The following is a 211230-nucleotide window of genomic DNA, read 5'->3' on the forward strand; positions in this document are numbered from 1 at the left end:
AAAGTCGTAGCTCTTTATCAAGTTGCGCATCCGCGATGGATAAGGACTCTAACTCTTCAAGCGCAACGAGCGGCTCTGCCAGGATAGCCTCTTGCATATTTTTTAGCGCCAGTTTGAGCGCCTGATTTGAGTCACTTTGCGCGGCATTTAACTTTTCGACATATAACAATGTCGACAATAGCAAGGCTAAAGACACGATTATTTTTTTTAATATCAAACTAAAACCTACTTTCGAACTTCTGAGCAGTATGGTGGCCCATGTCCTATCTGCACGTGACTGACCACAGTTCAGCATTCAATTTACGACTATCTACATGATAATCTAGAAAAAACTTACAATTCAATAAGTTAGAAGTTATTTTAACACGCTCCACAGGTCAATTTATCGATGAGACTCGAAACAAGAGCTTAACTTTTAGTCAATAATTAAACTTCACCTCTAATTATAGTCACAAGAAAATTAATTGATGATATAAAGCTTCTATCCATTCGTTATGTCACTCGTCAGTCCCTTTAATTAGTCTTTACCAGTTACTATCTCTGAACCTATGGCTGAATCGGTAGCAGTATCTATGTCGCTACTGATGATGATATTTTTATTCGTAATCACTATAAGTAAGTGAATTCAATAGCGGCTTTATTCAGACAGCTTGTAACCAGTCGAGCGCTATAGTAGTTAATTAAGCGACGTCAGGCTCCTTGGCAGATTACTTTCATGAAAGTAGGTTTAACGCCAGGATAACGTTAATCGATAAGTGCAGTTGGTCCGCAAAACGTTAAAAAAAAGCCACTCATATGCACAAATATCCTAAACAGAGATACTTATATGACTTACGCTAATTTCAGCATTCTCATGATATTTTCTTTCCCATTATGGGTTACACTCATATCAATGCAGTTTGAAAAGGAATTTCATATGTTAAATCAAGAGAGCTTTATGCCATTCAGTCTAAACAATGGCTATAGCGTCAGCGAAGCCTCGCTCGATGAGTTTATTCAAGCAATCGTTTGTCAGTCTGATGATGAAGAGGATCGTCGCTATCTACTGACACTCGTTGAAAAGTTACTTGAGCAAAAAACTTCACCAAATAATTCAAACAGTCTGTAACCTAACTAGGCTTGAAGCATCTTTAAAAGGACTGAAGCGAAGGTCGAGAAGGTAACAATAAGGCCACTTTATAAATCTCTAAGAGAGATATAAAACAAGGCATATTTGCAAGCTGAGTTTAGAGTCCTTATAGTCAGTGAACCCTAATCAGTTGAACTGTCGGCCGTCGAAAGTCTATAAATCCGACCCAAAAGGACAATAAAGATGTTAGATTTTCAGCCAGAAGTCGCCCAGAGACAGCAGGCTGGGAGCACTTCGGGCACCCTGTTAAAGCAATACCAAGAAACCCGAAACTACTCCATTCAGATTTGTGAGGGATTGTCAGACGAGGATCTTCAAGCTCAGTCTATGGCAGACGCTTCGCCATTGAAATGGCACCTGGCGCATACAACCTGGGCGTTTGAAACCTTTTTACTCAAAACCTACCTTGTCGAGTATGAAGCATATGATCCCCTCTATGAATACTTATTTAACTCTTACTACAATGCGATTGGTGAACAGTATCCCCGCCCACAGCGAGGATTAATCACTCGCCCCAGCCGTGAAACGGTTTATGCCTATCGCCGCTATGTTGATAACGCGATGGAGCAACTGATTACAAACATTGATACTCAATCAATGGACGATCATGAAGCGTGCACTGATTTGTTGCGATTGATGATCAATCATGAACAGCAGCATCAAGAATTGATGTTAACTGATTTTAAACACTTACTCTCTTTCAATCCGGCTTACCCAAAATACCGCGACGTTGAAAATCTATCGGTCGTTGAAGACAACCAAATGCTCGCTTTCGAGGGCGGACTAGTTAATATTGGTCATCAAGATGAAACCTTCTACTTTGATAATGAAGGGCCGCGGCATGCCTATTTTTTAAATCCTTATAAGCTTGCCTCTCGGCTAGTCACCAATGGAGAGTACTTGAACTTTGTGGAAAGTGGCGGATATCAGGAACCCTCTTTTTGGCTGTCAGAGGCTTGGCAAAAAATTAAACAAACTGGCAATACCCAACCACTCTATTGGCAACAAATCGATGGTAAGTGGTTTGAGTATACTCTCAATGGACTCATTCCTTTGAACCACGATTGTCCAGTAAAGCATGTAAATTATTTCGAAGCGACAGCTTTTGCCAATTGGAAAGATAAACGTTTGCCCACTGAACAAGAGTGGGAAGCGTCAGTAAGCAGTAACGATTTGAGATTAAAACAAACCTTTAATCAGCTTTGGCAATGGACGAGCAGTAGTTATAACGCTTTCCCTGGTTTTAAACCTAAAACTGGCGCCGTCGGAGAATACAATGGGAAGTTTATGGTGAACCAATATGTGTTGCGAGGTGGCTCAATCGCTACACCGCCAGGTCATATCCGTGCGTCCTATAGAAACTTTTTTTATCCAGATGCTAGCTGGCAATTCACCGGAATAAGACTTGCGGAGACAATTTAATGGACGTTAAAGTGACCGAGCTTGCCGAAACACCGACCGGCTTTATTGATGATGTTTTGGAGGGACTATCAAAACCTCAAAAGACTTTACCTTGTAAGTATTTTTATGACGAAGTTGGCTCAAACTTGTTTGAATCAATCTGTGATGTAGACGAATACTATATTACCCGTACCGAACTCCAATTACTCGATGATATTAAATGCGAACTCGCACAGCTCATTGGTCCTGATTCAGTGATTATAGAACCGGGTGCCGGTGCCGGTATTAAAATCCAAAAGTTACTTGCCGAGTTAACCGCATTAAAAGCTTATGTCCCAATCGATATCTCTTCAGACTTTTTATTCTATAGTGCTGAAAAGATCCGTGAAAATTTTTCAGATATCGAAATTCGCCCCATTCAAGGCGATTTCACCGAGCCTTACCAATGGACAGGCAAAAAATCGTTAACCAATCGAGTAGTGTTTTTTCCAGGTTCTACCATTGGTAATTTCACCCCAGCCCAAGCCGAGCAATTTTTAAAAAACCAAAAAAGGTTTGCCGGTAAGGAGGGCGCCATGATTATCGGCGTTGACTTGGTGAAACCATTACAAAAACTAGAGTCGGCTTACAATGATTCTCAAGGCGTTACCGCTGAATTTAATAAAAACTTATTGGTAAGGATTAATAATGAGCTAGGGGGTAACTTTGAGCTCGACCAATTTGAGCATACAGCGGTTTTCAACCCAGCAGAAAGCCGTATTGAAATGCGACTGGTAAGTCAGCAGAATCAGTCAGTAAAAATCAATCGTCAAGAGTTTCATTTTGATGAATATGAATATATTCACACTGAAAATTCCTACAAATACACGATAGAAGCATTCACTGCACTAGCAGAACGCGCCGGATTAAAAAGTCATAAAGTTTGGACTGACGACGAAAACTTAATCAGCTTACATTATTTGAAATGTCGTTAAAAACTAGGTTGTTGGCTATTGAGTTTTACCAAGTATTTCACCGATCATTGATTGCTAAGAATAGCAGCCTCAACAAATAAAAAAGGCCGCATTTGCGGCCTTTTAATTTATCCGAATTAATCGAGATTACTCGGTTACACCTCAAAAGGGTCTCGGCGTGTAATTGTCTCAACTCGGTCAGGGCCAGTAGAAACAATATCAACAGGAACACCAACTAACTCTTCAATTTTCGCGATATAAGTTTTTGCATTCTGTGGCAACTCATCCCAATTTTTAACACCAAAAGTCGACTCGCTCCAACCAGGCATTTCAATGTATTGTGGCTTTACTTGAGCATAACCTTCAGCGCCGACCGGAGTGGTGTTTAACTCACCTTTTTCAGGACACTGGTAACTAACGCAAATTTTTACCGTTTCCAAACCGTCCAATACATCAAGCTTAGTCAGGCAAATGCCGGTGACACTATTCACCTGGATTGCACGTTTTAGTGCGACCGTATCTAACCAACCACACCGTCTACGGCGACCGGTTGTAGCACCAAACTCGTGGCCTTTTTCACCAAGACGTTCGCCAATTTCATCGAATAGCTCTGTCGGAAATGGACCACCGCCAACTCGCGTTGTGTAGGCCTTGGTAATACCTAAAACATAATCTAAATATAGCGGACCAAAACCAGACCCAGTCGCAGTACCACCGGCAGTCGTATTTGATGAAGTTACAAAAGGAAAGGTACCATGGTCAACGTCTAACAGCGTGCCTTGTGCACCTTCAAACAAAAGTGACTCATTATTTTGTCGCGCTTTGTGTAAGGTATCAGGAATATCCTCAACGAGGTCCTTGAGCATTTCTGCATATTCAAGACACGCTTGATAAACCGTGTCGGCATTAATTGGCTCTTGTTTGAAGTAATTAGTCAGTACAAAATTATGATAATCGAGCACTTCTTCAAGCTTCTCTTTAAGACGTTCCGGATAAAACAAATCGTCGACACGCAATCCGCGGCGAGCGACCTTATCCTCATATGCAGGACCAATGCCTCTGCCGGTTGTTCCTATTTTTTTATCGCCTGATTTTGCTGCTTCTCGAGCCTGATCAAGCGCAATGTGGTAAGGCAAAATTAATGTACAAGCAGCGCTCACTCGCAACCGTTCACGCACCGGTACACCATTTTCTTCAAGCATCTTCATTTCTTTGGCGAGCGCTTCTGGAGAGAGCACAACTCCATTACCAATCAAGCACTTAACATCATCTCGTAAAATACCTGAAGGGATTAAATGAAGAACAGTTTTTTTACCGTCAATGACTAAGGTATGGCCGGCGTTGTGACCGCCTTGATAGCGGACAACCGCTGACACTCTATCCGTTAGTAGATCGACAATTTTGCCTTTACCTTCGTCACCCCATTGGGTGCCCAGAACAACTACGTTTTTTGACATAACTTTGATTCTATCTCGATGCCTTGTCAGGAAACCGCGCATTTTACTCCCATCCAAAACAAATTTCCGCTTTTTTTGGGGATTTTTTGCGCTTTTCTCCGACAATCAGCTAGTTAAAAGGGATATATCAACTCAATCTAGGTTTTTAGGGACTTTTCTAGCGCACCAGAGATAAAAATAGGAGCCCAACGACCATTGCCGTTAGTCCAAATCCGCGAATACTTTTATCGGGAAGCGAGGCTATTTTCGCCACGGTTTCCTTCCATGCTTTGGGTGCAAGAAATGGCATGATGCCCTCCAAGATTATCGCTATCGCGATAGCTGCCCACAAATCACTCATTACTGATTCCTCAAAAATAAAAAAGGCAGTCAAACTGACTGCCTTTCTAACCACCGAAAAGGACGTTTATTTGGTTTTACCTTCAGCGTCTTTCAAGTATTTGAAAAACTCGCTATCAGGTTGAATCACCAGGACATCCCCTTTGTTAGTGAACGACGCTCTGTAAGCATCAAGACTACGCAAGAACGCATAAAACTCTGCATTTTTGTTGTAGGTTTTAGCGTAAATCTCTGCGGCTTCGGCGTCTCCTTCACCGCGAGTGGTTCTCGCATACTCATCCGCTTCCGCACGAATTTTCTTCGCTGTAGCATCAGTTGTCGCAATGATGATATTACCTTCTTTTTTACCAATACTACGTCGCTCCGCGGCAGTCGCCCGGCGCTCTGAAACTATTTGCTCGTAAACATTAGGTAATACTTCGTTGGTGTAATTGACTTTCTTCACCCGGATATCAACAACTTCGATACCATAATCAGGCACTCGAGCGTTTACATCGTCTCGAATATTAGTCATCAATTGCTCTCGCTGACCAGCAACCGCTTCCAGCAGTGTTCTTTGACCAAACTGGTCACGCAGACCATTATCGACTAAACGCTCTAGGACACTTTCTGCTTCACTAAAGCGCCCTTGAGTTCTCAGATAAAACTGTGAAAAGTCTTTCACTCGCCATTGAACATAAGTATCAACATCCAAGAACTGTTTATCGGACGTTGTAAATACATTCGGTGAGCCGTCCATCGTCTGCACTCTTGCATCTAATGAAATAACTTTTTCAAAAAATGGCAGCTTAAAATGTAAACCTGGTCCGTAAGTAATTGGCTTGTTATCTTCGCCTCTTAATACTTTACCGAATTGCAGTTTGAGCGCGCTCTGGGTTTCATTGATCACGTAGAAAGAGTCCGACAATAAAAAGACACTAAAAATAACCAGTACTGCAACGATTGGTGTTTTATTACCCATTATTTGTTCTCCTCTTGATCACGCTTCATAATTTTGTCTAGCGGGATATACATCATATTGTTCCCCCCTTCGACATCGACCATCACTTTGGTCGAACGCGACATGACTTCCTCTACCGTCTCCAAGTACAAACGTTGACGAGTAACTTCAGGTGCAGCAATATATTGCGGTAAAAGCTGTTCAAAACGAGCAACTTCACCACGAGCCCTGGCAATTGCCTCAATCTTGTAAGCATCCGCTTGCTGGCGCATCTTCTCTGCCTCAGCTTCGGCTAAAGGTATCGTTTTGTTGCGATAAGCTTGCGCGTCTTGGACGACTTTTTTCGCATCTTGTTCCGCACGGTTAACTTCTTCAAACGCATCATTTACTTGGCGCGGTGGTAACGCTCTTTCTAAGGTTACCGTTTCAATCTTGATACCCGCTTGATAGCTATCGAGTATGTTGACCAGTTCAGCTTGTAAGGCAGTCCGAATTCTGTCTTTCTCTGTTGTCAATATCGCGTCAACATCGTTGTCACCGAGTACTTGACGGAGTGCGCTCTCTGACGCTTGAGTTAACGCTTGTTTCGGATCGCTCAAATTGAACAGATAATCCTCAGGGTCAATAATCCGATACTGAAGACCAATTTCGACATCAACGATATTGATATCTCGAGTCAACATGCGACCCTCAACACGTTCTTGCAAAAGCTCATTGGTGTTAACTTTGTATATTTGTTCAACACCCCACATTCTCCAGCCTAAACCTGGACCGACTGTTTCGTGGTACTTACCAAAACGAAGAACTACACCGCTTTCTGCTTCGTTGACAGTGTAAAAACCGACAAAACCCCAAATAATCGCAATGACGATTAGACCGGTAGTCAAAAAACCACCTGCACTGCCCGAGGAAGAGCCTGAGCCTCCGCCTTTTTTGCCGCCAAATATTCCTCCGACTTTGCTTAACAATTCTGTGAGATCCGGTGGCCCGTCTTGTCGGTTACGGTTCCCCCAAGGATCTTTGTTACCGTTATTGTTACCTGGTTCATTCCAAGGCATTGTTATCTCCAATTGATAATTGAAGTCATTGATTCGACTTCGTTTTTTGAACTAATTCATTCTATTCAGCGACAACCGGTTATGCAACAGAAGTTACCCAACTTATTGTCTAGAAGACTCCCGGATTAGCACCCTGCTCCTATTCAGCAGAATCGATAACCATCGCTTCAATTCTTCCCTCAGTTTGGCGACAGAGACGACGCCAATCGGCTTGATTAATATTAATCTCAAGGCTAATGCTTGCGTCGTCTGAGACGGTTTCGCTCTCAATAACATTAAGATTGTAAAGCTCGCTCCTGATTCCTAAATCTTGTGGTAAAAGCTTCAATTTCAAGTGTTGCCACTGGATATCTAACTGATGACTAATCGTTTGTCTAAGTAGATCCATTCCCTCACCCGTTTGTGCTGAGCACCACACTCTATCAGCGGATCCGTCAACACCGGGCTCGACTTTAGCACCTAATTGTTCGATTCGGTCGATTTTGTTAAAAACCTCTATTGTTTTGATGTTTCGTGCACCTATTTGCTCCAAAACATCATACACTTGCTCTATATTGTCATCTCTGCGTTCGTCTGACGCATCGATAAGATGTAACAAAATGTCTGCTTGGCGGCTTTCTTGGAGCGTCGCCTTAAATGCCGCGACCAAATCGTGTGGTAAATGCCTGATAAATCCTACAGTGTCCGAAAGGATAATCTCTTGCCCGGGTACCAAAGAGATTTTCCTGTGCGTTGGATCTAAGGTTGCAAACAGCTGATCTGCCGCGTAAACATCCGATTCGGTAATTCGATTAAATAAGGTTGACTTGCCCGCGTTGGTGTAACCCACCAGTGCTACCGTCGGAATACTACCTCTTTTTCTTGAACGCCTGCTTTGTTCCCGCTGCTTTTCGACTTTATCCAAACGTTTTCTAATATTTTTTATACGATCTCTGAGTAACCGCCGATCAGTCTCTAATTGAGTTTCACCAGGCCCTCTCAGGCCAATTCCACCTTTTTGTCTTTCCAAGTGTGTCCACCCTCGAACTAATCGAGTTGATAAGTGATTTAATTGCGCCAACTCGACCTGCAGCTTACCTTCATGGGTATGCGCTCGCTGGGCAAAAATATCCAAGATTAGCCCCGTTCTGTCGATCACGCGACACTCTACCAATCGCTCTAAATTGCGTTCTTGTGCCGGTGAGAGTCGATGGTTAAAAAGGACCACGTCTGCAGATTTGTCTTTTACAATCTGAGCAATTTCATCGGCTTTACCGGTACCGATAAAATATCTAGGGTGGGGTGTGCTTCGCGAACCACCGACAATATCTTTGATTTGCAACCCAGCTGAGACAGCGAGATCAACAAACTCATCTTTGTCTTCTTTATTGTGAGTATCGGGAAATTCGATGTGGACTAGAATGGCGTTTTCACCGCCGGAATGTCTTTCAAACAAAAATATTACTCTTTTTGATATTTGCGAAGCGCAAGCTATTGATTCAATCTGGACTCATCCAGGCTAAAGATAAAGGCTTTTGGCACTTAACACCTTTATGATGTCATTTTACTACAACGGACACATCGCAACCAGATTCGCCTTATAAATCAAAAAGCCAGCATGGTTATTACCAAACTGGCTTTTCACTAGTTGAATGCACCTAACGACTCAACCTGGGCTGGCCGCTAGTTTAAATTTAAGCGAAATGAGAATCCTGTTTCGCTTAAAAGTTTCCTACATTGTCGCCACCATTATCACTTGAGTGATCGGAATCACCTGAATGAGGAAGCTTCACATTTCTCGCTGGAACAACGGTCGAAATTGCATGTTTGTAAACCATTTGGCTAACGGTGTTTTTCAACAATACAACAAACTGATCAAAGGACTCTATTTGACCCTGAAGTTTTATTCCGTTGACCAGAAAGATTGAAACAGGCACGCGTTCTCGACGTAGCGCATTTAGGTAAGGGTCTTGTAAAGATTGCCCTTTTGACATAACTGTCTCCTTATTTTTTTTATCATGAGACTTAAATTGTTAACGAGTCTCTTTAATTATTGTTCTTGTAAAGCCTGCAGACTGATAGCAATACTTTCACAAAAACGATCCGTGTGACTAATGAAGCGATAACTTACTGTTCCTGGCCCTTAAAGAATTGGGTGTTATCAATATGAGCGCCAGTACTTATTCGCTGGCAATACCTACCCTGAGCCTAGTAACATTCTCGCTAAGCCTAATTTTAGCACTGAATAACAACATCTGCTAAAAATTTGCCCACTTCATAGTTTAATCTTATAAAGATTAACTCATTAGTATGGGCGTAAGTGGATAAGTTCAACCAATTTTTGAGAAATTGTTAGCCTTATCACAAAAAAATCTCATTGACCGTAAGACTCTGCAGCAGCGACGCAACGGATTACACCATAATCAAAGGTCTCGCCCAGTGATTCAAAAACTTGTTTAAAAGAACCTTTACTCTCGAACAGTGACAATGACTGAACTATCAACTGATAGTCTTCTTCACTAATTTCAAGAATGTCCATCGGATCGACAATTCCTTCTTCGATGGCAACCGCAATGTGACCATAGATAGTCGACTCAGTTAACTCTCTTTGGCGAGCAATTTCCCTAACAGTCATCTCCTCTGAGACAAGTGCCATAGTTTCATTAACAGTGTCACTAAAATCGGCATTAACCAAGTCAGGCAACGGATTGTTTTGAATAATCATTAAAAACTCTTTGCCATATTGCTCGAGTTTTCGAGAACCAACTCCAGAAATGTATTGCATTTGTTGCAAACTATCAGGCCGCCTTTCGGCCATTTCAATTAGCGTTGAATCATGAAAAATCATATAAGCAGGAACACCTAGGCTATCAGCTATTTCACTGCGTTGCTTTTTTAGACTGTCAAATAGGGATTGATGAATACTAGCGATCGATGGGGTTGCTTTTTTGGTGCTTTTGGCTTTTTCGACCATTTCTCTGGCAAAAAACTCTGCTTCACCTTTGAGTAATGGACGACATTTTTCAGTGAGACTCAGCGCACCGAAACGATCATAGTTACTCGATAAAAAACCTCTCGCAATTAACTGACGTAGTAAACTGCGCCACTGGGCCACACTCAATTCGCTACCAACCCCAAATGTTGATAATTGGTGATGCTGATTGTCGATAATTCTTTGATCTTCTTTACCACGCAAAACATCGATGACATAACCAGAACCAAACCGTTGGCCAGTCCGATACACGCAGGACAAGGCTTTCTGAGCCTCAACAGAAGCATTCCAACCTTTTGGTGGGGACAAGCAATTGTCACAATTACCACACGGCTGCTGATAAGTTTCCCCAAAATAACTTAATATTGAAATCCTTCGACACGTCGTCAATTCACACAAGCCAAGCATCGACTCTAATTTTTGTTGGCTGATTTGTTTAAAACTATCGGCAGCTTCGCTTTGTTGCAGCATATGTTTTAGGCTGATGACATCATTCAGTCCGTAAGCCATCCAGGCATTTGCGGCTTGCCCGTCTCTACCGGCTCTTCCCGTCTCTTGATAATATGCCTCCAGGCTTTTAGGTAAACTCAGGTGTGCTACAAACCTCACATCAGGTTTATCTATACCCATACCAAAGGCAATGGTTGCGACGATAATAATTCCTTCTTCTCTTAAAAAACGCTGCTGATTAGCACTCCGCGCTTCGCTAGTTAAACCGGCATGATAAGGTAGCGCCACTCGACCTTTTTTACTCAACCAATCCGCTACTGACTCCACTTTACGTCGTGATAAACAATAAACTATTCCAGCATCATTAGGGTGACTGGTTTCGATAAAACGCCACAAGCTTTCGCGACTTTGATTAGCTTCGCTGATCGTATAGCGAATATTAGGCCGGTCAAAACTGTTAACAAATTGTCGTGCACTCGATAATCCAAGCTGTTGAATAATTTCTTCTCTGGTTCGCTGATCCGCAGTTGCGGTCAAAGCGATTCTCGGTACTTCAGGAAAATGATTGGCTAACATCGATAACTGCTGATACTCAGGCCTGAAATCGTGTCCCCATTGAGAGACACAGTGAGCTTCATCAATCGCAAAAAGGCTGACTTGAATGCTGCTCAAAAAGTCGATGGTTTTCGATTTAAGCAATCGTTCGGGCGCGATATACAAAAGATCAATTTTCCCATTTCGCAAATCGGCCTCGAGTAAATTAATTTGTTGATGCGAAAGCGTAGAGTTTAAATAAGCGGCTTTTACACCGAGTATTTTTAACGCCTCGACTTGATCTTGCATTAGCGCAATCAATGGCGATATGACTACACCAACCCCTTCTCTTAAGAGCGCAGGAAGTTGATAGCAAAGAGACTTGCCGCCACCAGTCGGCATTAATGCAAAAACATCTTTACCGCTTGCTAATGCGCTGATGATTTCTTCTTGATGGAGTCGAAATTCTTGATAGCCGAAGACTTCTCTGAGAATTTTTTTTGCTTGCTGCATAATCTGAACCGTTTTTTAAATCAGTATACCTTGCTCACTGTCCTTTTGTGACAGCCATTGGATGAAAAGTTTGTCAGTTTTTATCCTTTTAGTTCATCAGCTTATAGACTGCAAAAGATACACAATATTTGCGCTTTAAATTAACAAGACTGATAAACAGCTACGGAGTGACTACTCAGATTTTAATGAATCGTTTGTTGATGAGATTGAATAAAATCGGTTATTAGATTCAACCCAAGTTGGTATTGATTAGGTTCCAGTGGATCAAACCAATGCAAGTCTGGCCAGCTTCTTAACCAAGTAAATTGCCGTTTGGCTAATTGCCGAGTCGCAATGATCGCTCTTTCTACTGCTTCATCAATCGTCAATTCGCCATCAAAATACTGCCAAACTTGACGATAGCCGACACACTTCATTGAGGGATAATCAAGATTTAAATCGCCTCTTGAATAAAGTCCCTTAACTTCATCAACGAATCCCGCTTCGAGCATATTTTCAAAACGCTTAGCAATTCTTGCATGCAGTACACTTCGATCTGCGGGAGCAAGGGCAACCGAAAGCAGAGGGTTTGGTAATGCTGTCAATTGCTGTTCCTGATGAAATTCTGACAAGGGTTTTCCAGACAATTGATAGACTTCTAGTGCTCGGAGAATTCTTTGCGTGTCGGTTTTATGTAATCGGTTTGCTGTCACCTTATCAACTTTACTCAACGCCTCATGCAACGCTTCTACCCCTTCGGATTCTAGCTGTGTTTTTAGCTGTTCTCTTAATTCGCTGTTTGATGTTGGCAAATCCGCCAATCCATCCTTGAGCGCTTTAAAATAGAGCATGGTACCGCCAACCAGTAAAGGTACTTTGCCGCGCTCATGAATTGCATTGATCAAATCGATCGCATCGCTAGAAAATTGTGAGGCAGAATAAGACTCCTTGGGATCAAGAAAATCAATAAGGTGGTGAGGCGCCAACACTAACTCTTTATCCGTGGGTTTAGCGCTGCCAATATCCATCTGCTGATAAACCATTGCCGAGTCTACGCTAACGATTTCAACAAGGCCGGTTTGATAGAGCTCTATTGCCATAGCCGTCTTTCCGCTCGCGGTTGGTCCCATTAAAAAAATAACCGGTTTGTTGGGAAAACGAATCTTCACCTATTTATCCATATTGAAAATTGTCGACATATTTTGTGAGGTCACTGCTCGCATCGCGCCTCGACTCGTTAGCTTATCAAGATGCAACTTATTACCCGCTACGCCTGATAAAACACCTAACGTCGCTTCAGGTAATGGGCCGCATTCAGTTAATTGATTAATGATAGCTTCAACCAATGCGTCATTGTTTTGCGAGCCTGTTATTAGCCACTCAGCGAGGCAATCAAAAATAAGCTGATTACCAAACGGTGCAAGCCAACTGGGAATCTTGCGAATTTGAATTTGTTCGGCATCGGCTGGTTGAACTTCGAAACCTAACTTTACCAACAAATCATGAGTCTGTGCGTCTTCGAGCAAGCTTTGGGACAATTCAATCGACTGCGGAAACAAGAGCGCGCGATTTTTGGCGATAAGATCACCTTCAAGCAAGTTGCTAATGAAATACCTTAGAAGACGTATAGCATCTGCAAAAAAACATTCGTTTTCGAGTCTCAGTAAATAGTAGTCACCGGTCAACGGTACCAAATCTGAATCATTTACTGCAGTCGTTTTAGCAACGGGCGTCGCTCCCGCTTCGTCGCTGTGTCTCGCTCCTCCAGTAACCATTTTTTGTGTGGGCTCTGATACGGAAGGTTGAGAAACTTTCGATGAGCGGTCATTCAAATGACTCGTCGTATTGATAACACTTTTAATATAATCAAAAGTCTCCAGATTCCCTCCATCCTTCGGTGTTTGATACAAAGCGTGGCGCGATTGTCGCCTGGCAGTTAATGAACTTTCCGATGTTTCAACGGCCGAGAGTTCGTCAACACCTTCTTGCACTGATATCGCACTACTTTCGGGATAAATAGCTTCGACAAATTCGACTTGCTCGCTCAATGCATCTGAAACACTTTTGGCTAACAAATCGTGAACTAATCGCTGCTCGCTAAACCTTACTTCATGCTTGGTTGGGTGGACATTGACATCAACTTGCGAAGCGTCAACATTTAAATAAATGATATAAGTCGCCATCCGACCTGGCGGTAACAATCCCTCATAAGCCTGGCGCACAGCGTGATTTAAAGTTTTATCCTTGACCGGACGGCCATTGATAAATACATATTGAATATCAGACTCGCTGCGATGAAAGCTTGGCTTTCCCAGCCAACCAGAAATCTTAACAACCTCATGCTGGCATTTAAATTCGATTGCACTATCGACGAACTGTTGACCGCAAATTGTCGCAATCCGTTTTAGGTATTGAGCAGGCTCAGCACAAGCAGGCACTCTCTTTGCGATTTTATGGTTATGCTTCAACATAAAAGCGATTGAAAAATTGGCGAGCGCCTGGCGTTTAAAAACTTCTTCAATATGATTAAACTCAGTCTTCTCTGTTCGCAAAAATTTTTGTCTCGCAGGCGTGTTAAAAAATAAATCAGCCACTTCGATTCGCGTCCCGGGAGAAGCCGCAGCTGGTTGAATATCAACAGCCATATCTCTACCTTGCGCACTGGCTTGCCATGCAAGTTCACTGTCGCGTGTTCGCGAGGTCAAGGTGAGACGAGAGACTGCGCTAATACTCGCAAGCGCTTCGCCGCGGAAGCCAAGAGTTTGAATACAACCGAGGTCTTCAGTTTTGCTAATTTTACTGGTCGCGTGTCTAGTGAGCGCAAGCCCCATATCATCTTTGTGAATCCCCCGCCCATTATCGGTAATTCTAATCAAGCGTGCGCCGCCTCGCTCGACATCTACTTCGATACGCGAGGCGCCAGCATCAATACTATTCTCAAGAAGCTCTTTGACAACTGAGGCTGGGCGCTCGACAACTTCGCCGGCCGCGATTTGGTTCGCCAACCGATTATCGAGCAGCGAAATCCGTGTTTGATCTGACAAGTTATGCTCCGGGGATAGACAACGTTTGGCCAATACGTAGGCTGTTGGACTTTAACTTATTGTGGGACTTCAAACGCTTGGTCGAAACGCCAAAATTTTGCGCAATTTCCGAAAGCGTATCGCCACTTTTGACTTTATAAGAACGGGACTTTGACAGCGCGGCGATACGAGTTCCCTCTGGTGGGTTATTTCTGAAGTAACGTTTAACGCCAGTAAACACCGCCTTGGCTATTTTGTTTTGTTCAGCAGACGTACGCAGCCGCTTTTCTTCTGTCGGATTGGAAATAAATGCCATCTCCACCAACATTGCCGGTATATCAGGCATCCGCAAGACGATAAAAGCGGCTTTACGGATCCCTTTTCCATGCATTTTGTCCATTTTCTTCGACAATTCTCCACGCACTTTCTCGGCAGCTTTTAAACTCTCTCCGACAGAATAGTGCATTGAAAGATCAAGTAACACCTGAGCAACCAGCGGATCTTTATTTTGTAAACTCTCAACACCGCCGAGTAGATCAGAGCTTTTTTCTCTTTGCTCTAACCATTTACCCATCTCAGTATTCGCACCTCTTCTCGACAGAGTCCAGACGGACGCGCCCTTAACCCTTGGATCGGTGAACCCATCTGCATGCAGAGAGATAAAAAGATCGGCTTTGTTTTTTCTCGCAAGTTTGGTTCGCTTTTCTAGCCCAACATAGTAATCAGAGGTTCGTGTGAGAAAGGCTTTAAAACCCGGCTCCTTATCAATCAACCGGGCCAAACGCTTAGCAACCTCCAAATTAACATTCTTCTCTAAAGTACCCCGTTTTCCCACTGCGCCAGGATCTTCTCCTCCGTGCCCAGCATCAATGGCAATAATAATATCCCGGTTTTCATTTTTAATCGCCGACTTCGCGGTCTTAACCACTGTTTTCTTTGAATTCTTATCCCGCAAATCGATGACAAGTCGATGGCCATAGTTTTGATGAGGCTCTAGCGTAAAGTGCTTCCAAGTGACATCATTTTTTAAATCTAAAACCAAGCGAAGATCACCATCTTTTTGCTTTCCTGCACGCACCTTTTTGACAAGATCTCCCGGAAGATTGACTTTCGTCAAGTCGAGATTCAGGTCTGCCTTTTCGATATCCACAAACAAGCGATAGGGGTTTTGGAGGGTTTTGGTTTGGTATTTAGGGGCGTTAGTCAGATCAATAACCACCCGCGTTTTTTCTGGATCTTGCCATAAACGAACACCCTTCACTTCGCCTGCCAATACCGGCGATGTAAAGTGCACAACTAACACTATATACAAACAAAACTTGGCTAGTTTCGTTAACAAATCAACACCCATCAAGACAACCTGTTTGATTAACCATACCGCAATTTAATCAATAACTTCAACTTCATTAAGTAACGCATTGTTTTTATTGTAGTAACTTATAGTGCCCAGTCAATTTTTCAGCTAGTTTAAGCGCTAGCTCACTGGACTTGACGTCCAGTGTAATACTTCTTGATTCGCCTTCATAGTCTAATTCGATGGTTAAATCGGCTTGCGGGATGAAACCAAGCCCTTTTTCGGGCCACTCAACTAAGCAGACGGCTTGCTCGTCTAAATAATCACGAATACCAATGTACTCGAGCTCTTCAGGGTCGCCGAGGCGATAAAGGTCAAAGTGATAAAATAGACAATCTTCCAGTTGATAAGGTTCAACTAACGTGTAGGTGGGACTTTTGGTGCTACCTTGGTGTCCGGCAGCTCGCAAGATTCCACGAACTAAGGTCGTTTTACCAGCGCCTAGTGGTCCATTTAAAAAAATTAAGCATTTTTTGGGCAGCAAAGCCGCGATTTCGCGCCCCAGTTTTTCTGTTGCCCGCTCGTCTGATATCAAGAACTTCAAAGCATTCGATCCAAGCCAAAATTTCGCGCTATGTTAACACTTTTCGCTGATGGGCGGATTGACTAATTGCGGCAAATAGGCAAATAAATCACTCGCAATTAGTCCGCGATAATTAGCATTTTCTCCCGCGGCGCGATCGGCAGCTTCCCCGTGAATAACCACTGCCAATGTAGCAGCCTCAAATAGTGAAATGCCTTGGGCAAGCAAACCACCGACAATACCGGATAAAACATCTCCCATTCCACCGGTTCCCATTCCGGGGTTACCCACAGGGCAAACGATGGTTTTACCCGATTGATCGGCAATGACAGTGCCCGCACCTTTCAAAACGCAAACGCCACCGTACTTTTTGGCAATTTCTCGTGCCGCCGCGTAACGGTCCGCATTGATAGCGTTGACTTTTTTGTTGAGAAGCCGTGAAGCCTCTCCAGGATGTGGCGTTAGCACCCACTTTTCATTGGTTAGATGATTTTGCGCAAGCCAGTTAAGTCCGTCTGCATCTATGACCTTCATCATCGAATCAAAACCGTCATGTTTAGTGACGGCTGACATCCAACTTTGCCCCCAATTTTTTTTGCCAAGGCCGGGCCCAATAACTAAAACATGGTGCACCGATAGCTCATTCACTTGCGACATCACCTCATGCTCAGGGATATTTTTTGCCATAACTTCGGGAAAGGTTGACACCAACGCTAAGGCCCCACCTTCTAGCCAAGTAGAGGTTAACCCTGCGCCACACCGAGCCGCTGCTTTAGATACCAAAATAGCCGCTCCCGTGTAGCCGTTTGCTCCGCCAATAATGACACAATGACCATTGGCACCTTTGTGAGCGGAGGGTAAACGGGGCGCTAATCGATGATTCAAAGTGAACCAGTTTTCTGCTTGAACTTCACTTTCATAAGCAGTAAAACATTGCGTCGAAATATCCAAACCGTCAACTAATACTTTACCGCGGAAATCGGCGGCATCCCCTGTGTAGAGGCCTTGTTTCAGTCCAATATAAGTCATCGTAATTTGCGCTTTTATCGCACAATTAACCACTTCACCCGTATTCGCATTGAGTCCAGAAGGAATATCAATAGAGAGCACCGGAATCTCATGACGGTTGATCGACTCGATTGGTTCAATGAAAGGAGCTCTCACTGCTCCGCTTATTCCAGTACCGAGCATTGCATCGACTAAGACTTGGTAGTCGTTGAGATCAATTTCCGACCAATCAGCCCTTGCAATGTCAAATTTTTGTAATTGTTCGTAGGCGATTTTGGCGTCACCTTGAAGTTTTTCTGGCTCGCAAAAACAACACAAAGTGACTTCAAAACCTGCCGATTTAGCTAGCGCCGCAACAATATATCCATCGCCGCCATTATTGCCTTTACCGCTTAAGACGAGAATTTTTCGTGCATCAGGCCAATATTGTAACAAGCAATCAAATGCCGCTTGGCCGGCTTTTTCCATCAGTGGGAAGGTTCCTTGATCGCTCGTTTCAGCATAAGTTAATTCAATGCCTCGAACCTGTTGCGCAGTGAAAAGTGGACCAGTTGGCGGTTGTGGTAATTTCATCAGATCCCCCAAATGCTCGACGTTTGGATAAACGAAAAGCGGTATCAAACTCGGCGGTGACAAGCCACCTTAGATTGCAAAACTGAACAGGCGCCGATTGCCTATTACCAGCAAATACCTGTATTGATGATGTTAGTCTACCTGACTCAAGCTATTGACCAATTAACTTAAGTCAATAAAGTGCTCGCGATAATAGCTCAACTCTTCAATTGATTCTTTAATGTCATCGAGCGCCAAATGTTTATTTTGTTTTTTAAAACCGGCCATAATTTGCGGTTTCCAGCGCACTGCCAGTTCTTTAATCGAACTTACATCTAAATTTCGGTAATGAAAATAATCATGAAGCGACGGCATATAGCGAACGAGAAAGCGTCTATCTTGACCGATGCTGTTGCCGCACATAGGTGACTTACCTTTGGGGACCCACTGCGCTAAAAATTCAATCGTCGCTTTCTCTGCATCGGACTCAGAAACCGTCGAATCAATCACTCGTTGGGTTAAACCTGACTCTCCATGGTGTTTTGTACACCAAGCGTCCATCGCATCTAACAGCGATTGAGGTTGAGACACCGCCATCATCGGCCCCTCCGCCAGGATATTTAAGTCTTTATCGGTGACAATGGTGGCGATTTCGATAATTCTTTCTTTGTTCGGATCAAGCCCAGTCATCTCTAAGTCAATCCAAATCAAGTTACTTTCTTCAACCACACATTTTCTCCTTAGTTCGTCAAAGTTAATTTTCCAAAGAAGGTTTTACTAGACCAAGCTGAGATAAATCTTTCAACTAACAATCTAAGCGCACTGTCACTAAGCGCAAAGACAAGTTTATTCGATAGTCTTATGTATAAGATAGTATATAATGCCCTCAATATTAAATGAATCAATCATCGATAGCTAACGAGATCCTTTTTGGCCAAACGAGACAAGCTGACCCAACGACAAAAAAGACAGGTCGCTAAAACCCAAAGAAAACGCCTCAATAAACAATCCCAAGCCGAAGAGCTCGGCGATTTATCTGCGCCAATGGAAGGATTACTCGTCAGCCGATACGGCGAGCAGGCTGATGTTCTCGCTCTGAAAGATCACCAAAAGTTTCGTTGCTACCTCAGACAAAACTTAGGGGCTCCCGTTCCAGGAGACAAAGTTCGGTTTCGTCTGGATCCGAACCAGCAAGGTGTTGTCGAAACTATTCATGAGCGCCACAGTGTGCTTCAACGACCATCTCCACATCAGGGTTTGAAGCCAGTGGTTGCCAATATCGACAAAGTATTTGTTGTTATCGCTCCGCTTCCTGACTTTTCCGCCTTACTTCTGGACCGTTATCTAGTGGCAATAAGAGATGCGGAAATCCCTGTTCATATCATCGCTAACAAATGGGATTTAAGCGAAGAATTCAACAATCAACAGATCGAGGCTCAGCTCCAAACCTACCAACAGCTAGGCTATCCAGTGACGTTTGTTAGCACAAAAAATGGCAAGGGTATTGACGAATTAGCAACAATCGCTAAAGACATCAGTAGCGTATTAGTCGGTCAGTCTGGGGTTGGAAAATCGTCGATCATTAATCGGCTATTTCCTAGTCAACATAGCAAAGTCGATTTAGTGTCGAGTAACTCTCGCTTGGGGCAACATACGACTACAGCGTCTCAATTATTTTTATTCGACTCTGATGAATTGCAGCATGAAGGGTTCATTATCGACTCACCGGGAATTCGCGAATTCGGCCTTTGGCATATGGATAGTCATACCGTGGCAAATGGCTTTGTGGAATTTGATCCGCACATCGGCGGATGTAAATTCAGGGATTGTAAGCATGTCAATGAGCCAGGATGCGCCATCATCAATGCCGTAAAAACAGGCGAAATCAGCGAAAGCCGTTGGTTAAGTTACTGTAAAATAATCGCCAACGAAGAGACAAACAATTAATCGTCTATTTCAAATTGGCTGACAAAGGCTTTCACCTCTTGAATTTTCATCGGCTTTGCAAAATAAAATCCCTGGATAAGGTCATAATTCATTTGCTCAATAACTTCCAACTGCTCTTTAGTTTCTAAACCTTCAGCAACAATATTTATCCCCAACGAGTGTGCTAATTGGCCGATAGATTCAACAATCGCCCGGTTTTGTCCCGACTCGCCAAGCGCGTTTATAAAAGAACGATCCAGTTTAATCGCATCAAATGGAAACTTATGTAAATAACTCAGTGACGAGTAACCGGTACCAAAATCATCCAAATAAACTTGGACTCCCATGGACTTTAACTCTCTCACGAAACTCATTGCCGCTTTATAGTCTTCTATTAAAATACTCTCGGTAATTTCAATGTTGAGTGACGAAGAGTCTAATCCCATTTGTAGTAAATTTTGTCTGATGTGATCGTCAAGCGTCCTAGCCAGTACTTGGAGTGATGAAACATTGACATTCACATAAAGGTGTTTAAGTATCGATTCTTGCTTAAATTCTGCCAAGGCTTCGCATGCCATCCTAATTACTTCTTCACCAATCTCTACAATTAATCCTGTTTCTTCCGCCACCGGAATAAACTCAGCTGGACTGACTAAACCATTTTCCGGATGCTCCCACCGCACAAGCGCTTCTAATCCATCAATTTGATTGGTTCGAATATTGACAATAGGTTGGTAAACTAAAAACAATTGCTTTTCGGAAACCGCTTGTCGTAAATCACGTTCCATTTTCATGCGGCTGGTTACTAACTTTTTGATGTTTGCATCAAAATAACAGAACCTGTTTTTGCCTTGATGCTTCGCTTGATACATTGCTGCATCAGCGTCACTCATTATTGTTTCAGCAGAAGTTTCATGACTTTCTGCCAATCTGACACCTATACTCGCACTGGTAATCAGCGAATGATTGGCAACCTCCACGGGTTTTTTTAGCTCTGCGAGAATCCGAGTGCTTAATTTAAATGCGGCGTTTTTATCGTCCATTACTGGCATCAGTACACAAAACTCATCTCCCCCAAGTCGGGCCACCATATCATCGCTACGTAAACAACTTTTTAAGCGTTTAGCAACTTCAATTAAAAACAAATCACCAACATGATGTCCAAGACTGTCATTAATGATTTTAAACCGATCTAAATCCAAAAATAACAATGCTAATGGGTTCTTTCTTTCGCTTGGTTCTAGCTGTAACAATTCGTTCAATGTGTTAGAAAGGTGTAACCTGTTGGGTAGGCCTGTTAATGCATCGTGAAGTGATTCAAATTCAAGACGTTTTTCAACAATCTTTCTTTTCTCAATGGTTTTTTCTAACTCAAAAGTTCGTTCTTTGACTCGCCGCTCTAAGCTTTCATGGGCTTGAATCAACGAATCTGAATCTTTTTTGCGGAGAATTGCATTAGCGACTTGCTGTCCAATGGTTAGCAAAACAACCTGATCATCTCGCGTATAAACAACGTCGTCCACGTAGCTTTGCACTGCGAGAATACCAAAGACCCGATGCTTGTCTTTGAGCGGAACACCCAACCAACTGACGCAGCGCTCAGAACCAACCACACCATAATAGTCATCATTTCTGTGATACAAAAAAGTATTACCCGTCGCTAAAACTTTCTCGGTAAAGCCACCACTGTTAGGGTTCCCCGAAAAATCTCTGGGGCCTGGCTGCTCATCATGCTGATCAACAAAATAAGCAAAATCGATCTTGTTTCCATCTTCATTGAGGATCGCAATGTATTCGTTTTCCGCATACATTAATCGCTTAATCACTTGGTGGACGCTGTGATAAAACTCTCGTAAGCTCTCCGTTGTACTGACTAATTCAGAAATTTGAAACAGTGCCGCCTGAATCTCCTGACTTTTCTTCCGCTCTTTAACTTCTTTTGATAAGGCACTGTTAATTCTCTTTAAATCTTGAGTCCGCTCAATGACTCGTTGTTCAAGGACTAAATTAGCATCGAGCAGCGCCCGCTCGGATTGTTTACTTTTGAGTACTAAAGCTATCTGGCGAGCGACAAACTGAAGGATCGCTTCTTCATGTTTGCCATAAGAAATATCCTCACGGTAACTCTGAATCACCATACCGCCCATCACTTCGTCTTTGTATTTCAGCGGAACGCCTAACCAATCATAACTGTCAGTACCCACATGATCGATCACGTTTTTCTCACCCAACCGCTTCACATCTGCTTTGGAAAGATGCTGGATCTTACCGGTTCGCAACATGTAACCGGTAAGTGTTCGGCGTAATTCTTCAACAGAAAGGGTATTAATTTCCTTGCTAATACTGGTATCGTACTCATCAACAATATAAACAAAATTGACTAGACTTTGGTCTTGTTCATATAGCGCAACGAAAAAGTTCTTCGCATACATCAGTTGCTTGATGATGCTGTGAAGTTCTTTCGAATACTCTTCTATGGATGTTGTTGTAACCGCGCATTCAGTGATCTGAAAAAGCGCTTTTTCTAATGGCGTCTTTTTAAAGTCTGTATCAGTAATTTGATCGACTGGCGTCATTTAAACTTCCTAATTAATACCTAATACTTGTTTTTCAATATCTTCAGCGGCGCTATTTTTTAGCACGATAATGGCAATTCTTCGATTAATCGGGTTATAGGGACTTTCTGCATCAAATAAAATCGATGAAGCAAACCCCTCAACTCGAGCAACTTTCGCTTCGCTAATCCCACCGACCATCAGTTCTCTTCTCGCTGAATTAGCCCGATCAGCCGATAACTCCCAATTGCCGTAGTCTTCTCTCTCGATATATGGCGTGGCGTCGGTATGGCCAGTGATGCTCACTTTGTTCGGAACTGCTTTTAACACTTCGCCAAGCCCTCTTAAAATCAGTTTAGAATAGATTTTTGGCTCGGCACTACCACTATCAAACATTGGCCTTTTATCTTTATCAACAATTTGAATGCGCAACCCCGAAGGCGTGATATCAAAAATTACCTGCTCCTTAAATTGGCGAAACGCATCATTGTTCTCAACCATTTCTTCAAGCTGTTGCTGGAGCTGTTTTAATTGAGCAATTTCTTGGTCCTCCGCTTTTTTGCGGATTTCTTCTTCCGTCATCGAACGAGGCTGAGAATCGGCATTTTCCTCATTAACTTCTAACTCCGGTCGAACAACAGGCATTTCAATCACCCCGGTATTTGCCCCGCCTTCACCGATTACGGTAGGCGCCGCACCAGCCTTTTCAGCAAAACCGGATGGGTCATTAAAATAACCAGAGATCGCATCCTTTTCCTCTTCTGTGGTGTTTCCCATCAACCACAACAATAAGAAAAAGGCCATCATTGCCGTGGCAAAGTCAGCAAAAGCGACTTTCCAGCTTCCGCCATGATGACCCGCGGAAGATTTTTTGACGCGCTTAATGATGATCGGTCTGGAATTATCCAGTTCCTCAGCCATACAAATTTTACCTTATTCTCAACGAATTCCTTTGACGCAGACTTCTAATTCATAGAAATCGGGGCGAACATCGCTTGCCAAAGTCTTGCGGCCAAATTCAACGGCTACTTGCGGCGGCATGCCGTTTACCGTGGCCAATATACAAGTTTTCATACACTCGTAAAACTTACTCTCTTCTTGTGCTTGGTATTCCATTGCATTAGAAACTGGTGCCACAAATCCATAGGCGAGCAAAATCCCCAAAAAAGTCCCAACCAGCGCTGCCGCAACATGTAAACCGATGATCTCCGGTGGTCCTCCCAATGACTGCATGGTAATCACAATGCCGAGAACCGCGGCGACAATACCAAAACCAGGTAAAGCGTCAGCAACTTTATGGAGTGCGTGAGCAGGTGCGAGCGTTTCGTGATGGTGAGTTTCTAGCTCGATATCCATCAAGTTCTCTAGTTCGTAAGAGGTCATATCACCAATCACCATAAGCCGCAAATAATCACAAATAAAATGCAGCGCATGCTCATCTTTCATAATGATTGGAAAACGCGTGAATAAATCACTGTTTTGCGGCTCCTCTACATGCCGTTCTATTGCAATAAGCCCTTCGCGACGAATCACATTAAAAAGCTGATAAAACAGCGAAAGCAGCTCAAGATAAAACTGCTTATTGAAACGACTCGAGACAAAGAGTTTAGGCAAATGCTTGAAAGTCGACCAGGTCACTTTAGCAGGATTGGCGATAATAAAAGCCCCAAAGGCTGCTCCGCCGATTATGATGAGCTCAAAGGGTTGCCACAAAGCGATCAGTTCGCCATGCGCCAAGACATATCCCCCCAAAACGGCAACTATCACGATAACAGCGCCAATTAATACAGTCATCTATCCTGCTCTCAACAACAATTAACCTTTCTAAATATAGTTAAATATTTGAATTTGCGCTGGAAATCGGCCGATTTGTTGCCAATTGTAAAGGAAATTGGGGCATTGCTAGGCAAAAGCCCTATTTGCCGGTAAAATCCGCTCTTTGTTTTAAAGCAACCAGTTAGATAAATGTCATTTATTGATCAGTTAAAAGTCACCAGCCAGTACCTCTTCCCACAGCATGCGGTTTCGATTGCAGCCGGTAAACTCGCAGAGTCGCGAGTCACTTGGTTTAAAAACTGGTTTATTCAAAAGTTTGCTGAGGCTTATCAAATTGATATGTCGATTGCGGTTCAACCCGAATTAACCGAATACGACTGTTTTAACGACTTTTTTACACGAGCAATAAGACTGGAAACGCGCCCAATTGATCAGGACGAAAACAGTTTTTGTTCACCTGTGGATGGAGCCATGAGCCAATTTGGTAAAATCGAAAATGGGCGAATCATCCAGGCCAAAAAGCACCATTACAGCGCACTAGAAATTCTTGGTGGCGACCAAGAGAAAGCAGATGTCTTTAATAACGGCGAGTTTTGCACGATTTACCTTGCACCTAAAGATTATCATCGTATTCACATGCCCTGTGAGGGAAAACTCACTAGTATGAGCCATATTCCGGGCAAGCTCTTTTCAGTAAACCCTCTCACCGCGAATAATGTCCCCAATCTATTTGCAAGAAATGAAAGGGTCGTCGCTTATTTTGATACTGCATTTGGTAAAATGGCGCTGGTTTCAGTAGGCGCGACGATTGTTGGCAGCGTCGAAACCGTATGGGCAGGAACCGTCACACCGCCGACCCGCAAAGAAGTTAGGCATTGGCATTATCAAGGCGAAGAGCAAATAACCCTCGCTAAAGGTGAAGAAATGGGGCGCTTTAAACTTGGCTCGACCGTCGTGCTCTTAATGGAAAACCAAAACTGGGAATGGGCTGAGTCGATAAAACTTGGCGGCGACGTTATTCTCGGTCAGAAACTGGTGACAAAAGGCTAACCTAATCTACCCGTCGTCATCCAAACTTCTGCGGTAATAGCGCCGCAGCAATTAAGGTAAGTTTTCGAGGGGCAACACTCGGCTGATGTCATTGACCCCCCACTTAAGCATCAGTAATCGATCAAACCCAAGCGCGACGCCAGCACAAGCTGGAAGTCCTCGCTCCATGGCACGAATTAATTGTCTATCGATTTCAACCTGCGGATATCCCAATTGTCGGCGGGTATCATTTTCTTCTTGGAAGCGCTTTAATTGAGTGTCTGGTTCGGTGAGTTCATCAAAACCATTAGCGAGTTCAAGACCTCCCGCGTAAGCCTCAAAACGCTTACCAATGAGCCCATACTCAGTCTCAACAATTTTTGCCAATGCCGCTTGGCTCGCAGGAAAATCGTAAACAAAAGTGACTTTGTTTGCTTCAAATTGACTTTCAACCTTAGTTGAGAAAAGCAAGGTTAAATAATTATCAAACAACATATTGCCGGGTAATTCACCTAACAATTTCGTCGCAAATTCGGCAAGCTCGCGCTCATCAATGGTAAAAGGATCGATTGCAAGATATCGAATAAAGGCATCGCGATAGCTGATATCGATTCGCTCAATCGAGCCAACGCACAATTGAATGATTCGATGGACTTCATCCATTAATTGCTGATCATCCCACCCGATACGATACCATTCCAACATTGTAAATTCTGTCCGATGGTGCTCGCCGCTCTCATCAGCGCGAAATGCTTTGTCAAATTGATAAATATCCCCAGCGCCATGGCACAATAGTTTTTTCATTGAGTACTCAGGAGAAGTCTGCAAAAACCCGTGGCTTTTTCCTTGAAGGTTGTTTGCCTCAAGTTGCGACATGTACGGATCGGTCACTGAGTACTTGGCGAGTAATGGCGTGTCCACTTCGATTACTTGATGCTGTAAAAAGTAATCTCTAATTAACGCTTTAGTTTTTGCTCTCAGATTTAAAATTTGAGAAACCTGGTTGGTATTTTCGCCCTGCACTGTTATTTAAACTCTTGTTAAACCACTAGAAAGGTTACATCTCTAAAAACCAATTGAATCAACGCTTGGTAACCCCTAGATTAAAAATCTAACCGTAAAAAAGCCGCATATGAATGCGGCTTTTTATCTGAACGCTCCCACAGACCTCTATGCGCGAGAAACATACTCGCAACTGCGGGTATCAACTTTGATTTTTTCACCGATCTGAACAAACAATGGCACGCGAACTACCGCACCAGACTCTAAGGTTGCCGGCTTACCACCGCTGCCCGATGTATCTCCTTTGAGTCCAGGATCAGTCTCAACGACTTCTTGGACGACAAAGTTGGGTGGCGTTATTGAAATCGGTGTTCCGTTAAATAAAGTCACCATGCATGACTCTTGCTCTTTCAACCATTTTGCGTTTTCGCCAACGGCTTTTTCATCCGCTGCAACCTGCTCAAATGATGCAGGGTCCATAAAATGCCAAAACTCACCGTCGGTATAAAGATACTCCATATCGGTTTCCATAACGTCTGCAACATCATAGCTTTCGCCTGACTTGAAGGTCTTTTCTACCATCCTGCCAGTCAATAAATAATGGACTTTTGTTTTTGCAAATGCTTGTCCTTTACCTGGACGAACAAAGTTATTTTCGACAATAGCTACAGGCTCACCGTCGAGCATAAATTTTAAGCCCGGACGAAAGTCGTTAGTCGTATATGTTGCCATGAATACTCTCTCTTTCTATTCTTTTATTTTGACACTTTCAAATTTATCGACTCGTTGGTTCGTTTGCGCGACGATACCTTGTGTTCATACTATTCACGCTAGTTACAGTTCATATTACTTACTATTCATAATACTTACTGTTCACAATACTTGCTGTTAACAGTAGCAACTTTTAGACTGTCGCTGTTTTTCACCAATTGAGCCATTTTGCTGATTATACATCTGGTGTAACTGATGTAGAATACGCCGATGAATACGATGAGCCCAATAATACCCGTTTCTCAAGTAGATTGTCAGGTCCCTGCATGGAAAAAGCTGTTAAAAACCGCAATTAAAGACCCACTTACGTTACTCGAAACGGTCGCAGTCGATCCAAAGTCATTGGATTTTAGTCTGTCTGAAAATAATCCGTTTAGTACCCGCGTACCACAGCCTTTCATTGACAAGATGAAACCAGGAGATGCCAAGGATCCCTTACTTTTGCAGGTCCTCACCAGTCACCTAGAGGAGCTAGAAGTCCCCGATTACTCATTTGACCCTCTCGATGAGACCCAAAATCAACTACCCGGTTTACTCCACAAGTATCATGGTAGAGTTCTTTTAATTCTTGCCGCAGCCTGTGCAGTAAACTGCCGATATTGTTTTCGGCGCCATTTTCCTTATCAAGACAAAATGGCAACCGGCGACCAGCTCAATAAGGCGATTGAGTATGTACGAAACTCAGAATCAATCACTGAAGTGATTCTAAGTGGCGGCGATCCGCTCATGGTTAGTGATGACCAGTTACGCAACTTAATTTCACAACTCGATAACATTCCGCACCTTAAACGGTTACGAATCCACACGCGACTTCCCGTTGTTATTCCCCAACGAGTCACTAACCAACTCTGTCAAACCTTGGCGAGCTCAAATCTCGATTGCTCGATTGTTTTGCACATCAATCACGGTAATGAAATTGACCCATTGCTCAGCAGAGCAGTCAATGACTTGAAACATTCCGGTGTGACTCTGCTCAATCAAAGTGTTCTCCTTAAACACATCAACGATAACCTTGACGCACTTTGCGAGCTGAGCGAAAGGCTATTCCAAACCGGAATCCTTCCTTATTACCTTCATTGTCTCGACAAAGTTGCAGGCGCTGCACACTTTGACTTACCCATGAACACTGCGAAAACACTCATTAGTGGCATGCGAAATCGTTTACCGGGTTATCTCGTACCAAGGCTGGCGATGGAAGAGCCAGGTAGGCCGGCAAAAACGATTGTCGCTTGACCTTCTGTGGCGCCATTGAAGCACTACAAAACCGAGCTAGGGTGCTAAAAAGACGCATCTGTCAGCTTAGACTGCCAGTTAGTCGTCTAGAAAGCCCTGTTTACAGGCATTTGCGGTATTATTGTACTAAGCTTTTAAACAGGCATTTTCTGTAGAATATGAACAATGGGTGGCTATTTTGAAGTAGGAGTCTGCCTGAATGATGTAGTTCAAACTCTCCGTTACAGCACTAGACTGCGACTTTCCGAGTGTTTTTTCGACATAAGTGAGAATTTAAATGATTTTCACAATTATTTAAGGTAAATTTCTTAATATGGCTCGTTGTTCGAACAAAATTAGCCATAAATTTCAAGCTGTTAGGAATTTAAATGAAATTAGGGAAGTCTGGTTTAACAATTCGAGAAATACAGGTTTACTACAAACCTGAGTTCGAGTTGACGCCAAGGAAAGTGGCAAATTGGGTTAAAAATCTCCCGATGGCGAATGTTGGCGATAGTTCTCAACGCGTATACCGGTTACTAGTCGACATTAATCAAGCGATTCTTGACCCGGACAAACGCCTATCAATTCTTAACACAATAGGACCGGTTGCAAGCAAATTAATCACATCACTCGAAAAACAGTTTATCAACAATCGGATCGCGCTGACTGAAAAGCAAAAAAAAGTCGCGGCATTGTTACAGGCGATTCAGACTGAATTGTCAATTGGCTACCACTCAGTCATTGAGTCTTACTACGGCGAAGTCGATCTCAAACGGTCTCAGCGAAAGCAAATGGCAACCGCGCTGGTGCTAGCAATCAAGTTTCATGGTCATGTGATTCTGAGATGTTATCAATTGTACGCATCGATTCCCAAACGAGTTTGGAGAGAACTATATTGCCTGTATCAAATTGCCAGAAACCTGGAGCTTAACGAACAAAAAGTATCGATTAGTGCATTTGATATCGATTTATCAGTCAATGATATTTTTACTCAAATACTATTGATGAGCGTTGCCAGCCCATATCAATTGCGGCAACGTGAAATCGATATGCTCTGGCAGATTATTCCTGAGCTGGTCGCTTCAGTCACGCTAAAAAGTCACGCTTACAACAAACACCACTATGTCATCGCCCTCAATGGCTCTCAGCCTCCAGTTCACAAGTCGCTTTATAAATCCACTGAGAACGACATTACCCTTAAACTAACGGCGTTTGATGCTGTCGACAAACTCAACCTAATGTTGGCTGATATTCATGAGGTGAATCAAGCCAGCAGCCGAAAAATTATGTTGATCAAACACTTGATACAATGCTGGAATCAGGGGGCTCACAGAGCGTTTGCCAGAACCGGATGTCAAGGCAGCGCGAATATTAGTTTTGGACTGGGCGCGACCCATTACCATTTAAAAATGGTGACCGAAGAAGATAATAAACCCCAAAATAATACGAGAACAACATTGGATGCGATGGAAGGCAGCCTTAAAAATGCCACCCTCACCGAAGTTGCTGTGGCAAAAGATACAGCTAAAAAGCAAACTTTTGATTATTTAAGTTCGTCAGGTGCGCCCAGCAAAGATGTTTGGGAAAAGCTGTACCAAACAGAAAAAGAGAAAGAATACGAAGCTGCGCGCGAAAAAATGTATCAGAGTTCTCATCGAAGCCGAGATACCATTTTGCGCGACAGCTACAAATCACAAGAAGTCAAACTCTTAAACATGAGCCCCAATGGTTATTGCATTGAAATCAAATCCGAAGAGTTGCCGAGTCATGCACAAACGGGCGAGGTTTTGGGCTTTCTTGAAGAGACTCACGAAGCTGATGAACATTGGAACATTGGCGTGGTTCGCTGGGTCAAACGACAACCAAAAGGCAGTCATGTGCAGATGGGAGTGCAACTGCTCGCGCCGGGAGCAAAACCTGTCGACATCCAACTACGAAATTCTCGTGGTTCAGCCAATGAATTTCAACGCGCATTACTGCTACCAGCTTTGACTGGCGTCGGTCAGCCAGCGACTATGCTGACAAATTCATTATCGTTTACCCTCAATAGTAAGGTCCGCATTCACGATAAAGACGAAAAGTACGATGCGAGGTTATCGAAAGAGGTCGCAGCAACGAGCAGTTATCGCCAATTTCATTTCGAGCGGATAGGCGGTAGTGAGCGAGCAGCGCAACAAAAAAACAGTCCTCAATCTCCCCTTGGACCGGATGATTTAGATGGAGTTTGGGACCTGGTCTAGCACAGACAGGATCACAATCACTCATCCTTTTCGAACGGCTATGGCACACCTGCTGTTTATTTTTTAGACAAACCGGCATACTTAGACTATTGTCTCAATAAATATTAACCAGTGTTTAATAAATATTTGATCCGTGTCTCTTTTGTGTTTGCATGATCTCAGCTACAATTTAACCTTGAAAATTAAAGAGATACTGACATCGAATGACCGCAAAAATAAAAACAATCCATTTACTTTTGCTCGAGCCCTCTTCAAATCAGGCTGAGGTCATTATTAATTCGCTACGAAATCGCGGCTTTGCCGTTCGTGCGACCCAGGTTCTCACCACTGAAGAGTTGTCGACGGCGCTGGAGAAAGGCGTTTCTGACTTACTTATCGCAGATCTCGAACATCAAGAGCTCTCTGCAAAACAAGCGATAGAACAGATCGACTCATTTGGCAGAGACATTCCCTGTATTGTGATGATGAATGAGCATTCAGATGACATTTTGATTGAATGTATGCGCTATGGCGCTGTTGATGGGGTAACCAAAGCTAACCTCGACTTGCTTTGCCTAAAAGTAGAAAGAGAGCTCGCCAGTTTAGAAACTCGCCGCGGAAAGACTCAATCAGACTTACAATTAAAAGCAACTGAAAAACGTTGCACCTTGCTACTTGATAATTCACAAGATGCAATCGCCTATGTTCACGATGGCATGCATGTCTATGCCAATAATGCTTACCTAGAATTATTCGAGTACAGTGACCACGACGAACTCCTTTGTGTTCCAGCTTTGGACATGATTGCTAAAGAAAGCCAAGACGAGTTTCGTCAATATTTAAAATCGATATCGGCGACAAGTGACCAACAAAACTTCAGCTTCACCGGCACAAAATCAGACCTCAGTCATTTTGAAGCGATTATGACGCTTTCTACAGCGAACTATGATGACGAAGTTTGTACTCAATTATTAATCCGTCCGGCCGCAGACAATGCCGAACTAGAAGAGAAGTTAAAAGAGCTAAGCGCGCAAGATACGCTTACCGATTTATATAATAAAAATTACTTTACCGATCAATTACAACACGCTATTGAATCGGCTAACGACCAAGCAGAAACTTATAGCGTGCTCTACATTACCTACGACCAACATGAGCAAATATTAGGCGAATATGGTATTGCGGGTGCTGATCAAATTACTGTTGATTGTTCAAAATGGTTGTCAGAGCAAGTAAAAGAAGAATTCTTGCTTGCGCGAATTGGTGATCACTCTTTCAGTATGTTATTACCAAACTCAGCCGGGATTAAATCAAGAGACATGGCGCAAGAACTTTGTGAAAAAGTCAGCAGCCACTTGTTCGATATTGAGGGTCACACAATAAAAATTACTTTCAGTATCGGTATTTGTCCAGTCGGTGATAGCAGTAGCGACCCCGCACAAATACTATCTGATGCAATAAGTGCCTCAGCGAGAGTCGACAACGGTAACGGCTTTAAAGTATTTAACAAAGCAGTCCGAGCGGCTGGCAGTGAACAAGATGTGCAAATGCTCGATAAAGTCCAAGAGGCTATTGAGTCTGGCAGAATTCAGTTGATGTACCAGCCGATCGTCAAACTCCATGGCGAAGAAAAGCTACTTTATCAAGTGCTATTAAGACTCAGTGATGAGAAAGGCAATATGCTCGAATCATCCAAGGTTTTTCCGGTCGCTAAAGCAGCAGGATTGGGAGAAAAACTTGACCGCTGGATAATCAAACAGTCTCTGAAATCTATACTGACTCAAAAAGTTGATAAAAAAACGCAACTATTTGTCAATCTTAGCTCCGTTTCATTGATCGACAAAAATATCGTGAATTTTATCGAAAAAACTATCACTGCTAGTGGACTCCCCAAAGAAAGTATCGTCTTTCAAATTGAAGAAGGTGACGCAGTCAATCATCTTAAGAGAGTCATTGCGTTATGTGCAGAACTTCGCTCGAAAGGCTTTGCTTTGTGCTTATCTAATTTCGGCGCACAACCCGACCAAAAAACCTTAGTCGACCAACTCGATGTTAATTTTGTGAAAGTCGCCGATGAAAAAGTGAAGTCGTTGCATACCGACAGTGAATCAGCAGAATTTGTCCAAGAATTATTAAACGAAATCCATAATCGAGACAAACACAGCATTATTCCGAAAGTAGAAGAAGCAGCAATGTTAGCAGCCCTGTGGCCACTGAATGTGAAGTATATTCAAGGTTACTATTTGCAACGCCCAAGTCTTAAAATGGATTATGACTTCGCGTCTGGTGGATTCTGATATCGGTAACAGTCAACTAATCCGATAACACGATTAGTCAACCCATCACCAATCGAAGACCGCCGCCAACCAACCTAAGTGGGTATTATTTATGCGTCCATTTGCGGTGGCTTGGACTTTAGGTTTTGCTCTGTAAGCAAGATTAAAGCCCGCCTTTTCCATCATTTTTAAATCATTGGCACCATCACCAATAGCCATCGATTGGCCGAGCGTAATCTCTAAAGCCTGGCAAAGCTCCTCTAAAAAAACCGCCTTTGCTTGAGCATCAACGATATCTCCCGACACTCGACCGGTTAACTGGTCATTATTAACTTCTAGTTGATTGGCGTGAACTCGATATAATCCCATATCGTGTTTTAACTTCTCTACAAATGGCTTAAAACCACCACTGACAATGGCAATTTTTGAATGGTTAGTGTGGGCTTTTTCAACTAGCTCTGGTACCCCTTTTGAAACCGGCAAGCGACTGGCAATTTGCTCAATAGCTTCGACGCCGAGGCCGCTCAAGCAAGCAACTCTCGAAATCAGACTCTCAGCAAAATCTAACTCACCTCGCATAGCTGCCTCAGTTACCGCTGCCACTTTTTCGCCGACCTTATGCTGCCGAGCCAGCTCATCGATAACTTCAATTTCAATAAAAGTTGAATCCATATCAAACAACAGCAGTGAGGGGGGCATTTGAAGATTATTTTCGGGCCAAATTAAATAGTCAAAATCGCTACGAATCAGTTCTTGCTGAATCATTGGTTCCAGATGCTCGCGCGCCAAATAGAGATCCCACACAAGCGTTGGTTCGTCGCCACGCAACATAAAACAGAAATGCGGTACACCGCGAGTTAGTTCGCCTAGCTCGTCAACTTGCTCATCAAAAGACTTATTAACAAACAAAGATATCTTAACTATCTCCGCTGTTTGCAAAGCCGCTCGCGCCGTCGACACAGAAGAAACTCCTCCATCCGATGCTAAATATAACTGTTTTCTCTCGACCTTTACGGAAGACCAATTCATACCTTTACTCCAGGCGCGAATTTTCAATGATTTTAAAAGCTGTTATTGTACCCATGAAGCTAGCTAAATTAGAAATAAAAAACTGTGATTTAGACAACACACAAAAGCTGACAAGATTTTTCGTTCATTGCTACAATTCGACTATGACAAAAGAAAAACAAAAAAAGTTTAAAGAACCCCGTTTCCTCAGAGGCATGTTCTCTGCAATTGTCGCGATTACCCTCGCGATACTGATATTGGCATGGTCAATAATCAACTATCAGATTGAACAACTCGTAGCCACTCGCACGTCCGAATATGCTCATAGTATCGCCCAAATAGCCGCCAACTCCTCCGCAGACGCGTTACTATCTGGCGATAAGCTTCAACTCAAAATGTTAGTCGAAAATGTCGCCAAAGATCCCTATATTCGAAGCGCGACCGTTTTTGCTGAGGATGGTCAGGTCGCAGCCCAGTACCCGGAACCCGACATCGTTGATTCTGTGGTAACTTCGTTGCCAACTGACACAGCCAATTTGCCCGAGACAGCGACGACCAATCAAGCCTCCTTAGAAGACGCAGATGATGCTCAACCGCCAAATAACGACAACTCAGCTGATATTTCTCAAGACAAAGCGTCCAATCAACCATCGTTAGATGAAAGAACACAAGCCTATATTCAATCGGAAAACGATATCCCATTTATCGAAAAAATCGTTTATCAAAATGTCACTGCCGGTTGGTTTAAAATTTCCTTGAACCGCCAGCTATTGGAACAAAGTTTTCGTGAGTCATTAAAGCGTTCACAGAATCTAATATTAGCGATCGCAGGCTTGTTATTTGTTGTACTCGTTTTTGTTGTGCTCCGATATCAAAAACGAGTCGCTAAAATTGTTACAGCCTGCCATCGACTGATTCAGATAAACGCGCCACAAATTCCTTATGATAAAAAGCAATGGCTTGAATCCTTACAAGAGTTAGCTGAAACTCGTTTTCAATCGCTAGCCGAGCACCCTCATTTACCCAATGAAGAACCGCTTTGGGTTAAAAGCGAACGCATTACAAATACTTTGTTTTGTTACTGTGAATTTGCCATGCGAGAACAAGAGGACGAAAAAACTGCCGAGGTGATATCACTAGCCGAGCAGTATCTTCAGTCGGCTATTCAAGCCTATGGTGTTCAATCCCAAGGCGACATTTTATCCGGTTGTCTAATTCCTTTCGTCGACGCTCATGACGAGCAGGAGGCCATTTTAGAAGCTGTCTCGCTGCTCCACGTGATAAATGAATCAATAGCCAGTTTAGAACTAGAAATCACCATGAAGGGTTTTATGGGTAAAGGAACCCTGCTTACCTTGGAAAATGCGCGAGGTGTTGTCACCGGAATATCGCTGTCTAACCGGCTAAAAGACAAACTATCAAAAGCCAGTCGTCTTTTAGATTATGGCCAAGTCATGTCTGTTGCGATCGAAGAAAAACTTCTGGCTTCCGCTGGCGAATTTACCGAAGTTGAGCTGCCAGAAAACTTAATCAGTACGCCTATATTTAAACTAGCGAAACTGAATGAAGCCATAAAACAACAGACCAATCGTCAAATCCAATACATTATTCACACTAATGACGATTGATTACTGGTATTTTCCAGATATGTTGCTATGTTTTAAGTAGTTGAATTGAACTTTTCAAGCCACCACACCGAGGAACTTTCCACGGGGAATAATAACAATATCAATGACCACGACAGTATTAATTTGTGATGACTCAAGAATGGCCAGAAACCAACTGGCTAGATGCTTGCCGCCCGAATGGGACGTCGATATTCACTTTGCCGAAGATGGGCAGCATTGCCTTGAAGTCGCCGCTGAAGTCGATCCCGCGCTTATCTTTCTCGATTTAAATATGCCTGAGATGGATGGCTATGAAACACTCGAAGAATTTAGAGCGCAAGATTTTGAATATGATGTGATAGTTGTATCTGGAGATATCCAACCCGACGCCCAAGCACGCGTTATTGGGTTGGGGGCGCTTAACTTTATCAAAAAGCCGGTCAGCAAAGAAAAAATGCTGGAAACACTCGATCTCCACGGATTCTATCATGCGCCAGATAGTGCACCAGAGACGCCACAAGTTGAGCGAGTCGTCGAGCAAACCGATCTTAACGACCAAGCAACATTTATCGACGCCTGCCAAGAAATCACCAACGTTGCTATGGGTAGAGCTGGCGACTCTCTCGCACGATTCCTTGATGTATTCGTCGAACTACCCGTGCCTAAAGTCAACCTCATTGAAATCGGCGAGTTGATTATGGCACTTCAATTTAGCGAACAGGAGTCAACCGTTTCGTCGGTCTGCCAAGGCTTTATTGGCCCTGGAATTTCAGGTGAAGCTCTACTTATCTTCAACGATTCGAGTTTTAGTAATATTGCTCGTTTAATGAAATATAAAGGTAAGATTGACGACTCGGTAGAGCTCGAGCTACTGATGGATACAGCAAACATTTTAGTGGGCGCCTGTTTGCAAGGAATCTCAGACCAGCTGGATTTAAGTCTCAGTCAAGGTCACCCTGTTGTACTTGGCCAGCATGTTCAAATTGCCGATTTACTTGCGAATGACAAGCCTTGGAACAAAACACTCAGTATAGAAATCAACTACAGTATCGAGAATGAAAGCGTCGACTGTGATCTACTCTTACTGTTTACCGAAGATTGCATTGACACTCTTAAACAACGAATCAGTTATATTGTTTAGCCTATGGATAATGTAGAACAACTAAAAGAATTCCACTGGATGGCTGACATGTTGCAAAACATCGACGCTGGTCTTGTTGTATTGAATCGCAAATTTGAGGTTCAAGTATGGAATTCATTTATGGAAAACCACAGCGGCATTCTTGCGCCTAACGCCAAAGATAAAACACTGTTTAATTTATTTCCCGATATTCCAGAAGATTGGTTCAAACACAAAGTAGAGTCGGTTTTCGAGCTTCGCGCTCGCGCATTTACTATTTGGGAACAACGCCCTTATATTTTTAAGTTCAATAATTATCGACCAATCACAGGAACTGCCGATTACATGTATCAGAATATCTCGGTTTTTCCGCTCACCTCCACTACCGGTGAGGTAACCAATATATGTATTATCGTATACGATGTAACCGACATCGCGACTAATAGTTTAGCGTTGGCTGATGCTAATCAACAACTAGAGCATTTGAGTCGCACCGATAGATTGACAGGCCTCAACAATCGTGGCTACTGGCAGGAGCGTCAAGAACGAGAGTTTTCCCGGTTTCAACGTCACCAAGCGCCCTGCTCACTAATCATTTTTGACATCGACCACTTTAAAGCAGTCAATGACACTTATGGCCATGCAGCCGGCGATGAAGTGATCAAGTTAGTAGCCCGAACGTTACTCGCAACCGCTCGCGATATTGATATCTGCGGCCGCTATGGCGGCGAGGAATATGTTGTCATTCTTGAAAACACTGATGCCAATGGTGCACTGATCTTTGCAGAGCGTCTCCGAAAACTCATCGAGAAATTGACCGTAACTCACGAGGGTAAAGAAATTAAATTTACGATCAGTTTGGGAATTTGCGAACTCAGTTTGAAAATAGCTTCAGCGAAACAATGGCTTGAACTTGCCGATCAAGGTTTGTATCAGTCTAAAGAAGGTGGGCGAAATCAGACTAACATTATGGATGCACCGAAGGACTAAAACTCACTACCTAATTGATACTTAACCGCATCTTCCAAATCTTCAAAATCGTATTCAGAAAGACCGGAAAAGTCGAGGACCTTGGCACCGACTTTTTCCCACTCAAAATCACGATCGGATTGTGCTAATTTCTCTGGTAGATTAACCATATGCTCTGCCATCTTGAGGACACACAACATTGTCTTTAAAGTCGGGTTTTCAATGGATTGATCGTCCAGCACTCTGTCCACTGAATGATGATTTTTGACGGCCTTACAGATAACCTCCGGAAGATTCCAAACGCGAGCGATCCGATATCCTGCTGCAGCATGATGCACACCAAAATTAGAAAATTCTTCGCTCGATATTCTACCGTCCTCACGACTGTAGGAAAACTCCATCACTTGTTGATAATTATCGTATCGAGCGGCTAATACAGGAATCCCACAATTATGGAAAAGTCCGAGTGTATAAGCCTCATCAGGCATTGCTAAATTTAATTGGCGACAAATCGTCGAGGCAACGCTAGCAACAGATACCGAAGATTTCCAAAACATTTTCATGTCTAACTTCGATTCCAAACCGTTGAGCGATTCTTTCAAAAGTAGCGTTTTTAGGATACTGGTGATCCGGCCAATGCCGAGCATAACGACTGCATGCGGAATTGAACCGACTTTTTCGGTCCTGCCCAAAGCAGGAGAATTGACAACTTTTATAATTGCTGCACTAACCGCTGGGTCGACAGAAATGAGTTCAGCAATACGGTCAAGGTCACCACCGCAGTCATTAATTTGATCAATGATGCCAGGTTGCGGCGGAATATATATTTCACTTGACGATCTGTTTAGCTTGTTGTTGCTCAAGATTCTTCCTTTGAGATTCAAACGGGTCGTTTAAAGCGACTTTCTTGTTTACTCGCTCTGTAAATATAGACCAAAATCTCACAATCAGGAGGTTGAATTACTTATTATTGCTCATCGGTCTCAACAACCAGACTATCAACTTTTTGGAAACCTCGCGGTAACTTACTCCCTCTTCTGCCACGCTCTCCCCGATAATGCTCTAGATCGCTGGGCTTTAAACGCAGATAGCGTTTACCAGAGTAAACTAATAAAGATTCATCAGGTGACACGACAGCGATTGAAACCACATACTCCTCGCGCAGTTGAAGTTTGGCAGCAGGAATACCAATGATTTTATTGCCTTTACCCTTTGCCAACTGTGGTAAATCTGAGATCGGGAACACCAGCATTCGACCTTCGTTACTCACCGCGACACACAGTTGTTTGGCATAATCCTCGACAGCACACGCTTTTAATACTTTGGCTCCGCTCGGCAATGATAACAGCGCCTTACCATTCTTGGTACGAGTCACGGTATCGGCAAACTTGGCGACAAATCCGTAGCCAGCATCGCTCGCAAACAAAAACTCTTGCTCATCAGTGCCCATCAAAGCGTCGACAAATGTTGCTCCAGCAATCGGATTGAGACGACCAGTCAAAGGTTCTCCCTGACCTCTTGCTGAGGGTAAAGTGTGCGCAGGGATTGCGTAACTTCGTCCCGTGGAATCGAGAAAAACCGCTGATTGATTGCTCTTACCCTTGGCCGACGCACAATAACCATCGCCTGATTTGTAATTTAATGAAGCCGCGTCGATATCATGGCCTTTGGCACATCGAACCCACCCCATGGTTGAAAGAACCAAAGTGATTGCCTCACTCGGCATCAGGTCAGTTTCGCTAAGCGCTTTTGCTTCTTCGCGCACGACTATCGGCGAGCGTCGTTCATCACCAAATTCCTCAGCGGCTTCCTTGATTTCTTTTTTAACTAAAGTTTTTAGGCGCGCTTTTGAGCTTAAAGTTAACTCAAGATTTTTCTTTTCTTGGGCAAGCTTTTCTTGCTCTTCTTTAATTTTCATTTCTTCCAAGCGAGCTAATTGGCGCAGCTTGGTATCGAGAATGTAATCCGCTTGAACTTCAGATAATGAAAATCGTTCCATTAAAACCGGTTTAGGTTTGTCCTCAGTTCGAATGATTCGAATAACTTCATCAATATTCAGAAAAGCAATTAACAAACCTTCTAAAAGGTGGAGTCGTTCGTTTACTTTGTCAAGGCGATACTGCAAACGTTTGCGAGTAGTTTCGGTTCTAAAAGCTAACCACTCTTTTAAGAAGGTGACGAGTCCCTTAACCTGAGGCCGACCATCGATACCAATCACATTCATATTGATACGATAGTTTTTCTCTAAATCGGTTGTGGCGAACAAATGTTTCATTAAACCATCAATGTCGACTCTATTTGAGCGAGGTACAACCACAAGGCGAGTCGGGTTTTCGTGATCAGACTCATCTCTTAAGTCAGCAACCATCGGCAATTTTTTCGCCTGCATTTGCGATGCAATTTGTTCAAGAACCTTCGAACCAGACACTTGGTGAGGCAGCGCTTCGATAACGACTTCACCGTTTTCAATCAGATAAGCCGCGCGCATCTTTACACTGCCTCTTCCCGTCTCGTAAACTTTATAGAGGTCTTGCTTGGGCGTAATGATTTCAGCACTGGTTGGAAAATCAGGGCCAGGGACAATGGAATGAATTTCCTCAAGGCTCGCTTTCGGGTTTTCCAACAAATGTATACAGGCTTCAGCAATCTCACGAATATTATGTGGCGGGATATCGGTTGCCATCCCCACCGCAATACCCGTGGTGCCATTGAGGAGCAAATTCGGCAATCGCGCAGGCAACACCTTCGGTTCTTTTAAGGTTCCATCAAAATTAGGTAACCAGTCGACGGTTCCTTGGCCAAGTTCCGAAAGTAGCACCGCAGCATATTTAGACAAGCGAGATTCGGTATATCGCATGGCCGCGAAAGACTTGGGATCGTCTGGTGCGCCCCAGTTACCTTGACCATCAACTAACGGATAACGATAAGAAAAAGGCTGTGCCATTAATACCATGGCTTCATAACAGGCGCTGTCACCATGGGGATGAAATTTACCTAACACATCACCGACTGTACGGGCCGATTTTTTGTATTTCGCCGTAGATTTCAGTCCCAACTCGCTCATCGCATACACGATTCTCCGTTGAACCGGTTTTAGTCCATCACCAATGTGCGGCAAAGCCCGATCCATGATGACGTACATTGAATAGTTTAAGTAGGCTTTTTCGGTAAACTCAGAAAGCGTTTGCTGTTCTACACCGTCAAAATTTAATTCCATAACAATTCTTATTTCTTTAGTTTTTTACTCTTAATTTTAAGCGCTTGGTATTTTTCTTATTGAAATTAATCTATTTCAACCAGATTACCTTTTTCTTCCAACCAACCTTTGCGATCTCCAGAACGCTTTTTGGCAAGCAACATATCCATAATCTCATTGGTTTTTTCATGCGAATCTATGGTGAGTTGGACTAGGCGACGGGTATCTGTTGCCATAGTCGTTTCTCTCAGTTGTTTTGGGTTCATTTCCCCTAGCCCTTTAAATCGCTGAACATTGACATTGCCGCGTTTTTTTTCTGCTTTGATGCGGTCTAAAACACCGGTTTTTTCGTCTTCGTCAAGCGCATAAAAAACTTCTTTACCCACATCAATCCGATACAGCGGTGGCATCGCGACATAAACATGTCCGGCTTCAACAAGTGCGGTGAAGTGTTTTACAAACAAAGCGCACAGTAACGTCGCAATGTGTAAACCATCAGAGTCGGCATCGGCCAATATACAAATTTTGCCATACCGTAAATTCGACAAATCTTCCGATCCCGGATCAAGCCCAAGGGCAACCGAAATATCATGCACTTCTTGCGAACTCAGAATTTCTCCGGAGTCAACTTCCCAAGTATTGAGAATCTTACCGCGCAACGGCATGATTGCTTGAAACTCTTTGTCGCGTGCTTGCTTGGCACTGCCGCCTGCAGAATCACCCTCGACTAAAAACAACTCACTCGCCAAGGGATCCTGTCCAACACAATCGGCTAACTTGCCGGGCAAAGCAGGTCCGCTTGTGACCTTTTTACGAGTGACTTTTTTACGCGAGCGCATACGCTTATGCGCGTTCGCAATCGCAAGTTCAGAAAGCTTGTCGCCATAGTTTGGGTTTTGATTGAGCCAAAGCGAAAAAGCATCTTTGACAACGCCAGAAACAAAAGCGGCAGATTGTCGAGATGACAATCGCTCTTTGGTTTGACCCGAAAATTGCGGATCTTGCATTTTGATTGATAATACAAATGACAGCCCGGACCATAAATCGTCAGCCGTTAGTTTAACCCCTCTGGGAAGGCTGTTACGAAACTCACAAAATTCCTTCATTGCGTCGAGCAAACCTGTGCGCAATCCATTCACGTGAGTTCCACCGAGAGGCGTTGGGATTAAATTCACGTAACTTTCATTAAGCACCTCGCCCCCTTCTGGCAACCAAAAAAGCGCCCAATCAACGGCTTCGGTATCGCCCGCAAACGAGCCACAAAAAGGTTCTTCGGGAAGTTTTTCAATGTCCAGCGCAGTAACTTTTAGATAATCTCTAAGACCATCCTCATAATACCAATCGACTTTTTCGCCACTATTATTATCAATTAAAGTGACGCTGAGTCCTGGGCAAAGAACCGCTTTCGCTCTAAGTAAGTGTTTTAGCTTAGCGACAGAATATTTGGCAGTATCAAAATACTGTGGGTCAGGCCAAAATATAACACTGGTTCCGGTATTTCGTTTACCGACTTCACCCACCTCCTTGAGCGGGGTAGCAAGGTCACCGTTAGCAAAACTGATTTGATACTTCTTACCGCCTCGCTTTACATGAACTTCAACTCGACTTGAGAGAGCATTGACGACTGAAATACCGACACCATGTAAACCACCAGAAAATTGGTAATTCTTATTTGAGAACTTGCCGCCGGCATGCAACTTGGTGAGGATTAATTCAACACCGCTAATCCCTTCTTCTGGGTGGATATCGACAGGCATTCCACGACCGTCGTCTTGAACTTCAAGCGCACCATCTTTATGAAGGATAACCGTCAGTTTTTTACAATGACCGGCAAGTGCTTCATCGACACTGTTGTCGATTACTTCTTGGGCAAGATGATTAGGGCGCGCTGTATCAGTATACATTCCCGGGCGTTTTTTCACCGGGTCCAGTCCACTGAGGACTTCTATCGAATCGGAATTGTAGGAGCTAGACATTAAATTCCTTAGTACTTTTTATATTAATTGAAATGCTTAATGACGCCATATCATCGCGTCAAATTCAGCCAAACGCAAGCTTATTCCGGTAAAAATTAGCCTGATTTTGAGGTTGATAAGTTGGCTTGCAGGGGGATTGGGAATCCTTGCTCAAAAAGCGAGCAGAATCTTATTTTTTTCGTTGATAAAAAAGAAGTGAGTACTTACTAAATCAATAACTTTTTGGCTGTAAAACGATAACGGCAATCTTATTATGCCATGAGAGACTAATAACCTTTGATCGAGTAATCGACCGTAAACTCGATGTTATCGATACGATGAACAATAGACTCGATACGCCCATCCGAGTATAGGTTTAAATAGCGGTATCCCGGCGCTTCTACACCGGCACTAAAATCCTCAGAGCCTGGTTTAAACTGGACGCAACTGGATGGCGTGGCAATATATCGAATTCCATTGACCGATTTTTGATATTCTTGATGGATATGGCCCCACAAAACGCCTTTTACCTGTTTGTATTTTTCAATAATACGATTAAACGTTTTCGCGTTTTTTAAACCAATTTGATCGAGCCAATGACTGCCAATATCTACTGGTTGATGATGCAAACTAACCAACGCATGCCTATCAGGATAGCGTTTGAGGGCTTTCTCCAAGAACTCTAACTGCTCATCAGCCAACTCACCGTGCACTTTTCCTTTCACCGAAGAATCCAACAAAATCACCTGCCAGTGGCCAATCAAAATCTGATTAGCAGCAAAAACGCGGCTGTTGCTGAGATAAAGCTCCATTGTCTCTGGGTTATCATGATTGCCTGGACACCAAAATGTCGGAATGTTAGTGGCCTTAAACTCGTCGGCCAAATACTGATAAGACTCTGGAGATGCGTCTTGCGACAAATCTCCAGTCGCTAATATTCCATCTGGCCGCCATTCTTCTCGCAAGACTCTATCTCGAACCGCCTCAAAACTATCGCGCGTATTGAGTCCAAGCAAGCAGCCTTGCGGATCTTCAAAAATATGGCAATCTGTTATTTGCGCGAACCTCACAACATCCAGTCTCGATGGCTGGATTTCGTGCGGAATTTTTTCTACTTTGTCTACCATATTTAACTTCTCGAAATCTGTCCTTTTCGTACCAATTCCCTAGTCAGCTTTACTGCTCTTTTTGAGCGGATACTCTTTTAGCCGTTATTCTTTAGCTGCTACTCTTTCTTATGCGAGAAACACTCACCACTGCTACTCATCAACGGGCGTTTCCGAAGAAACGGGGTTTGCACGACTGCAATTTCTTAAACACTCACCGATGAATCGATTGACTTGACGTTTTTCATCAACCGTTTTTTGATTCCCTTTGACTTGCTCGTAAATCGCTTTGAGCGCACCCGGTCCGCTGCCTTCCATCACTTCCAACATTTGTGCATCATGATAGAGCCTGATGATGAGTTTTTCAGATTTTAGCAGCTTGATTTTAGGTGATCTAATAACCAAATCTAGCGTCGTTGTGTAACGAGCGATTTCAGTCGCTCGCAACTCTAAACTTAACGCGGACGACTTTAAGCACCAGCGAGAGTCGACAGCATCGTTGCTAGAATCTTCCTCGTAAAGGTTTTGTAACTCTGGCACTAGTTTTAATAGCAATAAATAATTGACTTCGCATTGCGACAAAAACTCGCTTAAATCAGGCGTATACGCCCGCTTAGTGGTATTTCTGTGTTGCGTTGTTTGAATATTACTCATTGCGTTGTCGTTCTCTGATGTTGGCTTTATTCTAGTCCAAATTAGGGGGGCCGCGATAATTTATTCTAACTAAGTCGTTGTTTTTGGTAATTTTCCAGTAATTTTGTAGTGGAATTCACACTTTATGGCCAAATTTCAGCCATTTTTGCCCAATTGAGCTTGAGCCATTGAATTGCAATTATGCTCACTCCGTTACTAAACGCGTCGTTTTCAAGCATTTCAAACAGTGTTTCGATAGGGATTTTATGGATTTTGATATCTTCATGTTCATGATCAAGCCCTGCGAACTCAGGAATATCCCGACTATCAACTTCTCCTACGTAAAGTTCTATCGTTTCAGTCGTTCCCCCGGGGCTCACTAGATATTCAAAGACTTTACGAATTCTTAAAATCTTACAGCCAGCTTCCTCTTCCGCCTCGCGCATTGCCACATCCACCGGTGATTCACCCGGCTCGATGATCCCAGCAACGGGTTCCATTAACCAAGGGTTTTCTTGCGTGGGCACCGCGCCCGGTCGAAACTGCTCAACCATCACAACTTGTTGACGTTCTAAATCAATTAATAAAACAGCAACTGCGTGACCTCTTTCAAACATTTCTCGTTGAAAAGGTTCGCTCCAACCGCCTTGGAATAATTCTGTTTGATAGGTATAACGCCTTAATTTAAAAAAGCCATCATACATGGTCTCTCGTTTGTTTTGTTTAAAGCTTAGATCCACCGAATCACGCATTAGATTTCTCTTTGATAGGCTAACTTAATGTTTTAAAAACAAAATTTTTGCTAAAGAACGATAGCAATATTAAACGGCCTAGGGCAAAATAACCAGCAACAATAAGGTTATCTGGACTGCGATTGATGAATATCGAAAAAGCACGTTTCAATATGATTGAACAGCAAGTCAAACCCTGGAAAGTCTTTGATGAGCGACTTTTAGGCGCCATGGCGACCATACCCAGAGAGAAGTTTGTACCAGAAAGCCACCGTTCTGTAGCCTATGCCGATACTCACATTCCACTGGGTCACAACCAATCAATGCTGGCGCCCAGAGAAATCGCGCGTATGATTCAGGCACTTGGTCTGACGGGCGAAGAAAAAGTCCTCGAAATTGGCTGCGGCAGTGGCTATTCGAGTGCGCTTCTCGCAAAACTGTCGAAAAAAGTATATAGCGTCGATATCATTGGCGACTTTGTTAGCGATACCAGAAAACGCCTAAAAAAATTGGCATTCAGCAATGTCGAAATTGAAGAAGTTGACGCTGCTGACGGCTGGATGGCTCAAGCGCCTTACGATGCGATCATAATGACGTCAATGCTTAACAAATGGCCGGACTCGATGATAAAGGGTTTAACCAGTGAAGGTCGGATCGTCGGTATTCTCGGTTCACCAGAAAATCAGCACGTCGTCCTAGGCTATTTTGATGAACATAGCAGCTGGCAACAAGAGGAATTATTTCCCGTCCAGGCAACACCGATGATCAACGCTGAATTACCCAATACTTTCGAGTTTTAAATAAAAATCAACGACTTAACAAAGAAGAAAAGCTTTCTTATTACTAAATATTTGTAAAATCCATTTACAAATTCTGTAAATTACTAATAACTTAACGCTAAACGATTGCTTTTTAGGTGAGTTACAATAGTAACACACCTGCTCGAGGAAGCTGTCTTTTTAACAGATTCGTAAAAATTCGTGTGTTTTGATATCTCGCTGTAAGAATTTTGCGTATATCAGGACAAATAGATAAGAGCAGACCTAAATTTGGATGAATTAAAGGTAATAAAATGAATAAACCGACAAAATTGGCCGTAGGAATACTTGCAGTACTTTCTTCTCAAACGATTTGGGCAGATAACCTGCTAGAAGTTTACAACGTCGCAAAAGACAATGATCCGACTTTTCTTGCCAGTGATGCAGGTCGATTGGCGACCAACGAGCGGGTTAATCAAAGTATGTCTTCGCTATTACCTTCGGTTAATGCTGCAGTAGGATATAGCTTTACAGATTCAGAATCGACTCAAACGACAACTGGTGAATTAACCCTACTTTCTGATCCAAATAACCCACAACCTTTTCTTAATGAGCGGTTTTCAGAATCGGAAACGACAGGTTCTTCTTGGTCGGTAACCTTAACCCAAGAAGTCTATAACCATGCGTCATGGCTCAATTTGCGACAGTCTGAAAAACGCGCCCTGCAATCAAATATTAACCACGAAGATGCGAAACATGACCTCATCATCCGAGTCGCAGAAGCTTACTTCAACGTGCTCGGAGCCATGGATAACTTAGACTTTTCAAAAGCCGAGCTAGAAGCTGTCTCTAAAGAGCTCGCGCAAACCAAACAGCGATTTGAGGTCGGCTTGATAGCGATGACAGACGTCCACGAAGCGCAATCCCGACACGACCGTGCGGTCGCTAACCAAATTAGTGCGCAGAATGGACTCGATAACGCTCATGAAGCGCTTCAACAAGTCACAGGTCAATACCACTACGACCTACTTCAACTGAAAGAACAAATTGATTTGCGCAATCCTCAACCGGAAAATATCAAAGAGTGGGTTAAACAGTCAGAAGAAAATAACGTATCGATTAAAGCCTCGCGCATAGGACTCGATATAGCAAAAAAATCAATCGATATCGCCTCCGCGGGCCATCTGCCACGCGTTGATTTTACTGCACGTTATTCCGACTCGGACAGAGATACAGACTCTCCTGCATTCCCCATTGAAGATGTTGGTGTCGTCATTGGAACGGTTACTGACGCGGTCACTAACAACACTAACCCGACCACTTCTTTGTCATTAGATGTTTCAATCCCAATTTATGCTGGCGGTAACGTAAGTTCTCGAGTTAAAGAAGCTCAAAACTTGTATCAACAATCAGCGCATACGTTAGAAGCCGATAGAAGACGCGCGGTCAGTGAAACTCGGAGCTCATACCTAGGCGTAGTCGCAGCAGTGAGCTCTGTCAACGCACTAAAACAAGCTGTTGTTTCGTCTCAAAGTGCATTAGAGGCGACTCAAGCGGGTTTTGAAGTAGGTACCAGAACCATCGTTGATGTGTTGTTACAAACCCAACAACTTTATTCAGCGAAGCGTGATCATGCGAGAGCTCGTTATGATTACATTTTGAATACGCTGAAACTAAAAAGAGCTGCTGGCTTGCTCTCAGAGAAAGACTTAGAGCAGGTTAACGGTATGCTTCGATAAACAATTCATGCAATTCCACTATTACGGCGCCTAACTGGCGCCGTTTTTTATCGCAAATCCTTTGCAGACAAAAACGCATCATTCCCCTATAATCCCTCCCATTAAGATTCATCAAATACCGCAGTAATGGCTGGAAAAAAGAAAAAAACGCCTGAAAACACAATTGCCCAGAACCGCAAAGCGCGCCACGATTATTTTATCGAAGATACTTTTGAGGCCGGTCTTGCGCTAGAAGGTTGGGAAGTTAAATCAATGCGCGAGAAAAAAGTTAATCTGAGTGATGCCTACGTTATTGTTCACAATGGCGAAGTCTATCTCCATGGCTGTCATATCACACCATTAAAGACCGTTTCTACCCATATCACCGCAAACCCAACCAGAAACCGCAAACTATTACTACACCTCAGCGAAATCAATAAGATTATCGACGCACAACAAAAAGAAGGTTATACAATTGTGCCTTTGTCCCTGTACTGGGTTAGAAATCTTGTTAAACTCAAAATTGGAACTGCAAAAGGTAAGAAGCTACACGACAAGCGTGCCACGGAAAAAGCCAAGGAATGGAATCGCGATAAGCAGAGATTGATGAAAAACAACTTTAATTAATCGAGCCATTTTGATGAGATTGAATAGCTTAAAATTTTTACTCTGTTCATTGTTTGTACTGGTTGTCAGTGGCTGTCAACTTACCCCAAAAACTGGCCAGCAAGCCCGTGTCGATGATTTAAGCCTGAAGTCGGTAACTCGCCAAAATGAACAAATCAATGCGGCAATTCATTTATTAGAGACTGGAGATACCGGAACTGCAACGATTATGATAGACCAAGTACTGTCCCATAATCCCGATCATCCAACGGCCAAAATGCTCAAACAACAACTCACACAACCGGCCGCAAAAATATTTAAAACCAACCGCACCACCCAATATAAAGTCAAACAAGGCGATACGCTCGGCAAAATTGCGCAAGATTGGCTCGGAAATTCACTCTATTTTGTCAGCATTGCAAAACTCAATAATATTCGTCGCCCTAATGCACTGCAGCCAGGTAAGACAATCACAATCCCAGTCACTGAGAAAAGCAACCTTGTAACCAAAGAGCGCCGTCGTTCAGCCGCGAACATTAACTTAATACGACAATACCGAGAAGACAAACGTTTCTATAAGGGACTGGATAAATCCAATACATTATTTGTCATTGATTCAGATATTGAAAAGCTCTTTCACGAACAACAGCTGATATTGGATGCCTTAGCTGAGCGCTCAGTTTCGTTGAGTGATAGAGGCGCAATGCTAAAGAGAGTGACAGAATTTTCTGAAAATAGTCGAAACGGCCAGCAACGAGCGCTTTATCAACGATTTATCAACGCCCAGAATCGCTTACTTTTCCTTGATGAGGCAGTGCTATTATTTGAAGATGAAAGTTACTCAGAAGCGGCTACACGATTGATCAACGCGAAAAAAATCGATGCTAAAGTCGACAAAGAAACTCAAGTTTTTCGCATCGAAAAACAATTGCTCAATAAACTTCATGAACAGGCGGTTGTCCTCTATCGGAATCATGCATTGAAAGATGCGCTCGACCGTTGGGGGCTAATTCTTCAACTTGATCCAGAAAACCAACTCGCTCAAAAATATTCAGAGCGAACCAATAAATTACTCAAAAAGCTCAATCAATATTAGGGCTAGAAAACTATCTATGGAAAAGATACACCGCAGCGCTTTAGTTATGCACACGGCTCAACAAATGTATCGTTTGGTCGATGACATTGAAAATTACGCACAGTTTGTTCCAAACTGCAAAAGTGCATCAATTATTAGTAGAGATGAAAACACTGTCAGTGCAAAACTGGAAGTTTCCAAAAGTGGAATTGCCAAATCCTTTTCCACTAAGAACAGTCTAACGCCTCACTCGTCGATAAAAATGAATTTACTTGATGGGCCATTCAGACACTTAACGGGCGAGTGGATTTTTACGCCGTTATCTGACGAAGCATGTAAAATCGAATTGTATATTGAATTTGAATTTTCAAACAAACTGGCCTCTGTGGCCTTCAGAAAAATTTTTAGTCAATTAATCCAATCAATGGTCACCGCATTTACTGACAGGGCAAAAGAAATTCATGGCTGAACTCATCAAAATAGAACTAATCTATGCCCTTCCTGATGAGCAAGATCTGATTGAACTTGATGTCAAAGACGGTACCACGATAGAACAAGCAATCATTCAATCAGGACTGTTAGAGCGTTACCCTCAAATCGATTTACAGTCTAACAAGGTGGGAATTTTTAGCAAAGTGGCGAAGCTCGACACTACCTTACGAGAGGGTGATAGAATAGAAATTTATCGCCCATTAATTGCAGACCCAAAAGAGGTCAGGAAACGAAAAGCAGCGATGCAAAAGGAAGCAAAAAAATAAGTCTAACGCCTATCGCACAGTTAAAGGTTAATTTACTACCTCAACGAACTAACCATTAAAGCGACTCGACAATTGGCCGAATTAACAAACCATCGGTCGTGATCGACAATTGATACTCAGCGACTTCATCAGCATTTACAAAACTGGCTGATCCATGTTCGACATCTAACAGTACAGAGAGCATCGAATATTCTTGTCGCCATTCAGCAACACCGGCTCCCGACTTAGCATTGATTGCAAATACCGTTGCTTGGTTGTTCTGTTCATCTTTTAAGCTTTTATATCGACCACGAATGCGATCAAGTCGGTAGGCAGTATGCAAGCCGAGTACATTGGCCCAAGGTTTCCATTTTAAAACATAAGCATCTATCATCAACTCATCGCCCTTCAGAGAAAAGACTTGAGAATGACCATCGCTGAATTCCATCCGGGCATGGAATGATTGATTTCCGGTGGGTGTGACTTTTATTTTAGCGGCAAGTTCCTCTTTAGTAAGCGCATTGTAGCCTTGGGTACCAATCAACAGAAAGGTAATCGACAGAGTAACAAAACCAAAAACCATAAAGCCAAACAAACGCTTGACCGCGCCAAGTACTTTTAGCTTTTTTAAACGAAATACTACTGATAACAAATAATATATTGAAAGCAAGCCTGTCAACGAAGCGACGACTATCATCGGGCTAACATTTTCAATCAAAGGCATAATTTTTTCTCTTTGGTTTTGCTATTCATATCACTACTTTTTTTGCTGGGTCACAATATCAAGCTCAACGGTTTCTTCTAGCTCTTCATCGTGTAATGTCTCATTGACCTTGGTTACTGTCACTTGCGACACTTGGCTAGCCGAATTTTTTTGTGGCGAATCAAAACGGTTTTCTAAAAATTTCGCTAACTGATTAAACGCCGCAAATAGCTGCCCTACTTCATCGTTTCGCTCGCTAATAAGTCGTGCATCAACCCGCCCCATCGACATCTTGTTAAGCGCTTGAGTAATTCGTTGAAAATCCTTAGAGGTTCTTCTCGCCAGCTCTAAAGTCACTGCAAAAACGATGATCAAAGTTATCATCATAACCATTAACATGGTTACCAAGGTTGTTTTAGAAGCCGCATACATTGAGTCGGCACTAAAAGAGACATAGAGTCTACCTAAATTTTTGTCACCAAATAGTATCGGGGTCGCAATATCAAATAAAACTTCATCTTCGGCGATAATTCGTTTGTAGATGATGATGTTATCTTGGGACTGCATCAATTCGCGTTCTTCGGGCGCTTGGAAAGTTTGATTAACCGAATCGATTTCTGTTGAAGCAAGAATCAAATCATTATTATCCATCACGAAAACCGCTTTTAATTGTTCATTATTGCTGGTTTCGCTCACGAGCGCGTTAAGCCCAATCGTATCATCTAACAGTATTGGTTCTGAGCTTTCATAAGCAAGCATTCGAGCGATTGAGCGACCGTAATCAAAGGTAATTCCAGAGAGGGCTCGATACTGCATGTAATAAACAGTCGCCAAACCGATACACATAGATACAAAAACGATCCCAGCCATCATCGCGGTCCAGCGAAGCCGGAGAGAAACAAACTGTTTCTTAGGGGTTAGCTTTTTGTTACCTAGTTTGTTTTGGATACCCCGTAAATCGGCGGTTAATTTAGCGGCGTTGTCGAATCGTTTGTGTGGTTGTTTTTGTAAGAGTTTACGCACCAGGTCTTGTAAATCATCTTTGACGACTTCTTCTTGCACTATCAACTGTGGTGGTTTGGACTTAATAATTTGCTTGAATAATTCACCGAGATCATCATTAACAAACGGCGCCATGCCCATAAGCATTCTAAATATCAAGACACCAAAAGAATACAAATCCGACCGGCTATCAACGGGTTGTCCTAACACTTGTTCTGGCGCCATATATTCAGGGGTACCCAAAACTTTGTCAGAGCGTTTCCCAGCCTTACCCAATGTCTCATCCAGTTGAGCAATACCAAAATCGGTTAATTTAACCGTCTTTTTATCTTTTAAAACAACAATGTTTCCGGGTTTTATGTCACGATGAACGACGCCTTGTTTATGCGCATAGCTCAAGGCTCGACTGAGCTGTATCGCCATGGCTAGCACGGTTTTTAAATTAATCTTTCCTTGAGTCGACAAAATCTGTTCGAGCGTAGCACCTTCCAATAGTTCCATACCGATATAAGGTTTGTTGTCTGCGACGCCAACATCAAAAATCGTTACAATCCCTGGGTGGGTGAGTGCAGCGGCTAGACGCGCCTCTTTCAGAAAAGCATCTCGATAATCTTTATCTCGGGCCAATTCTTCACGCAACACTTTGATGGCCAAAAACCGATCAAGTTGCGGATCGTACGCTTTATAGACGAATGCTGTGGCACCGCGACCTACTTCATTAAGAATTCGATAGCGTCCCAATGTCTTGGGCGGCGCTTCTCGTCGCGGAAATTCGCCTTCGTAGACAGTATTGCGCTGATTAGGAAGGTCAGACATAAGCTTAGAGGATAAAGTAGAACAAACCTGCAAATGCGGCTACGAGGCCAAGCGCCATTAAAATAAGCCCCAGACCACCAGAGCTTTTCCCCGTCGGAACGGGCTCATCGACCATGGTAAAGACAAACTCCGCACCGGCAAACGCAATTCTGTCACCGCTAGTGATGAATTTCTCGGAAACTTTCTCGCCATTAACAAATGTTCCATTTGAAGACAACAGATTAAGGACTTTCCAATCGTCTCCTTGCTTAATAATCTGCGCATGCATAGATGACACGCTCGCGTCCTCCAACACGATATCCGCAGTCGGTCGTCGACCAACTTCAAGCTTGTCTTTCATTAAAATAATTTGGATGCCCGCGACATTCTCACTCACACCAATCAGAGCAGGCGTTGTTGCCGTTCCCGATTGCGCATTCGCGATTTTATCGGCGATCATCTTGTTAATATCGTTCTTCTCAAATACTTGAGTACCTTGAGGCCCCATCGAAGGATTATTGTTATCTTTATCGGTCATCTAAGCTCTCTTAGTTGGTGCTCTTAACAAATACTGCTTTTAACTTTTGCCAAAATGAAGGCACTTTTTGCACGGGTGAATCAACAAGTACAATACTTATGTTATCTCTACCGCCAAGATTTTTGGCGATATCTGTCAGTTTAGCAAGTTTTTCCTGACTACTTATCTCAAGCTGCAGTATATCCACCATGGCTGCCTCACTTACATCATCACTCAACCCATCGCTGCACAATAGAATTTGTTGGCCCGCTTGCCAACTACCGAAGTAATTGTCAACCAAGACATTCTCTATCTCCACAGACCCTAAACATTGGGTGATCATATGCCGTTGCGGGTGATTTTTCGCGTCCTCAGCACTGATTAAACCAGATTTAAGCAACCTGACCATCAATGAGTGGTCCTCACTCAGCTGGGTCAGTTGCTGCTTATTTTTGTCCCAAAGGTAGGCCCGGCTATCACCGACCCAAGAAACTTGATAGTTGACATTATTGCTGGTGAGCGCAACCACTGTCGTCCCCATACCAAACTGACCATTTCCCGACTCCGCGGCCTCAACAATTTTTTGATGAGCCGCCTCAATTGCCTTGGGCAATTGACCCGATTTCGAGAATTCGTTGGATATGGTCTCTGCTGCGAGCTGACTAGCAACTTCACCACAGGCGTGACCGCCCATACCGTCAGCGACCAGCCAGAGACGATCATCACAGTACAAGGTATCTTCGTTCAATTCTCTGACACAACCGACATCGGTGATATGTGCATATTGGATTTTATAGTCTTCGGTAATTTCCATTCAGCCCTTTAAAATCAGCAATTAATTCATATATTTATTATGTTATTAATTCATATGACAGGATAAGTGTGGCATAATTCGCCGTTCGTTTCGAGTACTATTCTTGCTCATCGAGCAAGGGTACTTTGTGATGCGTATCTCAAGTTTGGATTTTCCTAAAGGGGGCGACCTGGCTTCGACGGGGATTACAAAACTCAAGGTGCATGCCGAGGTGTCAGCGAACCTCGTACCCACTAGCTGAAAACTATAGTTGCAAACGACGACAACTACGCTTTAGCCGCTTAATGGCTAACTGTTGCTTCTGAGCGTCACCGGTAGGGAGTTCAACAGTCATATACGGAGACTCGCGTGTAAGGGTGTTTACCCCCCAAGCGTTAAACTTTAAGTAAACTCGCCCTAAGCCTCCTGTCAGTCGGAAAAGCTTTGGGTTAACTCATAGACTGACTAAGCATGTAGTACCAAGAGCAGAGGATTTTCGGACGCGGGTTCGATTCCCGCCGCCTCCACCAATTGAAGAAGGTGAACTGATCTCAGTTCACCTTTTTTTATGTCTCCACCCCGCGCTACAGGCCTTATGTGGCAAGGGTTTACGGACTTCGCACCACCCTTGATCACCGACTATCCAAGGCGAATATTCTCTAAATTGCCGAATACTCTCTGTGCCTCTCCCTATCTCGAACTGCCCAAGTCCATGACCAGAGAATAGAGAACCCTTTAAAATCAGCAGCTTATTATCGGACTAATCAAAAGGTTTGTTTGGTGAATTGGTTAACCAATTCAAATAAGCTGTTTATTTAGACAGTATTTTTATTGGATTCTAATGTATTGTAGTGTACTCTACCGTCACCAAGTGTACTCGGCGCAAGTGACCCATGGAACAAGCATTAACCGTCAAACAAGTAGCAGAACTTCTGAATGTCAACGAAAGAACTATCTATCGCATGGCAGTATCCGGAAAACTTCCTGGATTTAAAGTTGCTGATAGCTGGAGGTTTCTCCCGAACGATATTGAGCAATGGATTGACGAACAAAAAGCTCAAAGTGTAGCCAAGAGTGATAACCAATGAATCATTTAGAAGTTTTGAGGGACACTTCACCAGCATCTTTAACAGAAGAGTTTCGAAAGAAGGCTACGGGTTGTTATTACACCCATAAATCTATTGCCACTCAAATGTTTGAGCCTCTGCTTTCAGAAACCGAATTTGTTGAAGCTGGAAGATTAAAAGTTTTTGATCCATTTGCTGGGGACGGACGGTTAGTAATTTGGCTTATTGAATTCTGCCTTTCCAATAACTTACCAAAAGAGTGGGATGTTTACCTTTTTGATATTAATGAATCAGGTCTAAAGGAGGCAGAAAGAAGTATTAAACGACTAGAAGACGAAGGTGTGTCCATAACGTACACAATCAAGTCTGGTGATGCATTTAAATTTGCAAGTATGTATAGAGACAAAGCAGACCTTGTTGTCACAAACCCGCCGTGGGAACTTCTTAAGCCTGACTCCAGAGAATTAAAGCAGTTGGATGAAGATTCAAAGAATCTATATATATCCTCAATGAAAGACTACGATAATTTTTTGTCTGACAATTATCCAGTTTCGCAACCGAAAAGAAAGTTTGCAGGATGGGGAACAAATCTCTCAAGGGTAGGAGCAGAACTAAGCCATCTACTCTTAAGGAATAATGGCTATTGCTGCATCGTTTTACCTGCTTCTTTTTTTGCTGATGACCAATCAGGAAGAATAAGAAAAAAGATCATATCTACCTCTGATTTAATCGAGTTATCTTACTACCCAGCAGAAGCAAAGTTGTTCGGAAAAGCTGATGTTGCATCTTCATCATTAACCTATAAAAAAAGTGACTCAGCCAGACGCACAACTAAGCTAACAATATTTGATAAGAACGTAGAGGTAAAGTCATCGGGCGATATTTCTCTTGAAGAAGACAATCAAGATGAGTACATGATACCTATAACTTTAGGTTCAGAGTCTATAAAAGTTTTACAGAAACTGAAAAGAGACTTCCCAACCTGGGAGGTTCTTGAAAAGGAAAAAATGGAATTATGGGCAGGCAGAGAGCTTGATGAAACAGGCAGTAAAAATTGGCTATCTAACGAGAAGTCAGGACTACCCTTTGTTAAAGGCAGAATGGTAAATCGTTTCAAGCTAGATGACCAAGAAAAACTTTATGCCCAAAAGCCAGAATATTCCCCTCCAGAAAGCATTTCACATCAAAGGATTGCCTGGCGAGATATTTCTCGTCCTAGCCAGAAAAGGAGAGTCATTGCCACCATAGTCCCAAGAGGAGCCATTACGGGGAATTCATTAGGCGTTACGTTTTATAGAAATAGTGATGAAACTAGCTTGCTATCACTACTAGGAATCATCAATTCGCTATGCTTTGAATTTCAACTTCGTTTTTATCTTGCCACGGGACATGTATCTCTTTCAGCAATAAGAAAGGTACACATACCATCACAGAAAATCACATCCAAGCTAACAGAGCTTGCAAATTTATGTAAAAGAAAAGTCAACGGTGAAAATGTATCTTCAGAAAAGCTAGAAGCCATTGTGGCCCGCCAAGTATACGGACTCAATAGGAAAGAGTTCGAACTAATTATCGATTCTTTCGAAAAAATAACTAAAGAAGAAAAGCAAAAGATTCTATTAGAGTTTGAAGATACGTCCATGAATAAAGCAGAAATATCTCACTTAATTCCAAATCATCTTAGTTCAAAGTTAAGTGAGCTTGATATGAAAATTGTTCATTCAGTTCCACCCGGAGGGAACTGGAAAAACATTCCTGAAGATATACCCTCAAAAAGAATTGCTCAAATACGAGAGAGCTATATTCAAGGAAAAGGAAGCCGCTCGACATATTATGGTAGGTTACGAGCAGAAATGCCATCATATACAATCAACACCTATTTCAACAGGCCTGGAAATGGATGCCACATTCACTACTCTCAAGATCGTGTTCTTTCACAACGAGAAGCTGCTAGATTACAGTCGTTTCCGGACAGCTTCGAGTTTTCAGGACCTCAAACAGCGGTCAACACTCAAATAGGGAATGCAGTCCCCCCTCTTTTATCATTTCAGATTGCAAATCAAATCAAACAAAGTATTGGATCAACGGGCGTTTTTATTGACCTATTCTCTGGCGCAGGAGGAATGGGCCTTGGATTTAAATGGGCTGGCTGGCAACCACTGTTAGCTAATGACATTGAGTCTCGATTTCTAGACACTTACGCCAAAAATGTTCATGGCAATACCCTGTGTGGAAGCATCTCGGATGATGACTTTTTCACAACTTTAGTTCAGGAGTGTATAAAAATACGAGCCAGGTATCCTTCTACTCCATTTTGGGTTTTAGGCGGCCCACCTTGCCAAGGGTTTTCAACTGCTGGAAACAAACGCTCTATGGACGACCAGAGAAACTCATTGTTTGTTCATTATAAAAAATTACTAGAAGAAGTTTCACCAGATGGCTTTGTGTTTGAAAATGTTGCGGGCCTATTGAGCATGGAAAAAGGAAAGGTATTTGAGAGAGTAAAATCTGAATTTAGCAGTGTAATGACAAACTTAACCGGCTGGGTTTTAAATAGTGAGGACTATGCAATACCGCAGAGAAGAAAGAGAGTCATATTGGTAGGCTCAAAAGATGCTAATTTTAAGATCTTTCCACCAGCACCAAAAACAAGCAACAATAAAAATGATCTTTTTTCAGATCTAAAAAACTGGATAACGGTTGAGGAATCCATTTCGGATTTGCCTCCAATTTCTCAAGGCGAGAACGGCTCACATTTGAACTACATATCAGAGCCAAAGAGTGACTATCAGCGACTCATGAGAGGGGAAATATCTCCCGAAACCTACCTTTCTTACTTCTCGAACTAAATATTGCTCTTCAAAGAAAAAGGCTAGCCTACGACTATTAGGCTAGCCTCCATATACAATCAGACAACAGCGTAGATATTTTATTCCGGCAACGACAAAAACTAGCTTACATCCTCAAACTCTTCTCTAACGTAACGATCACTTTCCCACATGTCGTTAATCGATTTACCTACGACAGACATAGCCAAATTTAAACGCTCCTTAGCTTTATCAAAAGGCTCTATTTTCTCTATAGGAAAAGATTGGGCCCATTCTCGCAAAGCAAATTCTGACCTCCCGCCATCCTCAGAAAAAAGAATACCCTTTACTTGAGCATCTAATTCAAGTATTTCCTGGCTCGAATTATTTAAAATATTAACTGCATCTTCGACTAGTACGGACACAGCATCAACTTCAACCTCAAATGTATGTCTATTATTTTTCTCTATATAGGTTCTTAGAGCCTCAAACCCAATTCGAATTCGCCGAGCCTTCTGTTCGCTGGAGTACTTGGTTGTCCTAGGTTCTTCTTCTAACTGATCAAACGCAGTAAAGAAGTCTTCCGCTCTTAGGTTTTCAAATTCGACTTTTCGATCGGCATAATGAAGCTCAAGCAAGTATACAAGAAATGCATATTTCTCACTCTCAAACATCGAGCATAATATTTTCATCGCATTTCTTTGATTATCCCTAAGCATTTTAGATAATCTGAGTGCCTTTTCGTCACTATTCACACTTAGTTTACGTAGATCCCACAAAGGTTTTGCATACCAAGATGCGACATTGATTCCTTTCCTTTCACATTCGATTAAGTAATAAACATCCTCCAAAGACATTCTATTATTTTTTGCAGAATTAGCAGCCTTACTTAAAAGTTTAAATTCAGGACGATGGCAAAATCCGAGCGATAATGGACCAATATGGTCGGCTGTAGGAGGACCTTCTCCCCCATCTGCATTTGCTTCATTTCTAAGTACTGTTTTAACTAGCCCCATTAAGCGATCTGCAGCGATCCAATCACCTTCAGACCAAAATTCAAAGACCCGCCTATCCGTAGTATAGCTCCGCAAGTTGGCAGCATGCCTTCCAGTATCAGCCTTCCCCCTGCAACATCTATTAAATGAATGAAACCCATCAAATCTGTCCGGGGCATTCGACATCACGCCTGGACTCAAAATAGAAGGTTCATTAGGGATGTATTCATCATCAAGCCAGCTAAATATTTCGTCTATATTATCTCCAATCTCAGGGACAACAGAATCCTTTGTAGCAAACAGCTTTTTAAAAGATGATAGAAACTTTTCCGGCAATAAATCATATGCCCGTTGAACTACATCATGGATTGGCTCCATTGTAGAAATTTCAAAGTCTTCACCCAGATGCTTTTTAAATCGCTTGACAAGGTTTGCCTGTGGATAAACATAAGCAATTTTCATAATCTCTCCGCACCTTTTGCAAGGTTTCTCCCCTGTGGGGTGAATCTGCTTTGCTGTTTTGCTTATCCATTGATCCTTCGTAGTATCAATTCCAAGGCTCTCGGCTTTGGCTTTCCACCAGTCCCTCCTTTTATTGTGCGTAAATTGATATTGACCACTTGAACGATTTGATGGTGCCTCCCATTGAATTTTCCCATCATTTTTTATCGCGTCTGGCATTCCCTTGTAAGTTGGATGGGTTACTATCGCCTTCATGTAGGCAACAAACTCACTCGCCCAAGATTGGCCTTTGCTTCCATACTGGGAAGGGTCATCAATGATTTCACTGTGTTCCATACTAATTGCACCAAAAAGTCAATATAATCATTAGATTATATCAGTAGGCATTTTCAGAACAATGTTTTATATGTTTTTCCTTCCATAACTCGGCGAGTTAATAAGCCTCTCAACTTCCGCCCATCAGCCCACACCCAGCGCATTAGCTGCTCCGGGACCTCGGTATGAGCTTGGCGATTCACCTTTCTACGAAGGGTTGAACGCTGAAAAGCCCCTGATCCCAGGTTAAAGGTAAATGAAACCAACGCATCAAACTGACCATCAGTTAGTGGGACGTTCACCAAACGTAAGACCGCTCGTTCTGCCGACTCGACATCCCTACGCAATAGTTCCTCAGCTTCAGTCTCACTGATCTCATTAAAAGACTCGCCCGAACGAACCAAATGCCCATAGCCGATGGTTGGGTAACCGGCGGGGCAGATATAAACTGACGAGCTAAAACCTTCGAACCGCTTGATCAAGTCGATGCCATCTTGGGTAATGTGGCGCATATTACTGCCCCCTGGCCTTTGCCAAAGCTCGCTGACCAAACCAAAAACTCATCACAGCTGCAAACAGTGCTTGTGTTTCTGGGTCCCAGATTTGTGGCAAAGCCACAACAAACTCCATACCTTGATCAACCACCAGCACATAAAGAGCACTGACTTTTACAGTGGTAAACAGCAGGAAGAAAGCGTAAGTGATTACCGGGCGCACAGAAGCTCGAAGCCCATCCGCCCACTTTACCCCGGAAGGCTGACTGTCGTGCTTTAGTAAGGCGAGGCTTTCGTTGATATCCGCATTGACGGTAATTTCTTCAAGCCTCTGATTATGGCCGAGGCGCATCTGCTCCATCTGTCGATCGAGAATCTGTAGCTCGTGTTTTCTGTCCTGTTTGTCCTGCCAGATTTTCAGCAAGTCTGGAAAGGCACTAGAAATAAAGCCAAGTAGGCTACCTAACAATGTGAGCATATTATTGTCCTCCGAACAGTTTCAATTTGATGGCGGCACCTAGCAGTAATGTGGCTAGAATGCCTGTGGTTGCGACTTTGATTACCGTTTGCCATGCGGTTCTCCTGGCATCTCGCCAGGCTTCCAATAGGTCCCTAAGCTCTCGAATGTCACGTGCGGCATGACCGTTTTCTAAACCCACGTGGGCCAATACTCGTTCCGCCCCTCGCTCGGCAGCGTTATTTAAAAGGCTCTCAAATTCGTCTTTTGGCATGACGACCATGCCGTTTTCTTTTTCTTTGGCAGGCGCCATTTATGCTCTCCTAAAACGACGAAACCGCCTCAGGGGCGGTTTCAACAATCAAGAATATTCAATCAATTATTGGGGACTTCAGCATCACACAGTGTTTGCAGTCCGCTCGCATCGAGCTGATGCTCAACCCGAGTCACAAACCACTCGCCGTTAACCGGGTCACGAATGCCGCCGACTCGCAGCTTGCCTTCTGCTTGAACCAATGGATTTCCAAGTAGCGTCAGTGACAAGGTAGCGGTTCCTCGCATCAGGCTTTTGAGCTTGGCACTAGCTGCTGCCGCTGCCTGTTGAGCGTTACTGTAGGTATGACGTATGGCGAAGACAGGCTCACCATCACCAACGATGATGCTCTGCTTTACGGCATTATTGGCATCGTGCCAGAAGGCTTTTACCGCTGAATATTTGCCACGCTCTGCCTGAGTAAATCGATGGCGTTGTATATGAGAGGGCAACACATCTAAAGTCTTTATTGCTTGCCCTGTGGCTGAACGGGCTTCGCCTTTTGGTACGAAAACTAAGTTACCGGCTGCGGGCTTAGCAATGGCACCGTGTGCACGTGCAAGCCGTGTTAATAGGTGCAAATCAGATTCATCGGTTTGATCTAAATGTTCCAGTACAAACCGATCTAAGGCCTCCGAAATTTTCGGTTCTAACTCATGCTCTGCCGCAATCGTTCGCACTAAGTCACCCAAGCTCAGGCTATCCCAACTGCGTGATTTAGGCGCTTTAAATGACGCTCTCATATCGGCAGCTTTCGCTCGAATCGTCAGTGTTTGAGGCGGTCCGGAATGTTCGATCTCATCAACGGTATACACACCCATGGCGACGAAATTATCTTTGGTGACGCCCAGCGACACGACCAATTCTGCACCATGGGCAGGCCATTCAATGATTGAATCTCGATCATCCAGCTGGATCTCCAAAGCGTCGGATTGGGTACCAGATTCATCGGTAAGTCGAAGGGATAACAAACGATCACGAATCACCTCTGTAATATCTTGCGCATCAGCAATGATTCGAAAGTCAGGCCGCATATTTCACTCCAAATTAAATTTTCCAGTCAGTCCCAAAGCCGCACACGATCGGTTTGCCCCTGTAGTTTTAGTTCAGGTAGTTCAATGATCACACCAGCTTCATACACTGAGCCAAGCGCAGCTAAGCCGGGGTTGTGCTTCAGCACTGCTTCAACAGCCTCACTCGAATACCCATAGAATTCAAGGCAAATGCGGTCGAGCATGTCGCCTTGTCGAGTCCGATACTTCGCAGCCGTATTCATCGGGTATCATCTCCATAGCGAGAAAGGCTCAGTTGAAACGTCTGCTTGAGTGGTTGCCCGTTTGGCTGGAAAACCGTTTGGCCTTCGCTGATCTGTTTGATGACCCATTGCCCCCAGACAAAACCAAGCCCATCAACCAACACAAGTGGCAAGCCTTTGCTGGCCTCAATACGCATGGCCTCCACTTGAGTTAAGCCGCCGCGAAAATGCGGGTAAATGAGCCCGTTCAATTCGATGGTTTCTTCCCCTAGTCCAATAAATTGCAAAGCAGGTCTGCGTAGCAATCGCTCTTGTGACTGCCAGCGGTATGTTTGGCTTCGTTTAAAGTCTTGGTAGGCGGCGGTATCTAAAGAAAAGCGAAAAGCTCCCAATGCCATCATGGTTTCACTCATCATTCACCCTCCGTCAAAAAGCGCACCTCGACGCTCAGTGGCAGCTCTCGCTTCACGCTGCTCTAAGGCACGTTGTACTTCTCCAGCAATCGCCCGTTCATCCATGCCAGGTGCGGCATGAATTGTGATGGGCGCATCAATAGCGACACTGTTTTGCTGATAATTTGCAGGGGAAACAGCTTCGATTCTGGGAGTGACTTCGTTGCTGCCATCAGGTAATGCCATCACTGGCTGAGCGGCCAAAACACTACCAACCGCTGCAGTCGCGACATTACGTTTTCGTTGACTATTGCCAGAACTTGGAGACTGGGACTCGTCATCATCAAACCAGCCAGCCACAGCATCCCAGGCAGCACCGAGTAACTGAAAGGGTTTAGCGAGCAAGTCCAACTTACCAAGAAGCCAATCCACAGCGCCGCTCGTGATTTCTTTTACGCCATCCCAAAGGCCAGAGAAAAACTCGCCAATAGGCTCCCAATGCTGAAACAGTAGATAAGCTGCACCAGCCAGTGCAGCAATACCCGCGATAATTAGACCAATGGGGTTGGCAGTCATAGCAATATTAAGCGCCCACTGAGCCGCCGTGACGACCCCCATGCGCACAGCACTTAATGCTGACAACACATTCACTCGAGCCATACCCAGTTGCGCCAGCGCTAAACCAGCACTTAAGGTTCGGTAGGCTGTCATCAACGAAAGCACACCGCCTTTGAGAAAGGTAAAGGCGTAAGCACCTGCAATGGCAGAAACCTTTATGGCGACCAAGCCCGCGGTTGCACCCACAATTACTTTCGTGAGCATGGGGTATTCTTGTGCGGCACCAGACACCCAACTGGCCATGCCCGCAAACAGTTCAGCGCTTGCAGCAATGGTTGGTAGCAATAAACTACCGACACTAATGGCCACGCTCTCTAGCGCACTGCCCAGTCTTTTGAGGCTACCAGAGGTAGTTGCACTCATTTTCTGAGCCATGGCATCAGCCGTACCCTGGGCTTTTTGTAGTTGTTGAATGTAGCTATCCAGCGCGCCTGTTCCGGCTTGCTTAAGTAGCTCAGTCATACCGGCCGAAGCTTCTTCACCGAATATTTGTTTGATTGCTTCGGCTCGCTCTGCCGATCCCAACCCCTCAGTCGCTTGCGCTAATTCCTGCAACAACTCGGGAACCGAGCGCAAATTACCATCAAGGTCTTTGACCTCAACACCAAGTGTCGCCAAGGCATCGGCAGCCTTTTTAGGTGGTGCCGATAACCTGAGGAACGCAGCCCTTAATGCCGTACCCGCCATACTGCCTTGGATGCCCACATTGCCAAGCAAACCTGCCATCGCGGCAACTTCTTCGATGCTGGCACCTGCGCTACTGGCAACCGGTGCGGCATACTTCAGGGTGTCACCCAACATCTGCAAAGTAGTGTTCGACGTAGTAAAAGTCGCCGCCAGCACATCACCCACACGATTCATATCCTGGGCTTGTAGCGAAAAACCGCTCAATATATTGGAGGCAATATCCGCCGTATCGGCCAATTCGCTGCCTGCGGCTTGAGCAAGGTTCAACATGCCAGGCGTAGCTGCAACAATCTGATTGGTGTTAAAGCCCGCCATCCCCAAGAAAGTCATGGCCGACGCTGCCTCAGATGCTGAGAACTGAGTTGTCTCACCCAAGCTTCGTGCAGTCTGCTCTAGGTTTTTTAGAGACTCATCGCTTGATCGAGTAATGGCTCCCAGTCTTGCGATGGATTGCTCAAAGTTCACCGCAATGCTCACCGGTGCTGCAACACTGGCCCCTAAGGCAACCACATCGAATAGCTGTCCACGCAAATCTGCTCGACGAGATTTGTTGGCTTCTTGAGCCTGCATGGCTTGATTCAACCTGCGATACTTCTGACTTAAGCGATCGAGTGATGCACCAAGACGAGTGTTTTCACGCGATAGCTCTCGCGTACTTACACCAGTTTGTTGAAGCTCTCGTCGACTGCGCTGAAGTCGGTCACGCTGTTTGGCCAGTTCTGCAGATAAGCGTTGTGTTTTTTGCTTAGCTGCTTCAAAAGATTGCGTCAGTTGTTTTGACGGTTGCTCGGTTGAGGCCACCTCACGACGCAAACGAGATAGTTCTCGGCTAGCTGCTTCGTAAGCAACTCGCGCTTTACCAACATTGGCCTCGCCCAACTCGACTTTACGAATCGCACTCTGCTGATTCTTCAGACGATTAATGGATGTGCCTAACTGGTTTAACTGCGCTTGCGAGCCACGAACAGATGTCCGAAAACTCTGGCCAATGGAGGCACCTATTTGAAGTGCCAACTTAAATGACGAGTTAGCCATTAAGACACTCCCTTAAAAACAAACTGGCACTAACACCAATAGAACCTGGGATTAGGGCCGTTTTGGCAATACGTCGAGCCAGGCCATTAATTCATGGCCATCAAGCTCTAACAGTTCAGATAATTGCCAGCCGGTATGGCTAGCCAAGGCGATCACGGCTCTGCGAGCATCACGAGGGTTTAAGACAAAAAATCCTGATAGGCCTTTTGCAGTTTTGCGTAATCGGCCATGTCCAACTCCAACAAATTATCGGGCGATAACTCACTTAGATTGGCAAAGAGCTGAATTTCTTTTTCAGCATCGTTATCCACGCTTTTTTCAACACTGAGCATGTCTCGAACCTTTGGCCTGCGCAGTTGAATAACTCCAACCTTCGCACCATCGATTTCTATCGAGTGCGTTAATTCAATTTTTACCTTGCTCATGCTTTTTCAGCCTCGCTGTCTTTGGTTGTTTCGGTAGTCTCTGTCGGCTGGCTGGCCTTTAACTCGGTATTTTCTTTTACCAGTTCAGCAATCCGGTCGGCAGCGGCTTTATCTGGAGTGATAAAACCACCATTGCGAAGCGGCCTTGCTTGCGACTCGGTCAGAGAAAGCTGATCACCTAGCGTGACTTTCTTTCGGGCATGCGTAGTGGGTTTAATTACATAGTACGTTGCAGTCATAGCGGCCTCTTATAAACCTAATGCGCTGCGCGTAGCAGCCAGTTGATCAACTCCACCGATGGTGCGAACCATATTGGGAATATCGATTTCATGGAGAACGTCACCACCGTGTGTCAGCTTGTAGTAACGTAAAGACAAGCTGACTTTGAGCGTGGCTTTGTCTCCTGGCTTCCAATTACCAGGATCCATTTCTCGGACGATGCCTTGAAGGTTTACGACCACTGGTGTTTGTGTGCCATCATCGGAAACCACTGCGCCACGAATGCTCAGTGGTGTCAATTGGCCGGGCGCTAAACCGAATAACTTGAGTACGTTTTTATCGAAGCGAGTTAGCGTAAATTCACTTTCGAGCTTCTCCATCCCCATCTCGACTTCAATGGGTGCATCCATACCACCGTTTCTGAACTCTTCTGTTTTAAGTGCAAGCTTTGGCAAGGTTAATTCTTCAACATTGCCTGCATAGCCACGCCCATCCACAAAGAGCGCCATGTTTTTTAAAATATCATCAAGCATAAGTCGCTCCTTTAGGCGGCATCTGGCAGTACTTCTACCAGATAGTCATTGACCAAATGGCTTCGAAAGGTAATGTGCTCGGCTGGATAAGGCGGCGTAAAATCAAAGTCGATATACACCTTGCCCTGAGAAATCTGATCAGGCGTATTCAACTCTGGATTAGCCCATGCTCGACCGTTAATAATCGCACCCACTGTTTGCAAATGACGCAAATAAGCGTTCACGCCTTCGAGCACATCCTCGATATAGGTCTTCGTTATATTCCGATCTACCGCCCACATATGCGCTCGCAGTAACGATTCATTGATCATGTCGGCGGTTCGTCGAACACTTAAAAAGGCCCACTTCGGATCAGCGCTACAACTGCGATTACCCCAAAGTCGAAATCCATCTTTCTGGATAATGGTGGCCACTTCATTTTCATTTAAGAAATTGGCGCGTGCATTGACATCACCCAATGCAAAATCAACACTTCGAGCAGTACCCATCAAACCGCGAATTTCACGATTAGACGGTGACCACCAGAAGCCGCGCTCTGCATCTGACTTAGCAATCAACCCGGCTACTCGTGCACTGGCTGGACGCACGACTTCGATGTTGTCTGCGGCATCCCAAACGCGAACCCAAGGATCAATTAGATACAGTCTTGGGCTACCAAACATTTGTCGGTAATCGATGGCTTCTTCATCGTTGTAATTCGGTCCATCAGCAATCACAACCGCCCGCAGCCGCTCAGCAACAGAAAGAAGTTCATTGGCTACGGCTGGGTGATGACTAAACTCAGGCGCGATCAAAATACGGGGCGTGACATGCACTTCGCTTTCGGCAGCGAGGAATGCCTGGATACCAAGATACTGACCGGTTTCATCATCAATGCCTCCGATGACCTGGCCGATGTTTGGAAACCAAGGGCCTGCCATTGCCAAACGAGGACCCTCTTCTTCGATGAGCGAGGGCCATTCCTCATCTTCACCAAACCAGTCCGGCACACGGATCAGAACGATCATCGCTCCCGTTTGATCGAAGATATCGTCAATGGCTGCAGGCAAGGTTCCGGTTCGTCCCAAACCAGCCGCTTCACTGCGTTTACCCGCAATTAAAATAGGCGTGTGATAAGGGAATCGGTCTTCATCTGCATCGGGCGCTGTGCCGATCAAACCGATAACGGATGAGCGAACCGTTTTTATTGGGCGTGGACCAGAGTCGATTTCAACGACCTCCACGCCATGGAGAAATTGTTCAGGCATTTGGCTTCACCTCAATATGATGTAAAAACAGGAAACAGAGGTACCAGTCATCCTGCTGAGTGACAGGTACTTGATGTTCGTTTGCCAAAGAAAAGAAGTAAGCATCTCCGGCCTTGTTGGTTAGCCCTTCGGCTTTGCCTGAATCCCACAATTCAAATACACCACCATCGTTAAGCGGTATAGATAGGCAGTTAAATAGTGGTTTGGCTGCTAGATAGCGATCTAATTGCCCCCCTTTGGGAAAGTGGAGTAACCAGGCTTCATTGGCATTTTTTCGAAGCTCGGCTGGAAGCGAAGCATCCACCATAGATTTAAGTGAATCCGGCATGTGCCAGTATTTGAGAAACTGGTATTCGGAAAGCACTTCATTGCCGCTGGCTCCCATTCGCCGCAATAAGCCTTGGCTTGCTTTAAACAAACCGATTTTTTCCTGAGCTGCAGACAATAGCTGTCCGCACTTCTCATGACTGAGCAGTGATGTGAATGTTTGATGCATGGGTTTACCTGTAAAGAAAGACGATGACGTATCGTTCGGAATGCGCTGGAGGCACTGCGTGGATTAAGTCGACCTGATCAAAACGAATAACCTGCCCAGCTTCATCAGGAATTTGTTCTGGCTTACTTAAGTCATTCCCGTGATACCACTCAAAGCAACCGCTGCCCGACTGTAAGCACAATAAGGCAACCGCCAAATACCCTTCATTATCGATGTGCGGAGGCATACCGCCTTGCTTAGGTGTTTTATTTACAACCCAGTCTTCCAAGTCATAGCCAAAGAAATTAGGCGCAGTGTCATCAATTAACTGACGTATTTCCTGAGGGACGGATTCACGGCCACAAGAGAAGTAGTGACCAACCTCTCCACTAAGACCAACATTCGGTTTATGGCTTCGGCGATCACGCCAATAGGCCGTATCAAGCGCGCTTAATTGAGCCCTGATGTTGGCTGCCACATTTGACTCGAGGTGCTGACATCGAGAAATCATTGCGGTGTCCCTGGGTGCGCTTCACGGCCCAGAACCTCATGTAAGCCACCCTCAAGCTGGGCGTTCAATACCTCACGCTCTTTGGCTTTATCGCGATACTCATATCCGTCTTGAGTAGCGTATGCCATCTTGTATCGCTCATTATTCGACACAATTGAATCAATGTATTGGCGCATCGAGCGATACTCACTCAGCAATGACTCATCAATGGTTGAATCTTCGATAAGTTTGTCGAGCACGCCATAAACTACATTTAGCTGATGATAGTAACGGTACTCTCGAAAGATTTTATCCTGACAATCGGCGTCTAATTCCGTTTCAGTAATGACTGTTTTTTGCTGCCCTAAAGGGACTACGGCACCTTCGGAAAAATTGCCTTGCCACACCTCAGTTTCTGGATCCATGTCGACCGTTTTATATTTGAAGTGAACATCGCAGCAGGCAGACTCATCCAACTTCATATCATCAGTGGCGTAAGTAATACCGATGTATTCGTCAGTGAATTTATTAAATACGACTATGACGTTCATGTATTACCCCCAAAAACCATTGGTGCTTGTGGCAATCGCTCGCCATGCGCCTGCTCTAACAAATGTGGTTGTGTATTCATCGGTCCACCAGGCACTGCCATTTCCTGTACCTCGCACATAGCGATTTTTATAGCGAACCTGAATATGGTCGTTATCTCTAAAACCACTGCTGGGATGAATTGCCAATGCCCAATTAAGTGCCGTACTGGCGGTTGAGGTATTCCCCGTAGACCTCACATCGACATAGACTGCTCTGGGTGCATTAACTAAACGCAAATAGCGGTCGTCATGATTATGCGACGAGGGTGGATACGTCTTAGGCTTGCTATCAATCTGAGACCAGGTATGGCGATGCGATGAAGGCGGATAAGCTGAAGGTTTACCATCGATCTCACTCCAAGGGTGCCGGTGAGATTTTCGAGCATACCGAGCGTCTCCATGTAACCGCACACCGCGTGGCGTGATCACTTCGTTATTGATGCTACCAGCGGTTGCTTCACTGTCCGTTGAAAATCGAACCACACCTAGCTTGGTCGTGGTGGCCGGTGCAAGGTTTACCGTTCCATTACCGATCACATTAATACTGTTGGCTGGTAACGCGCTTAGCACAATATCAAAGGCTAATAGTAAATCGACACCCGGCGCTTTATACGCAAGCGGTTGAGTTGGATGACTCCAAATCGCCAATAGCGTTCCATCTTCCAGGTAGAAGCCAACTTCTCGCACCCAATATCCAGCTTGAGTACCATCCTCAATCGCCGTTATGTGGATTTGGTTAGGTGATATCTGATCACCATTGCCAACAGGAACACGGCGTTTTTCCCGCTTTAACTTTGTCGCACTCGCAGACGGTTCCCAACCCAGATCACCCAAAGCAACCGATACGATGTTGGCTTCGAGCCCCGAATTTGTCGCGTTAAACACGGCTGTGATGCCTGCTTGTGTAATAACGGGTTTAAATGCTGAACTCATTACAGCTCCATACTCATTCTAGTAACCGAATGGCCTTGATTAATGCCTCCAATATTGAGGTCACCATCTAGTCCGGCTCCCAGGTAAATGAACTCGCCATCTACCCGTTTTATCGCGAGGGATTGTTGAACTACGCCAATACCAAAATCGCTATCAAACAAAATACCGACTTTAAAATCGTAATGACTTCGGACCGGCTTGGAGTAATCAATGGCTCGCTTCAATGCATCGTAATAGGCTTCGGTCAACACCGGTTCGTGATTGTCTCGAAAGTTGTCACCAGCCCAAGCCATCACCGAGAAAGTATGCGGTGTGCTTTTTGTCTCGAACCATTCGCTTAACTCAACTTGAACACCGAACACGGCCATCGCTTTTTTCACCGCTGACACAGTGCCTTTGCGGCGATGAATTTCGATGCTATTAGCGATTTGCTGCCGTTTAACAGACGTTGGCCATGCACTATTCCAATTGTCGACGGACAACGACCATGCCAGCCAAGGCAATAGGTTTTCAGGGCATCGAAACGGATCCCATAAATGGTTGATATTGACTGGCAGGCTGCTGCTTCGCTTAGTTACCAGCGAAAGGTTTCGCTCAGTTTGTGTTGCATTGAAAGGCAATAAAGACTCATTCATCCACGCCCCCTAGTGTCACTTCAACCGATTGACACCAAGCCGCTTCTTGATTGGCCACCTGAATAGTCTGTGTCGGCGTAATTAGTTCAACGCGCTGTATACCTGGCTGATGCAATGCAGCGTATAGGCCAGATAAAGTGATGTCGTTACCGAGCAGGTGATGGTTGCGAACATAATCATTCACTGCATTCACCGAGGTTTCTTTCACGACCTCAGCATCGGGACCCTCGTATAAATACAGTTTTGCATGCACGTCGTAGTTTATGATTCGGCAGGCTTTGACTGTTAGCTCGTCTGTCAAAGGCCGAACTTCGTCAGCGTTTAAAGTCTGGAAAACCTCATCCAGCAGCTCACTTGAGGGCACGCCTTTGCCTTGCGTGGACAGCACTGTGACATCGACCTTTCCGGGGGATGGACTGTCGACATCCACATCTTTAACCTGGGGGCTTGCCGCAAGAGCATGGTAAACATAACTGCCTATTGGACCAGCCGTACTATGTCCTTCTAAACTGAGTTGGACACGTTTTCTAAGTCGCTCATCGCTCTCATAAGTTGGCTTAACAGGAGGTAGCGCATCTGGATCGCCTGGACTGATCAATTGGCGTGTCACGCCGAAAAAAGCTGCTAAGTTATCGAGGTCAGAACCGATTGCATAGGCCAGCATGACGCCATGAGCAGAGTCGTTAATTCTCGCTCTGATCAGCATCTCTCGGTATGCAGCGACCTCTAATATTTTGTAAACGGGATCACTTTCTAAAAATGCGTTGAAAGAAGCGTCTCGACTGATTAAGTCATTTAGCATCTCTTTCAGAATTTGCTCAAAGCTTAATGGCTCAATAATGTCTGGCGATGCAAGCTCTGCTAAATCAATCGCACTGAATCCACTCATAACATTAAACCCTCCAAGCGCATTTTCTGATTCTCAGGAAGGTAGTTTCCTTCAACGGCCAGCTGTATTTTGCCTGGCGATATCGATTCGACCTGCACCCGAGTAAGTTCAAATCGTGGCTCCCACCGCAGCAAAGATTCAGCGACCGCAGAGTAAATCTCCACAAGGAGCGCTCGATTAACAGGTGCGTCAACTAAGTCATACAAACGTGAGCCATAGTCACGACGCATAACTCTTGAACCAATCGGCGTCGTTAAGATATCCACAATCGACTGGCGTAAGTGATCTACACCAGACAGTGAGTGCCCAGTGGTTCGATTCATGCCATTCATAAGATTTACTGTGATTGGTTGGGTGGTGCTGTTGAGCCGGGACCAGATTTAATACCGCTATGCGTGTGTGCGTTATAGATATCCCGGTCTGCCTGCATTGAGCGAGTATGGTCTTTGATATCTTGAGTGGCAGTAATATTTCCTTTCACCAAAACATCACCAACAATTTCCACACCGCCCTCTGAAATTAATTGCGTACTTGCGCCACTGGGTAACACCGCTTTCAAATGGTGTGCTTTACGATCGTATTCGATCACTGCACCATCGCTGTAAGTTATGCGATGGTTGTCTGCTGAATTGCCGTTGGCAGGTATGCTTTGCTGATTGATCGATCCAAGAACCACGCCTTGCATTAGTTCACCGCTGGGAGATAACACAACAACTTGCTCACCAATTTCCAGCGGCCACCAGCTTCGATCATTTCCCGCTCGGTTCACCATCATGGGCAACCATGCACTAGTGATCTCACCCACAACAACCTTTGCCTTGGGGATTGAGCCGCTATAGTCAGCCTCGATAACCTTTGCTAGTAACACCATGTTTGCAAGTCGGCGATGTAGCTCAGTCACCTCAAATGCTAAGTTCATCTGCTGCTCCAGAATCACTGTAAGAACCATCACCCCAGCCGACATTGATTATCGAGGGAATTGCATCCTCGCCACTCCAGAGGTTGTCACCAACACGAACAGCATGTGTCCATTCCAAAAGCCAGATCGAATGCCCTTGTAGTTCAGGCGAAAAATGATCAGGCGTCGCTTGTTTTATATTGGCGCGGCCAATGTTTATTTCCGACCAATGATGGTTGTAAAGCCAAGACATCGCTTGCTGTACTAAAGCCCAACCATGCCATTGTGGCTCCTGATCTGAAAATAGTATTCGCGCCTCCCAGTGAGTGGTTAACGCAAGTTCACCGGTACCAGGATCACGGCCGGGCTCAATTTCTACGAGATCAATCAACACAGCCGGAAGTCGAATATCATCACGTCTTTTTGGGAAAGCACTGCAGTGAGCAACGCCTGCTATGTCAGCAAAGCCTTCCTGTAGTGCATCGAATAGCGTTTTAACCTTATCCATCATGCTACCCGTAATAAATAATTGAGCTCTCGTTCAAAGATACGCTCGAAGTTATCCATCAAGCCCCGCTCGGATAGCGATTCCATCTCATCACGCAATCGTCCGGTGATGACAATTTGAACCTCTTGAATGGGAAGCCGAGACTTCGAACGCCGACGAAATACACCTTGGTGCCCATTTGGCATTTGAGCGATAAACGCATGATCAAATTGGCGCTTAGCAACCCTGACGCCAGAAGCATTCTGACGCGCTGCTCCCAACTTGTGCGCCTTAATCACACCAGCCTTTTGGTTCAGCCCTACAACAATCGAGGGTTTGGATGGTCTGGCGCGAACCACAGATAAACTGTTTCTGACCAACCCAACTTTTACATTGGATTTTTTCGCCGTGATACTTGCAAGGTGTGACCTTGCCCAGCGAGCGGTTTTATTCAAAGCGCGCACTGCTGCGGTATTCACCTGTTGCTCGGTCGCCGTTAGTGCTTGCTGCCACGACGCCAAGTCTGGCGTTGTTACAATATTAACTGCCAGCATGAACGCCTCCTGACTTAGTCATAAATGGGTAATGCCAGAGCCACCCAAACCAATTGATGAAGATCCAATCGCGGTTCGGCTTCTATTCGATAAACCCGTCCATCAATTTCAATTTCATCACCTCGACTGGGTGAGCTTACTTCCGACACGCGAAACTCCAGTTGTGGTTGTTCGGCATGCATATGACCATCTCCCAATTCAAACAGCTGCTCAGGTCGGCGAGCAATAACTCTTACCGACAGAGACTGGCTGTTTGATTGGGTATAAGTGGCATCTCTGCCTAGGTGATTAAATTGACTATCAATGGCTCGTCGAAATCGAGACTGACTATCCATCATTGGTCAGCGCCTGATATTCATCCCAAGCTTTATCGCGATCAGAAGCACTGATGCTTTGACCAATGATGTCCTCGATCGCTTTTACTGCTGGCTTACCATCTTTACCAAAATCATTAGGCTTGAGGTCATCAATCGCATCTAAGATTGCATCAACTAGGTGATGCGCCTTGCCCAGTTCATCCTTAGAGGAGCAGGCTTTATCATCGGCCGCGAAGCCTCGCTGAATGAGTGTCTCAGCTTCTTCACGACTTACATTGATAGACTCCCCAGGATAAACAAATTCATAGGCACCGGGTTCACCGGTGCGCAAGGTAACAGTTGTTGTTATCTTCATGGGGGGCACCTATCGAACAGTTGCACAGAAGGTGGCATTAGGACGGTAAGGCACAATCAACGGTGCGGATTGCATCAAGAGCCAACGCACCGCAGGGTCTTCTTCCAGCCACGACTTGGTAAAGTATCGGCTGGCGCGATAGTTAGCTTTTTCATCCTGAATCACCCCGTAACAACGTGTGCCTTCGAGCAATCCCTGACTGGCCAACAGTACCGTGTACTCAGGCAGCATATTGCGGGCTACACCAGCATCGTCAACGTAGGAGTCGTTGTAGACCCAGAAATCAAAGTCGCCCACCGAGCCAACGTATCGCGCTTTATCGTTAGCCTGGCCCCGCAAGATAGGATCAATGACCAAGGTGTTTGACGTGCCTCGGCGCAGTTCTAATAGTCGCTCCACTTTTGGATCAGCCTTAAAGACACGCCAAGCTAAAGGGTCCATGACAACAGTTCGGGCTGCAGCACCAGATTTAATCTGTACCAGACCCGCCCAGTCCTCAATATCATCGAGTACTTTAACGCCGGTTTCTCCCCAGCGAGTCGCGCCTGTTAGCGCTTGTGTCAAAGCAGGGTCACGCTGAAAATCGATGACCTGCGTTGGGTAGTCTTCGCCCGTTACAGTGATCTTGCCCGTTCTCAACGCCTCAGCTGCCATAACCTCCTCTCGGCGAGTAAGGTTTTCAACCTGGTTAGTTAGCGATCGATTCAATGCCGCTTCGCGACGATCCATCGCCTTCAAATTACCGCCAATGGTTTCACCAATTTGGCGCTTCAACGGAGCATTAGGATCAAAGCGACGTTTATCTTTTACATAGGCCGGTTTAAAGCTACGCGTTTCAAACCCTTCAGTGGCAACCACTTTGCCTTCAACCAAAGGCGAAACAAAAGGCACCAAACGGGGTTTTGATTTATCAATATCAAAGTGAATTTCTTCACTGTCTTCTGTCTGTATTGATGCGAAAAAGGTATCCAGCAAAAAGGATGCTGGACGATCCAAATGCTCAACCACACGATTGAGCACGTGAGTAGAAAAAATATCCATGAAAGAATCCTATTGCTAGTTAAGCTTGATTGTTGCGAAGAAAAATTGATCGCTCTCGAAAAGCAATCGAGACCGATGCGGGTGAATGTCCGGGACCGATCGTCAATGCATCTGCATTAAACTCACCGGCAAGGTAAACGTGAGCCTGAACATCACCCAATGACGCATCAGTATCGTGAGCCAAAATTGCATCTGGCTCTTCTGATCCATCATTTTCACCTGCGTCACTCAGGACATAAGTACCTGATGCCGCTACTCGGCCAAGCACAGATCCTGCAGGCAATGTTGCTCCACCGGTGATAGTCACGACACGGATGATACGAGGAAACTCACCTGCGATGAGGTTGTCGTGAGCCAGACTTCCTTGGTCCGTAAATCCTTCAGCTATTCCGGGCAAACTCATACGGCACCTCCGTTTGAAAATTGGGCGATGCGCTTAGCGACTGTTTCTGCATCATCTGTTTCTTGTTCAGGAGCATCAGGTTCAATCGCAGGATTGGTAACCGTTGCCATGACTTGCTCAAACCCGGTATTCGTCGCTGTAGAAGGCGCCTCGGTTTTGACCGGTGACGCGTTCAGCGTGGCCAAGGCCATATCGACCGTCATGTCCGTAGAGAATGCTAAGTGCTGAGCCAATTGCTCTCTGCCTTTAGCCGCCTCCGATGAGACAATCGCGCCAATGCGCTCACGTTCCTGCTGAATGCCTTGCTGTGCAGCCTGTTGTTGGGTTGAAGCAACGGTTTCGCTTTGAATGGCTTCTACCAATTGCGGGTAATTTGCTTTTAATGTTTCCAGACTGAGGGTATGGCTCTCAGCATCCTCAGTCTTGCGGGTTTTGTCAGTCATCATGCTGTCCTCAAGTGCTAGAAAAGAAGAACCCCGCAACTTGGCGGGGTTCTGGTTGTTGATTTGCTGTTGAATAATGTTTTCAAGGCTTCCTACATCATCGGCGAGCCCTGAACGAATGGCGTTTTTGCCGACAAAGACATCGCCGCCACCAAACTCTTTTAAAACGGTGGGAGGATCAACACCGCGATGTTTCGCTATCGAATCAATAAAGACTGATGCCAAGTCATCAATACGAGATTGGAGCCGGGATTTACCGTCATCGCTGTTCGGATCTAAGCGCTTGTATGGGCTTTGTGATGACACAATTTCAAGTACATTCTGGTCGTTACTGTCTCGATACACGGCGACAACCCCAATGGAACCCAGCAATGAAGTTTCAGAAGCAATAATTTGATCACAGGCTGAGGCTATCCAATACGCACCTGATGCAGCATCACCCGATGCATAAGCGATGATGGGTTTCGTACCTCTCGACTCATAGATCATGTTGGCAAATTCAGCACAGCCATTAACTTCGCCTCCCGGCGAGTCGATATCTAAAACAATGCTATGCACATCGGGATCTTCCAGGGCTGAATTAAAATCCTTAGCCAAAACCTCATAGCTCGAAGCACCACTGATGGCGGTGAATAAGTTTGCATATCGAAACAGCGGGCCAACAACAGGAATAACAGCGACTCCGTCGCGAACTTCAGTAACGTAGGTATTATCTAAATCCCGTCCGAGCTTCGCAGAAACCGCCTCGATAGATTCGTTTTGGCGTGAAGCAATCGTTAATATGTTATTAAGAGCAGTCTCGGTAATGGCCCAGGGTTCACCGGCTGCATGATTCCAAAACTTCATTGACTATCCTCTGCAGTTGGAGAAACGTATTGAGACGTCTCCGTGTTTAAACCCAGTTCTCGCATCTTGGCTTGTTCCCTTGCTCGTTGCTCGAGCACTTCTTCCCAATCTAAACCTTGGGTAGCGCATTCATCTTCCAGCGTCGAAAGGCCGGTTTCCAAGCGAATTTTTGATGCTTTAGCTTCCTTAACAGGGTCGATCCAACCCCGACCAGGACCAATCCATTTACATCGACACCACAAAGCTTTGTTTTGGTAAAAGCCTGGTGCTTCGATCAAGCCTTTGTTGATCGCTTCCTCAAGCCATAGCTCGTAAACGGGCTTCGCCCAATAAGTTGCCAGCCAATGACGTCTGCCGATGAAATACCGCCAAGCTTCCATGAGTGCTGCACGAGCTGACGAATAATTCGTTTTTGAAAAATCCTTCATCAGCAATTCGAAGGGCAAATTTAAACCCGTTCCAATATGCCTTAGGATATTTTCAACAAAACTGCTGTATGCCGAGTTCGGACGACTCGGTGTGAATGGCGCGACTTTATCTCCCGGAAATATTGGAATGACAGCACCACCTTGAAGCTTAACTTGCCACTCATTACGAGCAGCCATGTAGTCCTCTACGGAACCGCCAAACATTTCGCTGATTGACTCACCATCTAAGGGGGTTTCAATAAATGCAGCGATCATGGCATTCACAACTGCCGCCTGCATTTCGGAGCGCTCGTAATGATCGAGCATTTTAAAAAGCGGCATGATGCTGGTAAAAATCGGTTTTCCTCGATTCTGCCCGGTACGTTCTTTGTCGTGCACATGGATAACTCGTTGTCGGCCAAATCGCGTTCTTGCAGGAATTCGTTCAAACTCCTGACTAAGACCAGCAACACCAAGTAATTGATCGCCCGGATGAGTTTTCGCTATCCAATAGGCTAAGGGAGCACCATAAACATCGACCTCGATGCCTCCGCGTATTTTTCTGTCATTGAGCCGGTCATTCGGATTCCCTAAACGATCTGGCTCGACTAATTGAATCGTCGTAGCGAAAGTCTGGTTTCGTTGTGGAAGCCAAAGAGGCAAAGCGAGTGCTTCGCCATTGATAAGACCAGAGCGAAACATCTGCGTGGTCAACCCGTTAAAGGTAAGATTTCTCGCCGCATCACAATCTGTCGTTTCAGCCCAGCTGCGCCACAAAGCCTCAGTCTTTCTCGACCAGCTGTCGGCCCAGTCTTTATCTTTGCCAAGGGCTTTGTAATCAGGTAATGCCGATAGTCGCAGGCCAGTACCTACGACATTGTCCACTAGCGTTTGGATTGCTCCAGCGGCGACGCCATGGTTTCTCGCTAAGTCGCGAGAGCGTGAAACCAGTGTGGACAGTTCATCAAGCAAGTCTGCATCAGGCGAACCGGCCATGGGACGCCAGCTGGATAATTCTCGTGCCGAAAGTGACGCGCCTCTATGGGCTGTATCTGCGGCAAGCGGCAAGCCATCAGGCCCTAAGATCATTTGATTGCTCATAGCGCCTCAATTAGCTCGAGTTACTTGGGTAACTCAGGTTTTTCTAGTTTTAAAATCGCATGAATAAAGGTCCGCGCCTCGGGCGTCGCTCCTTTGCAGCAATCTCTATTTTGAGTTTTGCGATATACGCATTAAGTTTGTTGATATCTGATTGCGCATAAGTCGTTGCGCCGTATCCACCCACGGACACGGTGACTTCTAGCTCACCGATCATCAATCGGTGAAGCGCACTTTCTGCCTCAACTAATCGCTGACGTAATGTGGATAAATCACTCATGGTTTTATTTTCCTACCCTCGTTAAAGATAAGGGTCATCTGCCATAACAGAGGCTCGTTGACGAAACGAGTTAATGGCTTTTGGCTTCGTTGGTTGGGCAGTCTCACGCTCAACTGCTGGGCTTTGCTTTGTTTCACCCAGAGCATTTTCAAAACGCTTCCACTGCACCTCTTTAAATCTGTCCAATCCATATATGCTCGCTGCAGCGCGTGCATAAACTCGGCAGTCCAATGCTTCGTTATTTCGAGCAGGATCTTTTTCCCAGGTCGCTTTTGGAAACCCTTTGTGCATTCGAATAATGCGGCGCTCAGCGGTCAGTTGTTTAAAGTACTCCTCGCCATACTGGGGAAAGTGACAGGTACCCGGTGCGAAGCTTTCACCTGTAGCAAGCTCTTCATCAGTAAGCCTCGGTAGTTTCAACCAGCGATAAAGCTCTACTTTGGCAACCGGACCACTGACATTCCAAACTCTCAATCCCCGACGTTTGCCACCGGTATCGGCTTTTGACACATTGAGGATTAGTGCGGTTTCAGTATCGCGCCCCTTAATGGCGACGACCGTTCTCGGCTGTGATGCTCTCGCACCAGCGCCACCCCATACTGCCTGAGGATACTGCCGCACCCAACCATACACATCTTGTGTTGCATAACCAGAATCGACGCACATAACTCGTATTGGTAAGGTCGAACCCAGTGCGTGCGGCCAGTCTTTTGAAAGAACCTTATCCAGTTTTTTCCAGACTTCAGGTTGTGCGGTATCACCGTCCAACACCAAATAGTCAACTGACCAAGATTCTTTATTGCGCCCCCAAGCAACAACCTCGCATTCCAATCTATCCCGCTGAACATCGACACCCGCAGTCAGGAACAAGCCACCCTCAGGCACTACTCCTACGCTGTAGGATTCACGGCGCTCGTATAAGCGTTCCCACTCAGGGGCTTCAAACTCTTCTTCATAAGATTCGCCAAGAACCGTATTCACAAAGCCTTTCATCAAATCCGGGTTTTGCTGTGCGCTTTCAAACACACGTGCAGCATCTTCCCAAGAAAACCAACCCACAGGGCTGTATAGCGATGACAAGTGATAACCTTGTGTATAACCATCGCCCTCGGCAGTGGCTTGCCAAAATCCTTGATTCAACATCTCTGTCTTTTGATGCTCAGCAATCAGAGCTTCACAGGACTCACAGCAATACTGCGCTGTTTCTGGTTTACCTTCTTCCCATCGTAATTGCGAAAATCTCAAAGGTTGAGCATGTCCGCAAGAAGGGCAAGGCACATAGAAATAGCGTTGATCTGAGCTTTCAAATTCTCGCTGGATACGTGATGTGCTTTTAATGGTCGGCGTGCTCACAAGCAGTATTTTTCGTCGGCGCGCAAACGTCGCACTTCGGCGTTCTGCCAGCAAAATAGGATCGCCTTCACCTTCAACGTCTCCCGGATAACCATCTACCTCATCCATAAACAGATAACGCGCAGGCATAGAGCGCAGACCAACTGCGCTATTCGCACCGGTCATAACCAGTACGCCGCCCGGGAACTCTTTTGAGAGCACCGTGTTACCTGAATCTCTGCTTCGCGCTGGGGCAACACGCGCCCGGAGCTCTGGCACATCTTCAAGTTGCGGATCAATACGCTGGCGTGAATTACGTTTGGCCATCTCAACGGTTGGAGAAACAGCCATCATCGGACCGGGTGCCATGTGAATAACATAGCCAATCCAATTGTTACCGGCTTCGGTACCGCCAACCTGAGCACCTTTCATAAATACAACGCGCTGGACCGGAGACGAAACGGACAAGCAGTCCATTATTTCTTGTAGATATGGCGTTCGCTGAGTTCGCCATCGGCCAGGCTCCGCAGCAGACTTTGGCGAAAGTACCCGATACTCATCAGCCCATTGAGAAACAAGCAGCATCGGATCAGGCTTGATGCCTTCTTTCCATGCTTTTTCTAACTCTAGAGCGCCTTCATAAAATTCAGAGTCAATCGACCTTTGGCTGGATGTCGCTAAGCTCGGATAGGTGCTGTCTGACATAGGACTCCAACATGACGTGCATCTTGTGCGGGTCAACCTCCAATTCTGCAGCCATTTGAGCCGAAACCCTTGCTGGCCAGCTTAGCCAAGCATCTCGCTCAGATCGAGCCATACGAAAGACATGAGCTATGGCCTTGGCACGATCGACCAACTCTTTTTTAAGCTGCTGTAATTTGATTCGATTAGTTTGTGCTTTCAGCACTTCATTGGCAGTTCTGGCTTGCATATAGGTGGTGCCACCACCGGTATTGCCACTTTCACTTAGGGTATCTGCGACCGCATCCAGTGCCGCTTTGGGGACTACTTTTGTCGCACCCGATGATTTGCGTTGCTGGGCGCGATCCGTGTTGCGATCCCATTGCTTGTCGACTTTATCGATATCAATCGTGCCATCAGATTCCGCTTGGATACGGCCAGACTTAATCGCTTTCCGCACTGCAGTATCAGATACCCCTCGATGTTTGGCATAAGCCCGCAGTGATACACCCATGTTTTAACCTGTTGTTTTTAATCGAATTAATAAGCAGAAATGAGTTGATAAGGCCGCTGAATGAAGCGTTCATGTGCTTAACAGAACAGCATTTGGAGACAACAAAATGGCCCACAAACAAGACGCATTAGACGCTTTTTTAGCCCGGAAAGCCGAAATTGATAATGCACTTGAGCGCCTTCAGGCACTCAGCGATGACCACTTCAACGCTCACCCCGACGAAATCAACTGGGGGCACGTGGGCGATCTGGGGCACTACGCCGAACTCCTCAAACAAATTACCGATTCAGCCTTTAAAGAAGGCGAACATGCCGAATAAGGAGCGCACTATGAGCAAATTAACTGATACCCAAGCCGCCATTTTGCAAGCCGCGAGTAAGCGGCCAGATGGCAACATCGAGCCACTACCAAGTAATATCAATGCAGGCATTAAACCCAGAGTCATCCAAGGGCTTCTAACTCGGAAGCTCATCACCCAAAATGGCGATAGCTACACCATCAATGAAAATGGCTTTGACGCCATAGGCTTAGAAGCACCTTTAAAATCAGAAACCAACAAGACAATCACCCTTCGAGAAGGCACTAAACAATCACGTATGATCGCTCTAATGCAGCGCCCAGAAGGCGCCAGCATTGAAGAAATTTGTACTGAAACTGGCTGGCAAAAGCACACCGTTCGAGGTGTCTTTTCAAACACAGTTAAAAAACGACTGGGTATGACGATCACCTCATACAAAGATGATGGCCAACAACGCCGATATCGTGTGCAAGGAGGTGACCAATGAGCACCCGCTGCTTTATTGCGATGACTAAAGACAATACCAATTTCCAATCAATTTATTGCCATCACGATGGCTATGATTCAGTTAATGGTGTTGGACCAACGCTGCGGCAATATCACAATAGTGAATCCCACGCCGAAAGCCTGATTGCGCTGGGCGACATTTCCTACGTGCAGGGAGCAACAGTCTGTGCTTACCACCGTGATCGTGGCGATGCCTGGGAGCAAACCCAGCCAAGAACTACCCGAAGCGAATCAGAGCTATTTGCACTGGCCAAAGCCTGTGATGCCCAATACCTGTACCTTTTTAAACAAAGCGAATGGCACACATTTAAGCTTTAATTCGCAACTGCTTCTGTTTGCATTGATAGGGCAACCTCATCAAAGGAAAGCTCATCACTTTCACGGATAGCCTGCTCGCCCGAGTAGTCCTGCCAGCGCCTGACAATGACATCCACATACTTAGGGTCCAATTCGATCAAGCGTGCTGCACGACCTGTTTTTTCACAAGCAATCAATGTGCTTCCAGATCCACCAAAAAGATCGAGCACAATGTCTCGGCTCTTACTGGAATTGCGAAGCGCACGCTCAACCAACTCCACCGGTTTCATTGTTGGGTGCAAATCATTTTTAACGGGTTTGTTAAAAAACCAAACGTCTCCCTGATCACGAGCCCCACACCAAAAGTGGTCGTTGCCTTCGCGCCAACCATACAAAATCGGTTCATACTGACGCTGATAATCGGATCGACCTAGAGTGAAAGTATTTTTTGCCCATACGATAAATGTTGACCACTTGCCGCCAGCATCTCGAAACGCTTTTTGAAGCGTGTCTAATTCACTGGATGACATGGCGATGTAGCACGCTCCTTTAGTCACACTCAAAAGATTCGTGAGCGCATCTTTAAGAAACTGATAAAAATCATCACCCAGATTGTCATTCATAATGCGCCGATCTTTACCGCGCATTTTGTCTTTAGCGTTGTTGCCGTAATCAACGTTATAAGGTGGATCGGTGAAAGCCATATCGGCAAGCTCACCGCTCATTAATTTTTCTAAATCCTGTTTGCTAGTCGAATCCCCACATAACAATCGATGGTTACCCAAAACCCACACATCACCATGTCGGCTTACAGGCTCATCTTCCACCTCGGGAATTTCATCCTCATCACTTTCACCAGACTGTTCGTTGTTACCCAAAAGCTCATCCAGCTCCTCGTCAGAGAAGCCGATGAGATCAAGGTCAAAACCCAGATCGCCGAGTTCTTCAAGTTCTAGCTTGAGAAGCTCATCATTCCATCCAGCGTTTTCAGCAATCTTGTTATCTGCGATCACCAATGCGCGACGTTGTGCTTCGGTCAAGTGATGTAAAACGATCACCGGAACCGTGTCTAAACCAAGTTGCTGAGCCGCCATCAAGCGACCATGGCCTGCGATAATGACGTTGTCATCACCGACCAAAATCGGATTCACAAAGCCAAATTCTGCTATCGAACCGGCTATTTGCGATACCTGTGTATCGTCATGCGTCCTCGCATTTTTGGCATAGGGAATGAGTCGTTGAAGCGACCAGTGCTCCACCGATTCGACAGTGTTAAGTTGCATTAGATTACCTTGGAAATTGCAGTGCGAACTGCGAACCTGCGAACCCGGTTTAACGGGCTGTCGCTAGCGAAATGCGGCGGCCTTGCGACCCGCATCGATTCGATGGCCAGGAAGGACCCATTTTTTTCCGGGGCCAGAAATAGCAAAGCCACGGTGTGGTGGCCGTGGCTTGTGTGCAGTTCACTCGTGAGATTAGCAAGTATTCTCGCCTAAAAACCGGGTTTTGTCCCACTGGGGGTTTTGGCATTAGCACGCAGGTCTTTGCTCTTGCGCGAGCCGCTCCGCAATTTTTATTAACGCCCCTTGCCAATAACGCTGTGCCGACGTTCTTGGAAACCCAGTCTCACGAGAGATCACTCGCCATGGCGTTCGATAAGCTCGTAACCAAATCAGGTTTCTTTCACCATGATTGACATACGTTATCCATGACAGCGTTTCCTCCATGCGGGTGATTTGGTCTGGCGTTGGACGTAAACGAATCGGTTGAACCTCTTGTCTGGCGAGCTCTCTCCGATCGTATTTGATCTCTGGCCAATAGCTCACGTAACCCAAGCTTCGCTCACCAGGCAATTTACGCAGCGTTGATACACACTCCTCAAATCTGAGAGCAACGTGTTCTGGCGTGAAGTTATTCATAATTGCTCTCCTATTCGTTGATCAATAGCCCAATAAACCAAAGCCAATGCATCGGCTTCGTTATCATCCGCTGGGAGATGGCCTCGCGCTTTCGCTGACTCAATCATCATGGTTTTATTCGCATTACCTTTGCCAGTTGCATGCCGCTTGATGGTTCCAACCGGAACACCCTCGTAGGCAATATTTTGTTGCTCACACCAAGCAGTCAGATGCGCCATAAAACCACCGTAAGCGTGAGCCGCATCCACACCCATGTGACGACGAACTTCCTCAAAAAACACCATGCTGATAGGCCCAGCATTTTCGTTTAGCTCATTCAAGAAACGGTTGAACTTCAAAAAGCGCATACCGCCACCTTGCCAGCGATCGTTTTTAAAACTGATGGTGCCGCTGGTGATCACGCCTTGTTTGGAATGAATTGCCCATCCAGTTGTTGTACCCAAATCCAAGCACAGCACTACAGTCAATGTTCGGTTGATACTCTCTTTCTCACCGAGATGGAGAGCCTCCCCTTTAGGGGACTCTCCTCTCTCGTAGAGAGAGGGGGTTTGCGTGCAATCTGGATTTGTCTCTGAAACCCTTGAATTATCTGGGATTGCGTTCAGTTTGCAGGGGGGATCCGCAATCTGGGCTCCGCAATCTGCAATCTGGCTGGATGCCTTGTTATTGCTGACTTCCAGTTTGCGGGTAGTTTGCAGATTGCAGCAAACTGGTTCAGATTGCAGACTGCAAATGGCCATGTTCGAGGCCTTATTTTGATCATGATTCATGGCTTGTTTCCTCCTGGTACACCCAAACATCCGGATTCTCGACGGGGAGCACCGCACCGGTTTGAGCGCATTTGTAATGGGTGGGTTTAACCCACAAGTGAGACTGTTTGACCTCACCGGTATCGGTATCAATGGCTTCCCCTGCGGGAACCGTCATACCCTCAACACAGAGATAGCCGTACTTGCTTCGGGTGAGTGCTGGTAAGTTGTAGTCCTCAGGATGACGGAAGAACTTGATATCGCCTTTTGTGGCAAGGACAGCAATGCGCTCATTAATGGTCCGGTTCGCACCGAGTCCAGCTTGGCCTTCGAACGATTCTGCAAACTGATTCGAGGTGTAAACTCGACCTTGCGACGCTTCATCAAAGATCATTTGCACAATGACATCGCGCTTGCGTTGTCGCTCCGCATCGAGCTTGGCGCCATAGTCTTGATTGACCAAACGATCACTGTGAGGATCCAATTCAATCCAGCGCCCCTGACTTTTATCTACCCGCTTGGCAGGTAAGCCAGGTCCATTGCGCAGCTCGAACACCAAGGTGCGATCCGTCAGCATTTCATCAGGGCGATACAGCAACATGCCGGTGGTGTAGTAACCACGCAAACTGCCTGCACCTGACAAGGCTAGAAACGGATCTTCCTCGACCTGTTTTTTACTGATCTTCTTGGTGTGGTGAGCCAGGATGATTCCTGCATCGGGATTGACCGCATCACGCAATTGTTCAACTCGCTCACGCAAGAAAAACAACATCGCGTTGTTGTCGTTTTCGCTATTGCCTTCAGGGCCACCGTCGAACACATTGCGAATAGGGTCAATTACCAGAATATCGACACCACCTTGAGATGCAGCCCGCTGCAGTGCCTCGATCACTTGCTCAACACCCTGATCATTGAGCACTAAACGAAGCTGAGGTGTGACCAAAAGGTTATTGGCAGCTTGACGACTTACTGCTTCTGGCAAACCCATGGACTGAATCCGCTCACGCAAGTAGTGATACTGAACCTCGGCTTGCAGGTAAAACACCCGCAATGGCCTTGAGGGCGTGAGCTCAAGAAAGGGCTCGCCTGCCGCCATATGCGTTAACCAAGACAACAGAAAATCACTTTTCCCCACCTTAGGCGCACCACCAAATACAATCATGCCGCCGGGCGTTAAAACCCTCGGTGCAATCAAATCGTCTGGCATCGGCGAGGTATCGGCTAACAACTCCCCTAATGAATGCAGCGGTATCGGCTCAGCATCTTTAACAATGGTTCTCGGTGCCGACTGAACGAAAGCCCACACATCCATCCCTTCATCGACTGCATCATAGGCGTCCCACTTAACGGATTTATCACCCGGAATATGCAAAACCGCCACAGAAGCGGCACCGCCGCATGCGATCGCTTCTGATGCTTTTCTGGCATACTCAGCACCCGCATCATCATTGTCAGGCCAGACTAAAACGTGTTTATCTTTCAGTGGCGACCAATCCGTTTTCGCTATTGGAGCATTAGCGCCATTCATGGCCGTGGTTGCCACCAATCCTAAGCGAATGAGTGCGTCCGCAGCCTTTTCACCTTCGACCAGTACCACTTGATTGGCGCTTAATATTTGAGGCTGGTTGTAGAGCGGTCTTGGATCCGGTGCTTTCATTGAGCGTGATCGCACATCCCACGGTCTGAACTCTTTGCCCGACTCGGTATCGTATCTATATACGCAGGCAATTAGCTGACCTTGGCTATCACGATAATCCCATTTTCCGGTTGCTGGCCCAAGGTCATCAGTAGGTTGTTGTCGAGCAGGCATTGTGGGTTTATTGGCTTTCTCATAAGCCACGGATAATGTCCGTGATTGATCAACAGACACACCTAACCATTGAGCGACAGAATTCACCAGCTCAGGAAATTGGCTGGCGGTATCAAAGCCATTAACACGTGCCCAGGCATCAAAGATGTCACCACCTTCTCCGGTAGCAAAATCCATCCACATACCTGCACGAGAACCTGCAAGTTCAACGACTAAACTTTTACCGGGATTGCCTTCCAGATCGCCTACAATGAACTGCTTGCCTCGATGCTTTCCTGCAGGAAACAGATAGGTCAACACAGCATCTAACGAATCGATTAATCGTTGCTTGAGCTCTCGAGCATCATGCTTTGATTTTGTTGATTCACCCTGCTCAGGTGCGTCGTTAAAATCGAGCCAGATCACTTTATCGGTGCTGCTGTTCATTGCGCACCTCCTGGCCAGCAGCGATCCTGCCAAGAGCAAAACTTACACTCGTAATGGGCTGGGTCTTTACTGATTCTGGGTAGAAGTTCTCCTGCATCAGTCGCCTGAATGACACGCACACCTCGATCGGATGCCCGCTGAGCCAACTCACCATTAAAAGGAACCCACTCGAAATACAATTCGGCGGTATCTTTATTCATGGCAGTGAACAAGGCGGGATTGGAAGCAATGCCAGGAATCTGTTCTTCCATGTAGGCCTGATACAACGCTATCTGTGCCGCATAGACCGGTTTAGAAAGAGTCACACCACGTTTGACCGTGTCCTTCCAAGACTTTGCATTCAGTGATTTACACTCCCACAAAGCAGGAAAGCCTTCGCCAATTGATTCAGGTCCTCCGGCAAGCACGCCATCCACGTGTCCACGCAAACGGCCATTCACGGCAGAAAAACCGAACTGGCCACCGGTGGATGTTTCCGTATACAGATCAAAGCCTGCTTTACGCAACCAATCGATAGCGAGCTCTTCAAAGACATGACCCGCCGCAAAAATTCTAAGAGTTCGTCCAGTAAATGATCTACCTTCGTCGACAGGTGTATGTGTGAACTCAAACTGCAAAGCACGATCGCAAGACACTCCAAGTCTTGAAGCACCAAGATAATTTCTTGGTACTTGTGACAGCTGTTCTTGCTGTAATGCTACGTCGATGCGTTCACTGACTTGTTCCGACAAGGTTGGTCGATGATTAAAATCCAACATCAGAAAGGCACCTCGTCTTTGTACAACTCCTGCAAAGTCTGGTGATAGGACTCAAGCACTGTATCCACCAAACCAACAATTTCTGTTTTGCTGTAATCACCCAGTCCTTTGTCCATACCAACAGCCATTACAAAATCAGCAAGTGGGGCCAAGACAGACTCAGCAGCTTTTTGTTCTAAATCAGTTCTGTTCATGGCCACTCCCTTACGATGCAACTGGTAATGGATGTCTTGGCACTGCTTGGAACAGAATCGTTTAAAGCTAGCGCGCCGACTGTCGCTGGATTGGTTACGGCTTGGATCAAGCCAGCAAAAGCCTCGAGGCGGTTTGTGGCAAATAAAGCAACGGTAATGCACATCAAGCAGCCTCCTTGCCTTCGACTTTGTTGAAAATACGGGACTGGATATCACGCTTGTTAAACTGGAAGGCCAAGAGGCAGGAAGCTTGATAGCGTGTTAAGCCAAAGTCCTGGCGATACGCAGGAGGTAGATACCGAAGTTGTTGAGCGGTCGCAGCTTGGTTTAACCACTTGCGGGATTTGCTGGCAGCATCTTCGGTTTCATGCTCATTCAACCAGTCATCTGCAGCGGCCAGGCAAACCGTTCGCTCCCCCATGGCGAGTAATCTCGCAGGCAGTTTTTTACCACCGCCCATTCCAAACCAGTGACCTGCCAGAAAGAACACACCTGCCCACGCCTCGAAACCAGTCGCCATCAATGCGGCATCGTCACCAAACAAATCACACCAACGGAAAGATGAGCGTTTAAGCAGGTCAATTTCAGACATCACAAAGTCCGTGAGATCAACTTTCCCATCGCCCTCTGTTCGTTCCCAAACATGACCGCAAAGAGAACACTCCTTTGCGGCAGCAGGTAACATTGCACCGCATTCCGGGCACTCTTTTTGTGGCGCTTCGCCTTGCCCCTCGTGGCCATCCAAGTTCACATCCTGCTCTAATGACCCGTGAAGCATGGTGCTTGTGCCGAAGTCGAGCACCACACAATCACTTTTCACAACGCCCGGATGCTCGTTGGGGTCGACGGTTCGAAGACCGCGCCCAATCATTTGAATCAACGTCGATTTATACGAACTTGGCCGTAGCAGAACAACACAACTGGTTGGAGGGAAATCCCAGCCTTCGGTGAGCACCGCAACATTAACAACGACCTGCGACTCACCGGACTCAAAGCGAGACAGCGCAGCCTTTCTCGCTTCACTTGATAGCTCGCCATGAATGACTTCCGCACTGATTCCTGATGCTGAAAAGGCTTCCGCTACATTCTTGGCGTGCTGGACGGTCGAACAAAACACCACAGTAGGACGGTCATGAGCCTTGTCTTTCCAGTGGCGTATCACCGCTTCGGTGATAGGTGCTTTGTTCATAATGGCGTCGACAGCTGCCATGTCGAAATCATCAGCAGTACGTTTGACTTGTGACAGCTCTCCTTGGGTCCCCACATCAACTACGTAAGTTCTGGGTGGAACCAAGTGTCCTGATTGAATGAGTTCAGCCAAGGTGATTTGATCACTCACATTACTGAACACTGGACGCAATGCTTTGTTATCACCCCGGTTTGGAGTAGCCGTGACACCAAAAATCGCCACATCAGGATTGCGATCGCGAACGCTATCAATGATGCGACGATAGGTCGGTGCCGCCGCATGATGCGCTTCATCGATAACAAGCAGATCAAGTTTAGGCATCGTCTTTAAGTTCGATTCGCGCCCTAAGGTTTGCACCATGGCGAAGGTCGTTTGACCGTTCCACGACTTTTCTTTTGCGTCATAAATCGAAGTCGAGATACTCGGATTAACACGACTGAACTTGGCGGCATTTTGCGTTGTGAGTTCATCACGGTGGGCAAGCACACAAGCCTTGGCATCTTCATTTTCTAACCACTGGCCAGTGACACCGGACAACATGATCGTTTTACCGGCGCCCGTAGGCGCCACCCCCAGTGTGTTTTGGTGTTTATCAAGCGCAGTTAGACTGCGCTCAACAAACAGTTTTTGACGAGGTCGTAATAACATGAGTCGACCTCCTTATTGTGCCCAACTGGGACGACCAGTCGGAGCGCTAGCCGAAGCTTGTGGTGAAGAAGCTTGCTGCGTTGAAGCGGCAGGTTGAACCGTGTTGCCTGACACTGCTGCGTAGTCTTTTTGGTCTGGCGTGATAGCAGTTCTAATTACATTCTTATCATCACCGTTCTGGTCTTTGTCCATCTCGACCTTTGCAACAAACTCGATACCATCCAGATCAGCAAAGCCCTGAATACGTCGAGCCTGTTGAGCTTGTGCCGAGTTATCTTGCGGATGAAGACCACGTGAAGAATTCAAAATCCCTTTAACAAACGCTCTTCCCATGTTTGCCCATTCAGGACCTTTAGGGCTGTGTAAACCGATAAGACTCCACATCTTGCGTTTAGCGTATGGACCATCAAGCACAACAAACTCGCAGTTCAGATAGACAGAGCCTGTAGTCATGCTTTGTGTTGCATATCCGCCCGTCCAACCCTGTGACGCATCGTCATAGCCGCCGGGACGAATCGTCATGCGCACTTTTACCAGCGTGCCTTTTGGGATTACGTCAAAATTGTTTTGGTCTTCTGCCGAGTTAAAATCATTCCAAGTCGTCATTATTTAGCTCCTTTATGTTCAGGATGAGCGGTATCTCGCGGCTGCATGGATGCAGAGGAGCGAGCTTCAGTATTGGTTTGGGTTTCGATAGGTGCTGGGCGAGCAAAGCTCAGGCGATCAGAGGCTGGTGTCACTGGCCCATGAATTTTGGTCATCAGTCGACCGAGGTGGGGTTCTTCAATAACATCAAGACGCCCACTGCGGTCTTTGGCCGGATAGCCATAGGGATTAAGAGTGTGGTTAATGAAGGCGCGATAACGCTGACCATCATCGCTTTGGATCTCTGCAAGCGTGATGACTTGATCGACAATGCCGGGCAACTCAAGCGCTGTTTTTGAACCATCAATTTGCGGAGCAAAAACCTTGCGATTAAAGTCGTCGATCTTTTCGTCGAGAATGCCGACAAACCAGATGTTCTTGTTGCGGGTGTGCTGAAGGTGAGTCAGCCACGCAATCATCTCTTGGCCATGCAGACCATATGCGCCTCGCGTATCTGGCTTTCCACTTCGCTCACTGAACGCTTGAGGTTGGCCTTTGCACCACTGCAGACACAAACGACCTGCAACCGTAATGGAGTCGATAAAGACGGTGTCGTATTTATCTAAGCTCGCGGGATCACCAAACTTTTCACATACGGCGTCATAGTGGGCTTGGCTATAAGGTTGCTCATCACGAAGCGCGGGATTGGGACCGCCAATAAATACCGCGAAATCTCGACACTCCTGCCAGGTACGCGGCCGAATCGCATCGCCCGTCCAGCCCTCAACAGCCAAGTCACCCGCTTCTAAATCGAAGAACAGAGTCTTGTCAGCCTCGACTGTCCACAACAAGCTGGTTTTTCCGATGCCTGAAGGCCCAAGAATGCAGCCTTTAATGCCTCGCTTTTCCGCGAGCCTTTGATCGGCAGTGATAATTGGAAAGGCCATTACTTCACCTCCCCATGTTCGCGCAGAAACTCAAGCGCATAATCAGCGCCTTTAGCTCCAAGTCCTCGAGCCATGTCGTGAACTCGACGCAGCGACTCCATTTCCTGAACGATTCGGCTGAGTTCTTTGTTCAAGCCTTGCTGTGCAAATGCGATATCGTCGACAGTGGCAAGAATTAGCGGTTTGCTTTCGGCCTCATCGGCATCTGATACTGTGGGAATCGCGATAGCATCCGGCAGGCTCTCCAGTGAAAAGCTGCTTTTACGCAGGGTCTCTAAGTAGTTGGTTTCTTCGTTTAAAATCGTCATGCTTATTGCTCCTGTGAAAGGCTAAGGCGAAAAGTGGGTTTGCCGGTTTTTAATGTCCGAGCAGGTTCAAAAACGGTGCGAAGGTTTTCCGGCCAAGCGGTGTATTTGCGCTCGGCAACCTTGTAGGTGATGTCCAAAAACTCAGCTGGGTTGTCACCGCTGGCAGCGATTCGCTGAGCGATTTCGGATAGCTGTGATTGATCCCAGACCGGTTTCTTGGGCAGGTCTGAAGTGACACGCACGCCTTCGTCATCGAAATTGATAATCCCGGTGTCTTTGCCAAGTTGAGTTCTTAGCTCGCGAACTTTTGGCTCGTACTTCATGGCAATAGCGCCATCGATCCAGTCTTTAAGCTCTTTAGCATTGCGCAGGTATGTGGCGGCCTCGGCCTGAACACGCATCAACTCAGCAGCAGTCACGCCTGCTAACTCACCGATGCTCATGGCTTGTGCTTGCTCTAGAGAAAGGCTCATGCGTCACCTCCAGCTACACGTTCAGAGGTACTCTTGCGAAGACAGTCGTGTTCATAGGCCTCGACGTCTTCGAGGCGGTACATCACGCGACCTTGTAGTTTGAGAAAAACGGGGCCGATGCCTTCAGAGCGCCAGCGCTCCAATGTGGCTTCGCTGACGCCCCAGCGGTTGGCTAATTGCCGTTGGTTCATATGATTTACACTCACGTTGCACTCCTGATGGTTATTGCGAAAACGTGAGGTAATGATGCGTGGTGGATAGTGGTATTTTCGGGGGCGGGAAAGGTGGGAGTTTTGGTGGTATTTTGTTTTTATTCAGATATTTAGAGGGCTATTCGCTTAGACACTATTCAAGAATAATCACCTGCTATTTGTCAGATAATATGCTAGTTTTTATGACAAGCTGAATAGAGCATCTGTGTTATGTCTGTTACCGAGAGCATTAGAAGTAGAGTGCTAAGAATTCAAAAAGGTGAGCCATTTACAACAGGAGACTTCCTTGGCCTGGGCTCTCGTCCAGCTGTTGACAAAGCTTTATCGCGGTTTGTTGAAGAGGGACTGATCGATCGTGTGGCTCGTGGTGTTTTCGTTCGACCTAAAACAAGTAAGTTTGTTGGGAGGGTGATGCCATCGATTGCTCAAGTTATTAATGCTATGGCAAAAAGCAGCGGCGAGATACTGCAGATACACGGCGCTGAGGCCGTGAGGCGGTTTCAGATCAGCACCCAAATGCCTGTAAAACCCATCTACTATACAAATGGAGCAAGCCGAGAGATTACGGTGTTCAATACCAAGGTTCGCCTGATTCACACTTCAAGCGCCAAGAAACTTCAACACGCAGGAACTAACGTCGGAGCAGCCATATCCGCTCTTTGGTACCTTGGTAAAGACAATGTCGGCAAAAGGGAGGTTCTTCTGATCAAAAAAGGGCTATCTGAGGTGGAGTTCAAGCGTTTATGCGCCTCAAGGCTGCCTAATTGGATGTCAGAGGCACTCAAACAGCATATCACTAAGGTTTGACTTGCTGCCTCCAGTTCGCTATATTGAACAACAGGTGGATATGTACGGGGCTGCGTAAAGCGGTGTTCACCTACCGCCGAGGAAACTCGGTTTCAGCCGGGCTGAAATTACAAAGAGTACCCGAGAGAAAGAAGCCCTTTAGTGGGCTTTTTTCTTATTTTCTACCTGCGTTTACGTCCTCCAGCAGGCCTTCTAATCGGTTCACCTCTTAATTTCTTGGCTAACAGAACCTTTGCTCTTACCTTATCTCGTCGCTTCAAATGAACTGGCTTATTTGCGACCTTTTCCGGCTCACGGACATAAGCGCTTTCAACGTAAATGCGGAGCATTCTGCTACTTTGGCGAGTGATGCTGAAAAACACTTCATATTCCTCAGTTTCACCGTTCGAATTCAAAATTTCCACCGTCAACCAGTTTTCATGACCGGTAAAAAGGCACTGCCTGTCAATTAGCGTTTCAAAAACGCCGGGCAAATTAGAAGATAGCTCGTATCTCGCATCGCAGAAGCAACGATGAACGCCTTTATCATCAATAACTCGACGCTCATGACCATGCAAATCAAAGTCTATGACTTCATCTCGTTTTGGTCCCCAGGAGATACAGTGGCTGCTGTATTGGACCAATACATTAAAATCAATTTGAGGGAACTTGCCACTGGCCTCAATACTAAAGCGGTAGGTAGTATCTTGAAGGTGAGACAGGTCTAGTCGAGTGCCATCAATTTCTTTGTAGCCATTTGTTTTTATTATTTTCCAGTCCATTACCACCCCGTCGTCATCAGTCGAGCATAATAACAAACGGCGCTCTTAATGTTGACAAGAACAAGCGGCTATTGATTATCAAGAAAGTAATATCCGTTCCCTTCACTCTGAAGCAATGTATTCCATAACGGATGAGTGACCCATTCCCCCTGAACTTTGTTTCGCATAATCCGGTGAATTTCTTCATTCGTATTTGCCTCCGCTCTTAGCAAATCCTTATGAGCTCGACCACCTTCTCGATCTAAAGCTTCCATTACCGCCGCCTGCTTCTTGGTCAACTTGTACTCTTCACCATTCCAATGAACGAGGCGATAATCAGTAGAGAACCTGAGCCCAATTCCTCCCTCACCAGAACAGATACTCTTGCCGCCATTAATAATCGACCCAACCATTCCATGATCGAGCGTGGCGACCTCATCACTACGAGTGAAGATTTGATCGACAGTGACGAGCGCCATGTCCAGTGGCGACTCTATAAAAGTGGGATCAATATTTGAGGAGGTAACGAAAATCGCAGGCGCGTTGCCTGCCTCCTGCTTCAGGGCAGACAAGAACAATTGAACGTTATGCGAGGTATACAAAGCTTTCACAAAGTATATGCTCACCTTCGCTTTTCCAAACCGGGCAGCACCTAAGAACCAAAGCATCTTCGGATGAATTTCAGTAGTCCGGTACATACCACCAATCTCAAATATTCCTCTAAACCAATCTAATACGGCGTCGATCTGCAGCGTATATTGTTTTACAGATTCCGGTACAACAGCGACCCAGCCAGCACCACTAGAAAAATACTTGTAGCACTTTTCATCAGAAAACCAGACCAAATCACGAGCACATTCATCCACCTCAACTGTCAATGAAACAGAATTTGATGGCTTTAAAAATTCTGCTTTGATTAACTCCTCACTGCCACTTGGGGATAATTTCCGCATGACCTCACCAGATATAACTCCTGACGGTGAATTAATTATTCTGAGCAGAAGCGCAAGCGCGCCCCTACTCAAAGTTCGTGTGGCGCTCATTCTTGAACCTCTTCAAGTAATCCCCATCGCTTGAGGTACTTTTCACCAATCAATCGCTCCTTGTCAGTCCTGCTTCTCAAATCACAACCATTTGGCATTGAGATTTTCACAGGAAGAACCTTACCGCGCCCATGTCCATTTTCAGGGTGGAAGCGAATATTGATCTTGGCCTGTACCGGCGCAAACCCACCAGAAGACAAAGGGTTTTGTTCACCAAAATGTTCTTGTGCGTATTCATGGAGAGCGGTATTGCTTTTAGCTGGCACCTCAATTTGCACTCGGCCATCACCAGCGAGATCTTTAATTTTCATCAGGACCAGCTGAACGGATTCAATGCCATCCTCCACATCCCAGTCTAATGGCTTATTCTCCATAAGCGGCATCAAGTCAAATCGACGCAGTGGAACCTTGTCTGCTGTCACTGGCTGCTTAAGTAGATCTTCCGTGAATGCTTTTGCAATGGTATCCCGGCGCTCTTGCTTGGCGGCAACTACCTCGATAGTACCGGTGTCGGATGAGTAAGTAATGGCATGCTCAGAAACTGGTCGGCGAATTCGAGAGACAATATCTTCGTCACCTTTGAACTCAAGGTATGAGTCAGGCAACCCTTCTTGGTAAATCATGACCTGTACAACGTTGATGTCGTTACCATCATCATCAGGCTGAACACGGTCAAATAGTTCAATCTTCACCTTTTCTCCCAGGCCGAACAGATCCTTAATCTTGGATTTAAATGTGTCCATCGATACTTGGTCGTTATGCAGGGGCAACGATGCTTCTACTTGATAACCGGTCCACTTCTGGCCATGGCGGTATTGGTCCGCATATCGAATATCTTCCGCCTGCCGGAACTTGTCGCGATGACTCTGAAACACCCATAGGCTCCTCTCAGCCGCAGTCTCATGCTTAAGAAGCTCACTGGCGTCAGGGAATGTGCTTAACAATGCAGCTTGACCCACCTCGTCAGTCATGTGCTTGATTCTTTCAAGATCAAGCGTGATTTTGATCTGTACATCAGCAGGCTGGTGGTCAAACAGCTCGATAACCTTGCTGGCTACCTCAGGCTGCTCTTTTGACCAGTCCACCTGGTCAAAACCGTCATTGGCAGAAAAGTATGATTTCAGCCCCTGAGATGAAGCATGGTTAACGAAGTTGCGAACGATTGGCATAGGCACAATTCCTCAATATAAGTGATAAACGGCAAACTCTCTGTACTCAACTACAGAAAGTTCAAGATAGCGAACTCATATAATATGGGCGCTTATATTTCTTTTCAAGTAAAAAAAGTAAGTCTATAATGAACTTTTTACACCATTCACTGAGGAGGCACTGCCGTGGCCAACGTATTAGGGGCCAAGATTAAAGAGCTCCGCAAACAAAAAGGCCTTACATTAGAACAACTTGCGGAGAAAATAGGCTCAGGTAAAAGCTACATCTGGGAGATCGAGAATAAAGGCGTGAAACGTCCATCTGCTGAAAAATTAGCTGCCATTGCAAAAGAACTCGATGTAACCACCGATTACCTGCTCGACAATGAGCAAACTGAAATAAGTGAAGGACTCACAAAAGAGATGTATTTCCGTAAGCTAGGCCAGCTAGACGAAGATGACCAAAAACGAATTATGGATATGATTGATGCATGGAGCAAAAAGTAGTGCCGGATAAAAAGTCCCCTCAAAAAGAGGCAAACCGAGTAACAAAATTCTTGGATCTGGGGCTAAACGGCACTGATCGATTTCCTGTAGATGTGGAGAAAGTAGCTTTAGAACTAACCCCTGAATTCAACAGAGATCCTATTACCGCCGTTACTGGAAACAGCATTGGGAACTCTGTAGACGGAATGCTAGTAAAGCATCCAACCAAAGATGAGTGGGCCATCTTTTACAATACGGATGTGGTTCACCCTGGCCGTACTAACTTTACTAAGGCCCATGAGTTGGGCCACTACATGGTCCACCGACAATCTCTAAGCAAAACCAAATTTCAGTGCGGCGAAAAAGACATGCTGGATGAAAACCAGCAAGGTATCGACATCGAAGCAGAAGCTAATGCCTTTGCTGCCAATCTGTTAATGCCTAACAATGATTTTCGAGCACAGGCTGACGGTCAAAAGTTTAGTATCGATTTAATGCAGCATTGCGCCGACCGCTATGGCGTATCACTCACGGCGGCTGTTTTGAAATGGCTCGACTTCACTAAGAAGCGCGCCATCGGCCTGCTATCAGAAGAAGGCTTTATGCATTGGTCTAAATCTAGCGGCAGTGCTTATAGCTCTGGCCGTTACTTCGCGACCAAGCAAGACTGTGTAGAGGTACCTGAGTTCTCATTAGCAGCACAAGAGCAGTATTCAACAGAAGCAAGAAATGGTGTTAAGCATGGCCCTGGAATTTGGTTTCCGAATGAGGAAGTTATTGAGCACAGCATCTACTCAGAAGAATACGGCAAGACCTTAACCATATTAGTGCTTGGTGACGCAGGTGGATACAGTGACCCAGATGACTTCAATGAAGATGATGAGTTGCTTACTGATTCGTACACCAACTTTATTAACAACGGGCAGAATCCATATTAGGTTATGATTAGCTAGAAAAATAAGAGAGCCAACATGAATGAATCAATTGAACTTTTTAGCGAGCGATTAAAGGAAACACTTCTTTCTGGTGGCTCAATCAACGACTCCGAAAGTATCCTTTGGACCCATCAAAATTTTAAAAACTTACACAAGGCAGTCAATGCAAACCTAAAAGAAGGAAAAGAAAGCTTTTTAAAAAAGATTTCGATACAGATTGAAGAGTCCTCAAACACAGTTTCCGGGATATCAGAGGAAGAGAGGAAATTATTGCTTCCACTCATGTTTGAGCTCTTAAGCTTGTATTACGTTTTTCCTTCCAATATTTCAAGAAACACAAAAAAGAACGCATTAAAAGAACTCCTTGGCAGTGATAACTCGATAGCCAGAGAGTTAAATCTTTCAATTGACAACTTCAACATTAGCAGCAATGCAATGCTCGGCGGAGGAATTGGAAGTGGCGGCATGGGATTCAACACTAACAAACAAAAAGAAATTTTTTACCTCATCGACGTTTTTAAAGAATGGTTCGCTAAATCACCAGATGAACGAGATTCACTACTAAGCAAAAGCGAAGGAAACTTTCGATTTCAAAACTTCCTAGACAGTGTTTCTAATGGAAGATCACCACAGTGCAGGCATGTCTTACTCTACCTCTTATTTCCAGAATATTATGAGCCGATAATCAGCTCGACACAGAAGTGGAAAATAACACAGGTTTTTTCTAGTTTTTTTTCAGAAAACGAAGTTAGCAAAGAATGGAATGAAGAAGAGCCAAGCCACCTCACTGATCAAAAGATAAGAGTGATTAGCAATCAACTTGAAAAGATCAGAGGAAAAAGGACAAATTTTTATGATAAAGAGCTAGCATCCTTCTGGGATTCATCAAGCATTGGCGTGATCCCCGATCTTGACACAGAGTTGCTTGAATATAAAAAGCAAGTTGTCTTGTATGGCCCTCCCGGAACAAGCAAAACATATACTGCCAAACAACTCTCTGAAGAAATAATTCGGTATCGCATGGCAAAGGATATTGGTGCGCCAATTTTGCAAGATGAAGGTCAAGAAATGCTATCTAGAGCACTAGACAACAACATTCATCGCCTCCAATTACACCCTGCTTATAGCTACGAAGATTTTATTAGAGGGCTTCAATTTGAAGGCGGCAACACCTTCTATAAAAAAGGCTATCTACTTAGGCTTTTAGATAGTATGTCTGAACAACCAGATCTTCCGCATGTATTAATTCTGGACGAAATAAACAGGGTAGACCTCAGCCGCCTGTTCGGTGAATGTTTTAGTGCCTTGGAAAATCGCGGGGAGCCAATAGACCTTCTCGGAGAAAGTGATGGAAAGACCATACAGCTAAATATCCCTGACAACCTTTACATTATTGGCACAATGAACTTGATTGATCATTCCGTTGAACAGTTAGATTTTGCTCTACGAAGAAGATTTCTATGGGTAGAAGCAAGCTACAATGCTGAAGCCTTACTTGAGATCTGTAAGTTTAAATGGGACAGTCTTTCTTGGGACAATAAAGGCTTTAATTGGGATGTCGTTGAATCGGATTTCGAGCGATTAGTTGATGCTGCAAATTCATTGAATAATACGATTAAAAATGAAGACGAGCTAGGTGATGATTTTGTCTTGGGTCATGTCTTCTTTATAGAGTCAGTTCCATTTCTATACCAATTTTTACAACCTTACTCTAGAAGCCCAAATAGCTTCCTATTTACAGCAAAAGGCGGATGGCGAGAACCAATAGAAAAACTATGGCGCCTGTCATTATACCCATTACTCAAAGAGTATCTATCCGGTGTTGATAACCGAGCGCAAGCACAAATCATGAAAAAACTGAAAGAAGCGTTCAAACCTTAAAATGCTAAAAGATTGCTCACCCATAAATATCGATGAATTTGCCACAGCCTATTTTGGCAAAGGCAAAAATGCTATAGAGCAAGCAAAAAGCTGGCTTACAAAACTGGCCAAGGCACGCATCGAAGACTCTCATCTTTTCAAGCTATCCGATAAAACCTTCGAAGATGAACCGATTGTATATTGTGATCATTTTGGGAAATGGTGGACCGGTAGGTTTATTGGCTCTCTTCATTACGAAGGTGTGTCAATTGAAATCCACCCAAGGTTTGGCTTGAAGTTTGTCGCAGACAATATTCCGCTAAATAATTTTATCCCTGTAGAAACTAATGCATCTTTTTCTTCAGGGGAGAAATTCATTCATTTACTACAAGCAATGTTATGGCTTAATCTCCTAGCCAAAGCTGCAAAACATACTGTACCTGCAGTTAAAATTAACAAAGCTCACACCTCAGCAATATCGCGAGGTCGGATTGATGTTCAGAGGACTATTAAAGCAAGGATCAAGGATCCGTCTAAGATAGCGTCAATTTCATCACATAAGGAAATTAACAACCCTATAACCACAACCGTCGTCCTTGCCTATTTCGAAATACAGCGATGGTTTCCCAAGCACAATCTACTCAACTGGCTACCAGAAACAATAGGGCTCAGACTTCAGCAAATGATAGATGCCACTCCTAGGCATTCACCAATTCCGAAAACAAGAGATATAAAGGGGGCGAGACTGGGCTCGATTGCAAAAGCATATATCCCTTTAACTAGGGTCAGTTTAGATATTTTAAAGAACAAAGGGATATCAGAAAAATCTGATGAAAACAAAAGCTCAACTCTTCTTGTTGATGTTGCCGAACTTTGGGAAATTTATATTCTCAGTGTTTTGCGCGAAGCATTAATTAATATTGATGTGCTACACGGGACCCGCGAAGGTGACAAATTCTTGCTGACTGACAAGAGCGGAAAATATCAACTTGGAAAGCTGTTACCAGATTATATTTTCAATATAAACGGGAACACCGCTTCAATTGGGGATGCGAAATATAAACGCCTTGGGGATGCCCCATGGATGAGCCCAAAACGTGATGACCTTTATCAAATGACCGCATACCTATCGCGCTACTCAAGCTGTGAGGAAGGTAGCTTTTATTATCCTGACTGGGGGGATGACTGCACAATTACAGATAACAATCCTTGGCAGTTAGCATCTGGCCAAAGCATCAATTTCATTAAAGTCCCTATTGATAAATCTGTCGCAGTTTCCTATTTAAGACAATTTTACGGTGACTCTGTCCACCGAAAAAAACTCATTAACAATTTCTAGCGACCTGAAATATAAATTAATTATCACCTCACTCGTCATTGCCATCAATAGCCCGCACCAGTCCTAATTTACCTGATGGCCATTTCGCCACTCTAAAAACAAAATGTTCAACAGTGTTTTGAACATTCAGAGTGGTAAGCAAATGCAGCAAACAAACCCTTTATCTCCCAAGCGAATGGCTCCTGAAAAGCGCATACAGGAAGTCGCTCATATCATAGCTAACGGCCTAATTCGACTGAGAGCGCCAGCCTCGAATAAATCGCAATTATTGGACTCAGATAGCGACATTTCACTTGCTATGTCTGGCTACCGAAGCGTTCATGGTGAACCAGAGAACACCAACACTTCGGAGGCAAAATGAGCTCAGATATCGTATTCGAACCATCCACTTCGGCCGTTGCGCAGATAACGCAACTATCGGAGATGAGTATGGACGAGATTAAATCTTTATGGCGTCAGCTGTACCGTAAAGAACCACCAACTCATATTCGGTCATTTCTAGAAAAGCGCCTGGCATATCGGCTACAAGAAGTCGAGTTTAGGCGAGCGCATCAAAACCTTGCAGAGAAAAATGATCGCCGTATCAGTGCCATCATCAATACAGGCAAAAAGCCACTTCGTGACCGTTATCCTCAGCCCATCCCCGGCACAGTATTAAGCCGGATTTACCAAGAAAAAGAGCACAAGGTCACTGTCACCCATGATGGTCAGTTCGAGTTTGAAGGCCGAATTTATAAAAGCCTTTCAGTTATCGCTAGAGAAATTACCGGCACCCGGTGGTCAGGACCACTGTTCTTTGGTTTGAGGAAAGCAATGTACGACAAGAAAACGAAGTGAGGTAAAAAGTAATGTCAGAGCAAATTAAAAAACGACTTCGCTGCGCAGTCTATACACGCAAATCAACTGATGAAGGGTTGGACCAAGATTACAACTCCATCGATGCGCAACGCGATGCGGGCCATGCCTACATTGCCAGCCAGCGCGCTGAAGGTTGGATACCTGTCGAGGATGACTACGACGATCCCGCATACTCCGGTGGCAATATGGACCGCCCGGCAATGAAGCGCCTACTTAAAGACATACAGGATGACAAAATCGATGTCGTTGTGGTTTACAAAATTGACCGACTGACGCGAAGCCTTACCGACTTCTCCAAAATGATTGAGGTATTCGAACGCCATAACACATCATTCGTCTCGGTCACCCAGCAATTTAACACCACCAACTCAATGGGCAGGCTGATGCTGAATATTCTGCTGTCATTCGCCCAATTTGAAAGAGAGGTAACTGGCGAGAGGATCCGCGATAAGATCACCGCTAGTAAGAAGAAAGGTTTATGGATGGGAGGAATTCCTCCTCTTGGTTACGATGTCAAAGATCGCTGTCTTGTGATCAATCCCAAAGAAGCCAAGTTGGTACAACAAGTTTTCAAACGCTTTACGGAAATCGGCTCAACAACGCTGCTGTATAAAGAGCTTCGACTGGAAGGTGCCACCAGTAAATCCTGGACAACACAGGACGGTCGATTTCGGCCCGGAAAACCAATCGACAGAGGTCTCATCTACAAACTACTTCATAACCGCACCTACCTTGGCGAGCTTAGACACAAAGAGCAGTGGTACGAAGGCAAGCACGACGCCATCATTGACCAAAAACTTTGGGATGACGTTCACTCAATACTATCGATCAATGGGCACAAACGCGGCAACTACACCCGCGCAAAGATCCCATTTCTTCTCAAGGGGATGGTCTTCGCTGAAGATGGTCGAGCGCTTACAACATGGAGTTCAACCAAAAAGAAAAGCGGCAGGCGATACCGCTATTACATTAGCACCCGCGATACCAAAGAATATTCTGGCGCCTCAGGCTTACCGAGAATACCCGCCGCTGAATTGGAATCGGCCGTAGTCGAGCAAATCAGAGGGATTCTCAAAGCACCGCCCATTACTCAGCAGGTTGCATCGATTGCCAATCAGCAGGGCCACGAGATTGATGAAGCTCAGGTCACTGTCGCGCTCAATAAAATCGATAATGTCTGGGAGCAACTATTCCCCGACGAACAATCTCGGATTATCAAACTGTTGATCGAGAAGATCATTGTTAAGCCCGACAATATTGATATCAGACTATGGGAAAACGGTGTTGAACGCCTCGCGCTAGAAATTACAGACTCAGCTAAGCAGGAGGTGGTCGCATGAGTAAGGGAAGCGGATTTAAAATCGAAATGAGCCAATCTGGCGATCCAAGCGTCTTCGAAGCCAGTAATGGCAAACTCAGCATATCGGTCCCCATCAGTCTAAAACGCAGAAGTGGGCGACAACTGATTACCTTACCCGATGGTAAAACCCATGAACCCAGACCATGGGACACAGATCCTACGCCTCTGCAACTTGCATTGGCCAGAGGTCATTGCTGGCTTGCAATGCTGGAAACTGGCCAAGTTAAATCACTTAGGGAAATTGCCGAGAAGGAAGGCATCGACAACAGCTACGTCAGCCGAATGGTCAACCTGACGACCCTTGCACCGGATATCGTAGAAGCCATACTGGACGACCAATTGCCGCCAACCGTGACTCTGTTTGATTTGGCGGTTGATCCCCCTAGGCTTTGGACCGATCAACGTACAAGGCTCACAGTTTAAAATCACAGCGATAGTTAAACCCTAGGTTTAACTATCGTGACAATTTCAAACTTACAGTTAAGTATTTTAAATACCTATCATTTTGAGATGTTTACTAATTTGCCGTTTTTCCAAGCCTAAAAAAGTTAGTACTCAATATTCCCTCATGTACTTCTGTAGAGTCTTTTGATCCACCTTCAATGCTTCTGCGGCTTTAATCCATGTTCCGAATTGCTTTTTGGCTGCTGTTGCGAATTCCTTATGAAACGCTTTCGTTAACTCATCCTTAGTTGTCTTGGATAAATCACCAAATGCAAACCTAGTGTCAGAACTATCCTCCTGGATAACAGGCTCGCCCAACGAAGCTAATGAGCTAGAGATTGCCGACTCTGTAGTTTGTGAGCTCAAAAACGCACAAGACATGTATGCCAGCTTTTTTAGGTCACGTAAGTTACCTGGTAAATATGCCGAGTTAAAAAACTGGATTAATTCATTTGACACCGGAGCTTCCGCAGGCAGGTTGGGGTTAACATTAACTTCCTGCCAGATTCTTTGCCAATCCGACAGAATATCTTCTCTGCATGCACGAAGTGGAGGGATTGTTATTGTGAGCATGGATACACGATCAAAGAAATCAGCATCGAGTATCGTTGCCAATTGCTCAAGTGATTTATTACTCGCACAAACTAGCTCGAAGTCAGATGCTTCCTCAGTGTCACTTCCAACAGGGCGAAAACTGTGATGGTTATCTTGAAGCACTCGAACCAGCTTTCGCTGAACCGAAGTTGGTAAATCTTGAATCTCATCCAAAAACAAAACTTTTCCATTTGCTTCTTTCAAAAGCCCATTGCGATCCTTTTCCGCCCCAGTGAAGGCACCTTTTACGTGGCCAAACAACATACTATCAACCACTTGAGAATCTAGTCCTCCACATGCAAGCGTAACAACCTGCTTTTGCTTTACCTTACCGACAACGGTTTCAATTAGCCTCGTTTTCCCTGTACCACGTTCACCCAGTACAAGTAACGGAGCTTTGGGAACACAAGAGAACTGCTTTAACGTTTGTAATGCATCCTGCCTTGCTTTTGATTTAGGGTCTAAATCGTAAAGGGCGTAACCGCCCTCTGAACTTGAAATAGCAGAGATCTCTGCCAAATACGTATTTACACTGAAATCAACTTTGGCAATGCTGGTTCTTTTGGTATCGGGGTTATATTGTGATGACCAGAGGATTGTTTCGCGTGGAAAATGCCCCCGAGCATGAAGAATCAACCAAACCGCATGCATCGCCGGAGTTCCCGGCGATACATTGATATGAAGATTCTGTTCAAGCTTTAGCTCTGGAATAATCTCAGACTCTATTGCTTGATAAATTTCGTTGTGATCAGCTGGGTTCTCGATAGCTACAGTTCGAAAGGTAATCTGTATATCGCCAAATTCATGCTCTTTGTACAGACTGTTATCCCCAGCTGACTGAGTAAGAACAATTACTTTGCCAACATAAACTTTACGATTCTTAAGCCGCTTTAACGCTTCGTCTAATACCTCAACCCCAGCTCTTTTTGAGTGCCAACAAAGCAGTGTGTTTTTGTTATCCAAAGTTACGCCTCCAATATAATTCGGGCGTTTGGCAATTCACTTTGCTTCAGCCTTTTTGCCATGGCAAGTTCGTATTCTTGACGAACTGTAATAGCTAACTGTTTTTTTGTCAGTCGAACAACCTTTGGCTCATAACTCTCTCTAGGCGATCCTGAATCCTGCTTCTTAGAAGTTTCATCCTTAGCCGTTAAAGGTTTGAAATACTCTGGACTGGCGTTAGTGATAACTGGCGGCTCTATACGCCATTTATACTCAATCTTGTGCGATGTTTTTTCCCGCCAGTTTGCATTGGGTATTTTTGGGTGCTTATCCATATCAGACAAACAATCTGCTTTTATAGGTGATAACTCAACAATGTCTACTTCGCTGACTGAGTACCTCTTGAATGTATTATTTTCCCAAGCTTCAAAACCACCAGAAATCATCCCTAGACTCATGTCGATGCTCAATTCATTGTGGCTATTAGTTAAAAACATATCTAAGCAGTTCATCAGCTCTTTTACCTGAGTACCGGTGAGTTTTACGCCTAACTCAAAGCCTTGATCCATACCATGCGCTTGAAAATTGGCCGACATCACCATGCCATGCATTCCATCTACTACAATCGCTTTGGCATGTAGCCATTTAAAACACATCACCGATGCACCAGCCTGTTTCATAGCCAGCAACGCTGGCATGGCTGCGGGTCTTTGGCGAGATAGAATGGTGACTTTTAGCCCCGACTTCGCACGTTCACATATTGCTTTTACAAGCTGATGGTCCTCTTGCCATCCAAAACTCGATATGATGAGTTCATTTTCCGCTTGATTGATCAACGCTAATGCGTGTTCCCTAATTCGAGCGTCTTCACTCGATGTGACCAGTATTTCAGTTAATTCCCTTGGATATCTGACATTGCCCGGCGACTTATATGCTGAGAATTCACCACGGCTTGTCATATGGTGCTGCGCACTCTCGAAGATTGCCCAACGGAACACATTCACGATCTCAGCTATTTGATGGCGTGAAAGCGCGACCCCCAGCTCTTCATTTCGTAAAAGTGCTTCTTCTGTAAGGTTTGCCGTTAAAAGCAACCCTTTAGCATTACCAGTTTCATGTAATGCGTCTATAACAACGGCTTTTGCGTGGAAATGCGGCGCAGATGCAAAGTGAACATGTCCAGACAATTTGTTTAACATTTCCTTATGCTGCACAAGACACTTCTTACCAAAGTCATCGTCAGGCACATCGCCATCAAGACGAGTCTCACATGCCAATAGTATGTACACACGAACTTTGCGCTTTGCAGCTTTTAGGACAGCAGATTCGACATTCTCATCAGCAAGTAAAAACGTACTAAGAATAACCGAGTGCTCAGCATTATCGATTAATTCGACAACTCTTGATTGCAGCTCATTGCAGAACAAAGAGCTATTAATAGGTTGCGGATCAGATACCTGTTTAGGTAAAACAGGCAAAAGCACAGGGGGCAACTTGGTATTTGATTGATCAACAATCTTAGTTTCAGTCTTAGTAAACTTTTCAATTAAATTCATCACTATTATTCCTTATAGGTTCCAATCATGGGCTGCAATGACATGCCAGGCATGCTGATTTTGCTGGTCTTCTTCAGTCCAAAACTGATTTGCCAACTCAGCCCTATCAGGTAGTGTGAAATTCCAACTTTTAAAAGGTTCGAGTGCTTTTTCTCTCCAAACTTGGTACTTGCTATTAGTGGCATACATATTGATATTTTTCTCTAATCTCCATTCAGCCCACGTTTTAGCATCTAATTCAGTCAATGCTGATATAGAAATATTGTGTAACTTCATCGCATCAAACGAGCCCAACTTGTGAACAGATGGTCTTTTTACGCTTACCGAGCGCTTCATATTAATTCGCTCAGATTCAGTAGTATTTTCGAAAACCACTGACAAGATTTCAGTTTGCTCATCCCATTGTTCAAGCAAGCCCTCACTATGCAGAAGTACTTTCAAAACTTGCTGACGACTGATTGGTTCAACCCGACGTGAAAATACAAGATCCTTTCCGCGCTTCACATCGACACTGCCATCAGTCACATTCCACTCGATGTAATACGGTTTTACTTGAGGTGAGATGCGCTCACCTTTGAGCTCAATTTTGTCAACGCGTACTTCCGAACCACCACCTATTGGTTCAACCTTCAGGCCGCAAACGTCTTTGACTAGTTGAGGAACCTCAACGAGTCGCTTTGCTCTTTCATTTAGCTCGTTTCTGTTTTTTCCAAGTCCGATTGACGCTGCACTGGGCTCTGTGTGCGCTTCAATAGTAAGAAGTGGATGAGGCAATAAAGGCTCATTACAAACGCTAATGCTCCAACATCCATCTTCTGGTACTAGGATTTGATCTTTCTCAAGAGCAGTCGTTCCTGATTCAGTGAGCTTGTATTGGTCTCGACTAGACTCAGCAAGTCCATATAGCCGACATATATTTAGTAACCTATCAGCAACGACACGACGTCCGATTTTGTCTCCAAATAAATGCTCGGAGCACTCAGCAGAGCTCGCATTCGGATGATCTTGAAGAAATTGCAGCACGCAGTTAATTTCTGGACGGCTATCTGCCAGCGCGATTTCACCCTGTATGAGCCAACTTTCAGTCTTAATTTCTCGTTTTAGTATGATGTCCTGGCTCATAGTGCCTCCTGTGATTCAGTCTCGATTGTTGTAGACCAGTAAGAATTACTGGCAAAAGTACCTAACACACCCGATGCCTTTTGCATTGCAGGGCGGTTTCCGTACACAATGAGCTGATGCTTGGCCCTCGTAATTGCCACATTCAAGCGATTTGGACTTTCGAGAAAACTCGTGGGATGATTATTTGCGAAACTAAGCATGACAAAGTCAGCCTCATGCCCCTGAAAACGGTCTACGGTACAAATCTGAATATCAATATACGGTGAGGATTTTTCACCTCGATAGAAATGCCTTACTCCGTGATGATTTCCCGTCCACTTTCGTAAAGCTCGACGTATAGCTCGCTCTTGCGCCCGATAGAAAGCCAAAACAGCAACTTCCCAAGGCTTTTGTTGGTTTTTCTCAACATGTGGGTTTGATTTTGCCCATGAATCAAAGCGACTTAACTCTTTTAATATTTCTTCTACTTCAGCGGTGATTTCACCTTCTTTGCCTTTTCGACCTTTAACATCGTGCCATATACAACGATGTGAGCCGTTTCGGTATCCCCAGTCCCGCTTTTCAGCCTGGCCATCAGGGCTTTGCAGTGCTTTTTCATGGTATATATGTACTCGGGAAAACTCGGCAATGTCTGGATGCATCCTGTGCTGGTAACTAAGCCTTATTTGTCGTTGATCCAAAACACTGGCTGGAAGTCCATCAGACAGAGCGGTGCCTTGTTTCTGATACTCTGTTCGTTCAAATCCAACTTGCAGTGATTCAAGAATAGAAGGCAGTGCGATCCTACGAACCCTGTCTATTGCAGTGAACGTATCTTTTTCTGAGTCAAATGGTAGTAGCGCTTTGATATCTTCCTCTAACTTGTTAGCAGTTTTAAAACTTCCGTTAGATTCTGTATTTAGGCGCTGTTCGTACATGCGAGCCAGTCGCCACGCTAACTGAGATTCCCAGCTATCGGACTCGGTCTTGATTTTTGTACGAGTTAATCTCGAATGCGCTGCAAGTCGCATTTCTAACTTTTTCGGTAACGCAGGCAGCCCCCTTATGGTCGTCAAATCTAGGGGAAGGTGATTAGCATTCTGAGCGATGAACGCTGACGAACCAAGGACTACTGATGCGTAAGGGAGATCTGTCTTCGGTCCTTTAGATGATGCAACCAATACATTTTTGGCCTTTGCTTGCTGATGATAAAATTCAATTGTCTTATCATCGTCAGTGCAAACTAAGGATACTTCTCGTTTCTGAATATTAATTTGTCGAGCAGAGAAAACATCTGCGCATGCTTCTCGCTGATAACTATCCTGTAAACATGGCTGCAAATTTACTTCGGTAGCTTCATCATCAACATAAGGTGAAAGCTGTTTTGGGTCTCCCACCATGATCCAACGCTTGGCAAGTACCGCTGGCACCAAAAACTCTTGGAACGTTGTTTTTGATGCTTCATCAATAATCATCACATCGAAGATTGGCGATGTTGACTGTTTGTTTTTGATATCAGGATGCTGAAGCAAGCCAATAGTCGTCCCGCAAACTAGATTCGCCGCCTCAAGAACAAGACGTTCAACAATATGTTTACCTTCACCGACCTTGCTTTTGAGTAACTTCTGACTAACTGAAATGTTCGCTTGCTGCTGAAGATGTTTTAGCAATCTCGTGCGTTCAGTTTTAACAAACTCTTCCAATTGCCATGGCTTTGCCTTTTGAGAAACGCTTGATTTATCTCCGATCCGCACAGGTAAAACCATATCGCGAAACATGTTTTCCTCAGACATTATTCGCTCAAGAACATTGTCAACAGCAACATGGGTGGATGCACAAAGCAAGATCCTCTTACCTCGCTTTATGAATTGAAGGATCAGTTCGCAAATTGCTGTAGTTTTGCCCGATCCAGGAGGGCCCTCAAGGAAGGCAAAGTCTGGTGTATTAAGCGCAGTATTTACAAACTCACGCTGCTGAGATGTTCCCTCTCTTGCACCATCAGTAAGAACATAGTATTCATCGCTAAATAAGTGCTCATCATAAGGAACAATCGGCCACCTAGCATGATCCTTACCTTCAAACAGCCTCAATAGCGGAAGATGGTGAATAGAAGGGGTGTCTTGTAAGCTTTGTAATGCATTTATCTGGCACTTTAACTGGTATGTGTTTGGGCGAATAACCAAATAGTCATGGTCAGGTAAACGATCCAATAACAAGCTATCGTTTTCTATATTTCTGTCCAGAACTGAAATTGCGTTGGATTTATTGAACCCCACGTTGCCTTGCGATTTCCCTGTCAAATGCCAACCGTAACCGTCTGGACATTCATACGACGACAGCCCATTTCCTAATTCACTCGCAATTTCGTCCGCATGCTCCTCAGTCGCATACGCCATTTTAGGCTTGCCGTGACTTCTACAATTTGGGCATTCCCTAGCAGCACTGCCTACAGCTTTCCATCTCGCAGGACTTGCTTCGTAAACAGTGTCAGTACTTTCATCTAAAAAGAGCTTTAAGTTCTTTTCGAAATCACCACAGTTATCAGCTGGCTCAACTAATTGTACCCATACTCCATTTTTAGCATCATCTAGTTTTTCCCAAGCTATCGCTTTCACAGCCTTGGTGCTTTCTAGGTATTTTCGAGTGGTGTCTAAATACTTATAAAACTCACCTAGTCCACTCACCGCTTTACTAAGCATGATGTCTGGCCGGTGAACTCCTAAGTTAGCGTATCTCAATAACGCCATCTCATTTCCTCAATTTCTATTAGTAACACTTCCTGTTTTCAATCTTTGTGCCAACAAGCTTTATTCTTCGAACCTCTGTATTTACGAGCATCAGTTACCGCAAAGGTATACGATAAAGGGGCGTTATTGCACCTAAAGGTAACAATATTAACCCACACCGAGCTATTAATTAACTATATTTGAATGATTGAAGGACTCAAGAAGGATGGACAATAAGAGATTAAACCTTCAGCAAAGGCTTGGTGCCTAGGCCTCCTTGCTTAGCAACTGCGCTCTAGAGCGATCATCATTAGCTACTTTCTATGTAATAATAACTACTAAAAAGAACAATCAAGTCAAGCAAATATGTATAAACAACACGGACAGTTTCATTTCTCCCCCTCAGACCTGACCCGGTACATGGAGAGCCCATTTGCCTCTTGGATGGACAGGTTTTCCATTGAGCATCCTGTTCAGGCGCCAGAAAAAGACCCTGCCGATGCTTTGATGAGCTCCCTCGCACAAAAGGGCTATGAGCATGAGGATGCGTTGGAGGCAGCCTTTATTGAGCAAGGCCTCAATGTAGTTAAAATCGAAGGTGAATCGTCTGATGAAAAGCACACCAATACGCTTGCAGCGATGCGCCAAGGAGCTGATGTCATTGTACAAGCCCGATTAGAGCTACCACCTTTTGGTGGCTATGCAGACTTTCTGGTTAAGGTAAGACATGAAACCGAGTCTAGCTCTCCTTCTAAAAACAAGAGCAGTCTCGGTGATTGGCATTACGAAGTGTGGGACACCAAACTCGCCAACAAGTTGAAGCCGACCTTTGTCATCCAGCTGTGTTGTTATGCGCAAATGCTCGAATCCATACAGGGGTGCCTGCCAGAGTTTATAACGGTAGCTTTAGGCAATGGCGAAAATGAGCGACTCAGAACGAGTGACTATTTTTATTATTACCAAACTCTGAAAGCATCATTCTTACACGATCACAGTAACTACTCGCCAGACAATCGACCAGATCCTGCCGATTCTAAAAATTGGGCCGATTGGAGTAATTACGCTGAATCTCTAATGATTGAAAAAGACCACTTATTTCAGGTGGCGACTATCACCAAAGGCCAAATCAAGAAGTTGAATCAAGCTGGCATCAATACGATGCAAGAACTGGCGACGACCGACATCGAATATGTGCCAGGCATTAACACGATAGTTCTTGAGAAGCTGAAAGCTCAGGCAAAAATCCAAAAACAAAGTGCAGGCAATGCCATTCCACGATTCGAAATCATTACGCCTGCGCCCAATGAAAAATCAGGTTTAGCATTACTCCCGCCACACTCACCGCTTGATGTGTTCTTCGATATAGAAGGCTATCCACTTGATGAAGGCGGCTTGGAGTACCTTTGGGGAAACACATATTTTGATGAACAAGGAAATCGACAATTTAAAGACTTCTGGGCTCACAATCCGGAACAGGAAAAACAGTGCTTCCAAGATTTTATTCAATGGGTATACCAGCGTTGGCAGCAAGACCCAAAGATGCATATATACCATTACGCCAATTATGAAATCGCAGCCTGCCGAAAATTGATGGGCCGTTACGGCGTGTGCGAATACGAAGTAGACCAGTTGCTTCGCAATGAGGTGTTCGTTGACCTCTACAAAATCGTTAAAGGCGGCGTCCTTCTGGGAGAGCCTCGGTATTCAATCAAGAATGTAGAACACCTTTATCGCGGAAAGCGTGAAACTGAAGTTGGCAATGGTGGTGACTCGGTTGTGGTTTATGAGCAATGGCGAGAGCTGCACTCACGTGGTGAACAAGGTGACACTTGGGAAACTTCCAAAATTCTGAACGACATCAGGGATTACAACATTGATGATTGTGACTCAACCCAGGAGCTTGTCGATTGGTTGCGACAACAGCAAGCCGAGCATGGCATCGGTTATTTAGGTAAAACCGAAGTCACCGAACCCGATGTCAAAGAGGAAGTAACAGAACGAACGCAGCTGCGTGATCGTCTGCTTGAGCAGGTTTTATCTGAGCTTGAGTCCGACCCAAGAAAAGCGGCACTAACTGAAAACCTTGCATGGGTGCTCGAGTTTCATCGACGAGAAGCGAAACCCATATTCTGGCGTTTATTTGAAAGACTTGGCTTAAGTCACATTGAATTGATGGACGACTTAGATTGTTTGGCCTGCTGTGAAAGAACAGAGCGTGAACCATTTAAGCCTACGCCAAGAGCGCGTAATCTGGCTTATGAATATCGATTTGATCCCACGCAGGAATTTAAAGGCGCGCAAAAACAATTCTATTTATTGGGTGTCGAAACGGATGACGGAAATACCGCAAAAGTTACCTTTGTCCGAGAGGAAAGCGATCTTGAAAATGGTCTAGTAGTTCTACAATCGAAAGAGGAACCACCAGCGGTCGTATCCTTAGTACCAGACGAATACGTCAATCCAAATCCAATTCCACAGGCCATCGACCAGAGCGTTAGCGAATATGAAAGTGGGCAACTAAGTTCAGGCCAGTCAGCCATCATTGATTTCCTGACACGCTCTAAACCCCGCATAAAGGGTCACGCCGAAGGGCCTATCGCACCCAGCCACGATCCGGGTGAACGACTCCAACAAATCATTCATGCGATCAGCAACCTGGATTGCAGCTATCTAACAATCCAAGGACCTCCCGGTGCTGGTAAGTCCTATACAGGTAAGCATGTTATCGCAGAGCTTATGAAGTCCGGTGCAAAAGTGGGGATTGCCAGTAATAGCCATAAGGCGATCAACAACCTGTTATTGAGTACAGCAAAATACTGCAAAGAGGAAGGTATCTCAGCCACCTTCGGATGCACCAAAGACAATGAGCCTGAGCTGGCTGACTATGACGTTGCCATCCTAAAGAACAACGAGCTGGTCAATCATATCCAACCGGCTTGCGTGGTGGGTACAACAGCATGGGGATTCGCTCGAGAAGATTTGGCGAGCGAACTCGACTACCTGTTTGTCGATGAAGCAGGCCAAGTTGCCGTTGCAAACCTGATCGCCATGAGCCGCAGCGCGACCAACCTTATTTTGATGGGTGACCAAATGCAGTTAGGCCAGCCCTCACAAGGCACGCACCCGGCCGACAGCGGCCTTTCAGTGCTGGACTACCTCTTACACGAAACTCCGACCATTCCAGACGACATGGGCGTATTTTTGGGCACAACATATCGAATGCACTCTAAGGTCAACCAGTTTATCAGCGAGCATATTTACGAGGGGAAACTGGAATCACACCCATCTAACGATGAACGAATAATCGAAGTACCTTCAGGCTATGAAGGGCCGCTTAAAATTGATGCCGGAGTTTTATTCGTTCCGGTGGAGCATGAAGGCAATACACAAGCCTCTGATGAGGAAGTTGCAGTCATCCAGGATCTTGCCAATAGTTTGATTGGAAGGACGTTTTTCACAGGTAAAAAGCAAACTGGAAAGTCATCCCCAGAAACTAGACCCATCGACTGGAACGACATCTTGTTTGTCGCGCCGTACAACCATCAAGTCAGTAAACTTCGCGCTGCGCTAGGCGAGCAAGCCAAAGTGGGCAGTGTCGACAAGTTCCAAGGCCAAGAGGCCCCAATTGTGTTCTTGAGCATGTGTGCCAGCGACGCCAGTGAATCACCCCGAGGGCTGGACTTCCTCTTCGATAAGCACCGCATTAACGTAGCTATATCGAGAGCACAATCACTGGCAGTAGTCGTCGGCAATCCCAATATCGGCAAAACACCGGTGAGCCGGGTTGACCAGCTCAAGTTGGTAAATCTGTTTAATGGAATTGTTAACCAAGACCGACACTCAGTTTAAATCGTCAGAACAGTTTTCAGATTCAAATTTTGTTTGTTTTGAGTTATAGTAATCGCGTCTTAGGGGAGTAGCCTTCTTCATCCGGCAAGAGATTCTGTCAACATACTTGAGCCCTCATGGCTTATGGCAGTTTCGTACCGCGAAAGCGGTATTGGCAAGACCTAAGGTAAATAGCAGTCCCAATGGTGGGCGACTGTTGTTTGCCTTTGGTTTGTAGTTGCCCACCGGAGTCTATTAATGGAATCATTTCTTACTTCAACATTCACTGTAGCACTCGCCGAGATTGGTGATAAAACCCAACTTCTATCTCTTGTTCTCGCTGCTAGATTCAGAAATAAGTGGGCAATTATTGGCGGCATTCTAGCTGCAACAATTCTTAATCATGGCCTATCAGCATGGCTCGGAAATTGGCTCGCACAATTTCTACAAAGTAACTTAGGGCAAATATTGATTGGAGGGAGCTTTATCGCTCTTGCACTATGGCTATTAATTCCTGATAAAGATGAAGACATAAATAATAGTTTCGACAAGTTTGGCGCATTTTGGGTTTCGACTATTTTATTTTTCTTGGCTGAAATAGGCGATAAAACTCAAATCGCGACGGTGCTTCTCGGAGCTCAGTTTGAATCTGTTATCTGGGTAACGATTGGTACCACTCTTGGCATGCTGATCGCCAATGTTCCAGTCGTATTTGCGGGTGACTATTTGATGAAGAAAATCCCTCTAAATGTCACCCGAGCTTTTGCAGCGGCTGCCTTTGCATTGGTTGGACTATTTCATATTTTTGGTTAGCTAACCTTGATGCAATTTTCGAGACGTTGAGAGCCTTAAACAATCTTGTTCATAGGCCTCAACGTCGACCTCGCGATACATAACACGCCCGCCAAGCTTCAAATATTGGGGGCCAATACCTTCGGAACGCCAGCGTTCTAATGTTGCTTCACTAACACACCAGCGATTGGCCAGCTGCCTCTGATTCATGTGTATTACCGTCATAAAAACTCCTGTGTTGGACTATTTGGTAACCACCATGAACGCTCAAAACTACGGATCAAATCAAGCTAATTAGGGCTGGTTAGGGGCATAAATATCGATAGCTAATCGTAGGTATTTAATGGACTTGTTCGGTTGCGAGTTAGGGAACTGAACCCGCGTCCCGTCCCACCACCAATTACTGCATCCCTAAGTTGAAATATTTAGGGATGTCTTATTCTTTTCCTTCACAGTTTGTATGTGGTAGCGAAATTACGAACGCACAACCTATCAGTTTACATTTACATTCTAGGGATTACACCACTGACACTCAGCAGGCTCTGCCGCTTCTCTGTCAACGTTAACAACCTCAGAATGATTGCACTCAGAACAGACACTAATTTTAGCTCTAATGCTTTTTGTGGGGCGACCACAAGAACGGCATGCTAACCCTCGCTCAACATCAGTTGGCCAAAAATCAGGAATTGCACAACTAGGGCACAAAGACTGTATCCGTTGTGCGAGTTGCTCGGCAGTTTGGCGAATATAGTTTTGCCGCTCAGGGCAGTGCATCGCTCGTAAGTCTGGTTCAAGACTCAGAGACTCGGTAAGTTCATCATTTTCAATGAGCGCGGAAGCCTGTAAAGCAGAATAAACGGCTTGGAAGCTTTGCAACCCCTTATGATTTTTCTCGGGTCCTCGAAAAATCCAAGCCTGTTGAGAAGAATGATTTGCTATTTGCTTTTTTAAATCCTCAAGTGACTCAGTTTTAATCTTACCAACTGAAAAAGGTCCCGAGACTACAGCGGTTATTTCTTTGTCCCATCGAGAATCATAGAGCACAATTATTTCAGTATCCCAGTTCACTAACCCCGGATAAGGCCCACCACCAAAGCTGCCTTCACTACCGATGCCTAATTCTAGTCCGGTTAACTCACACGCCAAACGTGCTTTCCGCGCAGCGCAATTTTGTGGCGTCATTGTTCGTTCGACTTCACCAGAAAATGTACCAAGCAAATCGGTATCAAACGCTTCTGTGGTGACAATATCAATACCGAACTTGTGCAAGCTCGGTTTAATTAGCGATGCTTTCCCATGCTTGGTAAGCATCGCCGCTTTAGCATTCTTTAACTCATATAATTTAGTTGAAGAAGCCATCAATCTGTAATTAAAACTTGCTCACTTTTTACAACATAGTTTTTCGCCAGTTCACGAGCTTTTTCGGAACTCTCTCCTTCTGAAGCTAAATGCAACGCTTCAAGCGCTTCGGCAGTCGAGGTAAGTTCTTGCTGCATTTTTTGGTAGGCATTTTCCATGGTATAAGTCATTTGATGAATTTGCTCTAGATCTGCTTTAGTTAAACGCTTTTGGCTGAGCAATAATTTCAATTGGTGGTTATGAGACTTAAGTACCGCCAATGCCTGCGAATAGTCTGCAACCTCTTTGCCCGCAAAATGTCGCACTTGCTCAGCATGTACAAAACCAGTTGCGCAAGTCAAAACTACCCCTGCCACTGCCAAAGTTATTGATTTATTTATCGGTCTCATTGATAGAAAGTCTCTTGTCTTATTTATCGCTAGTTAAGCATTTCCGCTAATTTAACGTTTTTCTGTCATCAAAAGAAGCGAATTTTCCGCTTGTTTCTCGCCAGAAGCTGACTGAAGCGCTAAAATAACGCCTGTTCTATTTTGGTCGAGTTAAAGCCGTGCATACAATCATAACCAAGCGACTACTAGCAAGTACTCCTGAGGATATTCAAGAAGCAGGAGAGTTATTAAAAGCGGGGAAGCTAGTTGCAGTGCCAACAGAAACCGTTTACGGGCTTGCCGCGGATGCTCGCCAGCCTGAAGCGGTAAACAAAATTTTTGCAGCTAAAAATCGCCCAACTAACCACCCGCTGATTGTCCATATGCCGGGCGCTGATAGACTCAACCAGTGGGCTAAAAATATCCCTGAAAAAGCTTTTCAACTCGCCGAGGCTTTTTGGCCCGGACCTCTCACTTTACTGTTAGACAAAGCCGACCATGTATCCTCTGTCATTACCGGCGGACTGGATACCATTGGACTGCGTGTCCCAAACCAACCTGTTCTGCTTAAACTTTTAAGAGAGTTCGATCTCGCTGTAGCCGCTCCATCAGCAAACCCGTATCAAAAATTAAGTCCCACTACTGCTGAGCATGTGCTTGCCGGACTCGATGGAAAAATAGCTGCAGTACTCGATGCGGGCCCATGCGGAGTAGGTACCGAATCAACTATTGTGAGAATTAACGACAAAAACGCAGAAATTCTACGAAGTGGGCCAATTTCTGCCGATCAAATTCAAACTCATTTATCGATTCCAGTTGTTACACCGGAACACCATACCCAAGCTGTTTCCGGGAACAAAGCAGTTCACTACTGTCCTAATGCAAAAGTAAAAGTAAAGACTTTTGAGCAAATTAAAGATGGGAATAAAAACGCTTTAATCAAAATAGCGGCTTTAGTCTTTACTGGAGATATCTCACCGGAAGGCATTGAAACTATTTCAAAACTATCCAGTAATCACATAAATTATCGCCATGATTTTTATGCGGTTCTGCATGAACTCGATAATCAAAACGTTGATGAAATTTGGGTTGAGGCGCCACCGCTATCGGATGATTGGAATGATATCGTCGATCGCCTCAATCGAGCTGCGGAAAAGTAAGTACGTTTCGAGTATTTAGCAAAGGTGCCAGAATAACTGGCACCTACAATCATAACACTGTTGAATTAAAGCCGATCGAGATTCATCACTTTAGTCCAAGCACTAACAAAGTCTTTGACGAAACGTTCTTTCGAATCATCATAAGCATAAACTTCAGCAACCGCTCTGAGTTCAGAGTTGGAACCAAAGACTAAATCCACCGGCGTTGCAGTAAATTTCACTTTGCCAGTTTTTCTGTCTAAGCCTTCGTATAATCCGTCAGTTTTAGCCTTGCGCCATTGATACGACATATCTAACAAGTTGACAAAGAAGTCATTACTTAAAGTTCCTGGTTTATCGGTAAATACGCCGTGTTTGCTTCCACCACTATTTGCACCCAGTGCACGCAACCCACCAACGAGTACAGTCATTTCTGGAACCGTTAAGTTAAGTTGGTCAGCTTTATCCACAAGCATTTCTGTCGGTGAACGATAGCTACTACTCGCATCAAAATAATTTCTAAAAGCATCAGCCGAAGGCTTCAGTAAATTGAATGATGTCACATCAGTAAGCGCTTGTGTTGTATCGTTCCTGCCTGCTTTAAACGGTACTGATACTGTCACACCAGCCTCTTTAGCTGCATTTTCGATCGCTGCAGCGCCAGCCAAAACAATTAAGTCCGCCAAAGAAATTTTGACTTTCCCTTTTGCTTTTTTGTTAAAGTCATTCTTGATTTTCTCAAGCTTACCTAGAACTCGCTTTAACTCTTTGGGATTGTTAACCGCCCAATCTTTTTGGGGAGCTAACGAGACTCGCGCGCCATTGGCTCCACCGCGCATATCACTCGCTCGGAAGCTAGAAGCCGAAGCCCAGGCCGTTCTAACAAGCTCAGCATTTGACAACCCAGACTTTAACACTTGCTTCTTCAAGCTGCTTATGTCTTTTTTGCTGACTAGCTTAAAGTCAACTGCAGGTATCGGGTCTTGCCAAATCAGTAATTCTTGAGGCACTTCGCTGCCAAGATAACGACTTCTTGGGCCGAGATCTCGGTGAGTCAATTTGTACCATGCTTTGGCAAACGCTAATTGATACTCATCAGGATTCGCTAGAAATCTTTCTGCGATTTTCTTGTATTCTGGATCAAATTTTAACGCAAGATCGGCAGTCGTCATCACCGGTGGATTTCGTTTTCCTTTGACATGAGCATCTGGTACTGCGGTATGCAATGACTCATCTTTAGGAATCCACTGAATAGCACCTGCAGGGCTACGGGTTTGCTTCCACTCAAAGTTTAAAAGGTTTGATAAATACAAAGTAGTCCACTGGGTGGGTGCTTGGGTCCAAGCCCCTTCTAAGCCACTGGTCACGGTATCTTCGGAGTGGCCTTTACCACAAGTGTTTTTCCATCCAAGTCCTTGTGCTTCCAAACCTTCAGCGCCGGGTTCTCGGCCAACACAATCTTTCGGTTTGTGTGCACCATGCATTTTACCGAAGGTATGTCCGCCGGCGATCAAAGCCACTGTTTCTTCGTCATTCATTGCCATGCGTCCAAAAGCTACTCTGATATTTTTTGCCGAACCTTTCGGATCAGGTTTGCCTTTTGGACCTTCAGGGTTCACGTAAATTAAACCCATATGTGTCGCGCCAAGCGGTCTTTGCAATTTACCATCGCGATCTTCTCTGTCGCTTGCCAGCATTTCAAGCTCAGGTCCCCAGTACACTAAATCAGGTTCCCAATCATCCGCTCTTCCACCGGCAAATCCATAGGTTTTAAAACCCATATTTTCCAGTGCAACATTACCAGCGAGAATCATCAAGTCACCCCATGACAAATTCTCACCATACTTTTGTTTAACAGGCCATAAAAGCCGTCGTGCTTTATCCAAATTGCCATTGTCTGGCCAGCTATTCAATGGGTCAAAACGCATCTGACCGCCATCACCGCCACCACGACCATCAAGGGTTCTGTAGGTACCAGCACTATGCCACGTCATACGAATAAAAAATGGACCATAGTTACCAAAGTCTGCAGGCCACCAGTCTTGCGATTGAGTCAATAATGCATCGATATCTTTTTTGACAGCTTTAAGATCGAGTTTTTTAAACGCTGCGGTGTAATCAAAGTTTTCACCCAATGGGTTCGAGCGAGAATCGTGGTCACGAAGTTGTGATAAGTCTAATTGATTAGGCCACCAAAACTGATTGCTTTTAGCCTGACCAGAGTTGAAGTTTCCACTTCCCATCGCGCCTTTGGGTTTAGTCATATCGGCTGCAACTGCACCAAACGATATCATTACCGTCGCGGCTAGCGCACTACTGATTAGTTTTTTCCGAAAATGTTTTTTTGTTTTCAAAATTTTTTCCTCCACACTAAGCCAAATTTTTATTTTCTTTTTTCGACTTCACAGAATAAAGCTTTGGCGATAGTTTCATATGTTAATTAACAAACAACTTTCTCCAGTTGATGCACTTACTACATCTTCAAATTACTCTACTCTCCAAAAACGTCGGTAGATATTTGAAAAATACTATCGAGCCCATTCAATAATTTAATACTAGCTCGCGATTAAACTTTGTTTTTGAGATATCGATAATATTTAACAATACACTCGATTTAATATGCCTATTTTAGTGAATTGCACACTCAAAAATATTGTTGTGAAATATCTGACGGTTAAAAGCGTTATCAAAAATAAAGCTGCTCCTCGGCAGCTTTTTCGTAAAGTTTAGTCTAGTAAAGCTCGCAACATCCAAGCTGTCTTTTCATGTATTCTCATTCTGTCAGATATTAATGCGGCAGAAGATTCATCATCGGCGTCCTGAGCGACTTTTAATGCTTGGCGTGAAGTTCGAACAACCGCTTCATGTGATTGAGTGAGAATCTCAATCATTTTTTTCGCTTCAGGAACGCCATCGACTTCTTCGATTGAACTAAGCGCGGCAAACGCCTTGTAAGTTCCTGGCGCGGCCACTCCCAAAGTTCTTATGCGTTCAGCAATTTCGTCGACAGCAGTCGCTAATTCGGTATAGTGCTCTTCAAACATGAGATGTAATTCTCTAAACTGCCGACCAGTAACATTCCAATGAAAGTTGTGTGTTTGTAGATATAACGTGTAAGTATCTGCAAGCAGCTTCTTTAAATTGGTTGCGACACGCTCACGGTTTTCAGTGCTAATTCCAATATCGATCGCTGACATAATCATCTCCTCTTCTCATTAATTAGTTGCATTCACTTATTTGCTTAAGCGACTTTTTTAGTTTCAGTTTCTTCAGTTTTGTTTTGAGAATAACTCGCCTCTAAACTTTCGCTATTGGCAAGCAAATATTCAAATGCTGCGAGCGATGCTTTAGCGCCCTCTCCCATTGATACGACAATTTGTTTGTATGGTACTGTAGTCACATCTCCACAGGCATATATGCCCTTTGCTGAGGTTTCACATTTTTCGTTAATCACCACTTCGCCAAAACGTGTTGTATCAACAACGCCATTTAAGAACGTACTATTTGGGACTAAACCAATCTGTACAAATACACCATCTAAAGCTAAATCAATGACCTCTTCGGTTTGACGATCTTGATAAACAATCGAAGATACTTTTCCGTTTGTTGCTTTAATTTCTTTTGTCGCAACATTCTTTAGAATACTGATATTGGCTTTAGCTTCAGCTTGTTCAACAAGCACCTTGTCTGCTTTAAGCTCTGACAAATATTCAAAGACCGTTACAGACTTCACGATTCCAGCGAGGTCAAGCGCAGCTTCAATTCCAGAGTTACCTCCACCAATAACGGCAACATCTTTGTTTTTGAAAAAAGGTCCATCACAGTGCGGGCAATACGCTACCCCGTTTCCAATATTTTCTTTCTCGCCCGGTACGCCGAGTTCTCTCCACTTTGCCCCGGTAGCAATAACGACGGTCTTACTAAAAATTTTTTCTCCCGAGGTAAGCTCGATAGTTTTAATATCATCTTGCTGAATATTGCTGACACGCAGATGCTCTTTGACGGTAATGTCATACTCATTTAAATGAGCTTGCATCGCACCGGTCAGCTCGGGGCCAGTTGTTTTTGGCACCGATATGAGGTTTTCGATCCCCATAGTGTCCTTAACTTGACCGCCTAAACGATCTGCAATCAGGGTTACTTTTAAGCCTTTACGAGCGCTATAAATTGCCGCGCTTACACCTGCTGGACCGCCACCAATAACAGTGACATCTTGTAAAGGTAATTGAGAGTCCTGAGGGGAATTTTCTGCAGGCGGTTCAATTTGCATTAACTTTTCAATTAGTTCTGCTGCTGTGACCTTACCGTTGGCAAAAAGCGCTCCATTCAAATAGACACTTGGTACCCCCTGAATATCTCTTTCTTCAATGACCTCTTGAAACAAGCCACCATCGATCATCTCGCTATTGATATTGGGGTTGAGTAGCGCAAACTGGTTGAGCGCTTGAACAACATCAGGACAGTTGTGGCAACTTAAGCTGATAAATACTTCAAATTTCAGTGGTGTTGAAATATTTTGAATGAGATTTTGCAAACTCTTATCAAGCTTAAGTGCAGTACCAGAAGCCTGAAGAATAGCAAGAATCAATGAATTAAATTCATGACCAGAGGGTATTCCTGAAAATCGAATCCCACTGTCTTGACCGTCAGCTTCAATGAGAAACGAAATTGGACTGCGCAAATGCGGTGCGTAATCTCTTTCTTCGAATGTAATTTTTTCGCTGACGCTTGTGATATCTTTAAGGAAAGATTTTAACGCTGCTTTTTTTTCATGTTCACCAACTTGCAAGACGAAATTGACCGTCTTTTGCATGTTAGCAGTGTAGCTTTTAAGGGTATCTAAAATATCTTGAGTTAACATGGTTATTCGCCTTGCTTAATCTTTAAAAAACGGGCCAGCTTTCACTGGCCCTGGGGTGTACTAGTCGAATTTGCGGATTTGACTTTACCTACCGCAAACCAACCAGATTCTTACGCTTGCTCTGGTTAATTCCGGCAAATTTTAAATTTTGCCGACTAAGTCGAGCGATGGCGCGAGCGTTTCTTCGCCCTCTTTCCACGCTGCCGGACACACTTCACCGGGGTTATTGGCGACATATTGAGCAGCTTTGACTTTGCGCAATAGATCTTCCGCATCACGACCAATGCCCTCGGCGGTTATTTCCATCGCCTGAATGACACCCTCAGGGTCAACAACGAAGGTGCCCCGATCGGCAAGCCCTTGGCCCTCACGCATCACCTCAAAATTGCGGGTGATCTCTCCTGTTGGGTCACCAATCATGGTGTATTGGATTTTGCCAATCGTGTCAGAAGAGTCGTGCCACGCTTTGTGCGTGAAATGGGTATCTGTCGATACTGAATAAATTTCTACACCACGTTTTTGAAATTCTTCATACTTATCAGCAAGGTCTCCCAATTCGGTTGGGCAAACAAAAGTGAAGTCCGCTGGATAGAAAAAGAATACAGCCCATTTACCTTGGATATCTTTATCGGTAACTTCGGTAAAATCACCGTTCTTAAATGCTGACGCAGTAAAGGGTTTAATCTTAGTATTAATCAGTGCCACATTGGCCTCCTGTTAGGTTTTGGATAAGGGTTAACAATCTTCAGGAGTCATACTAAACGCGAGACGACAATCAGTAAATTTGAATATAGTTAAGATTATATTCTATAATTTAGAACATAAGGATAACCACTTTAATACTGAGTACCCCATGATTTCTCTAAAACAATTGCGTTACGCACTCGCCGTGGAACAAACATTACACTTTAAAAAGGCGGCAGAGCTATGCAATGTCAGTCCTTCAGCGCTAAGCACAGCGCTTAATGAACTTGAAAAACAGCTTGGGTTGCACATTTTTGAGCGGGACAATAAGAAAGTACTCGTAACGCCTATTGGCCAGGAAGTGTTGACTAAGGCAAGAGAAATCAAGCTACAAGTAGACGAGCTTCAGCACTTAACCGCTGAATACCAAGCCCCGCTATCATTTCCAGTTTCACTCGGCGTTATTCCAACAATCGCCCCTTATTTACTGCCCAAATTATTGCCTAACCTTCAACGCAAATATCCGAACGCTCAACTTAATATTATTGAAGCGCAATCACATGAATTGGTTGAAAAAGTGAGATTGGGTGAAATCGATACCGCTATTTTGGCCTTGCCATTTCCACTTGAAGGCTTACTCAGTTTTGAATTTTGGCAAGAGGATTTTTACTGGGCGGCTTTGAAAAGTGATGTGACTGAAGAACGTAATGAGATCACAAGCGACGAGTTAATTGAGCAAGACTTGATTTTATTGAGCGAGGGCCACTGTTTAAAAGACCACATACTCGATGTCTGCAAGCTACCACCCGCAGAAAACTCCCACGCGGTCAGTGCCACAAGCCTCACTACCTTGATACAGATGGTCTTAGGCAATTTAGGTACAACGCTAGTCCCTGAGATGGCGCTTGGGCAGCTCATCGCTCAAAACAAAGAACTGTCAGCTGTTCATCTCAATGAGCCTAGCCCGCACCGACGCATCGCATTCATTTTGAGGCCTAATTACACTAGAATGTCGAGCATCGAGGCACTCAAAGATCTCTGTACCACTGCACTCAGCTCAAATATTGAGTAAACTAGAAGCGTCCTCGAGCCAAGTGCTCTAACGGCCGACTTTTGGCGTAATCACAGAGTATTACACTCTTCGCTTTTCCCTGCGAGTATCATTATTTAGGAATATCAATGCAGTTTATTATCAAGATTCTATCGATTATTGCCCCGGGCTGGGTGGTAAAAAAAGCCATCCACACTATCAATAATCCAAAGGTCAAAAAGCTTCGCGAACATGAAACTGAAGTGATCCAACAAGCGAAAGAAAAAACGATTAAGTTCAACGATTTTGATATCAAAACTTATCGCTGGGGAAGTGGAACAAAATCCATTCTACTAGTTCACGGCTGGGAGGGCCAAGCTGGTAACTTTGCCGAAATCATTGATGCGCTGGTAGACAATGACTACACCGTTTATGCCTTCGATGCGCCAAGTCACGGATTCAGTAGCAGTGGTGAAACAAGCGTGTTTGAATTTAGTGAACTCACCGCGAAAATGTTACAAGATACCGGCGTCAAAGAAATCATTAGCCATTCGTTCGGCGGCGTTGCAACGACTATCGCGCTTTCCCAAAACCCCGCGATCGCAATCGACAAATACCTCCTGTTGACCACGCCTGACAAATTTGTCGATCGAATTGATACGGTTGCTCAGCAAGTTGGGATAAGCGAGAAGATTAAGGCGCGTCTCATTAAAACCATCGAAGCGCACTATCAGCTTGATGTAACCCAAACGAATGTCAGTGCCTATGCACCAAAAACCAATGTTAAAAGCGCAAAAATCATTCATGACATTGATGATAAAGTAGTACCAATTGAATATTCTCGAAATGTCTGCGCCCATTGGCCCGTGTGTACTTTGGAAGAAATATCAGGTACGGGTCATTTCAGGATTTTGCGTACCCCTGAAGTCATTGAAAAAATCATTACCTTTTTCAAACACTAGCCGGCTTACCTATTATTTTCGTTATCTGAGATATTCGGCATAATATACTCAAAAGTAGTAATGCGGTGGGCACGCAGTAAAATACTTATGGCAAACTCAATAGAAACAACTACTCTTAAGCTATCGATTTAACTCTTTGTTGAGCCACTCGTTTAGATAACCAGAGAAATGTCACCTACCTCGATTAATTTTTCGACCGGAAAGTTGCAAGCGCCCACGCTTCCACCGAATAGTGATCTCGTCACTTATTGGATCAATCAAGCCAATAACTGGCTCAACGAGAATATCGATTACACCCAAGCGATCACCGCCGCTAGTGCGCTCGCTGCAGGTACTCGTTGGGCGATCATTAGTAAGCGCCTCGGCCACGATTCTTCGCGAGTAAAAATGCTCGCGCTATTCGATCAAGGCGAGTTTAAAGATTGCCAAATATATGACTTTATTGGAACACCTTGTGAAGAGGTACTGAGTAAAGATAAATTCTGCTTGTTCAGTAACGTCCAAAAAGCCTTTCCCGATGACCCGGATCTGGTTGAAATGGGCGTAATGGACTACGCAGGTTGCGCTTTGCGAGATAAAAATAACAAGAGCGTCGGCCACCTTTTTGTTATGCATGATCAACCAATTAATAATTTCGACGAAGTTGAGGAAATTATTCTCGCAATGATCGCAATACTGAAGCTCGAGTGGGACTTCGATTAAGGTGTAGTGAGTCTGCAGACTATCAGGCTCGTTAATTTAGCGTTGTTTACTTTTTAGCAGGCTATCAACGTTTCTCATGAGAACCTTACCGAATTTTATTCAGCTCACACCGCAACACTAACGTTAATGGTTATAAAACTGCCATCAGCCACATTATTCAGTTCGACAGCTTGAATTATCCTTATTTAGCTTTGTTGTGCGAGTCTTGTTAAATCTGGCCTTGGTTTGTCTTGCGTTAGTATAAGTTACTCTCACGACTTTCGTGCTCAGTCAGAACCAGAAGCCGCTTCGTCCCGTAACCAGTGTAATCATAAAAATTATTTTCGATATCTGCATGAGCAACGCAATTTATTGGTTCACTAACGACCTGAGACTCTCCGACAACCCTGCTTTAATTCAGGCTATTAAAGACGAAAGGTCGTTGGGATACGTCTTTTGTATTGATCCTACTTGGTTCTTCCCCAACCGGTTCAACTGTATTGCAATGGGTAAACATCGATACAGCTTTTTACTCGAATCTTTAATTGATCTCGACTCGCAGTTGTCTGCGTACGGACAATATCTGAATATTTACTGCGAGCCGCCTGGAAAATTGTTTCAGCGGCTGTATAACCAAAATGGCGTAAGGCGGGTTTATCATGCTGACAACTCCGACTTTGACCAAGCCACTTTCTTTCAGTCGCTTTCCAATTATGCTGACGATATCGAAGTCATTACTGGACAGCCAAATTACTTATTTCAAGAAACACAGTTACCGTTCACGGTCACTGAGCTCCCCCAATCCTTTTCAAAATTCCGGCGCCTTATCGAAAAACAAGCAACCCCTGTCGATGCGCCAATTAGCACTCCGACTCAGTTCCCGAGCTCCTTCCTTCCCCACAGAAACTGGCGTCGCACTGTTCGCCAGCCGGATATTGGGTCGGGTCCTTCGTTTGAGGGCGGAGAGCGCTGCGCGCAGGAGCATTTGCGAAATTACTTTACCAGCGATCGTCCGCAAACATACAAGGAGACAAGAAACTCATTGGACGAGTGGACCCATTCGACAAAATTATCGCCTTCGCTCGCAATGGGCTGTATATCGCCGCGCCAAGTGGTTAGTGCGCTAAAAAAACACGAGCATCAATTTTCAGCTAACCAATCCACTTATTGGATTTTGTTTGAACTACTCTGGCGCGAATATTTTTCGCTTTACGCCCGCCGCTGGGGTTCCCGATTGTTTGCTTTTTCAGGCATCAATAACCAAAAGCCTCTGACGAGTTTCTATGGCGAAAGGTTTCAGCAATGGTGTCAAGGTACTACGCCATACCCGATAGTTAATGCCTGTATGAAACAGCTCAATGCGACCGGCTACATGTCGAATCGCGGTCGTCAGTTGGTGGCAAGTTGTTTTGTTCATGAACTCGGTCTCGATTGGCGCTATGGCGCCGCTTACTTTGAGCAACAACTCATCGATTACGATGTCGCCTCAAACTGGGGCAACTGGCAATATCTTGCGGGAGTTGGAGCCGATCCAAGAGGCTGTCGGCAATTCAATCTTCAAAAGCAAACAGAAACATACGACCCTGACGGCGAGTTTATTAGCGCTTGGGGTGGTCAAACCTACCACACGCAAATCGACTCAGTTGATGCGGCGGACTGGCCGGTTATGCCTCAGGAACACTAAGTCAGCCAATGAGCAAACAGGCGATAAATATCGTTTGGTTTAAACGTGATTTACGTTTGTCGGACCATCAACCGCTACAATCGGCGTTTGAAAATCAATATCCAACCCTGTTGTTGTATAGCTTTGAGCCAATGATGGTGGAAGACTCCCATTACAATGAGCGCCATTGGCGATTCGTCAATCAATCCATCGAAGATATCAATCACCAGTTGGCAAAATTTAATGCGCAAATTTATGTCTTTCAACAGCCAATCGTCAACTTATTGGAAAGTCTGAGTGATCAATTCCAGATAAAAAACATCTTTAGTCATCAAGAAATCGGCTTGAACAACACCTTCTCTCGTGACAAAGCAGTTGACCGATGGTGCAAGAGTAATGGCATCAATTGGCTGGAGTATCCAACTGGTGCCGTCATTCGTGGAAACAAAAATCGCAACCGCTGGGATTCTCGCTGGAACAAGGTAATGACCGAAGATCCGGCGCAGCCGGATTGGCAGAGTTTTGTGCCGGTGCGATTGAAGGATTATCAACAGCCCGAATTACCCAAAAGCTATCAGCACGCGGATGATAATTTTCAACGCGGCGGCCCCTATGCAGCGCGAGAAACACTTAACAGTTTTTTTAGTCTGCGTGGCAAGGCTTACCAAGGCAGCATTTCCAGCCCAAGTCTCTCTCGAACCCATTGCTCACGCCTGTCGCCTTACCTCACTTGGGGCAATTTAAGTGTGCGTCAAGTCTATCAAAAAACGCTGGAATGTTACCGCAGCGAAGATCCTTTCTATATCGGTTGGAAACGGTCGATTTCCGCTTTCAATTCAAGACTCCATTGGCACTGTCACTTTATGCAAAAATTTGAAAGCCAATGTCAAATGGAGTTTCAGCCGCTCAATTCCGGCTACAATGAATTCCCGTATCGACAAGATAAAAAAGTCTCGGAAGATCTCGAACGTTGGGCAAATGGAATGACAGGCTTTCCGTTAATCGATGCTTGCATGCGTTGTCTTAAACAAACCGGATACATTAATTTTCGAATGCGAGCGATGCTAGTGAGTTTTGTCACCCACCACTTGAATATTTCTTGGCAGCAAGCCAGTCTGCCGTTAGCTAACTATTTTTTGGACTTTGAGCCAGGCATTCATTATCCGCAAATTCAGATGCAGGCTTCTGTTACAGGAATTAACACAATTCGTTTGTACAATCCGATTAAACAATCACACGATCAAGATCCTGAAGGAAAGTTTATTCGTCAGTGGCTTCCAGAACTGTCCAAATGTCCCGTCGAATACCTTCATCAACCCTGGCTACAACCACCTATGGAAGCCATCTTTAATGGCTTTAAACTTGGCCAAGATTATCCAGAGCCGATTATCGAGATCAATACGGCCACCAAGACTGCGAGAGATCGTCTGTGGTCTTACCGCAAGCGAGAGGATGTTCAAAAAGCCATCCCTGAGATTTTAGGACTGCATGTTCGTCCCAAACCTAAAAACTCGCGGGCTCGTCGTAAAAAAACAGCCGCTTCAATACCTGCAGAAGAGAGTTGAAATGGCGCACAAGAAAGTTAATTTGCCGGAGAAAATTTGCTTAGTGTGTTCCCGCCCCTTTAAATGGCGCAAAAAATGGCAAAAAGATTGGGACTCCGTAAAGTATTGTTCTCAAAGGTGTCGGCAAAATAAATCAACAAAACCCAATAATTAAACCTATTGTTCGAATAATTGAAACTATATATTGATTATTTGACTGTTTTTCCTTTGCAACGTTCAAATTAAACTGATTCCATCGTAACCAACACGGAGGAGTAAAGAATGATTTATCTTAGAAAAGCAGCAGAACGTGGTGGCGCAAACTTTGGTTGGCTTGATAGCAAGCATACATTTTCATTTGGTCATTACTATGATCCGAAACATATGGGATTCTCGGCTTTGCGAGTCATCAACGATGATACCGTTGCAGCAGGCGCTGGTTTTGGCACCCATGGTCACCGAGATATGGAAATAATCTCTTATGTGACTAAAGGTGCTATTGAGCATAAAGACAGCATGGGCAACAGCTTTGTTGTGCCTGCTGGAGACGTGCAAAGAATGAGTGCGGGTAAAGGTATCACACATTCAGAATTTAACCATTCAAAAACTGAAGAGCTTAAATTTCTTCAGATTTGGATCATTCCCAATGAGCAAGGTATTGAGCCCAGCTACGAGCAAAAGGCAATTGAACAAACTTCGGTGTTAACGCCCCTGGTAACGCCAGACGGAAAAGACGGAGCTTTATCAATTCATCAAGATGCAAGCATCTTTCGCCTTTCGCTTGAGCCAGGGGAAACTTACCAACTCGACGCAACGGAGCGACCAGGTTATTTGCATGTGATTGAAGGCTCAGCTACCAGCACAGCTTCTGCAATTAGTGCTGGCGACGGCATCGGTGTTTACGAAGAATCCATCGCGATAACCGCGCAAGACGAAAACCTCGTTGCGTTATGGTTTGATTTACCTGCTCCAAAGGCTGCCGCCTAAACAAAAAAATCGAGAGCCAATTTGGCTTTCGATTTTTCGTTTACCGATAATGAACACGGGTATCATTTGAATGCAATTAACAGTTTGCAACCGAATTACTTTTCAACTAACTCAAATTGGACATAAACCTGCTTACTAATTTTTATGGTTCCTGCGGCGATGTTTGCGGCGGGAGCAAATTCCGCATCCATGCTCGACATTCTTGCCCGAGCAGCAATTGGAGCAGGATGATAGTCTGAACTGGTCTCATTAATACTTAATGGTTTACCGATCGCCATCCCCAAAACATCAGCCATTTGAGTCGCCTTGTTTTTCGCAGAAAGTAGGGCACTCTTTCGTAATTCGGATTCAAGTTGCTTGGCCTTGGAGTACTGATAAGTAAAACCATTCATACTCACTTCTGAATATTTTGCCAACCCTTGCCACAATCGAAAATACTTATCCAGATCGGTCAATTTGAAGGTTAGTTGGCTAGAGGCAAAAAAACCATCTTTAATCCAGCGCTTTTGACGATACTCTTTGTTTTCAGTCAATTGCATTCGATTAGTTTGAATGTCTTTTGACTTGATACCATTTTTTGTCAGATAACCAACAACCCCGTCAATCAACCTAGTATGGTCTTTGGCGACTTGTTCTGTTTCTAATGCTTGATTACGTATTGAAATACGCCACACCAACTCGTCCGGTTCAACCGACTTTTCAGCAATCCCTTGAACTGAGATATGAGGCTGTATGGACTCAGCTGCCAGTGCGCCGAGCGAACTCATCGCAAGCAAACTGACACTTATCACTAATTGAGCAAATCTCATAAAATTCTCCAACCAAATTTTTTGACTAGCAACGATACTAACAAATTAAACTGAATAAATACTGACTAAAAACAAAGCTTCGCAGCTTTTTACAGGCTATTACACTTTTTACCCAAGACAAATTTTACTGGCTGTATTTTTTACACACCGTATTTTTAAAGACGACAGTTTTGAATAGACAGTCACCGACTATTACTATGCGAACGACTTGTATGCCGTCCACTTGGGTTTTAGAGCTTACTGCAGCTTGAATCGCGCCAGTCTCATTGAGTGCAAGCCACTTACTGATTTTCAATCAGTCTGTATTGTTGGTATTATCAATAAAAAATTCAAAAAGCATTCATATGGATATTCCTTTTGACTATATTTTGCGCATATACCTTGGCGTGTTCTTCACCTGTATTGCGATATTTTATAGTCTTCGACTACTCCTCAGCCAGCATAAAGGCCCCCTCACCTTTATTGGGAAAACGGGGACTCGCCATTTTTGGGGTCATCTCACTTTTCGAGTTTTTCGGATCTTAATTTGGGGCGTTTGCGTGGTGCGGGTGTTTTATCCCGACACAGATGCTTACCTTATGATTTGCTCTTATTTAAATATATTACCCATTAACTTGCTCGGCGCTGGCTTGATGACATTCGGGTTTGGCTTTGTGTTGTATAGTCATCAGTCAATGGGACATCATTGGCGCTTGGGGATCGACCCACAAGGGTCAGATAGCCTAGTTACTCAAGGTATCTTTTCCCGCACACGAAACCCGGTTTTTCTTGGTGTGATGGCCGGACAACTCGGATTTTTCTTGGCTTTGCCCAGCGTATTTTCAGCAGTGTGCCTACTCCTTGGTGTGGTCGCCATTTTCAGCCAAGTGGATATTGAGGAAAACTATCTTAGGCAAAAGTGGGGAAAAACTTACGAGACCTACTGCCAACAAGTTCCTCGCTGGCTTTGATTAAATGAATTAGTTATTCTTCTAGCCTATTTTTCGTTATAACTTTTAGCGTTTTGTCATAAGCGTACCAACAGCAATCACTCAATCTAGAGACTAAACCAATGAACTTGCCAGTACTCAATGAACAAGAAATCGAATTTTTACTCTATGATTTTCTCGACACCGAAAACTTGTTGCAACGCCCGCGTTACCATGAGCACTCCAAAGAGACCTTCAATGCGACTTTAGAAACTGCACGACAAATCGCTGAAAAATATTTTGCCAATCACAATGCAAAAGGCGATTCTCAAGAGCCCACATTTGACGGTGAAACGGTAACAATTATCGCAGAAACTAAACAAGCATGGGATGCCTTTGCAGAGGCGGGCTTTTTGGCTGCCCATTATGAGTTTGAGAAAGGAGGAATGCAGCTACCGGAAGTCATTTTGCGCGCTGCTATGGCCTATTTTAATGCTGCAAATGTGGCCACATCGGGTTACCCTTTTCTTACCATTGGTGCCGCCAACCTTATCAATGAGTTTGCCAGCGACGCGCAAAAAGAAACCTACTTACCCTATATGCAATCCGGTCAATTTGCAGGCACGATGGCTTTGACTGAACCGAACCAAGGCTCTGCTCTCGCCGATATCAAAACCAAAGCGCTCCCACAAGCAGACGGTAGTTATCGTCTTTTTGGAACAAAAATGTATATTTCAGGCGGTGATCAAAATCTCACTGAAAATATTATCCATATGGTACTGGCAAGAATCGAAGGTGCACCGGCCGGAACTAAGGGAATTTCCCTATTTATTTGTCCCAAATATTTAGTCGGCGAGAACGGCCAACTTGGCGCAAGAAATGATGTTAAGCTGGCCGGATTACTGCATAAGATGGGCTACAGAAATACAACTTCAACAGTGCTAAATTTTGGTGAGGAGCAAGGTGCGCACGCTTTTCTTGTTGGAGAAGCTAATAAGGGTTTGTTTTATATGTTCCAAATGATGAACGAAGCACGTATCGGTGTCGCGTTAGGCGCGTCCTGTTTGGGATATCAGGGATTTCAATATTCATTAGAGTACGCAAAAGGACGACCTCAAGGGCGCCACCCGTCAAATAAAGATCCTGAATCTCCTCAGGTTAATATTATTAAGCATGCAGATGTTAAAAGAATGCTTCTCGCCCAAAAAGCCTATAGTGAAGGCGCGCTTGCTTTATGTCTGTATGCTAGTTCACTGATGGAGGACAGCAAAACCGCTGAGTCCGATGAGCAGCGACAACAAGCCTTTAAAATTTTGGATTTAATCACACCAATGGTAAAGAGTTGGCCATCTAAATATGCGCTTCGCGCTAATGAATTAGCGATTCAAGTGCTAGGTGGGTCCGGTTATATTCGAGAATATCCCGTCGAGCAAATGTATCGAGATAACCGCCTCAATCCGATTCATGAGGGCACTGAGGGAATACAGGGACTTGATTTATTGGGCCGTAAGGTACCTATGGGTAATTTGGAAAACTATCAGTTACTTATCTCTAAAATATTAGAAACTAGCTCGCAATTTGCGAATGACAGTGAACTCAGTGATGGTTCTACGAAACTGGTCAATGCAGTGAACCGACTCAACCAAGTGACCAGCCATTTAATGGCCGCTCTTGCCAAAGGTAAAGTTGACTCAGGGTTAGCCAATGCGACTTTATATCTTGATATTTTTGGTCATACGCTGGTAGCGTGGATATGGTTAAGACAAATGGCGGTCGCGAATGAAAAGTTGAAGGCAAGAGAGGCTTTGTCGGCAGATCAAATTCATTATTATCTTGGCAAGCTTCAAGCAGGCAAGTTTTTTATTCGCTATGAGTTGCCGCAAATCTATGCTAATTGTGATTTGCTAGAATCCTTAGATTCAACTTGCCTAGAAATGCAAGAAGATTGGTTTTGATTCTATCGAGTTTATCCTCATTCGATCGCTTTTTAATACATACTAACCCCGGCCGAGAAGTACTCGGTCGACAAACTTATTCATCAATGCATTGGCGTCGGGAGTCTCCACAGCATGAGCCAGAACTTGATCAAGTTGTGCGTCATTTTGAGTATACTTTTGTTTATAGATAGTAAGCCGTTCGACTAAAATGTCTCGGTCAACTTCTGGGTGAAACTGAAATGCCCAAAAAGGTTTACCCTTAACTTTAAATGCATGTACGCAAACATTTGTTTCGGCGAGCAACTCACAATTTTCTGGTAATTTTAATACTTTTTGTTTGTGTACAGAAACTGCTAGAAAGGGATTCTCGATATCTCTCATCAGTAAATCCTTTTTGCCTTGTACTGCTATGTTTATGGGTATCGTACCCATTTCAAAATCATCATCGAACGAGTCAACAACCTCACCACCCAGCGCTAGAACAGCGAGTTGAAAACCAAAACAAGATGCAAACACAGGGAAATCGATATCACAACACCGACTTAATAGCTTTTTCGCTGACTCAATAAATGGATACTTCTGAGGATAAAGCACATTCGCCTCACTCGCACCGCCAACCCACAATGCGTCGTACCCTTTTAAAATAGAGTGGTCGAAATAAGGTGTTTTAAAAACATTTAAAATATCAAACTGAGCATCGTCTAAATTGGCATGACGCGCAAAGCTTGTAAGTTCTTCTGCTGCTACCTGCCTATCTTTACGGATCTGCATCAATAATATTTTCAGTTTGTTGCGAGCTTTTTCCATTTATTGACTATGCGATCCAATGTTTATCAACTGTAGTATCCGAAAGGCTGAGTCGACTACCGTACACTTGTACTATCTCAGCGGTTTATTTTAGCAATCGACTTGATGATCATAAACTGTTTTTGCCGAGATACCGAACAAATCCAACGCTGCAAGATAGTCTGCCTAATCCCCCCCTTATTCAGCAACCCTACAATATAATGAGCTCGCTTACACCTCTCGCGGTGCAACCTTGTTAAGCGCCTGCACCTTGATGGTGCGGATGATTAAAAATCACGTCATTTTTTGTTGGTATAGTACCGCATAGCTCGGATTATAGCTGGCAAGAATTTTGCGAAGTTTAGAATAGTTTTTCTAATATCCAATCAATTAACGTGAGCATAAAAATGAAAGAGGTAATTGATATGAACATGCAAGAGATAAGAGCAATTGCTAAAACTTACGGAATAAAAACTGGTAAGTTAACCAAAATGAAGCTGGTTCAAGCAATCCAGTTAGAGGAAGGAAATTTTGATTGTTTTGCGACCGCATGTTCCGGTGAATGTGACCAAACAAACTGTAGTTGGAGAAAAGATTGTTTCGCGGCTGCGAAAAAAATGGTCGCTTAAAAACACGTTTTTTACCCATCGAGCTATCAGACTTTTGATCCAAGTGTGGGGTTAAGTTGCAGTCGTTTAGGTCCAGTCGTTTAGGTTTAGTAATTCATGTCTAGTAGTTCGGGTTCAGCATTCAAGGCCTAGCCTAACTGCTAGACCTTGAGTTGGTTAAACCTCACGTAAACGCTTTCCGTGCGAACCCGTTTTAGAATATCAATAGCGTTTTTAAACTCTGAATTGATTAACGGTATCTTGCAGCTCAGTAGAAATATCATTAAGGACATTAGAATCACTATCCATTAAACCGGAATGTTCCACCATCATTTCGGTCAGTCGGTGAATTGATCGCAAGTTCTCTTCAATGGACTGGGCTATCTGTTCTTGACTTAAGGTCGACTCAGACACTTCTCCATTGACTTGCTTCAATTGTCCAATAGAAGACACAATTTGTGATACTGCGGCTAGCACTAGTTCAACTTGCTCAACGCCTTTTTCAGTCACTTCACTACTGCGTGCCATCGAGCTTTTCATTTGTTGAGAGCTAGACTGTAACTTCTCAACAGTATTTTGAATATCTTCTGTCGACTCTTGAGTTCGCGTGGCTAGCGAACGGACTTCATCGGCGACCACAGCAAATCCTCGTCCCTGATCACCTGCGCGAGCGGCTTCAATAGCCGCATTTAATGCAAGTAAATTTGTTTGCTCAGCAATATTTTTAATCACATCTAAAACACTGCCAATTTGTTCAACATTGGCGCTCAAGCTTTCGGCCGCTTGATTAGCCGAAGTGATTGATTGCGAAACCTCATGAATTGCGTCTTGGGTTTTATTTGTGTTTTGCGCAACGACATCGACAGAACTACTCACTTGCTCAGCAACAGCGTCTGCTGTTTGCGCTAAATCTTTGATATTTCCACTGACTGTCATCATTTCATTGACGGCGCCCGAAACATTGTCCATCTGTCCCTGCTCTTGAAGCACTTCTTGATTGAGCTTACTCGCAGTTTCAGAGACTCGATCGGCAGTTTCGCTTACTTTTTCTGACGAATCTCGAGCGTTATTGATAATCACTTGAATTTTTTCAACAAAACGGTTGTATTGGGTGGCCATTTCGCCCACTTCATCATTTGAAATCACATCAAGTCTTCTAGTTAAGTCACCATCGCCATGAGCAATCTCGGCCATCGTTGTTGCAATTTGTTTTAAGGGGCTGATCATTTTTGATGAAATCAAATAAATCACACCAGCAAGTAACATCAAAATAATAATGATATTGACTATCGAATAATAAGTAGCTTGCTGAATCGGTTCATCTATCAGCTCAACAGGAACTAAGAAGCCTAGTGTCCAATCTATATAAGGTTTCTCAGAAGTAACCGGTACGAGAAAAACCTGGTAGCGTTCACCTTTCCAATCAACATAATTTGCTTCGGCATAACTTTCATTAATTATTGCTGTCGACAGTTCAGCAAAACCCTCACTCTCACTAAAAACCCGATCGAATTCTGCAATCGGTTGGTTCAGCTCCAACTCAGTGCCATCGGTAGGAAAATAAACGACGCGTCCATCGTTATTGACTAAAAACGCTTTGCCTTTTTGTTGATAACGGATTTGATCAATTAAGTTACTCACCGTTGTGATTAAGATATCAACCCCGGCAACACCAATCAATGCTCCTGACTGGTTGTAGACAGTCATTTGTAACACAGAGGACACTGTTTTGTCGGTCGCATCCACTTGGGGAGTGGTTAAATATAACTTGTTCTGGTTGAGTGCTTCCTGCCACCAAGGGCGTTTATTGGTAAAATATCCTTTGCTCGGATTTCCTGCATCAGGCCCACTGCTATCAACACCGACTCGGCCTTGCTCATAAAAATACTCATAGGTATTGGCAGAGCCGATAAATATCGATTTTATTGTTGGGTCTGCAGCGACCACAGCATTGAACGATTTATTCAGATCTTGATAGTAGTTATCTTGCGATAAATCCTTACCGCGTTGACGATAATCCGTTAACCATTGCTTTAATCGAGGATCGCTAAAAAAAGTTTCGGGAACTCGCGCTCTTTCAACAAAGAAACCTTTAACCTCTTCGGCTTTAATCTTAATCAACTCAGCAACTTGCGCTTCGGTTTTATCTCGAGTCAACTCTGCAATTTGCGCAGTGATAAACATGCCTGATACGGCAAGCAAAACCATCAATGCACCGGTGATATAGATAATCAGCTTTCGCTGCAATGAGCTATTCGAGCTCGAACTACTGGGAGTCATAAATTGCCTATTTTTATAAATTTATTATTTAATTCTAGACAATTTATCGGTTTTCACTATCTGATCTTTAATTTTCCAGTGAAAAAGTGAGCGATTCTCAGTTTGGGTATCGAATAATCCAGGCTGAGAATCGTTTTTGAATACTTAATTAAAAAAGTATACTGAACTTTCGAGGTTTTCTCTGACGGTTCTCGTGTTATTGGCGGCAGCACTATCATCAGCATACCCAAAGGACATACCAAACAAGATTCCAACTTCATCGGGGATCCCAAGTATATTTTTAACGGGATCAGGGTACATTCCTAGCGCGCCTTGAAAACAGTAATCAATATTGTTGTCCGCCATCAACAAGGCAACTGTTTGCGCATAGATCCCAACATCCACAGACCCCATAATATCCAGATACTTCTCCATCGCAAAAAATACAACATGAGGCGCATCGAAAAATTGCCAATTTCTCAACATAGCCATTTGCCTCGCTTGTTTGTCTTCCCTCGCAATTCCCATTGAACTATAAAGCGCATTAGCCGAACCAAATTGGCGTTCGCGATGAACACCTTGATACGCCACATGCCAGTTAAATTCGGGGTTAGGTTGGGCACCACTCATTATTAATTCAACCAATGCTTGAGCGAGCTTATCTTTTGTTTTTCCTGACGCGACATAAGTTTGCCAAGGCTGTGTATTACAATTTGACGGTGATTGTTGCGCACTGGTAAAGATCGATTGAATCAGTTTATCGTCGACTGATTCCTTGCGAAAAGCTCGTACTGAATAGTGACTATCGAGTAGTTGGCTAACTGACATAATTATTCCTTAAATAGCTGCTAATTGGTCTGTTGTTTTTTTATCTGTCTTGAATTTAACTGTCTTCTTAAGTTTAACTGCCTGTTTGAGTTTAAACATTTTTTTCGGATTTATTGAATGTCCGATGCTGAAAAGTTTTATTGGATTTATTCGATTGATTCCAGCCACGCGCTGAGCAACGACTCTTCAACTTGATACAATGGTGAAATCGATGGTGCTTTAGCCGGATCATCTGCGGTGCCGGTGACCAATAGGACCATACCATTTCCCGCTTCGTCAAGCCATGCTTGTCCAAGCAAACCATAAGCAAAACCAAGATGACCAAAAAGCTTTTTACTCGCCTTAGACAGCCCCCAATCAACCCCATCTATCTGATGCAGTGACAAGCCGAACTGGGTCATTAACCCGTCAGATTCATATTTGGTAGCAGTTTCTCCACCTGTATTACCATTCTTCAATGGTTCGTTAAACTGCCATTGCACTTTAAACAATTCAGCAATTGCCACTTTTGATAATATTTGGCGGTCTCCGTATCGCCCATTGCGATCGATCATTATAAGAATTTTAGCAATATCGGAAGCAGACGCCCTGAGGCCACCTTGCGGTGAAAAAAGTGTCCCATTATTGCCCGGTAAATAAGCTTTCAATGACTCAAAGGATTGCTCTATTTGAGCGACACCCGAATCGCTTGATAACTTGTTTGCACCATAAAAGCACTGAACATGATGCCCATCCACCTGCTCGCGCCAAGATGCATTCGGACGCCATTTGCCATCTGCATCTTGCTTACGATAAAGCGCCCCAAGATTGCGAGTTTCTTTAAGGATATTACAAGCTGAAAATCGAGCACTCAACCCCATCGGCTTTAACAATTTTCGAGTAACAATCTCATCAAATCTTTGTTGATATACCGACTCTAGTATCGAAGCAATCACACCAAAAGCTAAATTACTATATTGAAAATAAGCACCGGGTTCATGGGTTGAACTAAAATGTTCTCCTCCGTTGAAATGCTTACCGTTTGAATCAAAAAAGTCAGTTATCGAATCACCTGGTCCCGCCCAATAATAAGTACCATCTCGAATACTGGAGGTATGCGAAAGTAAATGCCTTAGCGTAATTTTTTGGTCGCTAAAATGAGGGTTTCGAAAACTCGACTGTAAATACGTTGAAACATCTTGATCAAGTTTAAGCCGCTTTTCGTCAACCGCCATTAAGACGGTAAGCGCGACAACTAATTTAGAAATAGAGGCGACACGGAGTTTAGTGTCGTTATCTAGCGGCGTCGCGTTGGCTATTGAATGCTCATAACTAAATTGATAGGTTATTTCACCACCCTTTATGAAAGCAGCTTGAATGCCCTTTATATCACCATTTTTAACCAGGTTTTGGGCCAGTAATTGAACCTGACTAAAGCGATCTTCTGCTGCCATTGATGCTCCTAAAAAAACCACAACATTGAACATTATAATTAGTCGATATTTAATGCCAGTCATTAACTTATTTGGGTGCTTATTAAGTATTGTTTTGGGGTTGTACCGGTCCATCGTTTAAAAGCGCGTAAAAAACTCGCCGATTCAGCAAAATCTAAAGATTCCGCCATTTCTGCCACTGTCACCGTTTTCCTCGATAACATATCGAGCGCTCGTGCTTTTTTCTGGCTATCAAGCAGCAGGCGATAACTGGTTCCAGAGTCACTCAATTGCCTGCGAAAGGTTCTTTCACTCACACCAAACATCTTTGCGACTTCTGGTACCGTCGGAAAACCGTTATCATAGCCCTCCAGTAATTGTTTGACCTGGGCAACCCTATCATCTGCCTGAGGATAAAACTTCCTCATCAGTTCCTGAGCTTGTAATCGATAAAGTTTATGCGCGAGTAAGTTGCCGTGCTTTTGCTCAAGTCGCAGCATCGAGTTAGGAATTCTAAACCAGTTGTAGGGTTGGTTCCATTTCGGCAAAATAGGAAGTAATTCGGTATACTGGTGGAAATTTTTTCGATGCGGTTTTGGTCTCGCAGTTCCCACTTTAATTTGACTTAAGTTTTTGTTATCTAAAAACTCTCTCATAAAAGCGAAACTACCAATCAGATCTCTATCCGCTATAAAGGTTTTATATCGCTCATCCACATCAGGTAAAGTGAAACGAAGTTCTACCCACTGCGCTTCACGATGAATAGAAAGATGGCTAAATAACAGCGATAGCGATTGAAACTCTCCGGCTGCTTTGATTGATTGAATGAGCGATGGCGCTGTCATCAATAAAATGGCATAGGTTGCATAAGACGTAAAACTTAAGTCTGCGCCAACCTTCAACCCCAATAAAGGATCATTGGCCGCCTTTAACACTTGGCCAATAATTTCAAGTTCAAAACTCTGCTCGATAACGGCGGCACCGTTCATCGCATCGATATTCAAACCCGTTTCGGCCAATAGAATTTCGGGCTGAAGGCCGAACTTTTCTGCAACTTTAAGCAGCGGTAACAAGCTGAGTATTGAGTGTTTTTTACCTTCAAGCGGCATAGCGAGCGAACTTTAATGAACTTTTTAAGCGGACAATAACTGCCAGTATGACCGAAAAGGTCAATTTTTGACAGTTTCAATCCTATTTTTTCTAATCGGAGGTTTATATAGTAATCAAACTAAAAACGCTCCCTGATGGTAGTTTTATGACTGATGCGAAGGATAAAGAATCGATCGAGTACTTGGATGTGTTAATTGTTGGCGCCGGAATTTCAGGTATTGGTATGTGTTACCAGCTAAAAAATCAACGCCCCAACGATAAGTTTGCGGTAATTGAAAGCCGAGCAAACTTCGGCGGCACCTGGGACTTGTTTAAATATCCAGGGATCCGATCAGATTCAGATATGTATACTTTCGCTTATTCTTTTAAACCATGGACTGATCGAGAACATATCGGTTCTGCAGAGCGAATCAATCATTATTTAACCGAGCTAGTTGACGACGCAAACTTAAAACAATTTATGCGTTTTGAACAAAAGGTAGTCTCAGGAGACTGGGACTCCAACAACAATCACTGGCTCATGACCATCGAAAAGTCGAGTGGTGAACGTTACCAAATAGCGACCAAGTTTCTAACCTGTTGCGCCGGTTATTATAATTATGAGCAGGGCTATCTTCCTCGATTTACTGATTATGACAAATATCAGGGCGTGATTGCCCATCCACAACATTGGCCGGAAGATCTTGACTACAAGAATAAAACGGTTTTAGTTATTGGTAGCGGCGCAACTGCGGTTACCATCGTTCCTAATATGGCTGAACAAGCTGCAAAAGTCACCATGCTGCAACGCTCTCCGACTTACATAGTATCGCGGCCAGCCTCTGACTTATTGTTTCGAATTTTAAGTCATATTCTACCGAGTCAACTAACCAACAAAATCATGCGAGCTAAATATATTTCACTTCAACAGTTAGTTTATATCGTCTGTCAAAAGTTTCCCAAACTAATGAAAATGTTAATACGCTGGGAAAACAAAAAAGTACTCAATGATAAGTCGCAAGTGGATATTCACTTTAAGCCTCAATACAATCCATGGGACCAAAGAATGTGTCTTGATCCCGAAGCTAAGTTATTCAACTCCATTAATCAAGGAAAGACTGAGATCGTGACAAACCATATCGAGCGGTTTACTGATAAAGGCGTTGTCCTTAAAGATGGAACGCAAATTAACGCCGATATTATCGTCCCCGCGACAGGTCTAGAACTTCAGCTTTGGGGCAAGATGAACCTCACTATTGACGGCGCCGAAATTGACAGTAGTCGGCTAACCAATTACAAGGGCATGATGTTTAGTCAAGTGCCGAATTTCGTTTGGATATTTGGATACACCAATGCGTCATGGACCTTAAAAGCTGAATTAACTTTTGATTATATTTGCCGGTTGTTAGCCTACATGGAAGACAACCAGTATCAGAGTGTTTACCCTTATCGAGCGCCTGACGCACCTCAAGAAAAAATTGTAGCACTCAAGTCTGGCTACATCATGAGAGCGCTAGATTGGTTACCCTCGCAAGGTTCTCAGTTTCCTTGGTGCAATAAGGATCTATACTTTAAGGACATGTTTGCGATAAAAAGAAGTCGGCTGGATGATGGTGTTTTAAGATTTGATGATAACCGGCCTTTAAGTGAATTTCATTCGTACGAGACACCGACACCCAATAAACGGGGAACAAAAACAGCGGCTTGAATTATCGGCCCCAATGAGTCTTAAAGCACCAATACGTAGCCTATGTCAGAAGTAAGCACGAAACCACCAATAGTCTTGATTCACGGAATGTGGAGTACGCCCGCTGTATTTGATGATCTTAAGTCATTTTTTGTATCGCACGGATTTAGCGTTTATACACCAAGCCTACCGGCTCACTTTGATAAGCAGACAATGACTCAGCCCGATATAGAGCAACTGAAACAGACGTCTTTCGAAAACTATGTGGAGAGTATTTTAACCTTTGTCCAATCATTTGATCACAAACCAGTTCTACTTGGTCATTCAATGGGAGGACTCATCGCACAAGTCGTTGCAAGTAAAACTTCCTGTTTAGGACTAATTTTGTTGTCGTCCGCTGCTCCGGCGGGGATAAATGGTTGGAGCTGGAGTGTGATAAGAACCTTTGGTCATAACATTTTAAAATTTCCGCTATGGAACGCGTGTACCGAGCTTAAGCTAACTAATATACGCTATGGCATCGCCAATGCTCAGTCCGCAGAGCTGCAACAAGATATCGATAAAATTTCAACGTTGGAATCCGGAAGAGTCACCTGGCAACTCGGAATGTGGTTTCTTTACCGTAAACCTAAAAACCAAGTTAATTATACCGATGTCAATTGTCCGGTTTTAATCATTGGCGGAGATCATGACAAAATCACGCCGATAAAAATTCAAAAAGTACTTCATGAAAAATATCGAGAACGATCAACATTAAAGATTATCCAAGGAGCTTGCCACTGGACTGTTGGTGGGCGTTTCTTTCAGGACGTTACCGTCTGTATATCACAATGGTTGAAAACGACATCAGTATTAAATAGTTACTCAGCATTAAGCAGTAACCACGAATAAAGATTAAAGACGATGAACATACACTGGAAAGAGAAAGTCATTTTAATTACAGGGGCGGGCTCGGGTATAGGACAATCTCTCGCTAGACTGTTAGCAAGTTTAGGTGGTCGATTGATCATAACGGATAAAGATGCAACTAGCTTAACAAGCATTACCGAAGAACTCGCGGAATCTATCGAGATCGCACAAGTTGCCGATGTGAGTAATCCAGATGACTGGCAGGCTTTGTATCAAAAAATAGATAATCAAATCGGGTATATTGATGTTCTCGTCAACAATGCGGGAATGTCTTCATTTGGCTTTTTTGATGAGACCGCCGAAGCGCTTTTCGATCAGGTCATGGCCGTTAACTTTCAAGGGGTTGTTTATGGCTGTCGCTACAGTTTACCATTGCTAGAAAAATCTTCACGTGGCCTAATCGTTAATGTTGCTTCAATTTTCGGCCTCATAACCGTCCCCATGATGACTCCTTATCACTCGTCAAAGTTTGCGGTTAAAGGATTTAGCGAGGCGTTAAAACACGACTTAAAGTATCAACATAAATCGATCGACGTTATCTGTGTTATGCCTGGCGGCATAAAAACTAATATTGCCAAAAATACAATTACGACCGAAAGAGAGAATGCGCAAGTCACGCGATTATTTGACTCGGCAGCAATAACAACACCCGAACAAGCCGCGATTAAAATTGAACAAGGTATGCGTAACCTTAAATTCAGGCGGTTTATCGGTATCGACGCAAAAATAGTCGATAAACTTGTCAGGTGGTTTCCCAACAGTTATTACCACTTAACGAATCGATTGATGGGGTTGCATGGTTTTCTATCAAAGTAGTCGGTAAATAGCAGCAAAGTTAAATTGTTGAACAGGCTAAATTTAAAATCGACAACAAGTGAATTGAATTTTTCACTCAGTCCGATTAGTGTAGAGACACATTTGGCTAGATGACGACACTAGGAACCTTAGGCTCCACAACTCACGATACCGTTTCTATCTTGTGACGGCGTGACTTACCTCTGTTCATTATCTAGCCAATCTAACTTTTAGTCATTGAAATAGAACCGCATGCAAACACCATCACGATATTTAAATTTCTTTATCGCAGCTTTTGTCAGTGTTTATTTTCCATCTGTTGCCGCAACAAACCTCCCAGAGGCTTATCAGCCTTGCGCTACTTGCCATGGTGAAAACGCAGAAGGAAATAGCACGCTCTCGTCACCAGCAATTGCCGGTATGGAAGCATGGTATATCACTCGACAATTAAACAACTTTAAAAAAGATAGGCGCGGTACAAAGCCCGCTGATACTTATGGTGCTCAGATGATAGCCGTGAGTAAACCACTGAGTGACAAAACAATCGAGGAACTTGCCTCTGCACTCAGCCATCTTGAAAAAATAAAACCTAAGCAGGCTAAAGCGGGTGACCCGGAAGCAGGTAAGAAGTACTACTTTTCCAATTGCGCTTCTTGCCATGCCGTCAATGGACGTGGCAACGCCAGTCTCAAAGCACCGAGCTTGCTTGGATTGGATGAAGCGTACCTCACTCGCCAACTCATGCACTTTCGTAAAGGCTTGCGAGGCACACACCGGCACGATGTGGCTGGCCGTAGGATGGCAATAATGGCACAAATATTGACTGATGATAACGCCGTCGAAGATACCGTTGCCTTTATTCTTTCCTTAAATCATCGATAACTTTCTACTGCCGACGTTTTTGCCAAAGCCTAGTCAGTGAACAATTTTCGTTTTAGCTTAGTTTCGGGTTATCCTATTCAAAGGTCACTGGATTTGATCTTTATATTAAGCAAATCGCCTAAAGAAAGTTTCAAGATAGGATTTTGTACCTTGTATTTATCGAGAATATCAACTATTCCGCCATCATAGGAAAGCTTGCTTAAGCCCGATTCAAATAACTTTAACTCAGCTACCGGCGCCACAATTTCGTCATCAGGTAAAATAAGCAAGTCAATCGATATACTGAATAAATACGCTTTCTCAAAACGTAGCTTAGGGTTAGATAAGATTATCTGTTCACACATCACTTCTGTGCATAACATCGAATCGATTTTATCGTTAACAAGTAGTTTGAGCCCCTCTAAGTGAGTCGGGTATTCGATGTATTCCAATTGATTTTTAAGCGCATAGTCCAGTTCACCATTCGCCCCTTTTAGAATACCAAGTACCTGGCCGTTCTCACGTTTTTTTCGCGGCTCAACAAAATCATTTTCGACTGAGATTACATAGGTGTCGAGCTTCACAATTTCTCGAAACAATAGCTGCGTTTGGTTCTGCTCAGGATATACAACTCTGGCTCCTATCCATAAGGTATTATCGATAGTTGAGCGAGCAATAGCATTCTCAATAGTCGGAATAACTTTGATTTCAACTGAAACATCTTCTTGTTCAAAAGCTTTAATCACAATGTCTCGAGCGAAACCGAACTCTCCGGTTATCGGCTCATAGGGGACGGTATATAGTTGTAGCTTCTGATGAGATAAATCACTCGCACAACCAGTTAAAAACATCAGTAAAGAAAAAGTTGTCAGTAACCATTTCATCTTGCAAAATTCCTTGCTGTAAGTTAGCGGCGATGAGGCTAAATTTAAATCTGAAAAGTCCTTCAAAGCACAATCTCAAGTTTAGCAGTATCAAAGCAAGTCTTGGTTGATTTTTGTCATATTCTCGCCCTATCTTGAAATGGCTTTTTTATCCCGCTTGCCAACTTATCACAAGCGAATAGCAAGTGCTTAGTCTAGGCGTCGATTTGGTTAGTTAATGCGCTTATTTATCCAACGCGATCCCACTAAAAAACAAAACCACGCCTAAGCGTGGTTCTGTAGATGGTTCTAGAAACTTATCTCGCCGCGCTGCGATTACCTTGCAGCGGCTCTGTAGCTCAAGTTTCCTTGTAATCCCGCTCTTTGATGCGCTTTACTTTGGTAAGATTACAGAATCGATTACGTGAATAACACCATTGCTTGCTGCGATATCAGTTGCAACCACATTAGCGTTGTCAACTTTTACACCGCCGCCAGCAGTCGATATTTTGACTTCACTGCCCTGTGCAGTTTTCGCTTGAGACAAGCCTACAACATCTTTCGCTAACACTTTACCCGGAACAACATGATAAGTTAGTACGGCAACAAGTTTGTCTTTATTTTCCGGCTTTAAAAGATTTTCAACAGTACCTTCTGGAAGCTTAGCGAACGCTTCATTGGTTGGTGCGAACACAGTGAAAGGTCCATCGCTTTTAAGCGTGTCGACAAGGCCCGCCGCTTTTACCGCTGCAACTAAAGTACTGAATGACTCATTACCCGCGGCAACGTCTACGATATCATTTGACTTTTTCTTTCCATAACTACCTGCAAAAACGGCGGTAGAAGCGAAAAGTGCGACTGTGAAGACAGCCAATACAAATTTATTTAACGATTTAATCATGTTTTTCTCCAAGCATATAAGTTGAGTTGTTACCAAAAGCGTGTGGAAGTTTTTGTCGTGACTTTTCCAAATACACAAAGGTATCGATGATCAAATACGCGCAAACCTTCTGACAGATCGAACTTTGGATTAAAAATGCCGGATTTAGGAAAGCTAAATGTTTCGACATGTAAACCCGCAAAGGTGACCAGTCGCTGGATCAAATTAACGAAGAATAATCTAAAAGTGTTTATCAACTGTATAAGTCTAATAAATCGAAAATTCGCCCTCTGAGTTAATTAATTATCATTGATTTTATCGTGGTTCGGTTTAACATGGCGTAATATTTGACGTTTTTAATTGACGAAAGGGAGACATTTTATGGGACTGTTTTCAGGACTACTCGGCAATGCTGGAACCATTAATGCCGATAAGCTTGCAGAAGAGTATGGACAAATCCTGGCGCAAGGCGAAAGCTTTGAAATTGGGTTTGTTGTCATTCGAGACACTTTTATCTTTACCGATAAGCGACTGATTTTAGTTGATAAACAAGGAATTACTGGCAGGAAAGCAGAATACTTATCGATTCCCTACGGCAAAATCACTAAGTTTAGCGTCGAAACGGCGGGCCACTTTGATTTAGATGCCGATTTAAAAATCTGGGTTGGCAGCGATCCCAAACCGATCGAGAAGGAGTTTAACCGCAAAGTTAACATTTATGATGTCCAAGCTGTACTTGCATCACATATATAAGGGTGTCGCTATTGGACTAAATCCTCATTTACTAACGGCACCGCAGATAATTCATTATCTCGGTGCTTTTGATGATAGACTTACCGCTAAATCGTGATCTAGCCATTTTAAAATCTCGTAAATTCTTCTGCTTAACAACGATAAGACTCAATTGAATGAAATACCAGGGAAATCCAGACTATAGTCACAAGCAAACCGATAAGATTGGTGTTTTATTGACCAATCTCGGTACTCCTGAAGCACCGACCGCGCGCGCCTTGAAGCCTTACTTAAAAGAATTTCTTTCGGATCCAAGAGTAGTCGAAATACCTCGACTTGTTTGGTGGTTTATCCTCAATGGAATTATTTTAAACATCAGACCTAAACGATCGGCAGAGGCTTATCAGTCGGTTTGGACTGAAGATGGCTCGCCGTTATTAGTCCATACCCGCGATCAAACCACTAAAATTCGCCAATCACTGACTGAATCCTATGGCGATAAAATAATCGTTGAATTTGCCATGCGCTATGGAAACCCATCCATTAAGAGTGTGCTTGGCAAGATGATGGCTGAAGGCGTGAATAAGTTAGTTGTCCTCCCTCTTTATCCACAATATTCCGGGTCAACGACCGGCTCTACCTTTGATGCTATTGCCGCTGATTTTACTCAACGTCGTTATCTACCTGAACTGCGATTTATTAATCATTATCACGATAACCCCGGTTACATTGATGCCATCGCCAACAAAATTAAATTGTTTCGCGAGCAACATGGAAAAGCTGACAAACTCATTTTCTCTTATCATGGAGTACCGAAGCGATATTTGCTTAACGGTGACCCCTACCACTGCGAGTGCCACAAAACAACGCGCTTAGTGGCCGAAAAACTCGGGCTCTATAAAGACGAATACATGACCTGTTTTCAATCGCGATTTGGCCGAGAAGAATGGCTCAAGCCCTATACTGATCACACCCTCAAAGCCCTCCCTTCTCAAGGAGTAAAAACGGTCCAAGTTGTTTGTCCGGGCTTCTCTTCGGACTGTTTGGAAACCATCGAGGAAATAGGTATGGAGAATAAAGAATATTTTATCGAATCAGGCGGCGAGGATTATCAGTATATTCCCGCACTCAATAGTGATGATGGACACATTGATGCGTTACTAAGCCTTCTGCATAGCAACTTACACGGCTGGACCGTTGAAGAAAATTCTCGGATAAGATTTGAACAAGCCTCTCATTTTGGCGCGAAACAGTAGGCTGCTGTAGCATCATGAAAAATAGTCTTGATATTCATCAGTCCTTAAAAATCTTTCATTTGATCCGCGAACACGGTAAAAAAGTAGGCGAGGCGCATCGACTCAACGGTATCAATGCCGCTTCCGATTTTGATGGTTACACTGTTGAGCTTTGGGATGAAAATGTGCGCCTAACAATTTTTTTCCATAACAAGTATGACGTTGAATATAAACGAGCACTAGAACTTGATGCCTTTTACGAAAAATTAAACGCCATCGCAAAAATGAAGTTCAAATGATCGATAAGTTGCGCGCTTAATTTTCTCGATAAACCACGTAATCTAATAATGACTGCATAAAGCCTTTGACCTCACCCTCGCCCTCGTTACCCGCTTTGACGACAGCGAAATGTGCGGACAATTGGTAGGCTTTAAAATAGTGTTCAAATAGCTTTTCTCTCGCTTTGTTTTCACCGAGACAAGTAACAAATGAAGACTTATTCACCGCGCAATCTTGTTGACTAGGCTTACCGAGTGTGGCGAGATCCCCTTCATGATCTAACAAGTCATCTTTAATTTGAAAGGCTAATCCCAAATGTCTAGCAAACTGTTTAATATGGCCCTTTTGAATATCATTTTCATCTGCAAGAATCGCAGGAATCATAAAGGCTGCTTCAATCGCCAAGCCTGTTTTTAACTCGGTCATACGCTCAAGCTGATTCATATCCAAGGCGTATTTTTTCGATTGAAGATCCATCACTTGGCCTTCACAGATGGCTTGTGTGGTATTAGCGGCATAAGCGAGGGATTGAAGAACGAGTTTTGGATCAACGGTTCCAATATTAGTTTGTACTTCAACCGCGCGCATCATTAAAAAAATACCGGCTAATTCTGCGGTTGCCTCGCAATTTACTTGTTTATGCAACGTCGGTTTACCACGCCTAAAATCAGCATTATCTTGTGAAGGCTTATCATCAAAAATAATTGACGCCGTATGCATATACTCAAGAAGTTGCATTACAGGTTTTATCGACTCCGAGGGTAATTGATAAAATTCATCCATCATCAAATAAGCAATCACCGAACGAATTCTCTTGCCACCTGCGGTCAAACTATAATTTGCAGCATCCAACAAATTGGCCGTATTAAGACGAGGATGTGAGCACAACGGTATCACCTCATCCACTTTTGCCTGAATACGCTGATACTTAGTTTTAAAGTGTTCTTTGTTTTGACCATTCACATCAAAGTGCTCTGCAACATGACGACTAACCAACTTGTCAAACCAAGCCACATCATTGGGCTGAACGACCAGTTCGTGAAGCATTTGATCGAACGGTTCGTCAGAAGTATTAAGAAGTTTTGTCTTAAGACTCAAATACTCTGAGGGTCCTATATTAGTGAAAACACTTTTATGTGCATTAATACTTCGTTCTAAGATCAGTTGTTTACACCGGGGATTATTTTGGTAAACCTTGTAAATCAAGTAGTAGACAACCGCCCAATAAATTAAATAGGGGTTGGTCGTACTCGAGTTTGCTATTTTGAGTGATTCATCTTGAGCATGATTCAATAAACCAAAAGTATAGGGCGTTACATTACCTTCTTCAATATCATCGAAAATATCTTTGATATCATCATTAAATTGATTGTAAATCCCGAAACAGAAGGTATTCCGATCGAAGGTATTGTCGTCATTCGTCTCCAACATATCCCTCGCTATCAAGCGGCATCCGGCAGACTTTAAAATGAGCGGAATAAAGATTTCTTCATAAGAATAATTCTTTTCACCTAGCTTTCTTTTGCGGTCAATATCCTGGGCTTCAAAAAAGATAAAAGCTTGTTGAAAAAACTGCTGTGCTTTTTGCGCCGATTGTGCTGAGCGAATATACTCAAAAGATTCTCCAAGCTCTCGGTAGATAAAGCGCATACGTGATTGATTTTTCGCTGAGAACTCTGGGAACTCGACGACTTTACCAGACACTAAACTGTTTCGAATCGCTTGATTAAAACTGTCTTTTTCTTGGCAATTCAAAGCCGAAGCAGAATCTTGTAAATCATCGACTAGAGGGTAGGTTAAGCCATAATAATAACCAAGCTTTATCGCCTTTTCGATCAATCTTTTACGACGCTTAGGAGATGTGCTCTTCGGCATATCAATCAATTGATGCATAACCACACCCGCAATTATCTTGACGAGTTTACGCATGCCATTGGTCTGATCAATTTCATTGGGTAAGTTTTTCTGAACTTTTGCTAATTTTCCCATTAACCAAATAAAAGTTGATTCTGCGCCATGCTGTTTCGCTTTTTGATATAACCATGACGTTGAAAAAGATTCTTGGTTATTGTGGGCCGATTTTGCGTTATTCTTACTGATCCAGACGTGAAGTTTATCAACCGTTTCTTCAATCGCTTTGCTCACCGATGGCAGGTTAACGTCTTTGCCTAAATCACGCATAAAAATATAGGTGACCGACTTATTGAGATAAGACTTGAGCTTTTTGTCAGCGGAAAGTTTTTTTAAAAATGACCAGGAGTCGACTGTCGCCTTGATATCTTCCGCTGCCTCCAAGCTCGACAAAGCAACTGCCCCGGGTTTGTTAGTGAAACGATTATTCAGCTGTAACAAATCAATCCTTAACTGCTGAAGAAAATCACTTTTGTGGACAATCTGCTCGAGCTCTCGAAAATACCACTTGGCTTTTTGTGCTGCCACATCGTAGCTGTCTGTCGATATAAATAGTTTCCGATCAGCGTCAATATAAGTCGATGACAGACGATTGATAATTGAATCCGTACTTGATCGGTGATTATGACCAATTAAAGGCAAATTAAGCTCCTTTTGATTAAAACCTGAACAATTGAATCGAATTTGTAATACCATTCAAATGGCTTTGACCTCTGAGTTATGAGGCTTTTGGTTAAACAAAGCAATAAATATACCATTCATAACTCTTTGTTTTTATTGCCCTAACTTAAATGGTCTCGCAAATCAGCGGTTAAAAGCAACGCTATTTAGTGTAAAAAACCATGTTGATGCAACGCGTACCTTAATAAAATATTCTCAATAGGTGCTTTAATTCAATAAATCGTCTCATGGCTAATACTAATTGCCTGTTTAAACGCCTGACAAAGAGTAAAAACACCCGCTCGTTGACCCAGGTCAAAAATTCAACAACCAAATTTGCGTAACTTTAAAGCTCAAATAGACGAGTAGAGGACTGAGTAATGGGCACTCATCATATCAACGACGACAGATTAATCATGCGAAACCTTGCCATTACTGGCGCGGTAATCACCCTTGTAATGGTTGGGATCCTTGTTGTTGCAAACATCATTGTTTAGCTAATAGACACAATGTAGATAGCGCAGAGCACGAGATCAAAGTAATCGACCTGTTCTATCCGCGGCCCCCTACATAGAATGATAAGTCTCGGCGAGTGAGCATCGTTTTATTAGCTTGTGCTAACATCATTTTATGATGCACCATTAAAAAAGTAGTATTGAGGCCGGGGCAACCGGTTTTAATTGAGCCGTTAATAACGAATAACGACATAAACGGTATGGACTGGTACACATTTGCACTCGCTTACACCGCAATTCTAAGCGGCACCCTTGGGATCGCGTTTTACGTCGTCTATCACGAGGGCGATAAGGCATTCTATGCGAAGCTTTTCGCACTGAGCTTTCTGTTCTTTTCGGCGACGATGCTTTTGTCATTACTAAGAATCTATGTGACAGTGCCCTGGGAAAAACTCGTTATATTTGCATTAAACCTCTTCGGCCTACTCAGTATCCAATTCAACTTTGTGGGTGTACTTAACTGGAACAATAAGAAGCTTTATTTATCCTCGAACATCGCGATAGGCGGATTAATTGTCGTTATCTTCAGCTTTTTTCTCTTTGTGTATCCATCAATCGACGCGCGAATCGTAATTACTCGCACCATAGCCAGCGGATATGCTTTTGCCTGTGTGTGGGCGATACTTTACCGTCCTTCGCATATGGACCTTGGCCACTGGATTTCGGCACTATTCCTCGCTACTTATGGTATCGCACAACTCGTCTCGATGAGCGTCCTGCTAATTTTTGACGCGGCAGACATAATCGATTCAAGTAACAACCAGCAGTTTTTTAACCTTTCTTCGACAAAGCTCAGTTTTATTTTGTTTCCTGTTACTTTTATTGGCGCAGGATTATTTTATATGGCCAGTATACTGATACAAAGTCTGCGCAAGCCACCCGCTTATTGACAAAGCTAAGTACTTTTCCTGGAGCAAGTCTAAGCATGTGCTAGACTTTGAGATAAAGTAATTGTTTTTGTGGTTTTATGTCGTTGCAAATTACTCATGATCCAGAAAAAGGCTATATCGAAGCAAGTTATCAAGGAAAATTAACTTACGGAGCGGCTTTAGCAATGCTCTCAGCCATTGAAAACCTGATGACTTCAAATCCAAATATTCATCGTTTATATGACTTAGACAAGGCAACGCTTGCATGGTCCCTTGAGGACATCGATGAAATCATCAAACTCATCGATTCGAAGTCACATGCTAATCTAGATGAATCAAAAGTTGCTTTAGTTCATTCGAGTGAGTCAGACATCGCGATCATCGAGCTTTTTATTCATCAAGCAAATTTACGTTTTAATCGAATCGTGCGCCATTTTCGCTCAATCGAAGAGGCTCGCCATTGGATCACCACAACAGTCTAAATCGAATAGGCGTTACTTAAATTGACCAGCGATCGAGGGAACAAATAAATTTAATGTAGTTTCTTATCTGTTTCAGCTTGGGCTGTCAGTCATTTAGGCGACTTTCTTAGCGTGCTCGCTCAGCAACGGAAAAAACGCTAAAAAATCAGCTTCAATCGATTGGTAATTGGACTCAATTTCATCCACTGCATTAAATAAAGGATTGTCCCGATTAAACTGCCTTTTAATTCTTCGACTAATCCCATTTAAACTTGCAGATATTCCAGCGAGCTGAGCGTAATTTCCAATCCAATCACCACTAATCATCGGTTGAGCAATTGCTTCACATCGCTCGGGTAACCAACTGCTATTTTTTGCTAAAGCGAGATAGAAATCGCTGATAAAGGTTTGTCTAGGGTCACTTGAAAACACTGACCAATGCACTGATAGAAAATGATCATAAGCAAGATCGATAATAATCCCTGCGTAACGCCTTCTCGCCGAAGAAATTCGAGACTTACTTTGTTTAAACAAAGCATGATTGTCAGTAAATACATCAACGGCTCGGTGTAGCCTTATTCCCTGCTTGATGGATTCGTGATAATCCATCTCATGAACCGGCCCCTTAACAAAATCTCCCAAGAAGTTTCCTAACTGGGAGGTATTTGTCTGATCGGCAATAAGTAAATGAGCTAAGTAATTCAAAATTAGTTAGTTAACTGGCTTAAATTTATTTATCAGCATTCTAATGGCTTCAATTTGGCCGTAAGTTCGGATAAGTATCGCCGGCTGACAGGCACTTCCTCACCGTTTGTTAAGCGAATGATGCCCTGTCGTCCTTGGCGTTTAAAACTATCGATATGCTTTTTTGCCACCCAATATGAGCGATGACAGCGAAAACCATTGTCGTCAGGTAATTCAGATTCAGCATCCTTAATATTATATAAGATTAAGGAATTGCCTAAAGTTGTAGTCACCGATAAATAATGCAATTCAGCCTTGAGGAAAATAATATCATTACCAAGGGCTGTTGGTATCATCTTGAAAATGGGGCTACTCGTTTCTTCCTTTGTTGAGTCGAATTGACGGGAGTTGTTCGCTGGTAACTTTTTAGCCGAAGACTCATCGCTGCTATTTCTCGTTGCAGTCAGTTCAGTTTGCCGAATCAGTTTGAGCCCGAGAATAAATGGCGCATTAATAGCCAGCCAGCACAAAAGCACTGGTGGTCCCATAGCCCCCCATTCTTCCCAAAGCGCTTCGACGACGTTTTCACGTGTGACCGACTCATTGGCAAATACAACATCACTAAAAAGTGCAATCGGTGTAAAGGCCAAGGTAGCCAATCCCCCTGACACCACAAGCTTCAACCAAACACCGAGTCGTTGAAACCAACCAAGTTGAAGCAATGCCGCGTGAATCACGATAAGAAACAACATCGGGCCAAGCGTTTGAACCTGCCATTGGAGCATATTTATCCAGGAGCGACTATCTTCAGAAGCAGGGCTAATGAGAAAAAACAGTAACCCCAATACGGCAGCGATCCCCAGAAAATATTGACTGGGTTTTACGTCACCGAAATTAAATTGCCCACTCATACAAAATACCCTGCCCACTCATTCAAAACCGCTGTCATCACGATCTGTCCGCTCATCGGAGCGCGTATCCAGCGTTAAATTCATCAAAACTCAATGGAGAATATATCATGAAAAAGCCGACTCTTTTGGCACTTAGCTTAACCCTTTTTTGGACCACGCCGACCTTCGCAGAAACAAAGGGTTGGTATGTAAAACCTTATTTAGGCTTAAATGAGCTATCAAATACGAATGGCCAATCTGTTGCCATTGGTGCGCTTGATGGCCGGACGGAAGTATCGACAGACTCGGGGTTCACCGCTGGTATTGGGCTCGGCTACCGCTACAACGACAAGTTTGCAGCCGAGATAAGCTGGGAATACAAAACTAATGATAGCTCAACTCTGCTCGCAGACGGGCAATTTTTTAGTGAGGGTAATTACGCTTCTAACTTATTTTTTGTTAATGGTTACTACTACTTTCAAAATAGCTCGGACTCAAAATGGCAACCCTATATAGGTGCAGGGTTCGGCTGGGTCCAAGAAATCGACATCGATTTGGAAGAAAATGGCGTAGAACAATCATTTTCTCAACAAGGTAAATTTGGCTCCCAATTTTTCGCCGGCCTCAACTATCAACTCAGCAGCCAATGGGACATCAATACCGAGTTGCGATACAGTCGTTTCACAGATATCGACCTCAGAAACGAAGCAAACCTCGGGCAAATTAACGGCTTAGACTACACGCCTACCACACTGCAACTTGGCTTCAGTTATCGTTTTTAATGATGTTTAGGCTAGCTAGTCGTGGAAATGTCGTCTTAGCCAATCAACTCTCATTGAGTTTGTTGGCTCCGTGTTGGTCGGCTATTGGTTAGTCGGCCACTTGTTAGTTTAGTTAGATGATTGTCAGCCGGGGTTTTATCTGTATTCAGTTCGACGTTCACCATTTATATAATGGTTCATTTCGCGCCGACTAATTCCGCTTAATCGGCGCAGCTGATACTAATTATCACTTGACTCAATCAATCCACCCGCATATAACCCTTGTTTAACCATTAGCAAGACAAATGTCTTGGTAAAAACCCTGAAAGCTAAATACTCGGTAACTCAGTCACTTAAAAACCGAATAACTTAAAAACTTGAACTAGCAGAGTGATATTCCGCATATGCAGATAGAAAATAGTGTCGTCGCAATAACAGGTGCAGCGCAAGGGCTTGGCAAAGCCATGGCAATTCGACTGGCAAAATCAGGTGCTAAAATTGCGCTGATTGATATCAACTTAGAAAAGCTCGAGTCAGTCTTAGCTGACATAGAAGATGCCGATGGAGAAGCGATCGCGGTTTCAATGAATGTCGCTAATGAAGCTGAAGTAGAAAAAGGCTTTGCGCAAATTCACCAAGAATTTGGTCAGCTCGATGTGCTGGTTAACAATGCCGGCATTATCCGTGATGGCTTACTCGTCAAAAGCCAATCAGGCGAACTGGTTGATCGGATGTCATTAGAACAATGGCAGCAAGTTATCGACATAAACCTGACCGGTGTTTTTCTTTGTGGCCGGGCCGCTGCAGAAACAATGATTCAACAAACACAAGGTGGCGTGATTATTAACATGTCCTCGATATCGCGCGCGGGCAATGTCGGACAAAGCAATTACTCTGCCGCTAAAGCTGGCGTGGCAGCTCTCACAACGACCTGGGCGAAAGAATTAGCTCGGTATAATATTCGCTGCGCAGCGATTGCCCCCGGATACATCCAAACAGAAATGACCCAATCAATGAAACCTGAAGTCATTAACAAAGTTGAAAGTATGATCCCCCTCTCTCGAATGGGCCAAGGGGAGCATATCGCGGAAACGGTTGAGTTTATTATTAGTAATGATTATGTCACGGGGCGAGTTATCGATCTTGATGGTGGTTTGAGAATTTAGCTCGCTTAAATTTTTAACTTTCCGCCATTAGGTAGACTTGGCGCTGTTAATTTTTAGGCTCGTGGAATATGCTTCGGCCGCGAGCCCAAAGTAGCAAACGTGCAAATATCAAACCGCCAATTACACCTGCCAAGCATTGAAAGATAAATCCTAAGTTCGTTCGAGCACCGGCAATCAAAGTAATATAAAAAATGGGGTACATCAACCAGTGCATTGCAGCAAAAGCCAAGCCACCACCTAACGCATAGGCCATATATCGCGGAAGATGAAAATATTTTCTGATTAGTGCCATTACTGTAAACCCGATCAACAAACCGACAGTAACAATTGCGCCATAGCCTGGAGCCAAGCCAACAATATCTTCAATGGTGGTTGCTAAGCGCGTACCAAAATTAATCTCGACACCAATCGCAATAAGCTCTTTAAGGACAAACTGCGTGTGAAAAATACTCGCTAAAAGAAACGCAATAAGAGATGTGACTAAAAATGCGCAAACCACTTTAACTTTAGAATATTGCATTGGGACCTTCTCGTTTCGAGCGTGTTTGCTCAATATACTACACCAGTTAATTACATCTGTTAATGAGGGCATAAAGCCTTAGTCCAGATTCACTTTAAATTGGTGAGCACTTGAGTTAGGCTTAATTCAATTTAAGGCCAATCTAGATACCTCTGTCAATGATAAAACGTCAATTCAATATCTTGTCGACGCTTGCCTGCAGTTCGCTTTTGCTTTTCGCTAGCTCGACTTTCGCTATGGGCGAACCTGAATCTTCTTCGATAAACGCACAGAGTCGTTCGACAAGTCAGTTTGTTGTCAATGGTCAAAGCATCACTTACCAAACGGAAGTCATGGCTGAATCGCTCAACTTCCCTTGGTCGCTGACCTTCATGCCGAATAATGAAATTTTAATTAGTGAGAAATCAGGACAGTTAAAAAGACTTAGCAGCGATAATAAAATCGATTCCATCTCTGGCGTACCAAGTGTTTTCTTCAAGAGCCAAGGTGGTTTATTTGATACTTTAGTCGATCCGGACTTCGCTAACAATCAGACTATCTACTTGAGTTATGCCGGCGGTACAATGGAAGCGAACGCGACTCACATCGCGTCAGCCAAATTAGTGGACAATCAACTGACCGAGCTAAAAACAATATTCCAAGTCACCCCCGATAAAAAAGGCCCTGTGCATTACGGTGGAAAACTCGCCTGGATGCCTGATAACACGATATTACTGACCACAGGCGATGGCTTTGACTATCGGGAGAAGGCACAAGACAAGCAAAATTTACTGGGAAAAATTATTCGCATTAATCGCGATGGTAGTATTCCAAGTGACAATCCTTATGCAAGCTCTCAAGCGTATCATCCTGCAATCTACTCACTCGGCCATCGCAATCCCCAAGGGATAACTTATGATAACCAAAACAATCGCATCGTAATGCATGAGCATGGTCCAGCAGGTGGCGATGAAATTAACTATATCGAAGCGGGTAAAAACTATGGCTGGCCGGTAGCCAGTCATGGAAAAGACTATTCGGGTGCAAGCATTTCTCCATTTAAAACTTACCAAGGAATGCAAGATCCCCTCATACATTGGACGCCATCCATCGCTCCTTCCGGTTTAGCTGTGTATGCCGGAGAACAGTTCCCGGAAATTCAGGGGAGCTATTTAGTTGGCGCGTTAGCCGGCAAAGAATTGAGACTTGTTGTTAAAAACGACAACCAAGTCGTTGAGCAGTTGAGTTTATTAAAAGAGCTTGATCAACGAATTAGAGATGTCAGAGTTGATAGCAAAGGAATTATCTATGTATTAACCGATGGCGAATCAGGCCAGCTTATTCGTATTTCAAGAAATTAAGCGTGCTGATCTTTTTTGTTCCATACTTTAATTATTAAATGACTAGTCACATTACATATAATCATAATTTCAACTGTTGGAGAATCTTATGGCCGATAACAACGAAAAAATAGACGTCGACAAACCCGAAGCTAAACCGGCGACAAAAAAAGCAGCTACCAAGAAATCTACTGTAAAGAAAACCACTGCCAAGAAAACGACTGCAAAAAAAGCGACGGCTAAGAAAACTACCGCCAAGAAAGCTTCCGCAAAAAAAGCGACAACTAAGAAAGCTACGACTAAAAAAGCCACCGTAAAAAAAACCACTAGTAAAAAAGCACCAGCCAAAAAAGTGGCCAAGAAAAAACAAGTAACCAAGGTTGAATCCAAGCTTGAAAAAATAGGCGCTGAAACTGAAAAGCAAATTAAATCGTCAGAAACTGAAATTGATAGAGCCATGAAAGAAATGGCCAATATGGAGGTACGCTTTTTAGATGCTCAAGAGAAAATGGTTGAATTTCAAAAGATCTTGAAAGAAAAAATGGCCATTATGAAAGAAAACAACAACAAGCGAACCAAGCTTGCCGTTGTCGCCGCTAGAAAGAAAATCACCAAGCATAAAGAAGTTGTAAAATCCTACCGCGAAAAGCAAAAACTGGCCTTGGGTAAACTTAAAGACGCTCAAAAAACCCACAAGGAACACACCAAAATAGCTGAAAAAATAGAAGCCGGTAAACTCCGCGCCCAAATTGAAGCTAAAAGAGCTGAGATCGCATTCTTAAAAGGCTTACATAAAATGGAAGAGAAATGGCTTAAATCATTAAAGAAAAAGCCTTCTAAAAAATAACTCATTCTATCGAACTGGGAGGATAGGCGTGTTTGCTATCCTCCTTGTTTGTTGGAGTTCGGTTATTTAAACAATTTGTTATTCCTAGAGCGAATCTTAGTTTGTCATAAACTAGACGCTGACATGTAATCTCCAGAGCAGTGGAGAGTTCTCCAAAAACTACAGAGCACCTAATATTAAGGGGCAAGAATTGACATAAAGCGGTCCCGCATCTGTCATCTCGACCGTAGTGGAGAGATCTCCCAAAGGCTTAGTCAAACTCAAAATATTTGACACCATCACAGACATGAGTGTGTTTCTTTGTAAGTCTCTGTTTGTAGATGCATCCAAAACTGTGGGAGATTCCTCGACTACGCTCGGAATGACGTGAGCTGAGTGTCTACTTTGTGATGAACAGAGCCTTTCACGGCTATCTTTTAAACAGCCTCTGATGCTAAAAGACTATCTTAGCCTTTTCAATATCACTCCTTGCTTTTAATAAAAAAGCAACTATCTTTTCTCGCTTTTTCCAACTCTTAAGATCCGAAGGTAAACGGCTCAACCAATGATTATTTGGACCATAACTTGTTCCACGGATTTCAGATAGATAATTCGTAGTATGCATGTTTCGTTTTCCGAGCACGTCGATGCAGTGAGTTAACTCTAAACTAGAGGCAAATTCAAACTCAAATCCAACCACCTTAACTACCAAATATGGGTATCCTCTCATTGGATCTTTATTAGGAAAAGGAGGTGAAAATTCGACGCATTCAGCATAAGGGATTTTATCTTCTCCCACTCCATGATGTACCCAATAACTAATTGGACTTCTCTTTCTACCTTTCAAATATGATAACTCGAACTTACTCATACGAGCTCCAGCGACTGACTGCTTTTACAGCTCAACTAGTATGTTAGTTAGATTTGACTGACCCTTTAGTGATGAAATAAAACAGCCAATACCTCCGCCTATCTATCTCAAAAAATCGACACCTAGCCGCCACCCTCTCTCACAACAATTTAACCGTTCAAGTGAGCTTCCCAAAATTGATTAGCTGACTTTAATACCAATTCAGGACTCTCAACTTGAGGGTAATGGCCAATGTTTTCCAATTCTACGACTTCAGCCTTTTCAACTAATTTTTTAAAGCTCTCCACCATATACTTTCCAGATACAGGGTCTTCCAATCCATTGATAAAACAAATCGGGCACCGCGCATTTTGTAAAGCGCCGACCCAACGATCTCGGTTTTGTTTTCGCTCTTTAATATATTGAATAACTTTTGGTATTCGAAAAACGCCATCTTGCAATTGAGTAAGCTCCCAATAAGTTCTTATTTCTTCTTCAGGGAGCTTTACCGCACAAATTTTGTCAAAATTCTTCTTAAACCTGGAATAGGATGTCAGCCTGGAAATTATAAACCCGAATGGCCCCAGTAAAAGTTTTTGTAATAACACAGGACGCTGGCTTTCCGGAATAACACCACCATTTAACATGATTAAAGAAAGTACTTTTTTATGGTCACTCTCTAAATCTCTCGCCAGTAACTCTTGTGCAACACTGTCGCCATAGTCATGAGACAAAACATGACACTGTTCAATCGATAACGACTCAAGAATTTGTTCTATAATATCAACCTGACGTTTAATTGAGTAATGAAAATTTTTCGGCTTATCGGAAAAACCATAACCAATCATATCAAGCGTAACCAGGCGAAACTTTTCAGCAAGTACTCCCCAAACATGCGTATAATCCCAACTTGATGTTGGAAACCCGTGAATCAGTAGCAGAGTCGGCTTATCCACCTCACCTGAGTCACGATAGAATATCCGGCGTTGTTCGAAAGAAAAATAATTGCCCTCTTGTTGCCATTGTTCAACTGATATCATTCTTATGGCTCCTAATTAAGATTGTTGTTATTTTGTTATTCTGCTTCTTAGTTGGTATTAATGATCTTCGGTTAGCTCGAGCAGTCAGCGGTAGTTCTTTGGGCAAGTGTAATAGACTAACTTGCCGGTTTCATACTGAATATTTTCCCAACAATCTACTTTTAAACGAATCCTCGCGATAGCGCAGGTTGGTAAGTTCGCGAGGCTATCGGCTGTCATCAAGTTAATAAATTCTGTCAGTGCAGGGTTGTGACCAACGATACCAACCGAATAAATATTGTCAGGCAGTTGCTGACAATATTTCAAAACATCTCTAGCACTAAAAGTATAAAGTTCATCGGTCAAATTATAATCAGCATGAAAACCATGCAACTCGCCGTGTATCAGATCAAACGTTTCATGTGCCCGTTCGGCAGTCGAGCAATAAAAATGCTCTACTGACTCAATCAATGGACGGTTTCGACGAGCCATCAGTGGGGCATCTCTCCGCCCTCTTGATGCCAGAGGCCGATCTTTATCTGTTAAACGCGAGTCATCCCAACTAGATTTAGCATGCCTTATCAATGTTATAAACCGAGCCTTCATTCATTTACCTTTTTCAACCGGAACCGAACGCAAATCACCGATCGCCATTTAGTTTTACTTCTCATCACTTCTTATGGCTTCTCATCACTTCTTATGGCTTCTCATCACTTCTTATGGCTTCTCATCACTTCTTGTTAGCAGATTGTATGATATTGTTCAAAAATCAATCGCTAGCAAAGTAATATACTGGTTTTATAACGCCAAGGAAAATTTTAACGTCGCGATAGCAAAAGGAAATTAAGGGTGGGTTTGATTAAAAACGATTCGACCTAACCTAGGTTGATGGGTAAACCGTCGCTATCGTTTGAGGAAAGGCTCGCCTCAGTGAAAGTTCACTGAGGTTCCGAGACCAGAGAAACGACTATTTTTGCGAAGAGTAATAAGTTGCTAATGCTTCAATGTCATCATCAGACAGCATTTTTGCTTGCGCATTCATTACGGCAGATTGCCCACCTTTACGCTCACCTGAGCGATAAGACTTAAGAATAGCGACTAAATAACCCTTGTTCTGACCGTTAAGCTTGGGGTAAACATCCATGATTGGCTTGGCTCCACCATCGCCGTGGCAGGCTCTGCATACCGCTTCTTTAGCAGGTGGTGCCGCAAATGCACTGCTCGCGACCAACAAAATTACACCGGCTAACCCATAAAAAAACTGCTTCATCGTATTCTCCTCGTCAACACCATTATGCCATTTGGATTTGTCATTAATCGTTCTTATACAAACGTTGGATGATATTATAGGTGGTAATTAAGAATAAACAATAACAAGATCCAAGGATCTTTGGTACCCGTATATAGACACAAGTAATAACGAGAAATTCAATATGCATAACGCCATTATTAAAATCACTAATTTGAGATTACGAACCTTTATCGGCTTCAATGATGAGGAAAAGCGTAAGCAGCAGGACGTCATTATCAATTGCGAAATTCACTACCCTGCCGACGCGATGTGCCTCAACGACTCAGTTGAGAATGCCCTTAACTACAAGTTCATCACCAAAAAGATCATCCAACATGTCGAAGAGGGTCGATTTTTGCTACTCGAAAAACTCGTGTCAGACGTTGTCGAAATTTGTTGTGAACATGAGAAAGTCTCTTACGCTAGTGTCACCATCGACAAACCACACGCACTCAGGTTCGCAGACTCTGTTTCTTTAACATTACAAAAACAGTGCGCCTGACCTTAACAGGTTCTCGCCTCCAGAATTATCAAGGTAACTTACATGATTTCACCTGAAGCTAAACTCGTTCAACAGACTTTGATCGAAAAAGGTCTGGAAACCCCGCTGATTGAAACCAACTTAACCAGTGAAGAAAAATATGCTCGGATACGCGGTTTTTTCTCAGAAATCGTCGCGACGCTTGGACTCGACCTAACTGACGACAGCCTCGCTGAAACGCCGCATCGGATCGCTAAAATGTACGTTGATGAGATTTTTTCCGGGTTAGACTATAGTAACTTCCCTAAGATTGCGGTTATCGACAATAAAATGAAAGTCGATGAAATGGTTAAGGTCTCAAACATCGATTTAACCAGCACTTGTGAACACCACTTTGTGACCATTGACGGTAGCGCAACGGTCGCTTACATTCCGACGAATAAGATAATTGGTCTTTCAAAAATTAACCGAATTGTTGGCTTCTTCGCCCAGCGCCCTCAAGTGCAGGAACGGCTAACCCAGCAAGTTCTCATTGCCTTGCAGACTTTACTAGAAACTGACAATGTCGCTGTTTCGATTAAAGCCACTCACTACTGTGTTAAATCGAGAGGTATTAAAGACGTTAATTCGGAAACCTCGACCACAGCGCTCGGTGGTATTTTCAAAAGTAACGTTCATACTCGAGCGGAATTTTTCAATTAAAAAACGGCTAATACCAGCGAGTTGAGTCCATCTACAATTATTTCTAAGGTTAATGAATGAATAATCCAGTCCTTATCACTGGCGTAGGGAAGCGTATCGGTTACCAACTCGCTAAACATTTTCTTGAGAATGATGTTCCCGTTATCGGCACCTATCGCTCACATTACGACACCATTGATGAGCTCACCCAAATGGGTGCCAAGCTATTTCAAGTGGATTTTTATGTAACAGCCAAAGTCGATGAGTTCTGTGAATCAGTAAAATCCCAATTCGACCACCTCCGAGCAATTATTCATAACGCTTCTGATTGGATACCGGAAAAAGTAGAACGCCCCAATGATGAAATTTTCGACAAAATGATGACAATACATGGCAAAATTCCGTACCAGCTTAACCTCGCCTTTGCGGACCTACTTTCAAATACCACCGATGACATGGCCGACATCATTCATTTCACCGATTATGTGGCACAAACCGGTAGTAAAAAGCATATCGCTTACGCAGCCAGTAAAGCCGCCTTAGAAAACTTAACCTTATCCTTTGCGACACTGCTTTCTCCCAAAATAAAGGTTAATAGCATAGCGCCCGCACTAATTAAGTTTAACCCAGGGGATGACGAGGCATACAAACAAAAAGCCGTTAACAAAGCACTATTGCCTCGAGAAGGAGGCTATAGCGAAGTAATAGATACAGTGGATTACATCATGCGCTCACAGTATGTTACCGGTCGTTGCTTCGCTTTAGACGGTGGGCGCCATTTAAAATAATCTTATGGGCGGATACAACTCAGCCACTTTTACTTAACTTTTATTCTGATTCAGCCATCATAGGAAACCGCTCAGCAACCGGGCTATTCACCACTCTATCGTCTTGTGATCCCAGTCAATGAATTGAATTTCCCCTGCTGGCTTTTTATTGGTTAATAGGCTGTGCAGTCGCTCTGCAACAAACTTGGGTGAGAATAATTTTTCGGGGGCAACTCGCGCTTGAAAAGGTTTGGACAATTCGGTATCCGTTGTGCCTGGGTGGAAAGCATAGATTTGTAATTGCTTTAAACTGCGCGATAACTCGATCGACAACGTCTTTAAAAGCATGTTTAAAGCAGCTTTACTACTGCGATAGCTATACCAACCTCCTAAGCGATTATCACTGATACTACCGACTCGCGCACTGAGTACTGCAATACTGAGTTTATGTTTGGTTTTTAAGAGCGGCTTAAGGTGCTTTAACCAAAGGATTGGGGTAATCGTGTTGGTTTGTAAAATATGCGTTATCGTCTCTCGAGTCACTTCCTCCAAACGGCGCTCGGGGAAATAACCGTCGCCATGCAAAGTGCCATTACAAATACAAATATGGTGAATCTTACCACGGGTATCCTCAAGTTGTGAGACTACCTCTGTCATTGATTGCTCCTGGTTATCGCAGTCAATACAGGTTAGCTTACTCAGCCCATCTCCACTAAACGAGGCTGGGAGAGCTGTTGTTGAGCGACTGATTGCGATTACATGAGTGATATCACGATCATCAATAAACTCGGCAAGCATTGCTTTACCAATGCCACCACTAGCACCAACAACAATTGCAATCTTGGCATTTTCTAAATTGGTTATCGGGTTCAAATTACAACTCACTTTGTGACGCGCTAGTCTTGTGCTCGGGCCTTATAGCGACACGACACGCTTCACAACGTGACTGTCCGGTTAGAACGTATGAAAGCCAGTAACGGTTACGCGCAAAAAAACGATACCCCATATCTGCAATAACTTTAATGATTGGCCAGCGTAATAGGCTTAACCACCGGTGTTTGTCGACGGCTCGCCAAGCTGCGCAGGTCACATCGAGGCCAAGTAATAATTCTCCATTTTGTGTCTTGCCATGTAATATGGCATTTGCTTTTTCTTTGTCAATGTCTGGATGTTGTTTCGAAAAATCTGGCGCATTGATATCAACAAAATCCAACGCATGTTGTTTATCAAGCTCGCTTAGCTGGAGCATTTCTTTAACACACAGCGGACAGTAGCTGTCGTAATAGATGGTTAATTGAGGCAAATTAACTTGATTGTTCATTGGTTTGTAACTTCTTTTGAACCTGTTAATAAACGAGAAAAAGCATTGCGACATGGCATAAACAGACTATACCCGTTAGCTTCATTCTCATCGTTAGATAAGCACTTTGAGGGACATCCTTAGCGTGGAGCTTCAAGCCAATTTCAACCCAAAGCGCTAGCGTAAATCCAACAAGCAGAACAAACAGAGCAAAAAATTCATCATTATCGCTCGTGATTAACACAATCCAAACGATGATTGCGAGTAAGTTAGTGACGATGGCGAAACTTGATAGTAAACCCTGCGACCCTTTATTACCGCCCGTGACTTGCTGTGCATAAAAACGTTGTTGCTTGTCCTTAACGCTGACGTCTGTGTTGGCTAAGCCTGAACTTTCTGGACGTAAATCTTCCGCTCTCGCACCGGAAAACAAAGTTATCGGCTCTCGGCTTTCAACGCTCTGAGCCGAGGTATTTGCATAGTAGGTGACAATTTTTCCCCAGACGGCACCCGCCAGAAAAGTCAAAATTACGCCGCTGTATACGATAAATATTCTCGAGGGCGAAAGCTCAAAGAGCGTTTGATGGTTGACCACAAACCACAGTGGTACGATAAACGGGATTAATCCCATATACCCTAACGTACCGACAACGTATTTTAGATTCATACATTCAACCGTTATAAAAATACAACCGAGTGACAATGTGTTGCTTGACCGCGTGTTGAGTAACCGAGCATTGAAATTACTTACAAGAAAAATCTTAGCCGCCCGGTTTCTTCCTGCCGATGTTTTGTTTTCTCACGCGATTTACGCTTGTTAATGGTTATTTTTTACGATCATAACCGCGAGTTGGATCTATCGATTCTTTGTACGCGTATACTGGTTATTATTAAGCACTTGATGAAGCCAATGGGTAAAAAACTTAGACTGATTTTAGGCGATCAACTCAATCATGAGCATTCATGGTTTAAACAACGCTCTTCCGACACTTGTTATCTGATCGCCGAGCTACCTCAAGAAGCAACCTATGTTGCGCATCATGTTCAAAAGGTCGCGGCATTCTTCTTAGCGATGGAATCCTTCGCTAATCATCTTAAGTCTCAAGGACATCAGGTAATTTATCTTACACTTGACGAAACCAGTCGCTATCGAGACTTACCCGAGCTGCTTCAAGCGCTCATTAAACAACATGAGTTTGAGTTTTTTGAATATCAACGCCCTGATGAATATCGACTTCTTTGTCAACTTCGAGAAGCCGATTTACCCACTGAAGTGAGCGAATACGATTCAGAGCATTTCTTGCTTCCGTTTGACGAAATCAACGTTCACTTCAAACCGCGCAAACATAAAAAAATGGAATTTTTTTATCGCTATATGCGTAAACGATTTAACATTTTGATGAAAAACGATAAGCCACTCGGTGAGCAATGGAATTTTGATGCGGAAAATCGACAAACGCTCAAAAGTGAAAGTTTAGACATCGTTCCTGAACCACTGGTTTTCAACAACTCGATAAAAACGATTCTAAAACGAATTAAAAAATACGAAATAAAAGTTATTGGACATTGTTCCGACGACATTCTCTGGCCAATTAATCGTCAACAAGCGCTTCAACTACTCGAGTATTTTTGCGAGCAATGCTTAATTAATTTTGGACGATATCAAGACGCAATGGTCAATGAGTATCAGTTTGGCTGGAGCCTGTTTCATTCGCGATTATCATTTGCCATCAATTGCAAACTACTCTCTCCGAGGGAAGTGATTGAAACAGCTGTCAATTACTATCAAAGCAATAAAAAATTAATCACACTTGCGCAGATTGAAGGATTTGTCCGGCAAATACTTGGCTGGCGAGAGTATGTCAGAGGCGTTTATTGGGCAAATATGCCGGACTATGCGCAACTCAATCAACTCGCAGCAAAGCGCAAGTTACCGGATTTTTTCTGGAACGGAAAAACCAAAATGAACTGCATGAGTCATGCAATTAATCAATCGCTTGACTATGCCTATGCCCACCACATTCATAGGCTAATGGTCACAGGTAATTTTTCGCTACTCACCGAACTTGACGTTGACCAAGTCGATGAATGGTATTTAGGAATATATATTGATGCCATTGAATGGGTGGAGTTACCTAATACTCGAGGAATGGCTTTGTTCGCTGATGAAGGGATCGTCGCCACCAAGCCTTATGCGGCCAGTGGCAACTATATCAACAAAATGAGCGATTATTGTGGTTCTTGCACTTATAATGTTAAACGCAAAAACGAAGATGATGCCTGTCCTTTCAATAGTCTTTACTGGCGGTTTATGGACCGACACAGGGATAAACTGTCAGTTAATCCGCGGATCGGCATGATTTACCGCAATTGGGATAAGCAATCCGAAGCATCACGCCAGCAAACACTCGATCGAGCTGAGTGGATAATCAACAACATCGAAGACATTTAACGATATAGTTGCCTTTTCATTTGCCGATGTATTTGACGTTTTATTTCACTTTACATTTATCTTCACAGTGACGCTTACGGGAGCATTTTAACTTCTCTCTGCGGAAATGGTATATCGACACTATTGGTTTGAAGTGTGTCCCAAATGACTTTGTTAATCGCAAATCTTGCCGCATTAATTTTATCTGAGTCAGCCCAAACTCGAATTTCAAAATCAACGCTACTATCACCAAAATTGGCGATTCCGACTTGTGGATCTCGGACATCACTGGCTAATGGACAATTCGCCACGGCGGTTTGCAGGATTTCAGTTACCTTGTCCAAGTCACTCGAATAAGCCACCCCGACACTAAGTTCAAGTAGCGATTGTTTTTGTGAGTTATGGATAATTTCGCCAATGATGTGTTTGTTGGGTATCGTGATCTCGACATCATCTTCAGTGACAATAATCGTATGCGCTAACAAAATGTCTTTTACTTGGCCACTAACGCCCTGAACACTGATTGTATCGCCGACAATAAAGGGACGCGTCAAAATAATGTTCAGGCCTGCGCCATAATTAGACAACAATCCTTGAACCGCTAAACCCGCCCCAAGAGAAAGCGCACCGATGGCTGCGACAAAAGGAGTCACACTGATCCCGATTTTATTAAGAACCACTATTGCCACCATAATCACCACGAGAATTTTCGAGACATTGGCAATAAATCTAGACAAGGTGACGTCTAGCCCTTTCGCAATGCAAACTCGGTTGACAACCGCCGATACACGTTTGGCGATATATAAACCGATTAATAAAATAAATATCGCACCGATTAGCTGGAAGCTATAATTAACAAAGAAATTAATTACCGCATCATAGACGGCTTGCAGTTGGGCGATTTCACTTTCTATATTTTGTTCCATCATTTCCTCGCTTAGACTTTCTTATCTTCTTTAAATTTCGCCTTTTAAGGTTCAATAATAAAACATCTTTATCATCGAGTCTTGGTTTTCATCGTTTAGACATATTTTTATGACAAGATTAAGGGTTAGAAACCTCCTCAGCTATAATTATTCTAAACTCTAATTAATGGTGAACCTTCAACTATGAGCCAACTCGCAACCGTTGAAACAAATCAAAACTTGTTAGTTAGAAATGCGATTGCCAAGCGCTCGCATGAAGATAAAGCGCTTCTGCGAAGACATATCCCAGAATTGGTTGAGTTGGAAAGGATACTGCTGCAAGCGGGCGATAAAATTAAAACTCGTATTCTCGACACCTATCAAGCGCGCGGCATTGATTTACCGGTTTACAGTGTAGAGCTCGGAGATTTTAAACCCGATCAACCACGACTATTAATCGTCGGAGGTGTACACGGAATTGAAAGAATCGGAAGCCGAGTCGCAATTGCACTGCTGGCAAGTTGGCTGCAACGGATTTCTTGGGAAAAGAGCCTCCAAGATAGCTTGCAAAATATGTCCATCACATTTGTCCCAATTGCTAATCCAACTGGCATGTTCCGCAATACTCGAGCCAATGGTAACGGTGTCGACTTGATGCGAAATGCACCGATTGATGCCGAGGAAAAAGTTCCTTTTTTAATCGGCGGACAGCGGATCAGTAACCGTATCTCTTGGTATCGTGGCGATACCGAAAAACTCGAACCAGAAAATCAAACATTGGAAATTTTAGTCGACCGATTGACCCAGCAAAGTCCACTCGTTATTTCGATTGATTGTCATTCTGGATTCGGCTTTAAAGACAGGCTCTGGTTTCCCTATGCCTATCGTCGCAGACCCATGAAAGGTATAGCCCCGATTATGGCGCTCAAACTTTTGTGGGAAAGTGGTTATCCGAATCATCAATACGTTTTTGAACCGCAATCGAACCACTATCTGACTCATGGCGACTTGTGGGATTATTTATACAAGAAGTATAGTTCGCCGCCGGATAACCATAATTTTTTACCGCTGACTTTAGAGCTCGGCTCTTGGATTTGGGTCAAAAAAAAGCCATCACAACTGCTCTCAATGGAAGGGCTATTTAACCCTATGGTCGAGCATCGAGAGCAAAGAACCCTAAGAAAACATTTGCCACTTTTTGATTTCCTTCGACATGCGACTTATAGTTTCAGCAACTGGATGCCGTCGCAAGAACAGTTTGCTCAGTTACAACAAATGGCTGAAAGTCTCTGGTATCGTGAGAGCTGAACAGACATCGAATTAAGATTGGTTAACCAAGGACAAATGCATTGCAAAGGATTATCTTATTAAGAGGACTCGGGCGAGATCAATTACATTGGAATCCACTTCTCGCACAATTACAATCGACAAGCGCCAAAGTGCTTATAGAAACTCCCGACTTGCCTGGCGCCGGTGTGCTTTATCAACAAAAAAGTCCCGTTAATATTGACCATTATATTCCGGCAATAGAACGACAGCTCTCAGGTTTTGATAGTCCAGCTATTTTAGTCGGCCTGTCTTTTGGTGGTATGATCGCCCTTAAATGGGCTGAACAATGTCCCGAAAAATTTAGTCGCGTCGTCCTGATCAACTCGAGCAGCCGTCTCAGTCCTTTTTATCATAGACTTCAATTACAACACGTCATTCGATTCCCGAAAGCGCTGTTAGGCACTAGTCAACGGACTCGCGAAAACGCCATTTTCCAGCTCACATGTAATACTCGTCCGGTCGATGAGTCGATTATCCGGCAGTGGGTTCAAATACAGGAAAAACACCCTGTTTCATTCACCAATAAACTGCGCCAAGTTATCGCAGCTTCAAGATTAGCGCCGCCATTGCCAAGTAAACTTCCGCCAATTCATATACTTAACTCTAAAGCTGATAGGCTAGTCCACCCTCGATGCAGCCAAAAGCTGATTGATTACTATGACGCCTCGTCCAGTTTTCACGAAACAGCTGGACACGATTTGCCGCAAGACGCTCCCAATTGGGTCGCGGAGCAGCTTTTAAAGCTCTAATCATCCTCGACTAAAACCGATCTGTTCGTATAAAAAGTGCGTAAAGGTATACAAACCCAATACATTTTCTAATGCCTTATGAATAGTCAAAACTCGATATTAACAGTCATTCTTAAATGGTCTAGCTTAGCGCTATTGGTCGGTTACTCAGTAACTTTCTCCTCGCATGCGACTGCGAGTGCGGAAATGCCAAAGGACTTGAAGCTTGTTGGAGAGTCAAACCTGAGCGTTTGGTGGTGGGACATCTACGATGCCCAACTATTTACTGAATCTGGCCGCTATCAAACTGAGGAATTACCGCTGCTGTTGTCGATTACCTACAATCGCGATATCGACAGTGCCGATTTGATCGACGAAACCGACTCACAATGGGAACGCTTTAAGATTGATGAAAAGCAACGAAAAGCATGGGTTGAGCAACTCACTGGTCTTTGGCCCGATGTGAGAAAGGACGACAACATTAGTTTCCACATTGATAAATTAGGCAACTGCCACTTTTATTTCAATGGTGAGTTCATCGGCACGGTTTCTGATCCAAACTTTAGCACTTCTTTTTCTGCTATCTGGCTGGCTGAAAACAGCGCCTACCCCAAAATGACTCAGCGATTAACTGGCCGCAATTCGAATAAAAAGTAACTTGTACTCTTTTTCATTCGCTTAAGCTTGAAGCGTTTCTAGTACCTGGTCGTAATCAAACGTTTCAAGCTGCTCCACCAATTTCTTCAAGGTTGCGTTGTCAAAATGATCCTTTCCACTGGCCTTAAATTCAGCGATAAGCTCGACCGGTATAAGCTCGCTATTAGAAAGCAAAGCAACAATTTCCTGCTTCACTAAATTAAAGTCGCGTCCTTTTTCGACGGACAACAAGGAATCATTACTTTTAAGGATTGCGTTAGCATCTTTTTTAGCGTAACCCAGCAGCGTTTTTAACTTCTCCAATTTTTCCGGATTCACTTTGCCGGTGTTAGCAATATCAGATTCTATTGCTAAAGCGATCTCGTAAACCGTATCCATTCCCAAGCTACCACAAGTTCCTTTTTGAGAATGTGCAACACGTTTGATGAAGTCAATATCTGAGGATTCGATCGCTTCTTGTAGCTCAACAATCGCGCCATCTAGCTGAGAAACAAACACCGATAGCGCTCGCAAATATGCTTTGGGTAAATTAGCGATACTTGGTTTTTTCTTCGCAAAATCTATCGTCACCAACTGCTCTGGTAGCGTGAGTTTGTCCAATGACGGTTTTCTGGGAGACGACTGTTTGGGTTCAGTTTCACTTTTATTGGCTTCAGTCTTTTGCAAGTCGATCAGGTTGCTTTCTTCAGTACTCACTAACGCTTCCGCTGAAACTCCGCGCGAAATTTTACGCTTCGCGATTTTCTTCGCCCACTTTCTCAGTGTTTTGATAAAAAAGGACTCTTCAACTGGCTTAGGGATATAATCATACATTCCAAATGCAAAACATTTCTCCTTGTCGCCTTGCATTGTGTGGGCAGTCATCGCAAGAATGGGCACGTCGTGATACCGCTCACCCGCTTCACCACCGCGAACTCTCGCGGTCGCATGGTAACCATCGAGAACCGGCATTTGGCAATCCATCAAGACAAGTTTAAATGGGTTGTCCGTTGGGGACTCAATGAGTCGGTCGATAGCATCTCGACCATTAACCGCCACCTCACAACCGAGTCCATTTTGCTGCAACATTTCCTTAGCCACGATACGATTAACTTCATTGTCATCAACCAATAAAATTTTAAAATCGGCCGGCCACTGATAAACTTCTTCTGGCTCATCCAACTTATCATCGCAAGTTTGGTTAGTCGCCTTTTCACTAGGCGTGTCGTTTAGTACCTCGCTTACTGTTTCCAGTAGTTCAAAAGAGGTAAATGGTTTGGTGATAAAACCGGATATACCAATCTGTTCACTATCCAACTCTTTCTCTTGATCTTGAAGTTCTGTCATCAAGAGTAGTTTGATTTTCGAGTGAGGAAACTCTTCTTTAAAGTCTTGACAAAAAGCGCGCGCGTAAAGGGAGTCCTGAAGATCAACAATTATCAAATCAAAGACTTCACCGTTTGACGCTTCGCAAAGCGCAAGTGCATCTTCACTCGATGAAGCAGAGGTTACTGCCCCGCCCCAGTATTTTAAGTTCTTAAAAAAGACTTCGCGACTCGTTTGGTTATCATCAAGGATAAGGATATGAAATGGACTAATGTCGATTTTTGGTGCTAACGGACTCGAGGATTTGCTCGATTCAAGCCGGATATTAAAATCAAAACAAGACCCTTTTCCAAGCTCACTTTTTACGTGAATTCCGCCCCCCATAATTTCACTTAATTGCTTACATATTGCTAAGCCCAGCCCGGTTCCTCCATAGTGTCTTGTTGTCGAGGCATCGACCTGTGTGAATTGTTCAAAAAGCGAATCAATTTTTTCTTCCGGGATCCCAATGCCGGTATCCTCGACTTGGCAATAAAGTCTTAAATGACTATTTTCACTCTCTAGTTTGGCACGAATAACTATTTCACCTTGGTGGGTAAACTTAATGGCATTACCAACGAGGTTATTCAGAATCTGGCGCAATCTTCCAGGATCACCTTTCACCATTGAATGAGCAATTTCAGTGGAATCGATAATCAGCTGAATCCCTCGCTCCCTGGCTTTGACGCCCATCGAGTGGGTAATTTCGCTAATAAGCTGGACCAGATCGAAATCAATATTTTCGAGTTCGAGTTTACCGGCTTCTACTTTTGAGAAATCCAAAATGTCATTGAGAATTGATAATAAAGACTGTGCACTATTTTGCGCAATATTCAGTTTCATTCTCTGGTCTGAAGTCAGTTGACTGTTAAGTAACAGTCCAAGCATTCCTAAGACGCCATTCATTGGAGTCCTAATTTCGTGGCTCATACTCGCCAAAAACTCACTCTTAATACGGCTCGCTTCAACCGCGGCATCTTTCGCAGCTAGAAGCTGTTTTTCCATTTTCTTTCTTTCAGTAATATCTAAAGAAACCCCGAGAATGCCAGAAACGCGATCGAGATCATTGGTGATAGGAATCTTGCTCGCCCAATAGTCATGCAGGGTGCCATCAGGATGAGGCGCTTGTTCCTCTAACTGAACCCCCTGCCCCGAATCCATCACTTCTTCATCAGACTGCATAAATGGCAAGGCAGTATTTTCGGGAAAAACTTCAGCATCAGTGCGACCAATAACCTCTGTTGCTGACAATCCGGTGTGAGTCTCGAAAGCCTCATTAATTAATTGATATTGACCTTCTCTGTTTTTGAGACACACAATAGCTGGAACGTTATCGACCACCATCTGTAACCTAGATTCTGTTTCACGACGTTCAATTTCGGCAATCTTTTGTTCAGTGATATCCATGATGAATCCATCAATGTAATCAACTTCACCTTCTTCATTTTTAATTATTTGTCCTTGGGTTAATACCCAGTGAGTCTGTTCCTGGTTATCGATAATTCTAAATTGCGTTTTAAAGGTGCCAGTTTTCTTAATCGAATCATTAATCGCATCATCCGCCCAAAGAATATCTTGAGGATGAATAATGCTGGTAAAGCTCCTTACCTTATTAAGAATAAAGTCGGTCGATGGATAACCGCAGATTGATTCGATGTAGTCCGACATGTATTCCATTGTCCAATCTTCATCAAGCTGACAGCGGAATACGGCCCCAGGAATATGATTAACTAAAGTCCGATAACGATACTCCTGAATTGATAATCGATTAAGGACCTTTTCGGTATCATGTTTAGCATCTAGGATGGCTTTTTCTGCGGCTTTCTGTTGAGTGAGGTCGGTATGTGTACCGACAAACCGGATAACCTCTCCGGTTTCTTGATCGCGAGCAACATAAGCACACGACAATACCGGCACCCAACGACCATCCTGATGCCGCATTCTAAACTCAAGACTGAATTCTTCTTGCTTTCCATCGACACAGGCTTGAATGTACTCAAAAGTTTTCTCGGCATCATCGGGATGACAAAGTTCGCCCCAAAGCTCAATATTGCTGTAAAGATCTTCTTCCGGATAACCGAGCATCCCGCGCCATCGTGCCGAATAAAAAGTTTCACCGGTTTTGTAATCCCAATCCCAAAGACCATCATTTGACCCTCGCAAAGCTAATTCAAATCGCTCTTCACTGATAGCAAGATCTTCTAATGCTTTTTCAGCTTTTTGCTTTTCTTTCTTAAGCTCTATTTCCGCGCGCTTGCGATTAGAAATATCCAAGCCGACGCCCAGCAACCCGGCTACTTGGTCACTTTCATCGGTCACAGGTACTTTAGTAATCAAAAAATCCCGCTTTTCGCCACTCGCATCCTGTACAACTTCTTCTTCTTGAACTCGCATTTTTGATTCGAGTGACTCCAAATGAGTCGGTTTAAAGACGCTTGAATCCAGCTCGCCAAACAGTCGCTCATCAGTTCGACCAATGGCGGTTACGGCAGGCACATCAGTCACTTTTTCCCAGGCTCGATTAACCAACAAATATTTGCCTTGGGGGTCTTTAAAAAAGATAACGGCAGGCACATTATCAATCACTAATTGGAGCCGTTGTTCACTCTTCGCTAAATCCAGCGTTCGTTGCTTTACTCGCTCTTCTAATTGATCTCTTGCTGCAATCAAACTTTGATTGGCACGGTTGCTCATCGCCAAAAGAAGTAACGTTAAAATAATGGAGACCGCCACCGTAATGCCTAAAATAGTAACTAAGGTTAATCGCGCGCTGTAATAAGCAGATAGCGCTTCTTCTTCATCAATTTCAGTGGTCAAACCGAAACCGAGATTTTCGTCCCATAACCATGCTCCGTAAACTTTAACACCGCGGTAATCGCGATAGCCGCGAGTGCTAAATCCAGACTCACCCCGAACAGCACTCTCAGCCATGTAAGTGAGGGGACTCTCTTGATTGAGGGCAAGCGGATTATCCGAGTAACTATCTGGTCCTGGGTCACTGACTCTTATGGATAAAATACTTTGCTCATCCGGCGCTAATAAACCCAGTGCCACCAATTCATGGACAAAACGACTATCACTTAACAGGCGGCCTTGATAATCAAAAGCGTAGGTTTCACCACTATTGCCCATTCGACCCAACTGATTAATCCGAGTGAAGTCGTAATGCGGATTTTGCCGCTGAGCGAGTACCGCGATCACATCATCGTTTGCATTGTAAATCGGCGCAATAAAAAACATCGTCGGCGGCTTGTCGCTCGCAGCGATATTAGCGGAGCCCGGAATCGCGACATCAGAAACCATTGGTGGCACAAAAACCGCTTGACCTTCGAAAGCGCGCGCTAATAATTCTGGACGGTGCTGATGAATTAAATTTACGCTTCCAATGTTTTCATCTCTCATTGAAGCAATACTGACACCATCATCTGCAATGACAAAAAAACCTGCATATTCATGCCGCAACGTAAAGTCCTTAAAGACATTACGGATACCTTGGAGTGATTGTCCCCGATCAACCTGACCTGTTGATTGATAAGACTCGACTTGCTCCTCAACTAACCACCGCAACTGTTGATTAGCTGCTAGCTCAGTGATTTTTTGCTGTTGATCTTCTACCCAGATATTCATCGCTTCATGGGTAGTCAAAAGAACGGTCTGCAGCGACTCTGCTGTGTCCGATTTAACTTGAAGCTTAATATTATTGAGTGCCCAGCCTCCCAAACCAAAAGCGAGTAAAATCAATAAACAGTTTGTCGCGATTGCAACTCGTTTACCTAAAGCTGAAGAAAATTGAAAGTTGCCTGTCTGTTTTGCTGGCGCAGTAAAAAACCGAAATAAGAAAATGGCGACAACAACACCAATAAAAAATACCAAGCCGATGGCAATCAATTCATCTCTTGCGAACAGTTGCTGTTTATCGTCAATACTATTTTTTAATTCTAATGAGTAACTCTCGGTTGCATCCAACCAGCGGGCATCAAGCCTTTTGATTTCTTCCTTGCTGATACTCGCCATCGCTTTTTCTAAAATAGGTACGAATTCTGGCCAATCTTTTCTCACAGCAAGGCGATAAGAATAATCCGTTCCTTCCGGACGAATGAAAGGCGACGCATGACTCAAGTTGTTTAATAGCAATTTTTGAATAAGGTAGTGTGCGACCGGTAACTCGAGAATCACACCATCTGCGCGACCGAAAGCCACGGCGAACAATGCTTGCTCATAATCGTTTACCGGAAGGAGCGTAATATCTGAGTATTGAGCGGTAACTAAACCATATGCCGCATCTCCGGGAACCGCGGCAATCGTTTTTCCTCGCATACTTTCCAGTCCGTCAGAAACTTCCTCGCCTTTGCGAGTCACAATAGAGTTGACTGAATCTTTATAGCCGCGGGTAAAATGTAAAAATTGCTCGCGCTCTTTAGGAACGTTAAATAAACTATGCGCCAAATCGATTTCTTTATTCTTTAACTTTTCAAGTAACTCAGAAAAACTGCCTTGGACAAACTCAATTTGAATACCAAGCTTTTCTGCGATGAGCTTTACATAATCGATCGAATACCCCTGCGACACATTGTTTTCAATGAAATCAAATGGCGCATAATCAGGCTCACTCATGACCCGAATAACTGGGTGCTGCTCGAGCCACTTCCTTTCTTCGGCTAGCAGCGGGATGCTTTCTGATAAGTTTCTCTCTCGGTTAGGTACCGAATGCTTCAAGCTGTAAATAAAGCCTGACCAGTCCAAATCACTGTAAGTAAAACCACTTTTGCGATAAGCATCGGCGATTTCTCGATATCGCTTCATCACTGTGGTACCCAGCGGAATTTCATCCGCGGATATGAGCGAAGCAGTCAGTCTTGCCTCATGAGACAGTTGTGGAAAAGCAAGCTGGCTGTCATACTTTTGCAAGATGAGTTGAATAATTTCGGCGGGATTATCGAGGGCATATTGCCACCCTTTAATTGACGCTCTAATCATCGCCTCAACCCGTTGCGGGTTCTCCTGAACTTCCGACTCAGAGGTGAATAAATTATCACCATAAAAGTCAATGCCATAATGTCTTGGGTTGACAACGGCGTGCTCAACCCCTTTAGACTTTAATTGCGATGGAAAAGTGGTGATGTGACCGACAAAAGCATCGATCTCTCGGTTGATAAATTGATCCGTTTTAAAGTCGTAAGGCACAACCTCAACGGTTGACAGTCCACCTAAAGACTCTTCTAACATACTGAGCACCGGAGCGTGATCACTATTACTCGGCTCAATCATTAGCTTTTTACCGCGTAAACTCCCTGGCAATTCGTTCGCTAACTCTCGTTGTGCTATCAAAACTAAAGGCGAATGCTGAAAGACTTGCTTAAGCAATACAACGGGCTTTCCCTTACTCCGCTCTAACAGCAACGAAGCATCCGAAACCCCATAGTCAGCCTCACCTTGAAGCACACCGTCGACTGCAGATATATCGAGCCGCTGGAGCTTGATTTCGACATCCAGACCTTCATCTTCAAAATACCCCTGTTGCTTGGCCGCATAGTACCCAGCAAACTGAAACCGATGAAACCATTTCAATTGCAGTGTTACTTTTTGCAATGACTTGTCTGCAGTATTGGATTGTTTGGACTGTGGCGTGAGTTGTTGCGTCGATCGCTCGCTTGACTGACCGGTTTGTTGTTCTATCTCGAGAGCAGACGTTTGAGCGCCTAGCTCGGAAGAGGCGATCAATGACAACCAGAGCAAGATGAGCAACGATTGAAGCCGCCGAAAGATGGCATAACACGGGGTCTGCTGCTTTGTTTTATCGAATAGCCAGCTTTGCAAATTCATTCAGAATGGCATAATTTATCAACTAAAATTCATAACCAAAGCATAGTCGATAAATCCTAAATTTCCATTGTAAAACAAATAGGTAGCTAAACTATTTTAGAATTGAGACAGCCTTAATTTGCGCAAAAACCACAGAACCAGGGGCTAAACTTAACTGCTCGCAGGAATATTGAGAGATCAATGCTAATAGTTCGGACTGGGCGAGGCTTAATTTGACTAAACAATGACCACAGTGAGCAAGTTGCTCTATGGTGACAACCGACGCCTTGAAAATATTGAGGATGCTTGAGTCTTGCGACCGAGATAAAGCCAGACTGACATCTTTCGCATCAATGTGAAGCCTTGCGGTTCGTCCTTGTTCAAGCGCTAAATCAGGCACCATAAATTGATCCCCATCCACATCTATCACCGAAAGCTTAAACTGATTGCAAGGATCGACAACCTGGCCAAAAAGGACAGAAAATGGTTGTTGCGCCTGATAAAACGGCGAGTCTTGCCTTGCCGCGACAGTCTCAATCGTGCCGTGGTATTGAATTTCACCCTGGTCCATAACAATCACATAATCAGCTAACCGTGATATCTCACTGGCACTGTGACTCACGTAAATCATGGGTTGATCGGCCTGTTGTTTTAATTGGTCTAAGTGGGACAATATCTTGTCTTTATTCAAAGAGTCCAAGGAGGCGAGCGGTTCATCCATTATAAGCAGTTGTGGGTTTAGAAAGAGCGCTCGTCCTATCGCAACCCGCTGCGCTTCTCCACCGGATAATTCCGCCGGCCTCGAAGTCAACAATGGTTCAAGACCTAACAAACTGATGACATCGCGACATTGTTTTTCATCGAGTGCTTGTGCAGCTCGCTTGCGCCCAAAGTTTAGATTTTCCGCGACAGTTAAATGCGCCAAAAGCCCACCATCCTGAAACACAAAACCCACCGAACGCTCATGAGGTCTTACAAACATCTTATCGTTTTGCCAGACCTGATCACCGATAGTGACTTCGCCATAAGAGGCTTTTTCCAAACCTGCTAAACATCGCAATAGCGTGGTTTTACCACACCCCGAAGGGCCATATATTGCAACCACACCTTTTAGGGGTACTTTAAAATCAACCGCGAGTTTAAAACTGGCATATTCAAGTTGTACTTTAGCTTCAAGTTGGGTCGCGTTAAATTCAGATGCACTCAATATTAGAATCCCAGTGTTTTCGAGTTTGCTATTGTTTTCGATTTAGCTAATGGTTTTGATTGAGATAATGAACTACGGTTAGTCGAATAAACGATTGCCAACACGACAAAGGAAAATATCAGCATAATGCCTGATAGCCAGTGCGCTTGAAGATAATTCAATGACTCAACATGATCATAAATTTGCACAGATACAACCTTGGTCTCACCGGGTATATTGCCGCCCACCATTAACACGACACCGAACTCACCGACCGTATGAGCAAACCCAAGAATTGATGCCGTAATAAAGCCGCGCTTAGCTTGGGGCATGACAACACTGACGAAAGTATCCAGTTTAGAAGCTCCCAGGGTTGCCGCTACCTCTAATGGCTTATCACCAATAGCTTCAATTGCGTTTTGAATGGGTTGCACCACAAAAGGCAAGGAATAAAGCATAGAGGCAATGACCAAGCCCCAAAAAGTAAATGCGAGAGTCCCGATACCCAGCCATTGGGTTAATTCACCGATCGGTCCATTGGGCCCCATCGCTACCAGTAAGTAAAATCCTAATACACTGGGTGGAAGAATAAGCGGCATAGCGACAATGGCATTTATAGGTCCTCGCAACCAGCTTGAAGTACGTGCTAACCACCAAGCCAATGGCGTGCCAAAGACCATTAAAAGAACGGTTGTAGTGAATGCAATTTTAACCGTTAACCATATGGTGACTAGGTCTGACTCAGTTAACATGAGCGATCACCTCGCTAAGCTCGTACCCAAACGAGCGAATAATGTGTTTGCCTGTTGTGGACTTTACAAAATTTAAAAAGTCATTCGCAGCCGCTCTTTTGTTGCTGCCGTTGAGTACCACTGCATCTTGGGCAATAGGTTGATGCAAATCACTCGGAACAACCCAATAGGCACCCTGCAGATTTTCTTCAAGCGAAATTACTTGTGCTAAAGCAACCAAACCGATTTGTGCATTCTGTGTAAAAACAAATTGAAAAGTTTGATTGATGTTCTCTCCCATCACGATACGTGTGCTCAGTCGGTCATAGAGCTGAAGCTCCTCTAGAAATTCTCTGGCCGCCACACCATAGGGTGCTAATTGTGGATTTGCCATAGCCAGTTTGTTGTATTTCCCTTTGGATAAATAGTGGCTATCAGGGTGAACAGCTGAATTTCTGGACCAAACCACCAACCGACCAATTGCATAGGTATAACGGTGTTTAGGATCAGCTAAGCCGATCTTGAGCAAGCGTTCAACTTTGTCTTGATCGGCAGAGAAAAACAAGTCAAATGGAGCCCCATTAACAATCTGCGCAAAGAGTTTGCCCGAAGAGCCCGTGATTAAATTAACCTTATGAGCAGATGAAAGCTCATACTCAGCGACAATCTGCTTCATTGGCTGTAGAAAATTCGAAGCCACCGCGACGTTCAGTCTCTCGGCCGATACCGAGAAGCTTGCGAATAACAAAACCATGACAATCAACCTGACGCTTGAAAACATACTGATATTACTTCCTGAATCATTTCCCAGAATACTGGCCTTAATATCGGCCCGATTATCGGTTCTATCGCCAAAACGACTATCGTTAAAGTGATGAGTGCCATGATTGAGTGTGTATTGTGAAATTGGGATGCTTAATTTCTCCCAATTCCACAACGCTCCCAGTTCCGCGGCTCTCCCAATTCCACAAATGCCCAAATTCCGAAACTCAATAGGCTCGCTTATGCGATTCGCTTGACACCTTATCTTAAGCACTTTTCGTTTGCAAAACTATCGTGGATAGAATAAGTCATTAATTTATCAGCAACTATTTGAATCTCCTGCTAAACTTTCAGGTAAAGTATTAAATAATCTATTTGAAATGACTACCACGCTTGTCGTAGAAGACAGTCCTGCCATGAGAGCCCTCACTTGCGATATTATCGAGAATATCGGTTTTAAAACGATTGCGGCTGAAAGTGGCGAAGAAGCTTTAGATTTATTTCAAAAACACCCTATCGACCTAGTGGTGCTCGATGTCGGCTTACCCGGTATTGATGGCTTTGAAACTTGTCGAAAGATGCGCCAGGTTAGAGAAGACTGGTTTCCAGTGGTCTATTTGAGCGCTTCGAGTAGTGACGAATATGTCATTGAAGGACTGGAAGCTGGTGGCGACGCTTATGTTAACAAGCCAGTGAACACCAATGTTCTTCAGTCTATCGTCAGAGCGATGGGGCGTATCTCGGACATGAAGAATAAGCTCGCAGCAGCCAACGCCCAATTAGAACAGCTGGCCAGTATCGACGGTTTAACCCAAATCCCCAACAGGCGAAGCTTTGACGACGCGCTCGAAAGGTATTGGCGACAAGCGCAACGCAATAAAACTGACTTAGGGCTCTTGCTAATCGATGTTGATCACTTTAAACCCTACAATGATAACTACGGACATCTCCAAGGCGACGATACCCTACAACAAGTTGCGAAACGGTTAAAATCCAAATTACTAAGACCGTTTGATATGTGTGCTCGCTACGGCGGCGAAGAGTTTGCGGTTTTATTACCAGAGGTCAACCGCGAAGGTACGCTGTTTGTCGCTAAACGTTTGCTAAAAGCCATACAAACACTAGCAATTCCGCATGAATACTCAACAACAAGTGATCATATAACTGCGAGCATTGGTATCGCATTTGCACAGTCAACCGATTCAACAGACCAGCTGATCAAAAATGCTGACAAAGCGCTTTACCAAGCAAAAGAAGCCGGCAGAAATCAACTCAAAGTTTTCGAATAATTAGCCCTCAATTAAAAGTCCTATTATGCGTCGAGTGCTAATGATATTTGCGACGTTCCCGAATATAGAAAAGCGATGGAGTGGGTTTTATTGTGATTAATTATTCACTCAGGTGAGCATCAACATAAGCGACAATCTCTTCTAATGTCGCGATAACCGCTTGTGACAGCGAGGTAATTTTTTCTTCCTCCCCCAGCTTCGCAAATTTTTCTAAAGACTCACAGAGTTCACCTAACTGAGTCGCGCCTATAGCTTTTGCCGAAGACTTTAGCTTATGCGCTAACGCGCTAATTTCGCTATCAGAAAGAGGTGAACTGGGGCCTAGCTTCGCAACTTCAGGTTGACTTTGTTGGATAAACCTTTTGATAAAACGCTGATGAAGGCTAGGCTCTTCTCCAAGATAAAGCGTGAGTTTTTCAAAGTCGATTGGCCCAGGCGGTAATTGACGCAAGTCTGAAGCAAGCTCTGACTCATTTGGCGCTGCAACCTGGTTATTAGCTTTACCGTCGCGGCTTTTACTCTTATCCCCCTCATTACTGAGCGCTGCAGAGTCACTAGACTCTTTGTTTTGAGAAGTTAGGTTTTGAGAATTTAAGTTTTGAGAGGATGATTTTTTCGCGTTTAAGTTATTAGGATTAAAACTTTTTAGACTCACGTTCTCGGTTAATGAGCGCTTTGGAAGCCAACGTTGCAAAACACTTTTCATTCGTTGAAGTTCAATCGGCTTGGTGACAAAATCATCCATGCCTGCAGCAATACAGTTCTCCGCTTCTCCTTGCATCGCGTTCGCAGTCACAGCAATAATTATCGAGCGTTCATCGGTTGCGTTCTGTCGCTTACGTACTTCTCGTGTAAATTCAAACCCATCCATTATCGGCATATGACAATCGGTAAATATTAACCCGAATTGATACTGGTTCATAAGGCTCAAGGCCGCTTGTCCATTATCCGCAATCAAAGCGACATAGCCGAATAAATTCAGTTGGCGAGACAATACTTCTTGGTTATTAATATTGTCTTCGACAATCAAAACAAGTGTTTTGTCTTTTTCTGCTTCTTCGACTGATGGTAGCGAAGCTGGTGATAATTCTTGTTCGTTCGACTGCTCTTCTGTATCTAATAACTGACCACTGACTATCGCGATTTTTCTCATTAAGTTGTCAACCGAATAGGGGTTAGACTCAGCAAATATCAGCTTGGCTTCATTTAGATGGTTCAAACTAGGCTGTTGACTATGAGGCTCTTGCTGATTATCACTGATGACTAAAATATTTTGAGACTGTGAGTGCTTAAAGTCCGAAATTTTTAAGTGCTTATCAAGATTAACAAGCATTGCCGATTCAAATAAAACCACTAAATCGATTTTCTTTTTAAGCATCAACGTTGACGTGTTGACAGCAAAGTTAACCGATTCAAACTCAATATTATTTTCTTGTAGCTCGACTTCAAAGTATCGCTGTTTATTGTTATTTTTGCCGATAACCAGTAGATTGAGATCATCTAATTTTAGTTCCCTTGAGGATTCTCGTCTTTCTTCAACTCGCGAAATCGGTATATCGAGGAAAAAGCTAGTTCCCTCGCCAAGTTTACTTTTACAACTGATTCGTCCCTGCATTAATTCAGTCAGCGCTAAACAAATAGATAGACCAAGCCCGGTTCCGCCAAACTTTCGGTGAGTACTATCGTCAGCTTGTGTAAATGGCTTAAACAAATTAGTCACTTGTTGTTCACTCATGCCAATACCATTATCTGACACGGTTAATCTTACAAAATCGCTATCTTCTGGATTCAACGAAACAAGCACTTGAATTTGTCCCTTTTTATCTGCTGTGCTACTCGTAAATTTGATTGCATTACCCAGTAAATTTAAGACGATCTGGCGCAACCTTGCCGGATCCCCAAGCATCAACAATGAAGCGGAAGGCTCAACAAAGCAAATCAATTCAACGTCTTTTGCTCTCACTTGTTCGGCGAGCAACTCCGCGGAGCTGTCAATAATGGGTCGCCATCGGAATGGAATGGATTCGACGGTCATTTTGCCCGCTTCTACTTTTGAGAAATCCAAGACATCATTAATGATCTGTAGCAGCGCTACCGCAGAATTTTTAGCGACTATCGCTAAATGCGACTGATCTTTATCTAATGTCGACTGTTGTAGTAGATCGAGCATCCCCACAACGCCGTTCATTGGTGTTCGAATTTCATGACTCATTGTGGCTAAAAAGCGTGACTTGGCTTCACTCGCTGCTTCAGCTTCAACCCGTGCTTTCTCAAGTTTCTTTTGCGATTCTTCTAATTCTCTCGCCGCTTTTTCTGCCTTTTTCTTTTGTTGCTCTACATCCTGCATAATGCTGAGCGCCGCTCGACGAGAGTTATCCAACGCGATATTTTGCTTTTCTTGCTCTCTTTGTTGTTGCTTGAAGTCGGTGATATCTCGCGCAATTCCAAGCATTTTTATCGGCTCGCCGTCCTCATTTCTTTCTACTTCCGCATCAACACTTAATACCCTATCATTCTGACCTTCGATAATAATTCGAAACTCGGCCTGAAAGTTTTCATATTGAAATAATGCTTTTTTTCGTTGATCGAGAAACGAAAATCGATCTTCAGAATGGACACGGCTTATGACTTGCTCAAAAGTCACCGGATTGCGGCGAGTCTTCATTCCCATTAATTCAAACATTTCTGTCGAGTAGACATATAAATCCGTTTCTAAATCCCACTCCCAACTGCCTAATTTGGCGATTCGCTCAGCATCTTCCAAAAGCTTTCGGCTTTTCATTAATGCAACTTCCGCTCGCTTGCGTTCAGTGATGTCATCCATAATTGCGAGAAAGTGGCCTACTTCCCCATTTCTATCTTTGACGGGTGTCACTAAAATGGATTGCCATCGAGTCTGTCCTCTGGCTGAAGCATGACAAATTTCACCTTCCCAGGGCTCGCCGTTGACTACCGATTTCCATAAATCTTTATCATTACTTTTTGAGGAAATTTCGAACGCTAAAGTTTTGACATTTTTACCGATTAAGTTGGCCTTTTCTATCAGCGCCAATTCGCAAAAAGCCGGGTTTGCATATTCAATAAAACCGCTTGTATCCGCTATTAGAACCGAGGCCACACTTTGCTCCACAGCTCCTTTCAGCTGTAGTAATTTGTCTTCCATTAAATGTACTTTCGACAAATTTGTCACCATCGCTGAAAAGAATGCTTCTTCGGCAATAGAATGGCGACTGATTAAAACATGCGCGGGGAAGTCATGGTTATTAATATCAAAGACATTAATTTGTGGAAAAGTAAATACCGTTTTACGGCTAACTGATTTTTTCCATCGTTTAAAATCTTGAGTATCAATGGTCGGCATAAAAAAACTTATATCATTATCTCGTGCGTCGATTTCGCTACAGGCAAAAACTTTTTCTGCAGCACGATTAAGTGACTTTACTTGGCCATTCTCAGCAAAGGTGATTATTGCGGTTGAGGCAAACTGAATCATCGAACCTAACTCTTTGCTTGCGGTATCAATGGTTCTTCGAGAAACATTGTACATATTCACTCCGATGATACCGATTACCGTACAAAGTAATGCAATCAAAATAAATTGAATGGTGAACATTGATGTAACCGGCAAAGCAAATCGATTTATTTCACTTTCCGCGATTTCCGCAGCAATACCGATCCCGAGTGATTCATTCCAAAGCCAAGCACCAACCACTTTGGTATCACGAAAACTCTGGTAACTATTCTCGATAACTCCCTGTCCCTTGCGCATTGCTTTGAGTGCCATCTGGTTGAGCGGTGTTTGTCCCTGTTGAGATTTTGACGGTACTCTCAGCTCTGTGTTTAATACTTTATTATTGCCAGTAAACACAAAGTTACTGGGAGTGATGATTCTTGCATTTTTATCAAATAAAAAGGTATCCAATGAGTCGAAAATAGAATGAGCTTTTACGGCTTGATAGAAGTCAGTGAGTTCCGCGGACTGAACCACTAACCTAAGTGACTCGGTGTTTTTCTCGGTTTTGATGGTGACACCAAATGAGATATTTCCTTGGCTACTTTTGACCGGTGGCACAAAAATATCGTCACCTTGCGCAAGCCGGTAAACTTTCTCTGGATAGTCCAAAAAAAAGTTTATCTTTTTATTGACCGATTCTTGATTCGTCGAGAAGACGACGGTTCCGTCTTTAGATATGATATAAGCGTTTGTGTAGCTTAACTCTTTGACGAGTTGTTTAATCAACTCATTGACCTGTTCGGGATCAATAACAGTGTCGGTCGCTTGAAAGAGCTCATGAAACCGATGGTGAACTAACCAAAGGTTTAATCGCTGTAACTTTTGCGGCACCCAATAATCATTTACGCGAGTATTTATCGCCTCAGTTATCGAGGTTAACGAACGTAATGCTACTCGTTTATCATACTCACTGGTGGTTGTAAGGCTATGCCAGGCGTATCCTCCTGCAATAAGCAAAAAAACAAGCAGGACAAGTAAAACCCTGTTTAGAGACTGACGAATGACCCGACTTGAATACTTTGCCATAACCTAAAGTAAATTAGCCCTAATCGACATGGGAATAAGGTTCTGCTCGGCCAAGTTCACGCGAAAGCTTGTTAACTTCCTTTTTAAGCTCTATCACTCTCATCTCTCTTTCCAACATAGTATCGTTAAAAGCCTTGAGCTCTCTTGCTTGGGTTTGCAAGGTTTTTCGCTGTTTTGCTAGTTGCAAATGAACGGTAACTCGTGCACGGAGTTCTTCCATGTTAATGGGCTTTGCTACGTAATCAACCGCGCCAATTTCAAATCCTTTGACTTTGTTAAATTCTTCATTCATTGCCGAGGCGAAAATTACCGGAATATCTCTTGTGGTTTCTTGTTGCTTTAAACGCTGACAAGTTTCATAACCATCCATCTCAGGCATATGAATATCTAATACAACTAAATCAGGCGGGTCTTCATTGACACTCGCCAATGCTTCCACACCATTCATTGCAACACGGATGTCGAAACCAAATTCGCTCAACATCGACTCCATAACCTGTAAATTGTTCGGGTTATCATCTGCAACTAAAATTATCGAATTATCTTTCTCTTCTACCATCTTACCGCCCTACTTTAGGATTTATAAACGCTGTTGTTTGCTCGATATTAGTTAGTATTTATTATATAAAGATTTTAGTTCTTTCAACTGGTAATTATCAATCATAACCTCAAAGGCATTCGCCACGTCAACATCGACTTGCTGTAAAGGTATAACCAGCTCTCTCAGGCGCGCTACTTGGCCCACCTTTAATGCCTTCTTCATTTCACTCCGAATTTCATCAGGAAGCAATATAAATTTATCTTCTAATAATCGTATTTCGTTTCTAAATTGCGACTCTTCTATTGTTTGTTGTTGATAAATAATCTTCAACTTCTGATGAGTGGCAATGAGTCTCAATAACGCATTTAAATCAATCGGCTTTTTTTGAACATGATTGGCACCGACTTCAATGATTTGGCTGACTTCCTCATCCATAGCCGATGCGGTAACAGCGATAATGAGTACCTTGTCACCACCGGATAGCGAGCGAATTTTTTTAGTTGCCTCAATGCCATCCATTTCAGGCATAACAACGTCCATTAATATGATAGCAGGTCGCTGACTCTTAAAAACCTCAACAGCTTGCCTACCATTACCTGCCTCAATAATAGGAAAACCCAGTGGTTTGAGCACTCGATTTAATAAATCTCTATTGATCGCGACATCGTCGACTAATAAAACACTCGGTAATGGTTGCTCCGACTGAAAACCGATGATATCAGTTGGTTTTCCTTGTTGCAGTATGTGTTGTGCTGTCGATTTGAGTAACCGGAGTTCTACCTTAAATTCACTCCCTTCACCTAACACACTCGCGACACTAATATCGCCTCCCATCAACTCGATAATTTTCTTACTAATGGCAAGCCCAAGTCCGGTCCCTTCTTGAACACCTCTCTCAGCCGTCTGGTTAAAAGGTTTAAATATTTTCGTTATATTCCGCTGACTGATTCCACTACCCGTGTCGCTAACGATAAACTTCAACTTAATACTCTCTAATGAATCTTCGATGAGGCTTACCTGGACTAAAATCTTTCCTTCTTGCGTAAACTTAATCGCATTATCGATTAGATTGACAAGCACTTGCTGAAGCTTACTTTGGTCACCGTAAACGTACTGAGATACCTCGTCATCAATCTGTAGAGCCAGTTCAAGCACGTCACTATGAATATCGGCTTTACAGGTCGCGACGATATCATGGAGTAACGAATGAAGATCAAAGTCGACCTCAGCCAAAGCAAGCTTACCGGACCTTACATTAGACATATCTAAAATACCATCAATAACGGTAAGCAAGTGTTTTCCACTGCGACTAACCGTTCGGATGATTGATAAATTATCTTCTGTCATCGAATTATCTCTTTGCAGTAGATCGGTATAGCCCAAAATCGCATTCAAAGGGGTGCGTATTTCATGGGACATATTGGCAAGAAATAAATTTTTAGACTGGCTTGCCGCACTCGCTAAACGCCGACTTTCTGCCAGTGCCTTCTGTAGTTTTTTATGCTCACTGATATTAATAATAATATCGACAATCAGGTGAGGCTTTTCATTTTTGTACAGGTAGAAAAATTTTTCTCTCGTTTGGTAAACTTTGCCCGTTCTTGATCGAAGCTCGAGATCACCAGACCATTCGCCGTTGGCCAATAGCCCTGGCATCACCTCTTGTTCTATCTTCTGCAATGCCCATGGCGCATAATAATCGCGCAAGTTGGCTTTATGCGATATATCATCGCCAGCTTCGCCTTTAGTCAGTTCCGTTAAGGCAGCGTTTTCATAAATAGTGATACCGTTGAGGTCTGCAATTCCGACGCCTATTTCTAGTGACTCAGAAAAAGATTTAAGGCCTTCTAAAAAGCGCTCAAATTGATCATTAATTGTGTTTTCTTGGGCGCTTCCGTCTCGCTCATGATCGCTAAAGATGACTTGAAATACGTTTGTGTTTGCCATATTAATGACTACAACAGAAACGTTAATGGCGCTTATCTCTCCGTCAAGTTTTGAAATTTCAGCGGTTAGCCTTATCGGTTTCGTTTCCAACGCCTCACGGTAAAGCCCATTAAAGCTCAATTGAGTCTTAGAACCGTCAGTTTTAAACAGTTTAATCAGCGCATCTGGCGGATGCTGAAATAACAAAGTTTGACTCGGCGAGCCAAATAATTTTAGCAACGCCTCGTTGCAAGCTAACCATTGACCTTCAACTAAAATGGCGGCTGCATCTTGAATTCCTGCAATTGCTTGCTTAACAACTTCCACGTGGTTGGACTGCTTGATTTGTGTCAGCGCAATTTCGTGTTTTTTAGGCCCGGAAAGACTCCTTAAACGTTGCGTGAGAATAAATAGAAAAAAAACTAAGGAAGCTATAACTAAGAACCCATAGGAGGTTAAAACAAGCGATCTTGTTACACTGGATTCTGACTCAATTACAATTGGTATATTCGCTTCGATTAACCCTACGGTATCACCAATCCTTAAACCTTGTGTATTTTGATTAGTCGCTAAAACATGGCATGTTACACACTCAGCGGTAAGCTTATCTGGAATGGCAACTTTAAGTATTTCCTTACTACCAATAACCACTAACTCTTGTCGATATTCCGAAGCCTTTCTAGCACTGTGTGAGCTATTAAATTGCTCCCAGGCGGACTGCAGAAACTCACTATTTTTGATAGCAGGGTTAAAACTATTGGTAAAATTTAAATTGCTCAAAACATTGACATGGATACCCTCACGGTTCCCTAGTAAATTGGATAGTGATACCGTTAGTTTATCGGACAAAGGCAAGCGACTACCAAGTGGTTTATCATGGTTAGTAATAGTTGGCTCATAACCTGGAGAAAGGATCGCATCGACTAAAACGGCTTTTCTTAGTTGCGATAATGATTGAGTATTTTTGATAATTGTTTGGATTTGTTGCTGTTTTTGTCTCTCAACAAGGTCGTGATTGATTATCTCGTAAACAATAACCAGCAGGCTCAAACTGCCAACAAGTAGGGCTAACAATTTCCATCTATTTCTGAAAAACTTCAGTTGTTTGGTCATCCTTTGCTCGGCCCTAAACAGCGTTTTCAATTAATGGAGGAAGAGAAAATATACTAGAACTCTTACTATCGAAACTTTTATTGCCGGTCTTTCTCTTTCTTACCGTTGCTTTCCTTTTGCTTTTTTCGTGGTCTATCTTTTTTTAATTCTCAACTATCGGCATTCATAAAAATACGAACGACATGCTAAGGATCATATTCACTGGTGAGCGCTATTATTAAAACAGCAAACTCCTTGTCAATCTGACGTGTTGTCTTCCGACACTTCATTAACAAAAACCAATTTCAGCTCTTTCAACATGAATTGCTTAACCATTGTTTCAAACTTTTTACCTTTAACTTCATCCCAGCCTTTCACACCAGTAACAAGTTTTCTCAAACTCGCAATGTTGCCTGATTTAACGCATTGGACAATGTCAGTTTTTAGCGCCTCTGGCATCTTATCTATGTCATCTCTGCTTAACACAGTGACTTTTCGAACTTTATTTTGAGCCGGAAGCGTCTTCGATAAGTCTTCAAGATAAATTAATTTTAGCTTGGTGTGCTTTGCCATAGTCATCAAAAGCTCATCAAGCTGGATTGGCTTTTGCAGCACGTCATTTGCACCGCATCGATAGATGTTTTGAATTTCGGCTTCCACAGCGCTGGCAGTAACACCAATGATGACGGTATTTTTTCCCCCGGGTAATTGTTTTATCTGCTTGGTTGCTTCAACGCCATTCAGCCTTGGCATTAGAATATCCATCAACACTATCTTCGGCTGATGCTTTTTGTATAGCTTGATTGCGTCTAAGCCATCCTGAGCCTCAACAATCGGAAATCCCATTGGACTGAGAATTTTATTCAGGAGTTCGCGATTACTTTGCTTGTCATCGACGATCATCACTAATGGAATCTCTTGCCCCTCAGCCAAGCCCGCCACCGGTCTAACTTTTATCGACTCTTTAATTTTATCAACACTTGAACGAAGTATTTTTATTTGGAAAGAGAACTGACTACCGGCACCTACTTCACTCGTCAACCAAATCTTACCCCCCATTAACCGAACAATTTGTTGACTGAGTGGCAGACCTAAACCAGTGCCACCAAGTTGAATCCCCATTTGCGCTTGAGAAAACGGATTGAAAATATCACTAAATCTTTCTTGAGGAATCCCAACACCTGTGTCTGACACTTCAAATTGGAGGGTAAACTCATCGGCTTCGAGCGAGTCGACAAAAACTTTCAATGCAATTGCACCGTGCTCTGTAAATTTGACGGAATTACTCAATAAATTTAACAGGACCTGACGAAGTTTAATTCTATCACCATAGACATAGCGAGGCAGATCTTCGCTGAACTCAATACTAAAGCTAATTTCTTTTTCTTCAGCCTGAGGCCGAATCGTTGACTCGATATCCGAAATCAGTTGGTAGAGTTCAAAATCATTACAAAGAATTTCCATTTGCTCAGCTTCGAGTTTAGACATGTCAAGCACATCATTAATCAACTCGAGGAGCTCATCACCACACTTATTGATCGTATCGGCAATATTTCTATTCTTTTCATTGAGGCTGGTATCTTTAGCCATCAACTGAGCATATCCTAATATCGCATTCATCGGTGTACGAATTTCATGCGACATATTAGCCAAAAATAAACTCTTTGCTTTGTTAGCCCCTTCGGCAACGTTTTTAGCTAACAGTAACTCACTCGTTCGCTCGTTTATCATTTTTTCTAGATTGGCGTTGAGTTCACGAATTTCTTCTTCTACGCGATGTTGTTGTTGATCTTTTTTCTCAATTTCATCCATCATGAAATTGAAAGTGTCAGTAAGCTCACCAATTTCATCGGACTGGCGATTTTTAACTCGGATTGAGTAATCTTTTCGGTCTGCGATTTCATGGGTACGCGAAGCTAGGTGACGAACCGGCCCAACGATTTTTCGCGAGAAAATAATAGAAACTAAGAGCGCTAAAATAGCGACAGTAACAAATGCCATTAAGGACATCGACAGAGACTCTGTCCAGTAACGATTTAACTCACTGGTATCGTAAAGTAAACGAACACTTCCAACCACATCGTTATCAAGAGAAATGGGTCTTACAACCTCAATGAAGTTATCTGTAATAACTTGGCTTGAACGAGAGATTTCCGAATTAACAGGAAGCTGGAGCGATTCTTTCAGTGCTAAGAAGTTTTCAAGTTTGCCACTTTCTTCATTAACTTTACTCACCAAAATCGACAGAACTAAGGGCTCGTTGACCAATGTCGCTAATTGGGTCTCTAATAGCTCAGCATTATCTAATATAATTAAACCCGCACTTCGACCAGCGATGAACTCAGTTTTCGACACCGCTAAGTTGAGAACATTATCTTCCATATTTCGCTGGTTATAACTCATCAGAAAGATTTCGACGCTCAAAATCGCGAATAGGGCGACCGTAATCGTGAAAACAACGATTGTTCTCTGAATTCCACCGAGTTTGAAGACTTTCTCAAGCACTACTTACACCTAGCCAACTTTAGTCACCTTTCTGTCATTCCTACAACACTACCATATCTCATATATAGATAAAACGCTCTATTGGATAAAATATAACCGCCATCACAGTTTAGGCTACTTTGCTATTTGTAACCAGCCAAGATTCAAACTGTTCTGGAGCCATGGGTTTGGCGCGGTAAAAGCCTTGGATTAAGTCACAACCGACATTAACCACAGATCGCCAATCTTCGGGCGTTTCCACCCCTTCTGCCACAGTGACCATTCGCAGTTTTTTGGCAAGGCTGGTACTAGACTCCAAAATAGCCGAGGCTGCCGGATCCTGGTGAACATCATGAACAAATGCGCGATCTATCTTTAACTCATTAAACGGTATCCGGTTTAAATGCTCCATACTCGAATAACCGGTGCCAAAGTCGTCAATCGATAAGGCAAAACCTTTTAATCTCAGGCGTGACAGCACATCAAGGCCCTTAACGAGATTTTCCATTAGGCGGCTTTCTGTTAGTTCTAAAATGATTTGATCACAGGAAACGTGATATTTTGACGCGATTTCTTCCAATTGATCGGGAAAAGTCAACTCTTTGAGGTTTTCGGTACTGATATTAACCGCTAACTTAAACTTATACCCCATGGCTAACCACCGACTGAAATGAGCGACTGACTGTTTAAATACCGATAGCGTCAACTCCTGAATGATTCCAGTATCTTCAGCAACCGGAATAAAAGCGATGGGAGGGATAAACAGCTGATTATTGTCTTGCCATCTGGCAAGAACTTCAGCGGAGGCAATCTTCTTATTACGGTCAAGTTTTGGCTGAAAATAGGGCGTAATCCTATCTTTTTGAACCGCTTCCTGCAGTACATCGCCCCTCACCGGTTTGACCAAAGGGCGAGTATAACGACTGTCAGCCGGATCATATTTACTCAAAAGTTCCCCCATCTGATCTGGAGTAACTGGTTTTGAAAGCGTTCCCAAAACATTGAGCTCATACGCTTGAGCAAGACATTCCGCTGTTTTTAGTACACGATAATCCTCACCACTAAAAAGCGCTAACGCACCTGCATAATTACGTGCGGCAAGTCCGCGAATGACTTCGACACCATCGATGCCGGGCATATTTAGATCAACAATGAGCAGATCAAACTTACTTCCCGAATCGATGGCTAGCAACAATTCCTCTCCACTCTCAATTAAGTGAGAGTTTTCTATCCCCAAAGTTTCTAAGATTAAACTTACTTGACTTAACATTAAGTCATCATCATCAACAATCGCGACGTCAAAATCACGACGATTATTGACTGAATTTCCGATACCTAAATTGCTGATGCCTGTTTTTCGTATACCTGACTTCATGGGATTGTGACCCTCCATGGGACTGATACCCTTAATTTTTTGTCTTCGCTTCGCCCACCATAACTATCACACACTCACTAAACTGATCTTTTAAAAGCGTTTGTACTGTCTAAAATAACGGGAAGCAAAAACAAAAAATATTAACTGTTTATCATTTTAACAATCGGTGACTTAATCCCAATAGAGAGAACAGCAAGCATTGCGTGCAAATAAAAATATACTCTCTGAAAATTTCGTTTATCTCATTGCTCTATAAAAAGTGTCGCTTTAAACCCTTCAGATCATAACGCTTCACCATACTTTCGAAGACTTTACCTTTATCCATATCCCATTCTTTGACAACAAATACCAATTGCCTTAGCTCTGCTATTTTGCCTATTTTAAGGGCATCAATAATCCGTCTTCTTATATCATCAGGTAATTCTTCAAACACGTTTGGGTTGCGGTCTAAATCATCTTCATTGTTTTCAATCGTACTTTCTTCGTAGACAAGCCTTAGCCCATTGTATTCAGATATCGTCATTAAAAGCTTGTCTAATTGAACGGGCTTTTTCAACACGGTATTAGCCCCCGCACTTTCAAGCGCATTAATTTCACTCTCCAATACATTTGCGGTTACACCAATGATCGTTAAATTCTCGTCTTCCGATTGTGCTTCTCTTATTTTTTTAATCGCGGACACACCGTCAAGCACAGGCATCACAGAATCCATTAGAATAACTGGAGGGCGATGTTTTAGATAAACTTCAATAGCGACTTTTCCATTTTCCGCTTGAAGTGTCGGAAAGTCATGACGTTTGAGTATTCGATTGAGTAACATTCGGTTTGTCGGTTGATCATCAACAATGAGTACAGTCGGAATTTTTTCGCCTAACGCCGCGCCTTTGACTTTTTTGGTTCTATCTTGTTTGACAAGCGCTTTTGCGCCAGAAGCATACAACCTAGTCACAAAATAAAAGTCGCTCCCCTTGCCTGGCTCACTATCGACTTGAATATCACCGTGCATCATTCTCGCGAGCTGTAAACTAATTGGTAGACCTAATCCAGTTCCACCAACCAGCTGACCGCCCTCGGCTTGTGAGAACGCATCGAAAATCGTTGACAGCTTATCCCGACTAATTCCGATACCGGTATCGGATATTTTAAATTGGATAACGTGGAGGTTTTCATTTTTTTCGACGACTGAGATTGATACCCCTACGGTTCCAGTGTCGGTAAACTTTATTGCATTACCGATCAAATTGATTAATATTTGTCTTAGCTTACCTTCATCACCTCTGACAAAAATCGGCACGTCATTATCAACATCAATTTCAAGACGAAGATCTTTATAACGCGCATTAACATCCATCATGGTGATAATGTCATCAATCAACTCCCTGAGGTTAAAGTCGATTGTGGTAACCTCCATTCGACCGGCTTCAATTTTAGACATATCAAGCATATCGTTGATCAAGCCAAGCAAATGCTCTCCACTACGATTAATGGTTTCTACAACATAGTGGTTTTCTTCGGATAAGTCCTTATCCTTGTTGAGTAATTGCGCATAACCTAAAATAGCATTCATTGGTGTTCTTATTTCGTGTGACATGTTAGCAAGAAAAGTACTTTTTGCTTTGGTCGCACTCTCTGCTCTATCTTTCGCTTCAGCAAGCTTTTCCTCTACTTTCTTTCGCTCAATAATTTCCAGAGCCAGCTTACGATTCCAGATCGATATAATGATGATGACCGAAGCCGCAATAAAAATGACAATACCGACAATTTTTGAAATATAGGCATAATCTAAGCCTTGATCATATTCAACCGGCAACCATTTATCATAAATTAAGCGATGCTCTTCTGTTGTCATAGATGCTAACGCTTTATTGATAATCGGTAACACCCGATCGTATTTAGTTGAAATCCCAATTCGGTGTTGATAGGTAAAATCTGTTTCGCCGACGATCTTTAGATTTTTTAGACCAAGCTCTTGAATATAATTAACGGCTGTCGCTAGGTGGCCAACAAATGCATAGGTCTCACTGTTAACGACCTTTAACAACCCTTCTTTGACATCTTCGACTTCAACTAACTCGATGTCAGGATAGTTCGCTCGCAAGTAATCAAAGCTTGCATAGTTTTTACCGACGGCAACTTTTCTCCCATTAAGTTGCCGAGTATCTCTAATAAAACTGACTTCATCGCCGGTTACGATTACCATTGGAAATGAGATATATGAATCAGAAAAGAGTGTTTCTCTACCAACATTGAGCGCAGATTCTACGGCAGGTAATAAATCAAGTTTTTCGGTTCGATAACCTTCAATAACATCAGACCATGAGTTTTTGGGAACATACTGAAATTCAATGCCGGTTTTCTCGGAAACAACCGACAAATAGTCCGCAATTAAACCAGAAAAACTACCATCTTCAGCAATCACAGCCATCGGTTTCCAGTTACCACCACTGAACTTTAACGGAGGCAACTCACCAAGCAATAGTTTTTCATCGACAGATAATGCGATCTCTTCGCTTGACATGGTAACGGGGCTACGAGAAATATTGATCCACTTGTTATCCAATTCATTGAGCGATTGTTGTCGTAGCGTTGCTTTCGCTTTATCAAGAATACTCACCAACTCGGGCCAGCTCGACTTAACTGCGAGCCGATGCTCCATATTCGCACCGGCTATTTGACTAATCTCATCAACCGCAACGAGGTTAGTGAGAAAGTTGTTTCTGATAATATAATTAGCAACAGGTAACGTAATGATAGTCACGTCGGCATCACCAAACGATACGGCTTTCATCGAGTCGAGATTATCAGAAAACTCAATGTACTTAGACTCGGGAAATCGTTGTTGTAATGCACTTTTTAAATCTTCGCTTATATTACCAATGGCAATCGTTTTTCCCGACAAGCGCTCAAAATCAATCTTTCCTTGATTTTCAGTCCGAGCAATTAAGGCGATCGGTGTGTATTTGTATGGTTCGCTAAAATGAATGCCCATGCCTGCTTCTTGACTACTCGTCGAAATACTGACTAAAACATCCAACTCTTGCGCCCGCAATTTTTGCAATAAATTTGGCCAAGTATCCTGTTCGAATTCAATGTTTAAGTTTAATTTTTCTGCTAACAACTTGATGTAATCAACCGAGTAACCTTGAGGTTGACCATTGACGTTAAAATCAAATGGCGGATAGTCCAGTGAGTTTCCAACTTTAATGACCGAGTGACTTCGTAACCAGTCGAGTTCAGCTTGAGAGAGGTTTAGAGCATCAAAATCGATAATTCTGCCATGCCATCGGTTCAAAATACTTTGCAACTCAGTTTGTCGAATATCTTCCAGAGCGACTTGAATGATTTGCGCAAGAATAGTTTGATTCTTGGGCAACCAAAACGAACCATTAATTGCTGTTGGCCACGTATAAATTTTATCGATATTGGTAACCTGACTCTCCTTCAAATAAAAATCTGCAATCTGGTCAACTTGAATGAAGTAATTCGACTGGCTCGCAAGCAAAGAGCCGATGGCACGATCAGCTTTGTTAATAACAACACGCTTGTTACGACTAAGTAGTTCTTCAGCAAAACTCAATTCAAAGCTCGGACTAGTTGCAATCACTTGGTTATTAATATCTTTGAGACTTAGCTTACCTTTCTGTTCAGTCGGCCCAAACAAAGACACATAGCCTTTTACGAGCGATTCGGATGGAAAATACTCTACTTGCGATTCATCAATTCCTGTCTGGGGCAATATACCCAAAAGCCCCAAACTTTTCTGTCTCAGTTGCTTAGTGACACTTGCCTCATCACCTGCATTTATTTCAAATTTCAACCCAGTTCTTTTCTCAATTCCTTTTAAGATATCCGCGGTAATACCGACAAACTGGTTTTGGCGAGTCAAATAATTATAAGGTGGAGAAAATGCTGTTGTATAAAAAGGGATAACAGGATTGTCAGCAACCCATGTCTTTTGCTCTTGATTAAGAAGGCTACTCGCTGAGCTTTGACGGACATCAACATTCCACTTTTCGATGATGGCCTGCCTCTCAGCAAAAGTAACTGAAGATACCGCCTTATTTAAAATTGAAAGTAATATTTTATCTTGTTGACGAACGGCGGGGCCCATAGTTGCTTTCAGTTCGTCTGAATAATAAACGGGCTCAAGTTCTTGAATAAAGTGCTTGGCAAGATAATAACCATCGATATTTGCCCCCAGCATTACGTCAGCCTCACCTTCTAACAGTGCTTGTAAAGCAGAAAGTGAGTTAGGCCGAGCGACGATAGAGGGGTGTTTTGATTGACTCAGAAAGTTACTCAATAATATTAAATTTTGATTGTAAGCAACGCTTCGAGTGGCTATATCTTCGAGCGATTTAATATCAAATGTTCGATCTTTTCTGGCGAATACGGTGGCAAGTGCATGAAAAATTGGCTCACCGACTAATAAATTTTGCTGAGCCCCAACTCTTTTATCCATTAAAGCGATAAGATGAAATTCTTTTTGGGCGAGTTTGTCATAAACGTCTCGCCAGTCGATATCAACATATTCGAATTTAACGGAAAGCTTCTCGCCAAGCAGTCGATAGTAATCAGGTAGGACCCCGACAATTTCACTGCCATTGTCTATCGTCAGTGGCTCATACTGACTAGAGTGAGCTACTCGAATCACTGGATTCTCCGCGAGCCAAGCTTTTTCCTCCCTAGTGAGTTCGACTTGAGCCGCAACAGAATATGAACTTATGACTGAGGATAGGGCCAACAAGACCCAGAAAAAGCCGCTTAATCCAATCCTCCGAGGGCTGGTAATATGACAAAGCGACAAACCAAACAACCTTGTTTTGGCTAAATAAAAATCCACTTAAACAATGTCCCGAATGTTATTTTAATTATATCAATGACTTAGCATTAAATATTAGTATTTGTTAAGTATACATGAGGAAAACCAAAAAAGAGGGATATTTTTGGTGATTGCTAAAGCTTGTATGCATTTAAAATCAAGCCGTGAACGGACAAACTGCGTCTTAGTTATCTTTGAAATGGTTGCGAGCCCACCGCTCGAAGTCCTCGGCAGGCATCGGTCTGGCAATAAAGTATCCTTGAATGATGTCACACCCTAACCGATTAACCATTTCGCTCTCAAACTCGTCCTCTACCCCTTCGGCAACGACCGTCATATCGAGTTTTTTGGCGAGCTCAACACTTGCTTCTAGAATCGCCAGTGCAGCAGGGTCGACTCGGGCGCCCTGCACAAACGCACGATCAATCTTGAGTTCTGTGAAAGGTACTTGATTTAACTGTGCCATTGAGGAGTAGCCGGTTCCAAAATCATCGATCGACAAGCCAAACCCTTTTAGCCTCAACCGAGTGAGCACGTCCAAACAAGTGGTTAAATTCTCCATCAAGCGGCTTTCTGTCACTTCAAGTTCGATTTGGCGTGGCTGGACTCCGTATTGGCTCGCGATATTTGACAATTTTTCAGGGAAGTCAACCCGGTCAAGATTATCGGCGCTAATATTAAACCCTAAACTAAAGGCCAGGCCGCTTTGCAGCCATTGACCAAAGGCGGTCATCGCTTGTTCAAACAAGGCGGTAGTTAGTCGATCAATAATCCCAGACTCTTCAGCAACCGGAATAAAAGCGCTCGGCGTAATAATTTCTCCATTGGGTACAATCCAGCGGGCTAACACTTCCGCCGAAACCAGTTTGTGATCAGTGGCTCTAACTTTGGGCTGGTAATAGGGCTGAATCTGATTGGCCTCAATAGCAGCGAGCACTTGCTCTCGTGTAAATTTCTCTACCGGCTTGCTCGCCTGTTTCGGTAAATGGTTGTTAAAACGCGAAAACAAATCGATCACTGAGTTAACCGTCACAGGTTTGCTCAATGTCCCTAGAATATTTAAATCGTGGGCTCCAGCAAGGCTTTCAGCGGTTTTAAGAATGCGAAAGTCTTCAGCACTAAACAGCGCTACCGAACCAGCGTATTCATACTCAGCAAGTTTTCTCATGACTTCAATGCCATCCATTTCAGGCATATTCAAATCGAGAAAAACGACATCAAAGCGGCCACCATTCTTAACCGCAGCCAAAGCGTCGGCGCCATTTGACATTAGCGCAACTTCATCAATACCTAACTTATCTAAAGTGAGCGAAACTTGATCCAGCATCAATTCGTCGTCATCGACGACTAGAATTTTAAGCGATTGAATTTGGTTCGCTTCTGACAAAGTCTGCCCCCTAGTGATTAGTCCATTAGCTAGATTATAGACAGTTTTGCTTGCTTCGTTTCAATTTACCCACTGGAAAATTGACTAATGAGATTTTCTGTCAACTGTCTAAAGTTTTGTTCAACTATTGCCAAACACTAGAGATTTTATGGCTTTACGATTGTATTTACCATTTGGGGTTCTAGGATATTCTTGTGAAGAAAACACAATACGAGAGGGAACCATGTAACTCGGAAGTTTTTCCTGTAAAGCTTGGGTAAGCATTTGACTATCCATATCATTATCAGCGCTCACCAACGCACCTATTTCTCGCTGAGATTCATCTTCAGAATCGTTAAAAACCACAACACCTTCAACCACACCATCAACACTGTTTAAGGACGCCTCAATCTCTCCAAGCTCTATACGATATCCAAGAAACTTGATCTGATCATCGGCCCGCCCTAAGAAGAGATAGTCACCATTTTCATCTATCTTAACCAGATCGCCTGTACAATAAAGAGGATCGTGATACAGGCTGTGGTTAGGGTTTTGAATAAAAGCGGCTTCGGTTTTTTGGGTATCACCGAGATATCCATATGCGACTGAAGTTCCGCGCACCAGTAGCTCACCTGGTACACCCGGCGCTTGAGTTAATTTCCCCTCTTCAGTCCTCACAAATAACTCCATGTTTTTGCGAGCTTTACCAATGGGAATGCTCAAGCACTCTGCTTCTGGACGAGACTTCATCATGTGATAACTACAATCAACGGTGATTTCAGTTGGCCCGTACATGTTGGTGAATTGAATATGCGGATACATTTCCATCCAGGCATCAAGAATATCTCGCGGTAACACCTCGCCAGCACAAATTAAATGCTTGATATGCTGCATACTGTCGGGCTTTAATCGGCGCGATTTGAGTAACATCGTCAAAACCGATGGTACACAAAAAAATACACTAATTTCGCGTTGCTTCAGCCAGGACACCAATCGCGGAATTACCGCATTCAGTTCATCATGAACCAGGTGCAGAGAAGCTCCGCTTTTAAAAGCCGTGTAAAGATCAAAGGTCGAGTTATCAAAATACAATGGTGCATGATTAGCGACTACATCGTTTGCAGTAATTTCGTAGGTTTCGACACACCAGTCAATATAATCAATAATTGCCTTATGGGGGATCATTACCCCTTTGGGGATTCCTGTTGATCCTGAAGTAAATAACACATAAGCAATATCAATCGATAGGTTGCTGTAATCGATTGGGGAAGTATCAGTCGGCGAGAACGCATCAATATTTACAATGGTTACTTGTGATGTATCGTCGATCAGCGCTTTCAACTTCGCTTCACTGTCGTTGTTCGCAATAATCACTTTCGCTTGAGTACTTTTTAGAATTGACCCGAGTCTTTGTGCAGGCGAATTAACATCTACCGGAACATAGGCACTATCGGCTTTCAGGATAGATAAAATCGACAATCCAGAAGCAACACTCTTTTTCATAAAAAATGGGACGAATGATCCTCGGGTGACGCCAAGACTTTGCAAGTGGCGCGCAAAACTATTTGAAAACTCATCAGCCTCACGAAAAGTCACCGCTTGCGACTCACAACTAATGGCTAGTTTTTGTGGATATTTTTGAGCAGATTCAGAAAAATATTGTTGTACCAGCGTAATCATTATTATTCCCTGTAAAGTTTACCTTGCGGCGGTACTGTTATTAAATTGAAGCTTCGTCCGACTCCAATAATAAATAATAATCAACAATTTGCACAGTGCAATTTACAGGTTTAAAGGTTAATTATTCGCAACCATTATTCCGCTCATCAACATTCGGAAGGGAGTTTGCTGCGATGTTTGTTCAAAAGGGTAGCAGGTAACTAATGTCACTCGAGACTCGTTGATATTAATAATTGGAGACTCTTGACGGCTATCAATGATTTCGACATGGTCAATCTCAAATCGATAAGTGCTACCGTCTTTATATTCAACTTCAATCGAATCTTTGTAGGTCATCGCTTCCATAAAGGAAAAGTGAGTGTCTTTGTGGGCGGCGATAAGACTATTGCCAAGATCGCCCGGGTATACCGTGGTCGTTACCAACCCAGGCGCAAATGCCAAACTCTCTCCGCTAGCATCTGCTAAAACGACATAGCTGCGGCTAAGTTGACTTTCCTTATCGCTTAAAGCAGTTTCTCTCTCCGTCACCGACGACGACTTTCGCAGACGTAGCTTAAAAACTGGCCAGGTATCAGCCCAAGGCCACGGTTTTATATTCTGTTGCGGATAGGCGACCGATTTTCGCCAAGCTGTCTCTAATAAATGTTGCGATAATGAGGCCTTCAATGACATATAGGCAGGCTCGACAAAGCCAACCCCGCCGACTATCAACAGCAATAGCGCAAGTGACTTTAAGAGCCCTATACCATACCGCGTAATCCCATGTAAAAAACCGTTTATCACTTTTTTAAGCCTTTCACTACCAGTAAACAAAACAGTGACAACACGATTAAAATAACTGACATCCAAGGAGGTATTGTAAATTGTAAAGCCGTGCTCGGATAAGAAATCGGCGCCACGCTACCTTTAGGACGAGTTTGCTGAATACGCCTGCTATAAAGAGCTTCCGCTATCCTCGTAGGCGTTTTATCGACGGCGACCAAACTAGTAAACCGACTGACAAGCTGATGCTCCAACGCAACCTGTGTTACGGCTTGCTGCGCTTTTTCCGTTAAGCGACCGTGTCGCGCTTTATTCATAATCGTCGCTATTTTTTCGCGCGCCCAAAGTTTGCCGACGCCATGCTGATTTTTACCTTTGTCGAGCGATACTTTAGTCTGCCAAATACTATCTGCTAACTCTCCCGAAATCGATATTTCACCATTCAAAACATCTGTTTTTGCTTTCAGCCAAAGTGGCTCGCCGGCGTAAAGATCTGGGATTCTATCAGGCCACATCTCTACCGTTGATCCCTTTGGCCACTCGAGCTTGATGTTAGACAGTACCGGTGCTGAAATCTTGTAAAACAGTTCAGTCAGCATTGCTTCTGCTTCTTCTACACTATGAATAAACGTATAACTTCCTCGGCCAAATCTAGCTGCGCGTTTCATAAAAAATTCGTTAGGTGCCGAACCAATACCAACCGTAAACAAACGAGAATCACTCAACTCGTCTTCAATCAATTGAAACAATTGAGACTCGTTAGATATCGCGCCATCGGTAAGAAAAATAACTTGCCGCAGATCCGTGGGGGCATGATGTCCAGTAAGAGCGGCGTTCATCGCCGCATACATTTCAGTACCACCATTGGCATTTAAACCAGTAACGAAACGATTTGCTTTACCTTGACTACGCGAATCTATTGCAACGGATGACTGAAATAAGCGGCTAAAAGAACTATTAAACTCGATTACATTAAAGTAATCACCGGATGACAAAGAGCCGATTCCTTGTAGCAATGCACTTTTTGCTTGTTTAATTGACTCGCCAGCCATCGAGCCCGAGGTGTCAATCACAAAGATAACCTCTCTCGTTAATTGCTGAATCGCTTTCTGACCGATCGGCGGCATAATCATCAAGCTTACGAAACTATCGTTATTCATGGTTTCGGTAAACATAGCCGCTTTAGGCGATGCGCCATCAATTGGTTTCCAATTTAAAATAAAGTCTCTATCCGTTTTAATGTTGTAACCAGATAACTTAATTTTGTGTAAAGATTCGGACTGTTGTTGATGAATTATCTTGTGGGTATTACTCTTGATTGCCGCTAATGGCAACCCTGAGTCAAGCGCTACGTTAATATTCACTCGATGTGTAGATTTCTCGGCAGAAACCTGTGGTAAATCGACAACATTAAAAAAGCTAGGCGCGAATGCGAATCCCTGCGAAAGATCCTGATAATTTTCTTCGATGATATTTGAGGGCGTATACCTTGGTGTCATCGTCATTGGAAACCGAATAGACATGCCATTAACTGCCGAATAAGTAAGATCCTGTTGATAATGAATTTGAACTTCAATCTTTTCAAAGGGAGCAATATTCGCAACCGAGTTACTGAATACATTCGGTCGCTGCTGTTCAACTAAGGATGCCTTTTTCCCAGAAATCTTAGCACGCTCATAAATTTTCTTGGCTTGCTGCTTTTCTTTAATTTCACCAACGATGACACGCTCTCCAATTTTCATTGTTAGAGTATCGACAGCTGATTTTTCTGGGAGCGGAAATAAATATTTACCCTCCACCCAGTTTGCGCTCTCATTTTCAAAAGTTTGTGTGACAATGACTCGTGCCATCATTCCGACGATATTGATATTCACATCAGTCGATAACAACGGAGCTTGAATAACTTCCGATTCATGTATTAATTCTAGTGTCCCACTAGAAAGCTCATCTGCTGAAGAAGAAGGATTGAATGCTAAGGTAAATTGAGAGAATGTAACGAGTAGGAAGAACCAAAGAGTCGTTATAGTAAAGTGAGCTTTTTTTTGCATGATTATCGCCGTTATTAGAGTGTGATAACGACTATTTAATCGACAAATTCTGGTTATGGGCTGCGCCAATTCCTACTATTCATGATGAATTATGGCGAAAAAGTGTCGCCGTTGATTTATCAAACCGGTTGGTGCAGCGCGCATAGCTTATTGTTATCGCTCGTTCAATAATATTCAAGTGGTGTGACTTTTCCATTAAATATTCGGTAGGCAAAAAAGGTATAAGCGAGGATAATTGGAAGCACAATTACTACACCATAAAAAACAAACTCAAGTGAAACCGTGGCACTTGACGCCTCCACAGCAAGTAATTGATTGGGTATAACATAAGGGTAAAAACTATAAGCAAGCCCCATCATGCACAAAGCAAATAGGGCTGAAACACAGGTATAAGGCAACCAGCTTACAAAATCATTTTCTAAAGGCACCTGTTTAAAGTAGCGATCTACAATGACCAAGAGCAGTCCAGTCGATAGCGGAATCAACATGAGTAGTATTGCCTCTGGCATCGAAAGCCATCGTTCTAACACCGAAGGGTTAATCAATGGGTTGGCAATGCAAATGCTGATAATTCCTATTGCCGTTATCCAACCTGCGACTCTACCTTTTTTAGCGGCAAACTTTTGTAGTTCTCCTTCCGTTTTAACAACTAACCAAGCACAACCTATGTAGGTGTATGCGGCGGTGACGCAGATTGCACTCAACACGGCAAAAATCAGCGAAAAGAATGAATACTCGAACCCCATCACATAGAGACCAAGCATAAAGCCTTGAGATGCAGAGGCCATTAGTGAACCGATTTTGAATAGTTTGTCCCAAAGCTTTTTCGACTGAGTTATCGCTTTTGCCCGGAAATCAAAGGCCACTCCTCTCAGAATAAGACCAATTAGTAGCGCTAGTGTTGGCAAATAAAGCTCTCTTAAAATAATACTGTGTGCATGCGGAAAAGCAATCAGTAAGATGCCCACAGCGAGTACTAACCATGTTTCATTCGCATCCCAAAAAGGACCAATCGAAGCGATCATCTGATTGCGAAAATTCTCGTTATCGCTTGGTAATAAGACACCGACGCCTAAATCAAACCCATCAAGAATCGCATACAGGTAAATAGCAATCGCCATCAGTAATAAAAATACATAAGGAAGCGTTTCGGCAAAATTCATGTTAATACTCCATAAAATTCTATTTGGTGATGAACGTTAATGCGCGGCGCTGAGGCGTTGACGATTGGAAAATGATAGGGGTTCAAACTCTTGGACTTGAACTGATTTTCTCGCCATAAAAAATAGAGTGTGAATATACGCATAGAGCAAGCCAAGATAAACCAAGAGATATACAGTCAATGAAAAGGCAACATTACCGGGTGGAATGGAGGTAACCACCTCGCTGACTTTTAAGACGCCATTGACCATAAATGGCTGGCGACCGATCTCTGTTACATACCAGCCCGCTAACGTTGCGATCCAGCCTGAAAATGTCATCCACAACAATACTGTTAAGAGCGGGCGAGATAGCGATTTATTTGATCGCATTTGCCACACACACACCCAGCTAACAATCAACATTAATACGCCAATACCAACCATGACTCTAAATCCATAAAAAACCGGTTTAACTGGCGGGTGCTCCCCTTCAAATTCGTTCAAGCCTTTTATTTCTCCTTCCCAATCATGAGTCAAAATAAGGCTCGCAACTTTCGGTAAACCGACTTCAAAATCGTTGGCTCTTTTGGTTTCATCCGGTACGGCGAAAAGTAATAAAGGTGCTCCTTTCTCAGTCTCCCAAATGCCTTCCATCGCGGCAACCTTTTGCGGTTGATGAGCTAATGTATTCAGTCCATGAAGATCACCAATCAAAATTTGTAGCGGCATCAAAACCGCCGCCGTAATCACAGCAGTTTTTAAGGCCACCTTTGGTGCGAGCTTTTCATCCTCTCGTAATAACCGATAGGCTGATAGTCCGGCGATTAAAAACGCAGCGGTTAAACCTGAAGCAATTAAAGTGTGAGCTAAACGATAAGGAAAAGAAGGATTAAAAATAATATCAAACCAACTCACAGGAAATGCAACACCATCAATCATTTCAAAACCTTGCGGGGTTTGCATCCATGAGTTAAGCGCTAATATCCAAAATGCAGACATCGAGGTCCCTAAAGCAACTAAAAAAGTTGATAAGGTGTGTAACCAGTTAGGCAGCCGACTCACACCGAAAAGCATAGCACCAAGAAAAGTTGCTTCCATAAAAAATGCAGTTAACACTTCATAACCCAATAAAGGTCCGGCGATGTTGCCAACTTTCTCCATAAAACCCGGCCAGTTAGTTCCAAATTGAAACGACATGGTGATCCCGCTCACCACGCCCAAAGCAAAGGACAATGCGAAAACTTTTACCCAAAAACGATAAATACGCATCCATACTGGATGGCCCGAAATGTTATGTCTTAACTTGAAATAAAAAAGAAACCATGCCAAAGCAATCGTGATAGATGGAAATAAAATATGAAAACTAATATTGGTCGCAAACTGAATGCGAGAGAGCATGAGAACATCTAACATAACTTCCTCCTGGAAGCTGAAACAGAGGTTACTGACTGACGTCTTTTTTGCTAATTCGATGCTTGAGATCTAGTACCTTTCCAACCCCAGAACCCAATTTTAGTAGGGTCATGAGGCTTTCTGGTTTCATCCGATGTATATCGTCGAACCATGAGTTAAACAGTTCGAGTAGGTTATGGATTTCTTCGACTTTCACTGAGACAAAATTGTCATTCGAAGACTCGTTCATCAGTTGGCCTCTAAGGATCGATAAAGTTGGTTCCACTTCTCGTTTTCGTCTCTCAGACAAAACTTGCAATGCGAGTTCCCAAATATCCCCGGCAGGCTTAAAATAGTCTTTTCTGTCACCGGATTTGTGATGGACTCGAATCAATTGCCAAGACTGAAGCTCCTTTAACCCCATACTGACGTTACCACGGGAAATACCTAAGAGATTCGCTATTTGATCGGCATTAAGATGCGCTTCTGAAAAAACTATAACCGCAAACATTTGTCCTACTGTTCGATTAAATCCCCAGCGACTCCCCATTTCTCCAAAATGGACCACTAACGATTCTAGCTCTGCAGGTAAGTTCATCTGACCGCCTTTTCGTGTTTTCAGAAATTTCTGAAAATTATAAATCCAATCTTATAAATAGCAATCCTTACCGCGCGCTTTAACCGTCTTATAGTTAAAAACTTAGTCATAGAGTCAAATTTGATTGAGTTTACCTATAGAAAGTCAGCTTCATACGAGTCTCTAGCTTGCGTCCTCTTCAGGCCTTCTTATGGTTTACATAAGAAATCTCCTACCAAGATGTTAATTCTCAACTAAACTTAGATTATCCGCACTAATGGAACTGAGCCATGATAATGGTTTAGGCCTTTCAAGGAGCCTTTGAGAATAAACAGCATGAACCCGACAAATGATAAACCAGTTGTACTTCTAGTCGATGATGTCGCCGCTAACATCCAATTGGTAGCGAACTTTCTCAATGACCAGTATCGAATTAAAGTCGCAACCGAGGGGAAAAAGAGCTTACAACTAGCGGTTACTGAACCTATTCCTGATTTGATCTTGTTGGATATCGAAATGCCTGTTATGGATGGATATGAGGTTTGTCGCGCGTTGAAGCAAGACGCTGAAACAGCGGATATACCAATAATTTTTGTGACAGCAAAAGATGATGATGCTGAAGAAGAACTCGGCTTGGAATTGGGTGCCGTTGACTACATAACTAAACCACTACGTCCAGCCATCGTCCGCGCTAGAGTCAATGCTCACATCACCCTCAAACAACAAAGGGATCAATTACAAAAGATGGCGTTAATTGATCAATTAACGCATCTTTACAATCGTCACTATTTAATAGAAACAGCGCCGCTTAAGATTGCTAATGCCATACGTCATGAGTCACCCCTCTGTATGGTTATGATAGATATCGACTTTTTCAAATCGGTTAATGATCTGTACGGCCATGATAAAGGGGACAAAGTTTTACAAGCTGTAGCAGGCGTTATTAAAGCTAATACCCGTCAAGGAGACATTGCAGCGAGACTTGGAGGAGAAGAATTCTTGCTACTCCTAGACCATTGCGACATTGAAGCAGCGATAAGTAAAATTGAATTTATTCGAAACGCTATCGAAGAGCTAAAGCCAGAAGGTATTAATGTAACAGCAAGCTTTGGAGTTACCAAGTTAATGGATCACGATGATGATTTTGATTCTTTCTATAAACGAGCGGATAAGGCCGTTTATTTAGCAAAAGATAATGGACGCAATCGAATAGAAATTTCTTAGATACGCGCTTTCGAAAGCCCGTTTGTGATCTTTTTTCAATGCGACTCAATCAGAAATCTACTCAGCTCTAATCTTAAAAGTTAATGGTTAATCCTCAATACCTAAACCTTCCAGGCATAAAAAAAGCCCAACCTTTCGGCAGGGCGTTCTCTTTAATTAAATCGGTCCGACGTTTCGGCCTGGCGTTTATGTCCATGGATGGACGGTATGCAATCTGTGCAGGAGCAACAGATTGTGAACTACTTTATTCCGGGCTTCCTGCCCTCCACCCTTCGGGCCAGCGTCGTTCCTCCGCTGTTTAAATCTGCTCCCGGCAGATTTATCACATGGAGTCATTCGGAAAAACAGGCAAAGCTAAATAATTAATCCAAAAAAAAACCCGCCTCGAAGAGCGGGTTTCTTTTTGAATTAAATCGGTCCGACGTTTCGGCCTGGCGTTTATGTCCATGGATGGACGGTATGCAATCTGTGAAGGAGCAACAGATTGTGACCTACTTTATTCCGGGCTTCCTGCCCTCCACCCTTCGGGCCAGCGTCGTTCCTCCGCTGTTTAAATCTGCTCCCGGCAGATTTATCACATGGAGTCATTCGGAAAAACAGGCAAAGCTAAATAATTAATCCAAAAAAAAAGCGCCTTGAAGAGCGGGTTTCTTTTTGAATTAAATCGGTCCGACGTTTCGGCCTGACGTTCTTTCACATGGGCGGTGCGACGCCTCGCAAGTCCCACACAATAAAAAAACGGGGCTTCCTAAACGAAAAAGCCCAACCTTTCGGCTGGGCTTTTTCTTAAATTAAATGCCTGGCGTTGACCTACTTTCACATGGGGAAGCCCCACACTATCATCGGCGCTGAACGTTTTCACTTCTGAGTTCGAGATGGAGTCAGGTGGTTCCCGTTCGCTAATATCACCAGGCAAAACCTGTAAGGCAGGTTGCCTAATTCTTTACGTTCACAATCAAGATTAACGAGTCAAGCTTGCAAAGATAATCTTATCTTCTTATCAATTCTAGTCGCTTCACATAACCACTCTAACAGCTATAAAACCGCTTGGGTGTTATATGGTCAAGCCACACGGATCATTAGTACCAGTTAGCTCAATGCCTCACAGCACTTACACAC

191 protein-coding genes, 1 rRNA gene, 1 other RNA gene and 1 riboswitch (1 of these 194 only partly in view) are annotated in these 211230 nt (G+C 43.7%); of the genes, 67 read left to right on the plus strand and 126 right to left on the minus strand.

The annotated features are described in order from the left end of the window. Positions 1-217, minus strand: the 5' end (the start) of a protein-coding gene (locus tag FLL45_RS16270) for a tetratricopeptide repeat-containing diguanylate cyclase (RefSeq protein ID WP_185964506.1). The gene continues 1664 nt to the left of window position 1, outside the view; only the first 217 of its 1881 coding nucleotides appear in the window; it begins with the start codon at positions 215-217; its stop codon lies off the left edge, out of view. Between the two features lie 699 nt (positions 218-916). On the opposite strand from FLL45_RS16270, the gene FLL45_RS16275 reads away from it, so the two are divergent. From FLL45_RS16275 to egtD, 3 genes are all read left to right on the plus strand, one after another. Further along, positions 917-1108, plus strand: a complete 192-nt coding sequence (locus tag FLL45_RS16275) for a hypothetical protein (RefSeq protein WP_142943156.1) — start codon at positions 917-919, stop codon at positions 1106-1108. A 204-nt stretch (positions 1109-1312) separates the two neighbouring features. Continuing rightward, a complete protein-coding gene (gene egtB, locus FLL45_RS16280) occupies positions 1313-2551 on the plus strand; it encodes an ergothioneine biosynthesis protein EgtB (protein ID WP_142943157.1) in 1239 nt (412 codons plus the stop codon). Next, a complete protein-coding gene (gene egtD, locus FLL45_RS16285) occupies positions 2551-3504 on the plus strand; it encodes an L-histidine N(alpha)-methyltransferase (protein WP_142943158.1) in 954 nt (317 codons plus the stop codon). Before egtB ends, egtD begins: the two co-directional genes overlap by 1 nt. 134 nt (positions 3505-3638) lie before the next feature. Here the strand turns inward: egtD and FLL45_RS16290 are convergent, their stop codons facing one another. The 13 genes from FLL45_RS16290 to orn all read right to left on the minus strand — a co-directional run bounded on the left by FLL45_RS16290 (position 3639) and on the right by orn (position 18913). Next, positions 3639-4940 carry an adenylosuccinate synthase gene (locus tag FLL45_RS16290; protein ID WP_142943159.1) on the minus strand — a complete coding sequence of 434 codons (1302 nt, stop codon included), beginning with the start codon at positions 4938-4940 and terminating at the stop codon, positions 3639-3641. Between the two features lie 157 nt (positions 4941-5097). Next, positions 5098-5280 carry a DUF2065 domain-containing protein gene (locus FLL45_RS16295; protein ID WP_142943160.1) on the minus strand — a complete coding sequence of 61 codons (183 nt, stop codon included), beginning with the start codon at positions 5278-5280 and terminating at the stop codon, positions 5098-5100. A 66-nt stretch (positions 5281-5346) separates the two neighbouring features. After that, positions 5347-6240 (minus strand): protease modulator HflC, encoded by an 894-nt coding sequence (gene hflC / locus FLL45_RS16300; protein ID WP_142943161.1) that lies wholly within the window; start codon positions 6238-6240, stop codon positions 5347-5349. After that, the gene (hflK, locus tag FLL45_RS16305; protein ID WP_142943162.1) at positions 6240-7277 is read right to left on the minus strand and encodes an FtsH protease activity modulator HflK; all 1038 of its coding nucleotides are present in this window, start codon (positions 7275-7277) and stop codon (positions 6240-6242) included. The genes hflC and hflK overlap by 1 nt, the downstream gene beginning before the upstream one ends. Positions 7278-7416: 139 nt before the next feature. Continuing rightward, positions 7417-8712 carry a ribosome rescue GTPase HflX gene (gene hflX / locus FLL45_RS16310; RefSeq protein ID WP_142943163.1) on the minus strand — a complete coding sequence of 432 codons (1296 nt, stop codon included), beginning with the start codon at positions 8710-8712 and terminating at the stop codon, positions 7417-7419. A gap of 265 nt (positions 8713-8977) precedes the next feature. After that, a complete protein-coding gene (hfq, locus tag FLL45_RS16315; RefSeq protein WP_142943164.1) occupies positions 8978-9250 on the minus strand; it encodes an RNA chaperone Hfq in 273 nt (90 codons plus the stop codon). Positions 9251-9630: 380 nt separating this feature from the next. Then, the gene (recQ, locus tag FLL45_RS16320; RefSeq protein ID WP_142943165.1) at positions 9631-11745 is read right to left on the minus strand and encodes a DNA helicase RecQ; all 2115 of its coding nucleotides are present in this window, start codon (positions 11743-11745) and stop codon (positions 9631-9633) included. A 182-nt stretch (positions 11746-11927) separates the two neighbouring features. Beyond that, a complete protein-coding gene (miaA, locus tag FLL45_RS16325) occupies positions 11928-12893 on the minus strand; it encodes a tRNA (adenosine(37)-N6)-dimethylallyltransferase MiaA (RefSeq protein WP_246075848.1) in 966 nt (321 codons plus the stop codon). Next, entirely contained in the window at positions 12894-14768 is a 1875-nt protein-coding gene (gene mutL, locus FLL45_RS16330; RefSeq protein ID WP_185964507.1) for a DNA mismatch repair endonuclease MutL, read from the minus strand. 1 nt (position 14769) lies between these two features. Beyond that, positions 14770-16086 carry an N-acetylmuramoyl-L-alanine amidase gene (locus tag FLL45_RS16335; protein ID WP_185964508.1) on the minus strand — a complete coding sequence of 439 codons (1317 nt, stop codon included), beginning with the start codon at positions 16084-16086 and terminating at the stop codon, positions 14770-14772. Between the two features lie 85 nt (positions 16087-16171). Then, positions 16172-16645 (minus strand): tRNA (adenosine(37)-N6)-threonylcarbamoyltransferase complex ATPase subunit type 1 TsaE, encoded by a 474-nt coding sequence (gene tsaE / locus FLL45_RS16340; RefSeq protein WP_142943168.1) that lies wholly within the window; start codon positions 16643-16645, stop codon positions 16172-16174. Between the two features lie 33 nt (positions 16646-16678). Continuing rightward, entirely contained in the window at positions 16679-18205 is a 1527-nt protein-coding gene (locus FLL45_RS16345) for an NAD(P)H-hydrate dehydratase (RefSeq protein ID WP_142943169.1), read from the minus strand. 162 nt (positions 18206-18367) lie between these two features. Beyond that, positions 18368-18913, minus strand: a complete 546-nt coding sequence (gene orn / locus FLL45_RS16350) for an oligoribonuclease (protein ID WP_142943170.1) — start codon at positions 18911-18913, stop codon at positions 18368-18370. 201 nt (positions 18914-19114) lie between these two features. On the opposite strand from orn, the gene rsgA reads away from it, so the two are divergent. After that, a complete protein-coding gene (rsgA, locus tag FLL45_RS16355) occupies positions 19115-20131 on the plus strand; it encodes a small ribosomal subunit biogenesis GTPase RsgA (protein WP_142943171.1) in 1017 nt (338 codons plus the stop codon). Here the strand turns inward: rsgA and FLL45_RS16360 are convergent. Genes FLL45_RS16360 through motA form a run of 3 tightly spaced genes read right to left on the minus strand, consistent with a single transcriptional unit; the run spans position 20128 to position 24459 of the window. Then, positions 20128-22686 carry an EAL domain-containing protein gene (locus tag FLL45_RS16360; protein WP_142943172.1) on the minus strand — a complete coding sequence of 853 codons (2559 nt, stop codon included), beginning with the start codon at positions 22684-22686 and terminating at the stop codon, positions 20128-20130. The two genes, rsgA and FLL45_RS16360, sit on opposite strands and share 4 nt — an antisense overlap. A 9-nt stretch (positions 22687-22695) precedes the next feature. Further along, positions 22696-23586 carry a flagellar motor protein MotB gene (gene motB, locus FLL45_RS16365; protein ID WP_142943173.1) on the minus strand — a complete coding sequence of 297 codons (891 nt, stop codon included), beginning with the start codon at positions 23584-23586 and terminating at the stop codon, positions 22696-22698. Between the two features lie 18 nt (positions 23587-23604). Continuing rightward, positions 23605-24459: a flagellar motor stator protein MotA gene (motA, locus tag FLL45_RS16370; RefSeq protein ID WP_142943174.1), complete on the minus strand. Its 855-nt coding sequence runs from the start codon at positions 24457-24459 to the stop codon at positions 23605-23607. A gap of 171 nt (positions 24460-24630) precedes the next feature. On the opposite strand from motA, the gene asd reads away from it, so the two are divergent. Continuing rightward, complete coding sequence (gene asd, locus FLL45_RS16375) at positions 24631-25491, plus strand: archaetidylserine decarboxylase (protein WP_142943175.1); 861 nt, start codon at positions 24631-24633, stop codon at positions 25489-25491. A gap of 51 nt (positions 25492-25542) precedes the next feature. Here the strand turns inward: asd and epmA are convergent, their stop codons facing one another. Next, positions 25543-26493, minus strand: a complete 951-nt coding sequence (gene epmA, locus FLL45_RS16380) for an EF-P lysine aminoacylase EpmA (protein ID WP_185964509.1) — start codon at positions 26491-26493, stop codon at positions 25543-25545. Positions 26494-26640: 147 nt separating this feature from the next. Then, complete coding sequence (efp, locus tag FLL45_RS16385) at positions 26641-27204, minus strand: elongation factor P (RefSeq protein WP_142943177.1); 564 nt, start codon at positions 27202-27204, stop codon at positions 26641-26643. Between the two features lie 249 nt (positions 27205-27453). Here efp and epmB point away from each other — a divergent pair, with 249 nt between their 5' ends. The 3 genes from epmB (at position 27454) to FLL45_RS16400 (ending at position 32974) form a co-directional block, all read left to right on the plus strand. After that, on the plus strand, positions 27454-28476 hold the full coding sequence (epmB, locus tag FLL45_RS16390; RefSeq protein ID WP_210247214.1) for an EF-P beta-lysylation protein EpmB: 1023 nt from the start codon (positions 27454-27456) through the stop codon (positions 28474-28476). A gap of 368 nt (positions 28477-28844) precedes the next feature. Beyond that, positions 28845-30698, plus strand: a complete 1854-nt coding sequence (locus tag FLL45_RS16395; RefSeq protein ID WP_142943178.1) for a hypothetical protein — start codon at positions 28845-28847, stop codon at positions 30696-30698. Between the two features lie 203 nt (positions 30699-30901). Further along, a complete protein-coding gene (locus tag FLL45_RS16400) occupies positions 30902-32974 on the plus strand; it encodes an EAL domain-containing response regulator (protein WP_142943179.1) in 2073 nt (690 codons plus the stop codon). Positions 32975-33019: 45 nt separating this feature from the next. Here the strand turns inward: FLL45_RS16400 and serB are convergent, their stop codons facing one another. Continuing rightward, positions 33020-33982, minus strand: coding sequence for a phosphoserine phosphatase SerB (gene serB / locus FLL45_RS16405; RefSeq protein ID WP_142943180.1), 963 nt, complete (start codon positions 33980-33982; stop codon positions 33020-33022). Between the two features lie 26 nt (positions 33983-34008). Here serB and FLL45_RS16410 point away from each other — a divergent pair, with 26 nt between their 5' ends. From FLL45_RS16410 to FLL45_RS16420, 3 genes are all read left to right on the plus strand, one after another. Then, positions 34009-35589 (plus strand): hypothetical protein, encoded by a 1581-nt coding sequence (locus FLL45_RS16410; RefSeq protein ID WP_142943181.1) that lies wholly within the window; start codon positions 34009-34011, stop codon positions 35587-35589. Positions 35590-35692: 103 nt separating this feature from the next. Further along, positions 35693-36709 (plus strand): response regulator, encoded by a 1017-nt coding sequence (locus tag FLL45_RS16415; protein ID WP_142943182.1) that lies wholly within the window; start codon positions 35693-35695, stop codon positions 36707-36709. A gap of 3 nt (positions 36710-36712) precedes the next feature. Continuing rightward, positions 36713-37678: a GGDEF domain-containing protein gene (locus FLL45_RS16420; protein ID WP_246075849.1), complete on the plus strand. Its 966-nt coding sequence runs from the start codon at positions 36713-36715 to the stop codon at positions 37676-37678. Here the strand turns inward: FLL45_RS16420 and FLL45_RS16425 are convergent. The 6 genes from FLL45_RS16425 to FLL45_RS16450 all read right to left on the minus strand — a co-directional run bounded on the left by FLL45_RS16425 (position 37675) and on the right by FLL45_RS16450 (position 45299). Beyond that, positions 37675-38520, minus strand: coding sequence for an HDOD domain-containing protein (locus tag FLL45_RS16425; RefSeq protein WP_185964510.1), 846 nt, complete (start codon positions 38518-38520; stop codon positions 37675-37677). The two genes, FLL45_RS16420 and FLL45_RS16425, sit on opposite strands and share 4 nt — an antisense overlap. Positions 38521-38624: 104 nt before the next feature. After that, a complete protein-coding gene (parC, locus tag FLL45_RS16430) occupies positions 38625-40874 on the minus strand; it encodes a DNA topoisomerase IV subunit A (RefSeq protein WP_210247215.1) in 2250 nt (749 codons plus the stop codon). Positions 40875-40939: 65 nt separating this feature from the next. Further along, positions 40940-42829, minus strand: coding sequence for a DNA topoisomerase IV subunit B (parE, locus tag FLL45_RS16435; RefSeq protein WP_142943185.1), 1890 nt, complete (start codon positions 42827-42829; stop codon positions 40940-40942). Between the two features lie 266 nt (positions 42830-43095). Then, a complete protein-coding gene (gene cpdA / locus FLL45_RS16440) occupies positions 43096-43935 on the minus strand; it encodes a 3',5'-cyclic-AMP phosphodiesterase (RefSeq protein ID WP_142943186.1) in 840 nt (279 codons plus the stop codon). Between the two features lie 132 nt (positions 43936-44067). After that, positions 44068-44568: a DUF1249 domain-containing protein gene (locus tag FLL45_RS16445; protein ID WP_142943187.1), complete on the minus strand. Its 501-nt coding sequence runs from the start codon at positions 44566-44568 to the stop codon at positions 44068-44070. Positions 44569-44690: 122 nt separating this feature from the next. Beyond that, positions 44691-45299, minus strand: coding sequence for an NUDIX domain-containing protein (locus tag FLL45_RS16450; RefSeq protein WP_142943188.1), 609 nt, complete (start codon positions 45297-45299; stop codon positions 44691-44693). Positions 45300-45424: 125 nt separating this feature from the next. On the opposite strand from FLL45_RS16450, the gene FLL45_RS16455 reads away from it, so the two are divergent. The 6 genes from FLL45_RS16455 to FLL45_RS16480 all read left to right on the plus strand — a co-directional run bounded on the left by FLL45_RS16455 (position 45425) and on the right by FLL45_RS16480 (position 50193). Next, complete coding sequence (locus FLL45_RS16455) at positions 45425-46078, plus strand: protein-L-isoaspartate O-methyltransferase family protein (protein WP_142943189.1); 654 nt, start codon at positions 45425-45427, stop codon at positions 46076-46078. 272 nt (positions 46079-46350) lie between these two features. Next, entirely contained in the window at positions 46351-47775 is a 1425-nt protein-coding gene (locus FLL45_RS16460; protein WP_142943190.1) for a TolC family outer membrane protein, read from the plus strand. A gap of 126 nt (positions 47776-47901) precedes the next feature. After that, a complete protein-coding gene (gene smpB, locus FLL45_RS16465; protein WP_142943191.1) occupies positions 47902-48381 on the plus strand; it encodes an SsrA-binding protein SmpB in 480 nt (159 codons plus the stop codon). 13 nt (positions 48382-48394) lie between these two features. Beyond that, positions 48395-49456, plus strand: coding sequence for a LysM peptidoglycan-binding domain-containing protein (locus tag FLL45_RS16470; RefSeq protein ID WP_142943192.1), 1062 nt, complete (start codon positions 48395-48397; stop codon positions 49454-49456). 16 nt (positions 49457-49472) lie between these two features. Next, positions 49473-49904, plus strand: a complete 432-nt coding sequence (locus tag FLL45_RS16475) for a type II toxin-antitoxin system RatA family toxin (RefSeq protein WP_142943193.1) — start codon at positions 49473-49475, stop codon at positions 49902-49904. Further along, on the plus strand, positions 49897-50193 hold the full coding sequence (locus tag FLL45_RS16480) for an RnfH family protein (RefSeq protein ID WP_185964511.1): 297 nt from the start codon (positions 49897-49899) through the stop codon (positions 50191-50193). The genes FLL45_RS16475 and FLL45_RS16480 overlap by 8 nt, the downstream gene beginning before the upstream one ends. 55 nt (positions 50194-50248) lie before the next feature. On the opposite strand, the gene FLL45_RS16485 is transcribed toward FLL45_RS16480, so the two are convergent. From FLL45_RS16485 to FLL45_RS16500, 4 genes are read right to left on the minus strand one after another with little or no spacing between them, the layout of a single operon-like run. After that, positions 50249-50896 carry a hypothetical protein gene (locus FLL45_RS16485; RefSeq protein WP_142943194.1) on the minus strand — a complete coding sequence of 216 codons (648 nt, stop codon included), beginning with the start codon at positions 50894-50896 and terminating at the stop codon, positions 50249-50251. A gap of 33 nt (positions 50897-50929) precedes the next feature. Then, positions 50930-52693, minus strand: coding sequence for a serine/threonine protein kinase (locus FLL45_RS16490; RefSeq protein WP_142943195.1), 1764 nt, complete (start codon positions 52691-52693; stop codon positions 50930-50932). Between the two features lie 4 nt (positions 52694-52697). Then, positions 52698-53210, minus strand: a complete 513-nt coding sequence (locus FLL45_RS16495) for an FHA domain-containing protein (RefSeq protein ID WP_142943196.1) — start codon at positions 53208-53210, stop codon at positions 52698-52700. A 10-nt stretch (positions 53211-53220) separates the two neighbouring features. Further along, positions 53221-54003: a PP2C family protein-serine/threonine phosphatase gene (locus FLL45_RS16500; RefSeq protein WP_142943197.1), complete on the minus strand. Its 783-nt coding sequence runs from the start codon at positions 54001-54003 to the stop codon at positions 53221-53223. Positions 54004-54163: 160 nt separating this feature from the next. Between FLL45_RS16500 and ssrA the strand changes: the two genes are divergently transcribed. The 3 genes from ssrA to FLL45_RS16515 all read left to right on the plus strand — a co-directional run bounded on the left by ssrA (position 54164) and on the right by FLL45_RS16515 (position 57898). Then, positions 54164-54512: a transfer-messenger RNA gene (gene ssrA, locus FLL45_RS16505) on the plus strand. A gap of 363 nt (positions 54513-54875) precedes the next feature. Continuing rightward, positions 54876-55070 carry a helix-turn-helix domain-containing protein gene (locus tag FLL45_RS16510; RefSeq protein WP_142943198.1) on the plus strand — a complete coding sequence of 65 codons (195 nt, stop codon included), beginning with the start codon at positions 54876-54878 and terminating at the stop codon, positions 55068-55070. Next, entirely contained in the window at positions 55067-57898 is a 2832-nt protein-coding gene (locus tag FLL45_RS16515) for an Alw26I/Eco31I/Esp3I family type II restriction adenine-specific DNA-methyltransferase (RefSeq protein ID WP_142943199.1), read from the plus strand. Before FLL45_RS16510 ends, FLL45_RS16515 begins: the two co-directional genes overlap by 4 nt. A 101-nt stretch (positions 57899-57999) precedes the next feature. On the opposite strand, the gene FLL45_RS16520 is transcribed toward FLL45_RS16515, so the two are convergent. The 31 genes from FLL45_RS16520 to FLL45_RS16670 form a co-directional block, all read right to left on the minus strand. Beyond that, complete coding sequence (locus FLL45_RS16520) at positions 58000-59649, minus strand: Alw26I/Eco31I/Esp3I family type II restriction endonuclease (RefSeq protein WP_142943200.1); 1650 nt, start codon at positions 59647-59649, stop codon at positions 58000-58002. Positions 59650-59702: 53 nt separating this feature from the next. After that, on the minus strand, positions 59703-60140 hold the full coding sequence (locus tag FLL45_RS16525) for a lysozyme (protein ID WP_142943201.1): 438 nt from the start codon (positions 60138-60140) through the stop codon (positions 59703-59705). 1 nt (position 60141) lies between these two features. After that, on the minus strand, positions 60142-60600 hold the full coding sequence (locus FLL45_RS16530) for a hypothetical protein (protein WP_210247216.1): 459 nt from the start codon (positions 60598-60600) through the stop codon (positions 60142-60144). Between the two features lies 1 nt (position 60601). Continuing rightward, the gene (locus tag FLL45_RS16535; protein WP_142943202.1) at positions 60602-60892 is read right to left on the minus strand and encodes a DUF6127 family protein; all 291 of its coding nucleotides are present in this window, start codon (positions 60890-60892) and stop codon (positions 60602-60604) included. Positions 60893-60954: 62 nt separating this feature from the next. Then, positions 60955-61926 carry a contractile injection system protein, VgrG/Pvc8 family gene (locus FLL45_RS16540; RefSeq protein ID WP_142943203.1) on the minus strand — a complete coding sequence of 324 codons (972 nt, stop codon included), beginning with the start codon at positions 61924-61926 and terminating at the stop codon, positions 60955-60957. Positions 61927-61952: 26 nt separating this feature from the next. After that, on the minus strand, positions 61953-62168 hold the full coding sequence (locus tag FLL45_RS16545; RefSeq protein WP_142943204.1) for a tail protein X: 216 nt from the start codon (positions 62166-62168) through the stop codon (positions 61953-61955). Further along, a complete protein-coding gene (locus tag FLL45_RS16550; protein ID WP_210247217.1) occupies positions 62165-62563 on the minus strand; it encodes a phage tail protein in 399 nt (132 codons plus the stop codon). Before FLL45_RS16550 ends, FLL45_RS16545 begins: the two co-directional genes overlap by 4 nt. Next, the gene (locus FLL45_RS16555; protein ID WP_142943205.1) at positions 62564-64879 is read right to left on the minus strand and encodes a phage tail tape measure protein; all 2316 of its coding nucleotides are present in this window, start codon (positions 64877-64879) and stop codon (positions 62564-62566) included. A gap of 179 nt (positions 64880-65058) precedes the next feature. Next, positions 65059-65304, minus strand: a complete 246-nt coding sequence (locus FLL45_RS16560) for a phage tail assembly protein (RefSeq protein ID WP_068642731.1) — start codon at positions 65302-65304, stop codon at positions 65059-65061. After that, positions 65301-65543, minus strand: a complete 243-nt coding sequence (locus FLL45_RS16565; RefSeq protein WP_142943206.1) for a hypothetical protein — start codon at positions 65541-65543, stop codon at positions 65301-65303. Before FLL45_RS16565 ends, FLL45_RS16560 begins: the two co-directional genes overlap by 4 nt. 9 nt (positions 65544-65552) lie before the next feature. Then, entirely contained in the window at positions 65553-66056 is a 504-nt protein-coding gene (locus tag FLL45_RS16570) for a phage major tail tube protein (RefSeq protein WP_068642727.1), read from the minus strand. Positions 66057-66067: 11 nt separating this feature from the next. Beyond that, positions 66068-67303: a phage tail sheath C-terminal domain-containing protein gene (locus FLL45_RS16575; protein ID WP_142943207.1), complete on the minus strand. Its 1236-nt coding sequence runs from the start codon at positions 67301-67303 to the stop codon at positions 66068-66070. Further along, positions 67296-67799, minus strand: a complete 504-nt coding sequence (locus FLL45_RS16580) for a hypothetical protein (protein ID WP_142943208.1) — start codon at positions 67797-67799, stop codon at positions 67296-67298. The genes FLL45_RS16575 and FLL45_RS16580 overlap by 8 nt, the downstream gene beginning before the upstream one ends. Positions 67800-67803: 4 nt before the next feature. After that, positions 67804-68289, minus strand: coding sequence for a 2OG-Fe(II) oxygenase family protein (locus tag FLL45_RS16585; RefSeq protein WP_142943209.1), 486 nt, complete (start codon positions 68287-68289; stop codon positions 67804-67806). Next, positions 68286-68819 carry a hypothetical protein gene (locus tag FLL45_RS16590; RefSeq protein ID WP_142943210.1) on the minus strand — a complete coding sequence of 178 codons (534 nt, stop codon included), beginning with the start codon at positions 68817-68819 and terminating at the stop codon, positions 68286-68288. Before FLL45_RS16590 ends, FLL45_RS16585 begins: the two co-directional genes overlap by 4 nt. A 3-nt stretch (positions 68820-68822) precedes the next feature. After that, positions 68823-69791 carry a phage tail-collar fiber domain-containing protein gene (locus FLL45_RS16595; protein ID WP_142943211.1) on the minus strand — a complete coding sequence of 323 codons (969 nt, stop codon included), beginning with the start codon at positions 69789-69791 and terminating at the stop codon, positions 68823-68825. Next, the gene (locus tag FLL45_RS16600; RefSeq protein ID WP_142943212.1) at positions 69791-70426 is read right to left on the minus strand and encodes a phage tail protein I; all 636 of its coding nucleotides are present in this window, start codon (positions 70424-70426) and stop codon (positions 69791-69793) included. Before FLL45_RS16600 ends, FLL45_RS16595 begins: the two co-directional genes overlap by 1 nt. Beyond that, a complete protein-coding gene (locus FLL45_RS16605; RefSeq protein WP_142943213.1) occupies positions 70419-71315 on the minus strand; it encodes a baseplate assembly protein in 897 nt (298 codons plus the stop codon). The genes FLL45_RS16600 and FLL45_RS16605 overlap by 8 nt, the downstream gene beginning before the upstream one ends. Continuing rightward, entirely contained in the window at positions 71312-71638 is a 327-nt protein-coding gene (locus FLL45_RS16610; protein ID WP_246075850.1) for a GPW/gp25 family protein, read from the minus strand. Before FLL45_RS16610 ends, FLL45_RS16605 begins: the two co-directional genes overlap by 4 nt. 14 nt (positions 71639-71652) lie before the next feature. Beyond that, the gene (locus tag FLL45_RS16615; protein ID WP_185964512.1) at positions 71653-72234 is read right to left on the minus strand and encodes a phage baseplate assembly protein V; all 582 of its coding nucleotides are present in this window, start codon (positions 72232-72234) and stop codon (positions 71653-71655) included. Then, entirely contained in the window at positions 72218-72721 is a 504-nt protein-coding gene (locus FLL45_RS16620) for a hypothetical protein (protein WP_185964513.1), read from the minus strand. Before FLL45_RS16620 ends, FLL45_RS16615 begins: the two co-directional genes overlap by 17 nt. Further along, entirely contained in the window at positions 72721-73254 is a 534-nt protein-coding gene (locus tag FLL45_RS16625; protein ID WP_142943217.1) for a phage tail protein, read from the minus strand. The genes FLL45_RS16620 and FLL45_RS16625 overlap by 1 nt, the downstream gene beginning before the upstream one ends. 14 nt (positions 73255-73268) lie before the next feature. Beyond that, the gene (locus FLL45_RS16630; protein ID WP_142943218.1) at positions 73269-73592 is read right to left on the minus strand and encodes a head-tail joining protein; all 324 of its coding nucleotides are present in this window, start codon (positions 73590-73592) and stop codon (positions 73269-73271) included. After that, a complete protein-coding gene (locus FLL45_RS16635; protein ID WP_142943219.1) occupies positions 73582-73926 on the minus strand; it encodes a hypothetical protein in 345 nt (114 codons plus the stop codon). The genes FLL45_RS16630 and FLL45_RS16635 overlap by 11 nt, the downstream gene beginning before the upstream one ends. Before the next feature lie 9 nt (positions 73927-73935). Next, the gene (locus tag FLL45_RS16640; protein ID WP_210247218.1) at positions 73936-74946 is read right to left on the minus strand and encodes a major capsid protein; all 1011 of its coding nucleotides are present in this window, start codon (positions 74944-74946) and stop codon (positions 73936-73938) included. A gap of 40 nt (positions 74947-74986) precedes the next feature. Next, positions 74987-75370, minus strand: coding sequence for a head decoration protein (locus FLL45_RS16645; RefSeq protein WP_142943220.1), 384 nt, complete (start codon positions 75368-75370; stop codon positions 74987-74989). After that, entirely contained in the window at positions 75367-76659 is a 1293-nt protein-coding gene (locus FLL45_RS16650; protein ID WP_142943221.1) for a S49 family peptidase, read from the minus strand. Before FLL45_RS16650 ends, FLL45_RS16645 begins: the two co-directional genes overlap by 4 nt. After that, positions 76656-78167: a phage portal protein gene (locus FLL45_RS16655; protein WP_210247219.1), complete on the minus strand. Its 1512-nt coding sequence runs from the start codon at positions 78165-78167 to the stop codon at positions 76656-76658. The genes FLL45_RS16650 and FLL45_RS16655 overlap by 4 nt, the downstream gene beginning before the upstream one ends. Positions 78168-78216: 49 nt before the next feature. Continuing rightward, on the minus strand, positions 78217-78444 hold the full coding sequence (gpW, locus tag FLL45_RS16660) for a gpW family head-tail joining protein (protein ID WP_142943222.1): 228 nt from the start codon (positions 78442-78444) through the stop codon (positions 78217-78219). A gap of 21 nt (positions 78445-78465) precedes the next feature. Next, a complete protein-coding gene (locus FLL45_RS16665) occupies positions 78466-80481 on the minus strand; it encodes a phage terminase large subunit family protein (protein ID WP_210247220.1) in 2016 nt (671 codons plus the stop codon). Beyond that, positions 80429-80971, minus strand: a complete 543-nt coding sequence (locus tag FLL45_RS16670) for an elements of external origin (RefSeq protein WP_142943223.1) — start codon at positions 80969-80971, stop codon at positions 80429-80431. The genes FLL45_RS16665 and FLL45_RS16670 overlap by 53 nt, the downstream gene beginning before the upstream one ends. A gap of 73 nt (positions 80972-81044) precedes the next feature. Between FLL45_RS16670 and FLL45_RS16675 the strand changes: the two genes are divergently transcribed. Genes FLL45_RS16675 through FLL45_RS16685 form a run of 3 tightly spaced genes read left to right on the plus strand, consistent with a single transcriptional unit; the run spans position 81045 to position 82094 of the window. Next, positions 81045-81290: a hypothetical protein gene (locus tag FLL45_RS16675; protein ID WP_246075851.1), complete on the plus strand. Its 246-nt coding sequence runs from the start codon at positions 81045-81047 to the stop codon at positions 81288-81290. Positions 81291-81300: 10 nt separating this feature from the next. Then, positions 81301-81756, plus strand: coding sequence for a DUF3489 domain-containing protein (locus FLL45_RS16680; RefSeq protein WP_185964514.1), 456 nt, complete (start codon positions 81301-81303; stop codon positions 81754-81756). Next, a complete protein-coding gene (locus tag FLL45_RS16685) occupies positions 81753-82094 on the plus strand; it encodes a hypothetical protein (protein WP_068641880.1) in 342 nt (113 codons plus the stop codon). The genes FLL45_RS16680 and FLL45_RS16685 overlap by 4 nt, the downstream gene beginning before the upstream one ends. Here the strand turns inward: FLL45_RS16685 and FLL45_RS16690 are convergent. The 13 genes from FLL45_RS16690 to FLL45_RS16745 all read right to left on the minus strand — a co-directional run bounded on the left by FLL45_RS16690 (position 82091) and on the right by FLL45_RS16745 (position 92285). Then, complete coding sequence (locus tag FLL45_RS16690) at positions 82091-83356, minus strand: site-specific DNA-methyltransferase (RefSeq protein WP_142943225.1); 1266 nt, start codon at positions 83354-83356, stop codon at positions 82091-82093. The two genes, FLL45_RS16685 and FLL45_RS16690, sit on opposite strands and share 4 nt — an antisense overlap. A 246-nt stretch (positions 83357-83602) precedes the next feature. After that, positions 83603-83992, minus strand: a complete 390-nt coding sequence (locus FLL45_RS16695) for a DUF6362 family protein (RefSeq protein ID WP_068642682.1) — start codon at positions 83990-83992, stop codon at positions 83603-83605. Continuing rightward, positions 83989-84732 carry a crossover junction endodeoxyribonuclease RuvC gene (locus FLL45_RS23045; RefSeq protein WP_246075852.1) on the minus strand — a complete coding sequence of 248 codons (744 nt, stop codon included), beginning with the start codon at positions 84730-84732 and terminating at the stop codon, positions 83989-83991. The genes FLL45_RS16695 and FLL45_RS23045 overlap by 4 nt, the downstream gene beginning before the upstream one ends. A 19-nt stretch (positions 84733-84751) precedes the next feature. Next, positions 84752-86977: an AAA family ATPase gene (locus FLL45_RS16705; RefSeq protein WP_142943226.1), complete on the minus strand. Its 2226-nt coding sequence runs from the start codon at positions 86975-86977 to the stop codon at positions 84752-84754. Continuing rightward, on the minus strand, positions 86974-87735 hold the full coding sequence (locus FLL45_RS16710) for a hypothetical protein (RefSeq protein WP_142943227.1): 762 nt from the start codon (positions 87733-87735) through the stop codon (positions 86974-86976). Before FLL45_RS16710 ends, FLL45_RS16705 begins: the two co-directional genes overlap by 4 nt. Continuing rightward, positions 87735-87929, minus strand: coding sequence for a DUF6511 domain-containing protein (locus FLL45_RS16715; RefSeq protein ID WP_142943228.1), 195 nt, complete (start codon positions 87927-87929; stop codon positions 87735-87737). The genes FLL45_RS16710 and FLL45_RS16715 overlap by 1 nt, the downstream gene beginning before the upstream one ends. Further along, positions 87926-88093: a hypothetical protein gene (locus FLL45_RS22820; protein ID WP_185964515.1), complete on the minus strand. Its 168-nt coding sequence runs from the start codon at positions 88091-88093 to the stop codon at positions 87926-87928. Before FLL45_RS22820 ends, FLL45_RS16715 begins: the two co-directional genes overlap by 4 nt. After that, positions 88093-89766, minus strand: coding sequence for a DEAD/DEAH box helicase (locus FLL45_RS16720; RefSeq protein WP_142943229.1), 1674 nt, complete (start codon positions 89764-89766; stop codon positions 88093-88095). Before FLL45_RS16720 ends, FLL45_RS22820 begins: the two co-directional genes overlap by 1 nt. A 12-nt stretch (positions 89767-89778) precedes the next feature. Next, complete coding sequence (locus tag FLL45_RS16725; RefSeq protein WP_142943230.1) at positions 89779-90372, minus strand: hypothetical protein; 594 nt, start codon at positions 90370-90372, stop codon at positions 89779-89781. Next, a complete protein-coding gene (locus FLL45_RS16730; RefSeq protein ID WP_142943231.1) occupies positions 90372-91298 on the minus strand; it encodes an ATP-binding protein in 927 nt (308 codons plus the stop codon). The genes FLL45_RS16725 and FLL45_RS16730 overlap by 1 nt, the downstream gene beginning before the upstream one ends. Next, positions 91298-91606, minus strand: coding sequence for a hypothetical protein (locus tag FLL45_RS16735; protein WP_142943232.1), 309 nt, complete (start codon positions 91604-91606; stop codon positions 91298-91300). The genes FLL45_RS16730 and FLL45_RS16735 overlap by 1 nt, the downstream gene beginning before the upstream one ends. A gap of 2 nt (positions 91607-91608) precedes the next feature. Further along, positions 91609-92079: a hypothetical protein gene (locus FLL45_RS16740; protein ID WP_142943233.1), complete on the minus strand. Its 471-nt coding sequence runs from the start codon at positions 92077-92079 to the stop codon at positions 91609-91611. Then, entirely contained in the window at positions 92076-92285 is a 210-nt protein-coding gene (locus tag FLL45_RS16745; RefSeq protein WP_068642664.1) for a helix-turn-helix transcriptional regulator, read from the minus strand. Before FLL45_RS16745 ends, FLL45_RS16740 begins: the two co-directional genes overlap by 4 nt. A 216-nt stretch (positions 92286-92501) precedes the next feature. Between FLL45_RS16745 and FLL45_RS16750 the strand changes: the two genes are divergently transcribed. Further along, entirely contained in the window at positions 92502-93098 is a 597-nt protein-coding gene (locus tag FLL45_RS16750; protein WP_142943234.1) for a DUF6088 family protein, read from the plus strand. Positions 93099-93259: 161 nt separating this feature from the next. Here the strand turns inward: FLL45_RS16750 and FLL45_RS16755 are convergent, their stop codons facing one another. From FLL45_RS16755 to FLL45_RS16765, 3 genes are all read right to left on the minus strand, one after another. Further along, a complete protein-coding gene (locus FLL45_RS16755; RefSeq protein WP_142943235.1) occupies positions 93260-93859 on the minus strand; it encodes a hypothetical protein in 600 nt (199 codons plus the stop codon). A gap of 68 nt (positions 93860-93927) precedes the next feature. After that, positions 93928-94791: a hypothetical protein gene (locus FLL45_RS16760; protein WP_142943236.1), complete on the minus strand. Its 864-nt coding sequence runs from the start codon at positions 94789-94791 to the stop codon at positions 93928-93930. An 86-nt stretch (positions 94792-94877) separates the two neighbouring features. Beyond that, complete coding sequence (locus FLL45_RS16765) at positions 94878-96050, minus strand: hypothetical protein (RefSeq protein WP_142943237.1); 1173 nt, start codon at positions 96048-96050, stop codon at positions 94878-94880. Between the two features lie 165 nt (positions 96051-96215). Between FLL45_RS16765 and FLL45_RS16770 the strand changes: the two genes are divergently transcribed. From FLL45_RS16770 to FLL45_RS16805, 8 genes are all read left to right on the plus strand, one after another. Continuing rightward, positions 96216-96536 (plus strand): helix-turn-helix domain-containing protein, encoded by a 321-nt coding sequence (locus FLL45_RS16770; RefSeq protein ID WP_142943238.1) that lies wholly within the window; start codon positions 96216-96218, stop codon positions 96534-96536. A gap of 92 nt (positions 96537-96628) precedes the next feature. Further along, positions 96629-97453 (plus strand): ImmA/IrrE family metallo-endopeptidase, encoded by an 825-nt coding sequence (locus FLL45_RS16775; protein ID WP_246075853.1) that lies wholly within the window; start codon positions 96629-96631, stop codon positions 97451-97453. A gap of 33 nt (positions 97454-97486) precedes the next feature. Further along, a complete protein-coding gene (locus FLL45_RS16780; RefSeq protein ID WP_142943240.1) occupies positions 97487-99331 on the plus strand; it encodes an McrB family protein in 1845 nt (614 codons plus the stop codon). Position 99332: 1 nt separating this feature from the next. After that, positions 99333-100649, plus strand: a complete 1317-nt coding sequence (locus tag FLL45_RS16785; protein ID WP_142943241.1) for a 5-methylcytosine restriction system specificity protein McrC — start codon at positions 99333-99335, stop codon at positions 100647-100649. Positions 100650-100791: 142 nt separating this feature from the next. After that, positions 100792-101010, plus strand: a complete 219-nt coding sequence (locus tag FLL45_RS16790) for a hypothetical protein (RefSeq protein WP_246075854.1) — start codon at positions 100792-100794, stop codon at positions 101008-101010. Next, positions 101007-101486, plus strand: coding sequence for a DUF2924 domain-containing protein (locus tag FLL45_RS16795; protein WP_142943243.1), 480 nt, complete (start codon positions 101007-101009; stop codon positions 101484-101486). The genes FLL45_RS16790 and FLL45_RS16795 overlap by 4 nt, the downstream gene beginning before the upstream one ends. 11 nt (positions 101487-101497) lie before the next feature. Beyond that, the gene (locus FLL45_RS16800) at positions 101498-102847 is read left to right on the plus strand and encodes a recombinase family protein (RefSeq protein ID WP_142943244.1); all 1350 of its coding nucleotides are present in this window, start codon (positions 101498-101500) and stop codon (positions 102845-102847) included. Then, complete coding sequence (locus FLL45_RS16805; RefSeq protein ID WP_142943245.1) at positions 102844-103290, plus strand: LacI family transcriptional regulator; 447 nt, start codon at positions 102844-102846, stop codon at positions 103288-103290. The genes FLL45_RS16800 and FLL45_RS16805 overlap by 4 nt, the downstream gene beginning before the upstream one ends. A 132-nt stretch (positions 103291-103422) precedes the next feature. Here FLL45_RS16805 and FLL45_RS16810 read toward each other — a convergent pair whose 3' ends face one another. The 4 genes from FLL45_RS16810 to FLL45_RS16825 are packed head-to-tail and all read right to left on the minus strand — an operon-like array spanning position 103423 to position 110251. Further along, positions 103423-104868 carry a sigma-54-dependent transcriptional regulator gene (locus tag FLL45_RS16810; RefSeq protein ID WP_142943246.1) on the minus strand — a complete coding sequence of 482 codons (1446 nt, stop codon included), beginning with the start codon at positions 104866-104868 and terminating at the stop codon, positions 103423-103425. Between the two features lie 2 nt (positions 104869-104870). Next, positions 104871-106403 (minus strand): phospholipase D-like domain-containing protein, encoded by a 1533-nt coding sequence (locus tag FLL45_RS16815; protein WP_142943247.1) that lies wholly within the window; start codon positions 106401-106403, stop codon positions 104871-104873. A 12-nt stretch (positions 106404-106415) separates the two neighbouring features. Continuing rightward, positions 106416-107525: a hypothetical protein gene (locus FLL45_RS16820; protein ID WP_142943248.1), complete on the minus strand. Its 1110-nt coding sequence runs from the start codon at positions 107523-107525 to the stop codon at positions 106416-106418. Next, positions 107522-110251, minus strand: a complete 2730-nt coding sequence (locus tag FLL45_RS16825) for a DEAD/DEAH box helicase family protein (protein WP_142943249.1) — start codon at positions 110249-110251, stop codon at positions 107522-107524. Before FLL45_RS16825 ends, FLL45_RS16820 begins: the two co-directional genes overlap by 4 nt. 399 nt (positions 110252-110650) lie before the next feature. On the opposite strand from FLL45_RS16825, the gene FLL45_RS16830 reads away from it, so the two are divergent. Together FLL45_RS16830 and FLL45_RS16835 are read left to right on the plus strand one after the other, a co-directional pair. Then, positions 110651-114079, plus strand: a complete 3429-nt coding sequence (locus FLL45_RS16830) for a TM0106 family RecB-like putative nuclease (RefSeq protein WP_210247221.1) — start codon at positions 110651-110653, stop codon at positions 114077-114079. A gap of 50 nt (positions 114080-114129) precedes the next feature. Further along, positions 114130-114232, plus strand: a riboswitch (yybP-ykoY riboswitch). An 84-nt stretch (positions 114233-114316) separates the two neighbouring features. After that, positions 114317-114871: a TMEM165/GDT1 family protein gene (locus tag FLL45_RS16835; RefSeq protein ID WP_142943251.1), complete on the plus strand. Its 555-nt coding sequence runs from the start codon at positions 114317-114319 to the stop codon at positions 114869-114871. Here the strand turns inward: FLL45_RS16835 and FLL45_RS16840 are convergent, their stop codons facing one another. The 3 genes from FLL45_RS16840 to FLL45_RS16850 form a co-directional block, all read right to left on the minus strand. Next, a complete protein-coding gene (locus FLL45_RS16840; RefSeq protein ID WP_142943252.1) occupies positions 114872-115075 on the minus strand; it encodes a helix-turn-helix transcriptional regulator in 204 nt (67 codons plus the stop codon). It lies immediately after the preceding gene. Between the two features lie 285 nt (positions 115076-115360). Continuing rightward, a complete protein-coding gene (locus tag FLL45_RS16845) occupies positions 115361-116209 on the minus strand; it encodes a DUF6671 family protein (RefSeq protein ID WP_142943253.1) in 849 nt (282 codons plus the stop codon). Then, positions 116209-116598, minus strand: a complete 390-nt coding sequence (locus tag FLL45_RS16850; RefSeq protein ID WP_142943254.1) for a DUF6746 family protein — start codon at positions 116596-116598, stop codon at positions 116209-116211. The genes FLL45_RS16845 and FLL45_RS16850 overlap by 1 nt, the downstream gene beginning before the upstream one ends. Before the next feature lie 158 nt (positions 116599-116756). Between FLL45_RS16850 and FLL45_RS16855 the strand changes: the two genes are divergently transcribed. Continuing rightward, the gene (locus FLL45_RS16855; RefSeq protein ID WP_246075855.1) at positions 116757-117737 is read left to right on the plus strand and encodes an L-threonylcarbamoyladenylate synthase; all 981 of its coding nucleotides are present in this window, start codon (positions 116757-116759) and stop codon (positions 117735-117737) included. Positions 117738-117802: 65 nt separating this feature from the next. Here FLL45_RS16855 and katG read toward each other — a convergent pair whose 3' ends face one another. The 4 genes from katG to ahpC all read right to left on the minus strand — a co-directional run bounded on the left by katG (position 117803) and on the right by ahpC (position 123276). Continuing rightward, on the minus strand, positions 117803-119980 hold the full coding sequence (gene katG / locus FLL45_RS16860; protein ID WP_185964525.1) for a catalase/peroxidase HPI: 2178 nt from the start codon (positions 119978-119980) through the stop codon (positions 117803-117805). Positions 119981-120442: 462 nt separating this feature from the next. Next, the gene (locus tag FLL45_RS16865) at positions 120443-120913 is read right to left on the minus strand and encodes a Dps family protein (RefSeq protein ID WP_142943255.1); all 471 of its coding nucleotides are present in this window, start codon (positions 120911-120913) and stop codon (positions 120443-120445) included. Positions 120914-120957: 44 nt separating this feature from the next. Next, on the minus strand, positions 120958-122577 hold the full coding sequence (ahpF, locus tag FLL45_RS16870; RefSeq protein ID WP_142943256.1) for an alkyl hydroperoxide reductase subunit F: 1620 nt from the start codon (positions 122575-122577) through the stop codon (positions 120958-120960). A gap of 141 nt (positions 122578-122718) precedes the next feature. Further along, complete coding sequence (gene ahpC, locus FLL45_RS16875; RefSeq protein ID WP_185964526.1) at positions 122719-123276, minus strand: alkyl hydroperoxide reductase subunit C; 558 nt, start codon at positions 123274-123276, stop codon at positions 122719-122721. Positions 123277-123430: 154 nt separating this feature from the next. Here ahpC and FLL45_RS16880 point away from each other — a divergent pair, with 154 nt between their 5' ends. The 7 genes from FLL45_RS16880 to FLL45_RS16910 all read left to right on the plus strand — a co-directional run bounded on the left by FLL45_RS16880 (position 123431) and on the right by FLL45_RS16910 (position 130128). Then, positions 123431-124333 (plus strand): hydrogen peroxide-inducible genes activator, encoded by a 903-nt coding sequence (locus FLL45_RS16880; RefSeq protein ID WP_142943258.1) that lies wholly within the window; start codon positions 123431-123433, stop codon positions 124331-124333. Positions 124334-124440: 107 nt separating this feature from the next. Continuing rightward, positions 124441-125253 carry an alpha/beta fold hydrolase gene (locus FLL45_RS16885; RefSeq protein WP_142943259.1) on the plus strand — a complete coding sequence of 271 codons (813 nt, stop codon included), beginning with the start codon at positions 124441-124443 and terminating at the stop codon, positions 125251-125253. A gap of 168 nt (positions 125254-125421) precedes the next feature. Then, positions 125422-125955, plus strand: a complete 534-nt coding sequence (locus FLL45_RS16890; RefSeq protein ID WP_142943260.1) for a hypothetical protein — start codon at positions 125422-125424, stop codon at positions 125953-125955. Positions 125956-126289: 334 nt separating this feature from the next. After that, positions 126290-127618, plus strand: coding sequence for a DASH family cryptochrome (locus FLL45_RS16895; protein ID WP_142943261.1), 1329 nt, complete (start codon positions 126290-126292; stop codon positions 127616-127618). 8 nt (positions 127619-127626) lie between these two features. Then, positions 127627-129162: a cryptochrome/deoxyribodipyrimidine photo-lyase family protein gene (locus tag FLL45_RS16900; RefSeq protein WP_142943262.1), complete on the plus strand. Its 1536-nt coding sequence runs from the start codon at positions 127627-127629 to the stop codon at positions 129160-129162. A gap of 1 nt (position 129163) precedes the next feature. Continuing rightward, complete coding sequence (locus FLL45_RS16905; protein ID WP_142943263.1) at positions 129164-129316, plus strand: DUF2256 domain-containing protein; 153 nt, start codon at positions 129164-129166, stop codon at positions 129314-129316. Between the two features lie 107 nt (positions 129317-129423). After that, positions 129424-130128: a pirin family protein gene (locus FLL45_RS16910; RefSeq protein WP_142943264.1), complete on the plus strand. Its 705-nt coding sequence runs from the start codon at positions 129424-129426 to the stop codon at positions 130126-130128. Positions 130129-130223: 95 nt separating this feature from the next. On the opposite strand, the gene FLL45_RS16915 is transcribed toward FLL45_RS16910, so the two are convergent. Further along, the gene (locus tag FLL45_RS16915; protein ID WP_142943265.1) at positions 130224-130937 is read right to left on the minus strand and encodes an SIMPL domain-containing protein; all 714 of its coding nucleotides are present in this window, start codon (positions 130935-130937) and stop codon (positions 130224-130226) included. A 344-nt stretch (positions 130938-131281) separates the two neighbouring features. Here FLL45_RS16915 and FLL45_RS16920 point away from each other — a divergent pair, with 344 nt between their 5' ends. Together FLL45_RS16920 and FLL45_RS16925 are read left to right on the plus strand one after the other, a co-directional pair. Next, positions 131282-131887 carry a methyltransferase family protein gene (locus FLL45_RS16920; protein WP_142943266.1) on the plus strand — a complete coding sequence of 202 codons (606 nt, stop codon included), beginning with the start codon at positions 131282-131284 and terminating at the stop codon, positions 131885-131887. Between the two features lie 101 nt (positions 131888-131988). Continuing rightward, positions 131989-133800, plus strand: coding sequence for an acyl-CoA dehydrogenase (locus FLL45_RS16925; RefSeq protein WP_142943267.1), 1812 nt, complete (start codon positions 131989-131991; stop codon positions 133798-133800). Between the two features lie 42 nt (positions 133801-133842). Here FLL45_RS16925 and FLL45_RS16930 read toward each other — a convergent pair whose 3' ends face one another. Continuing rightward, the gene (locus FLL45_RS16930) at positions 133843-134589 is read right to left on the minus strand and encodes a type 1 glutamine amidotransferase (protein WP_142943268.1); all 747 of its coding nucleotides are present in this window, start codon (positions 134587-134589) and stop codon (positions 133843-133845) included. 386 nt (positions 134590-134975) lie between these two features. On the opposite strand from FLL45_RS16930, the gene FLL45_RS16935 reads away from it, so the two are divergent. After that, positions 134976-135197, plus strand: a complete 222-nt coding sequence (locus tag FLL45_RS16935) for a Rho termination factor N-terminal domain-containing protein (RefSeq protein WP_210247222.1) — start codon at positions 134976-134978, stop codon at positions 135195-135197. 213 nt (positions 135198-135410) lie between these two features. Here FLL45_RS16935 and FLL45_RS16940 read toward each other — a convergent pair whose 3' ends face one another. The 4 genes from FLL45_RS16940 to FLL45_RS16955 form a co-directional block, all read right to left on the minus strand. Beyond that, a complete protein-coding gene (locus tag FLL45_RS16940; protein ID WP_142943269.1) occupies positions 135411-137456 on the minus strand; it encodes a methyl-accepting chemotaxis protein in 2046 nt (681 codons plus the stop codon). 144 nt (positions 137457-137600) lie between these two features. Further along, entirely contained in the window at positions 137601-138263 is a 663-nt protein-coding gene (locus FLL45_RS16945) for a nitroreductase (RefSeq protein ID WP_142943270.1), read from the minus strand. 146 nt (positions 138264-138409) lie between these two features. After that, complete coding sequence (locus FLL45_RS16950) at positions 138410-139696, minus strand: serine hydrolase domain-containing protein (RefSeq protein ID WP_185964516.1); 1287 nt, start codon at positions 139694-139696, stop codon at positions 138410-138412. A 62-nt stretch (positions 139697-139758) separates the two neighbouring features. Further along, on the minus strand, positions 139759-140784 hold the full coding sequence (locus FLL45_RS16955; protein WP_142943272.1) for a helix-turn-helix domain-containing protein: 1026 nt from the start codon (positions 140782-140784) through the stop codon (positions 139759-139761). 146 nt (positions 140785-140930) lie between these two features. Here FLL45_RS16955 and FLL45_RS16960 point away from each other — a divergent pair, with 146 nt between their 5' ends. From FLL45_RS16960 to FLL45_RS16975, 4 genes are all read left to right on the plus strand, one after another. Further along, entirely contained in the window at positions 140931-142472 is a 1542-nt protein-coding gene (locus FLL45_RS16960; protein ID WP_142943273.1) for a flavin-containing monooxygenase, read from the plus strand. 42 nt (positions 142473-142514) lie between these two features. Continuing rightward, entirely contained in the window at positions 142515-143342 is an 828-nt protein-coding gene (locus FLL45_RS16965) for an alpha/beta hydrolase (protein ID WP_142943274.1), read from the plus strand. A 12-nt stretch (positions 143343-143354) separates the two neighbouring features. After that, positions 143355-144176, plus strand: coding sequence for an SDR family NAD(P)-dependent oxidoreductase (locus FLL45_RS16970; RefSeq protein WP_142943275.1), 822 nt, complete (start codon positions 143355-143357; stop codon positions 144174-144176). A gap of 231 nt (positions 144177-144407) precedes the next feature. After that, the gene (locus tag FLL45_RS16975) at positions 144408-145037 is read left to right on the plus strand and encodes a c-type cytochrome (protein WP_142943276.1); all 630 of its coding nucleotides are present in this window, start codon (positions 144408-144410) and stop codon (positions 145035-145037) included. A 77-nt stretch (positions 145038-145114) separates the two neighbouring features. Here FLL45_RS16975 and FLL45_RS16980 read toward each other — a convergent pair whose 3' ends face one another. Both FLL45_RS16980 and FLL45_RS16985 read right to left on the minus strand, forming a co-directional pair. After that, positions 145115-145900, minus strand: a complete 786-nt coding sequence (locus tag FLL45_RS16980; RefSeq protein ID WP_142943277.1) for a type 2 periplasmic-binding domain-containing protein — start codon at positions 145898-145900, stop codon at positions 145115-145117. 373 nt (positions 145901-146273) lie between these two features. Continuing rightward, the gene (locus tag FLL45_RS16985; protein ID WP_142943278.1) at positions 146274-146780 is read right to left on the minus strand and encodes a fasciclin domain-containing protein; all 507 of its coding nucleotides are present in this window, start codon (positions 146778-146780) and stop codon (positions 146274-146276) included. Between the two features lie 360 nt (positions 146781-147140). On the opposite strand from FLL45_RS16985, the gene FLL45_RS16990 reads away from it, so the two are divergent. The 3 genes from FLL45_RS16990 (at position 147141) to FLL45_RS17000 (ending at position 149025) form a co-directional block, all read left to right on the plus strand. Then, positions 147141-147512, plus strand: coding sequence for a PH domain-containing protein (locus FLL45_RS16990; protein ID WP_142943279.1), 372 nt, complete (start codon positions 147141-147143; stop codon positions 147510-147512). A 155-nt stretch (positions 147513-147667) separates the two neighbouring features. Beyond that, the gene (gene hemH, locus FLL45_RS16995) at positions 147668-148747 is read left to right on the plus strand and encodes a ferrochelatase (RefSeq protein WP_142943280.1); all 1080 of its coding nucleotides are present in this window, start codon (positions 147668-147670) and stop codon (positions 148745-148747) included. A gap of 14 nt (positions 148748-148761) precedes the next feature. Then, entirely contained in the window at positions 148762-149025 is a 264-nt protein-coding gene (locus FLL45_RS17000; RefSeq protein WP_142943281.1) for a DUF3081 family protein, read from the plus strand. A gap of 16 nt (positions 149026-149041) precedes the next feature. On the opposite strand, the gene FLL45_RS17005 is transcribed toward FLL45_RS17000, so the two are convergent. Beyond that, the gene (locus tag FLL45_RS17005) at positions 149042-151558 is read right to left on the minus strand and encodes a polyprenyl synthetase family protein (RefSeq protein WP_185964517.1); all 2517 of its coding nucleotides are present in this window, start codon (positions 151556-151558) and stop codon (positions 149042-149044) included. 733 nt (positions 151559-152291) lie between these two features. On the opposite strand from FLL45_RS17005, the gene FLL45_RS17010 reads away from it, so the two are divergent. Together FLL45_RS17010 and FLL45_RS17015 are read left to right on the plus strand one after the other, a co-directional pair. Next, complete coding sequence (locus FLL45_RS17010; RefSeq protein WP_142943283.1) at positions 152292-152981, plus strand: hypothetical protein; 690 nt, start codon at positions 152292-152294, stop codon at positions 152979-152981. A 77-nt stretch (positions 152982-153058) separates the two neighbouring features. Continuing rightward, positions 153059-153442, plus strand: a complete 384-nt coding sequence (locus FLL45_RS17015) for an STAS/SEC14 domain-containing protein (RefSeq protein ID WP_142943284.1) — start codon at positions 153059-153061, stop codon at positions 153440-153442. A gap of 93 nt (positions 153443-153535) precedes the next feature. Here the strand turns inward: FLL45_RS17015 and FLL45_RS17020 are convergent, their stop codons facing one another. Continuing rightward, positions 153536-154126: an acyl carrier protein phosphodiesterase gene (locus tag FLL45_RS17020; protein WP_425456687.1), complete on the minus strand. Its 591-nt coding sequence runs from the start codon at positions 154124-154126 to the stop codon at positions 153536-153538. Positions 154127-154158: 32 nt separating this feature from the next. After that, positions 154159-155016, minus strand: a complete 858-nt coding sequence (locus FLL45_RS17025; RefSeq protein ID WP_142943286.1) for a LytTR family DNA-binding domain-containing protein — start codon at positions 155014-155016, stop codon at positions 154159-154161. A gap of 107 nt (positions 155017-155123) precedes the next feature. Between FLL45_RS17025 and FLL45_RS17030 the strand changes: the two genes are divergently transcribed. Continuing rightward, positions 155124-155777, plus strand: a complete 654-nt coding sequence (locus FLL45_RS17030) for a porin family protein (RefSeq protein ID WP_142943287.1) — start codon at positions 155124-155126, stop codon at positions 155775-155777. A 383-nt stretch (positions 155778-156160) separates the two neighbouring features. Further along, positions 156161-156922, plus strand: a complete 762-nt coding sequence (locus FLL45_RS17035) for an SDR family oxidoreductase (protein ID WP_142943288.1) — start codon at positions 156161-156163, stop codon at positions 156920-156922. Between the two features lie 46 nt (positions 156923-156968). On the opposite strand, the gene FLL45_RS17040 is transcribed toward FLL45_RS17035, so the two are convergent. Further along, complete coding sequence (locus tag FLL45_RS17040) at positions 156969-157442, minus strand: hypothetical protein (protein ID WP_142943289.1); 474 nt, start codon at positions 157440-157442, stop codon at positions 156969-156971. 158 nt (positions 157443-157600) lie between these two features. Here FLL45_RS17040 and FLL45_RS17045 point away from each other — a divergent pair, with 158 nt between their 5' ends. Continuing rightward, complete coding sequence (locus FLL45_RS17045) at positions 157601-158782, plus strand: PQQ-dependent sugar dehydrogenase (RefSeq protein WP_210247223.1); 1182 nt, start codon at positions 157601-157603, stop codon at positions 158780-158782. A gap of 88 nt (positions 158783-158870) precedes the next feature. Further along, entirely contained in the window at positions 158871-159608 is a 738-nt protein-coding gene (locus FLL45_RS22825) for a hypothetical protein (protein WP_185964518.1), read from the plus strand. Positions 159609-160041: 433 nt separating this feature from the next. Here FLL45_RS22825 and FLL45_RS17055 read toward each other — a convergent pair whose 3' ends face one another. The 4 genes from FLL45_RS17055 to FLL45_RS17070 all read right to left on the minus strand — a co-directional run bounded on the left by FLL45_RS17055 (position 160042) and on the right by FLL45_RS17070 (position 162726). Beyond that, entirely contained in the window at positions 160042-160458 is a 417-nt protein-coding gene (locus FLL45_RS17055; RefSeq protein ID WP_142943290.1) for a hypothetical protein, read from the minus strand. A gap of 149 nt (positions 160459-160607) precedes the next feature. After that, positions 160608-161477 (minus strand): alpha/beta fold hydrolase, encoded by an 870-nt coding sequence (locus FLL45_RS17060; RefSeq protein ID WP_142943291.1) that lies wholly within the window; start codon positions 161475-161477, stop codon positions 160608-160610. Between the two features lie 84 nt (positions 161478-161561). Next, positions 161562-162062, minus strand: a complete 501-nt coding sequence (locus tag FLL45_RS17065; RefSeq protein WP_142943292.1) for a SixA phosphatase family protein — start codon at positions 162060-162062, stop codon at positions 161562-161564. Positions 162063-162423: 361 nt separating this feature from the next. Next, positions 162424-162726, minus strand: coding sequence for a c-type cytochrome (locus tag FLL45_RS17070; protein WP_142943293.1), 303 nt, complete (start codon positions 162724-162726; stop codon positions 162424-162426). A gap of 163 nt (positions 162727-162889) precedes the next feature. Between FLL45_RS17070 and folX the strand changes: the two genes are divergently transcribed. From folX to folM, 3 genes are read left to right on the plus strand one after another with little or no spacing between them, the layout of a single operon-like run. After that, positions 162890-163249 (plus strand): dihydroneopterin triphosphate 2'-epimerase, encoded by a 360-nt coding sequence (gene folX, locus FLL45_RS17075; protein WP_142943294.1) that lies wholly within the window; start codon positions 162890-162892, stop codon positions 163247-163249. A gap of 42 nt (positions 163250-163291) precedes the next feature. Next, on the plus strand, positions 163292-163930 hold the full coding sequence (gene folE, locus FLL45_RS17080; protein ID WP_142943295.1) for a GTP cyclohydrolase I FolE: 639 nt from the start codon (positions 163292-163294) through the stop codon (positions 163928-163930). Positions 163931-163986: 56 nt separating this feature from the next. Beyond that, a complete protein-coding gene (gene folM / locus FLL45_RS17085; RefSeq protein WP_142943296.1) occupies positions 163987-164697 on the plus strand; it encodes a dihydromonapterin reductase in 711 nt (236 codons plus the stop codon). Between the two features lie 87 nt (positions 164698-164784). Here the strand turns inward: folM and FLL45_RS17090 are convergent, their stop codons facing one another. The 3 genes from FLL45_RS17090 to FLL45_RS17100 are packed head-to-tail and all read right to left on the minus strand — an operon-like array spanning position 164785 to position 166643. After that, positions 164785-165549, minus strand: a complete 765-nt coding sequence (locus tag FLL45_RS17090; RefSeq protein ID WP_210247224.1) for an SDR family NAD(P)-dependent oxidoreductase — start codon at positions 165547-165549, stop codon at positions 164785-164787. 1 nt (position 165550) lies between these two features. Then, positions 165551-165997 carry a thiol-disulfide oxidoreductase DCC family protein gene (locus tag FLL45_RS17095; protein ID WP_142943297.1) on the minus strand — a complete coding sequence of 149 codons (447 nt, stop codon included), beginning with the start codon at positions 165995-165997 and terminating at the stop codon, positions 165551-165553. Positions 165998-166022: 25 nt separating this feature from the next. Continuing rightward, on the minus strand, positions 166023-166643 hold the full coding sequence (locus FLL45_RS17100; RefSeq protein WP_142943298.1) for a DUF3429 domain-containing protein: 621 nt from the start codon (positions 166641-166643) through the stop codon (positions 166023-166025). Between the two features lie 243 nt (positions 166644-166886). Between FLL45_RS17100 and FLL45_RS17105 the strand changes: the two genes are divergently transcribed. Then, positions 166887-168428, plus strand: coding sequence for a cryptochrome/photolyase family protein (locus FLL45_RS17105; protein WP_210247225.1), 1542 nt, complete (start codon positions 166887-166889; stop codon positions 168426-168428). Between the two features lie 74 nt (positions 168429-168502). Here the strand turns inward: FLL45_RS17105 and FLL45_RS17110 are convergent, their stop codons facing one another. Further along, positions 168503-169336 (minus strand): mechanosensitive ion channel family protein, encoded by an 834-nt coding sequence (locus FLL45_RS17110; RefSeq protein WP_210247226.1) that lies wholly within the window; start codon positions 169334-169336, stop codon positions 168503-168505. Between the two features lie 180 nt (positions 169337-169516). Between FLL45_RS17110 and FLL45_RS17115 the strand changes: the two genes are divergently transcribed. The 3 genes from FLL45_RS17115 (at position 169517) to FLL45_RS17125 (ending at position 172026) form a co-directional block, all read left to right on the plus strand. Further along, on the plus strand, positions 169517-170620 hold the full coding sequence (locus FLL45_RS17115) for a DUF2817 domain-containing protein (protein ID WP_142943299.1): 1104 nt from the start codon (positions 169517-169519) through the stop codon (positions 170618-170620). A 41-nt stretch (positions 170621-170661) separates the two neighbouring features. Then, a complete protein-coding gene (locus FLL45_RS17120; protein ID WP_142943300.1) occupies positions 170662-171390 on the plus strand; it encodes an alpha/beta fold hydrolase in 729 nt (242 codons plus the stop codon). 78 nt (positions 171391-171468) lie between these two features. Further along, a complete protein-coding gene (locus tag FLL45_RS17125; protein WP_142943301.1) occupies positions 171469-172026 on the plus strand; it encodes a chalcone isomerase family protein in 558 nt (185 codons plus the stop codon). A gap of 21 nt (positions 172027-172047) precedes the next feature. On the opposite strand, the gene FLL45_RS17130 is transcribed toward FLL45_RS17125, so the two are convergent. The 4 genes from FLL45_RS17130 to modA form a co-directional block, all read right to left on the minus strand. Next, positions 172048-179193 carry a PAS domain S-box protein gene (locus FLL45_RS17130; protein WP_142943302.1) on the minus strand — a complete coding sequence of 2382 codons (7146 nt, stop codon included), beginning with the start codon at positions 179191-179193 and terminating at the stop codon, positions 172048-172050. Positions 179194-179284: 91 nt separating this feature from the next. Then, entirely contained in the window at positions 179285-180379 is a 1095-nt protein-coding gene (modC, locus tag FLL45_RS17135) for a molybdenum ABC transporter ATP-binding protein (RefSeq protein WP_185964519.1), read from the minus strand. Positions 180380-180381: 2 nt separating this feature from the next. After that, positions 180382-181110 carry a molybdate ABC transporter permease subunit gene (modB, locus tag FLL45_RS17140; RefSeq protein WP_142943304.1) on the minus strand — a complete coding sequence of 243 codons (729 nt, stop codon included), beginning with the start codon at positions 181108-181110 and terminating at the stop codon, positions 180382-180384. Further along, complete coding sequence (gene modA / locus FLL45_RS17145) at positions 181100-182068, minus strand: molybdate ABC transporter substrate-binding protein (protein ID WP_142943305.1); 969 nt, start codon at positions 182066-182068, stop codon at positions 181100-181102. Before modA ends, modB begins: the two co-directional genes overlap by 11 nt. Before the next feature lie 163 nt (positions 182069-182231). Between modA and FLL45_RS17150 the strand changes: the two genes are divergently transcribed. Then, positions 182232-183140 (plus strand): GGDEF domain-containing response regulator, encoded by a 909-nt coding sequence (locus tag FLL45_RS17150; RefSeq protein WP_142943306.1) that lies wholly within the window; start codon positions 182232-182234, stop codon positions 183138-183140. 100 nt (positions 183141-183240) lie between these two features. Here the strand turns inward: FLL45_RS17150 and FLL45_RS17155 are convergent, their stop codons facing one another. The 13 genes from FLL45_RS17155 to FLL45_RS17215 form a co-directional block, all read right to left on the minus strand. Further along, entirely contained in the window at positions 183241-187680 is a 4440-nt protein-coding gene (locus FLL45_RS17155) for a hybrid sensor histidine kinase/response regulator (protein WP_142943307.1), read from the minus strand. Positions 187681-187699: 19 nt separating this feature from the next. Further along, complete coding sequence (locus FLL45_RS17160) at positions 187700-188239, minus strand: response regulator (protein WP_142943308.1); 540 nt, start codon at positions 188237-188239, stop codon at positions 187700-187702. 51 nt (positions 188240-188290) lie between these two features. Next, a complete protein-coding gene (locus tag FLL45_RS17165) occupies positions 188291-191260 on the minus strand; it encodes an ATP-binding protein (RefSeq protein ID WP_142943309.1) in 2970 nt (989 codons plus the stop codon). A 237-nt stretch (positions 191261-191497) separates the two neighbouring features. Beyond that, on the minus strand, positions 191498-193744 hold the full coding sequence (locus tag FLL45_RS17170) for an ATP-binding protein (protein WP_142943310.1): 2247 nt from the start codon (positions 193742-193744) through the stop codon (positions 191498-191500). 109 nt (positions 193745-193853) lie between these two features. Then, the gene (locus tag FLL45_RS17175) at positions 193854-195098 is read right to left on the minus strand and encodes an EAL domain-containing response regulator (RefSeq protein ID WP_185964520.1); all 1245 of its coding nucleotides are present in this window, start codon (positions 195096-195098) and stop codon (positions 193854-193856) included. Positions 195099-195348: 250 nt separating this feature from the next. Continuing rightward, a complete protein-coding gene (locus FLL45_RS17180) occupies positions 195349-199752 on the minus strand; it encodes a transporter substrate-binding domain-containing protein (protein ID WP_185964521.1) in 4404 nt (1467 codons plus the stop codon). A gap of 352 nt (positions 199753-200104) precedes the next feature. Beyond that, positions 200105-201307: an EAL domain-containing response regulator gene (locus FLL45_RS17185; RefSeq protein ID WP_142943313.1), complete on the minus strand. Its 1203-nt coding sequence runs from the start codon at positions 201305-201307 to the stop codon at positions 200105-200107. A gap of 120 nt (positions 201308-201427) precedes the next feature. After that, on the minus strand, positions 201428-202966 hold the full coding sequence (locus FLL45_RS17190; protein ID WP_142943314.1) for an amino acid adenylation domain-containing protein: 1539 nt from the start codon (positions 202964-202966) through the stop codon (positions 201428-201430). A gap of 117 nt (positions 202967-203083) precedes the next feature. Beyond that, positions 203084-203749, minus strand: coding sequence for a class GN sortase (locus FLL45_RS17195; RefSeq protein ID WP_142943315.1), 666 nt, complete (start codon positions 203747-203749; stop codon positions 203084-203086). Next, complete coding sequence (locus tag FLL45_RS17200) at positions 203746-205776, minus strand: marine proteobacterial sortase target protein (protein ID WP_142943316.1); 2031 nt, start codon at positions 205774-205776, stop codon at positions 203746-203748. The genes FLL45_RS17195 and FLL45_RS17200 overlap by 4 nt, the downstream gene beginning before the upstream one ends. Positions 205777-205940: 164 nt before the next feature. Continuing rightward, the gene (locus tag FLL45_RS17205; RefSeq protein WP_142943317.1) at positions 205941-206939 is read right to left on the minus strand and encodes a cytochrome d ubiquinol oxidase subunit II; all 999 of its coding nucleotides are present in this window, start codon (positions 206937-206939) and stop codon (positions 205941-205943) included. A 36-nt stretch (positions 206940-206975) separates the two neighbouring features. Then, positions 206976-208331: a cytochrome ubiquinol oxidase subunit I gene (locus tag FLL45_RS17210; RefSeq protein WP_142943318.1), complete on the minus strand. Its 1356-nt coding sequence runs from the start codon at positions 208329-208331 to the stop codon at positions 206976-206978. A gap of 28 nt (positions 208332-208359) precedes the next feature. Beyond that, a complete protein-coding gene (locus FLL45_RS17215; protein ID WP_142943319.1) occupies positions 208360-208908 on the minus strand; it encodes a GbsR/MarR family transcriptional regulator in 549 nt (182 codons plus the stop codon). A 315-nt stretch (positions 208909-209223) separates the two neighbouring features. Here FLL45_RS17215 and FLL45_RS17220 point away from each other — a divergent pair, with 315 nt between their 5' ends. Then, positions 209224-210111: a diguanylate cyclase gene (locus FLL45_RS17220; RefSeq protein ID WP_142943320.1), complete on the plus strand. Its 888-nt coding sequence runs from the start codon at positions 209224-209226 to the stop codon at positions 210109-210111. Between the two features lie 797 nt (positions 210112-210908). Here FLL45_RS17220 and rrf read toward each other — a convergent pair. Beyond that, positions 210909-211024, minus strand: a 5S ribosomal RNA gene (gene rrf, locus FLL45_RS17225). Between the last annotated feature and the right edge of the window lie 206 nt (positions 211025-211230).

Origin of the sequence: Aliikangiella marina (assembly GCF_007004765.1) — a bacterium.
GTDB classification, from domain to species: domain Bacteria; phylum Pseudomonadota; class Gammaproteobacteria; order Enterobacterales; family Kangiellaceae; genus Aliikangiella; species Aliikangiella marina.

Coding starts and splice junctions, on each gene's coding strand:
- FLL45_RS16275 (WP_142943156.1), top strand. CDS start 917: ATGTTAAATCAAGAGAGCTTTATGCCATTCAGTCTAAACAATGGCTAT.
- egtB (WP_142943157.1), top strand. CDS start 1,313: ATGTTAGATTTTCAGCCAGAAGTCGCCCAGAGACAGCAGGCTGGGAGC.
- egtD (WP_142943158.1), top strand. CDS start 2,551: ATGGACGTTAAAGTGACCGAGCTTGCCGAAACACCGACCGGCTTTATT.
- FLL45_RS16290 (WP_142943159.1), bottom strand. CDS start 4,940: ATGTCAAAAAACGTAGTTGTTCTGGGCACCCAATGGGGTGACGAAGGT.
- FLL45_RS16295 (WP_142943160.1), bottom strand. CDS start 5,280: ATGAGTGATTTGTGGGCAGCTATCGCGATAGCGATAATCTTGGAGGGC.
- hflC (WP_142943161.1), bottom strand. CDS start 6,240: ATGGGTAATAAAACACCAATCGTTGCAGTACTGGTTATTTTTAGTGTC.
- hflK (WP_142943162.1), bottom strand. CDS start 7,277: ATGCCTTGGAATGAACCAGGTAACAATAACGGTAACAAAGATCCTTGG.
- hfq (WP_142943164.1), bottom strand. CDS start 9,250: ATGTCAAAAGGGCAATCTTTACAAGACCCTTACCTAAATGCGCTACGT.
- recQ (WP_142943165.1), bottom strand. CDS start 11,745: ATGCAGCAAGCAAAAAAAATTCTCAGAGAAGTCTTCGGCTATCAAGAA.
- FLL45_RS16345 (WP_142943169.1), bottom strand. CDS start 18,205: ATGAAATTACCACAACCGCCAACTGGTCCACTTTTCACTGCGCAACAG.
- FLL45_RS16360 (WP_142943172.1), bottom strand. CDS start 22,686: ATGACGCCAGTCGATCAAATTACTGATACAGACTTTAAAAAGACGCCA.
- motB (WP_142943173.1), bottom strand. CDS start 23,586: ATGGCTGAGGAACTGGATAATTCCAGACCGATCATCATTAAGCGCGTC.
- motA (WP_142943174.1), bottom strand. CDS start 24,459: ATGACTGTATTAATTGGCGCTGTTATCGTGATAGTTGCCGTTTTGGGG.
- asd (WP_142943175.1), top strand. CDS start 24,631: ATGTCATTTATTGATCAGTTAAAAGTCACCAGCCAGTACCTCTTCCCA.
- efp (WP_142943177.1), bottom strand. CDS start 27,204: ATGGCAACATATACGACTAACGACTTTCGTCCGGGCTTAAAATTTATG.
- epmB (WP_210247214.1), top strand. CDS start 27,454: ATGAATACGATGAGCCCAATAATACCCGTTTCTCAAGTAGATTGTCAG.
- FLL45_RS16395 (WP_142943178.1), top strand. CDS start 28,845: ATGAAATTAGGGAAGTCTGGTTTAACAATTCGAGAAATACAGGTTTAC.
- FLL45_RS16400 (WP_142943179.1), top strand. CDS start 30,902: ATGACCGCAAAAATAAAAACAATCCATTTACTTTTGCTCGAGCCCTCT.
- serB (WP_142943180.1), bottom strand. CDS start 33,982: ATGAATTGGTCTTCCGTAAAGGTCGAGAGAAAACAGTTATATTTAGCA.
- FLL45_RS16410 (WP_142943181.1), top strand. CDS start 34,009: ATGATTTTAAAAGCTGTTATTGTACCCATGAAGCTAGCTAAATTAGAA.
- FLL45_RS16415 (WP_142943182.1), top strand. CDS start 35,693: ATGACCACGACAGTATTAATTTGTGATGACTCAAGAATGGCCAGAAAC.
- FLL45_RS16420 (WP_246075849.1), top strand. CDS start 36,713: ATGGATAATGTAGAACAACTAAAAGAATTCCACTGGATGGCTGACATG.
- parC (WP_210247215.1), bottom strand. CDS start 40,874: ATGGAATTAAATTTTGACGGTGTAGAACAGCAAACGCTTTCTGAGTTT.
- parE (WP_142943185.1), bottom strand. CDS start 42,829: ATGTCTAGCTCCTACAATTCCGATTCGATAGAAGTCCTCAGTGGACTG.
- cpdA (WP_142943186.1), bottom strand. CDS start 43,935: ATGGTAGACAAAGTAGAAAAAATTCCGCACGAAATCCAGCCATCGAGA.
- FLL45_RS16445 (WP_142943187.1), bottom strand. CDS start 44,568: ATGAGTAATATTCAAACAACGCAACACAGAAATACCACTAAGCGGGCG.
- FLL45_RS16450 (WP_142943188.1), bottom strand. CDS start 45,299: ATGCGTGATTCGGTGGATCTAAGCTTTAAACAAAACAAACGAGAGACC.
- FLL45_RS16455 (WP_142943189.1), top strand. CDS start 45,425: ATGAATATCGAAAAAGCACGTTTCAATATGATTGAACAGCAAGTCAAA.
- FLL45_RS16460 (WP_142943190.1), top strand. CDS start 46,351: ATGAATAAACCGACAAAATTGGCCGTAGGAATACTTGCAGTACTTTCT.
- smpB (WP_142943191.1), top strand. CDS start 47,902: ATGGCTGGAAAAAAGAAAAAAACGCCTGAAAACACAATTGCCCAGAAC.
- FLL45_RS16470 (WP_142943192.1), top strand. CDS start 48,395: ATGAGATTGAATAGCTTAAAATTTTTACTCTGTTCATTGTTTGTACTG.
- FLL45_RS16475 (WP_142943193.1), top strand. CDS start 49,473: ATGGAAAAGATACACCGCAGCGCTTTAGTTATGCACACGGCTCAACAA.
- FLL45_RS16480 (WP_185964511.1), top strand. CDS start 49,897: ATGGCTGAACTCATCAAAATAGAACTAATCTATGCCCTTCCTGATGAG.
- FLL45_RS16485 (WP_142943194.1), bottom strand. CDS start 50,896: ATGCCTTTGATTGAAAATGTTAGCCCGATGATAGTCGTCGCTTCGTTG.
- FLL45_RS16490 (WP_142943195.1), bottom strand. CDS start 52,693: ATGTCTGACCTTCCTAATCAGCGCAATACTGTCTACGAAGGCGAATTT.
- FLL45_RS16495 (WP_142943196.1), bottom strand. CDS start 53,210: ATGACCGATAAAGATAACAATAATCCTTCGATGGGGCCTCAAGGTACT.
- FLL45_RS16500 (WP_142943197.1), bottom strand. CDS start 54,003: ATGGAAATTACCGAAGACTATAAAATCCAATATGCACATATCACCGAT.
- FLL45_RS16510 (WP_142943198.1), top strand. CDS start 54,876: ATGGAACAAGCATTAACCGTCAAACAAGTAGCAGAACTTCTGAATGTC.
- FLL45_RS16515 (WP_142943199.1), top strand. CDS start 55,067: ATGAATCATTTAGAAGTTTTGAGGGACACTTCACCAGCATCTTTAACA.
- FLL45_RS16520 (WP_142943200.1), bottom strand. CDS start 59,649: ATGGAACACAGTGAAATCATTGATGACCCTTCCCAGTATGGAAGCAAA.
- FLL45_RS16525 (WP_142943201.1), bottom strand. CDS start 60,140: ATGCGCCACATTACCCAAGATGGCATCGACTTGATCAAGCGGTTCGAA.
- FLL45_RS16530 (WP_210247216.1), bottom strand. CDS start 60,600: ATGCTCACATTGTTAGGTAGCCTACTTGGCTTTATTTCTAGTGCCTTT.
- FLL45_RS16535 (WP_142943202.1), bottom strand. CDS start 60,892: ATGGCGCCTGCCAAAGAAAAAGAAAACGGCATGGTCGTCATGCCAAAA.
- FLL45_RS16540 (WP_142943203.1), bottom strand. CDS start 61,926: ATGCGGCCTGACTTTCGAATCATTGCTGATGCGCAAGATATTACAGAG.
- FLL45_RS16545 (WP_142943204.1), bottom strand. CDS start 62,168: ATGAATACGGCTGCGAAGTATCGGACTCGACAAGGCGACATGCTCGAC.
- FLL45_RS16550 (WP_210247217.1), bottom strand. CDS start 62,563: ATGATGAGTGAAACCATGATGGCATTGGGAGCTTTTCGCTTTTCTTTA.
- FLL45_RS16555 (WP_142943205.1), bottom strand. CDS start 64,879: ATGGCTAACTCGTCATTTAAGTTGGCACTTCAAATAGGTGCCTCCATT.
- FLL45_RS16560 (WP_068642731.1), bottom strand. CDS start 65,304: ATGAGCAAGGTAAAAATTGAATTAACGCACTCGATAGAAATCGATGGT.
- FLL45_RS16565 (WP_142943206.1), bottom strand. CDS start 65,543: ATGACTGCAACGTACTATGTAATTAAACCCACTACGCATGCCCGAAAG.
- FLL45_RS16570 (WP_068642727.1), bottom strand. CDS start 66,056: ATGCTTGATGATATTTTAAAAAACATGGCGCTCTTTGTGGATGGGCGT.
- FLL45_RS16575 (WP_142943207.1), bottom strand. CDS start 67,303: ATGCCTGAACAATTTCTCCATGGCGTGGAGGTCGTTGAAATCGACTCT.
- FLL45_RS16580 (WP_142943208.1), bottom strand. CDS start 67,799: ATGCATCAAACATTCACATCACTGCTCAGTCATGAGAAGTGCGGACAG.
- FLL45_RS16585 (WP_142943209.1), bottom strand. CDS start 68,289: ATGATTTCTCGATGTCAGCACCTCGAGTCAAATGTGGCAGCCAACATC.
- FLL45_RS16590 (WP_142943210.1), bottom strand. CDS start 68,819: ATGAACGTCATAGTCGTATTTAATAAATTCACTGACGAATACATCGGT.
- FLL45_RS16595 (WP_142943211.1), bottom strand. CDS start 69,791: ATGAGTTCAGCATTTAAACCCGTTATTACACAAGCAGGCATCACAGCC.
- FLL45_RS16600 (WP_142943212.1), bottom strand. CDS start 70,426: ATGAATGAGTCTTTATTGCCTTTCAATGCAACACAAACTGAGCGAAAC.
- FLL45_RS16605 (WP_142943213.1), bottom strand. CDS start 71,315: ATGAGTGGATTCAGTGCGATTGATTTAGCAGAGCTTGCATCGCCAGAC.
- FLL45_RS16610 (WP_246075850.1), bottom strand. CDS start 71,638: ATGAATCGAACCACTGGGCACTCACTGTCTGGTGTAGATCACTTACGC.
- FLL45_RS16615 (WP_185964512.1), bottom strand. CDS start 72,234: ATGAACTTAGCATTTGAGGTGACTGAGCTACATCGCCGACTTGCAAAC.
- FLL45_RS16620 (WP_185964513.1), bottom strand. CDS start 72,721: ATGGATAAGGTTAAAACGCTATTCGATGCACTACAGGAAGGCTTTGCT.
- FLL45_RS16625 (WP_142943217.1), bottom strand. CDS start 73,254: ATGCTGGCAGTTAATATTGTAACAACGCCAGACTTGGCGTCGTGGCAG.
- FLL45_RS16630 (WP_142943218.1), bottom strand. CDS start 73,592: ATGATGGATAGTCAGTCTCGATTTCGACGAGCCATTGATAGTCAATTT.
- FLL45_RS16635 (WP_142943219.1), bottom strand. CDS start 73,926: ATGAAGATAACAACAACTGTTACCTTGCGCACCGGTGAACCCGGTGCC.
- FLL45_RS16645 (WP_142943220.1), bottom strand. CDS start 75,370: ATGAGTTTGCCCGGAATAGCTGAAGGATTTACGGACCAAGGAAGTCTG.
- FLL45_RS16650 (WP_142943221.1), bottom strand. CDS start 76,659: ATGAAGTTTTGGAATCATGCAGCCGGTGAACCCTGGGCCATTACCGAG.
- FLL45_RS16655 (WP_210247219.1), bottom strand. CDS start 78,167: ATGAGCAATCAAATGATCTTAGGGCCTGATGGCTTGCCGCTTGCCGCA.
- gpW (WP_142943222.1), bottom strand. CDS start 78,444: ATGAGTGATTTATCCACATTACGTCAGCGATTAGTTGAGGCAGAAAGT.
- FLL45_RS16665 (WP_210247220.1), bottom strand. CDS start 80,481: ATGTCAGACAGCACCTATCCGAGCTTAGCGACATCCAGCCAAAGGTCG.
- FLL45_RS16670 (WP_142943223.1), bottom strand. CDS start 80,971: ATGGGTGTATCACTGCGGGCTTATGCCAAACATCGAGGGGTATCTGAT.
- FLL45_RS16680 (WP_185964514.1), top strand. CDS start 81,301: ATGAGCAAATTAACTGATACCCAAGCCGCCATTTTGCAAGCCGCGAGT.
- FLL45_RS16685 (WP_068641880.1), top strand. CDS start 81,753: ATGAGCACCCGCTGCTTTATTGCGATGACTAAAGACAATACCAATTTC.
- FLL45_RS16690 (WP_142943225.1), bottom strand. CDS start 83,356: ATGCAACTTAACACTGTCGAATCGGTGGAGCACTGGTCGCTTCAACGA.
- FLL45_RS16695 (WP_068642682.1), bottom strand. CDS start 83,992: ATGAATAACTTCACGCCAGAACACGTTGCTCTCAGATTTGAGGAGTGT.
- FLL45_RS23045 (WP_246075852.1), bottom strand. CDS start 84,732: ATGGCCATTTGCAGTCTGCAATCTGAACCAGTTTGCTGCAATCTGCAA.
- FLL45_RS16705 (WP_142943226.1), bottom strand. CDS start 86,977: ATGAACAGCAGCACCGATAAAGTGATCTGGCTCGATTTTAACGACGCA.
- FLL45_RS16710 (WP_142943227.1), bottom strand. CDS start 87,735: ATGTTGGATTTTAATCATCGACCAACCTTGTCGGAACAAGTCAGTGAA.
- FLL45_RS16715 (WP_142943228.1), bottom strand. CDS start 87,929: ATGAACAGAACTGATTTAGAACAAAAAGCTGCTGAGTCTGTCTTGGCC.
- FLL45_RS22820 (WP_185964515.1), bottom strand. CDS start 88,093: ATGTGCATTACCGTTGCTTTATTTGCCACAAACCGCCTCGAGGCTTTT.
- FLL45_RS16720 (WP_142943229.1), bottom strand. CDS start 89,766: ATGTTATTACGACCTCGTCAAAAACTGTTTGTTGAGCGCAGTCTAACT.
- FLL45_RS16725 (WP_142943230.1), bottom strand. CDS start 90,372: ATGACGACTTGGAATGATTTTAACTCGGCAGAAGACCAAAACAATTTT.
- FLL45_RS16730 (WP_142943231.1), bottom strand. CDS start 91,298: ATGGCCTTTCCAATTATCACTGCCGATCAAAGGCTCGCGGAAAAGCGA.
- FLL45_RS16735 (WP_142943232.1), bottom strand. CDS start 91,606: ATGACGATTTTAAACGAAGAAACCAACTACTTAGAGACCCTGCGTAAA.
- FLL45_RS16740 (WP_142943233.1), bottom strand. CDS start 92,079: ATGAGCCTTTCTCTAGAGCAAGCACAAGCCATGAGCATCGGTGAGTTA.
- FLL45_RS16750 (WP_142943234.1), top strand. CDS start 92,502: ATGTCTGTTACCGAGAGCATTAGAAGTAGAGTGCTAAGAATTCAAAAA.
- FLL45_RS16755 (WP_142943235.1), bottom strand. CDS start 93,859: ATGGACTGGAAAATAATAAAAACAAATGGCTACAAAGAAATTGATGGC.
- FLL45_RS16760 (WP_142943236.1), bottom strand. CDS start 94,791: ATGCGGAAATTATCCCCAAGTGGCAGTGAGGAGTTAATCAAAGCAGAA.
- FLL45_RS16765 (WP_142943237.1), bottom strand. CDS start 96,050: ATGCCAATCGTTCGCAACTTCGTTAACCATGCTTCATCTCAGGGGCTG.
- FLL45_RS16780 (WP_142943240.1), top strand. CDS start 97,487: ATGAATGAATCAATTGAACTTTTTAGCGAGCGATTAAAGGAAACACTT.
- FLL45_RS16785 (WP_142943241.1), top strand. CDS start 99,333: ATGCTAAAAGATTGCTCACCCATAAATATCGATGAATTTGCCACAGCC.
- FLL45_RS16790 (WP_246075854.1), top strand. CDS start 100,792: ATGCAGCAAACAAACCCTTTATCTCCCAAGCGAATGGCTCCTGAAAAG.
- FLL45_RS16795 (WP_142943243.1), top strand. CDS start 101,007: ATGAGCTCAGATATCGTATTCGAACCATCCACTTCGGCCGTTGCGCAG.
- FLL45_RS16800 (WP_142943244.1), top strand. CDS start 101,498: ATGTCAGAGCAAATTAAAAAACGACTTCGCTGCGCAGTCTATACACGC.
- FLL45_RS16805 (WP_142943245.1), top strand. CDS start 102,844: ATGAGTAAGGGAAGCGGATTTAAAATCGAAATGAGCCAATCTGGCGAT.
- FLL45_RS16815 (WP_142943247.1), bottom strand. CDS start 106,403: ATGAATTTAATTGAAAAGTTTACTAAGACTGAAACTAAGATTGTTGAT.
- FLL45_RS16820 (WP_142943248.1), bottom strand. CDS start 107,525: ATGAGCCAGGACATCATACTAAAACGAGAAATTAAGACTGAAAGTTGG.
- FLL45_RS16825 (WP_142943249.1), bottom strand. CDS start 110,251: ATGGCGTTATTGAGATACGCTAACTTAGGAGTTCACCGGCCAGACATC.
- FLL45_RS16830 (WP_210247221.1), top strand. CDS start 110,651: ATGGAGAGCCCATTTGCCTCTTGGATGGACAGGTTTTCCATTGAGCAT.
- FLL45_RS16835 (WP_142943251.1), top strand. CDS start 114,317: ATGGAATCATTTCTTACTTCAACATTCACTGTAGCACTCGCCGAGATT.
- FLL45_RS16840 (WP_142943252.1), bottom strand. CDS start 115,075: ATGACGGTAATACACATGAATCAGAGGCAGCTGGCCAATCGCTGGTGT.
- FLL45_RS16845 (WP_142943253.1), bottom strand. CDS start 116,209: ATGGCTTCTTCAACTAAATTATATGAGTTAAAGAATGCTAAAGCGGCG.
- FLL45_RS16850 (WP_142943254.1), bottom strand. CDS start 116,598: ATGAGACCGATAAATAAATCAATAACTTTGGCAGTGGCAGGGGTAGTT.
- katG (WP_185964525.1), bottom strand. CDS start 119,980: ATGACTAAACCCAAAGGCGCGATGGGAAGTGGAAACTTCAACTCTGGT.
- FLL45_RS16865 (WP_142943255.1), bottom strand. CDS start 120,913: ATGTCAGCGATCGATATTGGAATTAGCACTGAAAACCGTGAGCGTGTC.
- ahpF (WP_142943256.1), bottom strand. CDS start 122,577: ATGTTAACTCAAGATATTTTAGATACCCTTAAAAGCTACACTGCTAAC.
- FLL45_RS16880 (WP_142943258.1), top strand. CDS start 123,431: ATGATTTCTCTAAAACAATTGCGTTACGCACTCGCCGTGGAACAAACA.
- FLL45_RS16885 (WP_142943259.1), top strand. CDS start 124,441: ATGCAGTTTATTATCAAGATTCTATCGATTATTGCCCCGGGCTGGGTG.
- FLL45_RS16890 (WP_142943260.1), top strand. CDS start 125,422: ATGTCACCTACCTCGATTAATTTTTCGACCGGAAAGTTGCAAGCGCCC.
- FLL45_RS16895 (WP_142943261.1), top strand. CDS start 126,290: ATGAGCAACGCAATTTATTGGTTCACTAACGACCTGAGACTCTCCGAC.
- FLL45_RS16900 (WP_142943262.1), top strand. CDS start 127,627: ATGAGCAAACAGGCGATAAATATCGTTTGGTTTAAACGTGATTTACGT.
- FLL45_RS16905 (WP_142943263.1), top strand. CDS start 129,164: ATGGCGCACAAGAAAGTTAATTTGCCGGAGAAAATTTGCTTAGTGTGT.
- FLL45_RS16910 (WP_142943264.1), top strand. CDS start 129,424: ATGATTTATCTTAGAAAAGCAGCAGAACGTGGTGGCGCAAACTTTGGT.
- FLL45_RS16915 (WP_142943265.1), bottom strand. CDS start 130,937: ATGAGATTTGCTCAATTAGTGATAAGTGTCAGTTTGCTTGCGATGAGT.
- FLL45_RS16920 (WP_142943266.1), top strand. CDS start 131,282: ATGGATATTCCTTTTGACTATATTTTGCGCATATACCTTGGCGTGTTC.
- FLL45_RS16925 (WP_142943267.1), top strand. CDS start 131,989: ATGAACTTGCCAGTACTCAATGAACAAGAAATCGAATTTTTACTCTAT.
- FLL45_RS16930 (WP_142943268.1), bottom strand. CDS start 134,589: ATGGAAAAAGCTCGCAACAAACTGAAAATATTATTGATGCAGATCCGT.
- FLL45_RS16935 (WP_210247222.1), top strand. CDS start 134,976: ATGAAAGAGGTAATTGATATGAACATGCAAGAGATAAGAGCAATTGCT.
- FLL45_RS16940 (WP_142943269.1), bottom strand. CDS start 137,456: ATGACTCCCAGTAGTTCGAGCTCGAATAGCTCATTGCAGCGAAAGCTG.
- FLL45_RS16945 (WP_142943270.1), bottom strand. CDS start 138,263: ATGTCAGTTAGCCAACTACTCGATAGTCACTATTCAGTACGAGCTTTT.
- FLL45_RS16950 (WP_185964516.1), bottom strand. CDS start 139,696: ATGGCAGCAGAAGATCGCTTTAGTCAGGTTCAATTACTGGCCCAAAAC.
- FLL45_RS16955 (WP_142943272.1), bottom strand. CDS start 140,784: ATGCCGCTTGAAGGTAAAAAACACTCAATACTCAGCTTGTTACCGCTG.
- FLL45_RS16960 (WP_142943273.1), top strand. CDS start 140,931: ATGACTGATGCGAAGGATAAAGAATCGATCGAGTACTTGGATGTGTTA.
- FLL45_RS16965 (WP_142943274.1), top strand. CDS start 142,515: ATGTCAGAAGTAAGCACGAAACCACCAATAGTCTTGATTCACGGAATG.
- FLL45_RS16970 (WP_142943275.1), top strand. CDS start 143,355: ATGAACATACACTGGAAAGAGAAAGTCATTTTAATTACAGGGGCGGGC.
- FLL45_RS16975 (WP_142943276.1), top strand. CDS start 144,408: ATGCAAACACCATCACGATATTTAAATTTCTTTATCGCAGCTTTTGTC.
- FLL45_RS16980 (WP_142943277.1), bottom strand. CDS start 145,900: ATGAAATGGTTACTGACAACTTTTTCTTTACTGATGTTTTTAACTGGT.
- FLL45_RS16985 (WP_142943278.1), bottom strand. CDS start 146,780: ATGATTAAATCGTTAAATAAATTTGTATTGGCTGTCTTCACAGTCGCA.
- FLL45_RS16990 (WP_142943279.1), top strand. CDS start 147,141: ATGGGACTGTTTTCAGGACTACTCGGCAATGCTGGAACCATTAATGCC.
- hemH (WP_142943280.1), top strand. CDS start 147,668: ATGAAATACCAGGGAAATCCAGACTATAGTCACAAGCAAACCGATAAG.
- FLL45_RS17000 (WP_142943281.1), top strand. CDS start 148,762: ATGAAAAATAGTCTTGATATTCATCAGTCCTTAAAAATCTTTCATTTG.
- FLL45_RS17010 (WP_142943283.1), top strand. CDS start 152,292: ATGGACTGGTACACATTTGCACTCGCTTACACCGCAATTCTAAGCGGC.
- FLL45_RS17015 (WP_142943284.1), top strand. CDS start 153,059: ATGTCGTTGCAAATTACTCATGATCCAGAAAAAGGCTATATCGAAGCA.
- FLL45_RS17025 (WP_142943286.1), bottom strand. CDS start 155,016: ATGAGTGGGCAATTTAATTTCGGTGACGTAAAACCCAGTCAATATTTT.
- FLL45_RS17030 (WP_142943287.1), top strand. CDS start 155,124: ATGAAAAAGCCGACTCTTTTGGCACTTAGCTTAACCCTTTTTTGGACC.
- FLL45_RS17035 (WP_142943288.1), top strand. CDS start 156,161: ATGCAGATAGAAAATAGTGTCGTCGCAATAACAGGTGCAGCGCAAGGG.
- FLL45_RS17040 (WP_142943289.1), bottom strand. CDS start 157,442: ATGCAATATTCTAAAGTTAAAGTGGTTTGCGCATTTTTAGTCACATCT.
- FLL45_RS17045 (WP_210247223.1), top strand. CDS start 157,601: ATGATAAAACGTCAATTCAATATCTTGTCGACGCTTGCCTGCAGTTCG.
- FLL45_RS22825 (WP_185964518.1), top strand. CDS start 158,871: ATGGCCGATAACAACGAAAAAATAGACGTCGACAAACCCGAAGCTAAA.
- FLL45_RS17055 (WP_142943290.1), bottom strand. CDS start 160,458: ATGAGTAAGTTCGAGTTATCATATTTGAAAGGTAGAAAGAGAAGTCCA.
- FLL45_RS17060 (WP_142943291.1), bottom strand. CDS start 161,477: ATGATATCAGTTGAACAATGGCAACAAGAGGGCAATTATTTTTCTTTC.
- FLL45_RS17065 (WP_142943292.1), bottom strand. CDS start 162,062: ATGAAGGCTCGGTTTATAACATTGATAAGGCATGCTAAATCTAGTTGG.
- FLL45_RS17070 (WP_142943293.1), bottom strand. CDS start 162,726: ATGAAGCAGTTTTTTTATGGGTTAGCCGGTGTAATTTTGTTGGTCGCG.
- folX (WP_142943294.1), top strand. CDS start 162,890: ATGCATAACGCCATTATTAAAATCACTAATTTGAGATTACGAACCTTT.
- folE (WP_142943295.1), top strand. CDS start 163,292: ATGATTTCACCTGAAGCTAAACTCGTTCAACAGACTTTGATCGAAAAA.
- folM (WP_142943296.1), top strand. CDS start 163,987: ATGAATAATCCAGTCCTTATCACTGGCGTAGGGAAGCGTATCGGTTAC.
- FLL45_RS17095 (WP_142943297.1), bottom strand. CDS start 165,997: ATGAACAATCAAGTTAATTTGCCTCAATTAACCATCTATTACGACAGC.
- FLL45_RS17100 (WP_142943298.1), bottom strand. CDS start 166,643: ATGAATCTAAAATACGTTGTCGGTACGTTAGGGTATATGGGATTAATC.
- FLL45_RS17105 (WP_210247225.1), top strand. CDS start 166,887: ATGGGTAAAAAACTTAGACTGATTTTAGGCGATCAACTCAATCATGAG.
- FLL45_RS17110 (WP_210247226.1), bottom strand. CDS start 169,336: ATGATGGAACAAAATATAGAAAGTGAAATCGCCCAACTGCAAGCCGTC.
- FLL45_RS17115 (WP_142943299.1), top strand. CDS start 169,517: ATGAGCCAACTCGCAACCGTTGAAACAAATCAAAACTTGTTAGTTAGA.
- FLL45_RS17125 (WP_142943301.1), top strand. CDS start 171,469: ATGAATAGTCAAAACTCGATATTAACAGTCATTCTTAAATGGTCTAGC.
- FLL45_RS17130 (WP_142943302.1), bottom strand. CDS start 179,193: ATGAATTTGCAAAGCTGGCTATTCGATAAAACAAAGCAGCAGACCCCG.
- modB (WP_142943304.1), bottom strand. CDS start 181,110: ATGTTAACTGAGTCAGACCTAGTCACCATATGGTTAACGGTTAAAATT.
- FLL45_RS17150 (WP_142943306.1), top strand. CDS start 182,232: ATGACTACCACGCTTGTCGTAGAAGACAGTCCTGCCATGAGAGCCCTC.
- FLL45_RS17155 (WP_142943307.1), bottom strand. CDS start 187,680: ATGGCAAAGTATTCAAGTCGGGTCATTCGTCAGTCTCTAAACAGGGTT.
- FLL45_RS17160 (WP_142943308.1), bottom strand. CDS start 188,239: ATGGTAGAAGAGAAAGATAATTCGATAATTTTAGTTGCAGATGATAAC.
- FLL45_RS17165 (WP_142943309.1), bottom strand. CDS start 191,260: ATGACCAAACAACTGAAGTTTTTCAGAAATAGATGGAAATTGTTAGCC.
- FLL45_RS17175 (WP_185964520.1), bottom strand. CDS start 195,098: ATGAAGTCAGGTATACGAAAAACAGGCATCAGCAATTTAGGTATCGGA.
- FLL45_RS17190 (WP_142943314.1), bottom strand. CDS start 202,966: ATGATTACGCTGGTACAACAATATTTTTCTGAATCTGCTCAAAAATAT.
- FLL45_RS17200 (WP_142943316.1), bottom strand. CDS start 205,776: ATGCAAAAAAAAGCTCACTTTACTATAACGACTCTTTGGTTCTTCCTA.
- FLL45_RS17205 (WP_142943317.1), bottom strand. CDS start 206,939: ATGAATTTTGCCGAAACGCTTCCTTATGTATTTTTATTACTGATGGCG.
- FLL45_RS17210 (WP_142943318.1), bottom strand. CDS start 208,331: ATGTTAGATGTTCTCATGCTCTCTCGCATTCAGTTTGCGACCAATATT.
- FLL45_RS17215 (WP_142943319.1), bottom strand. CDS start 208,908: ATGAACTTACCTGCAGAGCTAGAATCGTTAGTGGTCCATTTTGGAGAA.
- FLL45_RS17220 (WP_142943320.1), top strand. CDS start 209,224: ATGAACCCGACAAATGATAAACCAGTTGTACTTCTAGTCGATGATGTC.